Here is a 230,686-nt window from a genome sequence, read left to right as displayed (position 1 = left end):
CCCTCGCGGGGCCTGCTCGCGATGATGGTTTAGTGTGGGGGGCAGGTATCACGCAGATTTTCCCAACGGCAGAACACGATGTGCTCGGCCAGGGCAAATATCAAGCGGGCCCGGCATTCCTGCTGGCCTCCTTGGCGCCTAACCCTGGAGGCTGGAACATCGGCGCACTGGCCCAGCATTGGTGGTCGTACTCAGGTGACAGCGACCGCGAGGACACTAGCCAAACCGATATCCAATACTTCCTGAACTATCGGTTGAGCGGCACAGAGTTGGTAGGCATGACACCCAACGTGCGCGTCAACTGGAAAGCTGACAGTGGCGAAAAAGTGAATTTCCCTATCGGTCTGGGTTACTCGAATGTCACTAAATTTGGCTCACTACCGGTGCGTTGGGCGGTAGAATTCCAGTACAGTGTAATCAAGGGCGATGACTACGATGCAGACTTCAACTTACGCTTCATGTTCATCCCAATCATCCCAAATCCATTTTCAAGCTATTGAACCAGACTACAAAGGAAGGTGGATCAGGTGGCGGCATGGACGAGGCAGTGCATGAGGCCATCATCCTGCGCCAGTTCGCCGGACTGAGGCTGCCCGCCTCCTCGAATCAATGGCTATTTTTTTTTGGGGGGGGCGGCGACTGTCGCGGTGTCAGCCTGGTACACAGCAGGTTGTCGCCCCTTCAGGCTCAGAAACGCCAAGTAGCGCCGCCACCCAACACATGAATCGCAGCTCTTTTGTAATCTCCTGACAAGGTCTGCCCAGAGCGTTTGCTCTGCTCAACACTCATGCCCCCCATCCAAATTAATGTGTAATTGAGATTGAAGGCCATGGATTCATCTACCTTGTAATTCAGCCCGGTCGCAAAACGCCAGGCTTCACCTACCGGAACGTCCACTGTGCGGTCTTCATCATCGACCATCGAAGAATCGTAGGCAATCCCCATATTAATCCGCAGTTTCCGCGACATCTGATTCTGCGCACCGATCGAGGCATGCCAAGTATCCTTGTATTGACGATCGATCTGGCGCGACACCGATGAGCCGTCTGGATTTCCGTCAATCTCCACGCCCAGCTTTCCGAATTCGCTCCAATCTTGCCATCCGACGCTTCCCAGCAGCGTCCATTGATCGTCCAACTGGTGAGAGATACTTGCCAGCGCCAGTTGCGGAATCTTCATGTCGACATCCAATTCATCAGCATTCACCCGACGTAGCGCAGCTGCCAGGATGGGGTTACTGACACCGTGGAGATCTGGCTCGTCGCTGAACTTCAGTTTTATCTGGCTGACATAGGAAATACCCAGTTTGGTGCGGTCATCGAGGTGGTAAAACACCCCTACCGTCCCACCGCTCCCCCAGTCATGTGCACGATATTTAAGTTGGCCATCATCGTGATCACGTAAGCCCAGTGGATTGTTGTTAATCGCCACATTGGTAGCATAGCGGCCAACCATGATCCGTGGACCGAATCCGAACGAAAGATTGTCCGTCAGTTTGTAGGAAAAGGTTGGCTGAAAAGCGACACCAATGATTGATGCTTTTTGCGTGAAATATCGACCGGCCCAGTCGTCATCGTAGTTGAGGGCCATGCCAAAATTTCCGACGATGCTGAAACCAATACTGGCGCGATCATCAAGCTGATGGCTGATGAAAAAACTACTGGAGGGGAAATATTTTAAGGCATTACCACCCTCATTCCCGTCGAAACTGTTGTCGCCATCACGGGAAAAATTTATGGCGCCCAACAGCAGTTGTCCGTTCAAATTGACCTGGGTACCCGAGAGTTCAGTCAGGCCTGCCGGGTTGTTCATCTGGATACTGGGATCGGTTGTTAATACGGCTGCTCCCGCGTTGGCCAGCCCAGCGCCTTCCTGCCCCACCTCATAAAGCATCAGACCACCTGCTGAGGCAACACCAGACACTCCGCTCAGAATAAAAGCAGGAAATACCCCACGCACTAGCAAGAACTTAAATGCATTCATGCCCTAAAATTACTCCAAACAGAAATAACAACGATAATTCCTATACACGCTGACGCTATTGATCAGTCTCTAGATAGAGAGCATCTATCTTTAGCACTCTGAGCCTAGACACGTTTTTTCAATCGTGCCAGTGCTCTGCTTTTGCAGTTCAACTGCTCCTATTCATTAGACCACTACATAATGGCCAGCTCCGAGCAAGGTCCACCTTGCTGCGCAGGCGCTCGGAAAAAGGATATAACGGCCAACGCTCTTGGAGAGAGTGATCGCGTTGAAAGGGAACCTTGCGCCAATGCCCCTGTGCCTCATTCTAAAAGGCTCCCTCTATCACCTCCCAATACTCACGCTATTAGCCCTCGCCATTACCCACGTCTAGCCTATATTTATCGCTGCACTGATCCGGCCGGATGGCTTCTGGGAAGGCAGTAACAAAGCGGCTACAGCTGCTCTTCCCGTGGTACGTCACCTGGCCGATAACGAGATTGCCGCTGAGCTGTCCGTGATGGCCATCATCGATTCGTTGATCGAAGCGCTGGCCTTGAACCGATGTCATTGATTTCACTCATCTCTACTCGTTTGGCAAAACGGGTCGGATTGTGGGGTGAGTCCATCCAGAGGTGAAACAGTCATGTCAAATGAGTCAAAATGCCCGTTCAACCATGCCGCTGGCGGTGGCACCACCAACCGAGATTGGTGGCCCGACCAGCTGAACCTGAAGATCCTGCACCAGCATTCTTCCTTGTCCGATCCGATGGACGAAGGTTTCGACTACGCCAAAGCCTTCAAGAGCCTGGACTTCGCGGCCCTCAAGCAAGACCTGCGGGCGCTGATGACCGATTCCCAAGACTGGTGGCCGGCCGACTTTGGTCACTACGGCCCACTGTTCATCCGCATGGCCTGGCACAGCGCCGGAACCTATCGCATCGGTGATGGCCGTGGTGGTGCCGGTTCCGGCCAGCAGCGCTTTGCCCCGCTCAACAGCTGGCCCGACAACGTCAGCCTGGACAAGGCCCGACGCCTGCTCTGGCCGATCAAGCAGAAGTATGGCAAGAACATCTCCTGGGCTGACCTGATCGTGCTCACTGGTAACGTTGCCCTGGAATCCATGGGCTTCAAGACCTTCGGTTTCTCCGGTGGCCGCGCTGACGTCTGGGAGCCGGATGAGGATGTGTACTGGGGCTCAGAGACCAAGTGGCTCGGTGGCGACACCCGCTATGGCAAGGCCCAGCCGCCGGGCGACGTGCCGCTGGTGGCCGAACCCTCCCCCAGTGAGCAAGAAAGCCGCACGGGCAACGGTGAACGCAACCTGGAAAATCCGTTGGCCGCGGTGCAGATGGGCCTGATCTACGTGAACCCGGAGGGCCCGGAAGGCAACCCTGACCCCATCGCTTCGGGCAAGGATATCCGCGATACCTTTGGCCGCATGGCGATGAACGATGAAGAAACCGTAGCACTGATTGCCGGCGGCCACGCCTTCGGCAAAACCCACGGTGCCGGCCCGGCCGATAACGTCGGCCCGGAACCGGAAGCCGCCGGCCTTGAAGAACAGGGCTTGGGGTGGCGCAATAAATTCGGCAGTGGTAAAGGTGCCGATACCATCACCAGCGGCCTTGAAGTGACCTGGACGTCGACTCCCACGCAGTGGAGCAACGAGTACCTGGAGAACCTGTTCGGCTTTGATTGGGAACTGACCAAGAGCCCGGCTGGCGCCAATCAATGGAAGCCTAAAGGCGGTGCAGGTGCCAACCAGATTCCACACGCCTTTGACCCCGCAAAAAAACAGGAACCGCGAATGCTGACTTCGGATCTGGCATTGCGCTTCGATCCGATCTATGAGCCGATTGCCCGACGTTTCAAAGACCATCCCGAGCAATTGGCTGACGCCTTTGCCCGTGCCTGGTACAAGCTCATACACCGTGACATGGGCCCCCTGTCGCGCTACCTCGGCCCGGAAATGCCGAATGAAGAGCTGTTGTGGCAAGATCCGATTCCGGCCGTTGACCATGCTCTGGTGAACGACGCTGACGTCGCTGCTCTCAAGGCCAAGGTATTGGCTTCGGGCCTGTCTGTGTCGCAGCTGGTGTCTACTGCCTGGGCCGCAGCGTCGAGCTTCCGTGGCTCGGACAAGCGCGGTGGTGCTAACGGCGGGCGTCTGCGCCTAGCGCCGCAGAAAGACTGGGAAGCCAACCAGCCGGCGCAACTGGCGCAAGTGCTCGGCAAGTTGCAAAGCATCCAGAATGACTTCAACGCTCAGGGTGGCGGCAAGAAAATCTCCTTGGCCGATCTGATCGTGCTGGCCGGTAATGCGGGTGTCGAGCAGGCGGCGAAAAGCGCAGGCTTTAACGTCACCGTGCCGTTCTCAGCGGGTCGTACTGATGCCACCCAACAGCAAACGGATGTCGAGTCGTTTGGCCTGCTGGAACCGGCTGCCGATGGATTTCGCAACTTCGTCAAGGCCGGGGTCAAGGTCAGGCCCGAAGCGCTGCTGTTGGACAAGGCACAACTGTTGACCCTCAGCGCACCAGAGATGACCGTACTGATCGGTGGCCTGCGGGTGCTGGGCAATAACCTCGGCAATAACAACCAAGGTGTGTTCACCCAACGCAAGGAGCAGTTGACCAACGACTTCTTCCAGAACCTGCTGGACATGAACGTGGAATGGAAACCCACCTCCAGCGCCAACGACAGCTATGAAGCCCGCGAGCGTAAAACCGGTGAGCTGAAATGGAGCGCTAGCCGCGTCGACCTGGTGTTTGGTTCCAATGCCCAATTGCGGGCGCTGGCCGAGGTGTATGCCAGTAACGATGCCAAAGACAAGTTCGTCAAAGACTTCGTCGCTGCATGGACCAAAGTGATGAACCTGGACCGTTTTGACCAGGCATAAAGGCGCGCAATAACGCCGGACCCTGAGGCATCAGGGCCCGGCGCTTTTATTCTGATCCGTATTTTTCTGCGTTATCTGCATCTGTAATGAACAACCTGAGACTCCGACAATGTAGGCACTACAAGGCATCTGCCTGGTTCCTGTTCAATTCGGAGTTGCTATGGGCAAGCTTGGATTTTTCGTGGTTGGCTTTCTGTTACTGGCCATTGGTATTGGCGCACTAGGGACCATCTCGCCGCTGTAAGCGCAACAATCTTTGCCGCATGCCGGCACTGTCATCTTCACGTCATTAATCGGGTAGACACTCATCGCCAGCGCTTCGTAGCGCTGACCGATGAACGTGCAAGGACCACCCGATGAAAAGCGACACTTCTCTGTTTGCGGCCATTGACCTGGGGTCCAATGCGTTTCGCATGGTGATCGGCCAACCGGTCAAACGCAATCGCCAATGGCAGATTGAGGAAGTGAAATCCTTGCGCGAGCCCGTGCGTCTGGCCGAGGGCCTGCACGACGGCAGCCTCGATGAATTGGCACTGGCCCGCGGCTGGCAAGCACTCGCCCGCTTCGGCAAAAAACTGCGCGATTTCGAGCCAGGACGTGTGCGTGCAGTGGCCACCAGTGCCGTGCGCGAGGCCGCCAATGCCAATCGATTCTTGAGTGATGCCCAGCGTCATCTGGGCTTTCCCATCGACGTCATCTCCGGCGAGGAAGAAGCGCAACTGGTGTATGCCGGGGTCAGCCACCGCATCCCGGCGGCCAACACCATGCGCCTGGTGGTAGACATCGGCGGTGGTTCCACCGAGTTGATCCTCGGCTGCGGCAATCAGGCGCTGCTAACTGAAAGTCTGTGCATCGGCAGCGGCACCTGGAGCACGCGTTTTTTCCCCGATGGTCGGGTGTGCGCCCAGGCCCTGCTGAACGCCGAGCGCACCGCTACCTTGCAGTTCGAGAAAGTCGCCCGCCGCTACCGGCACCTGGGCTGGCAGCAGGCAATTGGCTCGTCAGGCACCGCGCGGATGCTGGCCAAAGTATTGCGCGCCAATGCCTTGAACGACTGTGGCGAAGGCGGCATTACCTATCGGGGATTGTTGCGCCTGTCGGTGCTGCTGCTCGAAGCCGGGCACCTCAACAGTACCCGTTTTGCTGGCTTGCAAGCGCACCGTCAAAGCGCGCTGCCAGGTGGTCTGGCAATCATGCTGGCAGCGTTCAAGGCCTTCGGCATAACCGAGATGATGCCGTCCGAGCCCGGCTTGCGTTTTGGTGTGCTGCACAGTTTGATGCAAAGCCGCGCCTGAGCCGGGATCACTCCTCTTCCATCAGCGCGGTAATGCGCCCGGATTTCTCCGCCGCTATCAGCGCTGCATAGTCTTTCGCATTTTGCTTGGCATAGGCCACGGCGAAGCTGCCGATGGCCTGGTCGAAGCTGTCGGTTTTGCCCAGATAGCCACTGATCAGCGCCGCATCGCCTGATTTGGCATGGGCACGTGCCAAAGTGCTACCGCACCATTGGGCGTACATTTTCAGGCGCAGTGCGCAGATCCCTTCAATCGGCGCGGACATTTTCATGTCACGCAACTGACGTACAAAGTAGTCCCTGCCCTGTTGCCCCCGGGTCCAGCCGAGAAAGATATCGCTGGAAGACTGCATCAGTCGCTGCCCGGTAACCACGCGCTGGCCTTGATTGTCATACTCGCTCTTGCCGGCATAAGGCGCCAATACCGAAGGGCAAGCTTCTTTGAACTGCAGCAACAGCGGGTGATTTTCTGCGGAAAAGAACAGACCGACAAAGCAATACGTACCCACGCTACCGATACCGACGGCTTTAACGGCAATGTCTTCAAGACGGTAACGATCGAACAGCACCCGCCGCTCATGTGGCAACGACAATCGATAGCCTTGCAGTGCCTCACGGGCGCGCTCGACGAAATTCTTTTCGTCGACATGAAAGAGTATCGGCGGTTGGTCGATCAGGCGCCTGCGCCCCGCCACTTCACTGCTGATTTTGGGATAGAGGTAATCGCCGACGCGCACTTTGGCCTTAGCGACGATTTGCTCTCGGAATTTCTTGATTTCCGACGTCGGCGCCATATCAATGATCATTTGCGCGTCCAAGCGATCGTACCAAACCTCTAACGGGCTCAGTTTCGAAAGCTTACGCAGGCGCTCACGGTAAGCCCGCACACACTCCATGGCGGCAGCCCGCGCTGCTTTTTCGCTAAGCCGGTTATCCTGTGCGGCCACCACAAAACTGATTGCCAAGCGTTTTACATCCCATTCCCAGGGGCCGGGAAGGGTTTCGTCGAAATCGTTGATATCAAAAATCAGGTTGCGCTCAGGTGTCGCGAACAAGCCAAAGTTCAACAGATGACAATCGCCACAGGCCTGTACCTGAATGCCAGTGGTCGGAGTCATGGCCAGATCGTGCGCCATCAAACTCGCAGAGCCGCGCAAGAAGGTGAACGGGCTGCGCAGCATACGTCCGTAGCGCACCGGAATCAGGTTGGCCAGCCGATAGCGGTTGGACTTTTCCAGTAGTTCAATCGGGTCACGGTGTTTGCGCGCAGGCTTCCACTGAGCGTGCAACGCATGGGGTTGACGCGCGCGTAGTTGTTCACCGGCGGTCAGGCGCTCCTTGCGCGAACGGAACACCACCTCTTCCATTTTGGCTGCGGATTTTTTCGTTGAAGCGTTGGCAGGCTTATTTTTACGGGGAGACATGTCGGCTCCTATGCTCAACGCTGGTTGTTACAAGCGTAGCACCACTCTTTTCGGGGCATCCGCTATTGCGTAAACCCAAAGAGTCGAAGCGGACGAACGTATTCGCCACCGGGCACATCCTTGTGCACCAGGGCGAACGTCATTAAGCGCTGAGCTGTTGCAACAGCACTTCCAACGGATGGCGCAAGGTGCGGTCCGCCTGGCGCTTGACCTGACTGCGGCAGGAATAGCCGGTCGCCAGTGCTTCACCCTCTTTATCCAGTTTGCCCGCCCAGGACTGTTCGAAGATGGTCTTCGAGGTGTCCTGATTGCGCGCTTCGTGGCCATAGGTGCCGGACATGCCGCAGCAGCCAGTGGCTTCGGTGGACAGCTTCAAGCCCAGGCGGGCAAACACCTGCTCCCACTGCCGGGTACTGGCCGGCACGTTGGTCTTCTCGGTGCAGTGGGCCATCAGCCGGTAAGTGGTAGTGGCTCGGGTCGGCTGCTCGGGCAGCACCTCCATCAACCATTCCTGCGGCAACAATACTTTCGGACAGGCATCCAGGCCCGGGACCTTCTGGTACTCCTGGCGGTAGACCAATGTCATGGCCGGGTCCAGGCCCACCAACGGCACACCACACTCAGCCAAAGCAGTGAGTTGGCGGGCATTGCGGATCGCTGCCTTGTTGAAGGCGCCGAGGAAGCCCTGCACGTGCAACGGCTTGCCATTGGCACTGTAAGGCGCCAGGTAGATTCGGTGACCCAAGCGATACGCCAGGTCGATGAAAGCGGCCAGCACCGGGGTTTCGAAGTAGCGGGTGAAGGCATCCTGGACCAATACGATGCTGCGTTCACGTTGAGCTGGCGTCAGTTCGCGCAGGGCCGGAATGCTGGCCATGCGCACATTGCAGCGGGTCAGCGTGGCCTGCAGGTTGTAACGGCTGATCAACGGGCTGTCGAGCATGCCGACATGGCGCTCCAGCAACTGGCTGACCCATTTCGAGCCCATCACCGCGTTGTACAGCCCGGGGGCGTAGGCCAGGTACGGGATGCTGAACTCCAGCGAGCCGATCAGGTAATCACGCAATGGCCGCTGATAACGTCCGTGGTACAGCTCAAGGAAGCGCGAGCGGAACTCCGGCACGTTGACTTTGATCGGGCACTGACCCGCGCAAGACTTACAGGCCAGGCAGCCGGCCATGGCATCGTAGACTTCATGAGAAAAGTCAGCCTCGCCTTTTTGCCGCGACAGGTTATTGCGCAGGCGCGTCGGCAGGCCTTTGAGCCAGGCGAGTTTGTCCTGGGCAGTAGCCAGCACGTCGATATTGGCGGCTCCCTGCAGGCGCAGCCATTCACGGATCAGCGACGCCCGTCCCTTAGGCGAATGCTGGCGCTCACGGGTGGCTTTCCATGACGGGCACATGGCGTCGTTGGGGTCGTAGTTGTAGCAGGCGCCGTTGCCGTTGCAGTGCACGGCACTGCCAAAACTCTGCCAGACGCGCTCGTCGATCTGCCGGTCGAAGTCACCGCGCATGGGCGCTTCGTTGACCTTGATAAGGCCCTGAGCGCTATCGGGCGGGGTGCATATCTTTCCCGGGTTGAGCTGGTTGTGCGGGTCGAATGCACCCTTGAGCGCTTGCAACGACGGGTACAGCTCACCGAAGTACTCCGGCACGTACTCCGAACGCAGGCCCTTGCCGTGCTCGCCCCAGAGCAGCCCGCCATAACGCAGGGTCAGCGCCGCCACGGCATCGGAGATGGGCTTGACCAGCGCTGCCTGGGTCGGGTCTTTCATGTCCAGGGCCGGGCGTACATGAAGCACCCCGGCATCGACGTGACCGAACATACCGTAGGCCAAGCCATAACTGTCGAGCAAGGCTCGGAAGTCAGCAATGTAGTCAGCCAGTTGTTCTGGCGGTACGGCGGTGTCTTCCACGAACGGCTGCGGACGCACTTCGCCCTCGACGTTGCCGAGCAAGCCCACCGAGCGCTTACGCATGGTGTAGACCCGGGTCACCGCCTCGGCACCTTCGGCCAGGGTGTGGCCTAAACGCTCGACACCGGTGTCGCTCTGCAGGTGGGCGACGAACGCCTGTACCCGCGCGTTGACCTCAGCCGGGTCATCACCGCAGAACTCTACAAGGTTGATGCCCAGCGTCGGGCGTTCAGCGTCGGCGGGGAAGTATTCGGCGACGCTGTGCCAGACGATGTCTTTCATCGCCAGCATCAACACCTTGGAGTCCACGGTCTCGATCGACAGCGGTTTATGCGCCATCAGCGCGTTAGCATCGCGCAGGGCATCCATGAAGCTGATGTAGCGAACGTTGACCAGCACCGCGTATTTCGGGATCGGCAGCACATTGAGCTTGGCTTCGACCACATAACCCAGCGAACCTTCAGCGCCGCACAGAACGCTGTTGAGGTTGAAGCGCCCCTGCTCGTCGCGCAGGTGCGCCAAGTCATAGCCGGTCAGGCAACGGTTGAGTTTGGGGAAAATTTTCTCGATCAGCTCGGCCTGGGTTTCCTGGATCTGCCGGGCGGTGCGGTACACCTCGCCAGCTCGGCCGGGCTCGGCACAGGCTGCCTCCAGCTCGGCGTCAGTCAATGGCCGGGTGTGCAGACGTTGGCCGCCAAGCAGCACGCTGTGCAGTTCGAGCACGTGATCGCGAGTCTTGCCGTAGGTGCAGCTGCCCTGACCGCTGGCGTCGGTGTTGATCATGCCGCCGACAGTAGCGCGGTTGGAGGTCGACAGCTCCGGAGCAAAGAACAGGCCATGGGGCTTGAGCGCCGCATTGAGCTGGTCTTTGACCACGCCGGCCTGAACCCGTACCCAGCGCTCCTCGACGTTGATTTCGAGGATGCTGTTCATGTGTCGCGACAGGTCGACGACAATACCGTCGGTCAACGACTGGCCGTTGGTGCCGGTGCCGCCACCGCGCGGGGTCAGTTTGACCGCCTTGAAGCGCGGCTCGGCCATCAGCGCGGCGATGCGCGCGACATCCTCGGCGTCCTGAGGAAACACTGCAGCCTGGGGCAGGCGCTGGTAGATCGAGTTGTCGGTGGCCAGCACCGTACGGGTGGCGTAGTCAGCGCTGAGCTGGCCACGGAAACCAGCACTGCGCAGGGCTTCAAGGAAATCAGGGTAGAGCGTGTCCGGTGCGGTGCCGGTCAGTCGGGCGATCATCGGGGGATGGCCTCATTTATGTCAGGCTAATCATGAATACTTGCTGAAACGGTATGGTCAGTACACCGCCAGGTAGTGGATGATGCCAATGATCCCGCAGCCTGGAGCCAGGCACAAACGGATATTCCCGCAGCCTTTGATGACTTTTACGAATGAATTACCGCAATCTCACCCCCTCCATGTCCTTGCTGCTGGCCTTTGAAGCCGCCGCGCGTCACGAGAGCTATACCCGCGCCGCCGTAGAACTGGCGTTGACTCAAAGCGCGGTGAGCCGCCAGGTGCAGGCCCTGGAGCAACAATTGGGGGTGACGTTGTTCCGCCGTGAAGGCCGGACGGTCAAGCTAACCGAGGTCGGACGGCTGTACCAGCGCGAAATCAGCGAAGCCCTGGGACGGGTGCGCAGCGCCACCTTGCATGCCATCGCCCACCAGGCCGGAGGCGGTAATCTGCGCCTGGCGACCCTGCCGACCTTCGGCTCAAAATGGTTGCTGCCGCGTTTGCATGAGTTCTATCGTGGCCATCCCGAGGTACTGGTGCACATCAACTCACGGATTGAACCGGTGGACTTCGCCACCAGCGGCATCGACGCGGCCATCGTGGTTGCCACCAGCGACCTGCCAGGGCTGGTCTGCCATCGTTTGCACGCCGAAGAACTGATGGTGATCCTGTCGCCGACCCTAGCGGCGAGCAAACCGCAGTGGAGCGCCAAGGACATCAGCCAGCAAGTGCTGCTCAGTGTCGCCAACAACGCCAATGCCTGGGGCGAATGGTTCACGCACCACGGCTTGGCCCACCAGGCCATGCGCCTGGGGCCGAGCTTCGAACTGACGTCACACTTGATCCAGGCGGTGCGTGCCGATATCGGCATTGGCCTGGTGCCAAAGATCCTGATCAGCGATGAACTGGCCAGTGGCGAACTGAGTAGCCCCGCCCTGCCCTTTGCCAGCGCGCGCAGTTATTACCTGGTGTACCCGCCGCGCAACCAGGCATTGCCAGCGCTGGAAGCGTTCCGGCGCTGGCTGCTGGATAAGGCGGGCAATGAATTGAATGGTTGAGGGCGAGCGCGACGTGACGCCGCGCTCGCGGCCACTCAGTGCGGAGCGCGGGGGATGGTTTTGAGCAGGTCTTCGGGGCTGATGTGGCCGACGACCTGTTGCACGCTGCCCGGTTGCGGCAAATCGAAGATGTGACCCTTCATTTTGCCGATCACGTGCATTTCGCACGGCTTGCAGTCGAACTTCAAGGTCAACACTTCATCGCCATGAATCAGTTGCATCGGCGCAACCTTGGTGCGCACGCCGGTGACACCCTTGGCCTGTTTCGGGCAAAGGTTGAAAGAGAAGCGTAGGCAGTGCTTGGTGATCATCACCGGCACTTCGCCCTTCTCTTCGTGGGCCTCATAGGCCGCGTCGATCAGCTTGACCCCGTGACGGTGATAGAAGTCGCGTGCCTTTTGGTTGTAGACGTTGGCCAGGAATGACAAGTGCGACTCTGGATACACCGGCGGCGGCGTGGTTTCCGCTTTACGTCCACCACGTGGGTGGGCGTTGATACGCGCAGCAGTCAGCGCTTCGATGACTTCGCGGCGCAAGGCCTTGAGCTGCGAGTTAGGGATGAAGTACGCCTGCGGCGCATCCAGCTCGATGGCCGTTGCATGGTACTGGGTGGTGCCCAGCTGACCGAGCAAGTCGTGCAACTGCTCCAGGGCTTGCTCTGGCTTGTTGGCCACCCCGAACGGGCCGTCGAGGACGACGCTGGCACTGATGCCCTCTTCGCTGGTGGCGGTCAGTTGTAAACGCGCTTCACGCAAACATGCAACCCACGACAGGCCAACGCGACGCTCGGCTGAGGTCTTCTGCAGCGCTTGTTGCCAGTTGTGGTCGAGGTTACGGCTTAACGGGTGGTTTGGCCGAAGCTGGTACATCTCCTTGGGCATTTCGTTGGGCTCGACGCGGTAGCGGTAGCGCTTCTCGCCGTCTTCCTCGAACTCGCCCTTGGGCTCGGCGATGTTGGCGCGGAAACCCACAACCTCACGCTTGACCAGCACATTGAGGCCGTCGCCGTTGGACAGCGGCTCGTGGCTGACTACTTGCAGGTCACGCTTGCCGACTTTCTCCACCACCCCCACGGCCAGACCGGTGAAGGTCGGCGAATCGAAGGCACCGATGTCGATCTTGCGTTCACTGACGAAATAGTCGGTGCTGCCGCGATGGAAGGTCTTGTCCGGATCGGGCACGAAAAAGTGCGCGGTACGGCCACTGGAAGCGCGGGCCAGGTCCGGACGGTCTTCGAGGACTTCATCCAGGCGCTGGCGGTAGTAGGCAGTGATGTTCTTCACATAGCCCATGTCCTTGTAGCGCCCTTCGATCTTGAACGAACGCACACCGGCCTCGACCAGCGCGCGGATGTTGGCGCTCTGGTTGTTGTCCTTCATCGACAGCAGGTGTTTTTCGTAGGCGATCACTCCGCCCTTTTCGTCTTTCAGGGTATACGGCAGGCGGCACGCCTGGGAGCAGTCGCCACGGTTGGCACTGCGCCCGGTTTGGGCGTGGGAAATGTTGCACTGGCCGGAGAAGGCCACGCACAACGCACCGTGAATGAAGAACTCGATCGCCGCGTCGGTTTCGTCGGCGATGGCGCGGATTTCCTTGAGGTTCAGCTCGCGAGCCAACACCAGTTGCGAAAAGCCGGCCTGATCGAGGAACTTGGCCCGCGCCAGCGTGCGGATGTCGGTCTGGGTACTGGCATGCAGCTCGATTGGCGGAATATCCAGCTCCATCACCCCCAGGTCCTGGACGATCAGCGCGTCGACACCGGCATCGTAGAGCTGGTGGATCAGCTTGCGCGCTGGCTCCAGTTCATTATCGTGGAGGATGGTGTTGATGGTGGTGAAGATCCGCGCATGGTAGCGGCGGGCAAACTCCACCAGCTGAGCGATCTCGCCCACCTCGTTACAGGCATTGTGGCGCGCGCCGAAGCTTGGGCCACCGATGTATACGGCGTCGGCGCCATGCAGGATGGCCTCACGGGCGATAGCCACATCGCGGGCGGGGCTGAGCAGTTCCAGGTGATGCTTGGGTAAGGACATGTTTTTTTAGTCAGGCTTGTCACGGTCAAGGCGCGCATTGTAGCGCGAAACGCATGACCAGCACCCACAGGCCGCCGAACTGCTGCGCAGCCATCGTCGGCGACTTGTGGGCGCTGTAGTTGCTTTATGCCTTGGCAGCCATCGCTGTCACTTCTACCCGCATACCTTCCACCGCCAACGACGCCACGCCCACCGCGGCACGGACTGGCCAGGGCTTGGCGAAGAAGCGCTGGTAGACCTCGTTGAAAGCAGCGCGATCAGCCATGTCAGTGAGGTAGATGGTCAGGTGCAGGACGCGATCCATGGAGCTGCCGACGCGCTCTAGCGCGACTTTGAGTGCCTGCAGGGTGCACTCGCTCTGCGCGGTAATATCGCCCAGCTCCAGGCTGCCATCGGCGCGGGTCGGAATCTGGGTGGAAACCAGCAGCCCAGCAAAGCCGGCAACGTCACTGGAAATGGAGTCTGCGTCAGAATCGGGAAGGAAACTGATGTCGTGATTGGCCATGAAAATATCCTGCTCAAAAGAGGTGAAAAAGGCAGTGAAACGTGTCCAGGGCATTATGATGCCTGGCACTCCCCAACAGTAACCGGCTGTTTTAAAAACAATTTATTTGCCCTGGCTCTTCACAGACGGGAAAAAAGTTGGTAAATTTCCGCGCATTCCCGCAACGGCACATGCTGTTCGTTGCAGTGGATCTCTTCAAGCGGGTGCCAGACACTCGTCGCAACAGCTACAGGGGCGTCGCCAAGCGGTAAGGCAGCAGGTTTTGATCCTGCCATGCGTTGGTTCGAATCCAGCCGCCCCTGCCATTTTCTTCTGCTGATCCAACTGAAAATCTTTGCCGACAGGCGTCTACTCGACACTTCTGTCACGATTTCGCGCACCTCAGTTTCGCTGCACGACCATTGAACAACCAAGGCTGGAGCGGTGGCGCTCCAACCCTGCCCTTGCAGTTACTTGCCCGCTACCAACGGTGGCGTGCGCGGCGGCACCAGGCGCTTGGAGCCGGTGGATTCGAACGCAGCCGCCAGCCGCAGCAGCGACGAATCATCATAGGCGCGCCCGGCAAAGGTCAGCCCGACCGGCATAGCAATGTCCGCCATCACCCCCATCGGTACAGTAACCGTCGGCACCCCCAGGTGACGAATGGCCAGGTTGCCGTTGGCAACCCATACACCGTTGCTCCAGGCAATGTCCGCCGACGCTGGATCGACATCCGAATTGGCCGGAGCGACATCGGCAACGGTCGGAAACAGCACAGCATCAAGCTGCAAGGCATCCATCCAGTCTTCCAGGTCGATGCGCCGTGTCTGCTCCAAGCCACGCAGGCCATCCGGCACGGTGCTGATCTGGTCCCACGGGGTAATGCCGCGCTCGGCCATGCGTACGTACTCGTCCATACCGGCGGCAAGGTCGCCTTCGCGGTTGGGTAGCGTACCTGGATCGTGAGGGAAGATTTTCGGGCCATCGACATCGACCAGGCGGTTCAATTTGGGGTCGCCGTTGGCCTGCAGGAAGTCATCGAAGGCCCACGCCGTCAGGTCCCACAGCTCATGATGCAAGAACTCTTTGGAGACCAGGCCGCGATTGAACACCGTCGGCGCACCAGGGCGGTCCCCCTCACAATTGGACACCAACGGGAAATCCACTTCGATCACTTCGGCACCGGCCGTTTCGAGGGCCTTACGCGCCTGCTCCCAAAGGGCGATGACCGTTGGCCGGGTATTGATGCGCTGACCGGTCGGGCCACCGATGCCCGGGTTCTCACTGGTGCCCGCCTCAGGATCGGCATTGATGTACATGCGCGGGATACCCAGGCGCTTGCCGGCGAGTGCAGCGGGTGTGGCCGCCAATTCCAGATACGACGCCGGACGCACCGAGGCGACGCTAGGGATCGCCACCCATGGCTGCATGCGCCACAGGTCGCCACGGGTGTCGGGATCCTCGGCGACCACCACATCAAGCACTTCGAGCAGGTCGGCCATGGTCCGCGCAAACGGCACAACGACATCCATGGTCGGCGTCAGCGGCCAGTTACCGCGTACCGAGATCACCCCACGCGAAGGTGTATAGGCACACAGGCCGTTGTTCGAGGCTGGCCCGCGCCCGCTCGACCAGGTTTCTTCTGCCAGGCCGAATGCGGCGAAGCTGGCGGCGGTCGCAGTACCGGCACCATTGGATGAGCCCGAAGCGAAAGGCGCGGTCAGGTAATCCGCGTTATACGGGCTTTCGGCGCGGCCGTAGACGCCACGTTGCATGCCACCATTGGCCATGGGCGGCATGTTGGTCTTACCCAGGCAAATAGCACCGGCAGCACGCAGACGCTCGATGGTGAATGCATCGCGGTAAGCCACCAGCTCGGCAAACGCTGGGCTGCCGGAAGCGGCGGTGAGGCCTTTGACCAGGTAGCTGTCCTTGGCTGTATACGGAATGCCATCGAGCGGCCCGAGGGCCTCACCCTTGGTCCGACGGGCATCGGCCGCCTGCGCCTCGGCAAGTGCCTCGGGGTTGCGCACTATCACGGCATTGAGCGCAGTCGCTGTGGTGGGGCCGTCATAGGCGTCGATACGGGCCAGATAAGCCTGGACCAATTCGACCGAGGTGGTCTGGCCGGATTCGAGCGCTGCACGCAACTCGGCGATGGAAACTTCAGTGACTTCGATCATGCTTGTTACTGCCTGCGGCTGAAGGTTGAGCAATGCGCACCATGAAACCCTGACACTACTTTTAAAGCAACAGAGCCGCTGATGATCCGAAGGTCTAAAATGTACTAACTTGTTAATTAGCTTGCTAAGGGTATAATTCGACCACTCCCCACTTCGAGTTTTTTTCGATATGAAGCAAGCCTCGCGCACCTCTGGCGCCTCAACATTCATCCTGGTAGGCCTGGGCATCGTCATCGCCCTGCTCGGCCTGGCACTGGCCGCCGGTGGCGTGAAGCTGGTGGGCCTGGGTGGTTCCTGGTACTTCCTGATTGGCGGCCTGATCATGGCTGTTTCCGGCCTGCTGGTGGCCCGCCGCAAGCCTTCAGGGGCCTGGCTGTATGCCGCGTTCCTGGCCGCTACGGCGATCTGGGCGCTGGCCGATGTTGGACTGGTGTTCTGGCCGCTGTTCTCGCGCCTGTTCATGTTCGCTGCGATCGGCTGTGTGCTGGCGCTGATCTATCCCTTGCTGGCGCGCGCCACCGGTGCCACACCCGGCCGGGGCGCCTACGGCGTAGCAGGCGTACTGGCCGTCGCACTGCTGATTGCCGCGGGCAATATGTTCGTCGCCCATCCCACTGTCGCTCCCACCGGCAATGGCCCGGGCCTGACCCCAGTCGATCCTACCAACGCCCAGAAAGACTGGGCCCACTATGGCAACACCGAAGGCGGTAGCCGCTTTGCCGCGTTGGATCAGATCAATCGCGGCAACGTCAACCAACTGCAAGTGGCCTGGACCTATCACACGGGTGATGTGGCCATCAGCGACGGCAACGGCGCTGAAGATCAACTGACCCCACTGCAGGTTGGCAACAAGGTGTTCATCTGCACCCCGCACAACAACCTGATTGCCCTCGATGCCGATAGCGGCAAAGCGCTGTGGAAGAGTCAGATCAACGCCCAATCGGCGGTCTGGCAACGTTGCCGCGGCATGGCCTATTTCGATGCCACCGCACCCATCGCGCAGCCGACGCAAGCGAACAGCTCGGCAATCATCCCAGCCAACGTACCTGCCGGCGCCAACTGCCAGCGACGCCTGCTGACCAACACCATCGACGCCCGCCTGATTGCAGTCGATGCCGATACCGGTGAGTTCTGCCAAGGCTTTGGCAACAACGGCCAGGTCGACCTCAAGGCTGGCCTGGGCAACGTCCCGGACAGCTACTACCAGCTGTCATCGGCGCCGCTGATGGCCGGTACCACCGTGGTGGTTGGCGGGCGTATTGCCGACAACGTCCAGACCGACATGCCAGGCGGAGTGATCCGCGGTTTCGACGTCATCAGCGGACAGATGCGCTGGGCCTTCGACCCGGGCAACCCCGAGGCCCGTAACGCACCAAGCGGCGACAGCAGCTACGTGCGCAGCACCCCCAACAGCTGGGCGCCGATGTCCTATGACCCGGCCATGAACACCCTGTTCTTGCCGATGGGCAGCTCGTCTACCGATATTTATGGTGTCAAACGTACTGCGCTGAACCACAAATACGGCGCGTCGGTGCTAGCCCTGGATGCGAGCAGCGGTGAGGAAAAGTGGGTATACCAGACCGTGCACAACGACCTCTGGGACTTCGACCTGCCGATGCAGCCGAGCCTGATCGACTTCACCAAAGCTGACGGCCAGTCCGTCCCCGCGGTGGTGATCGGGACAAAGGCCGGGCAAATCTACGTGCTCGATCGTGCCACTGGTAAGCCACTGACTGAAGTGGTGGAAACACCGGTCAAGCCGGGCAACATCCCTCATGAGCCATACTCGCCAACCCAACCGAAATCGGTAGGCATGCCGCAGATCGGTGCGCAACAGCTGACGGAGTCGGACATGTGGGGCGCCACCCCCTACGACCAACTGCTGTGCCGCCTCGACTTCAAGAAAATGCGTTACGACGGTCTCTATACCGCGCCAGGCACCGACCTGTCGCTGAGCTTCCCAGGCTCGCTCGGCGGCATGAACTGGGGCAGCATCTCCACCGATCCGGTACATGGCTTTATCTTCGTCAACGACATGCGCTTGGGCTTGTGGATTCAGATGATCCCATCGCAAAACAACGGCCAGGCCGCCTCCGGTGGCGAAGCACTGAACACCGGCATGGGCGCTGTGCCGCTCAAGGGCACGCCGTATGCGGTGAACAAGAACCGCTTCCTCTCGGTGGCCGGCATTCCGTGTCAGGCCCCGCCGTTTGGCACCCTCACCGCCATCGACATGAAGACGCAAAAGGTCGCCTGGCAGGTGCCGGTTGGCACTGTCGAAGATACCGGCCCGCTGGGTATCCGTATGCACCTGCCGATCAAGGTTGGCTTGCCGACCCTCGGCGGCACCCTGTCGACTCAAGGCGGCCTGGTGTTCATTGCCGGCACCCAGGACTTCTACCTGCGCGCCTTCAACAGCGGCAATGGTGAAGAAGTCTGGAAAGCCCGCCTGCCAGTAGGCAGCCAGGGTGGCCCGATGACCTATGTATCGCCGAAAACCGGCAAGCAGTACATCGTCATCACCGCCGGTGGCGCCCGTCAGTCGCGCGACCGTGGCGACTATGTAATGGCTTACGCCCTGCCTTGATTCGCCTCCCTGATCGCGGGCATTGTCCGCGATCATTGCAGGCCAAGGCGACCTTCTAAGCCAATGCAGCGATGGCCTCGATCTCGATCTGCATGCCATCGAGCGCTAACCTGGGGACCGGGATCAAGGTGCAAGCGGGCTTCATCTGAGGCCCCCAGGCACGCTCCGCTTCGGTGGCCCACTGCTGCAGTTTTTCCTCTGAGTGATCGACGATCAGCAGGGTCAGCTTGAACACATCCCCGAGCCCAGCGCCTCTGCTACGCAAAGCTGTCTGCACATTGGCCAGGGCTTGTCTGGCCTGCTCGGAGAAGCGTGCAGGCAGGCGCCCTTCGCTATCCTCACCACCTTGCCCGGCGATGTACAGGAGCCGGGCCTGAGGGCTGACTTGGGCGATGTGGGAATAAGCATTGATACTGGGATCGTATAGGCCTTCGGGGTTGGACAGCTGGAACATGGCGGCACTCCATCGTAAAAGAGTGGGCAGTGTCGTACCTCAAGTTAAGTCGAGGTCAAGCCATTCCAATGCCGGTCAGCTCTCACAACCACGCTGGCACTTGGTAACGGCGACGAGGTTCAGCTATAACTGCGCATCCCAACAGCTGACAAGGACTTCACAACATGCACCTCGCCCCCGCCATTCCGGTCCTGCGTATCTTTTGCGTTGAAAAAGCCAAGGAGTTCTACCTCGAATTCCTCGGCTTTACTCTGGACTGGGAGCACCGCTTTGAGCCGGACCTGCCGCTGTACGCGCAAATCCGCCGCGACGACCTCATTCTGCACCTGAGCGAGCATCATGGCGACGCGACGCCAGGTTCGACGGTATTTGCCCGTGTCGAGGACATTGTTGCCCTGCAGCGCGAGTTGGCCGACAAGCGTTACGGCTATTCGCGCCCTGAAGCACAACGTGTCGGCTGGGGCCTGCAGATGGAAATCGCCGACCCGTTCGGCAATCGCCTGCGCTTTTGTCAGCAAATCGAGGGCTGAATGGCTCTTTACCTGTCTGGCACTGACCTCTAAGCTGTGCTCTCCCCCTTTCTTTGAGGTGTAGTGCGATGCGTCATTAATGCCGCCGTCTGTTTGACGGCCCGTCTTCATCCCCCTTCGCCGGGGACGTTGCTGGCATGCATGGAGTGTCGTATGACCCCTTTCTCGACCCTGACGCTTGATAGCGTCGCCTTTGCCTTGCCCGATGGCAGGCAGTTGTTTAGCGATCTGAACGAACGCTTCGACCAGCGCCACACCGGCCTGGTCGGACGCAATGGTGTGGGCAAGACAGTACTGGCGCAGATCCTTGCCGGGCGCCTGCAACCCAACGCCGGGCACTGCCGCGCCTCAGGCCTCGTGCACTATCTGGGTCAGCAGTTGCCCAGCCCCGAAGCCACCGTGGCGCAATTAGCTCAAGTCGACAAAGTGCTCGATGCCTTGCGCCGCATCGAGGCTGGCAGCAGCAAGCAAAGCGATTTCGATACGGTGGGCGAACGCTGGGATATGCGCGAGCGGCTACAGGCACAACTGGCACGTCATGGGCTGGAACAGCTGGACGCAGACCGGCGTGTCGCGACCTTGAGCGGTGGCCAGGCCATGCGTGTAGCCTTGCTTGGGGCGTTTCTGAGCGAGGCCGATTACCTGATTCTGGATGAACCCAGCAACCACCTCGACGGCCCCGGCCGCGCCTTGCTGCTCGAGGCGCTAGGACAGTGGCACAAGGGCCTGCTGGTGGTCAGTCATGACCGTGAATTGCTCGAACACATGCAACGGATCGTTGAGCTCTCAAGCTTAGGCCTTGATAGCTACGGTGGTAACTACAGTGTCTATGCCCAGTGTAAAAGCGCAGCAAGTGCCCAGGCGGAAATTACCCTGCAACGCTTGAAGCTTGCGCGTCAACGCCAAGCACGCGAACTGCAACAGCAACGCGAACGCCTTGAACGCCGCCAGTCCAGAGCAAGTCGCGATGCCCGCGACAGTAATCAAGCGAAGATTCTCCTCGATCGCCAACAGCAACGTAGTGAGGTCACTGCTGGCAAACAACAGCGCGACCACCACCTGGCTCGACAAACGATGGCGGTGCAGGTGCGTGAGGCCGCCCTGCGGGTCGAAGCCAGCTGCCCGATCGTGCTGCATACCCCTGACCCCATCCGTCCGACAGGCGGCCCGTTGGTGTGCCTGCACGAGCTGCAATTGCCGTACGGTGATCAGCATCAGCCAGCGTTGAACTGGCGACTTTACAGCGGTGAACGCGTGGCACTGGTCGGCGCCAATGGCAGCGGTAAATCGACGTTACTCAAGGTCTTGGCCGGACAACTTTTGCCCCGTGCAGGCCACTGCGAAGTGTGCGCTGAAGCCACATACCTTGACCAACACTGCAGCCTGTTGCCGGCCTCGCAATCGGTGCTCGAGTTTTTGCGCCACTGTACCGCCAGCCGCGATGAAAGCAGCTTGCGCACACGCCTGGCGCAGTTGGGCCTGGGCGCAGAGCGCGTCGACTTAGCCAGCGGCCTGCTCAGTGGTGGAGAACGGCTCAAGGCCGCGCTGGCCGGCTTGCTCTATGGCGACAGACCGGTGCCATTGCTACTCCTGGATGAGCCGAGCAACCACCTCGACTTGCCCTCTCTCGCAGCCCTGGAAGCTATGTTGCAGCAGTACCGCGGCGCGTTACTGGTGGTTTCTCACGACCAGGTATTCCTGCAGCAATTGAGGCTCGACACTGCGTGGCAACTGGGGCTTTAGCGGCTGGCTGTGCAGAATCTGAAACGACAAGGCCCCGTCCATTGCTGGGCGGGGCCTTGGTTTACCCTGCTGCCTGGTGTTGAAACTCTCGTGCCTGCGCCGCGAATGGCGGTGTCGTGGCCCGGATCGAGGTCAGCGGGCAAAGCGTCATTGAAATTATCGTGCACCCGACTTGGCATTCTGTCTAGCGCAATACACCGGCAAACGTACGAACGGTAGCAGCAACTGCCAGCCGTTATGGCCGCGACCTGATACGGCGTGAGCGGATCGCGGAAAATATTCACTGCGACCATGGTCCAATCCTATGACTGGGCGTTCCCGATCCGCACGGGATGTATTATCGTGGCTGCGTGCGCAATAACAGACGCCTGAGCCGTCAGGCATATGCAAACCGATTCGAGGGTGCCATGAGTAACGAAAGCATTAACTGGGACAAGCTGGGCTTCGACTACATCAAGACCGACAAGCGCTACCTTTCCTACTTCCGCAACGGCGAGTGGGACCAAGGCACCCTGACCGAAGACAACCAGCTGCACATTAGCGAAGGCTCGACTGCGCTGCATTATGGCCAGCAATGCTTCGAAGGCATGAAGGCATACCGCTGCAAGGATGGTTCGATCAACCTGTTCCGCCCGGACCAGAACGCCCTGCGCATGCAGCGCAGCTGCGACCGTCTGCTGATGCCACAAGTGCCGACCGAACAGTTCATCGACGCCTGCAAACAGGTGGTCAAGGCCAACGAACGCTTCATTCCGCCATACGGCAAAGGTGCGCTGTACTTGCGTCCGTTCGTCATCGGCGTCGGCGACAACATCGGTGTGCGCACCGCGCCGGAGTTCATCTTCTCGATCTTCGCCATTCCGGTCGGCTCCTATTTCAAAGGCGGCATGACCCCGCACAAGTTCCTGATCTCCGACTACGACCGTGCCGCGCCACAAGGTACCGGCGCAGCCAAGGTCGGCGGCAACTACGCGGCCAGCCTGCAACCGGGCTACAAGGCCAAGCAAGCTGGCTTTGCCGATTGCATCTACCTTGACCCACTGACCCACACCAAAATCGAGGAAGTCGGTTCGGCGAACTTCTTCGGCATTACCGCCAACAACGAATTCATCACGCCAAAATCGGCTTCCGTGCTGCCAGGCATCACCCGCCTGTCGCTGATGGAACTGGCGCAAGCGCGCCTTGGCCTGACGGTTATCGAGGGCGACGTGCTGATCAACGAACTCAAGCGTTTCAAAGAAGCAGGCGCCTGCGGCACCGCGGCGGTGATTACGCCGATCGGTGGCATCCAGTACAACGGCGAGCTGCATGTGTTCCACAGCGAGACCGAAGTCGGTCCGGTGACCCAGAAGCTCTACAACGAGCTGACCGGCATCCAGAGCGGCGACATCGAAGGTCCGGCGGGCTGGATCGTCAAGGTCGCCTGAGGCGCTACTGAGCGATAACAGAAGGGCATGCCAGCGATGGCATGCCCTTTTTCATATCCACATAGACACACCCATTCTACCGATAAGAAATAACAGCAAGATCAAAAAGAACACCCGAATAAAACCACTACCATATCGCAATGCCAAAAAGACCCCCGTGACAGAGCCTGCGATATTACAGATAGCTACTACTCCACCGATCGCCCACAGCACATTCCCCGACGGAATAAAAAAGAGCAACGCCGCGCTAAATGTCCCTAGATTAACTAGCTTTGCCGAAGCTGATGCATTCAAGAAGTCGAAGCCAAAAAATTTCACAAAGAAAAAAAGCAACAGGCTCCCACTCCCCGGCCCGAAAACCCCGTCATAGAAACCAATCAACCCTCCAAAAAACACCCCCTGCAGCACTTCTTTGGTCCCGCATTGTATTTTCGTATGAACCCGCCCTAGATCCTTTCTTACAAAGGTATAAACCGCCATCACGATCAGAACGACAAAAACAACGGGCTCCATAAGCGCTTTCGGGACGAGCGAGATGGAAAAGGCCCCTAGTAACGCGAACATGAATGCAGAAACCAGAGTAGGAAGCAGAAGCCTCCATGCAATTTCTATTCTTTTTGTGTAGCTAAGAACGGATGAAAGATTTCCTGCCAAAACCGCCAGCTTGTTAGTTCCAAAAACGGTAGACAAGCTATATTGCGGTAAAGCGTGCAAAAGCGCCGGTACTTGAACAAGCCCGCCCCCGCCCACTGCCGCATCTATTAAGCCACCGCAAAATGCAAAGAAGCCTAGTACTACCAAGGTGTATTCATAGTCCATGAGAATCGTCCAGCAAGGGCAAGGGCATGCACACTTACATCTACGGCACGCCTTTAAATTAAGGCCAATGCTCATACAACCGCTTTAGCTCGCCCCAGAACACCTTAAACAAACACCGAACAGCAGAAACAATCCAGACGACTTCGTCCACACCTACTGATCACTCACTTAATGCTTCATACAAAGAATGAAAGGCGGCTCCAACACGCGCGTTATAATCCAGCATCACTTCCTTGAGCCGGCCCACCTCAAAATCAAGCTCTACGGTGCGGCCAAAAGCTTGCGCCGCAGCTAAAGCATGCAGGCCGTGCTTGTTCTCTACTTCGCCAGAATGCCCCATTACATAGCCCTTTGCATCGCGCAGATTTTTAACATCGCTGCGCAGTGACGGCCTGATGGAAATTAACTTCTTTTCGATGAATTGAGCAATAAAGTTGTACTCACGCCCATTCCAGAGCTCAGATGCAACAGACACCATCATGGCGCTCATTATAGAGTTTTTATGTTCGAAGGAAACCATGGCAGATTTATACTTCGCCACGCCCATGCCGTACACACTCACGAACCGCATGCCGATCCCCCTCCCAGCCCGAGGCATCAAATGCGGCCGCCATATAGGCGTACATACCATCATGCCCTTCGTGCCCCAGACCAAAATCGTCCTTTGCAACTTCATGCATGTGCGCCATGACATGATTATAATTTTCTTGCCTTCCAACTGGGACGAAGCGTGCATCCGCTGACAACCGCATAATTACCTTTGCAGAGACGAGGCTGGTTGTTTTGTGTATTTCATTCCAGCCATTGAAAAACTTCAAAATACCGACATCAACAACCTCTCTCTCAAGGAAAACCTTGAACGCCTTCTCAGCACAGGACTGGGCGTCGTACGTAATCGGATGATAAAGCACCTCACGCATTGCACCCTGGAGCTCAGTCACATGCTCCACCTGAGCGTGTAGAGGTGGACTTCTGAAATTATCCTTCATCAATCGCCCAGGCATTTTCAATGCTTTACAAATGCTTGGGCAGCGCCTCAATGAACACTTCACCGAACTCCTGCATCGACGTCGAATTTTCAAAAGATTCGAAACTATTTTGTATGAAAATATCATTCATGAGTTCACCTATCCCCTGAGTTAGTTACAAGATCTTCAGTCGGCCATTCCAACGCCGAACGTGGCAGCCAAAACATTTACAAGCACCGCAAAATACGCCTATGAACGCTTGTAAAGTGGTAAAGACTGCAATCTAGCAAGAACACCCAATGCGAAGATGTAGGACCCTTCCGGGCATCGAGTAGGCTTGCTCCAAGCACTACTCTTTCGGCGCACATCTACGCCCCCGGCGACCAGCCACCCACCAAAGCGGCAAGAACACCGCGCAGATGAATTTTTCTTTAACCCGGGCACCGCCTATTCTTTGGCACAATCAAGTCTCTACTCGCCGCCCAGGTATTAGCATGCCCCGCGTACTGACTATCGAAGACGACGCCATCACCGCTCAGGAGATCGTCGCCGAGCTCTCCAGCCATGGCCTGGAGGTGGATTGGGCCGACAACGGCCGCGAAGGCCTGGCCAAGGCCATTGCTGGCGGCTACGACCTGATCACCCTCGATCGCATGCTCCCCGAGCTTGACGGCCTGACCATCGTCACCACCCTGCGCACCCTGAAGATTGCCACGCCGATCCTGATGATCAGCGCCCTCTCCGATGTCGACGAACGGGTCCGCGGCCTACGTGCCGGCGGTGACGACTACCTGACCAAGCCGTTTGCCTCCGATGAAATGGCCGCCCGCGTTGAAGTGTTGCTGCGGCGCAACAGCGTACCGATGGCGCAGACCCGCCTGCAGGTCGGCGACTTGGAGCTTGACCTGATCAGCCACGAGGCCCGGCGCGGCGAGAACACCCTCAACCTGCTGCCCACCGAGTACAAGCTGCTGGAATTCCTCATGCGCCACGCCGGCCAGGTGATCACCCGGATGATGATCTTCGAGGAAGTCTGGGGCTATCACTTCGACCCCGGCACCAACTTGATCGACGTGCATATCGGACGCTTGCGCAAAAAGATCGATGCCGCTGGCCAGACGCCGCTGATTCGAACCGTGCGGGGCTCGGGCTATGCCATTGCCGAACCCATCTAAGGGCTGGAGTTCGTCGACCAGTCGTCTATTGGCGCTGTACAGCTTTCTCTTCGTGGCCTGGAGCAGCATCCTCATGGGGGTGCTGTACTTTGAAGTTTCGGACTACCTGAACAAGCTCACCCGCCATTCTCTGCTGCAGCGCCAGCACTTGTTCGCGCACATGAGCGGCAAGCAACTGGACGACGCCCTGATCGCCAGCCAAGCCTTCGAAGAACGCAGCTTCGATGCCTATGGCCTGTTTGATGCACAGTTCAACCCCTTGGCCGGACAAATCCGCCAAGTGCCGACCGACCTGGGCCTGGACGGCAAGATCCACGAACTGGGCCGCTGCCTGGATGCCGATGACCCGCACCTGCCGCGCGACAGCTGCGATGCCGTGGCAATCAAGGTGCGTGATGGCCGCTGGCTGATCCTGGTCCGCGACAACGGCTCGCTGTTCGTCGTCACCCGCATCATCCTCCACGCCCTGCTCTGGGGCCTGTCGTTGACCATCATCCCCGGTATTGCTGGTTGGTATCTGCTGCGCCGCCGACCGCTCAAGCGTATCCGCGCGATCCAGGCCACGGCCGAACAGATCGTTGCCGGTGATCTGACCCAACGCCTGCCGCTGTCACCGCGTCGCGATGAGCTGGACATGCTCGCCGCCATCGTCAACGCCATGCTCGACCGCATTGAGCGCTTGATGCACGAAGTCAAAGGTGTCTGTGACAATATCGCTCACGACCTGCGCACCCCGCTGACTCGCCTGCGCGCCCAGCTCTATCGTATTCGCCAACAAGCCGGTGATGACTCACCTCAAGCGGATGCATTGGAGCAGGCGATTGGCGAAACCGACACGCTTATGGCGCGTTTTCGCGGTTTGCTGCGCATCAGTGAACTGGAGGATCGCCAGCGCCGAGCCGGCTTTGTCGAGCTTGATCCGCATGCCTTGCTGCGGGAGCTGCATGACTTCTATCTGCCGCTGGCCGAAGACGGAGAGATTGCTTTGCGGCTGGAAATGGCCGATCAGCTACCCGCGCTACACGGTGACCGTGAATTGCTGTTCGAAGCCCTGGCCAACCTGCTTGGCAACGCGATCAAGTTCACCCCGGCCGCAGGCCAGGTGTTGTTGCGGGCGCGCAGCGATACCACGGGCTTGCATATTGAAGTGCACGACAGCGGCCCGGGGATTCCCGAGGATGAGCGAGGGGCAGTGTTGAAACGCTTTTATCGCAGTGAGGAAGGCCATCGCCACCCAGGTTTCGGGCTGGGCCTATCGGTGGTTGCGGCGATTGTTGACCTGCATGGCTTTGCGCTTGAGGTCGGGGCGAGTGAGTTGGGTGGGGCGAAGCTGGTGCTGCATTGTCGGAACGGGATGGCCAGCTAAGGCGTCATCGCTGGCAACGCCAGCTCCCACAGGGGTGATGCACACCACCTTCCTGTAGGAGCCAGCCTTGCTGGCGATGCAGTCAATGCCGATCAGTCAGCCAGACGCCAGGTAGTAGCACCCTTGCTGTCTTCGAGCACCACACCCATGGCGGTGATCTGGTCACGAATGCGGTCAGACTCAGCCCAGTTCTTGTCTGCACGCGCTTGCAGGCGCGCTTGGATCAAGGCTTCCACTTCAGCGGCATCCACCTTGCCTTCAGCACCAGCGCGCAGGAAGTCGTCGGCGTCCAGTTGCAGCACGCCCAGCAGGCCTGCCAGCTCACGCAGGCGAGCGGCCAGGCCGGCAGCAACCTCAGGCTCGCTTTCACGCAGACGGTTGATCTCACGCACAAGGTCAAACAACACGGCGCAGGCTTCAGGCGTACCGAAGTCGTCGTTCATCGCCAGCGTGAAGCGATCGACGTAGGTCTCGCCACCCTTGGCCTCGACCCGCGGCAAGCCACGCAGTGCGTGATAGAAACGCTCCAGGGCACCCTTGGACTCGCGCAGGCTGTCCTCGGAGTAGTTGATCGAGCTGCGGTAGTGGCTCGACACCAGCAGGTAGCGGACCACCTCCGGGTGATACTTGTCGAGCACGTCGCGAATGGTGAAGAAGTTGTTCAAGGACTTGGACATCTTCTCGCCATTGATGCGGATCATCCCGCAGTGCATCCACGCGTTGGCGTACTGCTTGCCTGTGGCGGCCTCGCTCTGGGCGATTTCGTTTTCGTGGTGTGGGAACTCCAGGTCGTTGCCACCGCCATGGATGTCGAAGCTCTCGCCCAGGCAGCAGGTCGACATGACCGAGCACTCGATGTGCCATCCTGGACGGCCCGGCCCCCACGGCGACTCCCAGCTTGGTTCGCCTGGCTTGACGCCCTTCCACAGGACGAAGTCGAGCGGGTCCTGCTTGGCTTCGTCGACCTCGATCCGCGCACCGATGCGCAGGTCTTCGATCTTCTTGCGTGACAACTTGCCGTAACCGACAAACTTGCCGACCCGGTAGTAGACGTCACCATTGCCGGGCGCGTAAGCGAAACCCTTGTCAATCAGAGTCTGGATCATCGCATGCATGCCAGGGATATGGTCGGTGGCACGCGGCTCCTGATCCGGCGGCAGGATGTTCAGGCGGCGCTCGTCTTCGTGCATCGCGTCGATCATGCGCGCGGTCAGTGCGTCGAACGATTCACCGTTTTCATTGGCGCGGTTGATGATCTTGTCATCGATGTCGGTGATGTTGCGCACATAAGTCAGGTCGTAGCCGCTGTAACGCAGCCAGCGGGTCACCAGGTCAAAGGCGACCATGCTACGGCCATGGCCAAGGTGGCAGAAGTCGTACACGGTCATGCCGCAGACGTACATCCGGACCTTGTTGCCTTCGAGCGGCTTGAAAACTTCCTTGGTCTTGCTAAGTGTGTTGTAAATGCTAAGCACGAGCGTTCCTCAGCTGCCCCACGAATCGCGCAGGGTCACAGTCCGGTTGAATACCGGGCGACCCGGCTGGGAGTCTTTCAGGTCGGCGCAGAAGTAACCTTCGCGCTCGAACTGGAAGCGGTCTTCTGGCTGGGCCTGGCCCAGTGAAGGTTCCGCACGACAACCGGTAAGCACCTGCAGCGAATCGGGATTGATGTTGTCGAGGAAGCTGCCGCCATCTTCGGTCTTCTCGGGGTTGGCCGAGCGGAACAGGCGGTCGTACAGACGCACTTCGCACTCGACGCTGGCCGCAGCCGGCACCCAGTGAATCACGCCCTTGACCTTGCGGCCCTCAGGGTTCTTGCCGAGGGTGTCCGGGTCGTAGGAGCAACGCAGCTCGACGATGTTGCCGTCGGCGTCCTTGATCGCCTGGTCGGCGCGGATCACGTAGCTGCCGCGCAGGCGCACTTCACCGGCAGGCTCCAGGCGCTTGTAGCCTTTTGGCGGCTCTTCCATGAAGTCGTCACGATCGATGTAGATCTCGCGGGCGAACGGCAGTGCGCGCACGCCCATGTCTTCTTTCGGGTGACGCGGCAGTTCGAGGTTCTCGACCTGGCCTTCTGGGTAGTTGCTGATGACCACTTTCAGCGGACGCAGTACGCACATGGCGCGTGGCGCGGTGCGATCGAGGTCGTCACGGATGCTGAATTCGAGCATCGACATGTCGACCACGCCGTCGGAACGGTTGGTACCGATCATTTCGCAGAAATTGCGGATCGACGCCGGGGTGTAGCCGCGGCGACGGAAACCGGACAAGGTCGACATGCGCGGGTCATCCCAACCATGAACGTGCTGCTCGTCAACCAGCTGTTTGAGCTTACGCTTGCTGGTGATGGTGTAGTTCAGGTTCAGGCGGCTGAACTCGTACTGACGCGGCTTGGCCGGCACCGGCAGGTGCTCCAGGAACCATTCGTACAGCGGGCGATGGCCTTCGAACTCCAGGGTGCAGATCGAGTGGGTAATGCCTTCGATAGCATCCGACTGACCATGGGTGAAGTCGTAGTTAGGGTAGATGCACCACTTGTCACCGGTCTGGTGGTGGTGGGCATGACGGATGCGGTAAAGGATCGGATCGCGCAGGTTCATGTTCGGCGAAGCCATGTCGATCTTGGCGCGCAGTACGCGCTCACCGTCTTTGAATTCGCCGGCTTTCATCCGGGCGAACAGGTCGAGGTTTTCCTCGACGCTGCGCTCACGGAACGGGCTATTCTTGCCTGGCTCGGTGAGGTTGCCGCGGTATTCCTTGGCCTGCTCCGGGGTCAGGTCGCAAACATAGGCGTTGCCCGACTTGATCAGGTCCACCGCCCAGTCATGCAACTGGTCGAAATATTCGGAGGCGTAGCGCACCGGGCCGGTCCACTGGAAGCCCAGCCACTGCACATCGCTCTGGATGGCGTCGATGTACTCCTGGTCCTCTTTGGCCGGGTTGGTGTCATCGAAACGCAGGTGACAGGCTCCGCCGAATTCCTGGGCCAGGCCGAAGTTCACGCAGATCGACTTGGCATGGCCGATGTGCAGGTAACCGTTGGGCTCAGGCGGAAAACGAGTGACGATGCTGCTGTGCTTGCCCGAGTCCAGGTCGGCCTGCACGATTGGGCGCAGGAAGTTCGCAGGGACGGCGGGAGCGCCTTTGGCAGCGGCGTTGGGAGCGGTGTCGGCAGTGGGCTTGCTCATAGGATCCTTGAAATACGGGTACACGGCCTGGGTAGGCCGACTGAATCAAAGCGCTTATCATAGCCGAAGCGGTCGAGCTGCCGACAGCATCGGGCCGACAAACTGGCGCGATATTCGCCTGGCAACGCGAAAAAACTGCCGCGAATCACGTATCGCGGGCTGTAGACTGTGCGTCAGGTGTGTATCGCGATACTGCGCGAACTATTTTCCAATGCCTTGAATAGCGAGAATTTGAGCATGACCCAAGTCAAATTGACCACCAATCACGGTGACATCGTCATCGAACTGAACGCCGAGAAAGCCCCGATCACCGTGGCCAACTTCATCGAATACGTAAACGCTGGCCACTACAGCAACACCGTATTCCACCGCGTCATCGGCAACTTCATGATCCAGGGCGGCGGTTTCGAGCCAGGCATGAAAGAAAAGAAAGACAAGCGTCCAAGCATCCAGAACGAAGCTGACAACGGTCTGAGCAACGACAAGTACACCATCGCCATGGCCCGCACCATGGAGCCGCATTCGGCTTCGGCGCAGTTCTTCATCAACGTCGCTGACAACAGCTTCCTCAACCACAGCGGCAAGAACGTTCAGGGCTGGGGCTATGCGGTATTCGGCAAAGTCACCGCCGGCACTGACGTTGTCGACAAGATCAAAGGCGTTTCCACCGGCTCCAAGTCTGGTCACCAGGACGTGCCAACCGACGACGTGATCATCGAGAAAGCCGAGATCATTGAGTGATACTGCTGATCTCTGATCTGCACCTGCAAGAAGAACGCCCGGACATTACCCGGGCGTTTCTTGATCTGCTCGACGGTCGCGCGCGGCACGCCGAGGCGTTGTACATCCTCGGTGACTTTTTCGAGGCCTGGATCGGCGACGATGCCATGACGCCGTTCCAGACTACGATCTGCCAGGCGCTGCGCGCCTTGAGCGACAGTGGCACGCAGGTCTACCTGATGCATGGCAACCGCGACTTCCTGCTTGGTGAGGCCTTCTGCCAGGCCGCCGGCTGTACCTTGCTGCGCGACCCAAGCGTCGTGGAGCTGGGCGGTGAGCGGGTCCTGCTGATGCATGGCGACAGCTTGTGCACGCTGGACCTGGCCTACATGAAAATGCGTCGTTACCTGCGCAATCCTCTGAGCTTGTGGATTCTGCGGCACCTGCCGCTGAGCACACGCCAGAAGCTTGCGCGCAAGCTGCGTAGCGAAAGCCGGGCGCAGACGCGGATGAAAGCCAATGACATTGTCGACGTGACGCCGGAAGAAGTGCCGCGGGTCATGGCTGAACACGGCGTGCGTACGCTGGTGCACGGCCATACTCACCGGCCGGCGATTCATAAATTGGTGGTCGATGATCAGCCGGCACGGCGTATCGTGCTGGGCGATTGGGACAGGCAAGGTTGGGCGTTGCAAGTGGATGAGCAAGGATTTCAGTTGCAGCCGTTTGCGTTTCCCTGATTGAGCGCTGCGGGAGCGGACTCATCCGCTCTCACGGCCCTCAGTGCCCCGCCGATGCTGGTGCTGCCTTGGCCGCAAATGGCGGCTTGGCCAGCCATACCAGCAATATCAGCCCGGCAAACACCCAACCCATCAGGGTGAAGTAATCCACCGTCGACATCATGTACGCCTGACTGCTGAGCATTCGCTCCAGCTGCGCATAGGACTGCCCGCTCGCCCCACCCAGTTGCTTGAGCGCTTCACGCGTGGCGGGCTCATAGGTGCTGATGCTTTCACTTAAATAGGCATGATGCTGGTCAGCACGGCGAATCCAGATCCAGGTGGTCAACGAAGCGGCAAAGCTGCCGCCCAGCGTCCGCAGAAAAGTGGCCAGGCCCGAACCATCGGCGATCTGATGCGGCGGCAGGTCGGAGAGCAGGATGCTCAAAGTCGGCATGAAAAACAGTGCCACGCCGATCCCCATGAACAGTTGCACCAGGGCGATATGCTGGAAGTCCACTTCATTGGTGAAGCCTGCGCGCATGAAACAACTGGTGCCGATAGCCAGAAAGGCGATCCCCGCCAACAGGCGCAGGTCGAATTTATGCGCATACTTGCCGACGAAAGGTGACATCAGCACGGGCAGCAAGCCGATCGGGGCGACAGCCAGCCCGGCCCAGGTAGCCGTATAGCCCATCTGCGTCTGTAACCATTGCGGCAGAATCAGATTGATGCCGAAAAAGCCGGCATAGCCGCCCACCAGCACAATGGTGCCGATGCGAAAATTACGGTGCACAAACAATCGCAGGTTGACCACCGGGTGCTTGTCGGTCAGTTCCCAGATGATGAAGGCAGCCAGAAATACCAGCGAAATCAAACTGCCAACGACAATGAAGTTCGACTCGAACCAGTCCAGATCGTTGCCTTTGTCCAGGACGATCTGCAAGGCGCCGACACCGATGATCAGGCACAGCAGACCGATGTAGTCCATGGGCTGACGCTGGGTCGTGACCGGACGGGTGCGCATCTGCTGGCGCACGACCGCTGCAGCGAACAGGCCAATCGGCACGTTGATGAAAAAGATCCACGGCCAGCTGTAGCTATCAGTGATCCAGCCGCCGAGGATCGGCCCGGCAATCGGCGCCACCACCGTGACCATCGCCAGCAAGGCCAGGGCCATGCCGCGCTTGGCCGGTGGGTAGACGGCGATCAACAGTGTCTGGGTCATCGGGTACAACGGGCCGGCAACGATACCCTGCAGCACACGAAACCCCACCAGTTCCGGCATCGAACGGGCAATACCACAGAGAAACGAGGCCAGCACGAACAGCAGCGTGGCCCAGATAAACAGCTTCACCTCACCGAAACGCCGGCTCAGCCAGCCGGTCAGCGGCAAGGCAATGGCGTTGCTCACCGCAAAGGACGTGATAACCCAGGTGCCCTGCTCGACACTCACCCCCAGGTTGCCGGCAATGGTCGGCAAGGCGACGTTGGCAATGGTGGTATCGAGCACCTGCATGAAGGTCGCCAGCGACAGGCCGATGGTGGTCAGCAGCAGGCTCGGCGGGCTGAATGACGCGCTGTTGCTCATCGCTGCGCCGTCTTGCTGGGGCCTTCGCTGTTGTCATGGATCAGCCGTGTGATCATCGCATCGGCCTCGACCAACTGACGGTCGTATACCTGGGTCGCGAACGATGCCTTTTGCGGCGGCAACTGCGCCAACACAGGGCCGCTCTGGTCATGCAGATCGACCGTAACCTGCGTCGACAGACCAATGCGCAGCGGGTGAGCTGCCAGTTGTTCGGCATTGATATGAATACGCACCGGCACCCGCTGGACGATCTTGATCCAGTTGCCGGTGGCATTCTGCGCCGGCAACAGGGCGAAAGCGCTACCGGTACCGGCACCGAGGCTGTCGATGGTGCCGCTGTACTTGACCTCGCTGCCATACAGGTCGGCAACGATGTCCACTGGCTGGCCAATGCGCATGTGACGCAGCTGGGTCTCCTTGAAGTTAGCGTCGATCCAGAGCTGGTCCAGGGGGATCACCGCCATGGTCGCAGTGCCCGGCTGCAGGCGCTGCCCCAACTGAACGGTGCGTTTGGCGACGTAGCCGGTGACCGGTGCCACCAGAGTGGTGCGCGCCGCAGCCAGGTATGCCTGACGCAGGTCGGCAGCGGCCGCCATGACTTGTGGATGCGAGGAGACGACAGTGTCATCGACCAACGCAGAAGTAGTGTTGAGCTGCTGCTTGGCATTGATCAGCGCACTCTGCGCCGAAGCCAGGTCATCACGGGCGTGGGACAGTTCTTCCAGGGAAATCGCCCCGCCAGCGGCCAGGGTCTTGCGTCGGTTGTAGTTTTCCTGGGCCTTGGTCTGCTCAGCCTGACGCGCGCCCACCTGGGCCTTCATGCCGTCTACGTTGCTATACAAGCCACGCACCTGGCGCACCGCCCGTGCCAGCTGGGCCTGAGCCGCTTGCAGGCCGACTTCGGCATCACTGGGGTCGAATTCAATCAGCACCTGGCCGGCGTGAACCAGATCGCCGTCATCGGCACCAATGCTGATCACGGTTCCGGTCACCAAGGGGGTTATTTCCACCACGTTGCCGTTGACATAGGCGTCGTCGGTTTCTTCGTTCCAGCGCCCGTACAGCTCATGCCAGGCCCACACCGCGCCACCGCCGACCACAATCAGCAGGGCCAGGCCGAGCAACCAGGTTTTACGCTTGCGGCGGTTGTTGAGGTCCTGCGCTGAAGCGTCGGTGTCCGGGGAATTGGCAATGGCCATGGTCAATACCTACTGAGTTTCTGGGGCACAGGGCTGCGCGACAGCCTTGTGCTGGTTGGCCACATCGAGGCGCAACGCGGTCAGGCTGTCGCCGGCAGCCAGCAGGACTTTACTCAACAGCCCTTCCAGGCTGGCCAGCTCTTCGGGAGAAAGGACACCGAGCAATTCGTTCATGGCGCCGGCGCCGATGTGCGGCAACTGATCGGCAAGCTTCTGACCCTCCTCGCTCAATGCCAGGCGTACCTGACGGCGGTCATCGGGGCAGCGGCGGCGCAGCAGCAAGTCTTTCTGTTCCAGGCGATCGAGCATGCGCGTCATCGAGCCACTGTCCAAGGCCAGGTAACGGCACAGTTCGGCTGGGGTATCGACACCGAACTGGGCAACGATGATCAGCACCTTGAACTGTGCGGCGGTGACGCTGAACGCTTGCAGGTGACTGTCGAGAATGCGGTCTTTGACCAGCGCGGCGCGCCCCAGGAGCAAGCCGAGGGTGCAGGACTGGAAGTTTTCCGGGGTGTAATGCGGCATGAAGGCAATACCTGCTTAAGCAGTTAGTAACATAATGTTACTGCTTAAGCAGCTAGCGTCAAGGCATTAATTAGCTTGCTTGGTATGTGGGAGCAGGCTTTGCGTTGGCCCATTAACCGACAATATGCAAATACAGGCACATTTTCGGAAGCGTCTGACATCAAATTTTGGCCGCTCTTGGTAGCTTTTCCGGGAGTTATCACCGCTTCCAGCACAATTTCTCCGAACGCTAGGCCGCTGACCGACAAGGACGCCTGCTGTGACTGTTCAACACCCCCCCAAGATCAGCGCCAATACTGCCGCCATGGCCAAAAGCATCAAGGACGCACGTGCTCCTCTCGGGGTGTGTCCTTTGATGAATACGAAAGTGCAGTTGCTGTCGCTGCGCTACGGCTTGGTCGAGCACCTCGATCCTGCCGCTGAGCTGTCCATGCCATTCAAACTACAGAGCCAGCCGTTGGGCATCCGCCTGTTGCGTGATGGGTATCTGTACATCATCGACGACACCAGCGGTTATCTGCATGAGTACAGCATTGAAAAAGGCCAGATCAGCAAGTTGCTCTGGAACGGCCAGGAGGTTGCCAGTGACACACGCACCAGCGCTGTCGGCGAACCGCACTTGGTGTTTAAACGTGATCACACCTTGTACGCCTGCTACTGCGAAATTCAGTGGACGGCCTTCAAGTGCGCGCAAGTGCTCACCTCCAGGGACGAACGCCAACGCTTGATGCAGCGGGTCGACCTGCAGAGTGCCTGCCCGCTGCGCGGCGGTGCCAACCTGTTAAGCAAACCACAGGCAGACAAATGGCTGGCGGAAGTGGCGGAAAACGCCCAGCCGCCCGACGCGGCAGGCGCCAGCCAACGGCCAGCGTCCAAAGCCTTTCCCGACGGCGCCAACCCTGAAGAGACACAGCCCTACCACTGGGAAGAGCAGCCGTTGTTCCAGGACACGGAAATTGAAGCACTGACCAGTAAAGTACTCGGTGCTTACCAGGACGATTACCTGTTTCTGGTGCTGCGCGACGACATTGGCGTGATGCGCGACCTGGCCGCCGCCCAACTGAAAGTGGCCGACTGGATCGATCAGTGGAGTGCTGACGACACGCGCCAGGCCCAGTACCTCAGTGGTACTTACATCCAGTCCTTGTACACCGTCAATACCGCACGCTTGGCGGCGCAGAGCGAGACCGACTCGGCCATTCGCGCGCTGAAGGATGACACCACAAGGTACCAGCAATCGAGAATTTTTGAGTTTCTAACGGTCCGGCACGAACATCCGGCACCGGGCATCTTCGGTAGCGAACAGCACTGGCGAAAAGCGGCCGAGGACAATGTCTATGCCCGTGCCTTTATCGACATGAAAGACGCGCTGGGAGCTGCGCTCTATCAAAAACACCAGGATGCCCTCAACACACTTAGCCTGGAGAGTTGGCACGCGCTGCACGGCAAGGACATCGGTCAGCGCGGTATCGACGACCTGGTCAAGCGGGCCGAAATGCAAGCCTTTGTCCTGGCGCAGCAAAACCTGCTGAGTCACTGGCATGCCCGCCTGCAATCCATACGCGACGATCGCCTCAACCTGTTCACCGCTGGCCTGTTCCACGGTGCGGCCTGGTACTACGACTTCACACTCGACGCACAGATCAAGCACCGTCTGGAAACCGAGTTCGTTTGCGTGGCGGCGATGTGCGCGGACCAAAATGCCGCAGAAAAACTGGCCGCCTACCTGGCGTCCGACCTGTTGACGGTGGTGCCTGGGCTCGACACCTTGAGCCTGGCAGAGCAAATCGACATTGCAAAAAAACTGGCGGACTTGAGCAGCTTCACCGTCAAGGTGCTGGATGTTGCGCAAAGCACCAATAACGTCAATGTCTTGAGCAATCAATTCCACAACTTGATGATCAAACGCCTGCCCAATTACACCAAACTGAATACTCAGTTCATGGGTTTGCAGAGCATGCTCGAGGAGGCCTACATCCCTGCGCATCAGTTGAAAATCGCTGATCAACTGGAAAGGGCTCATGACAGCTTAAAACGGGCGCAAAACATCGATCCCAATGGCTACATTCGTCATATCGGGGCCCCAGCGCGATTGCAACTGCTGCGCGAGTTTTCTCGTCAGGGCCTGACGCTGCGCGCTGCCTCGGTAGCAGAAATTACCGCGTTCAATCAGGCCCGTGAGCAATCGATGAATCTGCGCAGTCAGCTCAAGGAAATCTATCGGCTGCGCAACCGCGAATTGGTGTGGCAATCCACAGGGCATGCATCGCCTGGCAGCGAAGCGGCCTATAACCAGCGTATCAACCTGCTGAAAAGCGCACTGGTGCCCCTGGAAGAGCGACTTGGGGGTGCCTTGACCGTCGGTGGCAACAGCCCGGCGCAAATTGGCACGGTGATCGATGGCCTGGATCCGCAGTTGCGTGCAGAGATGACCAGGACCGCGCGGGACTTCCGGGCCACTGGAACCTTTAACAAGCCGCTGCTGGGGGCGGTGAAGTCGAAAGGCGATGGGATTGCGTTGGCGTTGTTTGTGATACAGGGGCAGAAGTTTATTGATGGACTCTTTACTCTCCTGAAAAATGACAAGCGCTCTTTAGGAAATTATTTAGTTTTCACCGAATCTTTAATTGGAGTGACTGCAGCTGGCTTTGCAGCTGTGCAAGGGTTGTCGGTTACGCTTTTTCAAGCGCATATCGAACAGATGGAAAGTGCTGCTGGAAAGCTAAACACCATGAGCCGTTTGGGTCGATGGAGCGGGATTGCGGGATTAGGGACGTATGTATCTACTGGTCTAGCAGCCTCAATCGACTTGGGCAAACACTCTTTGCAATGGGGTAGAGCCTTGGCTAAAGGCAATTACAAGGGGCTGGGTGCTACAACTGTGCAGATTACCGGCGATGGGATATTGGTTGGCACTAACACCTGGGCTGCCAAGCACACGGGCTCCATCATCAAGAACATCCTGAAAACACCGACCGAACTCCGGGCTTTAGCGTGGGCAGAAGCCAGTCCACGGCTTTTGGCCATCGGTGCACGCGCCAACCTGATAGGCCTGATCGCCACCGCCCTGCAACTGGTCGGTGAGGGGTTGTACAACTACTTCAATTTGAGTGATCTGCAAGCGTGGATGGAAACCAGCACCTGGGGCAACAAATCCAGGCACCGCAGCCTGCAAGACGAGTGGAGTGAACTGGCGAAGGTCGTGCAAAAGCCAACCTGTGAACTGATCCGCGATGAAAAACAAACCTACTTGAAGCTGGTGCTGCCTGGCATCAGCACTCAGGAAATGGACCAGCGCAAGTTACAGCTACAAGCCTACGAACAGGTCCGTGATAACTACGTACACCAGCCGTACAGGCGCAACCTGCCGCCGGTGAGCTGGCAAGAACGCACTGCCATATGGGCCACGCGTTTCATCGTCGTCAGTGAAGGGCAACAAGCACTGACGCTGCATTTGCCGATCAATAATTGCGAGCAAACTTCAAGTTTTGCCCTGGCCTTCACCATCGCCTACCAATTGGACGCCGAGCGCGAGGTACTCCACCCAACCACCTTTGTGCTGCGTAACCTGTACATCAGTCGCTCTTATGGTGTGAGCATCATGGCCAAGGGGACCTATCGACTTGACTCGGAAGAGAGCATGCCCCCTGGAACAGGCAAGGCCTCTTTCAGGCTGTTCATCAGAGACGACTTGGCGACTGTCGATGTTTAGCAAACTGTTCAAACGCAAAGGCAAAGCCGCCGCCGAACCTGCACCAGACATTCGCAGTCAGCGGCCTCGTGCCGGTGAAGTCCGGGTCAAGGGATTGAACGAAACCCTGTTTCTTTCGCCTTTGCCCGTATACACAGGTCAGGTCCAATCGTCTCGTCGCAACTTTTCGCAGATGAACGATACCTATCTGGAGTTGGGGGGTAGTAACCGAGGAATGGTTGAGCAGGGAAAAATACTGGCCACAGGAATTTGGATTCCTATATTTTTGGCTTTCATAATGCCAAGCTTAGTGATTATGTGTGGGGTGCTCTTCTATCCAGAAAATTTCAGTGATCCTTGGTACGACTTGTTTATGTTTTTGCAGGTTAGTATCAGCGTCTCGCTTCTTTCCATTCTTCCGATCGGCGCCTACGTATACGGAATGATCTCTAGCGTCTACGAGGCCGCCAAAACCTACCCCGTCCGCTTCAACCGCCAACGCCGCGAAGTCTGCTACGTCGACTCCAAAACCCATCGGGTCTTGATCGTACCTTGGGAAAGTGTGGTCGCCTGGGTAGCCAATACCCAGGGCGTCACCAGCTATGGCGCGACCCGTCAGTACACCTTGGGCATGGGCTTGGAGGATGAGGAGCAAGACACCGTGCAGTTCCTTCTGCTGCCGCAGCCCAGCGACGCCCATTCACTGGGAATGTGGGCGTCGATCCGCAACTACATGGAAGACGGTCAATTGGTGGATACGCCGAGCCCGATAATGGCCTTGGCAGGTCTGACCCCGAGCGAAGACCGGCTCAAACCTTACGAGGGGCTACACACCTTCGAAGTCGAGCGCGAAGACGCTCGCGCGCTGGGCTCGTTAGATGATGGAGGAGAGCATTTAACAGCCGAGGAGCGAGAGCGCTATGGCTATTCCAAGCGATCCCTATGGCCGTTGCGATTCTGGTACATCCGCCGAGTGCTGGTGTTCTGGAAAATGCCTTACCTGCTTGCCGAATGGGGCCATCGAAAGGGGCGTCCGACATTGCCGGAATCCGTGCAGGCATGGTCACAGCCGCTGCCACCGGAGCAGTGGGCAAAGCCAAGCGCAGCCTTGCTGAAAGCCAATCAGGTCGTCAAAGAGGCGATGGACAAAAAGGGCGTAACCTTTGTCGAGGCGTGCAAGGCAGCGGGCTTACAGTGATGGCGCGTCAATGGGCGGGGTGCTGAAGGGGGATGTTTAAGGGAATGTTCAGACGCAAAAACAAAAGCGTTGCCACCGAACCTGCACCAGACATTCGCAGTCAGCGACCTCGTGCCGGTGAAGTTCGGGTCAAGGGATTGAACGAAACCCTGTTTCTGTCGCCCTTGCCCGTATACACAGGTCAGTCCCAATCATCTCGTCGCAACTTTTCGCAGATGAACGATACCTATCTGGAGTTGGGTGGTAGTAACCGGGGAATGGTTGAGCAGGGGAAGATATTAGCTGCCGGAATTTGGATGCTCTTGTTTTCTGCATTTATCGCACCTGTCCTCATCATCACCTATGGAGTAGTTTTCTACCCTGAGAACTTCCCTACACCATTTAAAGATCTAGCAATGGCCGTCCAGGTATTTTCTGGATATACGCTTTTGGGCATTCTCCCATTTGGCGCCTACGTATACGGAATGGTTTCGAGTGTTAACGAGACCGCCAAAACCTACCCCGTCCGCTTCAACCGCCAACGCCGCGAAGTCTGCTACGTCGACTCCAAAACCCATCGGGTCTTGATCGTACCTTGGGAAAGTGTGGTCGCCTGGGTAGCCAATACCCAGGGCGTCACCAGCTATGGTGCGACCCGGCAGTACAGCTTGGGCATGGGCCTGGAGGATGAGGAGCAAGACACCGTACAGTTCCTGCTGCTGCCGCAGCCCAGCGACGCCCATTCACTGGGAATGTGGACGTCGATTCGTAATTACATGGAAGACGGTCAATTGGTGGATACGCCGAACCCGATGCTTGCCGCCATGGGATTGATTGCAACGGGTGATCGGCTCAAACCCTACGAAGGGCTGCACACCTTTGAACTCGAACGTGAAGACGCGCGCAGAAGGTGCCATATGAACGACGTGGGCGCCGATCTTTCTGCCAAGGAGCGTGAGAGGTTTGGCTATCCCAAACGCAGCCCATGGCCCTTGCGATTCTGGTACATCCGCCGAGTACTGGTGTTCTGGAAAATGCCTTACCTGCTTGCTGAATGGGGCCATCGAAAGGGCCGTCCGAGATTACCGGAGTCCGTACTGGCATGGTCCGAGCCGCTGCCTCCGGAGCAGTGGGCAAAGCCAAGCGCAGCCTTATTGAAAGCCAATCAGATAGTCAAAGAGGCAATGGACAAAAAAGCCTCGACGTTTGTCGAGGCGTGCAAGGCAGCAGGCTTACATTGATGGGCCTGCCTGGAGTAATCAGGCAGGAATGCCACTATGGAAACGAAACTCTTCATCCGGGCTGCTGATCAGTTCGGCTTCGACCACCCTGACCTTTTCCACCACCCGTTCGATATCCGCCGCGTCACCGTATTGATGCGCCAGCTTGAGATACCCCTGATAGTGCCGGGCCTCACTGTTGAGCAGGCCATGATAGAACTTGCCCAGCTCCTCATCCAGATGCGGCACCAGCGCAGCAAACCGCTCGCAACTGCGCGCTTCGATGAAGGCGCCAACCACCAGGGTGTCGACCAGCTTGACCGGTTCGTGGGTCCGCACTACTCGGCGCAATCCCGAGGCATAACGCCCAGCCGAGAGCGGGCGCAGGGCGATCTTGCGGCGCTTCATCAGACGCATCACCTGCTCGTGGTGCACCAGTTCTTCGCGCGCCAGGCGCGACATCATGTTGATCAGGTCCACGTGCGTGTTGTACTTGGCCATCAGGCTCAACGCCGTGCTGGCAGCCTTGAACTCGCAGTTCTTGTGGTCGATCAACAGGGTTTCCTGGTCGGCAAGGGCCGCCTGGACCCAGGCATCAGGCGTACGGCAACCAAGGAACGCTTCAATTTCAGGAATAAGGGACATAGGCTCACAAAACAGGCAGGGCAACGGCAAGAGCGGCGATTATACCGGCGGCAGCGGCGATCACCAGTGACTATGCTTTGATATGTATCAACCCCCATAGCACTTGGCGGCGACTATAGTCAGGCATCGGTCGCCAAATCTGAAGGGAGTTCACGCTCATGCAAGAAGTACGCAGCATCCTGGTGGTACTCGACCCCGAACACGCCCACAGTCGTGCACTGACCCGGGCCAAACTGATTGCCGGCGCCACCGGCACGCGCTTGCACCTGTTGATGTGCGACAAAAAACATGACCACAGTGCCCTGCTCAGCTTGCTGGCCAGCCAACTGCATGACGATGGCTTTGACAATGTGACCCATGAGCAGGCCTGGCACGACACCCTGCACGAATCGATCATCGCTGTGCAGCAAGCCGAAGGCTGTGACCTGGTGATCAAAGAGCACCGCCCGGACAACCCCCTCAAACGGGCCCTGCTCACCCCAACCGACTGGAAGCTGCTGCGCCAGTGCCCTTGCGCGGTGCTAATGGTCAAGACCGAACGGCCATGGACCGGCGGCGTGATTCTCGCCGCAGTGGATGTCGGCAACCATGACGAGGCGCATCGCCTGCTGCACAGAAACATCATCGACCACGGTTATGAGATCGCCAACCTGGCCAAAGGCAACCTGCATGTCATCAGCGCCCACCCCTCACCGATGCTGTCGGCAGCCGATCCGGTCTATCAATTGAAGGAAACCATCGAACAGCGTTACCGCGAAGAATGCAGCGCATTCCAGGCCGAGTTCGATATCAAGGACGAGCGCCTGCATGTGGCCGAAGGCCCGGCAGATGTACTGATCCCTTACACCGCCAGCAAATACGATGCGGTGGTGACGGTGATTGGCACCGTGGCCCGCACCGGGATTTCCGGGGCGCTGATCGGCAACACCGCCGAGGTCGTGCTCGATTCGCTGGAATGCGATGTGCTGGTACTCAAGACGGAAGAAGTGAAGGTGCACCTGACTGAGCTGGCGCAGGGCTGACGACCTCATCGCGGGGCAAGTCGACTTGCCCCGCTATCGTCTCAACCCAAAGCATCCTTGAGAAACCCCGGCGCGATGTAGCGCTGGTAATGGGCTTCCGACAGCAAGAAAAATTCCCGATCAATGGCATCGCGCAACTGCGGCAATTCCCAGTCGCGAAACTCCGGCAACAACACCATGCCATAGGCCTCAACATCGCGGATAACCCGCGCGCCACGGGCGATCAGCTGATACGCCCAGCAATATTCGGACTGGTGCGGGACGAAGCGGATCTTGCGCTGCTCCAGCTGCAGACGCAGACGTGTGGCATCAAAGACCTCAAGTTTGGCGACCATGACCTGCACCAGCAATTGCTCCAGGCGCAGCCACACCGCACGCTTTTCATCGTCGTTGTAGCCGTTCCAGTTGATCACTTCATGATGAAAACGCTTGCAGCCACGGCACACCAAGTCCCCGTAAACCGTGGAACAGAGGCCGACACAAGGCGTTTTAATTGACTGATTGGACATGAAAAAATCGATAGCTGGGCGGTGGAACAGGCTGCCATGTTAGCCCTTTGTCTAACGGGGGTCACCCGCTAAAGTCATCGCACCCGCCTTACCTTTATCCAGTTTTTACCGTAGAATCACCCGGCCTTTTTAAGGCGCCAATGTCCGTTAGAAGCTGTTTTCAAAGCGTCACGAGCACAGTTAATCCGGTAGAACGGCGTTGGCCCGGGATATTCGCCTGTCGCATATCCCGCGCCAGCCCTCATCAGCCTCCGTTCTACAGGCGTAAAACTTTGAAAACAGCTTCTGTAAGGATTTCCTCCAACCCTGGCTACGCGGCCCAAGAAGCCGTATTGCGCATGGGTGTTGGAATTTCTGGATGAGCGTCCCGGACACCCATTTGGGACCACTGATGAGGGTAATAACTGTGCTTGAAGCCTACCGCAAACACATCGAAGAGCGTGCCGCCCAGGGTATCGTGCCCCAGCCGCTTAACGCCGAACAAACCGCAGGCCTGGTCGAGCTGCTGAAGAACCCCCCTGCTGGCGAAGAAGCAGTCCTCGTCGACCTGATCACCAATCGCGTTCCACCAGGAGTGGACGAAGCGGCCTACGTCAAGGCCGGTTTCCTCTCTGCTATCGCCAAAGGCGAAGCCACTTCCCCGCTGATCGACAAGAAGCGTGCCGTCGAGCTGCTGGGCACCATGCAGGGCGGCTACAACATCGCCACCATGGTCGAACTGCTGGATGACGCTGAACTGGCCGCCGTCGCCGCCGAACAACTCAAGCACACCCTGCTGATGTTCGACGCCTTCCACGACGTTGCCGAAAAAGCCAAGGCGGGCAATGCCCACGCCAAAGCCGTACTGGAATCCTGGGCCGCCGGTGAGTGGTTCACCAGCAAGCCAGCCATCGCTGACAAATACAGCCTGACCGTGTTCAAGGTCCCTGGCGAAACCAACACCGACGACCTGTCCCCTGCCCCGGACGCCTGGTCGCGCCCAGACATCCCGCTGCACGCCCTGGCCATGCTGAAAATGGCCCGTGACGGCATCGTGCCTGAGCAACAAGGCGCCATTGGCCCGCTCAAGCAGATCGAAGAAGTCAAAGCCAAAGGCTTCCCGGTGGCCTACGTCGGTGACGTGGTCGGTACCGGTTCCTCGCGTAAATCCGCGACCAACTCGGTGCTGTGGTTCTTCGGCGACGACATCCCGTACGTTCCGAACAAGCGCGCTGGCGGCTTCTGCTTCGGCTCGAAAATCGCTCCGATCTTCTACAACACCATGGAAGACGCCGGCGCCCTGCCGATCGAGTTCGACGTATCGAACCTGAACATGGGCGACGTCATCGACGTTTACCCGCACGCTGGCAAAGTCTGCAAGCACGGTACCGACGAAGTCATCACCACCTTCGAACTGAAGACCCCGGTGCTGCTCGACGAAGTCCGCGCTGGCGGCCGTATCCCGCTGATCGTTGGCCGTGGCCTGACCGACAAGGCTCGTACCGAGCTGGGTCTGCCGGTTTCCGATCTGTTCAAAAAGCCTGAGCAGCCTGTCGACACCGGCAAAGGCTACACCCTGGCACAGAAGATGGTCGGCAAGGCTTGCGGCGTGACGGGCGTTCGTCCTGGCACCTACTGCGAGCCGAAGATGACCACCGTTGGCTCCCAGGACACCACCGGTCCTATGACCCGTGATGAACTCAAAGACCTGGCGTGCCTGGGCTTCTCTGCTGACCTGGTCATGCAGTCGTTCTGCCACACCGCGGCCTATCCAAAGCCGATCGACGTCAACACCCACCACACCCTGCCGGATTTCATCCGCACCCGTGGCGGCGTGTCCCTGCGTCCAGGCGACGGCATCATCCACAGCTGGCTGAACCGCATGCTGCTGCCGGACACCGTCGGTACCGGTGGTGACTCGCACACCCGTTTCCCGATCGGCATCTCCTTCCCGGCCGGTTCCGGCCTGGTCGCCTTCGCCGCTGCCACTGGCGTCATGCCACTGGACATGCCGGAGTCGGTACTGGTGCGCTTCAAGGGTAAACTGCAACCGGGCATCACCCTGCGCGACCTGGTTCACGCCATCCCTTACTACGGCATCAAGAACGGCCTGCTGACCGTCGAGAAGAAAGGCAAGATCAACGCCTTCTCCGGCCGCATCCTGGAAATCGAAGGCCTGGACGAGCTGACTGTCGAGCAAGCGTTCGAACTGTCTGACGCCTCGGCTGAGCGTTCGGCTGCCGGCTGCACCATCAAGCTGCCAGAGAAAGCCGTTGCCGAGTACCTGAAGTCGAACATCACCCTGCTGCGCTGGATGATCAGCGAAGGCTACGGCGATGCCCGCACCATGGAACGTCGCGCTCAAGCGATGGAAGCCTGGTTGGCCAACCCGCAACTGCTGGAAGCCGACAAGGACGCCGAATACGCCGAGATCATCGAAATCGACCTGGCCGACGTCAAAGAGCCTGTGCTCTGCGCGCCGAACGACCCAGACGACGCGCGCCTGCTGTCGACCGTTCAGGGCGAGAAGATCGACGAAGTGTTCATCGGTTCGTGCATGACCAACATCGGTCACTTCCGCGCTGCCGGTAAGCTGCTGGACAAGGTCAAGGGCTCGATTCCGACCCGTCTGTGGCTATCGCCGCCAACCAAGATGGACGCTCACCAGCTGACCGAAGAAGGCTACTACGGTATCTACGGCAAAGCTGGCGCGCGCATGGAAATGCCGGGCTGCTCGCTGTGCATGGGTAACCAGGCACGCGTCGCGGCGAACTCGACGGTTGTGTCGACGTCGACCCGTAACTTCCCGAACCGTCTGGGTGATGGCGCCAACGTCTACCTGGCCTCTGCTGAGCTGGCTGCTGTTGCCTCGATCCTGGGCAAGCTGCCAACCGTCGAAGAGTACATGGAGTACGCGAAGAACATCGACAGCATGGCTGCCGACGTTTATCGCTACTTGAGCTTCGACCAGATCGCCGAGTTCCGTGAAGCCGCTGCCAACGCCAATATCCCGGTTGTGCAAGCGTAAGCTGACTTAGCGTGAAAAAACCCCGCCACTTCGGCGGGGTTTTTTATTGGGCCTGCTTTACAGGCAGCTCACTGCAGAAGCCAGCCTTGCTGGCAATAAGGCCCTTCAGATCACAAACAAATCAACAAAACGATGCACTGCTGTTGCTTCCAGCGCCGCCTGATCCTTGCACAAGGCAAAAATCTCGCTCACCCGCTGCCCGGCAAAGCGGGTCGCCAGATTGGCTTTGAACTTCTCCTCCAGCAATGGAATACCTTCGGCGCGACGCCGGCGATGACCAATCGGGTACTCCACCACCACTTGCTCGGTGCTGGACCCGTCATTGAAAAACACCTGCACGGCGTTGGCGATCGAGCGTTTGTCGGCCTCCAGGTATTCACGGGTGAAACGCGGCTCTTCGACGATTTCCATCTTCTCGCGCAAGCGATCGATGATCGGGTGGGCAGCATGGAATTCATCCTCATACTGCTCAGCGACCAGATTGCCGAAGATCAACGGCACCGCCGTCATGTACTGGATGCAGTGATCACGGTCGGCGGCGTTCGCCAGTTGACCGACCTTGGAGATGATACGGATCGCCGACTCATGGGTGGTAATGACGATCCGCTCGATTTCATGCAGGCGATTGCGCACTTGCGGGTGCAGGATTACCGCAGCTTCGCAAGCCGTCTGGGCATGGAACTCAGCGGGAAAGCTAATCTTGAACAGTATATTTTCCATCACATAACTGGCGAACGCTTGGCGGATGCTGAACCCACGCTTGTCGTCCGGTTTGAGTGCCAGGTCCTTGTTGGTGTGGCTGAACAGCACATCGTAAAAGCCCCACTGCGGCGCAGTCAAAACGCCGGGCACACCCATTTCACCGCGCAGGGCGATATCCGCCAGACGCACACCACGGCTGGTAGCGTCGCCTGCCGCCCAGCTTTTACGCGAACCGGCGTTCGGTGCATGGCGATAAGTGCGCAGTGGGTGACCGTCAACAAAGGCATGGGACAAGGCTGACAGCAGTTGCTCACGGTTGGCGCCCATGAGCTTGGCACACACGGCGGTGGACGCCACTTTGACCAGCAGGACGTGATCCAGCCCCACGCGATTGAAGGAATTTTCCAGGGCCATCACCCCCTGGATTTCGTGGGCCATGACCATGACTTCGAGCACAGTACGCATGCTCAAGGGAGGCTCGCCTTTGGCCACACGTTGTTGTGAAAGGTGGTCGGCGACAGCAAGGATGCCGCCGAGGTTGTCCGAAGGATGCCCCCACTCGGCGGCCAGCCAGGTGTCGTTGTAGTCGAGCCAACGGACGATACAACCGATGTCCCAGGCGGCCTTGACCGGGTCCAGGCAGTAGCTGGTGCCCGGTACTCTGGCGCCATGTGGCACCAGCGTACCCTGCACCAACGGCCCCAGGTGCTTTGTGCACTCAGGGAAGCGTAACGCCAGCAGGCCGCAGCCCAGCGTGTCCATCAGGCAGTTACGCGCCGTGGCCAGCGCCTCTGCGGACCCGACCTGATAACTAAGGACATAGTCAGCGATGTCCTGCAGTACCCGGTCGTAGTCGGGACGATTATTCAGATCAACGTTGGCACTCATTTCACATCTCTCTGTTGACGTAGGTAAACAGGGAGCCAAGCGCCGCTAGGGGTTAGAAGGCATCACCGGGTACCCGCACCCAGCCCTCCATCAGCACCCGAGCGCTACGGCTCATGATTGCTTTGGTAACCGTCCACTCACCGTTCACCTGACGCGCCTCGGCGCCAACGCGCAGGGTGCCCGAGGGGTGACCGAAACGCACGGCGCTGCGCTCGCCACCGCCGGCGGCGAGGTTGACCAGGGTGCCAGGAACGGCCGCAGCCGTACCGATCGCCACTGCTGCGGTACCCATCATGGCGTGGTGCAACTTACCCATGGACAGTGCGCGTACCAATAGATCAACGTCTGCCGCCGCCACAGCTTTACCACTGGACGACTGATAAGCCGCTGGTGGTGAGACAAAGGCAACTTTTGGTGTGTGCTGACGCTTGGCCGCTTCATCGATGTGCGCGATCAAGCCCATGCGGACGGCACCATAGGCACGAATCGTTTCAAATCGAGCCAGCGCTTCTGGGTCGCCGTTGATGGCGTCTTGCAACTCAGTGCCGGTATAGCCAATGGCTTCAGCCTGAATAAAGATGGTCGGAATCCCGGCATTGATCAGGGTTGCCTTGAGCGTGCCGACACCAGGCACTTCCAGATCGTCGATCAGGTTGCCGGTAGGGAACATCGAGCCGCCCTCGCCGTCTTCATCGGCGGCCGGGTCCATGAATTCAAGCTGCACTTCGGCGGCCGGAAAGGTCACGCCGTCCAGCTCAAAGTCACCGGTTTCCTGGACTTCGCCATTGGTAATCGGCACATGGGCGATGATGGTCTTACCGATGTTGGCCTGCCAGATACGCACGACGGCAACACCGTTTTGTGGCACGCGACTGCTGTCGACCAGGCCGGCGCTGATGGCGAACGAACCGACCGCTGCCGAGAGGTTGCCGCAATTACCGCTCCAGTCGACGAAGGCCTTGTCGATCGAGACCTGACCGAACAGGTAGTCGACGTCGTGCTCGGCCTTGCTGCTGCGCGAGAGGATCACGGTTTTGCTGGTGCTGGAGGTGGCGCCACCCATACCGTCGATTTGCTTGCCATACGGGTCGGGGCTGCCGATCACCCGCAGCAGCAGGGCGTCACGGGCAGCGCCCGGGACCTGGGCGCGCTCAGGCAGGTCGTCGAGGCGAAAGAACATGCCTTTGCTGGTGCCACCACGGATGTAGGTGGCGGGAATTCTGATCTGCGGTACGTGAGCCATGGGAATCTTGTCCTGTGAAAAACACACACTAAGCACTGACAACAAGCCTGTGGGAGCGGGCTCCCACAGGTTTAGGCTACCTCAGACGGTCGCCGACTCGAGGAAGTCCTGGGCAAAGCGCTGCAGCACTCCGCCTGCTTCGTAGATCGACACTTCTTCGGCGGTATCCAGGCGGCAGGTCACCGGCACTTCGAGGCGCTCGCCATTGTGACGGGTGATCACCAGGATCAAGGTCGCCCGCGGGGTACGCTGACCCACCACGTCGAAAGTCTCGGTGCCGTCGATGTCCAGGGTGTTGCGGTTGACGCCCGGCTTGAACTCCAGCGGCAACACGCCCATACCCACCAGGTTGGTGCGGTGGATACGCTCGAACCCTTCAGCGACGATGGCTTCGACACCGGCCAGGCGCACGCCTTTGGCCGCCCAGTCACGGGACGAACCCTGGCCGTAGTCGGCACCAGCGACGATGATCAGAGGCTGCTTGCGCTCCATGTAGGTCTCGATGGCTTCCCACATACGGGTAACCTTGCCTTCCGGCTCGATCCGCGCCAGCGAACCCTGCTTGACCTTGCCGTTTTCCCGCACCATTTCGTTGAACAATTTCGGGTTGGCGAACGTCGCGCGCTGGGCGGTCAGGTGATCGCCACGGTGGGTCGCATAAGAGTTGAAGTCCTCCTCCGGCAAGCCCATTTTCGCCAGGTATTCACCCGCAGCGCTGTCGAGCATGATCGCGTTCGACGGCGACAAGTGGTCGGTGGTGATGTTGTCCGGCAGCACCGCCAGTGGGCGCATGCCCTTGAGTGTGCGCTCGCCGGCCAAGGCGCCCTCCCAGTATGGCGGACGGCGGATGTAGGTGCTCATTTCACGCCAGTCGTACAGTGGATCGACCTTGGGACCGGTGTCCTCTTCAATGGCGAACATCGGGATGTAGACCTGGCGGAACTGCTCCGGCTTGACCGCCGCCTTGACCACGGCGTCGATCTCTTCGTCGCTCGGCCAGATATCCATCAGGCGAATTTCCTTGCCGTCGACCACACCCAGGACATCCTTCTCAATGTCGAAACGGATGGTACCGGCAATCGCATAAGCCACCACCAACGGTGGTGAGGCCAGGAACGCCTGCTTGGCGTAGGGGTGGATACGGCCGTCGAAGTTGCGGTTACCCGAAAGCACGGCAGTGGCGTACAGGTCGCGGTCGATGATTTCCTGCTGGATCACCGGATCCAGCGCACCGGACATACCGTTGCAGGTGGTGCAGGCAAAGGCGACGATACCGAAACCAAGCTGCTCCAGCTCGTCATCGAGACCGGCTTCCTTCAGATACAGGGCAACGGTCTTGGAGCCCGGTGCCAGCGAGGATTTCACCCAAGGTTTGCGGGCCAGGCCAAGCTTGTTGGCGTTGCGCGCCAACAGCCCGGCGGCGATCACGTTGCGCGGGTTACTGGTGTTGGTGCAACTGGTGATAGCCGCGATGATCACCGCGCCATCCGGCATTTGCCCCGGCACTTCGTCCCACTGGCCGGCGATGCCCTTGCTGGCCAGGTCACTGGTCGCGACACGGGCGTGCGGGTTGGACGGGCCGGCCATGTTGCGCACGACGCTGGACAGGTCAAAGCGCAGCACCCGCTCGTACTCAGCGTTGGCCAGGCTGTCAGACCACAGGCCGGCGACCTTGGCGTAGGTTTCCACCAGCTTGACCTGCTGGTCTTCACGGCCAGTGAGCTTGAGGTAGTCAATGGTCTGCTGGTCGATGGAGAACATCGCCGCAGTGGCACCGTACTCCGGCGCCATGTTGGAGATGGTGGCACGGTCACCCAGGGTCAGGGCGCGGGCACCTTCACCGTAGAATTCGAGGTAGGCGCCAACGACTTTTTCCTTGCGCAGAAATTCGGTCAGGGCCAGCACAACGTCAGTGGCGGTGATACCTGGTTGTGGCTTGCCAGACAGCTCGACGCCGACGATTTCCGGCAGACGCATCCACGACGCACGGCCGAGCATGACGTTCTCGGCTTCCAGACCGCCCACACCAATGGCGATCACGCCCAGGGCATCAACGTGCGGGGTGTGGCTGTCGGTACCGACGCAGGTATCGGGATAGGCCAGACCACGCTCGGCATGGATCACCGGCGACATCTTCTCCAGGTTGATCTGGTGCATGATGCCGTTGCCAGGCTGGATCACATCGACGTTCTTGAACGCCTTCTTGGTCCAGTTGATGAAATGAAAGCGGTCTTCGTTACGGCGGTCTTCGATGGCACGGTTCTTCTCGAATGCCTGCGGGTCGAAACCACCGCATTCGACGGCCAGCGAGTGGTCGACAATCAGTTGTACCGGTACCACCGGATTGACCTGAGCCGGGTCACCACCGCCTTCAGCGATGGCGTCACGCAGGCCGGCGAGGTCGACCAGCGCGGTCTGGCCGAGGATGTCGTGGCAGACCACGCGCGCCGGGAACCAGGGGAAGTCGAGGTCACGTTTACGCTCGATCAGTTGGCCCAGCGACGCATTGAGGGTCGCAGGGTCGCAGCGGCGCACCAGGTTTTCAGCCAGTACGCGGGAGGTATAGGGAAGACGCTCGTAGGCGCCGGGCTTGATCGCGTCAACAGCCGCGCGAGCGTCGAAATAATCCAGGCCAGTGCCCGGCAGGTTCTTGCGAAATTCAGTATTCATGGCACAGGGACTCAATCACGGTAAGGTCGGCGGCTCAGCAGACAACCCGGAACCTTGTGGGCGCTGGCCTTGCCAGCACCCACAACAGCAAAGGCTCTTGGGTTACCCCATCAAAGCCAGGCTCAGCGTTGTTCGACTGGCACGAACTTGCGCTGTTCAACGCCGGTGTACTCGGCGCTCGGACGGATGATACGGTTGTTGGCACGCTGTTCGAACACATGGGCTGCCCAGCCGGTCAGGCGCGAGCAGACGAAGATCGGGGTGAACAGCTTGGTCGGAATGCCCATGAAGTGATACGCCGAGGCATGGTAGAAGTCGGCGTTCGGGAACAACTTCTTCTGCTCCCACATGGTCTTGTCGATGGCTTCGGATACCGGATACAGCACGGTATCAGCGACTTCGTCGGCGAGCTTCTTGGACCAGCCCTTGATCACTTCGTTACGTGGGTCGGACTCTTTGTAGATGGCATGGCCAAAGCCCATGATCTTGTCTTTGCGCTCAAGCATCGCCAAGGTGCCGTTGATGGCTTCTTGCGGAGTCTTGAACAGCTCGATCATTTCCATCGCCGCTTCGTTGGCGCCGCCATGCAGCGGGCCGCGCAGCGAACCGATGGCGGCGGTGACGCAGGAGTACAGGTCCGACAGGGTCGAAGCACAGACTCGGGCAGTAAAGGTCGAAGCGTTGAACTCGTGCTCGGCGTAAAGGATCAGCGAAACGTTCATCACCTTGACGTGCAGTTCGCTCGGCTTCTTGCCGTGCAGCAGGTGCAGGAAGTGGCCACCAATGGTGTCTTCATCGCTGGTGCAGTTGATGCGCACACCGTGATGGCTGAAGCGGTACCAGTAGCACATGATCGCCGGGAACATCGCCAGCAGGCGGTCGGTCTTGTCGTGCTGCAGGTCGAAGCTCAGCTCCGGCTCCAGGGTACCGAGCACCGAGCATCCGGTACGCATCACATCCATCGGATGGGCAGTGCCCGGAATGCGCTCAAGCACTTCTTTCAAGGCTTGTGGTACGTCTCGCAGGGTCTTCAGCTTGCCTTTGTATTCGGCCAACTGGGCCGCGCTTGGCAGCTCACCGTAGAGCAGCAGGTAGGCGACTTCTTCGAACTCGGCATGTTCGGCCAATTCACGAACATCGTAACCACGGTAGGTCAGGCCAGCACCGGCCTGGCCCACGGTCGACAGTGCAGTTTGCCCGGCCACTTGACCACGCAGGCCGGCACCACTGAGTACTTTTGCTTCGGCCATGTTTCTCTCCGATCTTGAATTTATTATGGAATTTCTGGCTAATCGCGGGGCAAGCCCGCACCTACAATTCAGGCTTTTTTCTGGGCGAACAGCGCATCGAGGCTTTGCTCGAACGCGTGGTAGTTAATGGCATCGTAAAGCTCCATGCGGGTCTGCATGGTGTCGATGACGTTCTTCTGCGTGCCGTCACGACGCAGTGCGGCGTAGACGTTCTCGGCCGCCTTGTTCATGGCGCGGAACGCCGACAGCGGGTACAGCACCAGCGAGACATCGACCGAGGCGAGCTCTTCGGTGGTGTACAGCGGCGTGGCACCGAACTCGGTGATGTTGGCCAGGATCGGCGCCTTGATGCGATCAGCGAAGGTCTTGTACATGGCCAGTTCGGTGATGGCTTCCGGGAAGACCATGTCAGCACCGGCCTCTACGCAAGCGGCAGCGCGATCCAGGGCGGCTTCCAGGCCTTCGACGGCCAGCGCATCAGTACGCGCCATGATCACGAAGCTGTCGTCGGTACGCGCGTCCACCGCCGCCTTGATGCGGTCGACCATCTCCTGCTGGGAGACGATTTCCTTGTTCGGGCGATGGCCGCAGCGCTTGGCGCCCACCTGGTCTTCGATATGGATCGCAGCAGCGCCAAACTTGATCATCGACTTGACGGTACGGGCGACGTTGAACGCCGAGGAGCCAAAACCGGTGTCGACATCGACCAACAGCGGCAGGTCGCAGACGTCGGTGATCCGACGAACGTCGGTGAGCACGTCATCCAGACCGGTGATGCCCAGGTCCGGCAGGCCCAGGGAGCCTGCCGCTACACCGCCACCCGACAGGTAGATAGCCTTGAAACCGGCACGTTTGGCCAGCAGTGCATGGTTGGCGTTGATTGCACCGACAACCTGCAGCGGGTGCTCGGCGGCAACTGCATCGCGAAAACGCTGGCCGGGACTGCTTTTCTGACTCATGACTCACCTCGTGGGCTGGTAGCGTCGAGATAGTGACGCTCGATATTGCGTTTGGAGGCGCCGATGTGACGGCGCATCAAGAGCTCGGCCAGTTCGCCGTCACGGTCGGCGATGGCATCGAGAATCCGGTGGTGTTCTGCGAACGCCTGGCGTGGCCGGTTGGGCGTAGCGGAAAACTGGATGCGGTACATGCGCACCAACTGATACAGCTCGCCGCAAAGCATCTGCACCAGGGTGCGGTTACCGCTGCCCTGGATGATCCGGTAATGAAAGTCGTAATCGCCTTCCTGCTGGTAGTAGCCAAGGCCGGCCTGGAAGGTGGCATCACGCTCATGGGTGTCGAGTACCCGACGCAGCTCATCGATCTCGGCTACGCTCATGCGTTCGGCAGCCAGGCGGCAGGCCATGCCTTCCAAAGACTCACGGATCTCGTACAGTTCGATCAGCTCGGCATGGCTCAGCGATACTACTCGCGCGCCGACGTGCGGCACGCGCACCAGCAGACGCTGGCCTTCCAGGCGGTGAATGGCCTCACGCAGCGGCCCGCGGCTGATGCCGTAGGTGCGCGCCAGCTCTGGCTCGGAGATCTTGCTGCCCGGGGCGATCTCGCCCTTGACGATAGCGGCCTGGATACGCCGGAAGACGTTTTCCGAGAGGGTTTCGGAATCCTCTGTAATGGCGCCGGGGGCTTGGGCTGCGTCCAGCATATTGTCGACACCTCAGAAATCAATGACGCCAAAACTAGCCAAATCGGCAGGCATAGTCAAAGACAAAATCAATATTGTCGACAATCGTCTAATAACGAACTTCACCGCCCCCGGTGTTGTCTGAGTGCAGCCGCTGGCGCCAGCACACCAGCGTGATAGAATGCCGCGCCCCACACAGGGCACGAATAGTGTGTTTGCCATCCCTTTGGTGATGACAGATCAACGAGGAAGCTTGCGCAGAACTGCCAGTGGCCTTGACCCGAACATCGCACAGCACCGCGCCAGGATTTATGAGACTTACACCCCTTCCACTGTTGCTCAGCCTGTTTTTGTTGCCCGCCGTTGGCCAGGCCGCGGAAAAGACCGTGTACGGCCTTAACGAATATGCCCGCCTCACCGATATTGACTTGGAGGTTGCCGCCAAACTCGATACCGGGGCCAAGACGGCCTCACTCAGCGCGCGCGACATCAAGCGCTTCAAGCGTAATGGCGAATCCTGGGTGCGCTTCTACCTGGCAATTGACGCCGCCCATGCGCATCCGATAGAACGCCCATTGGCCCGTGTCAGCAAGATCAAACGACGCGCCGGCGATTACAACCCGGACGAAGGCAAGGCCTACACCGCCCGCCCGGTGATTGAACTGAACATCTGCATGGGCACCGCCCGACGTGTGATCGAAGTGAACCTGACCGACCGCAGCGCGTTCCAGTACCCGCTGCTGATCGGCTCAGAGGCACTCAAGCACTTTGATGCGCTGGTCGACCCAAGCCTTAAATACGCGGCCGGCAAACCTGCCTGCGCCCCTGACGCTCCCAAAGCAGAGTAATCCCGATGCGCTCTCTTACCCTTCATCTGAAAGTCCTGATCACCGTACTGGTGCTACTGGGCATCGTGGTCACGGCCTATCAGATCTTCTTTCTCGGCATCCCGGTGACCGAGGACGAAACTGACGACCTGTGGAACATCGACGCCAAAGTCGAGTTCGTCGCCAACCCCAAGGACCCGGTCAAGATCCAGATGTTCGTACCGCCATTGAGCCGCGACTACGTCAGCCTCAATGAGAGCTTCATCTCCAACAACTATGGAGTGAGCGTCAACCGCGTCGACGGCAACCGCAAGGTGACCTGGTCGGCCCGCCGTGCCAGCGGCAACCAGACCCTGTACTACCGCCTGGTCCTGACCAAGCGTTACAGCACCGAAAAGGCCAAGATCAAAGGCCCGACCTTCCGCGACAGCCTGGCCGTCGAGGGCCCGGAGAAGATCGCCGCCGAAGCCCTGATGGCGCCTATCCGCCAGCACTCGGCTGACGTCGAGACCTTTGTCAGTGAAACCATCAAGCGGGTCAACAACCTCAATGACGACAACGTCAAGCTGCTGTTGGCTGGTGATACCTCGTCACTGAACAAGGCCAAGGTCATCGACTTGTTGCTGTCGATCGCTCACGTGCCGGTGGAAAAGGTCCATACCATTCGTCTGGTCGCCGACCAACCACAAACACCTGAACTGTGGCTGCGCAGCTTCAACGGTACCGACTGGCTGTACTTCAACCCGGATACCGGTGAACAAGGTCTGCCTACTGACCGTTTGCTGTGGTGGACCGGTGATGACAACCTGATCACCGTCGATGGCGGCAAAAAAGCCAACGTCAGCTTCAGCCTGAACAACAGCGAGATGAACGCCATCCGCCTGGCCAAACTGACCGACGAAAACACCGACGCCGACTTCCTCGAATACTCGCTCTACGGCCTGCCGCTGCAAACCCAGCAGACCTTCATGATCATGGTGATGATCCCGATCGGTGTGCTGGTGATTCTGGTACTGCGTAACCTGATCGGCCTGCAAACCCTGGGCACCTTCACCCCGGTACTGATTGCCCTGGCCTTCCGTGAAACCCAGCTGGGTTTTGGTATTGTCCTGTTTACGGTGATTACCGCGCTGGGCCTGTCGCTACGTTCCTATCTCGAACACCTGAAGCTGCAGATGCTGCCGCGCCTGTCGGTGGTGTTGACCTTCGTGGTGGTGCTGATCGCCGCGATCAGCCTATTTAGCCACAAGCTGGGCCTGGAGCGCGGGTTGTCGGTGGCGCTGTTCCCGATGGTGATTCTGACCATGACCATTGAACGCCTGTCGATCACCTGGGAAGAGCGTGGTGGTGGTCATGCGATGAAGGTCGCCATTGGCACCCTGTTCGCCGCATCGCTGGCGCACCTGCTGATGAGCGTGCCGGAGCTGGTGTACTTCGTCTTCACCTTCCCGGCGGTACTGCTGATTCTGGTGGGCTTCATGCTGGCGATGGGTCGCTACCGCGGCTACCGCCTGACGGAGCTGGTACGTTTCAAGGCTTTCGTGAAGGCTGACGCCTGATGTTCGGTCTCTGGAAAACCTGGAAAGCCCTGGAGGCCCGGGGCATCATGGGTATCAACCGGCGCAATGCGGACTACGTCCTCAAGTACAACAAGCGCCACCTGTACCCGATCGTCGATGACAAGATCATCACCAAGGAGCGCGCCATCCAGGCCGGCATCCACGTGCCGGAAATGTACGGGATCATCTCCACCGAGAAAGAGATCGACAAACTTGGCGAGATCATCGGCGGGCGCAACGACTTCGTCGTCAAGCCAGCCCAGGGTGCTGGCGGCGATGGCATTCTGGTAGTGGCTGATCGTTTCGAAGACCGTTACCGCACGGTCTCGGGCAAGATCATCAGCCACGAGGAAATCGAGCATCAGATCTCCAGCATCCTCACCGGCCTGTATTCGCTGGGCGGTCACCGCGACCGTGCCCTGATCGAGTACCGGGTGACCCCCGACCAGATCTTCAAAAGCATCAGCTATGAAGGTGTGCCGGATATCCGCATCATCGTCTTGATGGGCTATCCGGTGATGGCCATGCTGCGTTTGCCGACCCGCCAGTCCGGCGGCAAGGCCAACCTGCACCAGGGCGCCATCGGCGTCGGTGTCGACCTGGCTACCGGCGTGACCCTGCGCGGCACCTGGCTGAACAACATCATCAGCAAGCACCCGGACACCACTAATGCGGTGGACGGCGTGCAACTGCCGAACTGGGACGGCTTCATGAAGCTGGCCGCCGGCTGCTATGAGCTGTGCGGCCTGGGTTACATCGGTGTCGACATGGTCCTGGACCAGGACAAGGGCCCGTTGATCCTCGAGCTCAACGCCCGCCCCGGCCTGAACATCCAGATCGCCAACGACTGCGGCCTGACCAAGCGTACCCACGCCGTCGAGGCACACCTGGAACAGCTGGCCAAAGACGACATCCAGGAAACCGCGGAGCAGCGCGTGCGCTTTGCCCAGCAGCTGTTCGGCCACGTGCCGTCCAACTGAGTGCCTTCCTGCCTGCGTTAGCCGCTCTGGCTGGCGTAGGCGGGAGACTCAATGTCGTAGTCAGCGCTAGGAGCATTTCCTGCAGAGGACTACAATCGCCTCCCCGCATTCATAGCTGTTCACTTGCATGCCGACCTGTACGCTCCACCCCCTGCCCTACCAGGCTGATCCTGCGGCCTATTTTGCGCACGTGCGCAAAGCGCCGGGCGCCGTCCTGCTCGATAGCGCCCGTCCGACCGCCGAACGCGGCCGCTTTGATCTGCTCAGTGCCTGGCCGATACACACCTTGACCCCAAGTGCCACTGAAAGCGGCGAGACCTACCTGCAACGTCTGCGCGCCAGCCTGGAACAACTGGGTCGGGCAGAACTGCCAGACGCTATCGATCTGCCCTTTGCCGGTGGTTTGATCGGCTACCTCAGCTACGATTTCGGGCGGCGTTTGGAGCACCTCCCTGCGGTTGCCATGGATGACCTGGGCCTGGCCGATGCCAGCCTGGGGCTGTATGCCTGGGCGCTGATAAGCGATCACCAGCTGCACACCAGCCAACTGCTATTCCATCCAAGCCTGCAAGTGGCTGAGCGTCAGCGCCTGATCAGCCTGTTCAACAGCCCGGCGCCGGTCGAGCAGACCTGGTTCACGTTGCAGGCACCGATGCGCGGCGACATCAGCGCCCAGACCTACCGTCAGGCGTTCGATCGGGTGCAGCAGTACATCTACGCCGGCGACTGCTACCAGATCAACCTCACCCAGCGTTTTCGCGCCCCCTGCCAGGGCGACCCCTGGCACGCCTATCAGGCCCTGCGCCGCGCCTGCCCGACGCCGTACTCGGGCTTTCAACTGCTGGCTGACGGCAGCGCGCTACTGAGCTTCTCACCGGAACGCTTCATCCGGGTCAGTAACGGCCAGGTGGAAACCCGCCCGATCAAGGGCACCCGCCCGCGGGGTAAAAATGCCGCCGAGGATGCGCGTAACGCTGCCGAACTGCTCGACAGCCGCAAGGACCGGGCAGAAAACCTGATGATTGTCGATCTGCTGCGCAATGACCTGGGTCGCACCTGTGAAACCGGCTCAGTCAAGGTACCGGAGTTGTTCAGCCTGGAGAGCTACCCGAATGTGCATCACCTGGTCAGCAGCGTCACCGGACGCCTGGCCGCCGGCAAGGACGCGCTGAACCTGATCGCCGACAGCTTCCCTGGCGGCTCGATCACCGGTGCACCGAAGATCCGCGCCATGCAGATCATTGACGAACTGGAGCCCAGCCGTCGGGCGCTGTATTGCGGGTCATTGTTGTATCTGGACGTGCGCGGCGAGATGGACAGTTCCATCGCCATTCGCAGCTTGCTGGTCAAGGATGGGCAGGTGTGCTGCTGGGGTGGTGGCGCGGTGGTAGCCGATTCGGATTGGCAGGCCGAATACGAGGAATCGATCACCAAGGTCAAGGTACTACTCGACACCTTGCAAAGCCTCTGAAAACTTCGAACCTGTAAGGGCGGATTCACCGGTCCGGCGTCCCGGTGAATCCGCACAATCTCAGAGGCTCAACGACCTGGTGGAGGCTTTGATGAATTCCTTCTTCAACGCTTCGAAATCATGCACAGCCGGGAACTGTGGGAACTCGCGAATCACGTTTTCCGGCGCATGGAACAGAATCCCCGCGTCAGCCTCACCGAGCATGGTCGTGTCATTGTACGAATCCCCTGCGGCAATCACCCGGTAGTACAGGCTCTTGAAGGCCAGCACCGACTGGCGCTTGGGGTCTTTCTGGCGCAACTGGTAGCCAGTCACTCGGTCCGTTTCGTCAGTGATCAAGCGATGGCAGAGCAAGGTCGGGAAACCCAACTGGCGCATCAGCGGCTGGGAAAACTCATAAAAGGTGTCAGAGAGAATCACCACCTGAAAGCGCTCGCGCAGCCAGTCCACGAACTCGATAGCGCCATCGAGCGGCTTGAGCGTGGCGATGACCGCCTGGATGTCGGAAAGCTTCAGGCCATGCTCATCGAGGATGCGCAGGCGTTGCTTCATCAGCACGTCGTAATCGGGAATATCACGGGTGGTGGCCCGCAATGATTCGATTCCGGTTTTTTCCGCGAAGGCGATCCAGATTTCCGGGACCAATACGCCTTCCAGATCGAGACAGGCAATTTCCACAGCACACTCCTCGAACAACGCCAAAAATGGGAAGCCGCACTCTACATGCGCGGCGTCTGCCCGAGCAATTTTTGTTAAGATCGAGCTATTACGAGCGCCAAGCGCCATTCAATGACCGGAAGCCGCCTGATGAGCCAACCCTTCGACGTCGCCGCCCTGGCCGCGACTTATGCCAACAAGTCCCCGCAAGACATCCTCAAGCTTGCCTTCGATCACTTCGGTGATGACCTGTGGATTTCCTTCAGCGGCGCCGAAGACGTGGTGCTGGTGGACATGGCCTGGAAGCTGAACAAGAGCGTCAAGGTATTCAGCCTCGACACCGGTCGCCTGCACCCGGAGACCTACCGCTTCATCGACCAGGTACGCGAGCACTACAGCCTGCCGATCGAGATACTCTCGCCTGATCGCAGCAAGCTCGACCCTTTCGTCAAGGAAAAGGGCCTGTTCAGTTTCTACAAGGACGGTCATGGCGAATGCTGCGGCATCCGCAAGATTGAACCGCTACGACGCAAGCTGAGCACCGTAAGCGCCTGGGCTACCGGCCAGCGCCGCGACCAGAGCCCGGGCACCCGTAGCCAGGTGGCTGCGCTGGAAATTGACAGCGCGTTTTCGACACCTGAGCGCACCTTGTACAAATTCAACCCGCTGGCGCAGATGACCAGCGAAGAAGTCTGGGGTTACATCCGCATGCTCGAGCTGCCCTACAACAGCCTGCACGAACGCGGCTTCATCAGTATCGGTTGCGAGCCTTGCACTCGCCCGGTACTGCCCAACCAGCATGAACGCGAAGGCCGTTGGTGGTGGGAAGAGTCGACCCAGAAGGAATGCGGCCTGCATGCCGGCAACCTGATCGCTAAAAATTGAGCTGCAAGTAAGCTTCAAGCCACAAAAAAAGCAGCCCGCACGCGGGCTGCTTTCTCTTGCAGCTTAAAACTTGGAGCTTGAAGCTTTAGTGCACCGGTAGCTCGACACCTTCAAACAGCTCTTCAAGCTCTTGCTTGTTGTGACACTGGATGGCCTTGGCCATGACTTCACGGGTCAGGTGCGGGGCAAACTTTTCGATGAAGTCACACATGAAGCCCCGCAGGAAGGTACCGCGACGGAAGCCGATCTTGGTCACACTGGACTCAAACAGTTCACTGGCATCGAGCACCACCAAGTCGTTGTCGAGCTTGGTGTCGACCGCCATTTTGGCCACGATACCGACGCCCAGCCCCAGGCGCACGTAGGTCTTGATCACGTCGGCGTCGGCAGCAGTGAACACCACCTTCGGGGTCAGGCCGCGATGACTGAAGGCTTCATCGAGCTTGGAGCGACCGGTGAAACCGAACACATAGGTAACAATCGGATACTCGGCCAAGGCTTCGAGGGTGAGCTTGGGCAGCTTGGTCAGCGGGTGGCCTTGCGGCACCACTACGCAACGGTTCCAGCGATAGCACGGCATCATTACCAGGTCACCGAACAGCTCCAGGGCTTCGGTGGCAATGGCAAAATCCACGGTGCCATCAGCGGCCATTTCGGCGATCTGCATCGGCGAGCCCTGATGCATGTGCAAGGCTACTTCCGGGTACTGTTTGATGAAGCTGCTGATTACCGGCGGCAGCGCATAGCGCGCCTGGGTGTGAGTGGTGGCGATCGACAGGGTGCCCTTCTTCTCATTGGAGAATTCCTGGGCAATCTGCTTGATGCTTTCAACCTTGCGCAGGATCTCGCCGGCGGTGGTGATGATGCGCTCACCCGCCGGAGTCACGCGAGTCAGGTGCTTGCCGCTGCGGGCGAACACTTCAACGCCCAGTTCGTCCTCAAGCAAGCGGATCTGCTTACTGATGCCCGGCTGGGAGGTGTACAGACTCTGCGCTGTCGCGGAGACGTTGAGGTCGTGGTGCGCCACTTCCCAGATGTAGCGCAATTGTTGAAGCTTCATATGTATCCCTCAAATCAGCTGGGCGTCACCGGCAGCAGCGACGATTTATAACTATATTAGTGGTTTGAAGAATAAATCTAGAACTATTTTAGCAGTCTAGCGCAATCCTCCGGCAATGCCGCCTTAAGCCTTTCTGCGACCCAGATGCTGGGCCAAAGGCACCATGTATATCGGAACCGGCGATAACTGCAGCAGCCGCACGGCCGTGCGGCCAATGGGGATATCAACGCCTGCCCCCTGGCTATGACTGCCAAAGATCAGCAGATCCACACTCAGGCGCTGAGCTTGTTCAAGAATCACCTGAGCGGGATCACCCTGGCGCACGCGAACTGCCTTGATCAGCGCCAGGTCGGCTTCTTCACCTAACTCGTCCCGAAAGTTTTCCAGGACTTTCTGTTCGATGTTGGCCATGACGTTGTTGACGCCCTGGCTGTGCAACTGGTCCAGCGTCTGCTCATCCAGGTAGCTTTGCAGCAGGGATTCGGCGAACTGGCCCATGGGTTCGACCGCATGAATTACATACAGCTCTGCATTGAAGGTGCGCGCCAACGCCAGCGCGTGTTGCATGACAAAAGGCGCGTATACACCGAGGTCAGTGGCATACAGCATGGAACGGATCATTCGACCTCCTTGACTGCCGCCTAGGCAGAGCAAGCTTCAGCTTAGCAGTGCGCTGATGCCGCGCCGCTCCGTCCGGCGCCCGACGTATACGGCCTAACCCAGTGTCGGTTCGTTGCTGATGCCATGCGGTACATGGCCGGTTGCAACGACGCTGCGTGCGCGCTCGCAATGGCCGGCCTGGTCGTCGAAAAACACATCGGCGGCGAATGCTTCGAGAAACGCCGACTTGTCCAGGCCACCGAGAAACAGCGACTCATCCAGACGGATGTCCCACTCGCGCAAGGTGCGGATCACGCGCTCATGGGCTGGCGCTGAACGGGCGGTGACCAGCGCCGTGCGAATCGGACAGGCACCTTCGGGGAACTCCTTTTGCAACAGATTCAACGCAGCAAGAAATGGCTTGAACGGGCCACCGCGCAAGGGCTCGCGCGCCGACTGACGTTCGCTGGCCTGGAACGCCTCCAGCCCACCCAACTGATAGACCCGCTCGGACTCATCAGAGAACAATACTGCGTCACCGTCAAAGGCGATGCGCAGCTCATCGCTGGCAGCACGACGCGCCCCACCCGAGAGGATCGTCGCGGCCGCGAAGCCAGCATCAAGCGCACTGCGTACATCGTCAGCGTCGGTGGAGAGGAACAAATGGCAGCCAAAGGCTGCCAGGTAAGGATAAGGGCTACGCCCGCCGACAAAGGCTGCGCGGTAGATTCCCAGGCCATGATGCTCGATCGAATTGAACACCCGCAGGCCAGTGTCGGCACTGTTTCGCGATACCAGAATGACCTCGACCCGCGGCTGCCCAAGATGGGCATTGAGACCCAACAGTTTTTGCACCAGCGGGAAGGCATCACCGGGTTCGAGCACTTCGTCTTCGTGTTCGATCTGATATTGACGGTAGGCTTCGACCCCTTGAGCCAGGTACAGACGATGGCTTTCACTGAGGTCGAACAACGCCCTCGAGGAAATCGCGACCACCAGCTTGTCGCCGAGGTTCTTGCTCATGGAGTGCTCCTCATCTGTTTTGCTCAAGCAACCGTAGCCGCTGTCACCTAGCGATTATGCCGATCAATGAACGCCAGTTCCTGATACAGCGCCTCAATGCGCGGCAAACTGCAACCGGCCTTGCGCGCCCGCGCCAAGGGCTCAGCATAGATTGACGCCAGCTCCAATGGTCGCTTCTGGACAAAGTCGTGGTACATGCTTGGCCAGTAGTCCGGCATTTTTTCCGTCATGCTAAACAGCTGCTCGGCATAGCCCTCGGGCATTGCATGACCACAACTGCGCGCCCCCTCCACCACTTCGGCCATCAACGCCTGGATCAACTCTCGACTCTGCGGATCGGCCATCAACGGTGTGGTGCTGCCCCCCAGTACCACCGACAGACCATTGTACGGCACATTCCATACCAGCTTCTGCCAACGCGCCTGGGCCAGGTTGGCCATGGCCTTGGAATCAATACCCGCCTCGCGGAACAGATCAGCACCGGCCTCGGCAATATTCTGGCGCACAACCGCATCCGCCGCCGGCCCGCTGTGATAGCCCAGGTTTACCGCCCCCAGGGCTTGGTGACGGACCACCCCGGGCGCCTCACGGTGAACACAGATAAAGCACAAGCCGCCGAGCAGATGCAGGTTTTCCGGCAGCAGCGGACGCATGCCTTTCTCGACCCCCAACCCATTCTGCAACAGCACCACTTTGCCATCGCTGGCAGCGGCCTTGGCGATAATGGGCGCCATTTCGGCATTGCTGGTGGTTTTGGTGCCCACCAGCAGCCAGTCACAGGGCGGCATATCGGCAACATCGGCGTACGCCTGCACCGGCATTTGCAAGGTGCCGTGCACGGCGCTCTCGATGCGCATCCCATGCTCACTGACCGCGTCAAACTCGCTGCGCAGGAGAAAATGCACGTCGAACCCTGCCCTGGCCAGCATCAATCCGTAAAAGCCGCCAATGGCGCCGGTGCCGATGATGCCAATACGCAGACTGCTGGTGTTCATCCTGCTCTCCTCAACCGTTCATTTTTTGTTGGTATTTTTAACCGCAAATCAACCGCTTTACGATCCTTCACTATACTGAGGCGAACAAGGTCAAAAATTCGACACGGAGTCGAGCATGCGCGGTTTTCTGTCCCACCCGGACGATGTCCCGGTCGAACTGGCCCTTCGCCAGTCGCCAAGTCTGTTTCGCCAACGGCTGCACACTATCAGCCTGGGCGGTATCGTCTGCAACCACCCCCGCGCCTACCGCCGCGGTATGGCCGTAGAAATGATCATTCCCTCCCTGGGTGAAAACGCCCGCTATCCCGGCTACGTAGCCTGGTGCCAGAAGCAGCAGGACGGCTACCGGGTGGGCATCGCCTTCATCGATGAACAAGCCCTGTTCGGTGCGCGGATGAGCGAACAGGTCTGTCAGATCCAGCACCTTTACCAACAGCAGGTGCAGAGCCAAACCACGCCAGGTGACCTCGAGATTCTCGCTCAGCAATGGGTCAGCCTGCACGCCAATGAGTTCTCCGAGGCCAGCCTTGAGGCCACGCATACCCGACAAATTCTAATTTAAGGTGAAAAACCCTGCCCCTGCAGGCTTTCACACACAGGAAAGCAGCCTCTACCCATTGTCGAGCCACGGTGTAACGCGCTAAGGTTCGGCTCCCCGCTGCGTACAATCTTGCTGCTCCGCCGCACGGGGATCGCTGGCGGCCGGCACCCGTGACCTGACGAGTAACACGATGGCTGATTTACCGATCGATGACCTAAACGTTGCCTCCAACGAGACCTTGATCACCCCCGATCAGCTCAAGAAGGAAATCCCTCTCAGCGCCACCGCGCTCAAGACCGTGACTGCGGGCCGTGAAGTGGTGCGCAATATTCTCGACGGCAAGGACCACCGCCTGTTCGTGGTGATCGGCCCCTGCTCGATCCATGACATCAAAGCGGCCCATGAATACGCCGAGCGCCTCAAAGCCCTCGCCGCTGAAGTGTCCGACACCCTGTACCTGGTCATGCGTGTGTACTTCGAAAAACCACGCACCACGGTTGGCTGGAAAGGCCTGATCAACGACCCGTACCTGGACGACTCGTTCAAGATTCAAGATGGCCTGCACATCGGTCGTCAGTTGTTGCTGGACCTGGCCGAAATGGGCCTGCCGACCGCGACCGAAGCCCTCGACCCGATCTCTCCGCAGTACCTGCAGGATCTGATCAGCTGGTCGGCCATTGGCGCACGCACCACCGAATCCCAGACCCACCGCGAAATGGCCTCGGGCCTGTCTTCGGCCGTAGGCTTCAAGAACGGCACCGATGGCGGCCTGACCGTAGCCATCAACGCCCTGCAGTCGGTTTCCAGCCCTCACCGCTTCCTCGGCATCAACCAGGAAGGCGGCGTCTCCATCGTCACCACCAAAGGCAACGCCTACGGTCACGTGGTGCTGCGCGGCGGAAATGGCAAGCCTAACTATGACTCGGTCAGTGTCGCTCTGTGCGAGCAGGCGTTGGCCAAGGCCAAGATCAAGCCGAACATCATGGTCGACTGCAGCCACGCCAACTCCAACAAGGACCCGGCCCTGCAGCCATTGGTAATGGAGAACGTTGCCAACCAGATCCTCGAAGGCAACCAGTCGATCATCGGCCTGATGGTCGAAAGCCACCTGAACTGGGGCTGCCAGGCGATTCCAAAGGACCTCAACGACCTGCAGTACGGTGTGTCGATCACCGACGCTTGCATCGACTGGGAAGCCACCGAGAAGACCTTGCGCAGCATGCACGCCAAACTCAAGGATGTACTGCCCAAGCGCAACCGCGCCTGACAGGCACAAACAAAAACGCCGGGCATTGCCCGGCGTTTTTGTTTGTGCATTTGAATGGCAGCGTGGCGCTACCGTTCGCGATTCTCAGGCTTTGGTGGAGTGCCGTTGCTGGCGCTCCATGTAACGTTCCACATATGAACATGAAGGAATCACGGTGTAGCCCATGTCTTCTGCATATTGCAGCGCCGTCTCGGTCAGCGCCGCGGCAATACCCCGGCCCCGCAACGCATTGGGCACAAAGGTGCGGTAGATATCCAGGGTTTGCTTACCCAGGTCCATGTAGGTCAGGTACGCACGATGACCGTCCACACTGGTCTCGAATTGATGACCAGCCTGGTCATGGTGGATGGACAACGCCTCGCTCATCACTACTCCTCGCGGGTCTAATGATCTGACCCCTACCTTACCGATGTTTGTCCGGCGAAGGAACCTCTACGCCACCCCGTGCCCGCTTGGACAGCAAGAACAGCTTGGTCGTTCTCTGGCAAAAGAGCACGTACAAATAGTAGGCGCCCAGGGCCCGGATGCTCAAGGCGTCTGGTCGTAAAAATTGTGCTCTTGCAGCCAGCGAGCCAGGCAACGGGAAAGCCGCCTGAACAGTTGCCGGATGTTGTAGTGCTAAGACGTTGGATGACACTTTAAGTCACCGTTAGTTCAACAAAAAAGCATACTTGCTACACTAGATAGCAGCCGCTGCGGCGGCACCTTCACAGTTTTTTTACAAAGGCTGTGTAGGTCCCGGGACGGGCGTATTTTTTTGCAGTTCTTGCGCTCTGTCAGTTTACTTACTACAAGTAATGGGTACTATGTACACCGGCTAGTTTCTCTTTGCTGAGAGATGGCTATTTAATAGAAAGTCCTTGAAGGGGAACACGATGAACAACGTTCTGAAATTTTCTGCTCTGGCTCTGGCCGCAGTTCTGGCTACCGGTTGCAGCAGCGTATCGAAAGAAACCGAAGCTCGCCTGACCGCTACTGAAGACGCAGCTGCTCGCGCACAAGCTCGCGCTGACGAAGCCTACCGCAAAGCTGACGACGCTATGGCTGCTGCTCAAAAAGCACAGCAGACCGCTGACGAAGCTAACGAGCGCGCTCTGCGTATGCTGGACAAAGCCAGCCGTAAGTAATTATCCCTCGGGATTTTTATTTGGAGCCGACCCACTTGTGGGTCGGCTTTTTTATTGCCTGCCAGAAACTTACAGCAACCGCCAGAAACGACGAGGCCTGCACAATGGCAGGCCTCGGATGCAACACCTCAGGGGTTTATTGCATGTCTAACGGTACGCTTGAAACCATCGGTTGCTGACCTGTGATCGGCACAGCGATTTCCACCGGCATGCCGTCTTCGGCGGCAACTACGTCACGGACCATGTCCCAGTTCATGCGCAGGTTGTTAGCCAGGTCTTCGCGCTTGAGCAAGGCGTTGATTACCGCAGTGTGCTTGTCGACCACCGACGGGTCGCCCTTGTCATCCAGCGGGGTATGCGCTTCAAGGTAGACCTTGCCTGCACTGAGCCCGAACTTGTAGGGCTCGTTGATGATGCGTACCGCAACACCAACAGGGGCCATTTTGGACAGTTCCAGCACATTGTTGTTGAACATGCGGAAGCAGCCATGGCTGGTACGCATGCCGATACCGAACTTTTTGTTCGAGCCGTGGATCAGGTAACCCGGCACGCCGAGGGTGAACTTGTATGGCCCCAACGGGTTATCCGGGCCAGCGGGCACCACGGTTGGCAGGATGTCACCATCGGCGGCGTGTTCCTTGCGGATCGAGGCCGGTGGCGTCCAGGTCGGGTTCGGCGTCTTGGCGGTAACGCGGGTGTTAGCAATCGGCGACCCCCAGCCCTCCCGACCGATACCCAGCGGGTAGGTGTGCACGACGCTCTGCCCTTTCGGGTAGTAGTACATGCGGTACTCGGCCAGGTTGATGACGATGCCTTCACGCGGGCCTGGCGGCAGGATGAAACGCGTCGGCAGGATGATTTCGGTGCCGGCTCCTGGCAACCAAGGGTCGACGCCCGGGTTGGCGGCAATCATTTCCAGATAGCCCAAGTCGTTAGCCGTGCCGATATCGGCGAAGGTATCTTCGTACTTGGCCTTGATCACCTGAACCTGGCCAATGACGTCTTCGCCAGGCGGTGGCAGGGGGAACTCCAGTGCAGCAGCAGGACCTGCCGCCAGCAGGGCGGCCAGGGACAGGCAACGGGTGACGGCGGGAAAGCGCGGCAACATCCGGGAAATCCTTCGCTAATTCAGTGAGGTCAAGAGAACGATTGTACACCGCCCCCGGCACAATCGGGAGTAATCCACGGCGCAGAAGGCGGGGTAAAGGATGAAAGGCTATGTCGAACTGTTACAGCTGTGGCCATACCGGCCGCGTGCCGCGGCGCTGGGCATCGAGAATGGCCCGGCACAACGTGCACAGGCGGCGATCACGATAGATGCCACGCTGGACCGCTGACCAGCGCGGCTGCGCCGGCAGCAAGGTGCCGCACAAGGTACGGTCAGCCGAGCCTCCCAGCTCCAGCTGACGGGCCACAAGATGGACGCGGATCTCCTGGCAGGCGAACAGGTCAAGCTGTTCGTCAGGCTCGATCAATTGATAGGCAAACAGGGACCAGGCGGGACGCGGCATCGGGGGCTCCAAATCGGGGGCGCAACATTAGCCGAAAGCCGGTCAGTATAAAAGCGTCAAAGTAGCGGTTTTAGCTGCGGCCAGGCATTTTCCAGCAACCGCGCCTGCGCGCCTGCCCCCGGAGGAATGCCATCGGCCTGCATTAGCTCAGGTACGCCGCCCACGCCTTCGAGAAAAAACGGCACTAGCGGCACATTTTTCTCACTGCTCAGATTGGCATAGACCTGAGCAAAGGCTTCGGTGTAACGCTTGCCGTAATTGGGTGGCAAACGCATGCCCAGCAACAGCACCTTGGCCCCTGCTGCCCGGGAGCTGTCGATCATCGAAGCAAGATTTTGTTGCAATTGCGTCGGCAGTTGCCCGCGAAGGCCATCATTGCCACCCAGTTCGAGCACCACCAACGCTGGCTTATGCTCCGCAAGCAGCGCCGGCAGCCGCGCCTGGCCTCCTGCACTGGTGTCGCCGCTGATCGAGGCATTGACCACGGTGGAGTCAAAACCCTCGGTCTCAAGGCGTTGCTCCAGCAAGGCAACCCACCCCTGGCGGGTATCCAGGCCGAAAGCGGCACTGATACTATCGCCGACAATCAGCACGGTCCCCGCGGCTGCGCCTTGGGCCATGCACATCAAGGCCAGGCCAGCACTCAATAACCACACTCGCATCGGATTCTCCATGGGCCCCAGCATTCTCAGTGCGCGCAACCTTAGCAAAGTGGTTCCCAGCGCGGAAGGTGACCTGACCATCCTGCATGAACTCTCGCTGGAATTGAAACAAGGCGACAGCCTGGCCATTGTCGGGGCTTCGGGCTCGGGCAAATCAACCCTGCTCGGCCTACTCGCTGGCCTCGACCTGCCCAGTGCAGGCTCAGTGACGCTGGCCGGTCATGACCTTGGCCCACTGGACGAAGACCAGCGCGCCCGTGTGCGCGCCGAACATGTCGGCTTTGTGTTCCAGTCGTTCCAACTACTCGACAGCCTCAATGCCCTGGAAAATGTCATGCTGCCGCTGGAGCTGGACGGTCGCCGCGATGCCCGCGAACATGCCCGTAACCTGCTCGAGCGGGTCGGCCTCGGCCAACGCCTGAGCCATTCACCGCGCCAGTTGTCCGGTGGTGAGCAGCAACGCGTTGCCATTGCCCGGGCCTTTGCCGCGGAACCGGCGGTGCTGTTCGCCGACGAGCCGACCGGCAACCTCGACAGCCACACCGGTGAGCGCATCAGCGATCTGTTGTTCGAACTGAACAAGGAACGCGGCACTACCCTGGTGCTGGTCACCCATGACGAACGCCTGGCCCAGCGCTGCCGTCGCCTGATCCGCCTGGACGCCGGCCACCTGGTCGCGCCACTGGAGCCCTGATGGCCCGCCTGCCGTTTTTCCGCCTGTTTGCCCTGGCCTTGCGCCAACTGCTTCGCGACGCCCGCGCTGGTGAATTGCGCGTGCTGTTTTTTGCCCTGCTGGTGGCGGTAGCTGCCAGCACTGCCATCGGCTACTTCGGGGCCCGCCTCAACGGCGCAATGATGCTACGCGCCACCGAGTTCCTCGGCGCCGACCTGGTGCTGCAAGGCAGCTCACCGGCCCAGCCCGAACAGCTCGCCGAGGGTACGGCGGCAGGCCTTCAGCATGCTCAGGTGGTCGAGTTTTCCAGCGTAATCGCGACCGACAATGGTATCCAGCTCTCAAGCGTCAAGGCTGCCAACAGCGCCTACCCGTTGCGCGGTGAACTGCGCAGCGCCGCCGAACCCTATGCCAAGGAAACCCGCGGCGGCGGACCGGCTGCGGGTGAAGCCTGGGTCGAGCCGCGACTGTTGGCCGCCCTCAACCTGAAAATCGGCGACAGCATTGATGTCGGCATGAAAACCTTGCGTATGAGCCGGGTGCTGACCTATGAACCGGACCGTGCTGGCAATTTCTACAGCCTGACACCGCGAGTGCTGATCAACCTCGCTGATCTCGAAGCAACCGGTGTTGTCCAGCCCGGTAGCCGGGTCATGTACCGCTACCTCTGGCGTGGCGAACCCGAAGCCCTGGCCCGCTATCACGCCAGCATCAGCAAAAACCTGGCGCCCAACCAGCGCCTCAAGGATGCTCGCGACGGCAACCAACAAATTGGTGGTGCCCTGGGTAAAGCCGAACGTTACCTGAACATGGCCAGCCTCGTGGCTGTACTCCTGGCCGGTGTGGCGGTGGCCTTGTCTGCCAGCCGCTTTGCCACCCGTCGCTTCGATGCCAGTGCCCTGCTGCGCTGCCTAGGCCTGTCACGCCGCCAGGCGCTGGGGCTGTTTTGCCTGCAACTGGCAATCCTCGGCAGCCTGGCCGCCCTGGGTGGCGCCGTGCTGGGCTGGCTGGCGCAGCTAGGCCTGTTTAAATTGCTGCAGGGCCTGATGCCTGCGCAGATCCCTCCGGGTGGCTTGACGCCGGCTTTGGCAGGGATCGCCACTGGCCTGGTGGCGTTGGCAGGCTTTGCCCTGCCACCACTGGCTGCCTTGGGCCGCGTACCACCGCTGCGGGTGCTGCGCCGTGACCTGCTGCCAGTGCCACCCAGCAGTTGGCTGGTGTATGGCACCGCACTGTTTGCGCTGGGCCTGATCATGTGGCGCTTGAGCCTGGACCTGCTGCTGACCTTTGCCCTGATCGGTGGCGGCCTGGTCGCGGCCGTCGTCCTCGGCGGCCTGCTGCTGCTCGGCCTGCGCAGCCTCCGGCGCCTGCTCGTCGACTCGCCTCTGGCCTGGCGCCTGGGTTTGGGCCAACTGTTGCGCCACCCGCTGGCGGCCGCCGGGCAGTCTCTGGCCTTCGGCCTGATCCTGCTGGCCATGGCCCTGATCGCCCTGCTGCGCGCCGAGTTGCTTGACACCTGGCAGAACCAGTTACCCAAAGACGCGCCTAATTACTTCGCGCTGAACATCCTGCCGGACGACAAGAACACCTTTGCCCAGCGCCTTAACGAATTCTCGGCCGAAGCTGCGCCGCTGTATCCGGTTATTCCAGGGCGTCTGACCGAAATCAACGGCCAGGCTGTGCAACAGATTGTCAGCAAAGAGAGCACCGGCGATCGTGCCGTGCAACGCGACCTGAGCCTGACCTGGGCCGCTGACCTGCCGCAAGGCAACCATCTCAGCGAAGGTCAGTGGTGGCAGGCCAGCCCCGGCACTGACAGCAACCTGCCCGGCGTGTCAGTTGAAACCGAGCTGGCGCAAAGTCTTAAGCTCAAGCTCGGTGACCAGCTCACGTTCAGCATCGGCGGTCAGCAGCGCCAGGCGGTAGTCAGTAGCCTGCGCACGGTTAACTGGGACAGTTTCCAGCCCAACTTCTACATGATTTTCCAACCCGGCACCCTGCAGGACCTGCCAACCACCTACCTGACCAGTTTCTTCCTCGCCGCCGGCCACGATCAACAAGTCGTGGCCCTGTCGCGGGAGTTTCCGGCGGTGACCATCCTGCAGGTCGACGCCCTGCTGGAGCAGTTGCGCAGTATCCTCGCCCAGGTGACCCTGGCAGTGGAGTATGTGCTGCTGTTTGTTCTGGCCGCTGGGTTGGCAGTACTGTTTGCCGGCCTGCAGGCAACGTTGGACGAGCGCATCCGCCAAGGCGCATTGTTGCGCGCCCTGGGTGCCGGTCGCGGCCTGTTGATCAAGGCCCGGCGTATCGAGTTCGGCTTGCTCGGCGCGGCCAGTGGTTTGTTGGCGGCCATCGGCTGCGAGGTGATCACCCTAGTGTTGTACCGCTATGCCTTCGACCTTAGCTGGAGCCCACACCCGTGGTTGCTGCTGTTGCCGGTGATCGGTGCCTTGCTGGTCGGTGGCGCCGGGATCTATGGCACCCGCCGGGCACTCAATGCCAGCCCGCTAACCGTGCTGCGTGAGAGTTGAGCGCCGCACGCAGCGAGCGCACCTCCTCACCCGGTAGCACTTGCTTAATCTCAAGCTGCATAATCCCTGAAAGGGCTACCCAGCCAATTTCATGTACTGCCGATGGCACGCATTAGTCGATAAAAGGAGGTCCCTTTGGCCACAAACATCATCACCCGTGGTGGCTACGACGCCCTGAAGGCAGAGCTTGATCACCTGTGGCGCGTGTACCGACCGGAGATCACACAGAAGGTCACGTGGGCGGCATCGCTTGGTGACCGCAGTGAGAATGCGGATTACCAGTACAACAAAAAGCTGCTGCGAGAGATCGACCGAAGAGTCAGGTATTTGCGCAAGCGATTAGAAGACGTCAAGGTCGTCGACTACTCCCCCGAGCAAGAAGGAAAAGTGTTCTTTGGCGCCTGGGTGGAAGTTGAAAACGATGAAGGCGAGCTCAAGACATTCAGAATCGTGGGTTATGACGAAATCTACGGTCGCAATGATTACATTTCGATCGACTCACCGATGGCGCGGGCCTTGTTGAAGAAAACTGAGGGTGATGAGGCTGTTGTGCAAACACCTACCGGTGAGACCTCCTGGTACATCAACAAAATCACTTACCCGTGAATTGCAGGTATTACTGCACAACCGTGAAAGATTGACGCGTTTGTCTACGCCCAACCCTCTAGACGCATGGTCGCGCGCACCAAACGTTGCTCTTCCTGTTCGATCTCCGTGAGGTTGTCGCGGATGCTGTGTATGTGTTCGCGCGCAGCACGCTGAGCTTGCTCCGGCAAACGCTCGATGACGGCGTGATAGAGCCGTGCGTGCTGGCGGTCAATCTGACGTTTTTGCACTGGCCGATGGTAGAGGTTATTGACGGACGCAAACACCGTACTCAGCATCAGATCGGTCAATGACTGCAAGGTGTGCAACAACACCGGATTGTGCGAAGCCTCGCAGACCGCCAGATGGAAGGCATGATCAAGGCGGGCATGCTCGCGAGGCTCGACAGCTTCAGCCTGGCTGTGGGCGGCGAGCATTTCTTCATAGCGTCGGCTCAGCAGAACGAAGTCCGCATCTGTTCCGCGCAAGGCGGCCAAGCGCGCCGATTCGGCTTCCAGCAGCGCACGCACCTCCAGCAGGTCAAACAGGGTGCGCGGCTGCGAATTGAACAAGTGCATCAATGGGCTGGCATCGCGGCTCCCATTCAACGTGGCAACCCGCGAGTCGCGCCCTTGGGCGGTTTCGATAATGCCCCGACCGCGCAACACTTTCAGCCCCTCACGCAGCGCCGAACGGGATATGCCCAGTTTCTGGCACAGGCGGCGTTCCGAAGGTAAGGCCTGGCCGACCTTGAGCACACCATCGACGATCAATCGCTCAATCCGCTCGGCCACTACATCACTGACCTGGCGGCGTGTACCGGATGATTCTTCAAGCATGCTAAGCGCCTCGAGCAACTGGTAGTACCAGTTTTAACAGTTCGATCACTGGCTTGCCAATATAGCTAGCCACTCCTTTATTTGTAAGGCTCATAGCAACTATTGATGGGGTATCAATCCGAACAAACTGGTCATACCAGTTCAACAGACGATAGACGGCAGGCGTGCAAAGCTCTACATATCGCCCATAACAAGCGGACCGGCTCGCTACCGGTACTGCACACAAGAACAACGTCAAGCGAGAACGCCTGCCATGAGTATTCTGTACGACGAGCGCGTCGATGGGGCGCTGCCCAAGGTCGACAAGCTGGCCCTGCTGGCTGAACTGCATGAACAACTTCCGGACATGCACGTGCTGCACACCCAGGAAGATCTCAAACCCTATGAGTGCGATGGCCTCTCTGCCTACACCACCACGCCGATGCTGGTGGTGTTGCCTGAGCACATCGAGCAGGTCGAGCGCCTTCTCAAACTCTGTTATCAGCGCCGTGTACCTGTGGTAGCACGTGGGGCCGGAACGGGTCTGTCAGGTGGCGCGTTGCCATTGAGCCAGGGCGTTTTGCTGGTGATGGCGCGCTTCAATCACATCCTTGAGGTCAATCCAGAGGGACGTTTTGCCCGAGTCCAGCCCGGCGTTCGCAACCTGGCTATCTCTCAGGCAGCCGTTCCTTACGACCTGTACTACGCACCGGACCCGTCCTCGCAGATCGCTTGTTCGATCGGCGGTAACGTTGCCGAAAATGCCGGTGGCGTGCACTGCCTGAAATATGGCCTGACTGTGCACAACCTGCTCAAGGTGGAGATTCTCACGGTCGAAGGCGAACGCATGACCCTGGGCAGCGATGCTCTAGATTCACCCGGCTTCGACTTGCTCGCGTTGTTCACCGGCTCTGAAGGCATGCTCGGGATCATCATCGAAGTCACGGTCAAGCTGCTGCCCAAGCCGCAGGTGGCTAAAGTGCTGCTGGCCAGCTTTGACTCGGTTGAGAAAGCCGGGCGCGCAGTCGGTGAAATCATTGCCGCCGGGATCATCCCGGGCGGCCTGGAGATGATGGACAACCTGGCGATTCGTGCCGCCGAAGACTTTATTCACGCCGGCTACCCCGTGCAAGCCGAGGCCATCCTGCTGTGCGAGCTCGACGGTGTCGAAGCTGACGTGCATGACGAATGTGAGCGTGTCAGCACGGTGCTGAACAAGGCCGGTGCCAGCGAAGTGCGTATGGCCCGCGATGAGGCCGAGCGCGTCAAATTCTGGGCTGGACGCAAGAATGCCTTCCCGGCCGTAGGGCGTATCTCGCCGGACTACTACTGCATGGATGGCACCATTCCGCGTCGAGAACTGCCCGGCGTACTCAGGGGCATCAGTGAGCTGTCCGAGGCGTTCGGCCTGCGTGTGGCCAACGTGTTTCATGCGGGCGACGGCAACATGCACCCCTTGATCCTGTTTGATGCCAACCAGCCCGGCGAGCTGGAACGTGCCGAGGCTCTGGGCGGCAAGATCCTCGAACTGTGCGTCAAGGTGGGCGGCAGTATTACCGGCGAGCACGGCGTAGGTCGCGAAAAAATCAACCAAATGTGCGCTCAGTTCAACAGTGACGAGCTGACCCTGTTCCACGCCGTGAAAGCAGCCTTCGATCCCGACGGCCTGCTCAATCCCGGCAAAAACATTCCGACCCTGCACCGCTGTGCCGAATTCGGTGCCATGCATGTTCATCACGGCAAGCTGCCTTTTCCTGACCTGGAGCGCTTCTAATGGTTATGCAGCATGACTGCGACGCCAGTGCGGCGTTGCTGGAACAAGTCAATCACGCGCTCAACCGTTCGACTGCATTGCGCATTCAGGGCGGCAACAGCAAAGCGTTTCTCGGACGCAAGGTCGCCGGTGAAGTGCTCGATACCCGCGCCCATCGCGGCATCGTCAGCTACGACCCGACCGAGTTGGTGATCACCGCCCGCACCGGCACGCCGCTGGCCGAATTAGAGGCAGCGCTGGACGCAGCCGGGCAAATGCTCACCTGCGAACCCGCGCAATTTGGCGGCGCCGCGACCCTCGGCGGTATGGTTGCAGCAGGCCTGTCAGGGCCGCGCCGGCCCTGGTCCGGCGCGGTTCGTGACCTGGTTCTGGGCACCCGTTTGATCACCGGTACCGGCAAGCACCTGCGCTTTGGTGGCGAGGTGATGAAAAACGTTGCCGGCTACGACCTGTCGCGCCTGCTGGCCGGTAGCTTTGGCTGCCTGGGGGTGATTACCGAAGTGTCGCTCAAAGTACTGCCCAAGCCGCGCCAGTGCCTCAGCCTGCGCCTGGAAATGGACACGGCCTTAGCCCTGCGCAAACTCGCCGAATGGGGTCAACAGCCGATTCCATTGAGCGCTGCCAGTCATGATGGCCGGGCCTTGCACGTGCGCCTGGAGGGCGGAGAAGGTTCGGTAGCGGCAGCCCGTGAGCGCCTTGGCGGTGAACTGATTGAAAGCACGTACTGGGCTGAGCTGCGTGAGCAGCGCCTGGGTTTCTTCGCCGACCCGCGCCCGCTGTGGCGCTTGTCAGTGCCGACCAACACCGGGGTGCTGGCGCTGCCCGGCGAGCAGTTGATTGACTGGGGTGGCGCACAGCGCTGGCTGAAGTCCGATGCTGATGCCGCACTGATCCGCCAGATCGCCGACGAAGTCGGAGGCCATGCCACCTGCTTCACTGCCGGCCACTGCGACAGCCCGTTCCAGCCGTTGGCCGCACCGTTGCTGCGCTACCACCGGCAACTGAAAAACCAGCTCGACCCCCAGGGCATCTTTAACCCTGGCCGACTGTATTGCGAGGTGTAGCCGTGCAGACCAATTTGAGTGAACAGGCCAAGCAACTGCCGCGTGCCGAAGAAGCCGAACGTATCCTGCGTAGCTGTGTCCATTGTGGCTTCTGCAACGCCACCTGCCCGACCTACCAATTGATTGGCGACGAGCTGGATGGCCCGCGCGGGCGCATTTATCTGATCAAGCAAGTGCTAGAGGGCAACGAAGTCAGCGCCAAGACCCAATTGCACCTGGACCGCTGCCTGAGCTGTCGCAACTGTGAAACCACCTGTCCGTCGGGGGTGCAGTACCACAATTTGCTGGATATCGGCCGCGCCGTAGTCGACGCCGCGGTACCCCGTCCGCTCGCTCAACGGGTACTGCGTGAAAGCCTGCGGGCCGTAGTCCCGCACGCAGGTCTATTCAAAGGTTTGACCCAGGTCGGCCAGGTTTTCCGGCCACTGGTGCCGGCCAGCCTCAAAAACAAATTGCCGCGCACCTTCAGCGCCAGCAAACCACGCCCCGCGCCCCGCCATGCACGCCGTGTACTGATGCTCGAAGGCTGTGTGCAGCCTGGCCTGGCACCCAACACCAACGCGGCCACGGCGCGGGTGCTCGACCGCCTCGGCATCAGTGTTACGCCGATCCATGAAGCCGGTTGCTGTGGTGCGGTGGACTACCACCTCAACGCCCAGGCGCAAGGTTTGCAGCGTGCGCGACAGAACATTGATGCCTGGTGGCCAGCCATTGAGCTGGGCGCCGAGGCCATTGTGCAGACTGCCAGCGGTTGCGGTGCCTTCGTCAAGGATTACGGCCATCTGCTGGCGCAAGATCCCACCTATGCCGAGAAGGCTCAACGCGTCAGTACCTTGGCCAAAGACCTGGTTGAGGTACTTGGCGCCGAACCGCTGGAGCAGCTTGGGGTACACGCCGACACGCGCCTGGCGTTCCATTGCCCCTGCACCCTGCAACATGCACAGAAGCTCGGGGGCGCGGTGGAGCGCGTACTCACGCGCCTCGGTTTCAGTTTGACCGCTGTACCCGACAGCCACTTGTGCTGTGGCTCGGCCGGGACCTATTCGATAACCCAACCGGCGCTGTCCAAGCAACTGCGCGACAACAAGCTCAACGCCCTGGAAAGCGGTAAACCACAGGTGATTGTCACCGCCAATATCGGCTGCCAAACCCACCTCGACGGCGCCGGTCGCACCCCAGTGCGGCACTGGATCGAGCTCGTCGAAGAAGCCCTGAACTAACTGGAGAACAGCATGCTTAGCAAAGGCGTATTGAGCCAGACCGAGGTACGCAAAATACTCGCCGCTGCCCGCAGCGAAGCCGAGAAAAACCACTGGGCGGTGACCATCAGCGTGGTCGATGACGGCGGTCATCCATTGGCGCTGGAGCGCCTCGACGGTAGCGCGCCGATTGCTGCCTACATTGCCAGCGAGAAGGCACGCAGCGCCGCCATCGGGCGTCGCGAAACCAAAAACTATGAAGAGATGGTCAACGGCGGGCGCAGCGCATTCCTGTCCGCACCGCTGCTGACCTCTCTGGAAGGGGGAGTGCCGGTGATTGTTGATGGCCAGGTAATCGGTGCAGTGGGAGTTTCCGGGGTCAAGTCCGAGCAAGACGCGCAAGTGGCCAAAGCTGGAATCGCGGCACTGAACTGATGCAGATATTGAGGCGGTTCCTGAGTGATCCGCGCGGGCGCCTAGCGCCGTACATGTGCTGTTTTTAGGAGAGTAAAAAATGACTGATCGCGTGAACTGCCAGCGCCTGCAAGTGGCCACCAACCTGCAACGTTTCGTCGACGAGGAAGTGTTGCCGGGCAGCGGTATTGAGCGTCAGGCGTTCTGGAGCGGTTTCGACGCCCTGGTGCATGACCTGGCGCCGCGCAATCGTGCATTGCTGGCTGAGCGTGAAGCGCTGCAGGAAAAGCTGGACACTTGGCATCGCCAGCACCCTGGTCCGATCGATGACATGGCGGCCTACCGCGCCTTCCTTGAGTCCATCGGCTACCTGCTGCCGCAGCCCGAGGGCGTGCAGATCAGCACCGCCAACGTCGACAGTGAGATCACCTGCCAGGCCGGCCCACAGCTAGTGGTGCCGGTGATGAATGCCCGCTACGCGCTTAACGCCGCCAACGCGCGCTGGGGTTCTTTGTACGATGCCCTGTATGGCACCGATGTGATCTCCGAGGAAGGTGGTGCACAGAAAGGCCCAGGCTACAACCAGGTGCGCGGCGACAACGTAATCGCCTTCGCCCGTGCCTTCCTCGATCAAGCCGCGCCGCTGGCCGATGGCTCGCATGCCAGTTCGGTAAATTACCGGGTCAGTGATGGCCAGCTCCAGGTAACCCTGGCCAACGGCACCCAGACCGGCCTGACCCAAGCCGACAAGTTTGTCGGTTACCAAGGCGCGGCCAGTGCGCCGACGGCGGTGTTGCTGAAGAATAATGGTCTGCACGTTGAAGTTCAGATCGATGCCAGCAGCCCGATTGGTGCCACCGATGCCGCCGGGATCAAGGACCTGCTGATGGAGTCCGCACTGTCGACCATTCTCGACTGCGAAGACTCCGTGGCTGCGGTCGACGCTGCCGACAAGGTGGTGATTTATCGCAACTGGCTCGGCCTGATGAAAGGCGACCTCAGCGAAGCGTTGGAAAAGGGTGGCAAACGCATCGTCCGCCGTCTCAACCCAGACCGCGAATACACCGCTGCCGCCGGTGGCGAGCTGAAGCTGCACGGCCGCTCGCTGCTGTTTGTGCGTAACGTCGGCCATTTGATGAGCAACCCTGCAATCCTCGACGGCGAAGGCCGCGAGATCCCCGAAGGCATTCTCGACGGTGTGATGACCAGTTTGATCGCCCTGCATGACCTCCAGCGCCAGGGTAATTCGCGCACCGGCAGTGTCTATATCGTCAAGCCGAAGATGCACGGCCCGGCTGAAGTTGCATTTTCCGATCAGCTGTTCGCACGCATCGAAGAGCTGCTGCAACTGCCCCGCCACACCCTGAAGATGGGCATCATGGACGAGGAGCGCCGTACCAGTATCAACCTCAAAGCATGTATTGCCAGCGCGAGTGCGCGGGTGGCCTTTATCAACACCGGCTTCCTCGACCGTACCGGTGATGAGATGCACACCGCCATGGAGGCCGGGGCCATGCTGCGCAAGGGCGACATGAAGAGCAGCGCCTGGATCCAGGCCTACGAGCGCAACAATGTGCTGGTAGGCCTAAGTTGTGGCTTGCGCGGCCGCGCACAGATCGGTAAGGGCATGTGGGCCATGCCGGACCTGATGGCCGCCATGCTAGAACAGAAGATCGCGCACCCCAAGGCCGGGGCCAACACCGCCTGGGTACCCTCCCCGACCGCCGCCACGTTGCATGCCCTGCACTACCACCAGGTGGATGTGCAGGCAGTGCAGCGCGAGCTGGAAGCCCACGACCTGCAAAATCAACGCGACGACCTGCTCAATGGCCTGCTCTGCGTGCCCGTCGCTCCTGAGCCCAATTGGAGCGCCAGCCAGATCCAGGAAGAGCTAGACAACAACTGCCAGGGCATCCTCGGTTACGTGGTGCGCTGGATCGAGCAAGGCGTCGGCTGTTCCAAAGTGCCGGATATCCACGACGTCGGCCTGATGGAAGATCGCGCAACTCTGCGCATCTCCAGCCAACACATTGCGAACTGGCTGCATCACAAGGTCATCAACGAGGCGCAGGTACGCGCGAGCCTGGAACGTATGGCCAAGGTGGTCGACCAGCAGAATGCGGGCGATCCACTGTACCGGCCGATGGCTCGCGATTATGGCGCTTCAATGGCGTTCCAGGCCGCCTGCGACCTGGTATTCAAGGGCCGCGAGCAACCCAGCGGCTATACCGAACCGCTGCTGCACGCCTGGCGCTTACGTTTCAAACAGCACGCCTGAGCGTGGCATGCCCAATAGGCTGCAAGGACACTTGAGCATGAGCGCGGCGACGGGTGATCCCTGTCGACGTGGCTCGGGGAGCCTCTGTGCTCTCGATGCGTGGCACCGGATACCCCCGGAAAACTGTGGTTCACAAAAATAAAAAGGAACCAAACCATGAGTCAAGCACTGCTATCCATTCTGGCATTCGTGCCGCTGGTGCTGGCGGGCGTGTTACTGATCGGCTTTCGCTGGCCAGCCAAATACGCCATGCCGGTGGTCTTCCTGCTGACGGCACTGATCGGCCTCGCGGCCTGGGATATGACGCTCAATCGAGTCCTGGCTTCCACGCTGCAGGGTCTCATCCTCACGGCAGCGATACTGTGGATTGTCTTCGGTGCCATTCTTTTGCTCAACACGCTCAAGCACTCCGGTGGTATCAGCGCTATTCGCCGCGGCTTTGCCAATATCAGCCCTGACCGTCGGGTGCAGGCGCTGATTGTGGCCTGGCTGTTCGGCTGCTTCATCGAGGGGGCTTCCGGCTTCGGCACACCTGCTGCGGTGGTCGCTCCGTTGATGGTTGCGTTGGGCTTTCCGGCCATGGCCGCTGTTGTCCTCGGCATGCTGGTGCAGTCCACACCGGTCTCTTTCGGTGCCGTCGGCGCACCGATGGTAGTCGGCGTTGCAGGGGGGCTGGATCAGGCCGGTATCGGCGCTCAATTGGCCGCCGTCGGCAGCAACTGGGAGGTATTTTTCCACCTGATCTTTTCGAGAGTGGCAATCATCCATGCACTCTGCGGGATTCTCATGCCGCTGATCATGGTCTGCATCATGACCCGCTTCTTCGGCAAGAACCAATCCTGGCGCGAAGGCCTGGCCATGGCGCCATTTGCGATCTTTACCGGGCTCGCCTTTGTCATTCCTTACGCTGCAGCGGGCGTGTTCCTCGGCCCGGAATTTCCCTCGATGATTGGTGCCTTGGTGGGCCTGAGCATTGTCATCCCAGCGGCCAAAACCGGCTTCCTGCTGCCCAAAACCACTTGGGATTTTGCCCCGGCCAACGAGTGGCCAGCTGAGTGGATGGGCATGATTGAGATGAAACTCGACGATATGGCCGGCAAGAAGGCGATTTCCGTACCGATGGCCTGGGCGCCTTATGTGCTGTTAGCCGTGCTGTTGGTACTGTCGCGCAACATTCCACAGTTGAAGGCCTGGATGCTGTCACTGAGTTTCGGCTCAAAGGACATTCTGGGTGAGACGGGCGTATCCGCCAGCCTGGAACTGCTCTACTTGCCTGGCGGCCTATTATGCGTGGTTTCGTTGCTGACTTTCTTCTTGCACCGTATGCGCGTAAGCGAGTTGGTGGCCGCTGTGAGCGAGTCGAGTAAAACCTTGTTGGGCGCAGGCTTCGTGTTGATCTTCACCATCCCGATGGTGCGCATCCTGATCAACTCAGGGGTAAACGCGTCGGATCTGGTGTCAATGCCGGTAGCCATGGCGCGTCTGGTCGCAGACAGTGTCGGCGGCGTGTACCCGATCTTCGCCCCAATGGTCGGTGCACTGGGTGCATTCATTGCTGGCTCCAACACCGTGTCCAACCTGATGCTGGCGCAATTCCAGTTCAACACGGCGGAACTGCTGGGCATCTCTGGTGCCTTGATGGTGGCACTGCAATCGGTGGGCGCGGCGGCCGGCAACATGATCGCCATTCACAACGTGGTTGCAGCGTCGGCAACTGTTGGCCTGCTCGGTCGCGAAGGGATCACCCTGCGCAAGACCCTACTGCCCACCCTGTACTACATCATCCTGGCCGGCTCCATCGGCATGATCGGCTTCTACCTCCTGGGTATCAGCGATCCGTTGCAAGTGGGTGCCTGAAACCTGTCTGCTGCCCGCCATCTGGTGGGCAGTACCCCACTCTGTTCGCCCCGCAGGGAAAATGAACGGGCTGAACCGTTTATCCGCGGGTGATCAAGCCTTGCCGGGCTACCCGGGTCAGGTGGCCAATTACCTCGGCAGCGTCTTCGGCGCTGGGCGACTGGATCACTGCCAGATCAAAGCGGTCGCTGGCGAATTGCTCAAGCGAGGCACGGGTGTCGGCGAACTGAATCAGGAAGGCAGTGGCGCTGCCTTTGCGGCGCGGCCAGCCATCGAGATAGCGCAGGAGTGTGGGTTGGTGGCTTCCGCCCAGCAGAATGCGCGGCACACGGGTGGCCTGGCTGGCTGGCAGAGGGGTCAAGCAGACACTGGTACGTGGGCAACTCATGGAGTATTTCTCCGCCTCGCAGATCCCGCTGGGCTGCGGTGGGAGGCGTCACCGAACCAGCGTTTTAGCGGTATTCGGTGAACCCCTGGGAGTTCTCCTGCGCCCCGCAAGTAGCTGTTTAAATCGGCGCAAGTCAGCATCCTAGAGAAGCTGCGGGCTGAATGTCAACCCGCGGCGAAGCGCTTCTACTGAGAAAAAATAGAATTTCATACGGCAAGCACTTCGCGTTCGATTGCAGGCAAGTCAGCGCCCACCGTTCATTTGCGCCCCACCACTTTGCGCCCCTGCGGCTCCAACGAGTCACGCTCACGGTCGAAGGCCAGAAAGTACTTGTTGACACTGTTGACGTAACTGACCGGCCCCATCCCCACCTGCTCCATGGCAATACGCTCGGTCTGGAAGAACCACTGATTACCGTTCAAGCCCCGGCGCCGGGCTTCGGCGCGCATGGCCTGGACCCGCTCGGGACCGAGGTTGTAGGCCGCGAGGGTAAACGCCATACGCTCACGTTCGTTGAGCTGGTTGCTGGAGAAAAACTTGCGCCGGATCAGCGCCATGTAGCGCGCGCTGGCGCGCACATTACCGTCAACATTGCTGATATTGCTCACCCCCACCCGCTGAGCGGCGCTGGAAGTAATCTGCATCAACCCATGGGTGCCACCGGCACCGCGTGCCGAAGGATTGAGCGAGGACTCCTTGAAGGCCACCGCCGCCAGGTTCAACCAGTCAATATTCTGTTCGCTGGCATGGCGCTGCAACACCGGACGTAGGGCTTCCAGGCGCTGGCGATCCTTGCGTGCCAGCGGGTTGTGAACCCGGTACAGGCGTCGGTAGATGCGCTCGAACGCAGCGTCCTGATTTTCCGGCGGTCGATAGCCCTGAAGAAAACGGTCGACGCTGGCATGCAACATGACCGCATCGCGGCGCACATACCAGCGCATGGCCTCAGGCGCAGCGATCTGTACTTTACGGTCGATGCGCAACTTGGGCATGACCCGAGCCCAGCGCACGGCAATGGGTTGCTCAACGACGGTCAGGTGAAAGATTCCGGCATGGACCATCTCCAGGACATCTTCGACCGCCAGGGTCGGGTCAACCCATTCGACTTTGATCGGTGGCAGCTTACGCAAGGCCAGCTTCTGGTTGATTTCATGCAGGGTGTCGCCAGCGGCACTAGCGCTGGTTAGCGCCACGGTGCGCCCGGACAATTGCTCAACCCGCTGAAAACTGCGTTCACCCTTGCGCCCGACCAGCACCATGGGCACGTTGTCGACCACCGGATCGCTGGCCACCAGGCCACGGGTGGAAGTTGGATCGAGCAATTCACCTGGCGCCACCAGGTCGGCTTCACCGCGCTGTAAGGCAGCCAACAATTGCTCTTTGGCTCGCGGGATAATTTTCAGACGAATTTCCTGACCGTCGCGGGCGCGGCCATTGAGGTAGTGCTCGAATGCTCGCAAGCGATGGTACTCAACACCGACCGGCTCGCCTTTGACCTCGCCGGAACTGTTACGACTCTGGTTCACCAACACGTTGAGCACACGGCTGCTGCGAATCTGTGCAAGGTCACGGGCCTGGGTCTTGGCTGCTGCTTGTTGCGGGCCAGGCAAGCGCGCGCTGGCCGGCCCCGCCTGAAGCAGCCCGAAGCTCAGCACAATCAACAAAAACAGCGCTCGCGTCATCCGTTCGAAGGCTCGCGGGTGTGGGGTTGGCGCCATAGCTTGCAGTCGTTCCGTGACAATTGACTGCAAAAGACCACGACAACGCGTTGAAGTTCTTGGATTTATCGATTTTCCCCGAGCTTTGCTATGCTGGCCGGCTTCCGGCCTGAGGTAGCACCATGCAACTCATCGACATCGGCGTCAATCTGACCAATCCAAGTTTTGCCGACAAACACGCGGCGATTCTCGAACGTGCCGAGGCTGCCGGTGTGGTGCAAATGATGGTCACCGGTACCAGCCTTGAGGGCAGCGAGCAGGCACTTGAACTGTGTTTGTCGTTGGATGAAAGCGGCCAGCGGTTGTTCAGCACTGCCGGTGTTCACCCTCACGATGCCAGTAGCTGGAGCACGGAGAGCAGCCGCCACGTGCGTGCGTTGCTCGAGCAACCACGGGTGCGCGCGGTGGGTGAATGCGGCCTGGATTTCAACCGTGACTTTTCCCCCCGCCCCCAACAGGAAAAGGCCCTGGAAGAACAGCTGGCCCTGGCCGTCGAGTTGCAGATGCCAGTGTTTCTCCACGAGCGCGATGCCAGCGAGCGCCTGCTGGCGATCCTAAAGGATTACCGCGACCGCCTGCCCGCTGCCGTGGTGCACTGTTTTACTGGCGAACGCGCGGCGCTGTTCGGCTATCTGGACCTGGACCTGCACATCGGCATCACCGGCTGGATCTGCGATGAACGACGCGGTACCCACCTGCACCCGCTGGTCAGTAGCATCCCCCAAGGCCGGCTGATGCTGGAAAGCGATGCGCCCTACTTGCTGCCACGCAGCCTGCGACCCAAGCCGAAGAACGGCCGCAATGAGCCGGCCTACCTCACCGAAGTGCTGCGTGAAGTGGCCTTGCATCGGGGCGAAACGGCTGAGCAACTGGCAGCCCACTCCACCGCGTGCGCCCGCGCTTTCTTTGGCCTGCCGGTGATTGTTTGACGCATATCAAGGCGCACCGCTGATCGCCTCGGCACAATGATGGCACCTTGCCAACAATGTTTCCGCTCAATCAGAGAAGACCTTCCATGGGTGCCTGGCTTAGCAATATCTCCCTGAAATACAAGTTCTGGGCCGTCAATGCGGTGGCCTTTGTCACAACTCTGTTTCTGGTGCTCTACGCCGTGCACCTGGAACAGCAGGCCCGCGCTCAGGAAGCCCAAGCCAAGGCTCAGTCTGAAGCGCAATTGCTGGCAGCCTGGCCCGCCGGCCAAGCGTTGCCGCACAGCCCGTTGTGGTTGCAATACACCCCAGGGCAAGTGCCCTCGTTTGCTGACGAAAATCTGGATGCCCTGGCCAATGCCCAAGGCTGGGTCGAACTGCGTGGTCTGGCCCTGACCGGCAGCGACCCGCTCACCGGCGCTCAGGTGATCAACCGCGAAGGCCAACAGCTGGCGATCCTCGCGCCCTCCCCCAGCCTGCTGCAGGTGTTTACCGAGCGCTTCACCAACTACGCGGTTTGTGTGCTGATCCTGATGCTGGCCATGCTCTGCGCTTCGCAGTTGCTGATTCGCTTTTTGCTCAGCCAGCTCAACACCCTCAAAGACGTCATGCTACACGTGGAAAAGACCGGCGACCTCGCAGCCCGGGTGCCGTTGTCCTGCGGCGATGAAGTCGGCCAGATGGCCAGTGCCTTCAATGCCATGCAGAGCACCTACCACCGCGTGGTCAACACCGTCGCGCGCACCGCCGCGCAGCTTGATTCCGGTGCCGCCCGCCTGGCCGCGAGCATGAATGACGTGCGCCACGGCATGCTTGGTCAACAAAGCGAGACCGACCAAGCCGCCACCGCCATCAATGAGATGACCGCTACGGTCTATCACATTGCCCAGCATGCCGGTGCCACCCGCGATTTGTCGCAGAGTGCCGACTCCCTGGCCGGTAGTGGCCAACAAGTGGTTAGCCGCGTGCAGACCTCGATTTCCGGGCTGTCCAGCGGCGTGCAGCAGACTGCCGAAATGATTCGCCAACTGGCCGAAGACAGCCAGAAGATCAACGGCGTGGTCGGGGTGATCCACAGCATTGCCGAGCAAACCAACCTGCTGGCCCTTAACGCCGCCATTGAAGCCGCCCGCGCTGGCGACCTCGGTCGTGGCTTTGCCGTGGTCGCCGATGAAGTGCGCAATCTGGCCAAGCGTGTTCAGGCCTCCACTGATGAGATCACCACCATGGTTTCAGCGTTGCAGGCCGGCACCCGCGACGCGGTGGATTTCATGCAAGAAAGCTCGTTCAAGGCCGACGACTGCGTGCAGCAGGCCCAGGAGGCCGGTGCGGCCTTGGCTGAGATCACCAGTGCAGTGGCGCAGATGCGTGAAAGCAACACCCAGATCGCCGTCGCCGCCGAACAGCAAAGTCAGGTTGCCGAAGAAATGAACCGGGCGGTGGTAAGCATTCGCGACGTCACTGAAGAGACCGTGCAGCAGACTGTCGACTCGGCCACCACCAGCAGCGAGCTGGCGACCCTGGCCGGTGAACTGAACAAGGCCATCGGCCAACTCAAGCTATAAGGCCGATAGCCGGCGCTCATTGGCCCCCTGGCGGGGGCCACACTATTCTTCAAGCAGAACCTTGAGGAATTGCCCATGAGCAAACGCTTACCCAACCTGCCCGCCTGGCAATGGCGAGGCTACCACCACAATCACCGCAACCCGACCAACCTGGTGTTGCACCTGATTGCCGTGCCGCTGTTCATCCTCGGCGTACTGCTGGTGCTGTCAGGGTTGTTCTCACTGGATCTGGGGCAATTGGCCGTCGGCGTCATCGCCCTGATCGCCGGCCTTGGCTTGCAACGCCAAGGCCATCGCCTGGAGGCCGAACAACCGGAGCCGTTCAGCAACCGTAAAGATGCCATCGGTCGCCTGCTGGTCGAGCAATTCATCACCTTTCCGCGCTTTGTCCTCAGCGGCGCCTGGTGGCGGGCCTGGCGTGACCGCCATCGCCACTAGGCGAAAACAGTCACCGTTTGCCGGCTGATCGCCAACAGCTCACCCGAGGCAGTCCACAGCGCAGCGGCGGCATGCCCGTAACCATCGCGGGCATGCTCGGTCTGCGCACAGTACTTGAACCAGTCATGGGTGGTCAGGCTCGGCACTGGCTGAATGAACTCGATGGTCCAGGTCAGGGTGCTACCGGCTGCAGGCCTGTTCAGGTGCGACAGCAAGGTGGGCGGCCAGGCATCGACCAGTGCCAGCAGGTGCGCTTCACTCAGGGTCTCATCGCCGCCATCGTCACGCAGGCTGACCCAGCCGCCCATGTTGCGCGATGGGTTGTTGCTGAAAGGAATGCCGCCAATCGCCCAGCGCAGCGACACGTGGCGCATGAATTCAGGGGTCACGCCCTTGATATAGGGCAGCTCGGCAGTTGACGCTTCCAGGCTCTTCATTTCAATCGCAGGCAGCGCCGCAACTTCGATCACCGAATCGCGTCCGCCACCAAAGCTGCCCTGGATCAGGGTCACCACCTGGCCATTTTGCACGGCGCGGCCCAACAGCGAACTGACCGCCTTGCCTTCGCGCAGCAGCTCCACTTCAAAGCTGATCGGCACCTCAGGCTCGGCCGGGCCGACAAAGGTGATTGCCAGAGAACGCACCGGACGACCGGGCGAAGTCTTGGCGCGCATCGCTTCGTACAGCAAAGCTGCCATCAAGCCACCGAAACAAGCGCGCCCTTGGGCCCAACTGGCATCAATGGTGACCGCCTGGGGATGCAAGCGGACTGCCTTGAGCAATTGCGAGAAATTCATGCCGATCTCATCCATGGGAAAAGTCTGATCTTAACCAGCAGCAGCGCCTGCGACAGCCCGCATTTCGGACATATCAGCGGCTTATCGCTGCGCCAATAGCGCTTGCAAGCGCTCAAGGGTGGCATCGGCACGCTGTTCGGCGACGTGCAGTTGCGCCTGCCACTGTTCGACACATGGCACCAGGTCGGGCTGCTGCTCGGCCTGCAGCAACCACTGCACCCGATCATGCCAGTCACCCAGGTCGCCCTGGGCGCGCTTGAGTGCACGCTGCAAACGACGCCCGGCATGTTCCAGTTGTGGGTAAGCCTCAGCGCCATAGCGCACGCGTTTGATCAACAGGCGCAGGCGATGGCGGTCATGCGCGGGATCAACCAGCGCTTGGCGCAGCTTCTTCCACTGTTTCTCCAAACGCTTGTCGATGCGCTTGTGCAGGCGGCGGATCAGCCCTTCCCGTTCGGCGGCCCGCAGGAAAATCGGAAAGGCATCGATAATCGCCAGCAGGCGCCCAAGCTCAGCGCTGTCGGCGACACTGGCGAAGGTTTGCCGACGCTGCGCCAGACGCTGGTGCGCAGCGGCTAATTGCTGACGTTCAAGCAATTGCGCAGCCAGCACCTCTCGATCACGCAGCGGCGTGGTCAACGTGCCCAATGCCTTGGCCGCACCCTCCAGTTGCTCGACCCCGGGCAATTCACGCAGGGGGCGCAGCAAGCTGCGCAAACGCCGGGTGCTGGTGCGCAGATCGTGCAGCGCCTCGCTGTCAGTATCCGCCGCCAATCGCGCCTGACACGCGAGCAAACGCACCTGCAGTGTCAGGACCTGGGCAATCACATGGTCGAGCATGACCGACATGGTGTTCTCCTGTGTCAGCGACCGGCGCGAGATTCACGAATGTAGAAGCGCGCTTTTTCCGCTTTGTTGCTGCACCCTTCGAATGCTTCGAACTGTTGCTGTGTCTTGGCCCCGGTCAACAACGACAGCGCCTTGGAGTAACTCACCGTGCCGGCAAAGCCTTCAGCCTTGGCCAGATCGAGTTCCTTCCAGGCCGAGTCCAACTGATTGGCGCAACTGTCGCGGTAGGCGGTCTTGCCAGCACAACCCGCCAAGAGCAACGCAATCAGCGGCAGGGAAATCCAGGCTTTCATCGGTGATTCCTCAAAAGAAATGTTCAGAGTGGCGTGTTCGACGGCTACAAAGAAGAAAAGTGCCCTGCAAAGCGTAGCGCAGCGCGCATGGCGATTGAAGCACAGACACGAATGGGCGCATTGTTAGACCTCGATGGAGAACAACCTGGAGCCATCATGAGTAAACGCGTGGCATTAGTATTGGGCTCGGGCGGGGCCCGTGGGTATGCGCACATTGGCGTAATCGAAGAACTGGAACGCCGCGGTTATGACATCGCCTGCGTGGCAGGCTGCTCCATGGGCGCGGTGATTGGCGGCATTTATGCGGCCGGAAAACTTGAGGAGTATCGCAACTGGATCGAGAGCCTGGACTACCTGGACGTGTTGCGCCTGGTGGATGTGAGCTTCCGTCTGGGGGCCATTCGCGGTGAAAAGGTCTTCGGGCAGATTCGCAAGATCGTGGGCGAAATGAATATCGAAGAACTGCGCATCCCCTACACGGCAGTGGCCGCCGACCTTACCAACCAGCAGGAAATCTGGTTCCAGGAAGGTTGCCTGCATCAGGCCATGCGCGCCTCGGCGGCGATCCCCAGCTTGTTCACGCCGGTGGTGCAAGGCAACCGCATGCTGGTTGACGGCGGCATTCTCAACCCCTTGCCGATCATCCCGGTGGTCTCCAGCCATTGCGACTTGATCATTGCCGTGAACCTCAACTCGACCAACCAGAAGCAGTACCAGTTGCCAGTGATCGAACGCCCGGCAGCCTTCAAGCTGCGCTTTGACAACCTGATCAGCTCGCTGGGATCGCACCTGCCGTTCCGGCGCAAGCAAGCCGAACAACTGATGCGCATCGAAGCGGAACTCACGCCGCAAGCCGCGCAGATTCCCAACCCTTGGCTCAGTGATGCGGCCGACCCCGAGGCCCAGCAGCCAGCAGCCGCCCCGGAGAGCTCCGGCGCACCGAAATCAGCGGCGGGGTCGTTCATCATCGATAACGTTGGGCCGGCGTCACTGCTGGACCTGATCAACCAGAGCTTTGAAGTGATGCAGACCTCGCTGGCGCAGTACAAGATTGCCGGCTATCCGCCGGATGTGCTGATCAACGTACCCAAACGAGTGTGTCGCTTTTTCGAGTTCTACAAAGCACCGGAGCTGATTGCGTTGGGCAGGGAAATTGCTCGCGATACGCTGGATAACTATGAGGCCGAGCGGCGCTGAGTTGTCTGTTGTGGGAGCGGGCCTTGCCAGCGATGCATTACCGCGTAGCAACTGACACCGCGCCGATGCCATCGCCAGCAAGGCTGGCTCCTACAGAAAAACAGCCAGCACAGCTTAGCTCTGTTCCGGCCCCACCAGGCGATAGCCTACTCCGGGCTCGGTGATGATGAAGCGCGGCGCTGTCGGGTCATCCCCCAGTTTCTGCCGCACGTGGGCGACAACAATGCGCAGGTAATGGCTGTCATCGACATGGGTAGGCCCCCAGATGTCTTTGAGCAGTTGCTGCTGAGTGATCACCCGCCCTGGATGCGTGGCCAACTGTGCCAGTAGCGCATACTCCTTGCGAGTCAACGCAATCTCGACACCGTCAAGGGTCACCTTGCGAAAGGCCAGGTCAACCGTCAACGGGCCGAAACTCGGTGCCACATCGGCAGCCGTCGCCTGTGGCGCCTGGCGCAGCAGCGCCCGCACCCGGGCGAGAAACTCCTGAATGCCGAACGGCTTGGTCACATAGTCGTTGGCACCGTTGTCCAGCGCTTCGACCTTCTGGATTTCGCTGGCCCGCACCGACAACACCAAGACCGGCACCGGGCTCCATTCGCGCAACTCGCGCAGTACCTGCTGGCCGTCCATGTCCGGCAGGCCCAGGTCCAGCACCACCAGATCAGGCCGGGCCAATGCGGCCTGGGTCAAGCCTTCGGCGCCGGTAGCCGCCTCCAGCACCTTGTACCCCTGGGAGCTGAGGCTGATGCGCAGAAACTTGCGGATCTGTGGTTCGTCATCGATGACCAGCAGGGTGGCGATCTGGCTCATGCTGCTTCGCTTTCAGGCTCAGGTTGAGTCGGCAGTGGCAAGCATAATGTGATGCACGTGCCGTGACCATCGATACCCTCACCGACCAGGATATGCCCACCGTGGGCGCCGATCATGCCCTGACAGATCGCCAGCCCAAGACCTGTGCCCTGCCCGCCCCGGTCGCCACGGGCGGCGGTGTAGAACATGTCAAAAATCTTCTCGCGATCAGCCGGAGGAATACCCGGGCCTTCGTCGCTAACCGCGAAACGCAATTGTTCGTCCGCAACTACTACGTGCAGTTGCAGGCGCCCATTGGCTGGGGAAAAGCGCGCGGCGTTCTCCAGTACATTGACCAGCGCCTGCTCGATCAAGGCAGCATGCACAAACAGCAGCGGCAAACCGTCCGGCACCTCGGTGCTCACCTGCAATGGCGCTAAGACCACGCGCAGGCGGTTGAGCGCACTGCCGACGATGTCGGTGGGCGCCACCCAGTCACGGGCCAGCTTCAGGCCGCCATGGCCGAGGCGGGTCATGTCCAGCAGATTCTGAATGTAACGGTCCAGCCGCTCGGCTTCATTGCGCGTGCCTTCGAGCAACTCCTGGCGGTCTGCTGGCGGAATGGCCTCACCCAGGGCCAACAGGCTGTCGATGCTGCCGCGCATGGCGGTCAACGGCGTGCGCAGGTCGTGGGATACCGAAGCCAGCAAGGCGCTGCGCAACTGCTCGGTTTCGCCGTGTAAACGCGCCGCTTCCAACTGTTCAGCCAAACGCGCCCGGGCCAACGCCTGGGCCAAGGGCTGGCTCAAGGCTTTAAGCAGACGCCGATGCTGCGGTGTGAGACTCTGGCCCTGGCGTGGACGCACACCAAGCAACGCCAAGGGCTGCTCTTCCACCGACAACGGCCACCACCACCAACGTCCATTGGGCAAGGTATCGCTGCCTAAACCCGCCGCCTGATCGTGCTGCCAGGCCCAATCGGCGGCCGCGCGTTCGTTGTCGCTAAACTGCACATTGCCACCACTGACAACCTGCAGACGCGCTTCGACGTCACGTTCCAGCAAGCACACCTGCACATCATTCCAGCCATCAAGGTGTTGCCCAGCGGCATTGAACACCGCCTGGCGGTCGGTGGCGGCGGTCAGCTTGCGCGACAGATCGAGCAACTGGTTGGTCTGTTCCTGGGTTTCGCGCAACGCCTGCAACTGGCGGCGCTGACGTGCAGCCAGGTTGCCGGTAAGCGCCGCCATCAGCAGAAAGAACAGCGAGGTCAGTACATCTTCTTCTCGCTGGATGCTGAAGGAGAAGTTCGGCGGGATAAACAGAAAATCATAGGTCAGGAACGACATCACCGCGCAGGCCAGCGCAGGCCCCAGACTACTACGTACCGCCACCAGCAACACGGCGGCAAGAAACACCAACGAGATATTCGGCAGCGCCAGGACCGCAGAAACCCCCCAGGCAATCCCGGTAGCCAGCAAGGTGGCGACCAGCGCCAGCAGGTAGTGACGCCAGACCCAGACCTTTTTCGCCGCCGCACTCGGGGGTTCAGGCCGGTCGTCACGGTCAAGCACATTGATTTCCAGGCCATGGGCCTCACGCAACAGGCGCGTGGCCACCCCGGCACCGAACAACCGTCGGCGCAGACGATTGCGCGACTGGCCAACCAACACCAGGTTAGCGCGCCGTTCCAGAGCATGCTGGATCAGGGTCTTGGCCACTTCCCCTGCACGCAATAAAACCACTTCGCCACCCAGGCGTTCAGCCAATTGCTGGGCCGCCTGCAAACGCTGGCGGGCGGTTTCATCGCGCAGCCTGCCGTTGTCGACATGCACCAGGCTCCACGGCAGGTGCCGACGCTGGGCTACCCGGCTGGCATGACGCACCAAACGTTCGGCCTGAGCATCGCCATCGACACCGACCAGCAAACGGCCACGCAAGGACGGTGCGTCCTGCCCAAGCTGACGATAACCATGCGCCAGGTCAGCATCGACCTGGGCCGCCGCCGTCTGCATCGCCAGCTCACGCAGTGCTGTGAGGTTGGTCTGGCTGAAAAAGGCATCGATTGCTGCGCGCGCCTGCTCGGGCACATACACCTTGCCTTCGCGCAGGCGCTCGAGCAGCTCACGCGGTGGCAGGTCAATCAGCACCAGCTCGAAGGCTTCCTGCAGCACCCAGTCCGGAAGGGTTTCGCGCACCTGCACGCCGGTAATACCGCGCACCTGATCATTGAGGCTTTCCAGGTGCTGGACGTTGACTGTGGTGTAGACGTCGATACCGGCGGCCAACAGCTCCTGCACATCCTGCCAGCGCTTGGTGTGGCGACTGCCGGGGGCGTTGCTGTGGGCCAACTCGTCGACCAGCGCCAATTGCGGTGCGGCCTTGAGCAGGCCATCGAGGTCCATTTCCTCCAACTGCACGCCACGGTACTCGGAGCGCACCGGAGGTTGTTGCGTCAGACCGGCAAGCAAGGCTTCAGTTTCGGCCCGGCCATGGGTCTCCACCACCGCCGCCAGCACCTGCACACCTTGGCGCAGCTGGGCATGAGCGGCCTGGAGCATGGCGTAGGTCTTGCCCACGCCTGGCGCTGCACCGAGGAACACTTTGAGCCTGCCGCGCCCTTCGCGCGGCAGCCCGGCCAACAACGCATCAGCGCGTTCGGAATTGCTATCGCTCACTGCTGTTCCTTATTTCGAAACCGGGGCGAGCCGTTCGAGGGCTGCGTTCAACGTCAGTACATTGACCACCGGCGGACCGATCAATGGCTGCAGGGTGGACTGCTCGACCAGGCCTTGCAAGGCCTCTGTGCTGACGTGCCGCGCCGCGGCTACCCGTGCCAGCTGATAAGCCACCGCGGCAGGAGACAAATGCGGGTCCAGGCCGCTGCCGGAGGTGGTCAGCAGGTCCAGCGGTACTGCGCCTTGCGCCTCGATGTACTGCTGAGTGGCGCTGTCATTGATGCGCTGGGCCAGCGCCGGGTTGCTCGCTGCCAGGTTACTGGCACCGCTGGCGACGGTGGCATAATCTGCCGCCGAGGGTCGCGAATGGAACCAGGCATCGCCCTTGAAAGCCTGGGCAATCAGCAATGAACCGCGCACCTTTCCTTGCTCATCGCGCAGCAGGCTGCCGTTGGCCTGCGCGGGAAAAGCCAGCTGGGCCACCCCGGTGACTACCAACGGGTACACCGCGCCAGTGATCAGGGTCATCAGCAGAATCAGGCTCACGGCCGGACGTAGATAAGTGGTCATGGTCATCTCCTTGGTCTCAGACCAGGTGCAAAGCAGTGAGCAGCATGTCGATCAGCTTGATCCCGGCAAAGGGGACGATCAGCCCGCCCAGCCCATAGATCAGCAAGTTGCGTCGCAACAGGTGCGCGGCGCTTGCCGCCTGTACCCGCACCCCACGCAAAGCCAGGGGTATCAGCACAACAATGATCAGCGCGTTAAAGACAATGGCCGAGACAATCGCACTCTGCGGGCTGCTCAGGTGCATGAGGTTGAGCACACCCAATTGCGGGTAGATCGCTGCGAACAGCGCCGGCAGGATGGCGAAGTACTTGGCCACGTCGTTGGCAATCGAGAAGGTGGTCAAGGCACCGCGCGTCACCAGCAGCTCCTTGCCGACCTGAACCACATCCAGCAGTTTGGTCGGGTCACTGTCCAGATCGACCATATTGGCGGCTTCGCGAGCGGCCTGGGTGCCATCGTTCATGGCCATGCCGACATCGGCCTGGGCCAGCGCTGGCGCGTCGTTGGCCCCGTCGCCGCACATGGCAACCAGGCGCCCGTCATTTTGCTCCTGGCGAATACGCGCCAGTTTTTTCTCCGGCGTGGCTTCGGCAAGCACGTCATCGACCCCGGCTTCGGCGGCAATCGCCGCCGCGGTCAGTGGGTTGTCACCGGTGACCATCACCGTGCGGATACCCAGCTTGCGCAGTTCGGCAAAGCGCTCGCGAATCCCTGGTTTGACCACATCCTTGAGGTGAATCGCGCCGAGCAGGCGCTTATCGACACACACCAGCAAGGGCGTGCCGCCACTCTGGGCGATCTTGTCCACTTCGCGGGCCAGGGCCGCAGGCATGTCCAGACGCTGCATACCCACAAAGGCCAGCACGGAATCGACCGCGCCTTTGCGAAAGCGGCGCTGCTGAAAATCCACCCCGGACAAGCGGGTCTCGGCACTGAAGGCTACTGGCGTGAGTTGATCACTGCCGGGTTCGCTGAAGACGTGCGACTGGCGCAGGTATTCGACAATCGACTTGCCCTCGGCCGTGTCGTCCGCCAGCGAAGCGAGCAAGGCGCCCTCGCCCAGTTCCTTGCTGCTCACACCCGGTGCTGCATGCAAGGCGCTGCAACGACGATTGCCAAAGGTGATGGTGCCGGTCTTGTCGAGCATCAATACATGCACGTCACCAGCGGCTTCCACAGCACGTCCGGAACGGGCAATCACGTTCAGGCGCACCAACCGATCCATACCGGCGATACCGATGGCGGACAGCAGCCCACCGATGGTGGTCGGGATCAGGGTAACCAGCAGCGCCACCAGGAACACCAGCGGCAGGCTGCCACCGGCAAAATGGGCGAACGGCTGCAAGGTAACCACGACCACCAGAAAGATCATGCTCAGGCCAATCAGCAAAATATCCAGAGCGATCTCGTTGGGCGTCTTCTGACGCTTGGCGCCTTCGACCAAGGCGATCATGCGGTCCAGGGTCGACTCGCCGGGGTTGCTGGTGATGCGGATCAGCAACCAGTCAGAAACCAGCCGGGTATTGCCGGTAACTGCGGATCGATCGCCTCCGGATTCACGAATCACCGGTGCGGACTCACCGGTGATTGCCGCTTCGTTCACAGCGGCGATACCTTCAATCACTTCGCCGTCACCGGGAATCATTTCACCGGCCACTACCTTGACCACATCGTCTTTGCGCAGGCGGGTGGCGGCGACCTCCTCGAAACTGCCCGAGGCCGTGCGACGCCGCGCACTCAAGCCTTGGCTACCCGCTTTCAGGCTGTCAGCACGGGCTTTGCCGCGGCCTTCGGCCAGGGCTTCGGCGAAGTTGGCGAACAACACGGTAAACCACAGCCACAGCGCAATCTGCACCGCCACCGAGGTCGGCACTTCGGCATCCGGCAGCAGGCACAGCAAGGTGGTGAAAATCGCCGTCAGCTCGACCACCAGCATCACCGGTGAGCGTTTGAGCTGGCGCGGATCGAGTTTGACGAACGCCTGCACCAGGGCCGGGCGCCACAACGCAGCGAAACGGGTCCGTGCCGCTGGGGCCTGGGCCGCTTTCACTTCAGGAATCGGCATATTCATGATTCGCTCCTCAGAAACCCAGGCTCAGGTGTTCAGTGATCGGGCCCAAGGCCAGGGCCGGCAAGAAGGTCAGGCCACCGATCAACAGGATGGTGACAACCAGTAAGGTGGCGAACAACGGACCATGGGTGGGGAAACTGTTTTCGCTCACAGGTGCAGCTTTCTTCATCGCCAGGCTGCCGGCCAAGGCCAGTACGGGCAGGATGTAGCCGAAGCGACCGATCAGCATGCCCAGCCCCAGCATCACGTTGTGAAAGGGCGTGTTGGCCCCGAAGCCGGCAAAGGCCGAACCGTTGTTGGCACTGGCCGAGGTATAGGCGTAGAGCAGCTGGCTGAAGCCATGGGCGCCGGGGTTGGTGACTGCCGCCGCCGGGCCAGGCAGGCTCGCCGCCAGCGCACCGAGCACCAGCACGCCGACCGGCATCACCAGCAGGGTCGCGACCAGCAGTTGCACCTCGCGGGCCTGGAGTTTCTTGCCGAGGTATTCTGGCGTGCGCCCAATCATCAAGCCGGCCAGGAACACTGCGATCAAGACGTTGAGCAACATGCCGTAGAGCCCGGCACCGACGCCGCCGAAGATCACCTCGCCAACCATCATGTTGACCAGTGCGACCATGCCGCTGATGGGATTGAGGCTGTCGTGCATGTTGTTCACCGAGCCGTTGGAAGCTGCGGTGGTGGTCACGGTCCACAGCACACTGGCAGTGGTGCCGAAGCGGTTTTCTTTACCTTCGAGCGGTGCCGTCTGCTCCACGTGTGGGTTGCTCAGGCTCGGGTTGGCCTGGTACTCGGACCACAGCGCCGTGCCGCCGCCAATCAGGAACAACGTCAGCATGCAGGCGATGATCGCCCGGCTCTGGCGCAGGTCTTTGACGTAGTGACCGAAGGTGAACACCAGCGCCGCCGGGATCAGAATGATCGAAGCCATTTCAAACAGGTTGCTCCAGGCCGTCGGGTTTTCGAACGGGTGCGCCGAGTTAACGCCGAAAAATCCGCCACCGTTGGTACCCAGTTGCTTGATCGCGATCTGACTGGCCGCCGGGCCCAGCGGGATCGTCTGATCAGCACCTTGCAGGGTCAGGGCCTGGACATAGTGGCCGAAGGTCTGCGGCACGCCCTGCCAGACCAGAAACAAGGCCAGCAACAGGCACAGCGGCAGCAAGCCATAGAGGGTGGCGCGGGTCATGTCGACCCAGAAATTTCCCAAGGTCTGCGCCGAGCGCCGGGCAATGCCGCGACACAGGGCAACCAGCACGGCCAGGCCGGTGGCGGCACTGACAAAGTTCTGCACGGTCAGGCCGATCATCTGACTGAGGTAGCTGACCGAGGCTTCACCGCTATAGCCCTGCCAGTTGGTGTTGGTGACGAAACTCACCGCCGTGTTGAACGCCAGCGACCACTCCTGGCCCGGCAAGTGCTGTGGGTTGAGCGGCAGATAACCCTGCAACAACAGCACCGCAAAGACCAAGACGAAACCCGTCAGGTTGAAGGCGAGCAAGGCCAGGGTGTACTGTTTCCAGTTGTGTTCCGTGTCGGTGCGCACCCCGGCCAGGCGGTAGCAACCCTGTTCCACCGGCCGCAGAACCGGCAACAGCCAGGTGCGCTGGCCCTCCATCACCTTGTAGTAAAAACGCCCGAGCCAAGGTGCCGGGACCAGCACCAGCGCAAAGAACGCCAGCAGCAACGCATAATCGTAACTGTGCATGGTCGCTCCTAACCCCGGTCAGCGCGCAGCAGCGCGACCATCAGGTAGATCATCAACGCCACTGCCAACAGCAGTGACACGCCGTCCAGAATGCTCATCGAAACTCTCCGTCCTTACGGCACTTCGCCGCTGACGGTTATTGTCCCGAGAGCCCCTGTAAAGGTGCGAGACGCGGAGCCTGACTAAGCCATAAAGAATGCGTAAAGAACGCCTTCAATGCCCTGCCAGGGCCTGCCATTGCGGCGGCTGCGCGTAATTGGCGACCCAATCGGCGACGTCCTCGGCCGGCATCGGGCGGGCGATGCCATAGCCCTGGGCAACATCACAGCCCAGGCCCATCAGCAACTGACCGTGTTCAACGCTCTCCAGGCCCTCGGCGATTACCTGGCGGCCAAATGCCCGGGCCAGGCCGATCACCGCGCGGGTCAGGGCCAGGTCGTCATGGTCATGGAGGATGTCACGCACGAACGACTTGTCGATCTTGATGGTGCGGGTCGGCAAGCGCTTGAGGTAGCTCAGCGACGAGTAGCCAGTGCCAAAATCATCCAGTGAAAACAGCACGCCCAATTGCTGGCAGTCTTCCAGGCATTGGCTGACGCGCTGGATATTTTCGATCGCCACTGACTCGACAATCTCCAGATCGAGCATCTGCGGTGCCACCGCCGGATGGCGCGCCAACAAACGCTTGAGACGTTCGACAAAGTCGCTGCGCTGAACGTGGCGGGCGGCGATGTTGACGCTCACCGGCCAAACATGGCCGGTCTGCTGCCAGCGCTGCATCTGCGCCATGGCCTGGGCGATCACCCACTCGCCGATGTCGACAATCAGGTCGGTCTTTTCCACCAGTGGCAGGAAATCGGCCGGCGCCACCAAGCCCTTGAGCGGGTGCTGCCAACGCAACAGGGCCTCGAAACCGAGCACCTGACCACTGCGCATGTTGACCTTGGGCTGGTAGTGCAGGCACAGCTCGCCCTTGATCAGGGCCTGACGCACGCGGGCCACGGTCTGGTGGGTCGCCTTGACCTCACGGTCCAGCGACACGTCGAACAGATGGTAGCGGTTGCGGCCACTCTGCTTGGCCACGTAAAGCGCCTGATCGGCATGACGCACAAGAGTGTCAGCATCTTCGTTGTCGAGGGGGAACAGGGTTACGCCGATACTGGCGCTGACACTGACCTCACGATCACGAATCGAATACGGCGCGGCGATCGCTTTGAGCACACGCTGCAGCGCTGCCTGCAGCTCCTTGGGTTGCTGCACATGACGCAAGATCAGCACGAACTCATCGCCGGAAAGTCGTGCCACGGCATCGCCGCCGCGCAAAATCCCCTTCAAACGATTGGCCACTTCCACCAGCAACAAGTCACCGCTGGCATGGCCGTAGCCGTCATTGACCGCCTTGAAACCGTCGAGGTCGAGCATGCACACCGCCAGCGCGATGTCTTCGCGGCGGGAAAATTCCAACGCCTGATTAAGCAGATCGGAAAGGTAGGCACGGTTGGGCAACCCAGTCAGCACATCATGCCCCACCCGCCACTGCAGGGTATGCAGGAGCTGGCGTTTCTCGGTCACGTCGAAGCGAATCGAGACATACTTGCGCACCCGGCCACTGGCCGGATCGATCAGCGGTACCATGGTGCTGTCGACCCAATACAACGAGCCGTCCTTGGTGCGGTTGCAGATCTCGCCCTTCCACACTTTGCCGGCCACCAAGGCACGCCACATGCCGTCAAAAAAGGCCGGATCGTGTAGACCGGAATTGAGAATGCGGTGATTAGCCCCGAGCAATTCGTCACGCCGGTAACCGGAGATGCTGCAGAACTGCTCGTTAACGTAAGTAATCCGGCCACTGAGGTCGGTTTCGGAAAAAATCGCGGCCGCATCAACGGCCGTGCGGTAATTATCGTCCATGAAAGCTCTCGTACCCGAGGGTCAGCGATTGAAGCGCTCGACCAGGGCACGCAGGCCCAAAGAAATTTGTTCAAGCTCTGCGCCGCGACTGGCGGCGGCATTGGCATTGTGCGCGGTGTGCTGCACCGTACCGGCCACCCGGGTGATCTGCGCGCAGACCTCCTCGGCAACCGACGACTGCTCTTCAGAAGCCGCCGCCATTTGCTGGCTCATAGCACTGATCCGCTCCACCGCCCCTCGAATACCCTGCAAGGCCTGCTGCGCCTCAAGCACGCGAGCGACGCCGTGCTCAGCCTCTTCAATGCCCAGGCTGGCAATACTCACCGCTTCATCGGCGCCGGCACGCAGGGTCTCGATAATGCCCTGGATCTGGACGGTCGAGTGCCGGGTCTTACCGGCCAGGGCCCGCACCTCATCGGCGACCACGGCAAAGCCGCGGCCCTGCTCACCCGCGCGGGCAGCTTCGATGGCGGCATTGAGGGCCAACAGGTTGGTTTGATCGGCAATGCTGCGAATCACTTCAGCGGCCAGGGAGATGTCTTGAGTCTGGCCAGCCAGGTGGGTCACGGCTTGGTTGATCTGGCTGACGGTGCTGGCCAGCAACTGGATCGCCTCACGCATGGTGCCTGCCACTTCACTGCCCTGCCCGGCCAGTTGGTTGGCGGTGTGCGCTTCACCAGCGGTTTCCTGCACGTGGCGCGCGACCTCGGCAATCGAGGCGGCCATCTCGGTCATGGCGGTGGCGGTCATGTCGGTTTCGGCGCGCTGCTCAAGCAAGGCGGTTTCGGTGGTGCGCGACAAACCGCTGGAGTCGCTGGCCGCTTCGCTCATTTGCACTGCCAGATCGCTCAGACGGGTCAGTGCGGTTTTCAGCCGTGCCTCTTCACTGATCAGGATCAGTTGCAACTGCGCGGCCGGGCCCAACGCATCACTGAAGGTCAGCGCCACGATCGGGTCGGCGAAGGTGTTACCTGAGCACTGGACAATCCGCGCCAACTGCCGCCCCAAGCGTTGATGCGCCCACACGCCGACCAAGCCGAACAGTCCCAAGGTGAGGCTTTGGCCTGGCCAGCCAGGCAGCAGATACTGCGCGCCGACCGCGGCTGCGCCTGCCAACAGCGGCACCGCCATAACCTGCGCCAACAGCGCCAGACGTCGCCCAGCCGCCACCGCTGGCTTACCCTCACGCAAGCGCGCATAGAGTGCTTCGGCACGGCGCACCTGTTCGCGGCTTGGTTTGACCCGCACCGACTCGTAGCCGACCAGGCGACCATTTTCCAGTATCGGTGTGACGTAGGCGCTGACCCAATAGAAATTGCCGTTTTTGCAGCGGTTCTTGACGATCCCCATCCAACTTTGGCCGGCCTTGAGGTACTGCCACATCTGCTGGAAAACCGCAGCGGGCATGTCAGGGTGCCGTACCAGGTTGTGCGGGCTACCGATCAGCTCTGCCTGGCTGAAGCCACTCATGGCGGCAAATTCAGCGTTGCAGTAGGTGATGTTGCTGGCGGTGTCGGTGGCAGAAATAAGCCGTTGATCCTCAGCAAACGTCTGTTCGACTGAGGTGACCGGCATGTTGAGACGCACGTTGAAACTCCCTTTGCTGCGGTTCCGAAAACGGCTGTGTTCACGCGTTTGAGCCAGGGCAACCGGCTAAAACCTGATGGATCTTGATCTGTCCAGCCTATTCATGGGGTGAATTACATCACATTTTGCAACCAAATGTGATGAATTATGGCGTTGTGCTATTCCCACGGTTACCGTTAAGTTCTTGATTCTAAATGGGAATCAAGCGATGAATCATTCAAGTTTGGGTTCGGCCATCAAGCGCTACCGCAAGGTCGCCGGGCTTACTCAGGCTGAGCTTGGCGAACGGTCCGGGTTTGACCCCAAGACCATCAGCCGCTTCGAAACCGGCACCTATACCCCTAGCGTGGACACCCTGCTGCACTTTGCCGAGATTCTGGGCATCCAATTGAAAGCCTTTTTCACCGATCAAGACGACGAAGACGAACAGCGTGCTTACCTGTTCGGCGTTATCCATAACGCCCCGCCCCACGCCTTGGGCGATCTGATCGCCGCCGTTGATCGGGCCCTGTCCAAGCGCTAGCCCTCCTTTACCAGCCGGCAGGCCTTGCCTGCCTGGCGTCATCCTCACGCGGCCTCACAACTGGTCAGACCGGTAAAACCAATTCTTCACCTTTCAGCCGAAAAGCGCTTGCCAAGCTTGAAAATTCGCGCCTACACTGGCCCGGCACTGGACATACCGGTAAGACCACAATAATTAAGTCCCCCGCTCTTTCGCCGTCAGCGGCATCGAAGCAAGGACACCGATCAGAGATCCCTCCCATGCTCAAATGGTGCTCGCGTTCGATCTTCCTCCAAGTAGTGCTCGGCCTGGTGCTTGGCGTCGCCTGCGGCCTCAGCTTCCCCGAAGTCTCTCTGCAGCTAAAACCCCTCGGCGACGGTTTCATCAAACTGATCAAGATGCTCATCGGGCTAATCGTGTTCTGTGTCGTGGTCAGCGGAATTTCCGGTGCCGGCGACCTGAAGAAGGTCGGGCGAATCGGCCTGAAATCGGTGATCTACTTTGAAATCCTGACCACCATCGCTTTGGTCATTGGCCTGGTGTTCGCCTTTACCTCTGGGATTGGCAGCGGCGCCAATATTCATCTTGATCAACTGTCCACAGCCGAAGCCGGCAACCTGGCCGAACGTGGCCAGCACATCCACGGCACGGCCGCGTTCCTTATGGACTTGATTCCGACCTCGGTAGTCGGTGCCTTCGCTGATAACAACATCCTTCAGGTCCTGCTGTTTTCGGTACTGTTCGGCAGTGCGCTGAACCTGGTTGGCGAAGCAGCTTCGGGCATTTCCCGGCTGATCAATGAATTGAGCCATGTGATCTTTCGCATCATGGGCATGATCGTGCGCCTGGCGCCGCTGGGCGTGTTCGGTGCCATCGCCTTCACCACCAGCAAATATGGCCTGGAATCGCTGCAGCACCTGGGTGGCCTGGTGGCGCTGTTCTACCTGACCTGCATGGGTTTCGTGCTACTGATCCTGGGCACGGTGATGCGTCTGTCGGGCCTGCGCATCCTGCCGTTCATCAAGTACCTGCGCGAAGAGCTGACCATTGTTCTGGGAACTGCGTCTTCCGATGCCGTGCTGCCGCAGATCATGCGCAAACTCGAGCACCTGGGTATCGGTAATTCCACTGTCGGCCTGGTGATCCCGACCGGCTACTCCTTTAACCTCGACGGATTCTCGATCTACCTGACCCTGGCCATTGTCTTCATCGCCAATGCCACCGGCACCCCACTGGCAATGACCGACTTGCTGACGATCCTGCTGGTGTCGCTGATCACCTCCAAAGGCGCCCATGGCATTCCGGGGTCGGCCCTGGTGATTCTGGCCGCTACCCTGACCGCGATTCCGGCGATTCCGGTGGTGGGCCTGGTACTGGTACTGGCGGTGGACTGGTTCATGGGCATCGGCCGAGCCTTGACCAACCTGATCGGCAACTGCGTGGCCACTGTCGCCATCGGCCGCTGGGAAGGTGATATCGACATGGAGCGGGCCAACAATGTGCTGGCCGGTAAACAGGGCTTTGGCTTTGCCCAGCGCAAAATGCCCAATGCCCATCAACAAGAGTTCTGAATAATGCGGCCGGCACTCACCCTGCCGGCCACAGGAGCAAACCATGCAAGTGTTCTCATGGAGTGAACAGTGATTACTTCATCGACCGTAGTGAACTCAGTGGTGGAAAAACTCCGCCAGGCCCTGGCCCGCGGCCAGTGGCGTTCCGGCGACATGCTCCCGGGCCAGCGCGAACTGGCTGAGCAACTGGGCATCAGCCGCCCTAGCCTGCGTGAAGCGGTGACCGTCCTGGAAACCCTCGGCCTGGTGCGTTCGATGCCGGGCAAAGGTGTGCTGGTGCTCGAAGCCGACCTGGCTGAAAGCGCCCAGCCGCAGACCGGGGTGGCCGGGGCCAGCCTGGAAGACGTCCTGCAACTGCGCTACACCCTGGAGCCGTTTATCGTCGGCCTGGTGGCGCAATCGATCAGCAGCAAGGAAATCGGCCAACTGCGCCTGACCCTGATGGACATGCGCGAAGCCCTTGAAGCCGAGGACAGCGAAGCCGGGGTCAACGCCTACATCGCCTTCCACGAAGAGCTGTTCACCCTCACCGCCAACCCGATTTTCCAGAGTGTGGTGCAGCAAACCAGCAACGCCCTCAAACAAAGCGCGGCGGTATTGCGCAACTCCCCCGAGCACCTGGCGGCGCGACTGGAAGAAAACGAAGCGGTGGTTCGCGCCATCCGCAACAAGAACAGCGCCCAGGCCAGTGCGCAGATGCGCCACCACATCCTTCAGGAAGGCCGGCGCATGGGTATCGAACTGAACATCCCGGAAGAGCATCCGGCCAACTGACCCCAGGAGAGCATTGATGAACGCCAGCGCCCAAGCCCCTGTGACCGCCCTGCCTGCGTTGCTGGCCCACGGCGAAGTACGCCTGTCGGCCGAGCAGATCTACCCGCGCCTGTTCGACGCCATTCTCGAACAACGCCTGACGCCGGGCAGCGCCCTGCCTGAGCAGGCGCTCGGCGAGGCGTTTGGCGTCAGTCGTACAGTGATTCGCCGGGTCCTTGGTCGTCTGTGCGACCAGCACGTGATCGTCCAGCGCCCGAGTCACACCGCGCGCCTGGCCGCTCCCGATCCACACCAGGCGCGGCAAATCCTCAGCGCCCGGCGCCTGGCCGAAACCACCCTGATCAGCCTGGCGGCACAGCGCTCACGTCCAGCGAAAATTCGCCAGCTGCGCGAATTGGTCGCCCGCGAACGCCAGCACCACGAGCAGGGTCAACGCTGCACGGCCATTCGTCTGGGCGGTGAGTTTCACCTGAAACTGGCGGAAATCGCCAACAACGCGCCGCTGACGCGCTTTCTCAATGGCCTGGTGCCGCAAACCTCTTTGATCATCGCCCAGTACGAAGCCCGCCCCTGCAGCCATTGCGCCTGGCAAGAACACGCGGCGATCATCGATGCGCTGGAGCAAGGTGACGGCGCGTGCGCACTGGCGTTGATGCACGAGCACCTGGACCATATCGAGGCCAAGTTGGATCTGCAGGACTGAGGCAGAGGCGGCCAAGCCCGCTCGCTCAAGGGGCGCGCAAGATGTCTGGAGCGACGGGGCGACGACTCGACTCAGCCTCCACTGTCTCCGCCCCCTCTCCCACCTATACTGAAACCACCGAGGTATCAAACCCACCAAGCATCCCGCCTCAAGGGGGTAGCGCTTGTGAGCCGCCGTTGCCCTCTGATTCTCCTGCTCTTGCTGCTGCTCGTATTGGGTGGTTGCGCCTCACGTCAAAAGCCCGCCGAACCGCCCCCGGTGCAACTGAGCCCTGCCACCTGGGAACAGATTGACCGGGAGATCATTGACGCTTCTCTCGCCAGCACCGGCTCGGTCAATGACTACGCCCGGCGCTCCATGCGCGTGTGGAAGGACCGCGTGCAACAATACACCGAAAGCGACTTCATTCCCTGGTTCACCGGCTACTGGACCCAGCAATGGCTGACGATGAAAGTGGCCTGGTACAAAATGAACAGCGGCGAAGGCAAGGAGCCGCCAGAAAAGCGTCTGGCGCTTTACCTGCAGGAGCAGTACCACCGCCAGGTACTCGATCAGGTCGCCAAGGAGATTGACCCGGAAAGCATTCGCGACCGCGCCATGGAGCTGTATATCCAGTTGCTCGGCCAGCAACTGCAACAGATTATCCAACGCTACCGGGCGCCACCGGAGCAGTTCAATCTGCGCCTGACGCGGATCAAGGCGATCAATCTCGGGCCACCGGCGGCACGCAATGCCTCGCTTTACCAATTGCTCTATAGCAAACCGCTGGCCGAACAACCGGCCTATGCCGCGCTGATCGGCCGCATGCACAGCGCCGTGCGTGCTGGCACTCAGCGCTCGGACATCGGTCTGTCATCGGTGGCGCAAGACGCCAGTGAAAAGCTCGGTGCGACGCTGGCGCCACGGGGCATTGCCAGTGCGGTGGCCACCGCCGTCGGCCGCGTCGCTGGCACCCTGATTTCAGTGGTCGCCACCGGCTACGGCGTCGTCACCCACAACCAGGAGCAACCGGCGATGATCGAGCAGTTGCGGGTGATCCTCAATGTGGCGCTCAACGAGGAATGGCGTGAGCTGATGGACAACCGCAAGACCGGCGCCATGGCCGGGGTGTATTACCTGTCCGGCGAGATCGAGGAAGGCCTGATCGGCACCCGCCAGGTGCAGGAACAACCGCAAAGCGGCTCGCTGCGTATCGTCCTGCCGGCGCAGTAAAGCGGCTGTTTCAGGCTGCAACGCGGCTGTCGTCAACAGCCTGGGCCGACGTCGGCAAGCCGAAAAGCCGGTCGAACAACCCGTTGTAGATGAAGGTGTAGCAAGGAATCAGGATGATGAAGGCCAAGTCCACCAGGAAAGCTTCGACCAGGCTCATTTCCAGCCACCAGGCTATCAGCGGAATCAAGAAGACCACCAGGGTCAGCTGAAAACCAACAGCATGGGCCACTCGCCGGGCAATACTGCGCCCACGTTTGGCCTGACGGCTTTCCCAGTACTCGAACAGGGTGTTGTAAATGAAGTTCCAGGCCATGGCGATGGTGGTGATCATCACCGCCAAGGGGCCGGTATTGCTCGGCGCTGTGTCCGACAAATAGGCCAGGCCCAGTGTCGACATGCACAGGCCAATCAGTTCATAGGCGGTCACGTAGACCAGTTTGCGTTTAACACCTTGCACCGTACTTCCTCGAATTCACTAGCAAAAACGCCGCCCACGCAGGAGCCGCAGAGACGGCAAAGATTGCGTCAATTTTCTTGACAGAAAAAGTCAGCAGCTATCAGATTTACTGACAGGAGATTAGCCATTTGAACTTTTCCAGCGACAACATCGAACTGTTCCTTGCCGTGCTCGACCAGGGTTCGTTCTCAGCCGCCGCCCGCGCCTTGGGCCGGGTGCCTTCGGCCGTGAGCATGGCAGTCGGCAACCTTGAGGCGGAGCTTGGCTACGCGCTGTTCGAGCGCTCGCACCGGGAGACCCGGCCCACTGCCCAGGCCCAGGCGCTGGCGCCGCATGCGCGGATGATCGCCGCGCAACTGGGGCAATTGCAGGTGCATGCGCTGGAATTGTCGCAGGGATTGGAAAGCACCTTGGCCATCAGCGTGGTGCCGGACATCGACCACCGCCCGCTCTTGGCCGCGATCACGATCATCAGCGAGCGCTACCCGCTGCTGGAAGTCGAGGTGCTCAACGCGCCGCAGGAAGAAGCCCTGCAGTTATTGCACAGCGGCCGCGTCAGCCTGTGCCTGGCCTTCGCCGGATTGGCGGTCGACCCACAGCAACGCTTTCAGAACATCGGTACGGAATCGCTGGTGGCGACGATTTCCCCCCACCATCCTGCCCTGCAGCGCCAGCCCCGGCAGATTGCCTACCTCGAAGACCTGGCCAATGTCCGCCAGATCCTGGTGGCCAGTCGTGACCTGCCAATCACCGATACCCGTGCCCTGATTGGCAAGGCGCACTGGCGTACCGACAGTCTGAGCATGGCCCTGGACATGGTCGAAGCTGGCTTGGGCTGGGGTGATTTCCCATTATCGCGGGTCGCGCCACTGCTGGCCGCCGGTCGGTTGCTGCGTCTGGACTTCAAGAACACCCACAACGAGCTGCAGCTACCGGTGCATGCCTTCTGGCGTCACAATCAGGCGCTGCACAAGGCGGCGCAAGAGCTGGTGGGGTTGCTCTAGGAACCTGACAAGCCCTGCGGCAATTTGCCTATCAATATTTCGCGACCACGGCCGATAGCCGTCTGGATAGGTACGAGCATTGGCCAAAAGCACCGCTCGGCACTCCTCCTTACTGGCACAAAGGTCTCGGAACATGAACCTGAAATTTCGCCACAAGATCCTGCTGTGCGCCTGCGGCGTCGTGGTTCTGGCATTTGCTTTGTTCACCCTCTACAACGATTACCTGCAACGCAACACCATTCGCCAGAACATCGAATCGTCGGTCAAGCAAGCCGGGGCACAAACGGCCAGCAGCGTGCAGAACTGGATGAGCGGTCGCATTCTGGTTCTGGAAAACCTTGCGCAGAACGTCGCCCACCAAGGCGCCAATGCCGACTTCCCTGGCCTGGTCGATCAGCCTTCGTTCACCAACAACTTCCAGTTCACCTACGTCGGCCAGGCCAACGGTGTGTTCACCCAGCGCCCGGATGCAAAAATGCCGGACGGCTACGACCCGCGCCAGCGCCCGTGGTACAGCGCCGCTGTCAGCGCCAACCAGACCATGCTGACGCCGCCGTACATGGCCGCTGTCGGGGGCCTGGTGGTGACCATTGCCATGCCGGTCAAGAGCAAGGCCAACGGTGAACTGCTGGGTGTAGTCGGTGGCGACCTCAGCCTCGCCACCCTGGTCGACATCATCAATGCCGTGGACTTCGGCGGTATCGGCCATGCCTTCCTGGTGGATCGCAATGGCCAGGTGATCGTCAGCCCGAACAAAGATCAGGTCATGAAGAACCTCAAGGACATCTACCCAGGCAGCAGCCTGCAGGTCGCCCCGGGGATTCATGACGTGACCTTGGCAGGTCAGGAGCGGATCATCTCGTTCGCGCCGGTCAGTGGCTTGCCCTCGGCTGAGTGGTACATCGGCCTGTCCATCGACAAAGACAAGGCCTACGCCCCTCTCAGCCAGTTCCGCACCTCGGCGATTATCGCCATGCTTATCGCCGTCGCCGCCATTGCCGGTTTGCTCGGCCTGCTGATTCCGGTGCTGATGCGTCCGCTGACGACCATGGGTCGCGCCATGCAGGACATCGCCCAGGGCGAAGGCGACCTGACCCGCCGTCTGGTGGTGGAAAACAAGGATGAGTTTGGTGAACTGGCCGCTGCCTTCAACCAATTCGTCGAGCGTATTCACGCCTCGATCGCTGAAGTGTCCTCGGCCACCCGCCAGGTGCATGACCTGTCTGAACGGGTGATGAGCGCGTCCAACGCTTCGATCATCGGCTCCGAAGAGCAAAGCATGCGCACCAACAGCGTAGCTGCCGCGATCAACGAGCTGGGGGCCGCTACCCAGGAAATCGCCCGCAACGCCGCCGATGCCTCGCAGCACGCCAGTGGCGCCAGCGAGCAGGCCCATGACGGCCGCCAGGTGGTGGAAGAAACCATCTCGGCAATGACCTCGCTGTCGCAGAAAATCAGTGAGTCCTGCGAGCAGATCGAAACCCTCAACGCCAGCACCGATGACATCGGGCAGATCCTCGACGTGATCAAAGGCATCTCTCAGCAGACCAACCTGCTGGCCCTGAACGCCGCCATCGAAGCCGCCCGTGCCGGTGAAGCCGGTCGTGGCTTTGCAGTGGTCGCCGACGAGGTTCGCAACCTGGCGCATCGCACCCAGGAGTCGGCTGAAGAGATCCACAAAATGATCACCACCCTGCAGGTCGGCTCACGCGAGGCGGTGCACAACATGAACGCCAGCCAGGTGTCGAGTGAGGAAAGTGTGCAGGTCGCCAACCAGGCTGGCGAGCGCCTGAGCAGCGTTACCCAGCGGATCGGTGAGATCGACGGCATGAACCAGTCGGTGGCCGCCGCCACCGAAGAACAGACCGCCGTGGTCGAGAGCCTCAATCTGGACATCACCCAGATCAACGTCCTCAACCAGCAAGGTGTGGCCAACCTCAATGACACCCTGCGTCATTGCGATGCCTTGGCGCAACAGGCCGGTCGCCTCAAGCAACTGGTCGACAGCTTCAAGATCTGACCGCAAGCCTTGGCGAGGGCAGAACATGCCCTCGCCAAGCACTCAGCGTTACGCCACCACCGCGCGCTTGATCCTGCCCAGTCGCAACCAGCCGAACAGCACCGCCAGCATGACCACAAAGCCCAGGTAGCCGAAGAATGGATAGACCTGGCCGACCAGGCTGATAAAACCGATCAGGCTGCAGACAAACGCCGCCACCCCCGCCGCCACCGAACCCAGGCGAAAACCCCGGGTGCCCGCCGGCAACAGCCGCGCCACAAACGAATAGAGCATGCCCACTGCGGTATTGACGATCATGCCGAAGATGATCACGCACATGATCACGCCCAGCGCCGGCGATACTTCACTGGCAATCGACAGCATTGGCATCGGCAAGTCGGCCACCGTATCCAGGCGAGAGAGCAGACCGGCGCTCATGATCAGCATCAGGCCACCCAGCCCGGCGCCACCGAGGATGCCGCCCCAGATCGCGGTTTTCTCCATACGCGCCGAGCCACCGAGAATCGCCAACATCGGCGCGCCAGCAACCACGTTGTACGAAACATACAGAAAGGCGCCCAGCAGCCAGTGACGGGCGCCCGCTTCCTGCTGGCTGGCGACCTGATCTAGGGCGGCGAAACTCAGGTCACGGGTGAATACCGCGTACAAGGCGATGGCAATGGCCGCCAGGATCAGGAACGGTGTGACTGCACCGATCAGCACGATGACCTTGTTGACATCCAGGCACACCACCGCCACCACCAGCAGGGTTACCACCACGCTACCGGCCAGCGCCGGGATCCCGAACTGCTGTTCGAGCAACGCGCCGCCACCGGCGAGCATCACCACCGTTACGCCGAACATGAAGAAGGTGATCAACAAGTCGACGAACAGGCCCAGGTAGCGCCCGCAGATGGCATACACCACATCTTTGTGCGACGTGGCTTGCAGACGGCTGCCCAGCCCCGCCAGGGCCATACCGAGAAAGGTGAACAACGCGGCACTGACCAGGGTGCCGAGCAGCCCCCAGAGGCCAAAGTTGACGAAGAACAGCATCAACTCCCGCCCCGAGGCGAAGCCTGCGCCGACGATAACGCCGATAAAGGCGCCTGCAATTTTCAGCTGTTCTTTCATCTCAAACCCTCTGGCTTTTTATGGCCCTTGGCAGGGCCTTGTTGTTTTTACCCAGTACCGCGCAGGGGCCTCAGTCGTGACCGATCCAGGCCTGCACTTCGATCTCCACATCCACGCCCAACGCAAGCCCGGCAGTCACGGTCGAGCGCACCGGATAGCCGTTGACGAAGAAGGTTTTGTAGACCTCGTTGAAACCGGCGAAATGCGCCATGTCCGACAGCCACACCGTGGCTTTGACCACCTGTTCAAAACCTACGCCGCATTCGGCCAAGGTCTCGCCAATACGCTCAAGAGTGGCCTGGGTCTGAGTCTGGATGTCACCACGTACCACTTCACCTGCGGTGTTCATAGGCACTTGGCCGGAAAGAAACAAAAAACCACCGACCTTGACCGCTTTGGAGAACGGAAACGGCAGGTGGCTGGGAATGCGCTGAATAGTCGAGCTCATGACAATGTCCTTTGGAACGTTAACGAAAGCGCGCCGGTGACAAGCGCTGTGGCTCAACACCTTCGCGATGCAAGGAAGCAGGAAGTGCTTGATCGAGCAGCAAGGCGCAGGCCAACTGCGAGACCCCCGCCGCCGACTGGATGCCATAGCCGCCTTGGGCCGCCAGCCAGAAGAACGCCGGGTTGTGCGGGTCTCGACCAATCACCAGATCGCCGTCGGCGACGAAGGAACGCAGGCCGGCCCAGGTGTGGCTGGGGCGGCGAATGGTCAGGGTAGTCAGGGCTTCGATGTTGTAGATGCCGATCGCTACATCGAGCTCCTCGGGCACCACATCCTGAGGTGCCACCGGATCAGTATTGGCCGGTGAGCCGAGCAACTGCCCGGCATCGGGTTTGAAATAGAAACTCTCGTCCACCCCGATGACTGCCGGCCACTGCGCAAACTTCTGGTCTGTCGGCCCTTCGAAGGTAAAGGCGCTGCGCCGACAAGGTTGCAGGCCAACGGGCTGCACGCCACACAGTGTGGCGACCTGATCGGCCCAGGCGCCTGCGGCGTTGACCAACTGACGCGCCTGAACCGTGCTGCCATCGGCCAGGTTTACCTGCCAGAGGCCATCGGCAAAATACGCCTCGATCAACTCGGCATTGCAGCGCAGCGTGCCGCCCGCCTGGCGAAAGCCACGTAAAAAGCCTTGGTGCAAAGCATGCACATCCAGGTCCATGGCCCCTGGCTCGTGAATCGCGCCGGCCAGGACTTCGCTGCGCAGGCTCGGCACCAGCGCCAATGCGGCCTCGGCATCGAGCAAGTGCACGTCGGTGCCATTGGCCAGGTTCTGGGCATAGCTGTTGGCCAACTGGTCCTGTTGCTCAAGACTGGCAACGTACAAACACCCGCGCGGCTCGAGCAAACGATGCTCGCAGAACCCCGTAGGAGGCGACTCGTAAAAGGCCCGGCTGGCCCGGGTCAATGCCTGGATTTGCGGGGTGCCATAGGCCTCCATGAACATCGCCGCCGAACGCCCCGTGGCGTGGTAGCCGGGCTGAACTTCACGTTCCAGCAGCAGCACGCTGTGCTGGCCGGCCAGCCGGTAACCGAGGGATGCACCGGCAATACCGGCGCCAATAATCACGCTGTCGAACGTCTGCGTCATAACCTTGCCAATAGTCGTTTAAGAATCGAAATTATCACTTATGAGAATTCTAATATATGAGAATTGCAAATTACGCAAGCGGCCACGGTAAGATGCCTACCCGTGATGCCTGACCGAGATCCTTGATGAGTGACCGCTCCCCAGCTGCCGACCACCCTGGCGCGCTACCCCTGATCGACCGTACCGAAGTTGGCGCGCGCCTGCGCACCGTGCGCAAAGCTCAGCAGCTAACCCTCAAGCAGTTATCGGAACGTTCCGGGGTACCGGTGTCGACCTTGTCAAAAATGGAACTGGCACAGGTGTCAGTGAGCTACGAAAAACTCGCGGCGGCGGCGCGCGCACTGAATGTCGATATCGCCCAGTTGTTTCGTTCCTCCGGGGTTGGCGATACGCCAGCGCCGACCACCGTAGTGGTCAATTCGCTGCCCTCAGCGCCGGGCTACAGCACCGGGACCTACGACTACCACCCGATTGCCGGGGAGTTTCCCGAGCGGCTGATGACGCCGATGTATGCGCGGATCATTGCCCGCCAGCGCCAGCAGTTCGATGACTTCATTCGACATCCCGGGCAGGAGTTTGCCTTGGTGCTCAGTGGGCGAGTGCGCATTGAGTTCGAGACCGGTGAGGCAGTGAGTATCGGCTCGCAGGAGACGGCTTATTTCAACAGCAATGTTGGCCACATCTACCTGTCTGAGAGTGACGATGGCGGCGATGCCCATGTCATGGTGGTAATGACTGATCGCTGACGCTGTGGAAAACGGCCCCAGCTAGCTGCGGTCACGGTTATAACCTAATAACGAACTAGTCTATTTGGCTATAAAAAAACCTTTATGCTGGCTGCCATCCGATCACGGGCACGTTGAGCGTTTAGGTAGATTATGGATGTAGGTTCATTCGGCTTCACCATTGCAGGCCTGGTCGTAGGCTTCATCGTCGGTATGACCGGCGTGGGCGGCGGCTCACTGATGACGCCGATCCTGCTGTGGTTCGGTATCAGCCCGGCGACCGCTGTCGGCACTGACCTGCTGTACGCGGCCATTACCAAAGCCAGCGGTGTCTGGGTGCACAGCAAGAACAAAAACATCGACTGGAAAATCACCGGCTGGCTGACCTTGGGCAGCGTCCCTGCCGCCGCCCTGACCCTGTGGTTTCTCAGCTCTCTGGATACCGACACCCAAGCCGCCAACGCCGTGATCAAGCAAGGCCTGGCCGTGGTCTTGATCCTCACCGCCCTTGCCATCCTGTTCAAAAGCAAACTGCAGGCCTTCGCCAGCAAACACGCAGGCGATCGCTATCACCTGAGCGGTAGTGCGCTCAACGTACTGACCGTGATCACTGGCATCGTGCTCGGCGTCATGGTCTCACTGACCTCCATCGGTGCAGGTGCCCTGGGCACCGTGGCGCTGTTCTTGCTCTACCCCTACCTGGTCACTCGCCGCCTGGTCGGCACCGAGATCGCTCACGCCGTGCCGCTGACGCTGGTTGCTGGCCTGGGTCATGCGAGCATGGGCAACATGGACTGGTCGCTGCTGGGTTACCTGCTGCTGGGTTCATTGCCAGGCATCTACTTGGGTAGCCACCTGACTGGACGTATTTCCGACAGCGTACTGCGCCCCTGTCTGGCGGCCATGCTGCTGATGATCGGTTACAAGCTGGCGTTCTGATACCGTCAAAAAAACGCGTCCCGTGCCCTGGCGTCGTTGATTCGAAGTTGACGCGCCGCTTCCATCTGCGCAGCCGATTGCAACGAACAGGCCTGCTCGCTGTAGCGATAGCCACCTTCCATCGGTTGAGCGACCACTACCCCACCTTTGCCCAGCAAGGCCAGCCGCGTACCAGGCGGCTGATCGGCCAGGGCGCAATCCTCGGGGCCTAGATGAAAGGATGCATAGACCAAGGACTCGTGAAGCACTGTGCGAAGCTTGGCATTCACCACATCTGAAAAGCCCAGCAGAATCACCGCCGTGTACAGCACGCCGATGACGCAAGACGCCCGCAGCCAGTGGCGCCTGTGCCAGTCGGAACCTGGGATGTAAAGATTCCAGCAAATGGCCGTGGTTCGATTGCGCCTTACCTGTTGCTTGAAACCAGGCGCAGTCATCCCATAGACCAGAGCACCGATGAACATCACCAGCGGCATCAGGAGGCTGGTGGCCAAGTACCAGATGTAGACCAGATAGATGAATGTCAGGGTTTTCTGAGCCCCTGGGAATTGCCCTGGTTCGAGCCGGGTCTGCGCGAGGATGAAAGCATCCGTCTCGGCACTGGCCACCAGCCCCGCCGCGACTGTCAGCAGCGCAGCCAGTACGGTTAGCCAGCCTTTGTGCCGGCCATAACGCTCTACTAAGCGAAGCAGGCGAACCACCAAAACGATGGAGCCCAGGCTCAACAGCGCAAACAGCCACCTCGCCAAGGTTTTATCGGGTGAAGTGCCTGCCCAATACAGCATCAACATGAGCTGCAAGATCACCGCACAGCTCAGAATAATCGCCGCCAGATACTCATCGAGCCCCCAACCCCTCACGCTGAAATTCAGCTTCCAGCGAAAGTGCCGGTTCTGGGTCCTGACAAACAGTGATCGATGGGTAAAACGATCCACACAATAGACGCCCGCTGCGAACAACACATAGAGCGCGATATATCCCCACATCAGCCTTGATTCTCCATTTCCTGGGTCGTTACAACGGCATGGCATTCGAGCGCAATATCCTAGCCGAAAGTCGCGCCGCTGAACGGGCGCCCGGGGAAATCAGAGCAGTCCTTCACGCGCCTAAGAACATTGAATGGGTGAGTTCATCGTTTCCCTGCGACTACCTCACAGTCCAGGCTGACGGGACAAGACAAACTGCTGCAGTTCGTTCAGTGGCAATGGTCGACTGCACCAATAGCCCTGACCGACGCTACAGCCCTTGGCGAGCAAATAGTCGAGCTGGGCGCGCGTCTCGATACCTTCGGCAATCACCTGAATGCCCAAGCTGTCGGCCAACATCAGGTAGCCGTTGACGATGGCTTGGTCTATCGCACTGTTGGGCACTTCACGGATGAACACCTGATCGATCTTGAGTGTGTCGAACGGTAAGTCTCGCAAGGTGCTGGGTGATGAATAGCCGGTGCCAAAGTCGTCGATTGACACCCGAATGCCCAGACTTTGCAGCTGTGTGATGTTCAACCGTGCCTGCTCGATATCCTTGAGTGCGGCGGTTTCAGTCACTTCGATCTCCAGGCGATTGGCCGCCAGGCCACTGCTTCGAACAATAGCGCTGAGCTTGTCGACAAAGTCGCCCTGCATGAACGAAAAGCCGCTCATATTTACCGCTACCGGCACATCCAGCACGCCTGCCTCAATCAACGCACGGTTGTCTGCACAGGCGCGCGTCACCACCCAGGCGTTGAGCGCCGACATCAAACCATGCTGCTCGGCCAATGGGATAAACACCTCCGGTGACACCTCCCCATATGGCCCATCGTGCCAACGCAACAAAGCTTCCAGGCCAGTGATTCGCTGGGGCGCCTTCAGTTCGAACTGCGGCTGGTAATACAGCTGCAACTGCTCCCGGCTGATGGCCAGGCGCAGGCGCTCAAGACGTTGCTGGTCACGGTGCTGGGCGATACGCATCATTGGATTGAAACAGGCGATGCGATTGCCACCTGCTTTTTTCGCCTGGTACATGGCGAAGTCGGCATCGATGATTAACTGGTCCGGTGCGGGCGAATCACAGTCGGTACAATTGGCGCAGGTGCTGACGCCGAGGCTGGCGCGCACGCTAAGGCTAATGCCGTCAATCAACAGTGGCGCTTGCAGGCACTCGAACAGGCGTGTGGCCAGCTCCATGCCCGTGTGCTTGACGGCACCTTGCCGAGCCACCACGACAAACTCGTCGCCACCGACCCTGGCCAGTAGATCCTCGCTGCGCAAACGCTGGCGAAAGCGCTCGGCGATCGCCACCAGCACTTGGTCACCGATGTAATGACCGTGGTTGTCATTAATGGTCTTCAGACCATCCAGGTCGATGAACACCAGCACCAGCTGCTGTGCCTGGGCGGCGGCCAGGGCGACTTGCTCCTGCAGACGATCATGCAAGGTCCGACGGTTCATGCAGTTTGTCAGGGTGTCATGACTGGCCAGGTGGTTAAGGCGTTGGCGCAGCTGCAACTGCTCGCTGATGTCATAGCACACGCCAATGAGCAATTGCCGCCCACCCAGCAGCAGCTCACCCACGCTGACGTGTAAGTCGAACAACGAACCATCCTTGCGTTTGCCCTGCAACTCGCGGACCAGGCCGTTGAGCTTGCGCCCGACGCCAGCGCGGTAGGATGCCAGGCACTGGTCATGACGCGCCGCGTAGGCTTCAGGCATCAGTTGCGAAATGTTCGCTCCGGCCAGCTCGGAAAAACCATAGCCGAACAGCTTCTGCGCTGCCGCATTAATGGCCTGGACCTGCCCCCACTCATCAGTGATGACAATGCCATCAGCGGCAGCCTCGAAAATCGCGTAGGGAATACTCGTCAGCTCGCGCTCGGCGTGGGCCGCGAGCTTGTCAAAATCCTCTCGGGTCATGGTCGCGCCTTAACGGTTGAACCTGTCTACCAGCGCGTACATCTCGTGCGCGGTGTGCTCCAGTTCACGCCCCAAGGTGGCGGAGCTGGCAGCAATATCGACGTTTTGCTCCGAAACCTGCGCAATGGTGGTGATTTGTCGGCTGATGTCTTCAGCGACATGCGCCTGCTGCTCGGAAGCCGCGGCCATTTGCTCGGTCATCTGGTGGATGCGCTCCACCGCGACGCCGATACCTTCAAGGGCATTTTGCGTGGCGATCACCTGGTCGACCCCGACATGCGCTTCATCACTGCCTTGACGGGCAATGTCCACTGCCTGGTTGGCCGCGCCGTGCAGTGACTGGATGATGGACTGAATGGTCTCGGTCGACTCCTGGGTTTTGAACGCCAACGCCCGCACTTCATCGGCGACCACAGCAAACCCCCTGCCCTGCTCCCCGGCCCGCGCCGCTTCAATCGCTGCGTTGAGTGCCAACAGGTTGGTCTGGTCGGCAATTTGCCGAATCATGTTCGAGGCGACCTGGATCGACTGGGTTTCATCGGCGAAATTTGCCACCGACTGGCTGATCTGATTTACCGTTTCCTGCAACTTTTCAATCACCAGGCGGGTTTTGCCTGCTTCCTCTGCCCCTACCTCGGTCAACTGATTGACATCCTCGGCTTCGCGGGCGGTGTCGTGAATGTGGGTGGACACCTCAGCAATGGACGCGGCCATTTGCGTCATGGCGGTCGCGGCCATGTCAGTTTCGTCGCGCTGGCGCTGCAATGACAGTTCAGACTCCTGCGCCAGTTTGCCGCTCTGCGCGGCCATGGTCTCGGTCTGATTGGCATAGTCGCCAGACCGGCTCAGCGCCGTACGTATCTTGGCCTGCTCGCTGATCAGCGCCATCATCAGTTGCGCCACGGTACCTTGCTCGTCGGTGTAGGTGCGGGCGATCAACTCGCTGTCGAAACTGTCCGCCGTCGCGCCCCTCGCTTGAGCGAACTTGTGCTGCAGACGCCACTGGGCAGCTATCTGCATGCCAACAAAGCCACAGGCCAGCACGGCAATCGCCGGCCAGCTATCCAGAAACACCACGGCGGCAAGGCCAGGTACGCCCAGCGCCAGCGGTGCCAGGCCATGCTCGACAGCGGCCTTGGAGAAACGCTTGAGGCTCCAGCTGCGCTTACCCGTGCGCATGCGTTCATACAACGCTGATGCACGTTCGATATCGGCCCGCTGCGGCTTGACCCGCACCGACTCGTAGCCCACGACTGCGCTGCCCTCGAGAATCGGAGTGACATAAGCACTGACCCAATAGTGATCGCCGTTGCGACAGCGGTTCTTGACGATCCCCATCCAGCTCTTGCCGTCTTTCAAGTACGACCACATATGGGCGAACACGGCTTCCGGCATGTCCGGATGGCGGACGATATTGTGTGGGCTGCCGAGCAACTCGTCGCGACTGAAACCACTGATGGCCACCAGTTCATCGTTGCAGTAGGTCAAGTTGCCGTGCAGGTCAGTGGCGGAAATCAACCGCTGCTCATTCTGGTAAATGACTTCCTGCTGGGTGACCGGCAGATTACTTCTCATGCTCTGGTATCCGTTTGTGCTTGGGATCGATACAGGTGTAATTACCCTCATTGTATGTGTGGCAATTAGCCATACCCCATCAATTGAGACGCTGCTTCTATAGCGAGATGGAATAGCTGGGTTATTGCGCTTCGCCGGGGTTATTGGCCATTGACAGGCACTCGCGGAACAACCGGGTCGCCGGGTCGAGGGTACGATTGGCCGAATAGAAGCAGCCAATGCGCCCGAAACTCAGCGGTTTGCCTAGGTCGAAAGCCTTGAGCTTGCCGCTGTGGGCCAGTTGCTGGGTAGTTTGCAGAGGAAAGAAACCAATAGTTTGTTGGTCTTGCATCAACTCATAGTTGGTCAACGCCGAAATCGACTCGATAACATTGACCGGTGAGCCGAGGTCCAGGGCTTCGAATAAACGGTCTACGGTGCGCCGCAACAGGCCACTGCGCGGTGGCAGGATCCATGGAAACGGATGCAGATCGGCGAGGCTGACCGGCCGACCGCTTGCATGCATCGGATGCTCAGCGCCAGCGACGATGCACAACCCTTCTTCACACAGCACATCGACTTTCATGCGCGGCTCGTATTCATGCCAGCGCCATTCATCCGGGATACGACCGACAATGATGTCCAGTTCGCCTGCCAACAGACTGGAGAACAGCTGATCCATATGACCGACCCGCACCGTCACCAGCACCCCCGGTGCCCGCGCCTTGAGCAGGCGCAGGGTACGCGGCAAGAGCAAGGCTGAAGAAGAGCTCAAGGCGCCGACCATTACCTGGCCGGTGGTACCACTGTGGTAGGCATTGACCTCATCGGTCAGGCTCCGCAGCTCGGTGAGCATCGCATGAGCGCGACGCACCACTACCCCGCCCAACTCAGTGGCGTGCACGCCGCGGTTGCCGCGCACCAGCAAGGCCGCGCCGAGGAAGGCTTCCAGTTCGTGAATGATCTTAGTGACGGCTGGCTGAGTCAGGTTCAGCGCCTGGGCGGCGCCCACCAGCGAGCCGCTGCGCAACACTTGCTCGAAGACCACCAATTGATAGAGTTTTAGTTTGCGCGCGACGGAAACAACGGTTGACTTCATGGGTAACACCTAGCAACTACCGAGTGCTAACCGGCCTGTAGCGGCGCGCACTCGACACACGGGCGACTCCTTATTGTTTTATCAACTTTCACACCGAAACTTCACAGCAAAGGGTGAGGAGTTATTCATTCCTTTATATTCAATATAGGGGGCACCCAGCGCGGGAAGCTTGATGCAGATCAGTAATTCAGGCTTGACTTTTGCCATCCTCTGAAACCACTACGGACAACTATTTGCCGAGCACTGCGCCATTCAAGTACGACCTTGGTATCAAAAATAGAACACTGCATCTCAGTTGTTCCCTCACTGCCTGCGCCACTCAAAGGGCAAAATAAGCGCTTGGCAATGAAGAGATTTATCCGATGAAGAACACGCATAAACGTACAACCGCTTTGGCCTCCGGCGTGCTGACAGCACTGCTTTTGCTCAACACCGCGCATGCCCAGGAATACCAAGCCAGCGACGCTGAAAAAACCCTCAAAATAGTTAACCTTGGCGCCTTGGAAGCCGACGTCAAAGCCAGCATGGACAAAGGCGCCTTTGGTTACATCCGCGGCGGTGCCGAAGATGAAAACAATATGCGCAGCAATACCCAAGACTTCGACAACAAGTACATCATGCCGCGCATCATGCAAGGTATTGAACGTACCGACATCGATCTGTCCAGCGAATTACTCGGGGTTAAACTGAAAACGCCTATCATCCAGGCGCCAATGGCCGCTCAGGGCTTGGCCCATAAGGACGGTGAAATCGCTACCGCCAAAGGCATGGCCAAGGCCGGCTCCATATTCTCTTTGAGTACTTATGGCAATAAGACCATTGAGGAAGTAGCGACCGCGTCCAAGAACAATCCATTCTTCTTCCAGCTCTATATGAGCAAGAACCAAAAATTCAATGAGTTCACTTTGGAGAAAGCCAAACAATTTGGTGCCAAGGCAATCATCCTCACCGTAGATTCGCCAGTGGGCGGCCATCGCGAAGATGACATTCGCAATAACTTCCAATTCCCCCTGGGCTTTGCCAACCTGGAGCTGTTCGCCAAACAAGACAGCGATGGTTCCAAGACCGGCAAAGGTTCTGGTATCAGCGAAATCTATGCCCAGGCCAAGCAAGCCTTCACCCCGGCCGACATTGCTTACGTGAAAAAACTGTCGGGGCTACCGGTCATCGTCAAAGGTGTGCAGTCACCCGAAGACGCCGATATGGCAATCAAGGCCGGCGCAGCGGCGATCTGGGTGTCCAACCATGGTGGCCGTCAACTCGACAGCGGCCCGTCGTCCTTCGACGTCCTGCCGGCGATTGCCAAGGTTGTGAACAAGCGTGTGCCGATCATTTTCGATAGCGGCGTACGCCGTGGCTCGCATGTGTTCAAAGCACTGGCCAGCGGCGCAGACATCGTTGCGGTAGGCCGTCCGATCCTCTATGGCCTGCACCTTGGCGGAGCTGAAGGTGTGAATTCGGTGATCGAACACCTGAACAAGGAACTGACCATCAACATGATGCTCGGTGGCGCGAAAAACATTGAAGCGGTGAAGAACACCAAGTTGTACAGCGACAAGGATTTCGCCGGGTGATTGGCGCAAGCTGATTTGAGCGATACCTACGAACGCCCATTCTGGATTGAATGGGCGTTTTTCATTTTGGCTCGATGAGGGATCTCTCGTCGCTTAACCCACGTCCAGGCGGTCAGCTTGCGGGCGAAGGCCTGGCACTCTTGGTAGACTAGGGCACTTTGTTTTTGCTTCGGATCCGCACGCCTAACCGGCTGTACCGAGCAAAACGTCCATGAATGGCTACAAACGCGTCGTAGAACATGCCCCTAGAATCCGCTGCAACCCGAGTAAACCCGCGCTCTGATCTGTCCCGCCGCTTCAGCGTTGCGCCCATGATGGATTGGACCGACCGCCACTGCCGGTTCTTCCTGCGCCTGCTCTCGAGCAACGCCCTGCTCTACACCGAAATGGTCACCACTGGTGCCCTGCTTCACGGTGACGCCGAACGCTTCCTGCGCCACGACGAAGCCGAGCATCCGCTGGCCCTGCAGTTGGGCGGTAGCGTGCCTGCTGACCTGGCCGCGTGTGCCAAGCTGGCCCAGAACGCTGGCTACGACGAGGTCAACCTTAACGTCGGCTGCCCAAGTGACCGGGTGCAGAACAATATGATCGGCGCCTGCTTGATGGGCCATCCGGCGCTGGTCGGTGATTGCGTCAAGGCGATGCAGGACGCCGTGCAGATCCCAGTGACGGTCAAGCACCGCATCGGTATCAATGGTCGCGACAGTTATGCCCAGTTGTGCGATTTCGTCGGCCAGGTACGTGATGCCGGCTGCCGCAGTTTTACCGTACATGCACGCATCGCCATTCTGGAAGGCCTGTCGCCGAAGGAAAACCGCGAGATTCCACCGCTGCGCTACGACGTGGCGGCGCAGCTGAAGGCGGATTTCCCCGAGCTGGAGTTCGTCCTCAATGGGGGCATCAAAACCCTCGCCGAGTGCCAGGAGCACCTGCAGATCTTCGACGGGGTGATGCTGGGCCGCGAGGCGTACCACAATCCTTATGTGCTGGCCGAGGTCGACCAGCAACTGTTCGGCAGTACCACGCCGGTGATCAGCCGCAGTGAGGCGCTGGCCAAGTTGCGGCCGTATATCGCCGCGCATCTGGCGGCTGACGGTGCCATGCACCACGTAACCCGGCATATCCTCGGCCTCGGCCAAGGCTTTCCGGGGGCACGCAAATTCCGTCAGTTGCTCTCGGTGGACATCCACAAGAGCACTGATCCGCTGGCCCTGCTCGATCAGGCTGGAGAGCTGTTGCAAGGGCGCTAGCATCGGAACCTGTGCGCACTTGGGCACTCGAAGACTTATCCCGTTGCCCCGCCTGCCAGTCAGCCCTTGAGCGGCTGGCAGCGCTCGGGTAATGTCGATCCATTGCACAGGACAGAGCACGCCCATGACTTCCAAGCTGGAACAACTCAAGCAGTTCACCACTGTGGTTGCCGACACTGGTGATATCGATGCCATCAGCCGCCTGAAACCGGTCGATGCCACCACTAACCCGTCCCTGCTGCTCAAGGCCGCAGCCATGCCCGGTTATGCCGACTTGCTCAAGCAGTCGGTCGAACACAGTAAGGGTGATGTTGGCCTCGCCTGTGACACCTTCGCCGTGGCAGTTGGCGCCGGCATCCTCAAGGTTATTCCGGGGCGTATCTCCACCGAGGTCGATGCCCGCCTGTCCTTTGATCAACCGGCGCTGCTGGCCAAGGCCCGGCAATTGATTGAGTTGTACGAAAAAGCCGGTATCGGCCGCGACCGCGTGCTGATCAAGCTGGCCTCGACCTGGGAAGGGATCCGCGCCGCCGAAGTCCTGGAAAAGGAAGGCATTCAGACCAACCTGACCCTGCTGTTCTCTTTCGCTCAGGCCCAGGCTTGCGCTGACGCCGGGGTATTCCTGATTTCGCCGTTCGTGGGTCGGATCTACGACTGGTACAAGAAGTCCACTGGTACCGACTATGCCGGCGCCCAAGACCCTGGCGTGCAATCCGTTACGCGGATCTACAACTACTACAAGGCCAACGGTTACGACACCGTGGTCATGGGCGCGAGCTTTCGCAACATTGGCCAGATCGAGCAACTGGCCGGCTGCGACCGCCTGACCATTAGCCCTGAACTGCTGCAGCAACTGAGCGATGACCAAGGCGAACTACCGCGCATCCTCAAGCCGGGTAATCAGGGCGAAGCCCGTCAAACGTTGACCGAAGCACAATTTCGCTGGGCCTCCAACGAAGATGCCATGGCCACTGAGAAACTCGCTGAAGGTATTCGTCAATTTGCCCGGGATCAGGAGAAGCTTGAAGCGCTGCTGGCAGCAAAGGCTTGATGCAACACTGCACTTACCTCTACACAGAGTAACGTAGCCGCTGCCGCCAGGCTGCGGCTACGAATTGATAGCGCTCGCAATAGAGGCGCAACTGCCTTCACTATGCCGCTCTTCACCGCCACCCACAGTTTCGCCTGTGCTTTCAGAGATGTTGATGCCTGAATCCCCCGCGTTACCCGCCGTACTCGCCGGCCCCCTGCTGCGCCGCCTTGAACCTACCCGAATGGTGTTCTGGCTGGTCGGTTCGCAAGCGCTGCAACCGACTCTGTCACTGAGTTGTCCGGGCATTACAGCGACCTTGGATTGTCAAGTGGTCGCCATTGGCCGTCAGGCCTTCGTGCACTTGATCGACATTCACTTCGACAGCCCACTGCCCTGCGATGTGCAGATCGACTACGACTTGCTTGTGCACACTACCGAGGGTAAGCAAAGCATTGCGCAATGGGCCCCGCACCTGCTCTATGAAGGCGCCGGGCTGCCCAACTTCGTGGTGCATTCGCGCCTGCAGCAGCTGCTTCACGGGTCCTGTCGCAAGCCGCACCACCCCGCCGCTGACGGCTTGCTGTGTGCCGACCAACTGTTGATCGACTGCCCTGATCCCAAGGCGCGCCCAGCCCTGTTGCTGATGAATGGCGATCAGGTGTATGCCGACGATGTCGCCGGGCCGATGCTGCGGGCTATCCATGCGCTGATCGAACGACTGGGACTGTTTGGTGAATACTTGCAAGGTGCGGTGGTCGATGACAGCGCCGCACTCTACCAACACCCTGCCAGCTACTACCACCGCGCCGACCTGCTGCCGGCACTGGAGAGCAACGAAACCCTGCGCGAGCGTTTTTTCGGCGGTGCGCGCAAGCCGATCTTCACCAGCAGCAATGCCGATAATCACCTGGTGACGTTCGCCGAGGTGATGGCCATGTACCTGCTGGTCTGGTCACCGGTACCCTGGACCTTGATCGACCCGCACATGCCCTCTGGGCTGACGCCCCAGCAACAATCCCGCTACCAGCAGGAACACCAGGCTATCGACGCGTTTGTCAGCGGCTTGAGCGGTGTCGCACGCGTGCTGGCGCACCTGCCGAGCCTGATGATCTTTGATGACCATGACATCACCGATGACTGGAACCTGTCCGCACAGTGGGAAGAAACCGCCTATGGGCACCCTTTTTCCAAACGCATCATCGGCAATGCACTGCTCGCCTACTTGCTATGCCAGGGCTGGGGTAACGACCCGGACGCCTGCAACGCGCTGATTGGCAAATGCCAGGTGTTGAATCAAAGCGCCCTGGACGACCAACACCTGGACGCCGCACTGCAGGACGCCCTGATCGAAGAGGTGTTGCGTTTTCAGGGCTGGCAATTCGTCCTGCCGAGCAATCCGCCATTGCTGGTACTCGACACCCGTACCCGGCGCTGGCGCAGCGAAAGCAACCTGAAAAAGCCTTCTGGCCTACTCGACTGGGAAGCATTGAGCGAATTGCAACAGGCCCTGCTCGATCACCCCTCAGCAGTCATTGTTTCGCCGGCACCGATCTTCGGCGTCAAGCTGATCGAAACGGTGCAGCGGGTGTTCAGCTGGCTGGGCTATCCGTTGCTGGTCGATGCCGAGAATTGGATGGCCCACCGTGGTGCGGCCCAGGTAATCCTGAATATCTTCCGTCACTCGCGCACGCCAGGGCACTACGTGATTCTCTCCGGCGACGTGCATTATTCGTTCGTCTACGAAGTACTGATCCGCCACCGACAGCGCAGCCCGCACCTCTGGCAAATCACCAGCAGCGGAATCAAGAACGAGTTTCCGCGGCGTCTGTTGGACGTATTCGACCGCCTTAACCGCTGGCTTTACTCGCCTCGCTCACCCTTGAACTGGCTGACCAAGCGCCGCCAAATGGAAGTGATTCCACGCACGCCCAGCCACAGCAAGGCCGGCGAGCGCCTATGGAACAGCGCCGGCCTGGGGCAGGTGTTTTTCAATGAACAAGGCCAGCCACAGCGGATTTTCCAGCTCAACGCGAACGGCGCGGCGCCGACGGAGTTTCCACCCAGGGCTAGCGATTAAATCAGCAGAAGCAGGCGCCCCACGGCGCCTGTGCGCAGGTCAGGTACGTTCGAGGGCGTTGACCAGGTCGTGGAAAGCTTCGCGATTGGAGTCGTTCAGCCCCATAAGGATTTTGTGCGCTTCCAGTACCTTGGAGCGCACCACATCTTCGTTCTGGTCCTGGGAAGGTAGGTCGGTCAGGCACTCGGGGCACGGGATCGGCCGATCAACGATGTTGAACACTTGATCGAAGCCCATCGACTGCAGCAACCGCGAAATGTCCGGGTTAACGGTCACCACGGTCGGCAGCAGGCCGACTTTCTGCCGCGACAGGATCGAGAGCTTGGCCAGCAAGCCCAAGGTGGTGCTGTCGATGCTTTCGGTTTCAGTCAGATCAATGACGATCGCCGAGAAATTCAGCGCCGTAAAGATCTTTTCAATAGTCGCATCCAGCGCTGAACACAAAGTCAGGCGCACTTCGCCAACAAACTTCAGAACGAAGGTGCCGCTCTGTTCGGCGAACTGGATTCTTCCCGTACTCATTGAAGGTTCCTGCTCAACACCAATAGGGCGATATCATCCGGCATCTCCCCAAGCGTAGCTAATCCGAATCGTTGGCGCAGCCCATCTAGGCTGCCACCCGCAGCCTTGACGATTTCTGGCAAGGCCGCCTCTTTATCTTTGAGTGTTTCCCCTGGCAAAAGGTCCAGAATGCCATCAGAGAGCAAGGTCAGGCTGAACTGCGCAGGCAATTCCAGGACATGGTCCTGGTAGGTGGCCTCTTCAAACAGCCCGACCGGCAACCCACGCCCTTCCAGGTATCGGCTTTGGCCAGGGGTATAGAGCACGGGCAAGGGCAAATGGCCGCCAATGCTGTAGGTCATCAACCCAGTGTCTTCATCGATCACCCCGCCAACCATGGTGACATGTTTGCCCAGCTTACAGTTGATCAGGCCGCGGTTGATGTGCCCAAGCACCTCGGAGGGCTTGAAGTCACGCAAGCGTGAATTGCGCTTGAATTCGAACAACAGCCGGGTGGTCATGAATTTCAACAGCACGGTGACAAACGCCGAAGAGGCACCGTGGCCGGAAACGTCCGCCAGGTAAAAGGCAATGCGTCGCTCATCGACCCGAAAATAGTCGGTGAAGTCACCTGACAGATACAACGATGGAATGATCTGGTGCGCAAACGACAGCTCGCCGGCCATCCAGGGGCTTTCCGGCAGCATGTTCATTTGCACCTGGCGCCCGGCGGTCTGGTCTTCCTGCAACAGGTGCAGGCTGGCCTCCAGTTCGCGGTTGGCGGTTTCGAGCTTTTCCCGGTAGCGCTGGTTTTCCAGCAACAGGCGCGCCCTGTCCAGGGCACGGCGAACCGAGTGCTCGAGCACTGCGAGGTCTTCCAGGGGCTTGATCAAGTAATCGGCGGCACCCAGGCGTAACGCTTCCACCGCATCGTTCATCACCCCGGCACCGGAGACAACGATCACCGGCAATTCAGGCGCGCGCTCGGTGACCTGGCGAATCAGCTCCAGACCGCCCATTTGCGGCATGCGCAGATCGCAGATCACTAGATCAGGCTGTTCCTGTTCGAAGACCTGGAGGCCCTGCTGGCCATTACTCGCTTGCAGGACACTGAAACCACTGTCTTCAAGGTAAGCGGCAAGACTCGCACGTACGACATCGTCGTCATCGATTATCAGCAGCGTTGCACTGGTTTTCTGCATGTGAGCAAACGGCGCCAGAATTAGGTTGGCGTAGGTGGCTCGACAAGGCATGAGCACACGTACTGGATTCGCTTCTAGCCACTCTTTTATCAGATGTAGGACAGATTGGTTTGTCCGACAACGAGCAGAGGTGCCCTGTAAGGCGCAGACGGTACTCCCATCCGCCAGGGGATTCAAGGGTACGCCGATGCTCGTGGTTGCTCTTTGCGAGGTAAAGACCCAGGAGTTATAAAAATTTGTTCGTGTGCAACTCAATGGAAGGAGCAGACATGAAAAAAGGCGGCTCGATGGCCGCCTTTTCATCACTGCAAAGATTTAAAAGTCGTCGACGACTTCGCCATCCTTGACCTTGAACTCGCGGTTTTGCAGGTAGGCATTGCGAATGAAGGTGTATTTGTCGCCGCGAATCAACTTTTCTGCCGACAGCAGGCTGGCGCGGGTATCGACGACATCCACGGCAATCGCGCTGTTGCGCGTCGGCACGTGATCGATGTAGCGGTAGGGTTCAGTGTAGGTGTCCGGGTACTTGGCGACAGCGTCACGCACCGTGCTTGGGCCCAGCAATGGCAGCATTACGTAAGGACCACTGCCCACACCCCAATAACCCAGGGTCTGACCGAAGTCTTCATCGTTGCGCTGCAGGCCCATCTTGGTGCCCACATCAAAGAAACCGCCCAGACCAAAGGTGGTGTTGACGATCAGGCGCGCGGTGTCGACCCCGGCAGCATGTGGTTTGAGCTGCAGGATGTTGTTGGCCAGGTTGGTCACGTCACCCAGGTTGAGGAACATGTTGTGGATGCCATCTTCCAGGAACTGCGGGGTGACCGCTTGGTACCCCTTGGCCAATGGCTTGAGCGCGTAAGTGTCGACAGTGTCGTTGAAGGTAAAGATCGGTCGGTTAATGCTTTCCCATGGATCTTCCTCGGTCGCCGCCTGGGCTGCGCCCAACGGCGCCAGCAGCAGGCTGGCACAGACACAGGCCCGGGTCATCCGATTGATCACGCCTGTACCGCTCCTACGCATAGAGTTACTCCTCGACAGTCACTGCGCCGAACGCGATGCGTCCTACGCTAAAAAAGGAACAAGTATAAAAGGGTCTTTCCCTGATAAACAGCCTGACACAATAGAGGTCATGATTTTGTGAACAACTGTGATTGCGCGGCGTAACCGCAGCGTAACAAAGCGAGTGTAGCGTTCAGGTTATTTCAGGGACGTTGCCATGCAAGACTCGCCTGCCATAACCGCCCTGCTCTTCGGCCTGCGTGGCTGCCTGATCGAAACGGATACCAGCCCAACACGTCCGCGACCTACCCCCGGCGCCTTGCAAACTCTCGCCTGGCTGGATGAGCTACCGGCTGTCGACGCCGAGCACTTGGCCGCAGCACTGCCTGCCTGGCTCAAAGCCCACCATGTTGTTACACCATGGCCCGCACCTGATGCCTGCTGGCAAGCGTTGATGGCGCTCAATACCACAAAGCTTGAGGGCTGCGTACTGGTCAGTGCAGAGCCACGGTTGCTGCAGTCAGGCCTTAATGCCGGCCTGTGGACAATCGGCCTGGCCAGCTGCGGCTCGCGCAATACTTACGACAGCCCGCAAGAGCAGGAACGCCAGCGCGGCAAGGCAACCCTGCAACTGTTTGCCCTCGGCGTACATTCGGTGATCGACCACCTTGAGGCACTGGGTGACTGCCTGGCCGACATCCGCCAGCGCCGCTTAAAGGGTGAAAAACCCTGACACAGGGCCGTTGATCCGGGTCATGCAAAGCTGCGCTCAGTGGATTACTCTAGTAGGCAAGGTATGGACCTTTCAGCCGCTACCGGGGTCCATGACTGTGCCTATTCATAGAGGGAGATCACCCATGCCTGCCCGCGAACTGCAAGAGCAACTCAACGCCCTGCGCGAGCAATTGGAGCAAAACCCACCGCTTTCGGAAGAGGAGCGCGGTCAGCTGCATGAGTTGATGCAGCAGATTGAGGCCAAGATTGAACTTGAAGCCGTAACCCCCGACAACAACCTGGTCGATGGCGTCAACCTGGCAGTGGAACGCTTCGAAGTCGATCACCCGGGCCTGACCGCCACCTTACGCAATATCGTTCAGAGCCTGCAAAGCATGGGCATCTGACCCACCGAGCAGCAACAAAAAGCCCCGTTATCCGGGGCTTTTTCGTTACTGGCGAACCAGGCGCAGGTTCGGCAGTGTCACCGTCTCAGTGCTGCGGTACGGATTGATATCCAGCCCGCCGCGACGCACATAACGCGCATAGACGGTCAGAAACTCAGGATTGAGCAGACGCTTGAGGTCCAGGTAGATACGCTCGACACACTGTTCATGGAAATCAGCGTGCTGACGGAAGCTGATCAGGTAGGTCAACAGGCTGGCATGATCCAGCGCTGCGCCTCGATAGTGCACAGTGACACTACCCCAATCCGGCTGGCCAGTGACCGGGCAGTTGGATTTGAGCAAGTGGCTGTGCAGGGTTTCTTCCACAATGCGGCTGCTGTCGCAACGGAGCAACTCCGGCTGCGGCTGCTCGTAGTTGTTGATGCTGACATCCAGGTCATCGATGCACACGCCCGGCAAAGCCACCACGCCCTGCCCTTCAACTTGCGTCAGGCTGCGGATCTGCACGGCCACCGGTTTACCGGCTGCAGCCGAGAGGTCTTTTGCCAGGCACGCTTCCAACGCTGCCGGCGTTTCGAACACGGTCTGGTTCAGTGAGTTCAGGTACAGCTTGAACGACTTCGACTCGATGATGTTCGGCGAGTCGGCGGGAATCGCGAATTCGCCGATGGCTACCACCGGCTTGCCCGACGGCAGCAACCAGGACAGCTCGAAGCAGTTCCAGAAGTCCACCCCTTGCCAAGGCAGGGTCTGGGCACTGACGCCCAATTCGGCCCATTTGGCGGCTCGCGGGATCGGAAACAGTAGCGATGGTGTGTAGGTAGCGATGTATTCGCTGGACTTACCCAGCGGAGAATGTTCGGCGGCGGGATGCATGGCTCAAACCTGAAGGACGAAATGCGCCTAGTTTATCGGGTTTGGGCCATGCGTTGGGTATTCGTCGGTTATTGGCCGATGGTCAGCTTGCCGACCATGCCAGCTTGATAGTGCCCCGGAACGTTGCAGGCGAACTCGATGGGGGTTGCCTGAGTGAAGGTCCAGGTCAGCTCACCGCGTTTGCCAGGGTCGACCATTACGGTGTTGGGATCATCATGCTTCATGACGCCACCGTGCTGCATGCCGCCATGGCCCATGGCTGAATGATCCATCTGACCCTGCATGGCGAGCATTTCCTTCTGATGCTTAGCGTGCATCACCGCGTCGCCGAGGCTGAATTCATGCACCACTGCGCCCTTGTTGATCAGCACGAAGCGCACGGTTTCGCCGGCTTTGACCTCCAGGCTGCGTGGCTCGTAGTACATGTCGCCCATGACAACTTCCACAGTCCGGTCAGCCTTGGCTGCAGGCGCAGGGGTGCCGAAGGCGTACGAATGTGCGGGTGACGCCAGTGCTGGCAAGCTGAACAGCGCCAAAGCGCCGGCAATAATAAGGTGTTTCATAAAATGTCCACTCCGGGGTTGCGACAACGTAGGCTGCACTGTAGAAAACCGGCGCTGGCAGCTACCTGACAAAAACATTACAACTTTGTCAGCTTGGCCAACGTCCACGTCCGCCGCGGTATAACTGCCATTCATTGTCCAAGAGCCACCCGATGAAACTGCTGATCGTCGAAGACCAGACCAAAACCGGCCAGTACCTGTGCCAAGGCCTCAGTGAAGCTGGCTTCGCCACTGAGCTTGCCACCGACGGCAATACCGGCCAGCACCTGGCCCTGACGGGCGATTACGACCTGCTGATTCTCGATGTAATGCTGCCCGGCCGCGATGGCTGGCAGATCCTGCAAGCGGTACGCGCCGCAGGCCTGGATATTCCGGTGCTGTTCCTGACCGCCCGCGATGCCGTGGAAGACCGAGTGCATGGCCTGGAGCTGGGCGCGGATGATTACTTGGTCAAACCTTTTGCCTTCTCTGAACTGTTGGCGCGGGTGCGCAGCCTACTGCGTCGCGGCAGCAGCCCGACCCAGGAAACCAGCCTGGGCCTTGCCGACTTGCGCCTTGACCTGATCCGCCGCCGCGTCGAACGCGGCGGCCAGCGCATTGACCTGACCGCCAAGGAATTTGCCTTGCTGGAACTGCTGCTACGGCGCCAGGGTGAAGTGCTGCCCAAGTCGCTGATCGCGTCCCAGGTCTGGGACATGAACTTTGACAGCGATACTAACGTCATCGAAGTGGCGATCCGCCGCCTGCGCCTGAAAATCGACGACAGCCATGAGCACAAACTAATCCACACCGTGCGTGGCATGGGCTATGTCCTGGAAGAGCGGGCGTCGTGATGCGCCAAGTGTCCCTGAGCAGCCGCCTGGCATTGCTGTTCGCAGCCTGCACGGCGGTGGTGTCATTGACCGCCGGGATTCTGTTCAGCCGCGCCAGCGAAAGCCACTTCATCGAGCTGGATCAACAGTTGCTCGAGAGTCGCCTGTCACTGTTGCGACAAATGCTCGACGGCGTCCACGACCCGGCCAGCCTCGCCTTGCGTTTGCCGGCGCTGCAAACCGAGCTGAGCCATCAGACAGACCTCGCCGTGCGGCTGCGCGGCAGCGATGGCCGGGTGTGGTTTGAAAGCCAGCCCGATCTGCCCGACGCCCCCCAAGCACCCGGCCTGAGCACCCAGCACAGTAGCAATACCGACTACCGCGCCCTCTGCGTCAACCTTGAACAGAGCGATCCGACCTCGGCGCAACTGACCCTGTTTCTCGACATCACCCACCACCAGCACTTTCTCCAGCGCATGCAGCAGTTGATCTGGCTAACTGTCGGCCTTTCCGCTCTGGCCACGGCCTTGCTGGGTGCCTGGGCGGCGCGCAGAAGCCTGCGACCGTTACGCCAGATGGGCGAAGTAGCGTCAAAAGTATCGGCGCGCTCATTGACCACCCGCCTGCCCGAAGGGCAGATGCCAGTAGAGCTGGCGGAACTGGCGCAAACCGTCAACGCGATGCTCGAACGCCTGGACGACGCCTTCCAACGGCTGTCAGCGTTCTCCGCCGATATCGCTCACGAACTACGCACGCCGCTGTCGAATCTGCTGACCCACACGCAGGTCACGCTCACCCGTCCGCGCGAACTGGACGAGTATCGCGAGGCCTTGCACAGCAACCTGGAAGAACTGCAGTGGATGGCGCAACTGGTCAACGACATGCTCTACCTGGCCAAGGCCGACCACGGCCTGTTGATGCCCAGCCGCCAGCGCCTGGCGCTGGAAGATGAAGCGGATGCCTTGCTTGAGTACTACGCGCCCCTGGCCGAAGAAGCCGAGGTCGCATTGCATCGGGAGGGCCGGGCCAGCCTGGAAGGTGACCGCCACATGCTGCGGCGGGCGCTGTCCAACTTGCTCGACAATGCCGTGCGCTTTACCCCGGCGCAGGGGGAGATTCGCTTGAGTATCGAGGTGCTGGAAGGCTTGGTGCGCTTGCAGGTAGCCAACACTGGCGAGCCCATCGACCCGGCATTGCTGCCACGGCTGTTTGACCGTTTTTACCGCGCCGATCCGGCGCGCCGTGAAGGCAGCAGCGAGCATGCAGGGTTGGGATTAGCGATTACCCGGTCGATTGTCCAGGCCCATGGCGGGACGATTCGTGGGGAATCAGACGGGGGTTGGACGCGATTTGTGATTGAGTTGCCGACGGTGTAGATCAAATCGCCGGCAAGACCCGAAGGGTTGGTGTATCGCCTTGCAGGAGCCGGCCTTGCCGGCGATCGGCCGCGATGCGGCCGCAACACCATCACTCGTAGCGCAAGGCGTACGCCGGCTCAACCTGCGAAGCACGCCACGCAGGGTACAGCGTCGCCAGGAAACTCATCACCAAGCCGGCACTGCAGATCAGCGCCACATCACCCCACTGCAGCTCCGACGGCAGACTGCTGATGAAGTACACATCAGAGGTGAAGATGTGTTGCCCACTAACCCGCTCCAACCAGCCGACAATCTGGCTGACATTGAGGGCGGCAATCACCCCCAAAACTCCGCCGATCAAGGTGCCGACAACACCGATCAGAGTCCCCTGAACCATAAAGGTCCCCATGATCTGCGCCGGAGTGGCGCCAATGGTGCGCAGGATGGCGATGTCCGCGCCTTTGTCATTGACCACCATGATCAGCGTGGCAATGATGTTGAACGCCGCCACCGCGATGATCATCAGCAGCAACAGACCAATCATGGTCTTTTCCATCTTCATCGCACTGAACAGGCTGCCCTGGGTGTGCGACCAGTCATCGGCGCGGTAGGCATCGCCCAGGCTGGCAGCGATGGCCTTGGAAACCTGCGGTGCGGCGTACAGATCCTTGAGCTTGAGACGCACGCCCTGAACCTGGTTCGGCTGCCAGCGCTGCATCTGCGCGGCATCGGTCATGTGGATGTAGGCCATCGAACCATCGAGTTCGGCCCCCACCTTGAACACTCCGACCACGTTCAGACGCTGCATGCGCGGGGTGATACCGCCTGGCGCGCTGCTCACCTCCGGCACGATCAGGGTCAGCTTGTCACCGACATTCAAGCGAAAACGCCGAGCGCTGATCTCGCCGAGCACCACGCCATACTCGCCGGGTTTAAGCGCCTGCAGGCTGCCCTGGACAATGTGCTGGCCGACGATCGAGACCTTGCCCTCCTGAGCCGGATCAATGCCGCTGACCTGGATCGGCTGCATTGCGCCCTTGTAGGAGAGCATGCCTTCCATCTCGGTCAGAGGCGCAGCAGCAATCACTTGCGGGTTTTTCAGCGCAGCGTCGGCCACGGGCTGCCAGTCAGCCAAGGGTTGGGCTCCAAGAATACTGGCGTGCGGCACCATACCCAGGATCCGCGCGCTCATTTCGCGCTGAAAGCCGTTCATCACCGACAACACCACGATCATCGCCAGCACGCCCAGAGACAGGCCGATCATCGAGGTCATGGAGATGAACGAGATGAAATGGTTGCGGCGCTTGGCGCGGGTGTAGCGCGCGCCGATGAAAATAGACAAGGGTCTGAACATGAACGAAAGCACCCAGGTAAAGAAAAGAAACACGCGGCCCGCCACTGCTGGCGGGCACGCTGCACGGCCAGATCAGATTGCGACCAGGTGCCCGTCGTCGAGGCGCAGCACACGGTCCATCTGCCGCGCCAGGTTGAGGTCATGGGTGACCACCAGGAATGCTGTTTGCGAGGAGCTGCTCAGCTCCTGCATCAGGTCCTGGATGCCTTGAGCGGTATGGTGGTCGAGGTTGCCGGTCGGCTCATCGAGCATCACCAGCCCCGGACGGTTGACCAACGCCCGAGCAATCGCCACACGCTGGCGTTCGCCACCGGACAACTCGGCGGGCTTGTGGCTCAGGCGATGGCCCAGGCCAACCCGCTTGAGCAGCGCCTCGGCGCGCTCGCGCGCCTCGGGGATGGCGGTGCGGCCAATCAGCAACGGCATGCACACGTTCTCCAGGGCGGTGAACTCCGGCAACAAGTGGTGAAATTGATAGACAAAACCCAATGCGCGGTTGCGCAGCAGACCACGGGCACGCTCACCCAAGGCCGACAGCTCTTCACCAGCCAGCCACACGCTGCCTTCGGTGGGCGTGTCGAGGCCGCCGAGCAGGTTGAGCAACGTACTCTTGCCTGAACCCGAGCTGCCAACGATGGCCACCCGCTCTCCAGGGTGTAACTCCAACTGCAAACCGGACAACACCTGTACCGACTCTGGGCCTTCCTCGTAGGACTTGCCCAGATTGCGGCAACTCAGCACTGCTTTATCACTCATGCCCAACTCACTCATAACGTAGCGCCTCCGCAGGCTGGGTGCGTGCCGCACGCCAGGCCGGATACAAGGTGGCGAGGAAACTCAGGACCAATGCCGCACCGCAAACCATCCACACATCTTCAGCCATGACCTGGGACGGTAGGTAATCGATGAAGTAGACGTCGGCATTGAGGAACTTGTGTCCGATCAGGGTCTCAAGCCCGGCGATGGCCGCGCTGACATTCAGCGCTGCGGCGATACCGACCACGCCACCGATCAAGGTGCCGACCACGCCGATCACCGTGCCCTGGACCATGAAGATGGCCATGATCTGCCCCGGTGTGGAACCGAGGGTCCGCAAAATGGCGATATCGCCCTTCTTGTCGTTGACCACCATGACCAGGGTAGAAATGATATTGAACGCCGCCACCGCCACGATCAGCAGCAACAGCAGGCCGATCATGGCCTTCTCCATGCGAATCGCCTGGTACAGATTACCGTGGGTGCGGGTCCAGTCACGGGCGTAAAACTCTTGCTCACCCAGGTTCTGCGCAATATCCCAAGCAGCACGCGGGGCCTGGAACAGATCGGCGAATTTCAGGCGCAGCCCCTGAACCTGATCGGCCTTCCAGCGGTGCAGGCGCGACAGATCGGAAAGGTTGGTCAGGCCCAGGTAGCCGTCAATCTCTCCGGCGCCTACGTGGAATATGCCAACCACCGTGAAGCGCTTCATGCGCGGGAACATGCCCGCTGGGGTCACGGTGACCTCAGGGGCAACGAAGGTCAGCTTGTCGCCGATGCCAACACCCAGCTTGGCTGCCGCCTTGTCACCGATCATGATGCCGAAGTCGCCCGGCGCCAGGGCGTCGAGCTTACCTTCACGGATAAAGTTGTCGATGATCGACACTTGCCGTTCCTGGGCCGGATCGATGCCATTGAGCAGCACCTTCTGCACCTTGCCCTCATGGGTCAACAGCCCTTGCATCTGAGTAAAGGGCGCCACCGCAACTACCTGCGGATTCTGCTTTACTTGCTTGGCAAGGGCGGGCCAGTCGCTGATCGGCTGACCGCTTTCCAAGGTGGCATGGGGCACCATGCCCAATACTCGGGTGCGCATTTCGTGATCGAAGCCATTCATCACCGACAACACCACGATCATCACCACCACGCCCAGGGCGAGGCCGATCATCGAAGTCAGGGAAATGAACGAGACGAAGTGATTGCGACGTTTGGCACGGGTATAACGCGTGCCGATGAATACGAAGAGAGGTCTGAACATGTCGGGGCTTGTTCGGATGAAAGAGGAACGTCCTTGTGGCGGGGCATGAATAGCAGCTTTACACTCAGACCACCGCCGCTACCATGGGTTCGCCATGTCGACATTAGATGAAGAAGATCGCCGCGAATACTACCGTATCGAGGACCGGATCGCACTGGAAATTAGCCCGCTGAGTGCTACTGAAGCCCTTGGCGCAGACTTGTTGCAAGATGATTCACCACTCTTCAACCTGCTCAGCGAACTGCACCTGAGCGAATTCGAGTCGCAGCACCTGCTGCGCCAGCTCAGCGACAAGGACCGTACCCTGGCCGCTTTCCTCAAAGCGCAGAACAAACGTATCGACCTGCTTAGCGCGGTTGTTGCGCAAACCCTGCTGGGGCAACTCAGTGCGCCACAAGCCGTGGTGCTGTCCGAAGGTGGCATCGAGTTCAACCAGCCCCAGCCGATTGCCGCGGGCAACCGCGTGGCGGTGAAAATGGTGTTGATGCCACAAGCACTGGGCTTATTGTTGCGTGCCAGAGTCACTCACTGCGACCAACAGGCGGACGGCCGCTACGAGGTCGGCACCGAGTTCATTGACATGACCGACGCCCAGCGCCAGTTGTTGGCGCGCTACATCCTGCAACGACAGGCTCAACAACGACGCCAGGCGCTGGATCAGAACACCCCGAGCGCATCCTGAGTTTCACTTTTTCTTGAAGGAACAAACGTGACCCAGATTTATGGCCACCGTGGCGCCAAGGGCGAAGCCCCCGAAAATACCCTGACCAGTTTCCAGCATTGCCTCAAGCATGGCGTACGCCACTGTGAGCTGGACCTGCACCTGTCGGCCGACAACGAGTTGATGGTTATCCACGACCCCACCCTCAAGCGCACCACTGGCCGGCGCGGCAAAGTAGCCGAGCATGCAGCCGCCGACCTTGCTACCTATGATGCGCGCAAGGGCGGCCCAGGTTGGGTATCCCCCTGCCCGATTCCCCGGCTTGAAGAGCTGTTCGAAAAGTGCGACTTCGAGCACTGGCAACTGGAGGTCAAGAGCGCCTCACGTACCCGGGCGGTGACTACCGTGTTGGCGATTCGCGAGATGGCCCAGCAATTTGGCCTGCTCGACAAGATCACCATCACCTCCAGCTCACGTGAAGTGCTGGGGGCGGCCCTGGAGCTGACGCCGGATATTTCCCGTGGACTGGTTGCCGAATACGCCTGGCTCGACCCGTTGAAGGTCGCCCAGAACTATGGCTGCAACTTGCTCGCGCTGAACTGGACACTGTGCACCCCTGAACGCCTGATCAAGGCCCAGCGTCAGGGTTTGCACGTGTCGGTGTGGACAGTCAACGAGCCGGCGCTGATGCGCAGGCTCGCCGACTTCGGCGTAGACAGCCTGATTACAGACTTTCCCGGTTTGGCCAGCGCCACCCTCGAGAATCGCTGAAATCGGTCTCCCCGACCGGCTCAGGCCACCGGCCGGAGCCGCTCAAAAAAGCCGGTTGAGGCCGTCGTAGGCCGCTACCCGATAGGCTTCGGCCATGGTCGGGTAGTTGAAGGTGGTGTTGACGAAATACTTCAGCGTATTGCGCTCACCCGGCTGATCCATGATCGCCTGGCCGATGTGGACAATCTCCGACGCCTGATAGCCGAAGCAGTGCACGCCGAGAATTTCCAGGGTCTCGCGGTGGAACAGGATCTTCAGCATACCTTGCGGCTCACCGGCAATCTGCGCCCGCGCCATACCTTTGAAGAAGGCCTTGCCGACTTCGTATGGCACCTTGGCCTGGGTCAGTTCCTGCTCGTTCTTGCCGATCGAGCTGATCTCCGGAATGGTGTAGATACCCGTCGGCACGTCGTTGACGAAGCGCCAGCTGCCATTGTCGACGATGCTGCCCGCAGCCGAGCGGCCCTGGTCGTGAGCAGCACTGGCCAGGCTCGGCCAGCCAATCACATCACCGGCGCCATAAATGTTCGGCACATGGGTACGGTAGTTTTCGTCGACTTCGATCTGGCCACGGCTGTTGACCTTGATGCCGATGTTTTCCAGGCCCAGCTTGTCGGTGTTACCAGTACGGCCGTTGCACCAGAGCAAGGCGTCGGCCTTGATCTTCTTGCCGGATTTGAGGTGCAGGATCACCCCGTTGTCCAGGCCTTCAACGCGCTCGTACTCTTCGTTGTGGCGAACAGTGATGTTGTTGTTACTGAAGTGGTAGCTCAGCGCTTGGGAGATTTCCGAATCGAGGAAGCTCAACAGCTGACCGCGGTTATCCACCAGCTCTACCAGTACACCCAGACCGCTGAAGATCGAGGCGTATTCACAGCCAATCACACCGGCACCGTAAACAATCAGTTTGCGCGGGGTGTGACCGAGGCTGAGGATGGTGTCGCTATCGTAGATTCGCGGGTGATGGAAATCGATATCGGCCGGACGGTACGGACGCGAGCCGGTGGCGATGATGATGTGCTTGGCCACCAGCTTCTCGACCACACCGTTGGCGCAGACCACTTCGATGGTTTGTTCGTCGGCAAAGCTGCCGGTGCCGAAGAACACGTCAACGCGGTTGCGGGCGTAGTAGCCGGTGCGCGAGGCAACCTGCTTGGCGATAACTTTTTCTGCGCTTTTCAGTACGTCAGGGAACGAGAACCAGCGCGGCTCACCAATGGCCCGGAACATCGGGTTGGTGTTGAACTGCATGATCTGACGCACCGAGTGACGCAGGGCCTTGGACGGGATGGTGCCCAGGTGGGTGCAGTTACCGCCGACCTGGCGACGGCTATCGACCATCGCCACCTTGCGTCCTGCTTTGGCAGCATTCATTGCCGCCCCTTCTCCTGCGGGGCCGGAACCCAGCACCACTACGTCGTAGTTGTAGACAGCCATGCGTACTCCTTTAGAACAGGCCCGGTCGCCACATTGGCAAGCGGGGCTAGATCATGTCGCCAGCGGCGCCATGAAAAAATTCGGGTGCAGTCTAATCAAGCTTTAACGCCGCGCACATTAACCCTTGGTCGCGTCGTAGGCTATTTTTCTCTGCACTACATGTCACAGCGCATATTCAATGCACCTTCCCTGTGGTAGCGGATTTTTCCGCGCCTACGGCATCAGTTGCTCGAACGCCGGCGTGCTGCGAGAGACAAAACCGTCGGCGACCCGGGTCACGAACACGGCGGCAATCTCGTGCCTGAGGGCGAAGTCCCAGCCATCCTGCGGCCCAAGAATCAACAGCAGGGTCGAATAACCATCGGCCATCAGGGTCGAGCGATTGAACACCGTCACCGCAGCCAGGTCATGTTTCACTGGCGCCCCCAGGCGCGCATCGAAGGTGTGTGAATAGCGCTGGCCATTCTCCTCGAAATAGTTGCGATAGTCACCGGAAGTGGAAACACCAAAGCCATCCACCGCCAACACTTGCTGGGTAATCTGGCGATCTTCGCGGGGCAGTTCCACCGCCACTTTCCACTGGCTACCGTCAGGTTTGTGCCCCAACGCTTTGAGCTCACCGGTGGCCTCGACCAGTAAATCCGTGACCCCCAGGGCCTTCAGCCGCTCAACCACCAGGTCCACGGCATGTCCTGCAGCGAGACTATTGAAGTCCACTTGCACCGCCGCATCCTTGCACAACTGCTCAGCGACTATGCGCAAATGCCCATGCCCGACACGCTTGCGTGCGCTGGCCAGCGCTTGTGCGCTGGGCACTTGTTCCTTCCGCGCCTGCGGACCAAAGCCCCACAAATCGAGCAAGGGCTCGACGGTCAGGTCAAATGCACCTTCGCTTTGCTGTGACAGCTGCTCACCGACGCGCACCAGCTCCAGCACATCTGCAGGCATGGGTTGGCAGCTGTTGGCCGGCAAGCGGTTAAAGACTTCGATCAGCGAGTCACTGCGATAGGTAGAGAATCGCTGATCGACACCCTCGAGGATAGCCTCCACCTCTTGCCTGACCTGTTGCGGCGCCGGCCCTTGAGGCGTGCGGACATACTGCACGGTGTAACTGCTGCCCATGGTCGGGCCACTGATACGCTCAAGCGATGCACCCTGCCCACAGCCGACCAGGCTCAACCACACACCCAACCACAACGCGTTGCGCATCCGCTCTCCTTGAAATACAGGCAAAAAAAACGGGAACCCTGAGGTTCCCGTCTTTCACAACCAAGCCAAGCTTAGCGTGGGAAAGCAGGCGGGTTTACACCGGCCATGTCTTCCATCACGCGCACCACCTGGCAGCTGTAACCGAACTCGTTGTCGTACCAGACGTACAGAACAACACGGTTATCGTTGCAGATGGTCGCTTCAGCATCAACCACACCGGCGTGGCGCGAACCAACGAAGTCAGTGGAAACCACTTCCTGGGAGCTGACGTAATCGATCTGCTTGTGCAGATCCGAGTGCATGGCCATCTGGCGCAGGTACTCGTTGATTTCTTCGCGGTTGGTGGCCTTTTCCAGGTTCAGGTTGAGGATGGCCATCGACACGTTCGGCGTTGGTACGCGAATCGCGTTACCGGTCAGCTTGCCCTTTAGCACTGGCAGCGCTTTGGCAGCTGCGGTGGCAGCACCAGTCTCGGTGATAACCATGTTCAGCGGCGCGGCGCGGCCACGACGGCTGCCTTTGTGGAAGTTGTCGATCAGGTTCTGGTCGTTGGTGAACGAGTGAACGGTTTCGACGTGACCATTGACGATGCCGTACTTGTCATTGACAGCCTTGAGCACCGGCACGATGGCGTTGGTGGTGCACGAAGCGGCCGAGATGATCTTGTCGTCAGCGTTGATTTCGCCATGGTTGATACCGTGAACGATGTTCTTCAGCGCGCCCTTGCCAGGTGCGGTGAGGATCACGCGGGCAGCGCCTGGGCAGGCCAGGTGCTGGCCGAGGCCATCGGCGTCACGCCATACACCGGTGTTGTCCACGATCAGAGCGTTTTCGATGCCGTACTGGGTGTAGTCGACTTCGCTCGGGCTCTTGGCGTAGATAACCTGGATCAAGTTACCGTTGGCGGTGATGGTGTTGTGTTCTTCGTCGATGGTGATGGTGCCATCGAACGGGCCGTGAACCGAGTCACGACGCAACAGGCTGGCACGCTTGACCAGATCGTTCTCGGCGCCTTTGCGCACGACAATGGCGCGCAGACGCAGACCGTCGCCACCACCGGTTTTTTCGATCAGGATGCGCGCCAGCAGGCGGCCAATACGACCGAAGCCGTAAAGCACAACGTCGGTGCCTTTACGCGCCGAAGCGTTCTGCTGGCCAACCACGTCGGCCATTTCTTCACGCACGAACTGCTCGGCGCTACGACCGTTGCCTTCCTGCTTGAATTTGTTCGCCAGCTTACCCAGGTCGACCGAAGCGGCACCCAGTTTCAGCTCGCTCATGGCTTTGAGCAGCGGGAATGTCTCGTGGACAGAGAGTTCGGTTTCGTCGGTTTGGCGATGACGAGCAAAGCGGTGCGCTTTGAGAATCGAGATCACCGAACGGTTGATCAGGCTGCGGCCATAGATCGAACTCACCACATTGTTATTGCGGTAGAGCTGACCGATAAGCGGGATCATCGCTTCTGCAAGTGCTTCACGATCAATCCACTCACCAAGACACTGGTCGGGCTTCTGAGTCACGGGAACCTTCCACATGTAGGGACAGAAAAAAGGGGCTACATTATGACGCCCCGCAGCCCATCGAGCAATGAGCGCCTGTCGCCACGCGCTCACTACATGCAATTAGCCTGCGCACGACCTGACAGCACAGGCCTGTGACCGGTACAATTGGCGTCTTTGTCGCAACGCTTGGAGCTCGACCTCCCGTGCCTGTACTGCGTCTACCGCACCTGCCGGCCACCGCCGGCAAACAAACCTGGGGCAACCTGCCGGGCGCCGCCCTGAGCCTGGCCATTGCCGAAGCCGCCAGCGCCGCCAAACGCTTCACCCTGCTGTTGACCGCCGACAGCCAGAGCGCTGACCGGCTCGAGCAGGAGTTGCGTTTTTTTGCACCGCAGTTGCCGGTACTGCCGTTCCCCGACTGGGAAACCCTGCCCTACGATCTGTTCTCGCCGCACCAGGACATCATCTCGCAGCGGATTTCCAGCCTGTACCGCTTGCCGGAGCTTGATCACGGCATTCTCGTGGTGCCGATCACCACTGCCCTGCACCGCCTGGCACCGACCCGCTTTCTCCTGGGCAGCAGCCTGGTGCTGGACATCGGCCAGAAGCTGGATGTCGAGCAGATGCGTCTGCGCCTGGAAGCCAGCGGATACCGCTGCGTCGATACGGTTTATGAACACGGTGAATTCGCCGTGCGTGGCGCCCTGATCGACCTGTTCCCGATGGGAAGCAAGCTGCCGTACCGGATCGACCTGTTCGACGACGAGATCGAGACCCTACGCACCTTCGACCCGGAGACCCAGCGCTCGATCGACAAAGTCGATTCGGTACGCCTGCTACCGGCCCGCGAATTCCCGCTGCAAAAGGATGCGGTGACCCGTTTCAAGGCACGCTTTCGCGAGCGTTTCGACGTCGACTTCCGGCGCTGCCCGATCTTCCAGGACCTGTCCAGCGGAATCACCCCGGCCGGTATCGAGTACTACCTGCCGCTGTTTTTCGACGACACCTCAACGCTGTTCGACTACCTCCCGCAAGACACCCAGGTATTTTCCCTACCGGGTGTCGAGCAGGCTGCCGAGCACTTCTGGAGCGATGTGCGCAACCGCTACGAAGAGCGGCGCATCGATCCCTCGCGCCCCTTGTTGCCACCGGCCGAGCTGTTTATGCCGGTGGAAGACTGCTTTGCCCGACTCAAGAGCTGGCCACGCGTGGTGGTCAGCCAGGATGACCTCGACAGCGGTGTCGGTCGCGAGCGCTTCCCCGCTCAGGCCCTGCCGAATCTGGCCATCGAAGCCAAGGCCAACCAGCCATTGGCGGCGCTGTCGGGCTTTCTCGAGCAGTTTCCTGGTCGCGTCTTGTTTACCGCCGAATCGGCGGGCCGTCGCGAAGTATTACTGGAGCTGCTCGAACGCTTGAAGCTGCGCCCGCAAACCGTCGACAGCTGGAGCGCCTTCGTCGCTGGCAAAGAGCGCCTGGCAATCACTATCGCACCGCTGGATGAGGGCCTGCTGCTGGACGACCCGGCAATTGCCCTGGTCGCCGAAAGCCCGCTTTTCGGCCAGCGGGTGATGCAGCGCCGGCGCCGCGACAAGCGCAGCGACGCCAACAACGACGCGGTGATCAAGAACCTCACCGAGCTGCGCGAAGGCGCACCGGTGGTGCATATCGACCACGGCGTCGGTCGCTACCTGGGTTTGGCGACCCTGGAGATCGACAACCAGGCGGCCGAATTCCTCACTCTGCAATACGCCGAGGGCGCCAAGCTTTACGTGCCGGTGGCCAACCTTCACCTGATCGCTCGCTACACCGGTAGTGATGATGCCCTGGCCCCGTTGCACCGGCTCGGTTCGGAGGCTTGGCAAAAGGCCAAGCGCAAAGCCGCCGAACAGGTCCGCGACGTCGCCGCCGAACTGCTCGACATCTACGCCCGCCGTGCGGCGCGCAAAGGCTATGCGTTTGCTGATCCGTCGGTTGACTACGCGACCTTCAGCGCTGGCTTCCCGTTCGAAGAAACTCCGGACCAGCAAAGCGCCATCGAAGCGGTACGCGAGGACATGCTCGCGGCCAAGCCGATGGACCGCCTGGTCTGCGGCGACGTCGGTTTCGGCAAGACCGAAGTAGCCATGCGTGCCGCCTTCATCGCCGTGCACGGCGGTCGCCAGGTGGCCATCCTGGTGCCGACCACCCTGCTCGCCCAACAGCACTACAACAGTTTCCGCGACCGCTTTGCCGACTGGCCGGTGACCGTCGAGGTGATGAGTCGTTTCAAGTCGCCCAAGGATATCGCTGCGGCCGTCGCCGACCTCGCCGAAGGCAAGATCGACATCGTCATCGGTACCCACAAGCTGCTGCAGGATGACGTCAAGATCAAAGACCTGGGCCTAGTGATCATCGACGAAGAACACCGTTTCGGCGTGCGCCAGAAAGAACAGCTCAAAGCCCTGCGCAGCGAGGTGGACATCCTTACCCTTACCGCCACGCCAATCCCGCGGACTCTGAACATGGCCGTGGCCGGCATGCGCGACCTGTCGATCATTGCCACCCCACCGGCGCGTCGCCTGTCGGTACGCACCTTCGTCATGGAGCAGAACAAGAGCACGGTCAAAGAAGCACTGCTGCGTGAGCTGTTGCGCGGCGGCCAGGTCTATTACCTGCACAATGATGTGAAGAGCATCGAAAAATGCGCCGCCGACCTTGCTGAGCTGGTGCCTGAGGCACGGATCGGCATTGGCCACGGGCAGATGCGCGAGCGCGAACTCGAACAGGTGATGAGCGACTTCTACCACAAGCGCTTCAACGTGCTGATCGCCTCGACGATCATCGAGACCGGCATCGACGTGCCCAGCGCCAACACCATCATCATCGAGCGTGCCGACAAATTCGGCCTGGCTCAGTTGCACCAGTTGCGTGGTCGAGTCGGGCGCAGTCACCACCAGGCCTATGCTTATTTGCTGACGCCGCCGCGCCAACAGATCACCCCAGACGCCGAGAAGCGCCTGGAAGCCATCGCCAACACCCAGGACCTGGGCGCCGGTTTCGTCCTGGCCACCAACGATCTGGAAATTCGTGGCGCTGGCGAACTGCTCGGCGAAGGCCAGAGCGGGCAGATCCAGGCGGTCGGCTTTACCCTGTACATGGAAATGCTCGAGCGTGCGGTCAAGGCCATCCGCAAGGGCACCCAGCCGAACCTCGACCAGCCGCTGGGCGGCGGCCCGGAAATCAACCTGCGCTTGCCGGCACTGATTCCCGAAGACTACCTGCCGGACGTGCACGCGCGGCTGATCCTGTACAAACGCATCGCCTCGGCGGTCGACGAAGACGGCCTCAAAGACCTGCAGGTGGAGATGATCGACCGCTTTGGCCTACTGCCCGAACCCACCAAAAACCTGGTGCGCCTGACTTTGCTCAAGTTGCAGGCGGAAAAGCTCGGCATCAAGAAAGTCGATGCCGGCCCCAACGGCGGCAAGATCGAGTTCGAAGCCGAAACCCCGGTTGATCCATTGGCGCTGATCAAACTGATCCAGGGCCAGCCCAAGCGCTACAAGTTCGAAGGCGCGACCCAGTTCAAGTTCATGGTGCCAATGGAGCGCCCGGAAGAACGTTTCAATAACCTTGAGGCGCTGTTCGAGCGCCTGACCCCACAATCTGCGTGAAGGAAGATCCATGCGTGCCATTCGCTGCCTGACCCTGCTGCTGGCGTTGTTTACTCCTGCGGCGTTTGCTGAAGGCGTTTATCAGGTCGAAATGATCCTGGTCCGGCAAAACGCTGTGCCGGCGATCACCAGCCAGTTCGCCCCGGAAGACTGGAGCAACGGTGCCAAGGCGCCTGCCACCGGAGACATACGCCAACCAGCAATGACCGACGAAGCGGCAAAGCTCAGCGCCGACAGCCAATACACTGTGCTTCTGCATAAAGCCTGGACGCAGGATGCCGGCAGCGTCGCGATCAGTGATGGCAAAAAACAGTTCGGGCACTTTCCGATCGAGGGCAACCTGAACCTCAAAGAAGAGCGCTTTATCAGTGTCGAGGCCAACCTCTGGGTCAACCAGCTGGACGGTAACGGCGCAGTGACTCAAAGCGAACAGCTCAAGCAGAGCAACAGTACGGTGAAAAATGGCGAACTGACCTTCCTTGATGGCGGGCACCTGGCCCTGCTGCTCAAGGTTACGGCCAATCGGCCAGTCAGTGCGCCGGCTCCTGCGCCGGAGATGATGGAGCAGTAGTCTAATGCCGAAAACGCTGCGACAAGTGCTCGAAGATAGCGACTGGGCCCTGTCCTTCCCGCCCAGGGCCCTGGAAAAAGGCTTCGACTATGCCGATGAACACCGGGTGAAGGTGATATCCCTGGAGGACGACAACGTTACCTCGGTCTGTCGTGGCTCAGGCGCTAACGTCTACACCCAGCTCATCAGCGTAGAGGGCGATGAGCACTTCGCTTCGCTCAACACCCAATGTTCCTGTCCAGTCGGCTTCGACTGCAAGCACTGCGTAGCAGCCCTGTATCACCTGACAGAGCTACTCGAACAACAGACGGGTAGCCCGACGGATGACGGCGAGCAGCTAAGCCCTGCGCTGGAGCATTGGCTCAAGCGCCTGGAACCACTAGCTTACGGCGGCGAAAAACCGGCCGAGCACAGCACGCGCACCCTGATGTACGAACTTGAGTTCCAGGAAAGCGGCATAGCCACTATCACACCGTACAGGTGCAAGCGTCACAAGGATGGCCGCTTCAGCGACCGCAAGGTGATCCTTTACCCGCACGAAATATTGCGACAAAACCCTGGCTACCTGGGCGAAACCGACGCGAAATTTTTACGCATGGTTGTTGCCGGAACGTCCACCGGCGCGCTTTCCAACGGTGTGAACCTCGAAGGCAGTGAAGGCACTGAGCTGCTTGAACACGCACTTGCCACCGAGCGCCTGTTTTTGACCGCAGGTGGACAACCCCTTAAATCGGGCCCACCCCTGACAGCCGAGTTTCGCTGGGAAAAACTCAATAGCGAAAACTACAGAGGCTGTTGGTACCACCAGGGCAAGATGCTCAAACTGGTGCTGGCCTTGAAGCCGCTGTACTACGTTGATGCCGAACAAGACCAGATTGGTCTGCTCAGTCACAGCTATGATGAAGTGACCGCTTGCTCCCTCGCACTTGCACCATTGGTGCCTGAAAGCCAGGTAGTCAATTTCAGCCACAGGATCCAGACCCTCAACCGGCAGATCCCCACCCCCAGAACATTGAGCGAGACAAACATCGACGGTATTGCCCCCACGCCCCACCTGATTCTGGGCAGCCACGAGTTCAGCGCTTATGTGCCGCAATCGGGCAGGATGCAACGCCAGCACCAGCATCGCGCTGCACTGTCCTTCGTCTATGACGGCCTGCGTGCCAGCGGCAGGCAAGGCACGGAAGTCTCACGCCTTGACGGTAATACCAATCAGCGTATCCAGCGCCAACCCGATGCCGAGAAGCTGATTCGTCAGACACTCCTGAGCCTGGGCTTCAAAGTCGCTACCCGCCAAAGCAAAGCACTACCAGAAAGCGCGGGCGAGCTTCTCGAGCTGGCAACCGAAGGCGCCTGGCTACGCTTTATGCTTAACGACCTGCCGGCTCTGCGCGAGCAAGGCTGGGAGATCGAATACACCGACGATTTCGCCTTCAACCTTGCCGAGGTCGACGACTGGTACGCGCAGATTGACGAGGCTGGCGGACGCGATTGGTTCGACCTGGAAGTGGGTATCGAGGTCAACGGTCAGCGCTTGAGCTTGCTGCCCATTTTACTCAATGTACTGCGCACCCACCCAGAACTGCTCAATCCCGCCCAGCTAAACAAGCGCCGCAACGACGAGAGCCTGCTGGTGCAGATCCCTGCCCCCCAGGGCGAGGTACGCCGTAACCTGCAAGTAGCACTGCCCTACGGCAGACTCAAGCCGGTACTGGCAACGCTGGGCGACTTTTACCTGCGCGAGCCGGGCGAAACCAGCGTGCGCCTGCCGACGCTGGATGCCACCCGCCTCAATGCGCTGGAAGACATTCCACTGAACTGGCAAGGCGGCGAACAGGTGCGCAACCTGGGCGAACGTCTGCGTGATATCCGCCAGCAACCGGCACAGATCCCTGAGGGCCTCAACGCCACGTTGCGTGCCTATCAAATCGAAGGCTTGAGCTGGATGCAGGCCCTGCGCGAGCTGGAAGTAGGCGGCATCCTCGCCGACGACATGGGCCTGGGCAAGACCCTGCAAACCCTGGCACACCTGCTTACCGAGAAAAACGCCGGACGCCTGAACCGCCCGGCCATGGTGGTAATGCCCACCAGCCTGATCCCCAATTGGCAGGACGAAGCGCAGCGCTTCGCCCCCAGCCTGAGCGTCCTGGCCCTGCATGGCCTGGGCCGGCGCAAACACTTCGACAAGCTGCAGGACTACGACCTGCTGCTGACCACCTACGCCCTCCTGCCCAAGGACCTGGAACACTTCAAAGGCCTGATGTTGCATGTGCTGATCCTCGACGAGGCCCAGTACATCAAAAGCCCGGGCAGCAAGGCTGCCCAGGCCGCACGCCAGCTCGAAGCCCGCCAGCGCCTGTGCCTGAGCGGCACGCCTCTGGAAAACCACTTGGGCGAGCTGTGGTCGCTGTTCCATTTCCTGCTGCCTGGTTGGCTGGGCGATGCCAAGAGCTTCAATCGCGACTACCGCACGCCGATCGAACGTCAAGGTAACAACGAGCGCCTGCAGCACCTCAACGCACGGATCAAACCGTTCTTGCTACGCCGCACTAAAGAGCAGGTGGCCACAGAACTGCCAGCCAAGACCGAGATGATCCACTGGGTCGATCTCAGCGACGCCCAGCGCGATGTCTACGAGACCATGCGCCTGGCCATGGATCAGAAAGTACGTGCCGAGATTACCCGCAAGGGCGTGGCCCGCAGCCAGATCATCATTCTTGAAGCGCTGCTTAAACTGCGCCAGGTCTGCTGCGATTTACGCCTGGTCAACAGTGAAGCATCGACGGCCCGCGGCGCCCATTCGGGCAAGCTCACCAGCCTGATGGAAATGCTCGAAGAACTGCTCGCCGAAGGCCGTCGGGTGCTGTTGTTCTCACAGTTCACCAGCATGCTGCGGCTGATTGAAAACGAGCTTGAACAGCGTGGCATTGCCTATGCCCTGCTGACCGGTGACACCCGCGACCGCCGCGCACCTGTGCACGACTTCCAAAATGGCCGACTGCAGATATTCCTGATCAGCCTCAAGGCTGGCGGCGTGGGCCTGAACCTGACCGCCGCCGATACCGTGATCCATTACGACCCGTGGTGGAACCCGGCCGCCGAAAACCAGGCGACTGACCGTGCCTATCGCATTGGCCAGGAGAAGCCAGTGTTTGTCTACAAGCTGATTACCCGCGGCACTGTGGAAGAGAAAATCCAGCAGTTGCAGCAGGAAAAGTCGGCGTTGGCAGCCGGGGTACTGGATGGGCGTCAAGCGGGAGATTGGCGCTTGGCGGCAGAGGATATCGATGCACTGTTTGCGCCGATGCCAGGCCAGCGCAAGGGTTCAAAAACCAGTTAATCTCATCACCGGCAATGTAAGCACCCCTAAAGGCCTGTGGGAGCTGACATCACCTGGGATGGCCAATCTTTGTATCAATCGACCAGTTGCGCTTCCTTCAGCGCGCCAAGCGCCTCCAACCAGCGCGGCTGCTGACGATAGTCGGTACGGGCAAAGCCCTGCCCACGCATCTGGGCGATCCGCGGCGAAGGCATGACCTTCAAGCGCTGCGCCGCAGTCAGGGCCAGCTCGGCCGCCGCCCGGTCATTGCACACCAGGCCCATGTCACAACCCGCGCTCAACGCCGCCTCGATACGACTGGCCGCATCCCCCACCACATGAGCGCCAGCCATCGACAGGTCATCACTGAAGATCACCCCATCAAAGCCCAATTCACCGCGGAGGATGTCCTGCAACCAACGGCGCGAGAAGCCTGCCGGCTGATTGTCAACTTGGGGGTAGATCACATGCGCCGGCATCACTGCCGCCATCTGGCCACTCAGACGCGCAAACGGCACCAGGTCAACCGCACGGATCTGCTCCAGGCTGCGCTCATCGGTAGGAATGGCAACGTGGGAGTCAGCCTCGGCCCAACCATGACCCGGGAAATGTTTGCCACACGCCGCCATGCCGGCGGCGTTCATGCCACGAATAAAAGCACCGGCCAACGCTGTAGCACGCAGCGGGTCACCTTCAAAGGCACGGCTGCCAACTACAGCACTACGCTGATGATCCAAATCCAGGACCGGAGCGAAACTCAGGTCCAGACCGACAGCCAGCACCTCGGTTGCCATCAACCACCCACACTGCTCGGCCAGGTATTCGGCGTTGTCGTTATCGGCAATCGCTCGCATCGCCGGCAGGCGCACGAAGCCCTGACGCAAGCGCTGGACCCGCCCCCCCTCCTGGTCTACCGCCAGGATCAGGTCCGGGCGAATGGCGCGGATCGAGGCTGTCAGTTCACGCACTTGGCGTGGGCTTTCGATATTACGGGCAAAGATGATCAGACCGGCCACTTCGGGCTGGCGCAAAAGCTGGCGATCTTCGGCGGTCAGCCAGGTACCGGCGATGTCCACCATCAGGGAGCCTTGCAGGCTGGCACTCATAATTGATCCTTCAGTTCAGGGGCGCGTCGGCCCATTGGGGGCACGCGGCTTCTTCGATTCGCACCGGACAATGCACTGGCACCCGATCAAACAGGTGCAGCAGATCGGCATTGCGCAGGCGCACACAGCCATGGGACAACGGCACGCCCAGCGGTTCGCAATCGGGCGTGCCATGCAGATAAATGTAGCGACGGAAGGTGTCGACCGACCCGTTGCGATTGATCCCCGGCTCGCAACCGCTGAGCCAGAGGATACGACTCAAGATCCAGTCGCGACCGGGATACTGCGCGTGCAGGGTTGGCGTCCAGGTCTCACCGGTCCAGCGCCGCCCGCGCAGCACCGCCCCTTGCGGCAAGCCTGCACCGATTTTCGCCCGCACCTGATGCAAACCTCTGGGCGTGCAACCGGAACCATTGCGCTCACCACCACCGTTCACTGCGGTAGACACCGCCACGCGCACGCGCAACTGCCCACGGGCGAAGCCGTAGAGGCATTGATCGGCAAGGGAAATGTGCAATAAATCGAGACTGGACATGGGCGCTAGCTTAGCCGATGCGGCTCGCTGCGCCCAGCCATGGCATCAGGCCTTGGCGGCGACCGTCGAGCTGGAAGACTTGCTACGCGGGCGCAACTGCGCGGCAGCCATTGCCTCGTCAGTCACCCCGCTGTCGGCGCGCATGCCGGCGGCAAGAAACGGCACCATCAGGCGCATCACCTGCTCGATCGAGGTGTTAACCCCAAAATCGGTTTCGGCGATCGCGCGTAGGGCCTTGATCCCGGACATGCTGAACGCTGCGGCGCCGAGCATGAAGTGCACGCGCCAGAACAACTCGATCGGCGGAATACGTGGCGCAGCTTCATTGACCAGCAGCATGTAGCGGCGGAACACTTTACCGTACATGTCTTCCAGATAACGGCGCAAATGCCCTTGGCTCTGACTGAAGGCCAGACCCAACAACCGCATGAAGATCGACAGGTCGTTGCCACTGCGCGGCTGCACGACCAGTGCCTGCTCAACCAGCATCTCGAGCAGCTCTTCAAGGCTTGGCTTGAGCTCAGGGCGGGCCTGACGACGCTCCAGCTCGCGCTCAAGGCTGGTGCAGAAGGGGCCGAGGAAACGCGAAAAAACCGCTTGGATCAGCGCTTTTTTCGAGCCGAAATGATAGTTCACCGCCGCCAGATTGACGCCGGCCTTGCTGGTGATCAGCCGTAATGAGGTTTCGGCAAAACCTTTTTCCGCGAACAACTGCTCGGCAGCATCGAGAATGCGTTCAACGGTTTCCGACTGGGCCATGACTACTCCGCCTGACAAACACTTGTTTGAAACATACGTTTCAAAGTAGTGATCTGTCAAGTCCGCTCACCCGCTTTGCCGCTACCCGGTCACGTATTAAATCACAGCCGCAAGCCACAAGCTGCAAGCGGCAAGCGCCCTCACCCGCCTTTTCTTAAAGCTTGCCGCTTGCAGCTTGCCTTTTACTGTATATAATCACAGTCACTGTATAAAAAGACAGAGCGATCGACATGCTAAAACTGACGCCACGCCAAGCTGAGATTCTGGCTTTTATCAAGCGCTGCCTGGAAGACAACGGCTTCCCGCCGACCCGTGCGGAAATCGCCCAGGAGCTGGGTTTCAAGTCGCCCAATGCCGCCGAGGAGCACCTCAAGGCCCTGGCCCGCAAGGGTGCGATCGAGATGACCCCGGGCGCCTCACGCGGCATCCGCATCCCCGGCCTGGAAGCCAAGGCCGAAGACAGCGGCTTACCGATCATCGGCCGCGTTGCTGCCGGTGCGCCGATCCTGGCCCAGCAACACATTGAAGAATCCTGCAACATCAACCCGGCGTTCTTCCATCCGCGGGCCGACTACCTGCTGCGCGTTCACGGCATGAGCATGAAAGACGTCGGCATCGTCGATGGCGACCTGCTCGCCGTGCATACCTGCCGCGAAGCGCGCAATGGCCAGATCGTGGTTGCCCGCCTGGGTGACGAGGTCACCGTCAAGCGCTTCAAGCGCGAAGGCAGCAAGGTCTGGTTGATTGCTGAAAACCCCGAGTTCGCCCCCATCGAAGTCAACCTGAAAGACCAGGAACTGGTGATCGAGGGCTTGAGTGTCGGCGTTATTCGCCGGTAAAGGAGGCGTCATGCAGTCCCCCCCAGCGTCACAGAACGTACCGCAGCAAGCACAATTGCCCCTGTTCGAAGCATTCCTGGCCCAGCCAGTGCTGCCCGGACTGAAAGCCGCCAAGCCTGCGCCGCACCCTGGCGCAGCTCAGGTTTTCAGCGAGCTGTCTTTCCGTGGTGCGCTGGGCAACTGCCAGAGCCTGCTGGCCCCCATGCTGCGAGAACTAAGCGAGTTGAGTGAAGAACAGGACGAGCGCTGGCTGACCCTGATCGCCCCACCGGCCAGCCTGACCCAGGCCTGGTTGCGCGAAGCTGGCTTGAACCGCGAGCGCATCTTGTTGCTGCACCCTCGCGGCAATCAGAGCGCACTGCAGCTGGCCTGCGAGGCCCTGCGCCTGGGCCGTAGCCACACTGTGGTCAGCTGGCTGAACACCGTCAGCAGCAGCGCGCGTCAACAGCTGAGCAACGCCGCACGGTCTGGAGAAGCACAAAGCCTGAACATCCGCCTCGGCTGATATTCAGGACAGGTATCGGTTGGTTTCGCCAGGCTTCTTCAGGACGAGGAAGCCATACAGGCGATCAATGCAGGACGCGTGGCCCGTCGTCTCGCTCGACTTCGCCTTCAACCAGCTTGCCGGCCATCTGCACGCCAACACTGAGCATGGCTTTGGCCACTTCAACGTGCTGACCTTGCAAGAAAGCCTTGGCGTCCTCGGAGAAATCCAGGGTTACCAGGGAGCCTTCGTCCTCAGCGCGGCGCAACTCGATCCGGCCATCAGGCAACTCGACAATTTCTAGAAAGGACGTTGGCATAAAGGGCAGTTCTCCACGAAAGGCCAGTATTGTACCAGCGAGCGCCTCAATCAGCACTCACTCAAGCCTTCACGAAAACGAACGGTCAGGCCCTTGAGGTTCTGCCGCCAGCTCTCCAGCTCTTCCCGCGAAAGCGGCGCCACTTCAGGTTCATCAAGGCTCACAGCCTGAATCAGCGGTTGCGTGACGTCAGTTTTCGGTGCTTTTTTCGCGACCGGCGGTCGGAACAAATCGGCATAAGCGCTTAACAGTTGTGCCAGCCAGGTTTCTCGCTGCTCAGCCAACTCGACCAACTCAGCCATTTCCGGAATCGCCACCGCCTCCAGCACTTCGCGCGTCAGTAGCATCTCGGCGCGCGGCGCAGCAGCCTGTGGCAAACGGTAAAAGCCGGCAATCTCATGACATAACCCCAGCAGCGCACCGTACAGGTGAAACAGCGCCGATTCGCGCTCGGCCTGGATCAGCGCCTGAGCGTTCATTGCCCGACTCGCTTGAGCCTTGCCCAAGGCCTCGAGGGCCAGGCCGGCGAAGTAAATCTTCTGGTTGGTACGGGTATAGAGTTCCTGGGCCATCTGAGTGCCCTCCGAAAGGCTGCAAGGCGGTCTGTGAGTGTCACGGATGCCCTGCCCTACTTGCAAGCCCCCTTACCGGCAATGGGCCGCCCAAAGCGGCCCAGGTTTTATCAGCGCTTGTCTTCGACCTTCCAGGCATTACCGTCGTAGAAAGCGCGCCAGCCGGTCGGCTTGCCCTCGACCTCGGTCTGCACGTACTGCTCCTTGGTCTTACGACTGTAACGGATCACCGCTGGGCGACCGTCCGGGTCCTTTTTCGGCGCTTCACAGAGGAAGTGGTACTTCGGATCGATCTCATCCTTGTGCGGGATGATTTCGATCACCAACGGCGCGCGGGTCTCGCGGTTTTTCGGGAACTGGCTGGCTGCCAGGAACAACCCCGAAGCACCATCACGCAGCACGTAGGTATCGTTGACCTTTTCGCACTTGAGCTCCGGCATCTTCACTGCATCCATTTTCGGTGGTGCTGCTTCACCACTCTTGAGCAGTTTGCGGGTGTTTTTGCACTCAGCGTTGGTGCAACCGAAGAACTTGCCGAAGCGGCCGGTCTTGAGCTGCATTTCGCTACCGCACTTGTCGCACTCCAGGCTCGGCCCTTCGTAACCCTTGATGCGGTAGTTGCCCTCTTCGATTTCGTAGCCCGTGCAATCAGGGTTATTACCGCAGATGTGCAGCTTGCGCTTTTCGTCGAGCAGGTAGGCGTCCATCGCGGTGGAGCAGATCGAGCAGCGGTGCTTGTTGAGCAACACCCGCGATTCCGATTCGCCTTCGTCATCGGCAGCGATTTCATCACCTGGAACCAGGTTCACGGTCGCCTTGCAGCGCTCTTTGGGCGGCAGGCTGTATCCCGAACAGCCAAGGAACACGCCGGTCGAAGCAGTACGGATCATCATCGGACGACCGCATTCCTTGCACGCAATGTTGGTCAAGGTTGGCTGGTTGGCACGCATGCCCTTCTCGCCATCCTCAGCCAGCTTCAGCTTATTGCTGAAATCACCGTAGAACTCATCGAGGACGTTTTTCCAGTCGCGCTCGCCCTGGGCCACGTCATCGAGGTTCTCTTCCATGCCGGCGGTAAAACCGTAGTCCATGAGGTTGGAGAAACTCTCGGACAGGCGCTCGGTAACGATATCGCCCATCTTCTCGGAGTAGAAACGACGGTTGTGCAGGGTCACGTAGCCGCGATCCTGAATGGTCGAGATGATTGCCGCGTAGGTAGAAGGACGGCCAATGCCGCGCTTTTCCATTTCCTTGACCAGGCTGGCCTCGGAGTAACGCGCAGGCGGCTTGGTGAAGTGCTGGCTTGGATCGATCTGGATCAGCTTGAGGACTTCGCCCTGGTTCATTTCCGGCAGTACGTCGTCATCGCCCGGCTTGCTCTGCTGAGGCAGCACACGGGTGTAACCGTCGAACTTGAGGATACGGCCCTTGGCACGCAGTTCGAAGTCGCCAGCGGTGACGCTGACCGTGGTCGACAGGTACTGCGCTGGCGGCATCTGGCAGGCCAGGAACTGGCGCCAGATCAGCTCGTACAGACGCTCGGCATCACGCTCCATGCCGCTGAGCTTGGTCGGGTGGGTGTTGACGTCAGACGGACGAATCGCTTCGTGCGCTTCCTGAGCCCCCTCTTTGCTGCCGTAGACAATCGGCGCTTCTGGCAGGTACTTCTTGCCGAACTCGCTTTCGATGTAGCTGCGGGCCATTTCCACTGCATCGACCGAAAGGTTGGTCGAGTCGGTACGCATATAAGTGATGTAGCCGGCTTCATACAGACGCTGGGCCATCATCATGGTCTTCTTCACCCCAAAGCCCAGGCGATTGCTCGCGGCCTGCTGCAGGGTGGAGGTAATGAACGGGGCCGATGGCTTGCTGCTGGTCGGACGGTCTTCGCGTTTGGCGACGGTGTAGCTAGAGGCCTTGAGCTTCTCCAGCGCGGCCATGGCCTGGGCTTCGTTGAGCGGCTTGAAGGCTTCGCCCTTCTCCCGCGCCACTTCGAAACGCACTTTGGCGTCCTTGGCAGTACCGAGGTCGGCGTGCACTTCCCAGTATTCTTCGGGGATGAAGGCACGAATCTCGCGCTCACGCTCAACCACCAGTTTCACCGCCACCGATTGCACGCGACCGGCCGACAGACCACGGGCAATCTTCTGCCACAGCAGTGGCGAGACCATGTAACCCACTACGCGGTCAAGAAAGCGACGCGCTTGCTGGGCATTGACCCGATCGATATCCAGCTCGCCCGGTTGCGAGAACGCTTCCTGGATGGCCTTCTTGGTGATTTCGTTGAACACCACGCGCTTATAGCGGCTGTCGTCACCGCCGATGGCTTCGCGCAGGTGCCAGGCAATGGCTTCCCCTTCGCGATCCAAGTCGGTTGCGAGATAGATGGTGTCAGCATCTTTGGCCAGACGACGCAGCTCTTCGATGACCTTTTCCTTACCCGGAAGGATCTCGTACTTGGCTTTCCAGCCGTGGTCCGGATCCACCCCCATGCGCGCGACCAGCTGCTTGCGCGCCTTTTCCTTCGGCGACAGCGCGGGCGCTTCACCGGCAGCGGCTTTGCCACGCTTGGCGGCAGGCTCTTTGCTGGCGCTGGCCGAACCGCTGGTGGGCAGGTCTCGGATATGGCCGATACTCGACTTCACCACGTACTGGCTGCCCAGGTACTTGTTGATGGTCTTGGCCTTAGCCGGGGATTCCACAATGACCAGCGATTTGCCCATGGATCGGAAAATTCCTGAATACTGAAAATAAAAACACGGCAGGTACCTGACGCGGCACCGCTATATATAGTGGCAACATCATGAGGTCAAGCGCGAGGCGTTAACCACCCTCGGCATCGGGCCGGGAAAACTGCTCGGGTTCGGCCTTGACCAAAGCAAAGCGCGGCCGTTGCTCGCCGTCAACCTCGACCGACTCCAGAAACATCGAAAGCGGGCGTACCCAGAGGCCGAATTCGCCATACAGGGCTTGATAGAACACCACCCACTCCTCGGTTTCAGAATGGCGCGCTGTGCCGAACACACGATACTCAGGCCCCTTGTAATGCCGGTATACGCCTGGTTGTATCTGCATGTTGCTCACCCTCTTGAAAAAAATCCCGCAAAAACAAAAACCGGGGCACCAGGCCCCGGTTTCCAACCGCTGAACGCTTAGACGCGTTCGAAGACGGTGGTGATGCCTTGACCCAGGCCGACGCACATGGTCGAAACGCCGAAGGTCCCGCCATTCTGCTTCATGACGTTGAGCAGAGTGCCGGAAATCCGCGCACCAGAGCAACCGAAAGGATGACCCAGAGCGATGGCGCCGCCGTGCAGGTTAACCTTCTCATCCATCTTGTCGAGTACTTTCAAATCTTTCAGCACTGGCAGGGCCTGTGCAGCGAAGGCTTCGTTGAGCTCGAAGAAGTCGATATCAGCGATGCTCAGACCTGCGCGCTTGAGCGCTTTCTGAGTCGCCGGTACCGGGCCGTAGCCCATGATCGCCGGGTCGACACCGGCCACCGCCATCGAACGGATCACCGCCAGCGGCTGGATCCCCAGGTCTTGAGCACGCTGGGCCGACATGACGATCATGCACGACGCGCCGTCAGTGATCTGCGACGAAGTACCGGCGGTCACCGTACCACCTTTAGGATTGAACGCAGGCTTGAGGGCCGCGAGGCTTTCCAGGGTGGTGTCCGGGCGAATGGTTTCATCGTAGTCGAAGACTTTGAGGAAACCGTTCTCGTCATAGCCCTGCATCGGGATGATTTCATCCTTGAACTTGCCTTCGACCGTCGCTTTGTGGGCGAGCTGGTGCGAACGCAGGCCGAACAGGTCCTGCTGCTCACGGCTGATGCCGTGCATCTTGCCGAGCATTTCGGCGGTCAGGCCCATCATGCCCGAGGCCTTGGCGGCGTACAGCGACATGTGCGGGTTCGGATCGACGCCGTGCATCATGCTGACGTGGCCCATGTGCTCAACACCACCGACGACGAAGACATCACCGTTGCCGGTCATGATCGCCTGAGCTGCAGTGTGCAGGGCGCTCATCGACGAGCCACACAGACGGCTGACGGTCTGGCCGGCCGCAGTGTGCGGGATCTGGGTCATCAACGAAGCCATGCGGGCAATGTTCCAGCCCTGCTCCAGGGTCTGGTTGACGCAGCCCCAGATCACGTCTTCGACTTCGCTAGGGTCGACCTTGGTGTTGCGCTCCAGCACCTTGCTGATCAGGTGCGCGGACATGTCTTCGGCGCGGGTGTTGCGGTGCATGCCACCCTTGGAGCGGCCCATCGGCGTGCGACCGAAGTCGACAATCACCACGTCTCTTGGATTCAGGCTCATATATTCTCTCGCTCTCTATCGTTGGGCGCTTAACCGAAGAAGCTCTGGCCGTTTTTGGCCATTTCACGCAGCTTCGCGGTGGGGTGATACAGCGGCCCCAGATCGGCGTACTTGTCTGCCAGGGCAACGAATTCTGCTACGCCGATCGAATCGATGTAGCGCAGTGCACCGCCACGGAACGGAGGGAAACCGATGCCGTAGACCAGACCCATGTCGGCTTCGGCGGCAGTGTCGACGATACCGTCTTCCAGGCAACGAACGGTTTCCAGGCACAGCGGGATCATCATCCAGTTGATGATGTCTTCGTCAGTGACTTCGCGCTGCTCGTAGACGATTGGCTTGAGCACTTCAAGAACGGCCGCGTCGGCAACTTTCTTCGGCTTGCCGCGCTTGTCAGTCTCGTAGGCGTAGAAGCCCTTGCCGTTCTTCTGGCCCAGGCGGTTAGCTTCATAGAGCGCATCAATAGCCGAACGACGGTCGTCCTTCATGCGGTCAGGGAAGCCTTCGGCCATGACGTCACGACCGTGGTGGCCGGTGTCGATGCCGACCACGTCCATCAGGTAGGCCGGGCCCATCGGCCAGCCGAATTTTTCCATGATCTTGTCGATACGCACGAAGTCGACACCGGCGCTGACCAACCTGGCAAAACCGCCAAAGTACGGGAACAGCACGCGGTTGACCAAAAAGCCCGGGCAGTCGTTGACCACGATCGGGTTCTTGCCCATCTTCTTGGCGTAGGCAACGGTGGTGGCAACTGCCACTTCGCTGGACTTCTCGCCACGGATGACTTCCACCAACGGCATCATGTGCACCGGGTTGAAGAAATGCATGCCGACGAAGTTTTCCGGACGCTTGAGGGCCTTGGCCAGCAGGTTGATGGAGATGGTCGAGGTGTTGGACGCAAGAATCGCGTCTTCCTTGACCTGGCCTTCAACTTCAGCCAGTACCGCTTGCTTGACCTTTGGATTCTCGACCACAGCTTCAACGACGATGTCAACATTGGCAAAGTCGCCATAGGACAGGGTCGGGCGAATCGCGTTCAGCGCTTCAGCCATTTTCGCCGGGGTCAGGCGGCCTTTTTCAACGCGCTTACCGAGCAGCTTGGAGGCTTCGTTGAGGCCCAGCTGAATGGCGCTTTCGTTGATGTCTTTCATCAGGATCGGCGTACCTTTGACTGCCGACTGATAGGCGATACCGCCACCCATGATGCCGGCGCCGAGTACGGCGGCCTGCTTCACGTCACGGGCGATTTCGTCGTGGGCCTTGGCTTTGCGCTTGAGTTCCTGGTCGTTGAGGAACAGGCCGATCAGGCTTTCGGCAACCGAGGTCTTGGCCAGCTTGGCGAAGCCAGCAGCTTCGATTTCCAGGGCCTTGTCGCGACCGAAGTTGGCGGCCTTCTGGATGCTCTTGATCGCTTCAACGGGCGCCGGGTAGTTCGGGCCCGCTTGACCGGCAACGAAACCTTTGGCGGTTTCGAACGACATCATCTGTTCGATGGCGTTGAGCTTGATTTTCTCCAGCTTTGGCTGACGCTTGGCCTTGTAATCGAACTCGCCACTGATGGCGCGTTTGACCAGGTCCAGGGCAGCGGCTTGCAGCAGCTCGGGAGCAACAACAGCATCGACGGCACCTACTTTCAGGGCGTCTTCAGCACGGTTTTCCTTGCCGGCGGCAATCCACTCGATAGCGTTGTCGGCACCGATGATACGCGGCAAGCGCACGGTACCGCCGAAGCCTGGGTAGATACCCAACTTGACTTCCGGCAGGCCGATCTTGGCGCTGCTGGACATCACACGGTAGTCGGCTGCCAGGCACATTTCCAGACCGCCGCCCAGGGCGATGCCGTTGATCGCGGCAACCGTCGGTACGGCCAGGTCTTCGAAGTCGCTGAAAATCCGGTTGGCTTCGAGGTTGCCGGCAACCAGTTCGGCCTCGGGCAGCTTGAAGTTATCGACAAACTCGGTGATATCCGCGCCGACAATGAATACGTCCTTGCCACTGCTGACAATCACGCCTTTGATCGAGGCGTCGGCCTTGATGGTGTCTACGGCCTGACGCAATTCGTTCAGGGTAAGACGGTTGAACTTGTTGACGGACTCACCCTTGAGGTCGAACTTCAGTTCGACGATGCCGCTTTCAAGAGCCTTAACCGTGATGGCTTTACCTTCGTAAATCATCAACTGATCTCCACGATATGGAAGCTGAACTGTACACGCCGATCGCTGGTGAAAGACCCGGCCGGCCAGTGGCCGTGAATTGCCGAATCCTTGCGCCAGGCACACCCGTCAGCGCGATAGTCGGGATTCTGTAAGAGCTTTCTGACAATACAAACGCTCAATTCATACGCCCGTTTGATTTGGGTATGGACACATTCAACGAAAAGAACGCCGTTGTCAAATACCCAAAAGCGGCGTGAAAACGCGACTTTGCGGTCATTTTTTGCCGACCACGAGCAAACACCGCCTGCAATGATCGAAACGTATTCACGCCAGCAATAGTGGTTAAAGGCTTACACAGGCAAACGCGAGCCGATGCAAAGAAAGGCAAGGAAAACCCGGCAGGTTGCGGCGAGCCCGCTACACTGGGTGGCAATCAAGACTTAAACCGGCCTGCCTGGCCCGCCCGCCCGATGCGTTTATCGGGCTTTTTATTGAGCGTGATCAGGCCAGGGCTTTGAGCACTGCAGCAATATCCTGCAATACAGATGTTTCGCCGCGCTCCCCCCAGTAGAGGGCAATCATTTGCGGACCCGCTTCGACCTTGTAGACGTTGTCAGGCAAGCGCGCAAAGTGCTCCGCCAGTTGCGGATCGGCACACGGCTCACGCCATTGGTTAAGCCAGGTGCCGGGAGTGGTTTGCCAGTAGCTCCAGCTGTCTACCCTGCCCTGGCGCCGTGGTCGCACGAACTGTGCACACGGGCTTGGCGGCTCGCTGGGCAGCCAGTGCGGCCACTGTTGAGGCGTCAGTTGCATGTTCAATCCCATGCGCCGGGCTTCCATGCGCAGGGCCATCCGCCCACTCTGATTGCGCGAAGGGCGCAGCCACGCGAGCGGGCTGAGAATCAGCGCAAGGATTGACACCACTACCCAGACCGTCATATCTGTTGTTCCTATAAAGCTTTGCAAATGAGCTGGTTAGCCGCGGTTCGAAGCGGCCAGCCTGAAACCGACCATACTTGAACTATCGCGACTGTCAGGAGAGCTTCTCATGCCCTACGAACACATACTGGTTGCCGTCGACCTGACCGAAGAATGCGACCCGGTCATCAAGCGCGCCATGACTCTAGCCGAACCAACACAGGCCAAAGTCTCTCTGGTGCATATCGTCGAACCTATGGCCATGGCTTTTGGCGGTGATGTGCCGATGGACCTGTCACAGCTGCAGCAGCAACAATTCGACCAGGCAAAAGAGCGCATGGACCGCCTGTTCGTCAAATATCCCGAGATCAAACGCGGAGATTCACACCTGACTTACGGCCAGCCGCGCCAAGAGATCCATCAACTGGCCAAGGAAAATGCGTGCGACCTGATCGTGGTCGGCAGCCACGGTCGTCACGGCCTGGCGCTGCTGCTCGGTTCTACCGCCAACGACGTACTGCACGGCGCACCTTGCGATGTGCTTGCCGTACGCCTGATGAAAAAGCCCGAGTAATCGACAAGGCCCGGCGCACTTGCATGCACCGGGCCCGCCTTTCAGCTATCTAGTTCAGCCCAACGCTCAACCAGCACATCCAGCTCGCCTTGCATCTGCTCCAGACGCGCCAACACCGCTGTGGTCTGGTCGATCGGACGCTGGTAGAAGGCCGGATCGGAAATTTCTTCCTGTACCGCCGCCATTTTCTGCTCCAGCGCGTCGATCTGGCCCGGCAACGCTTCAAGCTCACGCTGCAGCTTGTAGCTGAGCTTTTTCTTCGGTGCCTCAGCGGCCGAAGCAGCCACCGGAGCTGGCTCAGGGGCTTCAACCACTGCCGTGTTCAGCTCAGACTTGCCCGACTTGCTCTCACTGACACCGAGCAACTTCGGCGAACCGCCCTGGCGGATCCAGTCCTGATAGCCACCGACGTACTCACGAACCTTGCCCTCACCTTCAAAGACCAGGGTGCTGGTGACCACATTGTCGAGGAACGCCCGATCGTGGCTGACCATCAACACAGTGCCCTTGAACGCCGACAGCACTTCCTCAAGCAGCTCGAGGGTTTCCACGTCCAGATCGTTGGTCGGTTCGTCGAGCACCAGCAAGTTGGCCGGCTTGCTGAACAGTTTGGCCAGCAACAGGCGCGCACGCTCACCACCAGACAGCGCCTTGACCGGCGTGCGGGCACGCTGCGGGCTGAACAGGAAGTCGCCCAGGTAGCTCAGGACATGGCGGTTCTGACCGTCAATCTCGATGAAGTCGCGACCTTCGGACAGGTTGTCGATGACGGTCTTTTCCAGGTCCAACTGATGACGCAGTTGGTCGAAATAGGCGACTTCCAGGCGCGTGCCGGACTCGATCTTGCCGCTGGTAGGCTCAAGGCCACCGAGCATCAATTTGAGCAAGGTGGTCTTGCCGGTACCGTTAGCGCCAAGTAGACCAATGCGGTCTTCGCGCTGCAGGACCATAGAGAAGTCCTTGACCAGCTGCGGCCCACCCGGATGGCTGAAGCTGACGTTTTCCAGAACCATGACCTGCTTGCCGGATTTCTCCGCAACATCGAGCATGATATTGGCCTTACCTGTACGCTCGCGACGTTCGCTGCGCTCAACGCGCAGGGCCTTGAGGGCACGCACACGACCTTCGTTACGGGTGCGTCGAGCCTTGATGCCCTGACGAATCCACACTTCTTCCTGGGCCAGCTTCTTGTCGAACAGCGCGTTGGCGGTTTCTTCGGCGGCCAGCGCGGCTTCCTTGTGCACCAGGAAACTGGCGTAGTCGCCGTTCCAGTCGATCAGGCCGCCACGGTCCAACTCGAGGATGCGGGTGGCCAGGTTTTGCAGGAAGGAACGGTCGTGGGTGATGAACAACACAGCGCCGCCAAAACCGCTGAGGGCTTCTTCGAGCCAGGCAATCGCACCGATATCCAGGTGGTTGGTAGGTTCGTCGAGCAACAGCAGGTCAGGCTCGGAGACCAGCGCCTGGGCCAGCAGCACGCGACGGCGCCAGCCACCGGATAGCTCGGCCAGGGTCTTGTCGGCCGGCAGTTGCAGGCGACTCAGGGTACTGTCGACCAATTGCTGCAAGCGCCAGCCATCACGCGCTTCCAGGTCGTGCTGGACGTGCATGAGTTTTTCCAGGTCAGCATCACTGTGGATGTTCTGGCTCAGGTGATGGTATTCAGCCAGCAAAGCGCCAACACCGTCCAAACCTTCTGCCACCACATCGAATACAGTACGGCCATCAGCGACTGGCAGTTCCTGCGGCAGTTCGCCGATCTTCAGCCCCGGCGCGCGCCAGACATCGCCGTCGTCAGGCTTCTGATCGCCTTTGACCAGACGCAGCATGCTCGACTTGCCCGTACCGTTACGGCCAATAATGCACACCCGCTCACCACGGGCGATCTGCCACGACACCTTGTCCAACAACGGCATGGCGCCGAACGCAAGGGACACATCGCTTAATTTGAGCAGGGTCATGATCTTCTCCAAAAACAGGGCGCGTATTCTACCCGACTTGGCCTCGCTTCACATTAAGCAGGCGCGCCTGCAGCGAGATCCGACGACGGACCGCTTGATTACAACTCGATACAAGCACAATGCTTTCATCCGCCTACGGCAAACGGCTAAGCTTAAGCAACGTCACCCCACAGTGCTGGCTTCGCCGTCACTTTTTATGGTCAAACTGCCCGGAAGTCTCATGCGCAGCCGCCTGTTCAACCTAGTTTCCTGCCTGCTTCTCTCGGCCTCTGCCGTCAGCGTCGCCCAGGCCACCGACATTACCGTGCAGCGCCAGTATTATGACGAGGCCAAACGCGCCTTGGCCAAGGGCGACAAAGGCCCATACCTGCGCTACGCCAAGGCCCTGAGCGATTATCCGCTGACGCCCTACCTGGCTTATGACGAGCTGACGGCGCGGCTGAAAACCGCGAGCAACGCCGAGATCGAGAAGTTTCTCGCCGCCCATGGCGACCTGCCCCAGGCCAACTGGATGAAATTGCGCTGGTTACGCTGGTTGGCCGAGCGTGGCGAATGGGACACCTTCAGCCGTTACTACGACCCTAAGCTGAACTTCACCGAGCTCGACTGCCTCAACGGCCAGCGTGAGCTCATTCAGGGCCAGCGCGCCGAGGGCTATGCCTCGGCAGAAAAACTGTGGTTGGTGGGCAAGTCTCAACCTGCCGCCTGCGACGCTTTGTTTGATCGCTGGGCAGCCGAAGGCCAGCTCACCGAACAGAAGCGCTGGGAGCGCACCAAACTGGCAGCCCAGGCACGCAATTATGCGCTGGCCAACAGCCTGACAAAAAACCTCACCACCCTGGCGCCCCAAGGTCGCTTGTTGGTGGATGTGGCACAAAAGCCACAACTGCTGAATCAACCTGGACGCTTCGTACCGGTCAACGAAGCCATGTCCGACGTCGTCAGCCTGGGCCTGCGCCGCCTGGCGCGCCAGGATCCGGAGCGAGCCATGAGCTTGCTGGATGACTATGCCAACCGCATGCATTTCTCCCGCGACGAAAAAGTTGCCATCGCCCGGGAAATCGGCCTGACCCTGGCGCGCCGCTACGACCCGCGGGCGCTTGACCTGATGACCCGCTACGACCCGGAGCTGCGCGACAACACCGTCACCGAATGGCGCCTGCGCTTGTTGCTGCGCCTGGGTCGCTGGGAAGATGCCTACGACTTGACCAAACGCTTGCCCCAGGACCTGGCCACCAGCAGCCGCTGGCGCTACTGGCAAGCCCGCAGCCTGGAGCTGGCGCAGCCGAAGAACCCGCAGATCCCGTCGCTGTACCAGACCGTCGCGCGCGAACGTGATTTCTATGGTTTCCTCGCCGCCGACCGGGCGAAGACGCCATACCAGCTGAACAACAAGCCGCTGGTGCTGAGCCAGGCGCTGATGAACAAGGTGCGCAACACCCCAGGCATTCGCCGTGCCCTGGAATTCCATGCCCGCGGCCAGATCGTCGACGGTCGCCGCGAGTGGTACCACGTCAGCCGCCACTTCAACCGCGACGAAATGGTTGCCCAGGCCCGCCTGGCCTATGACATGCGCTGGTACTTCCCGGCGATCCGCACGATCAGCCAGGCAAAATACTGGGACGATCTGGATATCCGCTTCCCGATGGCCCACCGCGACACCTTGGTGCGTGAAGCCAAAGTACGCGGTCTGCACTCAAGCTGGGTGTTCGCTATCACCCGCCAGGAAAGCGCCTTCATGGAAGACGCGCGCTCCAGCGTGGGCGCCAGCGGCCTGATGCAGCTGATGCCGGCTACCGCCAAAGAGACCGCCCGCAAGTTCAGCATTCCATTGGCCTCTCCCTCGCAAGTGTTCAATCCGGACAAGAACATCCAGCTGGGGGCAGCCTATCTGAGCCAGGTGCACAGTCAGTTCAATGGTAACCGGGTACTCGCTTCAGCCGCCTACAACGCAGGTCCCGGCCGTGTGCGGCAATGGCTGCGCGGTGCCGACCACCTGAGCTTCGACGTGTGGGTAGAGTCGATTCCGTTTGATGAGACCCGCCAATACGTGCAGAACGTGTTGTCCTACTCGGTGATCTATGGGCAAAAGCTCAATTCGCCGCAGCCACTGGTGGACTGGCATGAGCGTTATTTTGACGATCAGTAAAAGGCAAGGTTGTTAACAGCCTTGCCGGCGATGCGAGCACCGCGCAATACCTGATACCGCGCGGACCGCATCGCCAGCAAGGCTTGCGCCTACAATGATCAACTATTCCAGCACAGTCACCGGCATTCCCACCTCCAGCACTCCGCTACCGTCAGCCACCAGGTTCTGCCCAAACAGCACATCACCCTCCTTCTGCCGATAGGCTTTAAGTGTCGCCAGTGGTTCGCGGTCAGCACTGCGCTCACCAGTCTGCGGGTCGATGGTGGTCATGATGCAGCGCTCGCACGGCTTGAGCACGCGAAACTCCATCTCGCCGATACGGATACGCTTCCAGCCATCTTCGGCATAGGGCTGTGCGCCCTCCACCACCAGATTGGGACGAAAACGCAGCATCTCCAACGGACGTCCGACCCGCTGCACCAGATCGTCGAGCGACGCCTGGCCAATCAGCAATAAAGGAAAACCGTCTGCAAACGCCACGCGATCACTGACCAGGCCGTAGCCACCAGGCAGGAAGCGGGTACGCTGCTCGGGCACATGGACCAACCGTACATCCTTGCCGATAAACTCGCTGAGCCACTGCCCAGCAGCATCACCGGCATCCGGCACACGAAAGGTGTCGCGCCAGATTGTCACCCCGCGCAGGTCAGTGTCCGCTTGCGGCACGGCAACCGTCAGTGCGGCGCGCCCAGGTGCTTCGAGGGTCAGGTCACCAGCGGCGTCGAGCAGCGCGCTTAACTGACTCATCTGCGGATAGGCGCGCTGGGTCAAGAAGCGGCCATTGTCGCGCTCCACCAGCATCCAGCGACGATCACCACTCAACCCCAGCGCGTCCAGCGAGGACGAATGCAACACTTGGCCGCGCGCGGACTTGAGCGGATAACGGTACAACGCACTCAATTGCATCGGTAACCTGCCTTCTGCCGATTCAAAGCGCTTAGCTTATACCGACTCAGGCCGTCGCTTCATCCAGCATCAGGCGCTGACGCACGACATCGACCAATTTATCCGGCTGGAACTTGGAGAGGAAATTGTCACAGCCGACCTTCTTCACCATCGATTCGTTGAAACTACCCGACAGCGAGGTGTGCAGCACCACGTGCAACGGGCGCAGGCGTGGGTCATTACGAATTTCAGTGGTCAGGCGATAGCCATCCATCTCCGGCATCTCGGCATCAGTGAAAATCATCAGGAGCTTTTCACACATGTCTTCACCCGCATCTGCCCAGCCTTTGAGCATGCGCAAGGCCTTCAGACCATCACTGGCAACGTGCATTTTCACCCCCAACTGGGACAGGGTCTCGCGCAGTTGAGCCAAGGCCACGGTGGAGTCGTCCACCAGCAGCACCTCGCGGCCACGAGCCCGTGCCAACACCGGATCATCAAGTTTTTCGCGCGAAACCTTGGCGCTGTACGGGACAATTTCGGCCAGGACTTTTTCCACGTCGATGATTTCCACCAACTGCTCATCAACCTTACTGATCGCGGTCAGGTAATGCTGGCGGCCGGCACTGCTGGGCGGCGGCATGATCGCCTCCCAGTTCATGTTGACGATGCGGTCGACGCCACCCACCAGGAACGCCTGCACCGAACGGTTGTACTCGGTGACGATGATCGTGCTTCCCGGCCCCGGCGCCAACGGGCGCATGCCGATGGCCTGAGACAGGTCGATCACCGGCAGGGTCTGCCCGCGCAGGTTGACCACGCCGCAGACAAAAGGATGACGTTGAGGCATCAAGGTCAGCTTGGGCATCTGCAGCACTTCCTGCACCTTGAACACATTGATTGCGAACAATTGTCGACCGGCCAGGCGAAACATCAAGATTTCCAGGCGGTTCTCACCTACCAGCTGCGTTCTTTGGTCTACTGTGTCGAGAATGCCAGCCATTAAAGAACCCTCAGGCTTGTTCGAAAAATGAATTCGTTGGCCCTGTATCGGCCAGATCGGGCACAGCTTGACCCCGGAAGGAAATGCACAACCGACCATTGATGTCATTTTAACATCATGCTTTACTGGACTCAGCTTCTTCCTGTCGCGAATACCCGCAAAGGGTCGCAAACGAATCACTCATCAGGGAAACCCCTAGTAGCAATCGGGTGAGACCTGATGTTCGCGATATCCATTAGCCATTAATGTGACGCCATTCTCATTGCATGAACGGAGTCAGGCTTTTGTCAGCGATCGCCTCGTTGTGGCCAATCCCTGCTCCAGCCCTTTGCGCTGGAGCGAAATGATGGCTAACGAACCACTCAACAGCAGCGTCCTGCAGGACTTTCTGGTGGATGCCCAGGTCTTGCTGACCCAGGCTGAGGAGTGCTTGCAGCACCTGCAACTGATCGACAATGATCCAGATGCCTGCCACTGCCTTACCGATACCTTGGCCACTCTGGTCGCTCGCGCCCAATCCTTGGGGCTGGTGGAAGTAGCCAGCTACAGCAAGCAACTGCAAGCCCTGCTCGACACCGCCCAAACACCGTCGCACCTGCCAGGCGATGCCCTGCCGGCCTTGAACGAGTGCCTGACCCTGCTGGCCTGGCAACTGGAATTGGTTGACCCACGCACCGGTCGCCTGGGGCTGGACACCGATGAACAAGAGGTGCTCCTGGATAACTTGGCGGCAGCCTTGAATCCTGGATTGGCCTGCACCTCCTGCACCTCGCGCATGACCCCTTGCGACCACTCGCCGCACACTCCCAGCGCGGCAACGGGCCGGACAACTATGGGTAACTAACGGACAATAGACAAATATTCATTGCCCGCTATTGGTAGTGCACCGGGCGCCGTACTAACCCAAAACTTTCGGCGCTTTCCTAACACTTATGCAGGCCAATGTATAACTGCAGAATTAATTCATTTTGTGAAAGAATTAATGCCTTCAAAATGGTGGCAAAGTGCTAGGCACGGCGACATAACGGAACCTCCGTACCAGCCCGGAAAATCTGACGATTCAAGCAGTTACCAGAGTTCGCCACCCTTTTCACTTGAAGTGATACCATGCGCGCTGACGAAGGCTGGTCAGACCTTGGCCGATCATGTCCTCGATGATTCATTCTCTTGGCACAGGGTAATCATCAGACTGCCCGACCCGATACTTAAATGATGTTTGAAGACAATACGACAACGCCTCTAGTTTGACCTTTTCAGGCTTTCTACAGCGATATTTCAGTGGCTTCATTTTCTATGCTCTCAAGCCTCAATAGATTCAAGCTTCGGCGCCCCGGAGCCGCTCTGCTGCGCGGGTTTACTGCACTGCTGTGCCTGGCCTCGATCATTGCCAGCCTGGTGCTGTACCTGTATGCGCTACCGATGCCGGTCGGCGTACTGATCCTGCAGTTGCTGGCGATGCTGAGCATTGGCTGGCACTTGCGCCACTGGGCACGCTCGATTGCCATGCGTCCGGCAGAGCTTGCCGACCGCTTGCTCAAGGTTCAGGAAAGCGAGCGCCAACGCCTGAGCCGGGAGCTGCACGACGATATCGGCCAATTGTTGACGGCGGCCAAGCTTCAGGCTGACTGGCTGCAACGCCGAGTACCAAGTGAACTGCAGGAACACTGCAGCACCCTGCGCAACACCCTGGACGACACCCTGACCAATGTTCGTGATGTCTCGGCTATTCTCAATCCACGCCAACTGGCGAGCCTGGGACTGGAGGCCAGCTTGCGCGCACACTTGCTGCGCACGCTGGAAAACACCAATGTGCACTGGAGTCTTGAATGCCGCCAGCGCCTGGGCGGGATTCCCGAAGATATGGCCATTGCGGCCTTTCGCATCACTCAAGAGGCGGTCACCAACATGCTCCGCCACGCCAGCGCACACAATCTGGTGGTCTGTATTGAGCGCCAGCCCGAAGGCCTGGCCTTGTCCATCAGCGATGATGGCCAGGGCTTCCTGCCCGCCAGCAACCCCGCAGATGAAGGACAGCGCGGCATGGCCGGCATGCTCGAGCGCACCGCCCTGCTCGACGGCACTCTATCGATCAGCAGCCAGCCTGGCCACGGCACCCGAATTGACGCGCTGTTTCCCTGGCCTCCGCGCAGCCTGGAACGCGCCAAGACAAGCAACGCCCCATGACTTGTAAATTGCTCCTGGTAGACGACCACTCACTGATTCGCGCCGGCGTCCGCGCCCTGGTCTCGGACATCCCCGGCTACACGGTAGTTGGCGAAGGCAATGACGGCAGCCAGGTGGCCGAACTGGTACTGCAACTGGATCCGGACATTGTCCTGCTGGACATTTCTATGCGCTCAACCAACGGCCTCGATGCGCTGACCCAACTGCGCGCCAGCGGCTGTCGCAGCAAGGTGCTGATCCTGTCGATGCACACCGACCCTGAACTGATCATGCAAGCGTTGGAAAGCGGTGCCCATGGATACCTGCTTAAGGACACTACAGCCACTGAACTGGAACAGGCGCTGGCTGCCTTGCGCAGCGACGAGCGCTACCTGAGCCCGGCAATTGCCCACACTGTCATCAATCAGGCGTTGTTGCGCGCCCAAACGAGCAAACCGCAGGCTGCGGAAAACCACAACCTCACTGCCCGCCAGCTAGAAATTCTGCGCCTGATCGTACGCGGCAAATCCACCCGAGAGATTGCCCACGGGCTGGGATTGAGCATCAAGACCATAGAAACTCATCGCTCGCAGATCATGAAGCGCCTGCAGATCTATGACGTCGCCGGCCTGGTACTGTTTGCCGTACGCGAGCAAATCATCAGTATCGATGATTAAGCAGCGGCGATTTGGCTGGCAGGTGCACGCGCAAGGCCGCAGCCAACACCTCAAAGCGCATGCTGTCAGCCTGTAGCGGCTCCCCATCGAGATTGATGTCCAGGCCTTGTGAACTCTTGATCTCTACCCACGGCAAACGTGCCCGTACAAACAGATTTTCCAGGCCCAGACCATCACTGAGCAGGCTGCGCAGGGTGCCCAGCATTTCCTGCGGAGCCGGCAGAATACTGATATCCAGCAACCCATCATCGACCTTCGCCTGCGGGCACAACACATGCCCACCACCGGCCTGTCGTCCGTTGCCGATCCCCAGCGCGAGCAAGTCTCCTTGCCACTGGAAATCCGGCCCATGCAAGGTTACCGAAGCAGCACTGAGCTCACTGAAACGCGACAAACCAGTAAACATGTAAGCTGCCGCGCCCAGCACTTTTTTCAGCTCTTCAGAGGTATTGGCAGTGACTTGGCTGCCGAAACCGCCGGTGGCCATATTGAGAAACACCTGCTCCCCCACCCGCCCCAGATCAATGGCCTGAACCGGCGCTTCCAGCAACGCCAGGGCCTGTTCAGGCTCAAGTGGTATGCCAGCGGCCCGAGCGAAATCATTGGCCGTGCCCAGCGGCAGCAGCACCAAACTTGCCTGGGTAGCGGCGCGCACCATGGCTTCGGCGACATCACGCAAGGTGCCGTCACCACCACCAGCGACAATGTGCTCATAGCCACCAACCACCGCTTCGTCGACCAGCCGCGCGGCATCCCCGGCCTCCCAGGTCAGGCGTACATCCAGTGGCCATCCGCGCTCTCGCAGCGCCCCTACAGCAGCGCGCACCTGCTCGTTCATAGCTTGCTTGCCATGCAGGATCATTAAGGTCTTGTGCTGCGTCATGTTGCCTCCCCCGTTACACCAAACTTGAGCATCTCGACCACTCAGCCTGCGCTTTTGCTGCACCAAGGCTGAGTGAGCGGATGAAAAATTGCCGAGCATTCACACAAATATCATTGAAAGCGCGGACGCCTGGGTGCATCATTCGACAAATATTTGGCCTTCATGGAAGATGCCGACCGTAAAAGTCATTTTATTGACTATTTACCCGAGCGCCTGCCAGGTCCCTGTTTCCCCTTACAGCACTGTAGCCTCAGTGCCCTGACTCAAGGCTGTGAAATGAGCGTTCTGATCCCCTGCATCATCGCCGGCGGCGCCGGCACTCGTCTGTGGCCGGTTTCCCGTGAAACCATGCCTAAACCCTTCATGCGCCTGCCCGACGGCCAGAGCCTGCTGCAAAAGACTTTCTCGCGAGCCAGCGCGCTGCCAGACGTCGAGCGCGTGCTGACGGTGACTAACCGTGAAGTGTATTTCCGCACTCAAGATGAATACCGTCAGTTGAATCAGGCTGGCATGGCGCTGGATTTCATCCTCGAGCCCTTTGGGCGCAACACCGCACCGGCCATTGCCGCCGCCGCCCTGCACTGTGCGCGTCTGTATGGTGAAAGCGCGCTGTTGCTGGTGTTGCCTGCCGATCACCTGATCAACGACCTGGGCGCGTTTGAACGCACCGTCGGGCAAGCGCGCAACCTGGCAGAGCAAGGCTGGCTGACCACCTTTGGCTTGGTACCCAGCCATGCCGAGACCGGTTTTGGCTACATCGAGAAAGGCCAGGCGCTGAACGACCACGGTTACAAAGTCGAGTGCTTTGTCGAAAAACCTGATGCCGTCACCGCCCAACGCTACCTGGACGGCGGCCAGCACCTGTGGAATGCCGGCATGTTCTGCATGCGTGTTGACGCCATTCTGACAGAGCTGGACCGCCATACTCCCGACCTGCTCGCCAGTGTGCATAACTGCCTGGAACAAAGTCCCTGCAAACACGGCGAGGGCGAACTGCAACTGGAACTCGACCCGCAGAGCTTCGAAAAAGTACCAGACATTTCCATCGATTACGCCGTCATGGAACGCTCAAGCCAAGTCGCCGTGCTGCCTGCCGATCTGGGCTGGAGCGACATCGGCTGCTGGCAGGCGGTGCGCGAACTCAAGGAAGCGGACGAGAACGGTAACCAGTGCAATGGCGAGACCGTGCTGCATGACGTCAGCAATTGCTACATCGACTCGCCACGCCGATTGGTCGGCGCCGTGGGGCTGGACAACCTGATCATCATTGACACCCCTGACGCCCTGCTGATCGCCGATGCCGCGCGCAGCCAGGAAGTCAAAGTCATCGCCCAGCAGCTCAAGCATCAGGGCCATGACGCCTATCGCCTGCACCGCACGGTGAATCGCCCGTGGGGCATGTACACAGTGCTTGAGGAAGGCCCGCGCTTCAAGATCAAGCGCATCATGGTTCGCCCTCAAGCGTCACTGTCGCTGCAGATGCACCATCACCGCAGCGAACACTGGATCGTAGTCAGCGGCATGGCCTGCGTGACCAACGGTGAAGACGAGTTTTTGCTCGACACCAACGAATCGACCTTTATCAAACCGGGGCGGGTACATCGCCTGACCAACCCCGGGGTGATCGACCTGGTCATGATCGAAGTACAAAGTGGCGAATATATGGGCGAGGACGACATCGTGCGCTTTACTGATATCTATGGACGCGCCCCGGAATCAGCCAGCAGCTGACACTCTCAGGCGTGTCCATTCCTATCTGCATGCCGTTACCCGTCTGATATATCGAGGAAAGGGGTCATGCGCGTACTCTGGACACTGCCTTACCTGCCCTGGCCGACCACCAGTGGTGGCAAAACCCGGCAATATCACCTGCTGCGCAACCTGGCGCAGCGTGGTCACCAGATCACCCTACTGGTGCAGTCGAAGAACCCGCCCTGCGAGGCAGCACGCCAGGCGCTCGAACCCTTGCTCGAGCGCCTGATCGTGTTACCCCGACGCCCCTTGCACAGCCCTTTGAATCTGCTGGCAGCGGTGTATGTCGGTTACCCCATGCGTGCCAGCGTCAATGGCCTGGCACCGCACTTGCGCCACTGCTTCGAACAACTGCTGGAAGAGCACTGGGATGTGATCCAGATCGAACACAGCTACAGCTTCCAACCGTTCGAAAAAGCCCTCCAAGCCCGCGGCCTGCCCTTTTTGCTCAGCGAACACACCATTGAGTCGGTGTCAGGGGCCGCCTGTCACGACCGCTTGCCGCTATGGCTACGACCTTTCAATGCCTTCGACCGCTGGCGCTACCGGCGCTGGGAAAGCCGTGTGTTGAGCCAGGCCCATGAAGTAGTGGCCGTCAGCCCCAAAGACGCCGAACACATCAGCAGTCTGACCGGGCACCCCGCGTCCCTGGTCATCAACGGTGTCGATTGTGCGCATTACCAGAATATTCAGCCGTCGCCACACAGCCAGCGTCTGTTGTTTGTCGGCAATTTCGAATACAGCGCCAGCCTCGAAGCCATTGAGTGGGCACTCGAAGACATCCTTCCACAAGTCTGGCAGAGCAACCCGGCCGTGCGCCTGGCCGTGGTAGGGCATGCCCTGCCTGACAGCTGGAAGTCACGCTGGAGCGACCCACGCATTGAATGGGTGGGTTATTTACCCGACTTGCGCGAATTGCAACGCCATTCAGCGATTTTCTTCGCCCCGCTACGCTACAGCGGTGGCTCGAAGATCAAGGTGCTGGAAGCGATGGCTGCGGGTTTACCGGTGGTCACGACCACCAAGGGCGTCTGCGGATTGCAGGTGACCCAGGGCGAGCACTACCTGGGCAGTGACGACGGCGATCAACTGGCGTTACTCATTACCCAGCTGCTCAACCAACCCTGGCGCATGCGCCAACTGTCGGAAGCAGCACGCCAGTTCGTCACCGATCGGCACGACTGGAGCATTGCCGCCGCCCAACTGGAAAGCGTGCATGCGCGTCTGAGCCTGCACGCGCCGACACTCGGCACTCTGGGCACTGGGTTGCTCAGTCGTTCAGCCGAGTAACTCGCTCAAGGGAATGAACTGCACGGTATCGCCTTTGGCAGGGGTGGTACCTTCGCGGACCTCCACCAGCCCCTCGGCCCACGCCGCGCTGCGCAACACTCCAGAGCTCTGGTTCTTGTAGATCAGGGCATGGCCCTGGTCGAGCCGTGCCCGCAAATACTCCCGACGATTGCCGGCCGAGGGCCAATCGAAACCAGCAGGCACAGGGAATTGCAGCGGAGTTACATCCCTGACACCCTGGCGGCGCAGCAGGTAGGGTCGCGTCAACAGACCGAAAGTCACCAGCGTAGACGCCGGATTGCCAGGCAGACCGATTACCGGCACGCCTTTATAGTGGCCGAAGGTCAATGGCTTGCCGGGCTTGATCGCCAGTTTCCACAGGGCCAGCTCACCGGCTTCACGCAAGGCCAGGCCGAGGTAATCGGCCTCCCCCACGGACACTCCACCGGTTGAAAGAATCAGGTCGACCTGACTCAAGCCTGCCAGACAATCACGGGTTTTCTGCAGGTCATCAGCGAGAATCCCGGCATCAACGACCTCACAACCCAGGCGTTGCAACCAACTGACCAACAGGCGGCGGTTACTGTTGTAGATCTGACCAGGCCCCAAGGGCAAGCCGGGCTCAACCAACTCGTCACCGGTGGAGAGTACGGCAACCTTGATCCTGCGAACCACCTTGAGCGTGGCGCACCCCAGGGTTGCCGCCAGCCCCAGCTCAATCGGCCCCATGCGCGTGCCCGCTGCCAGCACTGACTCATCGGCACAGGTTTCCTGGCCCTGCGGGCGGACATTCTGGCCGACGCGCAGCGGCTCGTTGAAGCGCACCCGTTGGTCTTCCTGAATCTCGGCGTTTTCCTGCATCTCGACGCAATCGGCCCCCGCCGGCAACGGCGCGCCGGTGAAAATCCGGGCACAGGTGCCTGGCAGCAGTGGCTCGGGGGCATGACCGGCGAAAATCCGCTGACTGACCGGTAACGCCTCGCCCTGCCAATCGGCCAGACGCAAGGCATAACCGTCCATGGCACTGTTTGGCCAAGGCGGCAGGTCCAGGCTGGCAATCAGCTCTTCAGCCAGCACACGTCCCTCGGCTTGCGTCAGCGCCACCTGTTCGGTCTCGACAATCGGCGCCGCCTCGGCCAACGCCAGCAAGCGGGCCAACGCGTCTTCGACGGGCATCAATGATTTGTTCACAGGCACCTCAACCTCGGCTGGCGCAGGGCTCGGCCTGCTTGAGGTGAGTGACGAAGTTGCAGGGACGATGACGGACATCGAGCTGCTCGGCAAGAATGCCATCCCAACCGGTACGCACGGCGTTGGTCGAACCGGGCAGGCAGCAAACCAGCGTACCGTTGGCCAAGCCGGCCAGGGCGCGTGACTGCACGGTGGAGGTACCGATATCGGCCACAGATATTTGCCGGAACAACTCACCGAAGCCGTCGACCTGCTTGTCCAGCAGGCAAGCGACAGCTTCAGGCGTGCTATCGCGCCCAGTGAAGCCAGTGCCACCGGTGATCAACACCACCTGCACCTGCTCATCGGCAATCCAGGTAGCGACCTGGGCGCGAATTTTGTACAGATCGTCCTTGAGCAACACCCGTGCAGTAAGACCGTGGCCAGCCTCGGTCAGGCGGTCGACAAACATCTGCCCAGAAGTATCGGTCTCCAGGGTACGAGTATCGCTGACCGTCAACACCGCGATATTCAGCGGCACGAAAGGTACATCTGCCTTGGCTTTCATGGGGCCTGGCTCCATAGATGAAGAGTATGCGCGGTGTTATATCACAGCCCTGCCCTGCCCGGCTCGCGCCCGCTGCACCACAGAGGATTGCCCCCAGTCAAGAGTGCGGTGCAGCCGCTATGCTGCAATGTGCAAGGAACTTGCGCCGTCGCCATGCGTCTCAAGAACATTCCGCACCATCCTTTACTGGAGAAACATAATGATTCAACGGACCCTTCCCGCTTTCCTGCTCGCCCTGGGCCTGGGCACTCTGGCTGGTTGCGCTTCGCCAACCGTCATTACCCTGAACGACGGCCGTGAAATCCAGGCGGTCGACACCCCGCAGTATGACGAGGATTCAGGCTTCTACGAGTTCGAACAGCTCGATGGCAAGCAGACCCGCATCAACAAGGATCAGGTTCGTACCGTCAAGGATCTCTGACACCTGCGACAAGTCCACTCAGCAAAAAGCCCGCCTCGCGCGGGCTTTTTGCTGCCCGCAAGTCGACAACTGTACTGGCCAGCATTGCACGGTGGCGCGGTGACCCGCAGAATGCGCGCCTTTCGAACTTAGAGGTTGAAACAACATGCGTAAGACTCTTGCCGCCCTGACCCTGGGTCTGCTGTGCGCACAAGGCGCCATGGCCGGTGATGGCCAGACTGCTGTAGGCGGTGGCCTGGGTGGTGTTCTGGGTAACGTAGTCGGCCAGCAGCTCGGTGGCAGCACGGGTGCCGCCATTGGTGCCGGTGTCGGCGGTGCAGCAGGCAGCGCCATGGGCGCCAAGCAAGGCAACAAGACCAAGGCAGCGATTGGTGGCGGGCTGGGCTCGGCCGGCGGCTCGCTGGTGGGCAATAAGCTCGGCGGCAAAAGCGGTGCCGCCATCGGCGCGGGCCTAGGCGGTGCTGCCGGCGGTGCGCTGGGTAACAACCTGGCCAATGACCATCGCAAGAAGCATCATTGATCTGCCAGCCGCAAAAACAAATAACCCCCTGAATAGGGGGTTATTTGTTTCCAGCCAAGCAACTGTTTACAGCGCAGGCTCAGCCTGTACCGCAGCGGCCTCTTCCGGCAATACCGGCGTATTCAGCAGGCCCAGACGCGAGCTGCTCCATTCACGAGTGGCGTTGGTCAACTCAAGGTTGTTATTGAGCTTCTGGCCATAGGTCGGAATGATTTGCTTGAGCTTGGCCTGCCACTCAGGACTCTTGATGCGATCCTTGTAGGTCTTCTCCAGCACGCTGAGCATGATCGGCGCGGCAGTCGAGGCACCTGGCGAGGCGCCCAGCAAGGCGGCAATGCTACCGTCCTGAGCGGCAACCACTTCAGTACCGAACTGCAGCACACCACCGTGCACTGGATCCTTCTTGATCACCTGTACACGCTGACCGGCTTGCAGCAGCTTCCAGTCATCGTTCTTGGCGTTCGGGAAGTACTCGCGCAGGGCTTCCATGCGGTCATCGAAGCTGAGCATCAACTGACCCATCAGGTAGGTGCTCAAGTCAATGTTGTCGATACCGGCATGGGTCATCGGCATGATGTTGTGGGTGGTCAGGGCAGCGAACATGTCCAGCAGCGAACCGTTCTTGAGGAACTTGGTCGAGAAGGTCGCGAACGGGCCAAACAGCAGCACTTCCTTGCCGTCGATGACGCGGGTGTCCAGGTGCGGAACCGACATCGGTGGGGCACCTACGGAAGCCTTGCCATACAGCTTGGCCTTGTGACGGGCAACGATGTCCTGGTTGTCGGTCATCAGGAACTGGCCGCCAACCGGGAAGCCTGCGTAGCCATCAGCTTCAGGAATGCCGGACTTCTGCAGCAGCTTCAGGGCGCCACCACCGGCACCGATGAAGACGAACTTGGCCTTGACGCTACGCTCGACACCTTTGTTGGCCAGGTCAGCAACGACCACGGTCCAGGTGTTGTCGGCGTTACGCACGATGTCGCGCACTTCATGCTGGACGTGCAGCTTGACGTTGTCGTGCTTGGTCAGCGAGGCGATCAGCTGACGGGTGATTTCACCGAAGTTGACGTCGGTACCGATCGGCATGCGGGTCGCGGCGATTTTCTGGTCGCCAGCGCGACCTTCCATTACCAGCGGCACCCACTTCTGGATCTGGGCGTGGTCTTCGGAGTATTCCATACCGCGGAACAGCGAGCTGTGCTGCAGGGCTTCATGACGCTTCTTTAGGAATTCGACGTTCTTGTCGCCCCAAACGAAGCTCATGTGCGGCACGTTGTTGATGAACGAACGCGGGTTGTTCAGCACCTTCTGCTCAACCTGATAGGCCCAGAACTGCTTGGAAATCTCGAACTGCTCGTTGACCCCAACGGCCTTGGTGATGTCGATCTTGCCGTCGGCGCCTTCGCTGGTGTAGTTCAGCTCGCAGAACGCGGAGTGACCGGTACCGGCATTATTCCAGGCGTTGGAGCTTTCTTCGGCGACCTTGTCCAGACGCTCGTAGATGTCGATCGACCAGGTCGGCTCCAGTTCATTGATGTAGGTACCGAGGCTTGCACTCATGATGCCACCGCCGATCAACAGCACATCGACAGTTTTCTCGGGTTCGCTGGGCTTGGAGCAACCAATGACACTCAGGCATAGGAGCGTCAGCAGGATTTTTTTCATAGTTCAATCCAATTGAAGTGGAGTAATTGGCAATGACCGCTCATCCCGTTGTGCACGCCCGAATTCTTGTTGTTGCTCGCGCAGACCAAAGCTTAGCGCTGCTCGGCGTTCAGGCAAGCGGCCTGGACGCCCGGGCAATGGTTGGCGGCTGGGGTTGTTCGATGGATCGGGAACGGTCGTCACCCTGAACGCTTGGCGCCGGGTGCTTGCATGGCCTAGGCCTGACCGCCTTTAAGCACAAATCAGGCCAACTTATGAGAGACCAACGGCTAATAGCTAGGACGTGTCGTCGCACCCCATCTTTAATGATTTTTTTGGCGGCAATCCGCCACATTATTGTTTCGGCGGCGCGGAATTGTGGCGGATTTCCCCCTTTTCTCAAGCACTTAGCCGTGCAGTAACCTCACCGAGCTGGCCTGACAGCTCATGCAGCCGCTGTCCGGCCTGCTCGGTGTGCTGCACCGACTGCTGATTGGCAGTGGCGATCCGGGTGATTTCCACCAGGTTGCGGGAAATGTCTTCAGCCACACTGGTCTGCTCTTCCGCAGCCGTAGCGATTTGCCGGTTCATGTCGCGGATCGCTTCCACCGCCAGAGTGATGCGCTGCAGCATGTGCCCGGCACGCTGGACCTGTTCGGCCCCCTCTTCACTGCGCTGCTGACCGCTTTCAATGGCCTTGACCGCCTCCACAGCCCCGCACTGCACAGCGCTGATAATCTGATTGATCTCAGCAATCGATGCGGCAGTGCGCTGGGCCAGATTGCGAACTTCGTCGGCGACCACAGCAAAGCCGCGACCGGCCTCCCCGGCCCGTGCGGCTTCGATGGCGGCATTGAGCGCCAACAGGTTGGTTTGTTCGGCAATCGCGCGAATCACCTCCAGCACCTTGCCAATCCTGGCGCTATCGGTTTCCAGGTGGCGGATGACCGCCGCCGTACCGGCAATTTCCTGATTGACGCTGGCGATGGTGTCGATGGTCGCCTGCATCACTTGCTCGCCAGCCTGAGCACTGTGGTCGGCATCATCGGCGGCCCGTGCCGCTTCGGCGGCATGGCGGGCGACTTCTTGGGCCGTGGCTGACATTTGGTGCATGGCCGTGGCCACCTGATCGGTGCGCTGGAATTGATCATCAGTGCCGCGCGCCATATTGCCGGCGATAGTGCGCAGTTCACCACTGGCGTTTTCCAGCTCACCGGCATTGTTCTGCAGGCGGGCAACGGTGTCGGCAAGAAAGTCGCGCAACGTGTTGGCGGCCACGGCCAAGCGACCGAGCTCATCCTCGCGATTAGTAGCGACCCGCGCCTGGAAGCACCCCTGGCTCAGTTGCGCGACATAGTCGATCAAGCCGCGGATCGGCTCGATCAGGCTGCGATTGATTAACCACAAGCTGAACAACCCCACTAGCAATGCCGAACCGAACATCACCAACAACCCTAGCCATACCGTCCGTTCTGCTGACTGGTTGATCGACTGGGCGCGAGCCTGAGCGTCACTGCGCAGCTGGCTGACCAACTCACTCATCTGCTCGCTGGTGGCACGGTCCACGCCCTTGACCGCCAAGTCTCCTGCGGCCGGGTCCGCACCCGCCGACAGAAATGCCTGACGTCCCTGAGCATAGGCCTGGCCCAACTGCTGGTGGCTTTGCTTGAGTTGCTCGGCACGAGTTTTCAGCGGCGCCTCGCTACGCAGGATCAACTGATCAAGAATCCCCTGCACCTGCCGCTCACGGGCGAGAAACTGCTGCCAGTACTTGTCCAGCTCAGCCGGTTGCTTGCCGCGCAACAGCACGTTCTTCCATTCCTGGACCTGGACCTTGAACTGCAGGTTGGCTTCATCGATCAACTGCGACGCCTGTAACGGCCCATTGATCAGCTGGCCATAGCCGCGAACACTGGATGACAGCAATTGAAAGCAGACCAGCGCGATCGCCAGCATCGCCAACAGGCTGCCGCCGAGCAACGCCAGAATTTGCACTCGCAAGGATTTACGCAACATCGGAAAGGAGTCCCAGAACATGGAAAGAAGTGAGCGAACTGCGGGCGAAAAAAAAAGCTGCCATCGGTCGATAGCAGCCAAATTCGAGCGTTACGCAACAGCTGGAAGCGATAGTCTCAAGGGATTGCTACAAAAATGTGACAGTGCGTCGAACCTGTCACAAATCCGTAACGGTGTTGAACTGCAAGGCTGCCAGGCGCGCATATAAAGGGCTCTCGGCAATCAACTGCCGGTGACTACCGATTGCGACCAGACACCCCTGATCAATCACTGCAATGCGATCGGCGTGCTGCACCGTGGCCAGGCGATGGGCGATGACCAGCGTGGTGCGCCCACTCATCAAGGTCGGTAATGCTTGCTGGATCAGATGCTCGCTTTGGGCATCGAGGGCACTGGTGGCTTCGTCCAACAACAGGATAGGTGCATCCACCAACAGTGCCCGAGCAATGGCCAGGCGCTGGCGCTGACCACCCGACAGTCCCAGCCCCGCATCACCCAAGTGGGTCTGATAGCCCTGAGGCAACTGCAGAATGAATTCATGGGCATGGGCACCGCGCGCCGCGGCTTCCACCTGGGCGTCGGTAGCCTCGGCATGTCCGTAGCGGATGTTCTCCTCGACCGTCCCGAAGAACAGCGCCGGGTTCTGCGCCACCAGCGCAAAGTGGCGGCGCAAGTCTTGCGGATCAAGACGGTTCAGCGCCTGGCCATCGAGCAGGATCTGCCCTTGCTGGGGGTCATAAAAACGTAGTAACAGGTCGAACAGCGTCGATTTACCGGCCCCTGAGGGCCCAACCAATGCCAAGGTTTCGCCCGCCTCGACAGTCAGGCTCAAACCATCAATAGCTGGCGGTATCGGTCGTGACGGATAGGCAAAGCGCACCCCCTGCAGCTCCAGACGCCCTTTTACCCGTGGAGCCGTGCGCTCAAGCCCGCTAGACGGCGCGCTGATCTCACTGCGCGCCGCAAACAGCTCAGCGATCCGCTCTGCCGCACCGGCGGCGCGCTGCAGCTCACCGATCACTTCACTGAGGGTGCCAAACGCACCGCCGACGATCAGGCTATAAAAGACAAAAGCAGCCAGCTCGCCGCCAGAAATGCGCCCGGCAATGACATCCATGCCACCGACCCAAAGCATCACCCCGACAGCGCCGAGCACCAACACGATCACCAGGGTGATCAGCCAGGCGCGCTGCCTGATGCGCTTGCGGGCGACATCAAAGGCCGCCTCGACCGTGCGACCGAAGCGTTGTTGATCACTGCCTTGATGGTTGTAAGCCTGTACCGTCTTGATCTGCGCGAGCGTTTCAGACACATAGCTACCGACATCAGCCACCCGATCCTGGCTCTGGCGCGACAGGCTGCGCACTCGCCGCCCGAAGATCAGGATCGGCGCCAGCACCAGCGGTAAGGCCAATACCACGATACTGGTGAGCTTGGGGTTGGTGACAAACAGCAGAACGATACCGCCCAGCACCATCAGAGCATTACGCAGGAACAAGGACAGCGACGAGCCGATCACCGACTGCAGTAAAGTGGTGTCAGCAGTCAGCCGTGACTGGATCTCCGAGCTGCGGTTGCTTTCGAAAAAACCCGGATGCAGATAGATCAGATGATCAAACACCTGCTGGCGGATATCCGCGACGCAGCGCTCACCGATCCACGACACCAGATAGAAGCGACTGAAGGTACCGATGGCCAGCGCCAGTACCAGTATCAGAAACAAGGCGATGGATTGGTTGAGCAACTGCGGGGAGCGGGTCATGAAACCCTGGTCGACCAACAGCCGAATGCCTTGGCCCATCGACAAGGTGATGCCAGCGGTGACAATCAAGGCGAGCAAAGCCAATACGACTTGCTTGCGATATGGACGAATGAAACGCCAGCCCAGACGCAGGGCTTGGCGCTGGCGAGAAGAAACGCGATTGAGCATGAAGTGGCCAAAGGTCAGCGGTTTTAGCCAGCCTACACCTGAGCACTCGTCCTGCGCCAACTAAGGTCTTCCTCAGCTACATCTAGATCGTTTCGTTCTAAGGCAACGCTGGAGGTTTACGCGCGTTTCTGGTGGACTGGAAAGGTCGTACAGTGATCACCCAGGAGCTGCCATAGTTCGGTCACTAGGCGATTCTAGTCTGAGCTTGCAACCTGATGAGGAGACAGGAAATGAGCTTGCCGCAAAGCAGTACCCAAAGCCAAAGTGCGCCTGATCCACAAACACCGGTAGGTGGTTCGATCATCGACCAGAATGGCAAAGAGATCACGATCACCGAACAAATGGTCCAGCAAGCTTGCGAGAAGCTTGAGCAAAGCCGCAAAGACGCCGCCAAGAAAGACTGAACCACTCGAATTCTTCAACCCGGCATCTACGCCGGGTTTTTATTGCCTGCCTTCAGACCAGCACACCACCCAAGGCTCGGACCATGTGTGCCAGATGTGGCGCTTCCCCCTGCAAGCGCACCTGCAGCCCTTCGATCTCGCGACGAGGCGGGTAATGCTTGCGCAAAGCATCAAAAGCGGTCTTCTGCGCCTGCGGATCACTGCTCAGGCTGCGGCGGAAGTCAGCGTCATCCCGGCGAGGGTCGTACACCGCTCGACACAAAGTGGCCAAGGCCCAGGCCGGATCGGTTTCAGCCTGCAGGCCGATCTCGGCCAGCCACGGTTGCGGCAACAAATCGGCCAATTGCACCGTCGCTGGCTGGTTACGCCAGGCACAAAAAGCCTGGTAGATCTGCGCGGTACCGCGCTGCTTGCCGTCCAGGCTGTAGCCAGCAATGTGCGGGGTGGCCAGCACACAGAGGTCTGCCAGCTCCAGATCAACCTGCGGCTCGCCCTCCCAGACATCCAGTACCGCCAATACGTCTTCACGTACCAGCAGCAGCTCACGCAACGCCGCGTTGTCAATCACCGGCCCCCGGCTGGCATTGATCAACCAGGTGCCCTGGCGCAACGTTGCCAGTTGCTCGTCAGCCAGCAAGTGCCAGCTGGCATGCTCGCCATCAGCCGTCAGCGGGGTGTGCAGGCTGATAACGTCGCACTCACTGAGCACAGTTTGCAGGCTGACAAAATCACCGCCCTCGCGGGCCTGACGTGGCGGATCGCAGACCAGCACCTGCCAACCGAGCCCACGCAGCACCTCGACCAGACGCCTGCCGACTTCACCGGCACCGACCACACCATAAGTACGCGCCGACAAGTCAGCGCCATCGAGCTCGGCCAGGGTCAACAGGCTGCCCAGCACATAATCAACCACGCCACGGGCGTTGCAGCCTGGCGCGCTGGACCACTGAATACCGGCTTGGGCGAAGTAGTCGAGCGCCAGGTGATCGGTACCGATGGTGCAGGTGCCGACAAAACGCACCTTGCTGCCTTCGAGCAACGCTTGGTCGACGCGAGTCACCGAACGCACCAGAAGGACATCGGCATCTTTCACACAGGCAGCATCAATCGTCCGCCCGGGATAGCGGCGAACTTCACCAAAACCGGCAAAAAAGGCATCGAGCAGAGGAATATTCTCGTCGGCAACAATCAGCATGGCGCTCTCCTATCGGGGTTGGCAGTGTAGGCCTTTGCAGGGGCGCTAATCCAGTTGGGGAGCCAAGCAACGGGTATATTTCCTGACCGATGCGTCAAAGCGTAGACTAGTCGGCTTTGCGCACCTTTTTTGTGGACGCCCGCCTTGTGACACCGATGACCGCTGACAGCCTTTCCCCTTCTCCGCCCTCCCGTGCCGCTCGCGTGCGCGGCGAAGTGCGCAGCCTTTTGCTGCTGGCCACTCCGATCATCATTGCGCAACTGGCTACTACAGCCATGGGCTTCGTCGACGCGGTGATGGCCGGGCGGGTCAGCCCACGTGATCTGGCGGCGGTGGCGCTGGGTAATTCAATATGGATTCCGGTGTTCCTGCTAATGACCGGCATCCTCCTGGCCACCACGCCAAAGGTGGCGCAGCGCTTCGGCGCCGGCCAACATGGCGAGATCGGTCCATTGGTACGCCAAGCCTTGTGGCTGGCCGTTGGCGTCAGCCTAATTGCCAGCGTCCTGCTGATCAGCGCCGAGCCAATCCTGCAAGTGATGAAGGTCGACCCGCAACTGGTCGACCCGAGTATGGGCTACCTGCAAGGCATTGCCTTCGGCTTTCCTGGCATCGCCCTCTACTACGTGTTGCGTTGCTACAGCGATGGCCTTGGCCGCACCCGCCCGAGCATGGTAATTGGCTGCCTGGGCCTGCTGCTGAACATTCCGCTGAACTATGTGCTGATCTACGGCCACCTCGGCCTGCCAGCCCTGGGTGGAGTGGGCTGCGGCTGGGCCAGCGGGATTGTCATGTGGTTCATGGCCCTGAGCATGGCCGCCTGGACCCGTTGGGCACCGGCCTACGACAACAGTCGGGTCCTGGTACGTTTCGAGCGCCCGCAGTGGGTGGTGATCAAGCGCCTGATGGGCGTCGGTTTACCGATCGGCATCGCGGTGTTCGCCGAGTCGAGCATCTTCGCAGTCATCGCCCTACTGATCGGCAGCCTCGGCGCAACCGTGGTGGCCGGCCATCAGATCGCCCTGAACATCAGCTCGCTGCTGTTCATGATTCCCTATTCACTGGGGATGGCGGTGACTGTGCGGGTCGGCCAGGCTATCGGCGCCGGTGACCCGCACCAGGCGCGATTCGCCGCCCTGGTAGGGCTGGGCGCCGCCTTGGTGTTTGCCTTCTTCTCTGCCAGTTTGATCCTGCTGATGCGCGAGCCAATCGCCTCGATCTACACCCCGGACACCGCCGTGATCCAGATCGCCGCGATGCTGATCGTGTATGCCGCGCTGTATCAGTTCTCTGACGCCATCCAAGTGATCGCAGCGGGAGCTTTGCGTGGTTACCAGGACACTCGGGTGACGATGATCCTGACCTTGTTCGCCTACTGGGGCATCGGGCTGCCGGTGGGGTACGTGCTGGGCTTGACCGACTACTTTGGCCCTGCCAGCGGCCCCAATGGCTTGTGGGAAGGCCTGATCGCCGGCTTGACCTGCGCGGCCTTGATGCTGTCGATTCGGCTAGCGCGCAGCAGCGGCAAACACATCCGCCGGGCCAAGCGCGCTTAATCGAGCTTCTTGCGGATCCAGTACAGGTAGGTGCCCGCGTCTTCCTGTTGCTGGACCAGTTCGTGGCCAAGAAACACGCAAAACTTGGGGATATCACGACGGGTCGACGGATCGGTGGCGATCACCTTGAGCAAGCCACCGGCGGCCAGGTCACGCACGTGCTGGTGCAACATCATCACCGGCTCCGGGCAATTGAGGCCGGTGGCGTCGAGGATGGCGTCTGGGGTGAAGTCGGTCATGGGGTACTCCGCAAATGATGGGCTATTGTCGCTCATGCAGATGACAAGGTCACCTTTGAGGGCCTCATCGCCGGCAAGGCCGCCTCCTACAATGAATGCAATCTACTTCCACCTCTGTAGGAGCCGACCTTGCCGGTCAAAGGCTCAACGCGGCTTCAGGTCCAAGCGCCGCAGGTGACAGGTCACTTCTTCGCGATCGTGATACAACTGCTTGCAACCGATTGAGACCTTGACCTTGCGCGCCTTGAAGCCTTCCTCAATGCGTTCCAGCAAACGTCGCACTTCGGCGTAGCGCTGCTTCATCGGCAACTTGAGGTTGACCACGGCCTCGCGGCACAAGCCCTCGCCCAACCAGGTCTCGAGCAAGGCCGCGCTACGCGCAGGCTTTTCGACGATATCGCAGACCATCCAGTCCACCGTCTGCTTGGGTTTATAGGTGAAACCGTCAGCCATAAGGTGTTGAACCAGGCCGGTGTCCATCAAGCTTTCGGCCATCGGCCCGTTATCGATGGCGGTCACCAGCATGCCGCGCTTGACCAGTTGATAAGTCCAGCCGCCCGGCGCCGCACCGAGATCTACACCCGTCATGTCATCGGACAGACGCGCATCCCACTGATCGCGCGGAATGAAGTGATGCCAAGCTTCTTCGAGTTTGAGGGTCGAGCGGCTCGGCGCTTCACGGGGGAACTTCAGGCGCGGAATGCCCATTGGCCACATGGCCGAGTTATCGGCCGCGGCAATCCCGGCAAACACCCGTCGACCACTGACAAACGTCAGCAGCAAGCGCGGCTTGCTTGGGTCTTCCACTAAACGCCCAGCTTTACTCAGGGCTTTGCGCAACGGCACTTCGAACTTGCGGCAAAAGGTCGAAAGCTCCTTACCGTCGTTAGTGTCCATCACCTCCAGCCACAGGCTGCCACACACCGGATAATCACCCAGGAGCTCGAGCAAGACGCTGATACGGTCGGTTTCCGGTAGTTCAACAAAACTGCCACGGGCCCACTGCCGAGGAAAAATCAACTGGGCGAAGCGCAGTTCGCGCATCAGCCGTTCAGTGCCTTGGGCATCGTTACAGATGAATTCGGCACACGCCGACTGCGGCTTCGCCTTGGCGTAGCCGGCAACATCGAGCCGGGCAGCATGCTCGGCGATTTCGGCACAGACTTCACTTTCAAAGCCCGGCCGGCAATGCATAAACAGGGTATTCATCTTCACTCCAGAACGGTTGGCGGCCAATCACCCCAACCCTGACCGGGCGCAATGCACTGCGCCGGTAAATCGGCGAATGATAAAGGAAGTTCGGAACCTGCGACACGCCCCGCCGGTCCAGTACTTGGTCAGGCCCGCCAAACAGGGCTAACCTGACCGTTCAGCCAGGTCCGTGCCGTGCGGACCGTCACAGAGGCGGTGAACCGGCGACAGCAAGGAAGATTGCCGTTCACCGGCGCAGAAGGAGTTGGTAATGCCCTCGCTCGATAGCCTGAAAACCCTCAAGTCTCTAACGGTCGCCGACCGTTCTTATCACTATTTCAGCCTGACCGAGGCCGCCAAGAGCCTCGGCGACCTGCAGCGTCTACCGATGTCGCTGAAGGTACTGCTGGAAAACCTGCTGCGCTGGGAAGACAACAAGACCGTCACCGGCGATGACCTCAGCGCCCTGGCCGACTGGCTCAAGGCGCGCCGCTCCGACCGTGAAATCCAATACCGCCCGGCGCGGGTGCTGATGCAGGACTTCACCGGGGTACCGGCAGTGGTTGACCTGGCGGCCATGCGCGCCGCCATGGCCAAGGCCGGCGGCGATCCACAGCGAATCAACCCGCTGTCACCGGTGGACCTGGTCATCGACCACTCGGTGATGGTCGACCGCTACGCCAGCCAGACAGCGTTCGCCCAGAACGTCGACATCGAGATGCAGCGCAACGGCGAACGTTACGCCTTCCTACGCTGGGGCCAGAATGCCTTCGATAACTTCAGCGTCGTACCACCGGGTACCGGCATCTGCCATCAGGTCAACCTGGAGTACCTGGGCCGTACGGTCTGGACCCGCGAAGAAGACGGGCGCACTTATGCGTTCCCCGACACCTTGGTTGGCACCGACTCACATACCACCATGATCAACGGCCTCGGCGTTCTCGGCTGGGGTGTGGGCGGTATCGAAGCGGAAGCAGCCATGCTTGGCCAGCCTGTGTCGATGCTGATCCCGGAGGTTGTCGGCTTCAAACTCACCGGCAAGCTGCGCGAAGGCATCACCGCCACCGACCTGGTGCTGACCGTTACGCAGATGCTGCGCAAGAAAGGCGTGGTCGGTAAATTCGTCGAATTCTACGGCGACGGCCTGGCCGACCTGCCCTTGGCCGACCGGGCAACCATCGCCAACATGGCCCCTGAATATGGCGCCACCTGCGGCTTTTTCCCCGTCGACCAGGTGACCCTGGATTACCTGCGCTTATCCGGTCGCCCCGAACAGACGGTGCAATTGGTCGAGGCCTACTGCAAGGAACAAGGCCTGTGGCGCCTGCCTGGCCAGGAGCCGGTGTTCACCGACACCCTGGCCCTGGACATGCACGAGGTCGAAGCCAGCCTCGCCGGGCCCAAGCGCCCCCAGGACCGGGTCGCCCTGTCGCAGGTCAGCCAGGCTTTTGACAGCTTCCTCGGTTTGCAGCTGCGCGTCTCGACCAAGGATGTCGGCCGTCTGGAAAGTGAAGGCGGTGGTGGTGTCGCTGTGGGCAATGCCGACCAGGCTGGCGAGGTCAGCTATGAACATGAAGGCCAACAGCATGTGTTACGCGATGGCGCGGTGGTGATCGCGGCCATTACCTCCTGCACCAACACCTCAAACCCCAGCGTGATGATGGCGGCCGGGCTGGTGGCGAAGAAAGCGGTCGAAAAAGGCCTGCAGCGTAAACCCTGGGTCAAGAGTTCACTGGCACCAGGCTCCAAGGTAGTGACGGACTACTACAAAGCGGCGGGCCTGACCCCCTACCTCGACGCCCTCGGCTTCGATCTGGTCGGCTACGGCTGCACCACCTGCATTGGCAACTCCGGGCCACTGGATGAGGTGATCGAGAAGGCCATTACCGGCGCCGACTTGACCGTAGCCTCGGTGCTCTCGGGCAACCGCAACTTCGAAGGTCGAGTACACCCTCTGGTGAAAACCAACTGGCTGGCCTCTCCGCCTCTGGTAGTGGCGTATGCCCTGGCCGGCAGTGTACGCCTGGACCTGAGTAGCGAACCGCTGGGCATCGGCAACGACGGCAATCCGGTGTACCTGCGTGACATCTGGCCAAGTCAGCAAGAAATTGCTGCGGCCGTTGCCAGTGTCGACACTGCGATGTTCCACAAGGAATACGCCGAAGTCTTCGCCGGTGATGCCCAATGGCAAGCAATCGAAGTGCCGCAGGCGGCCACCTATGTCTGGCAGGAGGACTCCACTTATATCCAGCACCCGCCATTCTTCGATGACATCACCGGCCCGCTACCGGTCATCAACGACATTCACGGCGCCCGGATACTGGCCCTGCTTGGCGACTCGGTGACCACCGACCACATCTCGCCTGCCGGCAACATCAAGGCCGACAGCCCGGCCGGGCGCTACCTGCGCGATAAGGGTGTGGAGCCACGCGACTTCAACTCGTACGGCTCGCGGCGCGGCAACCATGAAGTGATGATGCGCGGCACGTTCGCCAATATCCGCATCCGCAACGAAATGCTTGGCGGCGAGGAAGGAGGAAACACCCTCTACATCCCCACTGGCGAGAAGCTGGCGATCTACGATGCCGCCATGCGTTATCAGGCCGACGGTACACCGCTGGTGGTGATTGCTGGCCAGGAGTACGGCACCGGTTCCAGCCGCGACTGGGCAGCCAAAGGCACCAACTTGTTGGGCGTCAAGGCGGTGCTGGCGGAAAGTTTCGAGCGTATCCACCGCTCCAACCTGGTGGGCATGGGCGTGTTGCCGCTGCAGTTCAGTGCCGGGCAAACGCGCAAAACCCTCGCTCTCGACGGTAGCGAACACATCGATATCCTTGGCTTGAGCAACGCCAGAATCCAGCCGCACATGCACCTGACCCTGAAGATCAGCCGCCAGGACGGTCGTCAGGAACAGATCGAAGTGCTGTGCCGGATCGATACCCTCAATGAGGTGGAGTACTTCAAGTCAGGCGGCATTCTTCATTACGTGTTGCGACAATTGATCGCCTCCTGAAGTCACGGCCCGGCCTTTATGGCCGGGCCCACTACCATCGAGGTGAGGATGGACAGGCGGTCACTTGCTGACTTCTTTGTCAAAAATCTGAAATATAGCAGCTAAAGTTGCTAACTTTGCGTGAATGCCATAGCGCAGCCCAGCGCTTGGATCCTTGCGGCAGATCAAGCCGCGTAAATATTCATTCAACAAACCCCTCACGTTGCCGATAACCCTCGAAAGCCTTGCGGATTGAACAGCTAATGCGTAACAACCAGCCGATTACCCAGCGCGAACGGACTTTCCCTGCTCAACAACGCTTGATCTCGACCACCGATACCAAGGGTGTCATCACCTATTGCAACGATGCATTCGTCGAGATCAGCGGCTTCTCCCGCGAGGAGCTGATGCGCGCACCGCACAACCTGGTGCGCCATCCCGATGTGCCGCCGGCAGTGTTCGCGCACATGTGGGGCACGCTCAAGCAAGGCTTGCCATGGATGGGTATCGTCAAGAACCGTTGCAAGAGCGGCGACCACTATTGGGTCAACGCCTACGTTACCCCGGTGTTCGAAAACAATCAGGTGGTCGGCTTTGAATCGGTACGGGTCAAGCCTACGGCCGAGCAGGTACGCCGGGCCGAAGCCCTGTACCAGCGCATCAATCAAGGCCGGCCAGCAATTCCACGCCGCGACAAGTGGTTGCCTGTGGTGCAGGACTGGCTGCCCTTCATTCTGGTCAGCCAGGTCGGCTTCCTGATCGGTAACTGGCTTGGTCATTCCTGGGGCTTTGCCCTGGCCGCCGGCCTGTCGGTGCCACTGGGCCTGCTCGGCCTGAGCTGGCAGCAACGTGGCCTCAAGCGCCTGCTACGTCTGGCTGAGCAGTCCACCTCGGATCCGCTGATCGCACAGATGTACACTGACAGCCGCGGCGTTCAGGCCCGCCTGGAGATGGCCATGCTCAGCCAGGATGCGCGCATGAAGACCTGCCTGACTCGCTTACAGGACACGGCTGAACACCTCAATGAACAGGCCCGGCAGTCCGACACGCTGGCCCATAAAAGCTCCTCTGGCCTCGAGCGCCAGCGCGTCGAAACGGAACAGGTCGCTACTGCGGTCAACCAGATGGCGGCCACTACCCAGGAAGTTGCCAACCACGTCCAGCGCACCGCCGACGCCACTCAGGAAGCCAACCGCCTGACCAGCCGCGGCCGCGACATCGCCGGCGAAACCCGCGACGCCATTCAGCGCCTGTCAGCGGCGGTCGGCGAGACCGGTCTGACCGTGACCCAACTGGCGCGCGACAGTGATGAAATCGGCGGCGTGGTCGATGTCATCAAAGGCATTGCTGACCAGACCAACCTGCTCGCACTCAACGCCGCTATTGAAGCCGCACGGGCGGGTGAGATGGGCCGTGGATTTGCAGTGGTCGCCGACGAAGTTCGTCAACTGGCCCAACGCACCAGCGAATCGACCGGGCAGATCCACAGCCTGATCGCCAAACTGCAGCAGACCGCCAGCAATGCTGTGCAAACCATGGAGTCGGGCCATCGCCAGGCCGAAGAAGGTGTCGCACGGGTGATGGAAGCCGACCAGGCCCTGGTCGGCATTAGCGAAGCAGTGGCCAATATCACCGACATGGCTACCCAGATCGCCGCGGCCACTGAAGAGCAGACCGCTGTGGCGGATGAGATCAGCCGCAACATCAGCACCATCGCTGAACTGGCTGACCAGACCTCGGAACAGGCTCAGCATTCGGCGCAGCTCAGCGAAGAGCTGACCCGCACGGCCACCACCCAGTACTCGCTGGTCGAACGTTTCAACCGCTAAAAAAATCGGCGCACCCGATCAGGGGTGCGCCGGTTCCCGCCTTACCAGTCGAGCGTCAGCCGGCTTTCAAAAAAGCGTTCCTCGCCGTTCAGCGGATCCTTGAAGCGTAAACGCTGGGCCAACAACTTCAGCGGCTTGCTGTAGTCGTCCTGCTCCTGCAAAATCTCGGGATAAAACGGGTCGTTACAAATACTCGCGCCGAGCGCTGTCATGTGCACGCGTAACTGGTGGGTCTTGCCGGTAATCGGCGACAAACCGTAACGCCACAACTGGCCATTTTTCTCCAACACTTGGGCCAGCGTCTCACTGTTGGGCTGCCCTTCGACTTCCTGCATGCGGAAGAACGGCTCGCCACTGACCATCCGGCTCTTATGCACCAACGGGAACTGCAACCGCGGCAAGGCCGGAGCTATGGCTTGGTAGTGCTTGTCGATCTGGCGATTGGGAAACAGTGATTGATAGGCCGAGCGGCTGTGGGGATTGGCGGAAAACAACACCAACCCAGCCGTGTGCCGATCAATGCGGTGCAACGGCACCAGGTGGGGGTTATTCAGACGCCGAATCAGCCGCCGCAACAGCGTATGCTCGACATACTCGCCAGTCGGCGTGACGGGCAGAAAGTGCGGTTTGTCGGCCACCACCAAGTGCTCGTCGACATGCAGGATCTGCTCGTCGAAAGGGATCGGCTTCTCGTTGGGCACCTCACGAAAATAGTGGATGCGCAGCCCTGGCTTGTATGCCAGCGCCGCACTGATCGGTTGCCCCTGAGCATCCAGCACCCGCCCGCGGGCAATCCGGTCCAACCACTGTTCGCGCCCGATGGCTTTGAAATGCTCGCTCAGGCAGTCAAGCACCGTCGCCCAATTGCCAGGGGGCAGGCACACCGTACTGGCTTGTTGCTGGGCCGGATCGAAAGGGGCAGTGGCCATGGGAACGCTCGTGACAGATAGACCGTGCATTATCCCGCATGCCTGGCCCCTCAGCCAACCTGTGTTGCAGCAGCCTCAGTGAACTCCTTGAGCCAGCGCAACACCTCGACCGCCTCCCACCGACTTGGGTCGTAGAGGGCATACAGCAAGCCCTGGTAACCGACCACATCCAGCGGGCGGTGATAACCGGCACGCTGGAACAGCGCCTCGATCTCGGCGAAGCAGGTATTGAAATGCAGTTTGTTGAACGGCGTTTTGCCTTCCAGCACCAGACCATCGAGGCGCAACTCAAGCACCGCCTCGCTCACCACCGAGGTGGACATGCGATTAACGGTGTATTTCAGTTGTTCGACATTGACCATGTTCTGCACCCTCGAGGCAAGCGCCACCTCTATACTGTATTTATATACAGCATATTCAGAGTTATCGTGCGCGTCAATCAGCCCGTGCTCAGACCAGCCCAGGAAGGTAGCCGGTCCCCTTGCGAATAGTCAGCAGTTGTCGCCGCTCGGGGAGGCTAGAAAGGCCAAGATGCACCCATTGATCGTATTCAAGTATGAGTTGATCGAACATCAACGGGCTGTCTGCCACCCGTCGTGCGAAGGCCTTCGGGGTCAATCCCGGCACATTGACATCCGCCGCCAGACCCTGCATATGCGCACTGCGCGAGGAGCCTCCTATGGCACGGTTCAACGCTGGACAGCGATATCCGCTACTGACCACTATCGGTTGATCAATCAACCGACGCACCTGCTCCAGTAAAACGCAAAGGCGGCGAAGATTGCCAAGCGTTTCGGCGTCCGGAGTGTTGTCGATACCCAAGCGCACCGCGCTCTCAGATACCGTCATTTCTGCCAGGGTAAAGTGTTCACTCAGGTACATGTCCGCTCCTTGGTCTCAGTCAATACACCTAAGGATTGTCCACGTCCCTACCCTACCGTGCACGACAGGAAATCCCCCACCTGAGCAGTACTTTCAACTTAGAAAGGTCACTACCTGCTCAGCGTCGAATGGCCAGTTCAATTCGGCGCCGCTGTCACACCGGCGCAACACTGGAATTCGCAGACTGTAACGTTCGAGCATGGACTCGTCATCGGCAATATCCACCAGTTCAACCAGCAGGCCATGCTCGACAAAAGGCATCAACAACGCTTCGGCCACTTCACACAGGTGGCAGCCCAAGGTGCCGAACAATTGGCATTCAGGAAGCATTTATAGGTACCAGCAAGAGAGGGAAAGGACCATTATTCTAGGTCTGTGGCCAGAGGCCGTCGAGTGTCGGACGCCAGTGCCACCCGACTGGCTAAGGACTGACACCGATCAGCACCTGGTCAGCGACTATGATTCATGCTTGATAGTTTTTTGCCGTCTTCCTACATGGAGTGTTTTGTGTTCGCCAATCTACTGATCATTCTGGCCTCGTCACTGGTGGTCATTGCCTTCTTCAGGCGCCTGAAGTTGCCGCCGGTTTTGGGGTATTTGTGTGTCGGCCTGTTCGTCGGCCCCACGGCACTGAACTGGGTCAATGAAAGCGAAGAACTGCCGGACCTGGCCGAGATGGGTGTGGTCTTCCTGCTGTTCTCCCTGGGCCTGGAGTTTTCGCTGTCCAAAATGTTCGCCTTGCGCAAAGTGGTGTTTGGTCTGGGTAGCCTGCAGGTCATCTGCTCAGGGGCATTGTTGGCAGGCCTGCTGGCACTGATGGGCATGCCCAGTGTCGCGGCGCTGTTGCTCGGTGCGGGCCTGGCGTTGTCGTCCACTGCGATTGTCAGCAAAGAGTTGACCAGTCTCGGGGAGATCTTCAGCAGCCACGGCCAGAACGCTATTGGCGTGTTGCTGTTTCAGGATGTGATAGCGGTGTTGCTGCTGACACTGGTGCCAGTGTTTGCCGGTGAAGGGGGTCAGGCCTGGTACTGGGCCCTGCCACTGACCCTAGGCAAAACCGTGATCCTATTTATCGGCTTGCTGCTGGCCAGTCGCTGGCTGTTGCCACGATTGTTCCATGAAGTGGCCAGCTCACATTCGGCGGAGCTGTTCGTACTGCTGGCGCTGGTCATCGTCCTGCTGACCGCCTGGCTGACCCACCTGCTGGGCTTGTCGCCGGCGCTGGGTGCCTTCCTGGCTGGCATGCTGTTAGGCGAAAGCAATTACCGCCACCAGATCGAAGCGGATATCCGCCCCTTCCGGGACATTCTCCTGGGGCTGTTTTTCGTCAGTATCGGCATGCTTATCGACCTGCAACTGTTCGCTACCCATGGCCTGGAGATCGTGGCCTTGACCCTCGGCCTGCTACTGGTCAAAGGCTGCGTGGTCGCGGCCCTCGTCCGGCTACGTGGCAGTGACGCCGAAACCGCCTGGCGCAGCGGCCTGGCTTTGGCCCAGGGCGGTGAGTTCTGCTTCGCCCTGATGGCCCAGATGCAGCAAACCCAACTGTTGCCCGAGGCCATGGGTAATCTGTTGCTGGCCGCCACTTTCTGCTCGATGCTGGTCACGCCACTGCTATTGCGTGCCGCCCCCAGCATCGCCGCCCGCCTGCATCGCAAACCCAATGAAGAAGTCCAGCTAGAGGCTATCGAGGCGCAAAGCGCCGACATGAACGGCCACGTACTGATCTGTGGTTATGGCCGGGTCGGGCAATCAATTGGCCGGTTCCTGCGCAGGGAAAACATCCCCTTCATCGCTCTTGATGACGACCCGGTGCGCGTTCAGGAAGCTGCAGCTGGCGAAAATTGTGTGCACTACGGCGATTCACGCCGTGGCGATCTGCTCAGCGCTATTGGCCTTGAACGTGCGCGCCTGCTGGTGATTGCCGTGGACAAGACCGACATCGCCATGAGCGTGCTCAAGGCCGCGCGCGAACGCCATGCAGATATTCAGATTCTGGTACGCACCCGTGATGACAGCCAGCGCGAAGAACTGCGCAGCGCTGGTGCGACTGCGGTAGTTCCGGAGTTGCTTGAATCGAGCCTGATGCTGGCGTCCCATGCCCTGGTGATGCTCGGTCTGCCGATGGACCACGTACAAGCGCGTATCGATGAAGTGCGTCAGACCCGCTATCGCATGCTGCAAGCCTTCTACCATGGCGCCGAGACCAACCCGATCGACAGCGAAGGTCTGCCCAAGACCATGATGCATGCGGTCAACCTTGGCGCCGAGGCGTTTGCCTGTGGACGCCCGCTGGCTGATCTGGACCTGGAGCGATTGGGCGTCGAACTGCAGGCGGTGCAACGCAACGGCGAAGCGCTGGCAGTCGACGCCGACACCTGCCTACATGCCGGCGACGCGGTATTGCTCAGCGGTCCGTTAACCGCCCTCGAGGCCTGTGAGGCACGGCTAGTCGCAGGGCGCTGATCAGTCCTGGCTGGTGGCGCCGATCTTGTGGATCGACAGGTCGGCGCCGTAGTACTCCTGCTCCTGAGTCAGCCGCAGGCCAAGCACTGCCTTGATCACGCCATACACGGTAAACCCGCCAAGCAGTGCCACCAGGACCCCGGCCAGGCTGCCAACCACTTGGCTGATCAAACTGACGCCACCCAGGCCGCCGAGCGCTGTCTGGCCGAAAATTCCACAGGCAATGCCACCCCAGACGCCGCACACACCGTGCAACGGCCAGACACCGAGGACATCGTCGATTTTCCAGGCGTTCTGCGCCGCCGTAAAACACCAGACAAACAAAGCTCCGGCGATTGCCCCGGTCACCAGCGCCCCGACCGGGTGCATCAAGTCGGAACCTGCGCACACCGCCACCAGCCCCGCCAGGGGACCGTTGTGGAGAAAGCCGGGATCATTACGGCCGACCACCAAGGCGGCCACAGTACCGCCGACCATCGCCATCAGCGAGTTGACCGCGACCAGACCGCTGACCCCTTGCAAGGTCTGGGCGCTCATGACATTGAAGCCGAACCAGCCCACGATCAGGATCCACGAACCCAAGGCCAGAAAGGGAATATTCGAGGGCGCAAACGCCACCAGCTTGCCGTCGCGGTAACGGCCGTTGCGGGGGCCAAGCAGCAGCACCGCCGCCAACGCCAGCCAACCGCCCATGGCATGCACCACTACGGAGCCGGCAAAGTCATGGAAGCTGGCACCGAATTGCTCCTGCAACCAGGCTTGCACACCCAGATTGCCATTCCAGACAATGCCTTCGAAGAGCGGGTAGACGAAAGCCACGATAAGCACCGTGGCGCACAATTGCGGGGCGAAGCGCGCCCGTTCAGCGATACCGCCGGAAATGATCGCCGGAATTGCCGCCGCAAACGTCAGCAGGAAAAAGAACTTCACCAGACTGTAACCGTGCTCGCTACTGAGCACTGCCGCCGGCTGCAGGAAATTCACACCATAGGAAATCCAGTAACCCACAAAAAAGTAGGCCAGCGTCGATACGGCGAAATCGCTGAGGATTTTTGAGAGCGCGTTGACCTGATTTTTGTGTCGCACCGTGCCCACTTCAAGGAAGGCAAACCCGGCGTGCATGGCCAGAACCATGACGGCGCCCAGCAGAATGAACAGCGTGTTGGAGCCGTGGACCAGAGTGTCCACTGCACTTTGCAGATTATCCATGGAAGCGGCAGGCCCTTCGAAAAGCACCAAGACAGCGCGGAGTGACTCCTTTTTGCACCAGCCTGGATCATTGTTCAGCCACTTCCTCGGCCGCCCCTGCTGATATCTGGAGTTTTTCCTTGGGTTTGTCGTGGATTGGGTTAAGGTTTACAGGCCCGGTTGTCGTCTGCGCGCGACGTTAGCGCAGGCATCGGACCTGAGCGCACCTTGGCATAGCAAAAGCTGTACCAGCGCATTGCACTGAACCTTCACCAACGCGCGCGACTCGAAATAGCCACACACATTAAGGAGAGCCCCATGACCAGCAAATCGGCAAAGACTGCTCAAGACATATTGATGGCTGACTTCCAGGCTTTGGTTCGTGACACCGAAAAATTGCTGGAGCACACCGCGACCCTCGCCGGTGATCAGGCTGACGAATTGCGCGAACAGATCCACGACAGCCTGGAACGTGCCCGGGAAACCCTGCAACTGACTCAGGACTCTGTCCGCGAACGTGGCCAGGCGGCCCTGGGCGCGACAGAAGACTATGTACAGAGCAATCCTTGGCAATCGATCGGCATCGCTGCCGGTGTCGGCTTTTTGATTGGCCTGCTGGCCAATCGGCGCTGAGGTTGACTATGGATAGTGAATCGAACAGCTCCAGCACAGCCTCGAGTAAACGTCTGGGTGCAGCCGTACTCGGCCTGTTGCACGGCCATGTCGAACTGTTCGGCATTGAGCTGCAGGAACAGAAAGCACGCACCCTGAGCCTGCTGCTTTTTGCCGGCCTGGCGCTGGTCTTTGCCCTGCTGTTGCTGGTCGCGCTTTCGGCGCTGGTGCTGGTGCTGTTGTGGGACAGCTACCGTTTGGCCGGGGTTATCGGCCTGTGTGTGTTTTATGGTTTAGCCGCCCTGTTCTGCGGCCTGCGCCTTAAAGCTGCCGTGTACGATGAGTCATCACCGTTCAGCTCAACCCTCGAAGAACTTGCCAAGGACCGGGAGCGCCTGTTGCCATGAGCCTGACCGAGCTACCGAACACCACCAACCGTCGCGAACTGCGCAAGGCGCTGGTGCGCCTGCGCCTGGAGATGCATCGCCAGGAAATCCGCCATGAGTCCGGACAGTTGCTCAACCCGCTGACCCGCCTGCGCGCCATGGGCGATAGCCTGCAAAGCGGACTAGGGATCAAACATGCACCTTTGTGGGGGATTGGCGCAGTGGTGGTGCTGGGGTTTCTGACGGGCAAAGGCGCCAAGAACGGTAGCCTGACTCGGATGATTCGCCTCGGCGGCAGCCTGCTGCCGCTGCTCAAGCTGTTTATGCAAGGTACTGCTAACAAGCGCTGATAGCTTGCCCTAGCACCTGCTATAGCCGCTGCCATCGGGCTGCGATTGGGCGCGATGCGGCCATAAAACCTGAACCACAGCAAAGTAACTTGCAGCCACCACGCCGACACGGGAAGCTAGGCACCAGCCCCTGTATCGGAGAACTGGCCTTGGACTGGCACACCCTGCTCACCCGCGAACGTCTCGGCAAGACCCTGCACAGCCCCGAAGAATTAGGCCGCAGTCCTTTTCACAAGGACCACGACCGGATCATTTTTTCCGGAGCCTTCCGCCGTCTGGGACGAAAAACCCAGGTGCACCCGGTCTCCAGCAATGATCATATCCACACCCGCCTGACCCACTCGCTGGAGGTCAGTTGTGTCGGCCGCTCGTTGGGTATGCGGGTCGGTGAGACCCTGCGCCAGCAGTTGCCGCAATGGTGCGAACCCAGCGATCTGGGCATGGTTGTGCAGTCGGCATGCCTTGCCCACGACATTGGCAATCCGCCTTTCGGTCATTCCGGCGAAGATGCCATACGCCATTGGTTCCAGCAGGCCGCCGGGCGCGGTTGGCTCGACGCGATGACCGAGGCCGAACGCGGCGACTTCCTCAATTTCGAAGGTAACGCCCAGGGCTTCCGGGTGCTGACACAACTGGAGTACCACCAGTTCGACGGTGGTACACGCCTGACCTACGCCACCCTCGGCACCTACCTCAAGTACCCATGGACAGCTCGCCATGCCGATGCTCTGGGCTATAAAAAACACAAGTTCGGTTGCTACCAGAGCGAGCTACCGCTGCTCGAACAGATTGCCCGCAAACTCGGCCTGCCACAGATCGAGGAACAACGCTGGGCCCGGCACCCACTGGTGTACCTGATGGAAGCCGCCGATGACATCTGCTACGCCCTGATTGACCTGGAAGACGGTCTGGAAATGGAGTTGCTCGACTATCCCGAAGTCGAATCGCTGCTGCTCAGCCTGGTCGGTGATGACCTGCCGGAGACCTATCGCCAATTGGGGCCTGCCGACTCACGGCGGCGCAAGCTGGCGATTTTGCGCGGCAAGGCCATCGAACACCTCACCAATGCCGCCGCCCGCGCCTTTGTCGAACAGCAGGACGCCTTGCTGTCGGGACAACTGCACGGCGATCTGGTGGAGCACATGCACGGCCCAGCCAAACGGTGCGTCCTGCAGGCCAAGGACATGGCACGCAAGAAAATCTTCCAGGACAAGCGTAAAACGCTGCATGAAATCGGTGCTTATACGACTCTGGAAATTCTACTCAACTCCTTCTGTGGTGCTGCACTGGAACAACACGGTGGGCGTACGCCTTCGTTTAAAAGCCGGCGCATCCTTGACCTGCTCGGCAACAACGCCCCGCACCCTTCGGCGTCGCTACATAGCTCATTCCTGCGCATGATCGATTTCATTGCCGGAATGACCGACAGCTATGCCAGCGAAATGGCCCGGGAAATGACCGGGCGTTCAAGCCCGACTTGACGACGTAACGCGACCAGTCAGGCGTGTGCCCGGTGCCGGCCACACGCCTGGCGATACCCTAGTGAATTTTTATGTAGGACCCTAACCACACAAGGCAAATAACATTAAACAAGGTGGTTATCCAGAAACACAAAGTTACTAGTTACGCTATTTCTCGGCACAGCACCGAGCAACATTTGTAGTCCTTACCTGCATTTAATGTCAGATATTTCCCATATAACAATTAACTCCCATTGGGTTCGTGTGCGCCCTCTTCTATCTGCGTTAAGGTGCCTGCCTAAATTCTGGCTCCTTATCTGGAACGTTCAACATGCACTCTGTATTTATCATCGACGATCACCCGGTCATCCGCCTGGCGGTGCGCATGCTCCTGGAAAATGAAGGCTATCGCGTGGTCGGAGAATCGGATAATGGCGTCGACGCCATGCAAATGGTCCGCGAATGCCTGCCAGACCTGATCATCCTCGACATCAGCATCCCCAGGCTTGATGGCCTGGAAGTCCTTTCACGCTTCCACACCATGGCCATTCCACTGAAGATTCTGGTCCTCACCGCACAATCACCGGCATTGTTTGCCGTTCGCTGCATGCACTCTGGCGCCGCCGGTTATGTCTGCAAACAGGAAGACTTGAGCGAATTACTCAGTGCCATTAAAGCGGTGTTATCGGGGTACAACTACTTCCCCAGCCAGGCAATCAATACGCTTCGCCCTCAAGGGGATGAACACCATGAACTGGAGTTATTCAAACTGGTCAATGACCGGGAACTGATGGTATTGCAACTTTTTGCCCAAGGCAGAAGCAACAAGGAAATCGCCCAAGGCATGTTTCTCAGCAATAAAACTGTCAGCACCTATAAGAAACGCTTGATGCAGAAGCTCAAAGCCGAGTCACTGGTCGAACTCATCGAAATGGCCAAACGCAATGCCCTGGTTTGAGCTGGGCCATGCCTAGGCGCATCCTCTTTTGTTGCCTGTGCAGCACCGTGGTGTACCTGTTCCTGCTATCCACGGCATGCGCCGATGAGGTCCAGGCCAGCCCGTACAGGTTGCTCAGTCGTTCACAGCAGCCGCTGAACTGGAAACTCTCACTGACCCCGGCACAACATCGCTGGATTGAAGGCAAAGAGCAATTATTGCTGGGCACTTCGGCACCGGATTACCCGCCCTTCGACATGACGGCCAGCGGTCGCGATTACGAGGGTCTGACCGCTGACGTTGCGGGAATTCTGGGAGCAGCCTTGGGCTTGCGAATACAAGTACGACGCTTCGCCAGCCGCCAGGAAGCGGTACAGGCGCTGACCCTGGGTGAAATTGATCTGCTTGGTAGTGCCAACGGTTTCGAGGCAGCCACACCGGGGGTAGTACTTTCCAGGCCCTACGCAGTGGACCAGCCGGTCATAGTAACCCGGGAAGACGAAAACCGGCCCCTGGATACCGGCCTGGCGAACCTGCGCCTGAGCATGGTTTATCACTACCTGCCACTGGCCGAAGTACGGGCCAACTACCCCCATGCAACGATCCAGACCTACCCTTCCTACCAAAACGCAATCAATGCTGTCGCCTTCGACCAGGCTGATGTGTTTTTGGGAGATACCATTTCCACTCACTACCTGATCAACCAAGGCCACCTGCAGAACGTCAAAATGGCCAATTTCGGCAAGCACGAGCCTGTCGGTTTCAGCTTCGCCGTACAGCACAGCAATCGCATTTTGCTGGCACTGATCAATGCCACCCTCGACAACATCTCCAGTAACACCCGAGAAAGCATCTTCAAACGCTGGAGCGCCGGGAGTGACATCCTCCTGACTGATCGCAAACTGCAACTCTCGCAACGTGAAGAGCGTTGGCTAAGCCACCACCCGGTAGTACGCGTGGTGGTCAACCAAACCTCTGCCCCCCTGACATTTTTCGATAACGCCGGCAATTTTCGCGGGATTGCCGCCGACCTACTCGAACTGATTCGCCTGCGCACCGGCCTGCGTTTCGACATCCAGCGCGCCGACGGCATCAGCGCCATGATCGACCGGTTGAACCAGAATCAGGCTGATGTGATTGCCGCCATTTCCCCGAGCAAGCGCCGGGAAAGCACCTTGATCATCAGTCGCCCCTATCTGGAAAATTCTTATGTGCTGATGACCCGTCAGGGCGACAACCAACCCGCCTCGGTGGAACAGCTACCTGGCCGGCGTGTGGCACTGACCCGTGACAGTCCGCTGATCGACAGCCTGCGTGAGCGGGTACCCGGTATCCAACTGGTGCAAACCGAAAGCAGCACGCATTCGATCTCACTCCTCACCAGTGGCCATGTCGACGCAGCCATCACCGCGCTGATCAACGCCAATTTCAGCCTGGCGTCCCAACGTGGCTTGATCATTCGCAGCACTGTCGGCGCTGACCCGGCGACCTTTTCTATGGCCACCGCTCGGCATTCCCAGGAATTGGCCTCAATCCTCGACAAAGCCCTTCTAAGCATTGCCCCGGAAGAGCTGGGGGTAATCAATAGCCGTTGGCGGGGCTACAGCACCGACACCGATGCCTACTGGAGCAAGTACCACCAACTGGTCTTGCAGATCGTGCTGGGTACCAGCCTACTGTTGCTCCTGTCATTGGCCTGGAACGCCTGGATGCGCCGCCAGATCAAACAGCGCGAAGCCGCTGAGCGCGCGCTGGGTGACCAGCTCGAATTCATGCGCACACTGCTCAATGGCACGCCTCACCCCATGTACGTGCGCGATCGTGATGGACGGTTGCAGAGCTGTAATGACAGCTACCTGGAAGCCGTTCAGTTGCAGCTCGATGAGGTATTGGGCAAGCGTGTGCAGGAGGGTGCACTGGGCGACAATTGCTATGCCAGCCAGATCCAGGCCGACTACCAGCAAGTGATGCGCGATGGTGAGCCGTTGGTCGTCGACCGCCCGCTATTGATCAATGACCAGGCAATAACCATCTATCACTGGATCCTGCCCTTCAGGGACTCACTCGGGGACGTCCAGGGCATCATTGGCGGCTGGATCGATATCAGCGAACGGCGCCAACTGATTCAGGACTTGCGCAAGGCCAAACAGCAGGCCGATGACGCCAATCGTGCCAAGAGCACCTTTTTGGCGACCATCAGCCATGAGATCCGCACGCCGATGAACGCTGTCCTCGGCATGCTTGAACTGACCCTGGAAAAAGCCGATCAAGGCCAACTGGACCGACCCGCCGTTGAAGTAGCCTACAGCTCGGCTAAAGACCTGCTGGCCTTGATTGGTGACATCCTCGATATCGCCCGCATCGAATCCGGGCACCTGTCCTTGGCCCCGGAACGGGCCAACCTGGCAGAACTGGTGGAGTCCGTCGCGCGGGTATTCGATGGTCTGGCGCGCCAGAAAAACCTGCCCCTGATGATCCGCATTGCCGAAAACGCACGTGTTGATGTGCAACTGGACCCACTGCGGGTCAAACAGATTGTTTCAAACCTGGTCAGCAACGCTATCAAGTTCACCGAGCGCGGCCAGGTTATCATCGACCTAGCCCTGGTCCCTGGCCCCGAAACAGGCCTTGCCAGGTTTGAGTTGACGGTACAGGACAGCGGTATTGGCATTCATGAACAGGACCAGCAACGCTTGTTCCTGCCCTTTGCCCAAGCCAACCCTGACAGCAGGCTGGCGCGCAGCGGTACCGGTCTGGGCCTGGCGATCAGCCGCGATCTGTGTGGGCTGATGGGCGGCAGCCTGACCTTGCACAGCGTGTTTGGCCTGGGAACCCGTGTACACATCAGCATGCCGGTGACACTGATATACCGCCCGGCCGAAGAACCGGTAGCTCCTCCTGAACCCTGCGTTGTCATTGCTGCGCTGAAGATACTGGTGGTTGATGACCACCCTGCCAATCTGCTCCTGATGACCCAGCAACTGAACCACCTGGGCTTGCAGCATCGCAGCGCTGATAATGGCCTGGAGGGATTGAAAATGTGGCGGCGAGAAGCATTCGACGTGCTGATCCTTGACTGCAACATGCCCACCATCAATGGCTACCAGTTCGCTCAGGCTGTGCGCACCGAAGAGGCTGAACGGCACTGGCCACGCAGCACGATCCTTGGCTACACCGCCAACGCCCAGCCCGAGGTCCGCGAACGGTGTCTGCAGGCAGGCATGGATGACTGTCTACTCAAGCCGATCAGCCTCAAGGCCCTGAGCCAGCGGCTGACCAGGGTACAGCCGCTGCCCGAACGTCCCGCCGGAGCCAATACGGCCCTGTTCGACCTGGAGAGTTTGCAACCGGTGGTGGGCAACAGCACCGTTGACCTGCAAGCATTGCTAACGCAACTGCAGGACAGCTTCAACAAGGACCGTTTGACCCTGGAAGCGCTTGACCCAAAGCTGCAAGCCAATCGATTGCAGGAGGAGGCGCATCGGATTCTCGGCGCCGCACGGATCATTCAAGCCAGCATTCTGATCGATGCCTGTGAACAACTGGAATCAGCTTGCCAGTCGAACGCACCGCCCACCACGCTCGCGCTTCATCAGCAACAGGTGGCAACGGCGATGACCGCGCTGGAACAAGCGCTAAAGCAGTACTTGCGCCAAGACAGTGCCAGCAGCGTTGCAGCACAGGAGCGCTAAAACAAAACGGCGGCCACTGGGGCCGCCGTTTGTTCAGGCATCAGGCAACCGGATTGATCGGGTTTTCCGGATACCAGGCGTCCAGCAGCGGGCTGACTTCGATCTTGGTCAGCTCGTTGCGGCCTTTGAGCCAGCTTTCAACGGCAGCGCGCTGTTCTTCAGTGACCGAGCCACGGTCTGCCTTGCAAACCAGGCCGAAGTCGTCGCCGCCAACATAGTCCAGACCGTTGGCATCCATCGCCTCGGTCAGGAACGCATCGAGGAAGGCATCAACGGCTTCGTCGGACAGATCTTCCTTGAACTCCAGGTTCAGTTCAAAACCCAGCTCCTGGAATTCATCCACGCAGAGTTTTTTGCGCAGACGGCGCGAACGGTTAGTGGCCATGAAACAATCCTCTTAAGTAATTACGCGCGGCACTTTACCAGTTTCACCACGAGGTTGCCGGAATAAAAGCCGATAAGCCGGCCTTTCGCACTGCCCCATCAGCCCGCGCCTTGGGGCATAATGCGCGCTATATTTTTCGTATCGGGGCCTTCACCTTTTCTTGCTCCGTTTTTTTCACCCCTCGCTCGCAGGGTTTTATTGCACATGATCAGATCTCTTCGCCCTTTTCTGCTTGCCGGCCTGCTCCTGCCTGTTGCCCTCTCTTCCCAGGCGGCGGCCGTCAACACCACGCTGCCGGCTAAAGTCCAGCAAGCGCTGAAAACCAATAAATTGCAGGATTCAGCCCTGTCGCTAGTGATGCTGCCGCTCAACGGCCCCGGCACACCCACGGTGTTCAATGCCGACGTCTCGGTCAACCCGGCTTCGACGATGAAGCTGGTCACCACCTATGCGGCGCTGGAACTGCTCGGCCCGACCCACCAGTGGAAGACCGAGTTCTACAGCGACGGCCCGCTGCGCAATGGCACCCTGCAGGGCAATCTCTACCTCAAAGGCGGTGGTGATCCTAAGCTGAACATGGAAAAGCTCTGGCTGTTGATGCGCGACCTGCGTGCCAATGGGGTACAGACCATCAGTGGTGACCTGGTACTCGACCGTAGCCACTTCGTCCAACCGGTACTGCCGCAGTTCAACGATGACGGTGGCGACGAAAACAAACCGTTCCTGGTCAAGCCCGATTCCCTGCTGATCAACCTCAAGGCACTTCGCTTTGTCGCCCGCAATGACGGCGGCAAAGTGCTGGTGTCGGTGGAGCCACCAATTGCCAACATTCGCATCGACAACCAGGTCAAAGCGGTTAACAGCAAGCAATGCAAGGGCGACGTGCGCTACAACCCGGTGACCCAGGCCGATGGTGTTACGGTGGTGGTTAGCGGGCAGTTGGGTGACGGCTGCAACTCACAGACCTATCTGTCGCTGCTCGACCACCCTGCCTATGCTGCTGGTGCGGTACGCGCCATTTGGAGCGAGCTGGGTGGCACCATCCAGGGGCGTGACCGCGTCGATGCAGTACCGAAAAGCGCCCGCCTGCTGGCCCGCGCGTTCTCGCCCGACCTGGTCGAAATCATTCGCGACATCAACAAGTACAGCAACAACACCATGGCCCAGCAGTTGTTCCTGAGCCTTGGCGCGCAATTTCGTACCGATGCCGACGGTGACGACGCCCGAGCGGCGCAACGGGTCGTACGCCAATGGCTGGCGAAAAAGGGCATCACCGCACCGCACCTGATCATGGAGAACGGCTCCGGTTTGTCCCGTGCCGAACGGGTCAGCACCCGGGAAATGGCTGCCCTGCTGCAAGCCGCCTGGAAAAGCCCCTACGCCGCCGAGTTCATCAGTTCGATGCCGCTGGTCGGCATGGATGGCACCATGCGCAAGCGCCTCAAGCGCACTGCCATGACCGGTGAAGCGCACATCAAGACCGGCACCCTGAACACCGTCCGCGCCATTGCCGGCTACAGCCGCGACAGTAACGGCAACACTTGGGCGGTGGCGGCGATCCTCAACGACCCGAAACCCTGGGGCGCCTCTGCGGTGCTCGACCAGGTATTGCTGGACCTGTATCGCCAGCCAAAACTGGTCAACAGCACCGCTTCGGTTCAACCCTGATCGCTCAGGGCAGTTCGGCCTCGACCCGGTCGCGGCCGGCCTGCTTGGCCGCGTAAACGCCGGAGTCGGCGCGTAACAGCAAGGCATCGGCGCCCTCTCCTGGGCGCCAGCTGGCCACGCCAAAACTGGCCGTTACCTGGCCAACGCCCTCCACCAACACGCTGCGCACTCCTTGCCATAATTCCAGGGCCAGGGTATACGCCTGATCGGCGTTGCTACCGGGGCATAACACCATGAACTCTTCGCCGCCCAAACGACAAAACACATCGGTACGCCGCAGGCGCTGACTGATGTGCTGGCACAGGCTGCGCAGCACATGGTCGCCCACGGCATGACCAAACTGATCGTTGATGCGTTTGAAGTGATCAATGTCCAGCATGATCACCGCCAGGCCCTGTTGATCGCGCTGAACCCGCTCAAGCTCGACCTTTAAACGTTCCTGGAAATAGCGCCGGTTGTGGATACCGGTCAGCGAGTCGGTCACCGACAGGGCGCGCAGCTCTTCCTCAACCCGTTTGAGATCGGAGATATCGGTCAGGTAGCCATGCCATAGCGTGCTGCCGTCCTCTTCCGGCTCCGGTGTCGCTTCACCCCGAACCCAACGCTGCCCGGCCAAGGGCAGCAACACTCGGTATTCTTCACGCCAAGGAGTCAGGTGCTCGGCTGAGTAACGAATCGAGGTGCGCACCCGCAGCAGATCATCCGGGTGGATACGCTCAAATACCGCCGTGGCATCCTGGCGCAGCAGCTCGGGTTCAATCTCATAGATTTCCCGCAAGCCCTCACTGGCATAGCTGAAGCACGAACTGCCATCAGGGCGCAGATGAAACTGATAGATGCCGCCAGGCACCTCGGCACTGAGCTTGTCGAGCAAACGATCGCGGGCGGCCAAGGCGTCATGTACACGCTTACGCTCAGTGACATCGATACAGATCGCCAGATGACCGACCCACAAGCCATGCTCATCGAGCACTGCCGTTACCAGCATATTGGCCAGCAGTTGGCTGCCGTCCTTACATTGCAGCGTCCACTCGCCGGCCTCATTGCCACTTTCTGGGACAGTCTGCGCAAACATGGCCTGAGCAGGGCTGACCTCACGCCCGTAGCGGTGGCTCAAGTCACGGGCACGCTGCTGCAGCTCTTTGGGCGAGACCAAGGCCTCAAGGGTCAGGCTGCCCACGGCTTCGGCGCTGGTATAGCCGAGCATGCGCTCGGCACCGGCATTGAAGGTGCTGATGACACCCCGCAGGTTGGTGGCGATGATTGCGACCTGGGTCGCGGCATCCAGTACGCTGCGCAACTGGTTATGGGTATTGCGCAGTGACTGCTCACTGATGCGCAGCTCCCCCGTGCGTTGCTCGACCAGGGTCAAAGCGCGCTGACGTTGACTGAACAGGCTGAACAATAAGGCGCTGAGCATTAGGCTCAGCAGGCCACCGAGAAACACCACCGCATTGACTGCCGAAGAGCGGTTGGCCTGCATGAAAGCTAGGCTGGGGCGGATATCCAACTGATAATCGTGATCTGCCAGGTGCAACAGATGACTCGCGGCCAGCGGCGAAGAAGCACCCTGATTATCCGACTGGAACAGTACCTCGTGCTGGTCATCCGGCCCGGTCAGGTCGCGAATGCGCACCACCAGGTTGTCCTGCGCGCTATTGGGCAGACCCTCGGCCATCAGCTGGCGCATGCTGATCACCGCCATGACATAGCCCCGCGGCTGCGCGGCAGATTCGCCCGGTCTGATTACGGGCGCTGTCATCAGCACCCCACGGGCATAGGCGGGTTCCACATCGGCAAGGTTCAGTGGGGCAGACACAGCCATGCTGCCAGTCGTCGAAGCGCGCTCCAAGGTGTCCTTGCGCAAGGCATGAGAAAGCAGGTCAAAGCCAAGTGGCTGGCGTTGCTCGCTCAATGCCTGGCTAAACAGCACCGGGTAGTACACCAAGCGCAGCGGCGATACACGCAGTTGACCATCATCGCTCAACTGTTGGATGCGATAGGGACGCCCGTGCAGCTGGCTCGCACGTTGCTCGAACGCCTGACGTGCCGGCCCGAGCACCCGTGGTGCCCAGGAGTAAGCCTGGGTCCGGTGCAACAAGGGCTGGGCATAACCGTTGAATTCGTCGAGGGTGATTTCAGTGGCAAACACAAAGAACCGGCGCAGCCCATCCAGACGCTGCACCTGATCCTCGAAGCGTTCTTCGATACGACTGTAGCGCTCGCTGGCCAGCAACTCGAAGCGTTGACGCAACTGTTGCTGATACAACTCATAAGTGGCCAACGCCAGCAACGCGGTCAACAATCCGCCGGCCACCAATGCCACCAGGGCCACCAACCAGGCGGACACTTCTTCGCTGACAAAGCCGAGCATCTTTGGACGAACGCCATGCATCGACATATTGATAACACTCATAACGCCAGCATGCAGCGTTTCCCAGGCCCTACCTCAGTTATAGCCATTAGCCACTAATGAAGCAATCCACGGCCTGGGAGAAGGTTGTTTTCAGCGTGCCTGAATGCGCCATGCCCGATGAATTTTGCTGTTACGGGCAAAGTCCGGGTCCAGGGTCTGGGCGGTAATTTCCTCTACGACATAACGCTCAGCGAGATGCTCATCAAGCTGGAACTTACGGAAGTTGTTGGAGAAGTACAGCACCCCGCCAGGTGCCAGGCGCGCGACCGCCAGGTCAAGCAACTGCACATGGTCACGCTGAACGTCGAACACGCCTTCCATGCGTTTTGAGTTGGAGAACGTCGGCGGATCGATGAAGATCAGCTCGTACTCGTCACGACAGGCTTGTAGCCAGGCCATGACATCACCCTGCTCCAGGCGGTTCTTGTCGGAGAAACCGTTGAGCGACAGGTTGCGCCGCGCCCAGTCCAGATAGGTCCGCGACAGGTCGACGCTGGTGGTGCTGCGTGCGCCGCCTTTGGCCGCGTGAACACTGGCGGTGGCGGTATAGCAGAACAGGTTGAGGAAACGCTTGCCGGCCGCCTCACGCTGAATACGCATGCGCATTGGCCGATGGTCGAGGAACAGACCGGTGTCGAGGTAGTCGGTAAGGTTGACCAGCAACTTGACGCCGCCCTCGCTGACTTCCAGGAACTGCCCTTGAGTGCTTTGGCGCTCGTACTGACGGGTACCGCTCTGACGCTCGCGGCGCTTGACCACCACCCGGCTCTGGTCGATGCCCAGCGCCTGCGGAATTGCTGCCAGGGCATCAAACAAACGCGCCTGAGCCTTCTCCGGGTCTACTGAACGCGGTGCAGCGTACTCCTGAACGTGGACCCAGTCCTGATACAGATCGATGGCCAGGGCGTACTCAGGCATGTCGGCGTCATACAGGCGGTAGCAACTGACCTGTTCGCGCTTGGCCCACTTGCCCAACTGCTTGAGGTTTTTCTGCAGGCGGTTGGCGAACATCTGCCCGCCTTCACTCAAGCGCGCCGGCTCACTGGCAACCGCCGCAGGTGAACGCTGCGCTTCGTTGCCCTGCGCATCACGCTCAGGCTGCCGACGCTCGCCGGTGACGAACTGGTCAGGCTGAACCTTGATCAACAGCAGTTTGCACGGCAGTGCACCGTTCCAGAACGCGTACTGTTTGTGGCTACGAATACCCATGCGCTTGCCCAAATCCGGCGCGCCGGTAAACACCGCCGCCTCCCAGTTCAGGCAAGATTGGCGCAAACGTTCACCGAGGTTCTGGTAGAGGTACAGCAGGCTGGCTTCGTCACCCAGGCGCTCGCCATAAGGTGGGTTGCAGATCACCAGGCCTTTCTGGTTCTGATCAGGGCGCGGCTCGAAACTGCCCACCTCACCCTGGTAGATCTTCACCCAGTCGCTCAAGCCAGCGCGCTCGACGTTGTTGCGCCCCGGCTGGATCAGGCGTGGGTCGGCCTCATAACCGCGAATCCACAGTGGTGGACGGGCAAGACCGGCCTGCGCCCGCGCCTGTGCTTCATCATGCAGTTTGCGCCACAGTGCTGGCACGTGACCCAGCCAGGCGCTGAAACCCCAGCGCTCACGTTTGAGGTTGGGAGCGATGTCGGCCGCGATCATTGCCGCCTCAACCAGGAAGGTGCCGACACCACACATCGGGTCAGCCAAGGCTCCGCCTTCGGCGGCAATACGCGGCCAGCCGGCGCGAATCAGTACTGCGGCGGCGAGGTTTTCCTTGAGCGGCGCAGCGCCTTGCTGCAGGCGATAGCCACGCTGGTGCAGGCTGTGACCGGAGAGATCCAGGGACAGAATCGCTTCGCCGCGATCCAGGCGCAGATGCACGCGCAAATCCGGGTTGAGCTTATCCACAGAGGGACGCTCGCCATCACGGGTACGCAGCTTGTCGACAATGGCGTCCTTGACCTTCAGGGCACCAAAATGGGTGTTATCGATACCCGAACCATGACCGCTGAATTCAACGGCCAGCGAACCACTGGCCTGCAGGTGATCCTGCCATTCGACCTCATTCACGCCATCGTAGAGGTCATCGGCGTTCTTCATGTTGAAGCGCTTAAGCACCAGTAACACGCGGTTGCCAAGACGCGACCACAGGCACAGCCGGTAGGCGGTTTCCATGTCGGCTGAACCACGAATGGCCGAGGTGTGTTCACGCACCTCTTCAAGGCCCAGGCCGCGGGCCTCTTCGGCGAGCAGGCCTTCAAGGCCTTTGGGGCAGGTTAGGTAGAGTTCGAAACGGTCCGACATGAGGTATCCAGTGCTTTGAGCATTTAGTGGAGAGCAAGCGCATTGCCCTGCCGATGTTTAATCGAACACCTTTCCAGCGAGCGTTCGAATGGCACCCTAGGAGTGCCGGGCCACCCAGGCAATCAGACGTATGCCAGGGGCAGAAAAGTCTTTGATCGCTGGGCAGAATGAAAATTTCACGATTTACAGGGTGAAAAATGACCCTTCGTCGTATTGACTGCCTTGTTACAAATTATCACCTAGCAATGGCCAAGTGACCTCAACGCTTGTCAAACCCTGATCATAGCGGGCTTTGCGTCAAACCCTACTCTGACGCATTTATTTACTTATCCTGTGACCCTCAGAAAGGTTACGCCCTTATGACAAAACGATCATTCACACTGTGTCGTGCATTGGTTAGAACTCATCTCAGGTTGTCACCGCAACGGGGCAACACTTTCGCTCGCGACGCCGGCAGCGAGCGCAAACCGGCAGAACGATTCTGCCCGGCCTCCTAGAGGCCGACGGGACATTACAGTCAACAAGTGAGGGCAACACCCTATGAGAAGACTTAAGCGTGATCCGTTGGAACGAGCATTTTCACGTGGCTACCAATATGGGGTCACCGGCAAATCCCGCGAGCTTTGCCCCTTTACTCTACCGTCTGTACGCCAGGCATGGATCAATGGCTGGCGCGAAGGACGCGGCGACAACTGGGACGGTATGACCGGCACTGCGGGTATTCATAGACTCAACGAACTTCACGCCGTTGGCTGAGCGAGGATTTAACTTCGATTAACCATGCACGCCCCATCCGGGCGGCGGGCTACGGCCCAGGGGCCCCTTCAAGGGGCCCTTTTTTATGCCGGTGACTCAGCGCGGCATGGCGGCAATAGCGTCCACAGCCTCGCGAATCAGTGCTGGCCCCTTGTAGATGAACCCCGAATAGATCTGCACCAGGCTGGCGCCAGCGGCAATTTTCTGCGCCGCATGCTTGCCCTCGGTGATGCCACCGGCGGCAATGATTGGCAACTTGCCAGCCAACTCAGTAGCCAGCACCTTGACGATGTGGGTGCTCTTTTCCAGCACCGGCGCGCCCGACAGCCCGCCGGCTTCATCGCCGTACGGAAGACCTTCTACCCCTTCGCGACCCAGCGTGGTATTGGTCGCGATCACCGCGTCCATGCCCGACTCGATCAATGCGCCAGCCACCAGCGCAGTTTCTTCGTCGCTCATGTCCGGCGCGATCTTGATTGCCAGCGGTACGTGTTTGCCATGCTGCACAGCCAGTTGCCCACGGCGTTCGGCCAGGGCATCGAGCAATTGTTTGAGCGAATCGCCGAACTGCAGGCTACGCAGGCCTGGGGTGTTGGGCGAGCTGACGTTGACGGTGATGTAGCTGGCCTGGTTATAGACCTTGTCCAGGCAGATCAGGTAGTCATCCACCGCGCGCTCGACCGGGGTGTCGAAGTTCTTGCCGATGTTGATGCCGAGAATGCCGCGGTATTTCGCCGCCTGCACACGCGTGAGCAAATGATCGACGCCGAGGTTGTTGAAGCCCATGCGGTTGATGATCGCTTCAGCTTGCGGCAGGCGAAACAGGCGTGGCTTGGGATTGCCCGGCTGCGGACGCGGGGTGACCGTGCCGATCTCGACAAAACCGAACCCCAGCTGGGCAAAACCATCGATGGCCGCGCCGTTCTTGTCCAGGCCGGCCGCCAGCCCCACCGGGTTGGCAAACTCCAGGCCCATGACGGTGACTGGCAACGAGGCCGGAGCCTTGGTCAACAGGCCGTTCAGACCCAGGCGGCCACCGGCGCCGATCAGGTCCAGGGACAAGTCATGGGAGGTCTCCGGGGAGAGCTTGAACAGTAGCTGGCGGGCCAGGGTATACATGGGCGGGCTTAGCTCGACGTGAGTGAGGGGGCGATTATATAGGCGGCGTCGTCCGGGGGACAGCGCCGCCTTGGCATATGCGTTGCTTTGTTGAGCCTAGACACCGGCCACGCGAGTGACCCGGCCTGACCTTTGATACAGGCGCGACGCTGTGAACATCGACATCCCCCTCACTCCCCTGGCCTGGGTAAACGGCAGCGATGCCCCGGAAAAGCCCAGCCTGGACATCGGTTTCATGGCCCTGAGCGATTGCGCTTCGGTGGTGGTCGCCGCGACCCAAGGCTTTGCCCAGCCCTACGGCCTGAGCCTGAACCTCAAGCGCCAGAGTTCCTGGGCGGGCTTGCGCGACAAGCTGGTCAGCGGTGAACTGGACGCCGCCCACAGCCCGTACGGGCTGATCTATGCCGTGCACCTGGGCATTGGCGGCACCAGTGCCACTGACATGGCGGTGCTGATGGGGCTGAACCAGAACGCCCAAGGCATCCATCTGTCGATGGCATTGCAGCGTCAAGGCGTGACCCGTCCCGAGGCGCTGAAACGCTATGTGCACCAAAGCAGGACAAAACTGACCTTTGCCCAGACCTTTCCAACTGGCACCCACGCCATGTGGCTGTATTACTGGCTCGCCAGCCAAGGCATCCACCCGCTGCACGACGTCAACAGCGTGGTCGTGCCGCCCGCACAAATGCTCGCGCACCTGCGAGCCGGGCGCATCGACGGTTTTTGTGCCGGTGAGCCCTGGTCGGCGGATGCCGTCGCCCAGGGCCAAGGCTTCACACTCGCCACCAGCCAATCAATCTGGCCTGATCATCCAGAAAAAGTCCTGGGCTGTACCCGCGAGTTTGTCGAGCAATACCCCAATACGGCGAGGGCGTTGATAAAAGCGATCCTGGCTGCCAGCCGTTTCATCGAACAGAGCCCTGAAAACCGTCACAGCACTGCACAGTTGCTCAGTGGCAACGCCTATCTTGATGCGCCCTTGAGCAGCATCGAGCCACGTCTGCTCGGTGACTACCATGACGGCCTGGGCAATCACTGGTACGACCCTCATGGCTTGCGCCTGCACGACCAAGGCCGGGCCAACCTGCCCTACCTGTCTGATGGCATGTGGTTCATGACTCAGTTCCGCCGTTGGGGCCTGCTACGTGAAGATCCCGACTACCTGAGCATGGCGCGCCAGGTGCAACAACTGGCGCTGTACCGCGACGCCGCCAGCGCCATCGGCGTGCCGTGCCCCGAGCACAACATGCGCCGTAGCCAGTTGATCGATGGCCGCTATTGAGATGGCAGCGACCCCGCAGGCTACGCCCGTAGTTTTGCCCTGCACGCGCTGGCCGAAAGGCCTGGCGCCCATGCCCATCGCTGAGAAGGGGACGCCACTATGCTGCGAATCCTGTTGATCGACGATACCGCGAAGAAGGTCGGGCGCTTGAAGTGCGCGCTGGTTGAGGCGGGTTTTGAAGTCATTGAAGCGTCAGGGCTGACCATTGACCTGCCAGCACGCGTCGAAACGGTGCGTCCGGATGTGATTCTGATCGATACCGAGTCACCGGGCCGTGACGTCATGGAGCAAGTGATCCTGGTCAGCCGTGACCGACCGCGTCCGATCGTCATGTTTACTGATGAGCATGACCCGAAAGTGATGCGCCAGGCGATCCAGGCGGGAGTCAGCGCTTATATCGTCGAAGGCATTCATGCCGCCCGACTGCAACCGATCCTCGATGTGGCGATGGTCCGTTTCGAGAGCGATCAGGCGCTCAAGGCTCAACTGCAGGCTCGCGACCAACAGTTGGCCGAGCGTAAGCGCATCGAGCTGGCCAAGGGGCTGCTGATGAAGATGAAGGACTGTAATGAAGAGCAGGCTTATACGTTGATGCGTCGACAAGCCATGAGCAAGCAGCAGAAGCTGGTGCAGGTGGCTGAGCAAATTATTGCTATGAGTGATTTGCTTGGGTAGGACCGATCTCAAACACAAAAAATCTATCGGCATCTTCAATACCCCCAACGCACTCTGGCCCACATCTTGCTGAATCTTTTGCACTGGTAGCCAACGGCGGTTGCCCTTCTCGACAAAGACGTCGCATCCCCCTCGCCACAGCGGGTCGGGAGGCGACGTCTTTTTCGTTTCTGCCCCTTTGTGGGCACGACCTGCAGTGCAATGTTCAACGAGGTGTTCGATGAATACGAGTTTCTGGAAGTCCGGGCATATCCCCACGCTGTTCGCCGCCTTTCTATATTTCGACCTTAGCTTCATGGTCTGGTACCTGCTCGGCCCACTGGCAGTGCAAATCGCCACCGACCTGCAGTTGACCACGCAACAACGCGGCATGATGGTTGCCACGCCAATTCTGGCCGGCGCCATCCTGCGTTTCGTCATGGGGATACTGGTAGATCGCCTGTCACCAAAAACTGCCGGCCTGATTGGCCAGCTGATCGTCATCATCGCCCTGTTCTGCGCCTGGAACCTGGGTATTCACAGCTACGAGCAAGCGTTGCTGCTGGGGGTATTCCTTGGCGTCGCTGGCGCCTCGTTTGCCGTTTCACTGCCACTGGCCTCGCAATGGTATCCCCCCCAGCACCAAGGCAAGGCCATGGGCATTGCCGGCGCCGGCAACTCCGGCACGGTATTCGCCGCGCTGCTGGCGCCGCTGCTGGCCGTCAGCTTTGGCTGGAACAATGTCTTCGGACTTGCCGTTATTCCCCTGATATTGACCCTGGCACTGTTCGCCCTATTGGCGCGCAATGCCCCACAACGCCCCAAACCCAAGGCCGTCGCCGATTACCTCAAAGCACTGGGCGATCGCGACAGTTGGTGGTTCATGTTCTTCTACAGTGTCACCTTTGGCGGTTTCATCGGCCTGGCCAGCGCCCTGCCCGGCTACTTCAACGACCAGTACGGCCTGAGCCCGGTCACGGCCGGCTACTACACCGCCGCCTGCGTCTTCGCTGGCAGCCTGATGCGCCCCTTGGGCGGCGCGCTGGCCGATCGCTTTGGCGGCATTCGTACCTTGCTGGCGATGTACACCGTGGCAGCCATCTGTATTGCTGCAGTCGGGTTCAACCTGCCAAGTTCGGTGGCGGCCCTGGCCCTGTTCGTCAGCGCCATGCTCGGCCTTGGTGCAGGCAATGGCGCCGTGTTCCAACTGGTGCCGCAACGCTTTCGCCAAGAGATCGGAGTAATGACCGGCTTGATCGGCATGGCCGGCGGTATCGGCGGTTTTCTGCTCGCCGCAGGCCTTGGCGCCATCAAGCAGCACAGCGGTGATTACCAATTTGGGCTGTGGCTCTTTGCCAGTCTTGGCGTACTGGCCTGGTTCGGTCTGCACGGCGTCAAGCAACGCTGGCGCACCACCTGGGGCTCGGCGGCAGTGACCGCAGCACGCGTCTGAGACCGGGTCATGAGCCTGCAACTGAGCTTTGCCCACGCCAGCGCTACCGGGCCACGCGAGGAGAACCAGGACGCTTTGCGCCTGGTCACGCCGAACCCGGAACTGGCCGCCAGCAAAGGCTACTTGTTCGCCCTCGCCGACGGCGTCAGCCAATGTGCCGATGGCGGCCTGGCGGCGCGGGCGAGCCTGCAAGCATTGGCCCTGGACTATTACGCCACACCACCCACCTGGGGCGTCGCCCAGGCCCTGGACCGCCTGCTGCTGGCGCAGAACCGCTGGCTGCGCGCCAATGGCGGCGGGCAGCCGTTACTGACCACCTTGAGTGCCCTGGTGCTCCGTGGCCGCCGCTTCACCCTGGCGCATGTCGGCGACTGTCGGGTCTATCGCTGGGCCGCCGGGCAACTGCAACGCATCAGCGAGGATCACGTCTGGGATCAACCGGGCATGCAGCATGTACTAAAGCGTGCCCTGGGCCTTGATCAGCACGTACAGGTCGACTACCTGGAAGGTGACTTGCATGCCGGCGAGTGTTTTGTCCTGCTCAGCGATGGTGTTTGGGCCAGTTTCAGTGAGTCGCAGATCAGGGCGGTGTTGCGTGAACAGCTTGACCTGCAGGATGCGGCGCAGACTCTGGTCAGTTCAGCTCATCACAGTGGCAGCCAGGACAACGCCAGTGCTTTGCTGGTGCGCGTCGAGCGACTGGGTGCCAGTAACCTCGGCGACTCCCTGGCGCAACTGCAGCAATGGCCGTTACCAGTGGCCTTGCGCAACGCTCAAGTGATTGATGGCTGGACCGTTGATGCACCGCTCAGCCACAGCCGCCAGTCGCTGCTTTATCGTGTTCACGACAACCAACAGCAAGCCTGGCTGCTCAAAACCCTGCCGGAACAACGCCAGGATGAACCTGGCGCGCTGCAAAGCCTGCTGCTTGAAGAATGGTTTCTGCGACGGGTTGCCGGACGTTACTTCCCTGAAGTTCACCCGGCTAGCCAACGCCAGCACTTGTACTATTTGATGCGTGAATATCCGGGCCGGACCCTCGCGCAATTGTTCGTCGACGCTGGGCCACTGCCGCTGGCGCAATGGCAATCGTTGGCCCAGCAACTACTGCAGGCAGTGGGCCTGTTGCACCGGCGCAACATCCTCCACCGCGACATCAAACCTGAGAACCTGCACCTGAGCGAAGACGGCCAACTGCGTCTGCTGGATTTCGGTCTGGCCTACTGCCCTGGCCTGTCCGAGGACCGCGCCCACGAGCTGCCGGGCACCCCATCGTTCATTGCCCCGGAAGCCTTCGACGGCGAACCACCAAGTGCCCAGCAAGACCTCTACAGTGTTGGCGTAACGCTGTTCTACTTGCTGACCGGGCACTACCCCTACGGCGAAATCGAAGCCTTTCAACGCCCTCGCTTCAGTCAACCCGTCAGTGCTGGGCGCTATCGCCCCGACGTGCCGCAATGGCTGGAGCACAACCTGTCACTAGCACTGCTCGCCGATCCGCAACAGCGCTTTGAAACCGCCGAGCAGTGGCTGTTGTTGCTCGAACAAGGCGAGCGCCAACAACTAAGCATACGCCCACGTCCGCTGCTCGAACGTGAGCCGCTAAAAGTCTGGCGCGCTCTGGCGCTGCTGTCCTTGTTACTCAACCTAGTTCTGCTGATCTGCCTGCTAAAAGGCTGACAGCGCCCTTGCCGATGAGGAATACCCAATGAATGCGAAAGTCTGGCTGATTGGTGCGGGCCCTGGTGATCCAGAGCTGTTGACACTCAAGGCAGTGCGCGCCCTGGGGGAAGCCGAGGTGGTGCTGATCGATGACCTGGTCAACCTGCAGATCCTCGAACACTGCCCTCAGGCGCGAGTGATCGCCGTAGGCAAACGCGGAGGTTGTCGCTCCACCCCGCAAGCGTTCATCCAGCGCCTGATGCTGCGCTATGCGCGTCAGGGCCGCTGTGTGGCCAGACTCAAGGGAGGTGATCCGTGCATCTTTGGTCGTGGCGGGGAAGAAGCCACGTGGCTGCAGGCCCATGGTGTCGAGGCGGAATTGGTTAATGGCATCACTGCGGGCCTTGCCGGGGCGAGCCAATGTGGGATTTCCCTGACCTTGCGCGGCGTCAGCCGCGGCGTAACCCTGGTCACCGCACACACTCAGGATGATAGCCCGCTGAACTGGCAGGGGCTCGCGCAAGGCGGTACCACCCTTGTGGTGTATATGGGCGTGAGTAAACTCGCCGAAGTCCAGCAGGGGCTGCTGGCGGGCGGCCTGGCGGCCAATACGCCGGTGGCGATGATAGAGAACGCTTCCCTACCCCAGCAACGTGAACAACGCAGCTCGCTAAGGCAACTGTGCGAAGACGCTGAGCGTTTCAAACTCTGCAGTCCGGCCGTTCTGGTGATTGGCCAAGTGGCTGCCCAAGGCGCCGCAGCCAGCGCTCTACTGCAGATACCCGCCTGAATCGCAGGCAAAGAAAAGCCCGGCCTAAGCCGGGCTTTTCTGTGAAGCGCTTACCAATTACTTGGCTTGAGCTTCTACTTGTGCTTCTACGCGACGGTTAACAGCGCGACCAGCGTCGGTGGCGTTGTCAGCAACCGGACGGGTTTCACCGTAACCAACCGACTCAACGCGAGTCGACTCAACACCGTACTCGTTGGTCAGAACCTGCTTAACGGCGTTTGCACGACGCTCAGACAGCTTCTGGTTGTAAGCGTCAGGACCGACGGAGTCAGTGTGACCTTCAACAGTGGTGGTGGTCTGTGGGTACTGCTTCATGAAGTCAGCCAGGTTTTTGATGTCACCGTAGCTGTTCTGCTTGACGACCGACTTGTCGAAGTCGAACTTGACGTCCAGCTCAACACGTACGACTTCAGCAACAGCTGGGCAGCCGTCAGCGTCAACGGTAACGTTGGCTGGGGTGTCAGGGCACTTGTCGACGTTGTCGCAAACGCCGTCGTTGTCGCTGTCGGAGCAAACTTCAGCAACTGGAGCAGGAGCAGGAGCTGCGCCACCGCTACCACCGAAGTTCAGACCCAGACCGAGGGTTGGACCCCACTCGGTGTTGCCGTTGTCGATGTTGTACATGGCTTCAACGCCAGCACGGGCGAAGAACATGTCGGTGATGTACCACTTGGCACCCGCGCCAACGTTGGCGAAGGTGGAGTGGTCACGGCCGTTGTTGAAGCTCTGGCCGATGCTCTCGTGAGCGAAACCAGCGGAAACGTAAGGACGTACTGCATCGCCTACGGTGCCGAGGTGGTAGGTAGCGTCGAGCTTGGCTTTGGAACCTTTGATGTCCTTGTTGAAGACATCGCCACGAACGTTGTGAGTTTCGTTGTAGCCCAGATCCAGCGACAGGTCGTCGGTCAGGAAGTAACCGAGGCGAACACCTGGGTTGGTGCCGTCATTCTGAAAATTGCGCTCGCTATCGTAGTACTGCTTGGTAACGTTACCTTCGATCTCAACCGCGCCTTGGCCTTGTGCCAGAGCGCCGAGCGAAGTTACGGCTACAAGAGAACCAATGGCCAAGCCCAAGGTGTTTTTCAATTTCATCCGTTAAATCCCCATCTGGTGATAGTTAAGCAGTCCCACCAACATCCGGGGGACAACTCGACGACAAGTCTAGCAGAACTTGCCGGTACGTTAGAGATATTTGCGCACCACTAAGTTTCAGTAAGGCCCGCAAATTTCTCGCGTAGCTTGTCTAGCGCACGTTTGTACCGCATTTTCGTTGCGCTAAGGCCCATATGCATGATATCGGCGATTTCCTGAAATTCCAGTTCTGCGACAAATCGTAGCACCAGAATTTCCCGATCAATCGGATTTACATGCACTAGCCATTTATCTAGCCCACCCTTCTCTTCAGGTTTCGGTGCCTTCTCTTCCGAGGCCTCCTCGAGTGGATCCAAACTCAAGGCATCCATCAGTCGACGCTTGCGCCGCTCCTTGCGGTACTGGGTGATGCATTCGTTATAGGTGATGCTGTAGAGCCAAGTCTTGAACTTCGATTTGCCCTCGAAGTTCTTCAGGCCATAGAGCACCTTGAGCATCACCTCCTGACAGACATCGTCAGCATCCCGATCGTTCCCCAAGTAACGTGCACAGACGTTAAAAAGAGTCCGCTGGTAGCGCCGCATGAGCTCTTCATACGCGCGAGTAACATGAAACAGCTCCTCATGCGAACGCGCCACCAACTCCTCATCAGTGAGCTCGCGGGGGTCGTAACGCATGGGCAGCGAGTGAACTTTATTCAAAACGAATCTGGCCGACAGTCAGGTCAATGTCGCCGCTTACCCCTGCCTGGGGTAATTTTGCGGCGGCATACATTAGCAGGATTTACCCGGTTAGCGGCTATTGACTCGCTGCTCGAGAAGAATCCGGTTAGACAACGAGACCAACTCGCCGTCGTCGGTCAGCAGGGTCGTCTTGACCGTACCGATCTCTTCAATCTGCCCCTCAACCTCTCCAACCTGCACATGTTGGCCTACTTGATAGAGTTCACGGACATAAATTCCAGCCAAAATCTGCCCGGCAATTTCACGACTGCCCAGGCCCATCGCCAACGCAACAGCCAGACCAACGGTAATCAATCCGATGACAATCACATGGTTGAGCAGGTCGGTCTTGACTTCAAGCTGGCTGATTGCCACTGAAATACTGATGATAATGACCAGGCCCTGGGCAATACGTCCGACGCCAGCTGCGTACTCAAGGCCAATGCCTTCGGCAGCGCCACGCACCAGGCCGTTGACCAACTGTGCCAGTAGTACACCGGCCAACAGCACCAAGGCCGCACCAAACACTTTGGGCAGATACAGAGCGAGCATGTCGAGCGTAGCCGAAACTCGCTCAAGGCCCAGAGATTCAGCGGCCGAAACGAGGAAAATCAACAACACGAACCAGTAGACAATCTTGCCAATCAAGGTCGAGATCGGCACCTGGATACCAACCCGGTCGAGCATCTTGGTCAAGCCGGTGCCGCCCATCAGGCGGTCTAGCCCGAGCTTGGCCAGCAACTTGGAGAGCAAGGTGTCGAGCAACTTGGCCACGACAAAACCGAGCAGCACAACAACCAGGGCGCCAAACAAATTAGGGATGAAGTTCGCCACTTTGGTCCACAACGCGGTCATCGCGGTGAGTAAGCTCTGAGTCCAGAGATTAAGTTCCATAGTCAATCGGCCTTATCAGCTTTACGGGCGGTAGCGTTACGGCGGACCGGCGCAACATGCGCCGAGCCGTTGTTAACGGCAATCATCAACGCCTGGCTCCAGCGGCCAAGCAGGCTGAACAGATCGCCCGCACCAACCTGACGGTTGGCGGTTTTCAGGACGCGCCCAAGGCAAGCATCATCGTCGCGGTCGTGGCCGGACGGCGAAGACTTGAGCAGGTCTCGCAGGGATTCTTCAAACGGATCGTGCATGGGCACCTCGCGCAATATCTGTTAAAGACGAGGCGCTCGCAAGGCGGGTCACATGAACCAGGCGGACAGTTCGTGACTGAATGTTCACAGAATGCACCGAATCACACCCACCGCAGGCGGCGAAACAGCCACCATTGCCCCAGCGCCAACCCCAGCACCAGCAAACTGGCGAAGAGGAAGCCATAAGGGCTTTCAGCACCGGGAATTCCACCAACGTTGATACCCAACAGCCCGGTGACGAAGCTCATAGGCAGAAAAATGCAGGTAATGATGCCAAAGCGGTACATGGTCCGGTTCATTCGCTCGGCACGCCGGCGGTCTTCACTCTCCAACACCAGCGCAGCCCGCTCACGAGTCAGTTCCAGCTCTTCGAGGTAGCGGGTCAGGCTGTTGTTGAGCTCATTCCAGTAGTCGGCATCATCGGCGGCGAACCAGGTCCATTTGTTGCGCGCCAGCTGTGCATAGATTTCCCGCTGCGGGTTGAGAAAACGTCGCAACCCGGCAGCACGGCGGCGAATTTGCTGGAGACTGCCCTGATCCGGAGCATAGCGTTTGTCCGCTTCGAGCTTCTCTTCCTCCAGATCGACCACCTCTGAAAGGTCGCTAATCAGCGCCTGGACTTTTTCGGTCAGCAACTGCGCCATGGTCAACAGCAGCTCGGAGGCGGTTTTTGGCCCGCGCCCATCAGTCAGTTGCTGGAGCAGCTCATCACTGGCGCGCAATGGCCGCAAGCGCAGCGAAATCACACGCTGAGCCTGGGCGAAGATGCGCACCGAGACCATGTCTTCGGGCTCGGCACCTGGGTTGAGGTTGACCCCACGCAGGAACAGCAGCATCTGCGCATCCGCCAGCGGCAACAGCCGTGGCCGGGTATTTTCCTCAAGCAGCAGGTCGCAGGCGAACTCGTTCAAGCCGCTGTCGTGGCGCAACCAGGTACGGGTTTGCGGGTGACTGCGATCCCAATGCAGCCACAGGCTTTCCTGTGGCTGCAGCTCAAGGGCGTCCAGTTCAGTTCGAGCGATCGAACGCGCACCGCCGTTTCCATCCAGCACCAGGGCATGCACAAGACCCCACTGCGCGTTTTCTTCCTCGAACATCCCTACTCCACCCAACGGCTTACAGCGGCTTATTCAGGCATTTTCAACGGACTTGGCGAGACAATCACGCCATTGTTGTCAGCGTAAACGTATTCACCGGGGCGAAAGGTCACGCCGGCAAAATTCACCACCACATTGAGATCGCCGATTCCACGCTTGTCGGTTTTCATCGGATGACTGGCCAGTGCTTGCACGCCGACGTCGGTTTGCGCCAGGACATCGACATCGCGCACGCAACCGTAGATCACCAGGCCTTCCCAGTGATTCTTCGCGGCTTTTTCGGCGAGCATATCGCCTAGCAGCGCCCGACGCAGCGAGCCGCCGCCATCGACCACCAGCACTTTGCCTTTGCCATCAAGCTCGACCTGCTCCTTGACCAGCGAGTTGTCCTCAAAGCACTTGATGGTGACGATCTCACCACCGAAGGAATCGCGGCCACCGAAGTTACTGAACATCGGCTCCAGCACCTGCACCAGCTCCGGGTAGGCGTCGCACAAATCGGGGGTGAGATATTGCATGGGAAACTCCTGTCAATTGCCAAGACAATGGGATGTCACAGTTTCAATCAGTTAACGAGGCCCAGCGGTCAAGCTTTAGGCTCAAGGCTACACGTCGGCGCCGATCCGGTCACCTGTTGCGCAGCGTCTTCGCTCACAGCCGCCAATGGGTTAAGCAGCCAGCGTTCGACCAGCGGCCAGACCTGCGTCTGCGCCGGCTTGCTGACCAGCATATCGACGTGACCAAAGTTGTCGAAACCCTGTTCACGCCCCAAACGAACAAATTGCTTATGTTGGCTGCCCAACTGATCGAAGAGCTTGCGGCAGGCCCACACTGGGTCTTGATGATCGCCGGCGCCTGCCACTGCCAACACGGGTAGGTCAACCGCGGCCAAGCCGGCCCACCAGTCTGCATCCTTGTCGCCGAAACGGCCGAACAGACCAAACCAGCGCATGCTTTCCAGCGCCAAGCCGATCGGTTCATCCTCCGGGCCACGCTTGAGCCGCGCCCCGGAAATTTGCCCGAAGCGCTTGAGCAACAGACGCCCGCCCCACTCCACTGGCGGCAACTTCAACGGCCAATAGGTACGACTGACCTGGGTACCGAAGAACGCCGCACTGGCGACCTGTTCAGCCCCCAGATACTTTCCGCCGAGCGCGGCCGCCAGGGTGGTACCGCCCAGAGAGTGGCCCAGCCAGTGCGCGGCGCGGCCACACTGCTCGCTGACAAAGGCGGCGATGACCGGCAAATCGTAACGGGCATAGTCGGCGACACGGTTATGGCGATAAGCGTGATTGCGCGGTGACAGGCCATGACCGCGCATTTCCGGAATCCACACATCAAAACCGGCACGTGCCAAGTACGCCCCGAGGCCAATACCCCGAGGTGAATACCAGAAACGTCGATTGGAAAAACTGCCATGCAGCAAAATCACCGGGGCGCCACGCACCTCGGTCTGATCAGCCATACCCAAACGGGTCACTGCCAGTTCAACAGTGGGGTCTGGGCTGTTTGCGGCCTTGATCCGGTAGACATCTTCGCTCAGGTCACCCCGGCGTTCGGCGCTGAGCAAGGCCACGGGAAATAGAGTGCTGCTGCTTTGCATAGGTTTCTTGCACGAAAAAGGGCGGGATCCATCACTGGAACACGCCCTGGAATACGGTCGAAACCTTCACCGGCCAAAAAGGCCAGGTGAAGGCTCCGGTTCAACGCATCAGTTCGCTGCCTGACCTTCGGCCAGGAAGAACCAGGTCTCGAGTACCGAGTCCGGGTTCAGCGAAACGCTTTCAATACCCTGTTCCATCAGCCACTTGGCCAGGTCTGGGTGGTCGGATGGCCCCTGACCGCAGATGCCGATGTACTTGCCAGCCTTGTTACAGGCCTGGATGGCATTGGCCAGCAGCTTCTTCACCGCCGGGTTACGCTCATCGAACAGGTGCGCAATGATCCCCGAGTCACGGTCCAGGCCCAGGGTCAACTGCGTCAGGTCGTTGGAACCGATGGAGAAGCCGTCGAAGTACTCGAGGAACTCTTCGGCAAGGATGGCGTTGGATGGCAGCTCGCACATCATGATCACGCGCAGGCCGTTGTCACCACGGGCCAGGCCATTTTCGGCAAGCAGGTCGACAACCTGACTGGCTTCGCCCAGGGTGCGCACGAACGGCACCATGATCTCGACGTTGGTCAGCCCCATTTCGTTGCGCACGCGCTTGAGGGCACGGCACTCCAGCTCGAAGCAGTCACGGAAGGCTTCACTGATGTAGCGCGAGGCACCACGGAAGCCCAGCATCGGGTTTTCTTCTTCCGGCTCGTAGAGCTTGCCGCCGATCAGGTTGGCATACTCGTTGGACTTGAAGTCCGACAGGCGCACGATGACCTTCTTCGGCCAGAACGCCGCCGCCAAGGTGCTGATACCCTCGACCAGTTTCTCGACATAGAAGCCGACCGGGTCGTTGTAACCGGCGATGCGCTTATCGACGCTTTCTTTGAGCTCAGGCGGCAAGCCAGCGTAGTTCAGCAACGCCTTGGGGTGCACACCGATCATGCGGTTGATGATGAACTCCAGACGCGCCAGGCCGACACCGGCGTTGGGCAACTGGGCAAAATCGAACGCACGGTCCGGGTTGCCAACGTTCATCATGATCTTGAATGGCAGATCAGGCATGGCATCGACAGAGTTCTGGCGCACATCAAAGCCCAGCTCGCCCTCGAAGATAAAGCCGGTATCGCCTTCGGCGCAGGAAACGGTCACGCCCTGACCATCCTTGAGCAGTTGGGTGGCGTTGCCGCAACCGACGACTGCCGGAATACCCAGTTCACGGGCAATGATCGCCGCGTGACAGGTACGCCCGCCACGGTTGGTGACAATAGCGCTGGCGCGCTTCATTACCGGTTCCCAGTCCGGGTCGGTCATGTCCGAGACCAGCACGTCACCCGGCTGGACCTTGTCCATTTCCGAGACGTCCTTGATGATCCGTACCTTGCCAGCGCCGATGCGCTGGCCAATGGCACGACCTTCAACCAGAACGGTGCCGGTTTCCTTGAGCAGGTAGCGCTCCATGACATTGGCCTGGGCGCGGCTTTTCACGGTTTCAGGGCGGGCCTGAACGATGTACAGCTTACCGTCGTCACCATCTTTGGCCCATTCGATGTCCATCGGGCACTTATAGTGCTTCTCGATGATCATCGCCTGCTTGGCCAGCTCGCTGACTTCAGCGTCGCTCAGGCAGAAACGGGTGCGATCGGCCTTGTCGACATCAACGGTCTTGACCGAGCGACCGGCCTTGGCTTCTTCGCCGTAGATCATCTTGATTGCTTTGCTGCCCAGGTTGCGGCGCAGGATGGCCGGACGACCGGCTTCCAGCGTGCCCTTGTGGACATAGAACTCGTCCGGGTTGACCGCACCTTGCACCACGGTTTCGCCCAGGCCATAGGCGCCGGTGATGAACACCACATCGCGGAAGCCCGATTCGGTGTCGAGGGTGAACATTACCCCGGCGGTGCCGGTTTCCGAGCGCACCATACGCTGTACACCGGCCGACAAGGCGACCAGCTTATGGTCAAAGCCCTGGTGCACACGGTAGGAAATGGCGCGGTCGTTAAACAGCGAGGCGAATACTTCCTTGGCGGCGCGAATAACGTTTTCGACGCCACGAATGTTCAGGAAGGTTTCCTGCTGACCGGCGAACGAGGCGTCTGGCAGGTCTTCGGCGGTGGCCGAAGAACGCACGGCAACGGCCATGTTCGGGTTGCCCTGGGACATTTCGGCAAAGGCGGTGCGAATTTCGCTGTTCAGCCGCTCCGGGAACTCGGCTTCCATGATCCATTGGCGGATTTGCGCGCCGGTCCTGGCCAGGGCATTGACGTCATCGACATCCAGCGCGTCCAGCGCGGCGTGGATCTGGGCGTTCAGCCCGCTCTGCTCGAGAAAATCACGGTACGCCTGAGCCGTAGTGGCAAAGCCGCCGGGAACCGACACACCGGCACCCGCGAGGTTACTGATCATCTCGCCGAGGGATGCGTTCTTGCCCCCCACATGCTCCACATCATGGACGCCGAGCTTATCGAGGGAAACTACGTACTCTACCAAGGTGATCTCTCCACTAACTGTGTTGGAAAAGCTCAGGACGCCCGCCTGCCAGCTCTGGCTTGGCCGGGCGCTTGTGGCCTGGACCCGGAAAATAAGTGAGAATGCCGACGAACCGCGTTCGGCAAACCGAACCTATCATAAACAAGATTCGTCACCAGCTTAAGGCCCAAGGCGCAAATGAAACGATCTGCTTTCTTTATCTCCGATGGCACCGGCATCACAGCCGAGACGCTGGGACAAAGTCTTCTCGCGCAATTCGATACCATTCCATTCAATAAATTCACACGTCCGTACATCGACAGCGTGGAAAAAGCGCAGGTCATGGTACAACAAATCAACAGCGCCGCAGAAAAGGACGGTGTCCGTCCGATCATCTTCGACACCATCGTAAACCAGGATATCCGTGAGGTCCTGGCCACTTCCAATGGTTTCATGATCGACATTTTCTCGACGTTCCTGGCGCCGTTGGAGCAGGAGTTGACCGCGCACTCGTCGTATTCGGTGGGCAAGTCCCACTCCATCGGCGGCAACTCCAACTACATGGAGCGCATCGAGGCGGTCAACTTCGCCCTGGACAACGACGACGGTGCGCGCACCCACTACTACGACAAGGCTGACCTGATCCTGGTCGGCGTGTCACGCTGCGGCAAGACCCCGACCTGTCTGTACATGGCCATGCAATTCGGCATCCGTGCGGCCAACTACCCGCTGACCGAAGACGACATGGAGCGTCTGCAACTGCCGTCGGTGTTGAAAAAATACCATCACAAGCTGTTCGGCCTGACCATTGACCCGGACCGCCTGACGGCGATTCGCCACGAGCGCAAGCCCAACAGCCGTTATTCCAGCTTTGCTCAGTGCGAGTTTGAAGTTCGCGAGGTGGAGAACCTGTTCCGGCGCGAGAACATTGCCAACATCAACTCCACTCATTTCTCGGTGGAAGAGATTGCGGCGAAGATTCTGGTGGAAAAAGGTGTAGAACGCAGGTTCAAGTAGACACTTCCGCTTGTGTCTATGGCCGGAAGTAAACTCTAGGGTGAGAGAGATGGATGGCAAGCTGTGAGTCCGCGGTGCTTAAA

At 59.8% G+C, this 230,686-nt stretch carries 192 protein-coding genes, 1 tRNA gene and 5 pseudogenes (1 of these 198 cut by a window edge); 92 read left to right on the top strand and 106 right to left on the bottom strand.

Features of this window, described 5'->3' with window-relative positions:
* Nucleotides 1-500 carry the end of a hypothetical protein gene (locus ACQRAX_RS10640; RefSeq protein WP_412037378.1) on the top strand. 544 nt of this gene lie to the left of the window's left edge, so only the last 500 of its 1,044 coding nucleotides appear in the window; its start codon lies beyond the left edge, outside the window; it ends in the stop codon at nucleotides 498-500.
* A 187-nt stretch (nucleotides 501-687) separates the two neighbouring features.
* Here the strand turns inward: ACQRAX_RS10640 and ACQRAX_RS10635 are convergent, their stop codons facing one another.
* The gene (locus tag ACQRAX_RS10635; protein ID WP_412037377.1) at nucleotides 688-1,983 is read right to left on the bottom strand and encodes an OmpP1/FadL family transporter; all 1,296 of its coding nucleotides are present in this window, start codon (nucleotides 1,981-1,983) and stop codon (nucleotides 688-690) included.
* 625 nt (nucleotides 1,984-2,608) lie between these two features.
* Between ACQRAX_RS10635 and katG the strand changes: the two genes are divergently transcribed.
* Together katG and ACQRAX_RS10625 are read left to right on the top strand one after the other, a co-directional pair.
* Nucleotides 2,609-4,864, top strand: coding sequence for a catalase/peroxidase HPI (katG, locus tag ACQRAX_RS10630; protein ID WP_412037376.1), 2,256 nt, complete (start codon nucleotides 2,609-2,611; stop codon nucleotides 4,862-4,864).
* Between the two features lie 356 nt (nucleotides 4,865-5,220).
* Nucleotides 5,221-6,159 carry a Ppx/GppA family phosphatase gene (locus ACQRAX_RS10625; protein ID WP_412037375.1) on the top strand — a complete coding sequence of 313 codons (939 nt, stop codon included), beginning with the start codon at nucleotides 5,221-5,223 and terminating at the stop codon, nucleotides 6,157-6,159.
* 7 nt (nucleotides 6,160-6,166) lie between these two features.
* Here ACQRAX_RS10625 and ACQRAX_RS10620 read toward each other — a convergent pair whose 3' ends face one another.
* Together ACQRAX_RS10620 and ydiJ are read right to left on the bottom strand one after the other, a co-directional pair.
* Nucleotides 6,167-7,339: a DUF2252 domain-containing protein gene (locus tag ACQRAX_RS10620; RefSeq protein ID WP_412037809.1), complete on the bottom strand. Its 1,173-nt coding sequence runs from the start codon at nucleotides 7,337-7,339 to the stop codon at nucleotides 6,167-6,169.
* Nucleotides 7,340-7,724: 385 nt separating this feature from the next.
* A complete protein-coding gene (gene ydiJ / locus ACQRAX_RS10615) occupies nucleotides 7,725-10,745 on the bottom strand; it encodes a D-2-hydroxyglutarate dehydrogenase YdiJ (RefSeq protein WP_412037374.1) in 3,021 nt (1,006 codons plus the stop codon).
* A 152-nt stretch (nucleotides 10,746-10,897) separates the two neighbouring features.
* On the opposite strand from ydiJ, the gene ACQRAX_RS10610 reads away from it, so the two are divergent.
* The gene (locus tag ACQRAX_RS10610) at nucleotides 10,898-11,800 is read left to right on the top strand and encodes a LysR substrate-binding domain-containing protein (protein WP_412037373.1); all 903 of its coding nucleotides are present in this window, start codon (nucleotides 10,898-10,900) and stop codon (nucleotides 11,798-11,800) included.
* 35 nt (nucleotides 11,801-11,835) lie between these two features.
* On the opposite strand, the gene ACQRAX_RS10605 is transcribed toward ACQRAX_RS10610, so the two are convergent.
* Nucleotides 11,836-13,833 carry a peptidase U32 family protein gene (locus ACQRAX_RS10605; RefSeq protein ID WP_412037372.1) on the bottom strand — a complete coding sequence of 666 codons (1,998 nt, stop codon included), beginning with the start codon at nucleotides 13,831-13,833 and terminating at the stop codon, nucleotides 11,836-11,838.
* A gap of 124 nt (nucleotides 13,834-13,957) precedes the next feature.
* The gene (locus tag ACQRAX_RS10600; protein WP_412037371.1) at nucleotides 13,958-14,338 is read right to left on the bottom strand and encodes a RidA family protein; all 381 of its coding nucleotides are present in this window, start codon (nucleotides 14,336-14,338) and stop codon (nucleotides 13,958-13,960) included.
* Between the two features lie 230 nt (nucleotides 14,339-14,568).
* Between ACQRAX_RS10600 and ACQRAX_RS10595 the strand changes: the two genes are divergently transcribed.
* Nucleotides 14,569-14,643 (top strand) — tRNA-Gln (locus ACQRAX_RS10595).
* A gap of 144 nt (nucleotides 14,644-14,787) precedes the next feature.
* Here the strand turns inward: ACQRAX_RS10595 and ACQRAX_RS10590 are convergent.
* On the bottom strand, nucleotides 14,788-16,500 hold the full coding sequence (locus tag ACQRAX_RS10590; RefSeq protein ID WP_412037370.1) for an amidase: 1,713 nt from the start codon (nucleotides 16,498-16,500) through the stop codon (nucleotides 14,788-14,790).
* Between the two features lie 169 nt (nucleotides 16,501-16,669).
* On the opposite strand from ACQRAX_RS10590, the gene ACQRAX_RS10585 reads away from it, so the two are divergent.
* Entirely contained in the window at nucleotides 16,670-19,087 is a 2,418-nt protein-coding gene (locus tag ACQRAX_RS10585; protein ID WP_412037369.1) for a glucose/quinate/shikimate family membrane-bound PQQ-dependent dehydrogenase, read from the top strand.
* Nucleotides 19,088-19,142: 55 nt separating this feature from the next.
* Here ACQRAX_RS10585 and ACQRAX_RS10580 read toward each other — a convergent pair whose 3' ends face one another.
* On the bottom strand, nucleotides 19,143-19,541 hold the full coding sequence (locus ACQRAX_RS10580) for a RidA family protein (RefSeq protein WP_412037368.1): 399 nt from the start codon (nucleotides 19,539-19,541) through the stop codon (nucleotides 19,143-19,145).
* Nucleotides 19,542-19,705: 164 nt separating this feature from the next.
* Here ACQRAX_RS10580 and ACQRAX_RS10575 point away from each other — a divergent pair, with 164 nt between their 5' ends.
* The 3 genes from ACQRAX_RS10575 (at nucleotide 19,706) to ACQRAX_RS10565 (ending at nucleotide 23,241) form a co-directional block, all read left to right on the top strand.
* On the top strand, nucleotides 19,706-20,071 hold the full coding sequence (locus tag ACQRAX_RS10575; RefSeq protein ID WP_412037367.1) for a glyoxalase superfamily protein: 366 nt from the start codon (nucleotides 19,706-19,708) through the stop codon (nucleotides 20,069-20,071).
* Between the two features lie 153 nt (nucleotides 20,072-20,224).
* The gene (locus ACQRAX_RS10570) at nucleotides 20,225-21,814 is read left to right on the top strand and encodes an ABC-F family ATP-binding cassette domain-containing protein (protein ID WP_412037366.1); all 1,590 of its coding nucleotides are present in this window, start codon (nucleotides 20,225-20,227) and stop codon (nucleotides 21,812-21,814) included.
* A gap of 407 nt (nucleotides 21,815-22,221) precedes the next feature.
* Nucleotides 22,222-23,241: a branched-chain amino acid aminotransferase gene (locus tag ACQRAX_RS10565; RefSeq protein ID WP_412037365.1), complete on the top strand. Its 1,020-nt coding sequence runs from the start codon at nucleotides 22,222-22,224 to the stop codon at nucleotides 23,239-23,241.
* 51 nt (nucleotides 23,242-23,292) lie between these two features.
* Here ACQRAX_RS10565 and ACQRAX_RS10560 read toward each other — a convergent pair whose 3' ends face one another.
* The 3 genes from ACQRAX_RS10560 to ACQRAX_RS10550 all read right to left on the bottom strand — a co-directional run bounded on the left by ACQRAX_RS10560 (nucleotide 23,293) and on the right by ACQRAX_RS10550 (nucleotide 25,001).
* Nucleotides 23,293-24,060 (bottom strand): sulfite exporter TauE/SafE family protein, encoded by a 768-nt coding sequence (locus tag ACQRAX_RS10560; protein WP_412037364.1) that lies wholly within the window; start codon nucleotides 24,058-24,060, stop codon nucleotides 23,293-23,295.
* Nucleotides 24,061-24,220: 160 nt separating this feature from the next.
* Nucleotides 24,221-24,607, bottom strand: a complete 387-nt coding sequence (locus tag ACQRAX_RS10555; RefSeq protein WP_412037363.1) for a hypothetical protein — start codon at nucleotides 24,605-24,607, stop codon at nucleotides 24,221-24,223.
* Nucleotides 24,588-25,001: a hypothetical protein gene (locus ACQRAX_RS10550; protein ID WP_412037362.1), complete on the bottom strand. Its 414-nt coding sequence runs from the start codon at nucleotides 24,999-25,001 to the stop codon at nucleotides 24,588-24,590. Before ACQRAX_RS10550 ends, ACQRAX_RS10555 begins: the two co-directional genes overlap by 20 nt.
* Nucleotides 25,002-25,522: 521 nt before the next feature.
* Here ACQRAX_RS10550 and ACQRAX_RS10545 point away from each other — a divergent pair.
* Together ACQRAX_RS10545 and ACQRAX_RS10540 are read left to right on the top strand one after the other, a co-directional pair.
* Nucleotides 25,523-26,203: a response regulator transcription factor gene (locus ACQRAX_RS10545; RefSeq protein ID WP_045180238.1), complete on the top strand. Its 681-nt coding sequence runs from the start codon at nucleotides 25,523-25,525 to the stop codon at nucleotides 26,201-26,203.
* On the top strand, nucleotides 26,181-27,569 hold the full coding sequence (locus ACQRAX_RS10540; protein WP_412037361.1) for a sensor histidine kinase: 1,389 nt from the start codon (nucleotides 26,181-26,183) through the stop codon (nucleotides 27,567-27,569). Before ACQRAX_RS10545 ends, ACQRAX_RS10540 begins: the two co-directional genes overlap by 23 nt.
* Before the next feature lie 92 nt (nucleotides 27,570-27,661).
* Here the strand turns inward: ACQRAX_RS10540 and cysS are convergent, their stop codons facing one another.
* Together cysS and ACQRAX_RS10530 are read right to left on the bottom strand one after the other, a co-directional pair.
* Nucleotides 27,662-29,044, bottom strand: coding sequence for a cysteine--tRNA ligase (gene cysS, locus ACQRAX_RS10535; protein WP_412037360.1), 1,383 nt, complete (start codon nucleotides 29,042-29,044; stop codon nucleotides 27,662-27,664).
* A gap of 9 nt (nucleotides 29,045-29,053) precedes the next feature.
* Complete coding sequence (locus tag ACQRAX_RS10530; protein WP_412037359.1) at nucleotides 29,054-30,757, bottom strand: glutamine--tRNA ligase/YqeY domain fusion protein; 1,704 nt, start codon at nucleotides 30,755-30,757, stop codon at nucleotides 29,054-29,056.
* A gap of 237 nt (nucleotides 30,758-30,994) precedes the next feature.
* On the opposite strand from ACQRAX_RS10530, the gene ACQRAX_RS10525 reads away from it, so the two are divergent.
* Nucleotides 30,995-31,498 (top strand): peptidylprolyl isomerase, encoded by a 504-nt coding sequence (locus tag ACQRAX_RS10525; protein WP_412037358.1) that lies wholly within the window; start codon nucleotides 30,995-30,997, stop codon nucleotides 31,496-31,498.
* The gene (locus tag ACQRAX_RS10520; RefSeq protein WP_412037357.1) at nucleotides 31,495-32,217 is read left to right on the top strand and encodes a UDP-2,3-diacylglucosamine diphosphatase; all 723 of its coding nucleotides are present in this window, start codon (nucleotides 31,495-31,497) and stop codon (nucleotides 32,215-32,217) included. Before ACQRAX_RS10525 ends, ACQRAX_RS10520 begins: the two co-directional genes overlap by 4 nt.
* Nucleotides 32,218-32,257: 40 nt before the next feature.
* Here ACQRAX_RS10520 and ACQRAX_RS10515 read toward each other — a convergent pair whose 3' ends face one another.
* Genes ACQRAX_RS10515 through ACQRAX_RS10505 form a run of 3 tightly spaced genes read right to left on the bottom strand, consistent with a single transcriptional unit; the run spans nucleotide 32,258 to nucleotide 35,514 of the window.
* The gene (locus ACQRAX_RS10515) at nucleotides 32,258-33,787 is read right to left on the bottom strand and encodes a DHA2 family efflux MFS transporter permease subunit (protein ID WP_412037356.1); all 1,530 of its coding nucleotides are present in this window, start codon (nucleotides 33,785-33,787) and stop codon (nucleotides 32,258-32,260) included.
* Entirely contained in the window at nucleotides 33,784-34,986 is a 1,203-nt protein-coding gene (locus tag ACQRAX_RS10510) for an HlyD family efflux transporter periplasmic adaptor subunit (protein WP_412037355.1), read from the bottom strand. Before ACQRAX_RS10510 ends, ACQRAX_RS10515 begins: the two co-directional genes overlap by 4 nt.
* A 9-nt stretch (nucleotides 34,987-34,995) precedes the next feature.
* Nucleotides 34,996-35,514: a MarR family winged helix-turn-helix transcriptional regulator gene (locus tag ACQRAX_RS10505; protein ID WP_412037354.1), complete on the bottom strand. Its 519-nt coding sequence runs from the start codon at nucleotides 35,512-35,514 to the stop codon at nucleotides 34,996-34,998.
* A 355-nt stretch (nucleotides 35,515-35,869) separates the two neighbouring features.
* Here ACQRAX_RS10505 and ACQRAX_RS10500 point away from each other — a divergent pair, with 355 nt between their 5' ends.
* From ACQRAX_RS10500 to ACQRAX_RS10490, 3 genes are read left to right on the top strand one after another with little or no spacing between them, the layout of a single operon-like run.
* Nucleotides 35,870-39,226: a toxin VasX gene (locus ACQRAX_RS10500; RefSeq protein ID WP_412037353.1), complete on the top strand. Its 3,357-nt coding sequence runs from the start codon at nucleotides 35,870-35,872 to the stop codon at nucleotides 39,224-39,226.
* Nucleotides 39,219-40,403 carry a DUF6708 domain-containing protein gene (locus tag ACQRAX_RS10495; RefSeq protein ID WP_412037352.1) on the top strand — a complete coding sequence of 395 codons (1,185 nt, stop codon included), beginning with the start codon at nucleotides 39,219-39,221 and terminating at the stop codon, nucleotides 40,401-40,403. The genes ACQRAX_RS10500 and ACQRAX_RS10495 overlap by 8 nt, the downstream gene beginning before the upstream one ends.
* 44 nt (nucleotides 40,404-40,447) lie before the next feature.
* Nucleotides 40,448-41,623 carry a DUF6708 domain-containing protein gene (locus ACQRAX_RS10490; protein ID WP_412037351.1) on the top strand — a complete coding sequence of 392 codons (1,176 nt, stop codon included), beginning with the start codon at nucleotides 40,448-40,450 and terminating at the stop codon, nucleotides 41,621-41,623.
* 18 nt (nucleotides 41,624-41,641) lie between these two features.
* On the opposite strand, the gene ACQRAX_RS10485 is transcribed toward ACQRAX_RS10490, so the two are convergent.
* Nucleotides 41,642-42,247, bottom strand: coding sequence for a tRNA-(ms[2]io[6]A)-hydroxylase (locus tag ACQRAX_RS10485; protein WP_412037350.1), 606 nt, complete (start codon nucleotides 42,245-42,247; stop codon nucleotides 41,642-41,644).
* A 158-nt stretch (nucleotides 42,248-42,405) separates the two neighbouring features.
* Between ACQRAX_RS10485 and ACQRAX_RS10480 the strand changes: the two genes are divergently transcribed.
* Nucleotides 42,406-43,269: a universal stress protein gene (locus ACQRAX_RS10480; protein WP_412037349.1), complete on the top strand. Its 864-nt coding sequence runs from the start codon at nucleotides 42,406-42,408 to the stop codon at nucleotides 43,267-43,269.
* Nucleotides 43,270-43,310: 41 nt separating this feature from the next.
* Here the strand turns inward: ACQRAX_RS10480 and ACQRAX_RS10475 are convergent, their stop codons facing one another.
* Nucleotides 43,311-43,778, bottom strand: coding sequence for a DUF1289 domain-containing protein (locus tag ACQRAX_RS10475; RefSeq protein WP_412037348.1), 468 nt, complete (start codon nucleotides 43,776-43,778; stop codon nucleotides 43,311-43,313).
* Between the two features lie 406 nt (nucleotides 43,779-44,184).
* Here ACQRAX_RS10475 and acnB point away from each other — a divergent pair, with 406 nt between their 5' ends.
* Nucleotides 44,185-46,785, top strand: a complete 2,601-nt coding sequence (gene acnB / locus ACQRAX_RS10470; protein WP_412037808.1) for a bifunctional aconitate hydratase 2/2-methylisocitrate dehydratase — start codon at nucleotides 44,185-44,187, stop codon at nucleotides 46,783-46,785.
* 105 nt (nucleotides 46,786-46,890) lie between these two features.
* Here the strand turns inward: acnB and prpD are convergent, their stop codons facing one another.
* The 6 genes from prpD to ACQRAX_RS10440 all read right to left on the bottom strand — a co-directional run bounded on the left by prpD (nucleotide 46,891) and on the right by ACQRAX_RS10440 (nucleotide 55,204).
* Complete coding sequence (gene prpD, locus ACQRAX_RS10465) at nucleotides 46,891-48,375, bottom strand: 2-methylcitrate dehydratase (protein WP_412037347.1); 1,485 nt, start codon at nucleotides 48,373-48,375, stop codon at nucleotides 46,891-46,893.
* Nucleotides 48,376-48,427: 52 nt separating this feature from the next.
* Nucleotides 48,428-49,618 (bottom strand): 2-methylaconitate cis-trans isomerase PrpF, encoded by a 1,191-nt coding sequence (gene prpF / locus ACQRAX_RS10460; protein WP_412037346.1) that lies wholly within the window; start codon nucleotides 49,616-49,618, stop codon nucleotides 48,428-48,430.
* 81 nt (nucleotides 49,619-49,699) lie between these two features.
* The gene (gene acnD, locus ACQRAX_RS10455; RefSeq protein ID WP_412037345.1) at nucleotides 49,700-52,288 is read right to left on the bottom strand and encodes a Fe/S-dependent 2-methylisocitrate dehydratase AcnD; all 2,589 of its coding nucleotides are present in this window, start codon (nucleotides 52,286-52,288) and stop codon (nucleotides 49,700-49,702) included.
* 122 nt (nucleotides 52,289-52,410) lie between these two features.
* Nucleotides 52,411-53,538, bottom strand: coding sequence for a bifunctional 2-methylcitrate synthase/citrate synthase (gene prpC / locus ACQRAX_RS10450; RefSeq protein WP_412037344.1), 1,128 nt, complete (start codon nucleotides 53,536-53,538; stop codon nucleotides 52,411-52,413).
* 68 nt (nucleotides 53,539-53,606) lie between these two features.
* Nucleotides 53,607-54,497 carry a methylisocitrate lyase gene (prpB, locus tag ACQRAX_RS10445; RefSeq protein ID WP_412037343.1) on the bottom strand — a complete coding sequence of 297 codons (891 nt, stop codon included), beginning with the start codon at nucleotides 54,495-54,497 and terminating at the stop codon, nucleotides 53,607-53,609.
* Nucleotides 54,494-55,204: a GntR family transcriptional regulator gene (locus ACQRAX_RS10440; RefSeq protein WP_412037342.1), complete on the bottom strand. Its 711-nt coding sequence runs from the start codon at nucleotides 55,202-55,204 to the stop codon at nucleotides 54,494-54,496. Before ACQRAX_RS10440 ends, prpB begins: the two co-directional genes overlap by 4 nt.
* A gap of 290 nt (nucleotides 55,205-55,494) precedes the next feature.
* Here ACQRAX_RS10440 and ACQRAX_RS10435 point away from each other — a divergent pair, with 290 nt between their 5' ends.
* The 4 genes from ACQRAX_RS10435 (at nucleotide 55,495) to pabB (ending at nucleotide 60,020) form a co-directional block, all read left to right on the top strand.
* Entirely contained in the window at nucleotides 55,495-56,031 is a 537-nt protein-coding gene (locus ACQRAX_RS10435) for an ATP-dependent zinc protease family protein (RefSeq protein WP_412037341.1), read from the top strand.
* Between the two features lie 5 nt (nucleotides 56,032-56,036).
* Nucleotides 56,037-57,569: an inactive transglutaminase family protein gene (locus tag ACQRAX_RS10430; protein WP_412037340.1), complete on the top strand. Its 1,533-nt coding sequence runs from the start codon at nucleotides 56,037-56,039 to the stop codon at nucleotides 57,567-57,569.
* Nucleotides 57,569-58,549: an alpha-L-glutamate ligase-like protein gene (locus ACQRAX_RS10425; protein WP_412037339.1), complete on the top strand. Its 981-nt coding sequence runs from the start codon at nucleotides 57,569-57,571 to the stop codon at nucleotides 58,547-58,549. Before ACQRAX_RS10430 ends, ACQRAX_RS10425 begins: the two co-directional genes overlap by 1 nt.
* Nucleotides 58,550-58,676: 127 nt before the next feature.
* On the top strand, nucleotides 58,677-60,020 hold the full coding sequence (gene pabB, locus ACQRAX_RS10420) for an aminodeoxychorismate synthase component I (protein ID WP_412037338.1): 1,344 nt from the start codon (nucleotides 58,677-58,679) through the stop codon (nucleotides 60,018-60,020).
* Nucleotides 60,021-60,080: 60 nt separating this feature from the next.
* Here the strand turns inward: pabB and thrH are convergent, their stop codons facing one another.
* Complete coding sequence (thrH, locus tag ACQRAX_RS10415) at nucleotides 60,081-60,698, bottom strand: bifunctional phosphoserine phosphatase/homoserine phosphotransferase ThrH (RefSeq protein ID WP_412037337.1); 618 nt, start codon at nucleotides 60,696-60,698, stop codon at nucleotides 60,081-60,083.
* Nucleotides 60,699-60,827: 129 nt separating this feature from the next.
* Between thrH and ACQRAX_RS10410 the strand changes: the two genes are divergently transcribed.
* On the top strand, nucleotides 60,828-61,562 hold the full coding sequence (locus ACQRAX_RS10410; protein WP_412037336.1) for a phosphoadenylyl-sulfate reductase: 735 nt from the start codon (nucleotides 60,828-60,830) through the stop codon (nucleotides 61,560-61,562).
* 85 nt (nucleotides 61,563-61,647) lie between these two features.
* Here the strand turns inward: ACQRAX_RS10410 and cysB are convergent, their stop codons facing one another.
* The 4 genes from cysB to ACQRAX_RS10390 all read right to left on the bottom strand — a co-directional run bounded on the left by cysB (nucleotide 61,648) and on the right by ACQRAX_RS10390 (nucleotide 65,240).
* Nucleotides 61,648-62,622 (bottom strand): HTH-type transcriptional regulator CysB, encoded by a 975-nt coding sequence (gene cysB, locus ACQRAX_RS10405; RefSeq protein ID WP_045189882.1) that lies wholly within the window; start codon nucleotides 62,620-62,622, stop codon nucleotides 61,648-61,650.
* Between the two features lie 123 nt (nucleotides 62,623-62,745).
* A complete protein-coding gene (locus ACQRAX_RS10400; protein WP_045189879.1) occupies nucleotides 62,746-63,243 on the bottom strand; it encodes a universal stress protein in 498 nt (165 codons plus the stop codon).
* Between the two features lie 93 nt (nucleotides 63,244-63,336).
* Nucleotides 63,337-64,245, bottom strand: a complete 909-nt coding sequence (locus ACQRAX_RS10395; protein WP_412037335.1) for a 5'-nucleotidase — start codon at nucleotides 64,243-64,245, stop codon at nucleotides 63,337-63,339.
* A gap of 47 nt (nucleotides 64,246-64,292) precedes the next feature.
* Complete coding sequence (locus ACQRAX_RS10390) at nucleotides 64,293-65,240, bottom strand: putative 2-dehydropantoate 2-reductase (protein WP_412037334.1); 948 nt, start codon at nucleotides 65,238-65,240, stop codon at nucleotides 64,293-64,295.
* A 115-nt stretch (nucleotides 65,241-65,355) separates the two neighbouring features.
* Here ACQRAX_RS10390 and ACQRAX_RS10385 point away from each other — a divergent pair, with 115 nt between their 5' ends.
* Together ACQRAX_RS10385 and ACQRAX_RS10380 are read left to right on the top strand one after the other, a co-directional pair.
* Nucleotides 65,356-65,802, top strand: a complete 447-nt coding sequence (locus tag ACQRAX_RS10385; RefSeq protein ID WP_412037333.1) for a PilZ domain-containing protein — start codon at nucleotides 65,356-65,358, stop codon at nucleotides 65,800-65,802.
* Nucleotides 65,803-65,971: 169 nt separating this feature from the next.
* Nucleotides 65,972-67,048 carry a 3-deoxy-7-phosphoheptulonate synthase gene (locus tag ACQRAX_RS10380; protein ID WP_412037332.1) on the top strand — a complete coding sequence of 359 codons (1,077 nt, stop codon included), beginning with the start codon at nucleotides 65,972-65,974 and terminating at the stop codon, nucleotides 67,046-67,048.
* Between the two features lie 84 nt (nucleotides 67,049-67,132).
* On the opposite strand, the gene ACQRAX_RS10375 is transcribed toward ACQRAX_RS10380, so the two are convergent.
* Nucleotides 67,133-67,414 carry a GNAT family N-acetyltransferase gene (locus ACQRAX_RS10375; protein ID WP_045189870.1) on the bottom strand — a complete coding sequence of 94 codons (282 nt, stop codon included), beginning with the start codon at nucleotides 67,412-67,414 and terminating at the stop codon, nucleotides 67,133-67,135.
* A gap of 509 nt (nucleotides 67,415-67,923) precedes the next feature.
* Between ACQRAX_RS10375 and ACQRAX_RS10370 the strand changes: the two genes are divergently transcribed.
* Nucleotides 67,924-68,175, top strand: coding sequence for an Lpp/OprI family alanine-zipper lipoprotein (locus tag ACQRAX_RS10370; protein ID WP_003250288.1), 252 nt, complete (start codon nucleotides 67,924-67,926; stop codon nucleotides 68,173-68,175).
* A 136-nt stretch (nucleotides 68,176-68,311) separates the two neighbouring features.
* Here ACQRAX_RS10370 and ACQRAX_RS10365 read toward each other — a convergent pair whose 3' ends face one another.
* The 3 genes from ACQRAX_RS10365 to ACQRAX_RS10355 all read right to left on the bottom strand — a co-directional run bounded on the left by ACQRAX_RS10365 (nucleotide 68,312) and on the right by ACQRAX_RS10355 (nucleotide 70,348).
* Nucleotides 68,312-69,283 (bottom strand): L,D-transpeptidase family protein, encoded by a 972-nt coding sequence (locus tag ACQRAX_RS10365; RefSeq protein WP_412037331.1) that lies wholly within the window; start codon nucleotides 69,281-69,283, stop codon nucleotides 68,312-68,314.
* A 121-nt stretch (nucleotides 69,284-69,404) separates the two neighbouring features.
* Nucleotides 69,405-69,686: a hypothetical protein gene (locus tag ACQRAX_RS10360; RefSeq protein WP_412037330.1), complete on the bottom strand. Its 282-nt coding sequence runs from the start codon at nucleotides 69,684-69,686 to the stop codon at nucleotides 69,405-69,407.
* A 56-nt stretch (nucleotides 69,687-69,742) separates the two neighbouring features.
* Nucleotides 69,743-70,348 carry an arylesterase gene (locus ACQRAX_RS10355; protein ID WP_412037329.1) on the bottom strand — a complete coding sequence of 202 codons (606 nt, stop codon included), beginning with the start codon at nucleotides 70,346-70,348 and terminating at the stop codon, nucleotides 69,743-69,745.
* Between the two features lie 10 nt (nucleotides 70,349-70,358).
* Here ACQRAX_RS10355 and ACQRAX_RS10350 point away from each other — a divergent pair, with 10 nt between their 5' ends.
* From ACQRAX_RS10350 to greB, 3 genes are all read left to right on the top strand, one after another.
* On the top strand, nucleotides 70,359-71,042 hold the full coding sequence (locus ACQRAX_RS10350) for an ABC transporter ATP-binding protein (RefSeq protein WP_045189863.1): 684 nt from the start codon (nucleotides 70,359-70,361) through the stop codon (nucleotides 71,040-71,042).
* Nucleotides 71,042-73,552: an ABC transporter permease gene (locus ACQRAX_RS10345; protein ID WP_412037328.1), complete on the top strand. Its 2,511-nt coding sequence runs from the start codon at nucleotides 71,042-71,044 to the stop codon at nucleotides 73,550-73,552. The genes ACQRAX_RS10350 and ACQRAX_RS10345 overlap by 1 nt, the downstream gene beginning before the upstream one ends.
* Nucleotides 73,553-73,687: 135 nt before the next feature.
* A complete protein-coding gene (gene greB, locus ACQRAX_RS10340; RefSeq protein ID WP_412037327.1) occupies nucleotides 73,688-74,158 on the top strand; it encodes a transcription elongation factor GreB in 471 nt (156 codons plus the stop codon).
* Between the two features lie 44 nt (nucleotides 74,159-74,202).
* Here greB and glcC read toward each other — a convergent pair whose 3' ends face one another.
* Complete coding sequence (glcC, locus tag ACQRAX_RS10335) at nucleotides 74,203-74,976, bottom strand: transcriptional regulator GlcC (RefSeq protein ID WP_412037326.1); 774 nt, start codon at nucleotides 74,974-74,976, stop codon at nucleotides 74,203-74,205.
* Between the two features lie 253 nt (nucleotides 74,977-75,229).
* Between glcC and glcD the strand changes: the two genes are divergently transcribed.
* The 6 genes from glcD to ACQRAX_RS10305 all read left to right on the top strand — a co-directional run bounded on the left by glcD (nucleotide 75,230) and on the right by ACQRAX_RS10305 (nucleotide 83,541).
* Entirely contained in the window at nucleotides 75,230-76,729 is a 1,500-nt protein-coding gene (glcD, locus tag ACQRAX_RS10330; protein WP_412037325.1) for a glycolate oxidase subunit GlcD, read from the top strand.
* A gap of 5 nt (nucleotides 76,730-76,734) precedes the next feature.
* The gene (glcE, locus tag ACQRAX_RS10325) at nucleotides 76,735-77,793 is read left to right on the top strand and encodes a glycolate oxidase subunit GlcE (protein ID WP_412037807.1); all 1,059 of its coding nucleotides are present in this window, start codon (nucleotides 76,735-76,737) and stop codon (nucleotides 77,791-77,793) included.
* 2 nt (nucleotides 77,794-77,795) lie between these two features.
* A complete protein-coding gene (glcF, locus tag ACQRAX_RS10320; protein WP_412037324.1) occupies nucleotides 77,796-79,013 on the top strand; it encodes a glycolate oxidase subunit GlcF in 1,218 nt (405 codons plus the stop codon).
* 12 nt (nucleotides 79,014-79,025) lie between these two features.
* Nucleotides 79,026-79,427, top strand: coding sequence for a heme-binding protein (locus tag ACQRAX_RS10315; RefSeq protein WP_412037323.1), 402 nt, complete (start codon nucleotides 79,026-79,028; stop codon nucleotides 79,425-79,427).
* Between the two features lie 79 nt (nucleotides 79,428-79,506).
* A complete protein-coding gene (locus tag ACQRAX_RS10310) occupies nucleotides 79,507-81,684 on the top strand; it encodes a malate synthase G (RefSeq protein ID WP_412037322.1) in 2,178 nt (725 codons plus the stop codon).
* Between the two features lie 156 nt (nucleotides 81,685-81,840).
* A complete protein-coding gene (locus tag ACQRAX_RS10305; RefSeq protein WP_412037321.1) occupies nucleotides 81,841-83,541 on the top strand; it encodes an L-lactate permease in 1,701 nt (566 codons plus the stop codon).
* Between the two features lie 79 nt (nucleotides 83,542-83,620).
* Here ACQRAX_RS10305 and ACQRAX_RS10300 read toward each other — a convergent pair whose 3' ends face one another.
* Both ACQRAX_RS10300 and ACQRAX_RS10295 read right to left on the bottom strand, forming a co-directional pair.
* A complete protein-coding gene (locus ACQRAX_RS10300) occupies nucleotides 83,621-83,929 on the bottom strand; it encodes a hypothetical protein (RefSeq protein ID WP_412037320.1) in 309 nt (102 codons plus the stop codon).
* A 257-nt stretch (nucleotides 83,930-84,186) separates the two neighbouring features.
* Entirely contained in the window at nucleotides 84,187-85,611 is a 1,425-nt protein-coding gene (locus ACQRAX_RS10295; RefSeq protein WP_412037806.1) for a transglycosylase SLT domain-containing protein, read from the bottom strand.
* Nucleotides 85,612-85,769: 158 nt separating this feature from the next.
* Between ACQRAX_RS10295 and ACQRAX_RS10290 the strand changes: the two genes are divergently transcribed.
* The 3 genes from ACQRAX_RS10290 (at nucleotide 85,770) to ACQRAX_RS10280 (ending at nucleotide 88,579) form a co-directional block, all read left to right on the top strand.
* Complete coding sequence (locus ACQRAX_RS10290; RefSeq protein ID WP_045189856.1) at nucleotides 85,770-86,576, top strand: TatD family hydrolase; 807 nt, start codon at nucleotides 85,770-85,772, stop codon at nucleotides 86,574-86,576.
* Nucleotides 86,577-86,662: 86 nt separating this feature from the next.
* Nucleotides 86,663-88,141 carry a methyl-accepting chemotaxis protein gene (locus ACQRAX_RS10285; RefSeq protein WP_412037319.1) on the top strand — a complete coding sequence of 493 codons (1,479 nt, stop codon included), beginning with the start codon at nucleotides 86,663-86,665 and terminating at the stop codon, nucleotides 88,139-88,141.
* Nucleotides 88,142-88,216: 75 nt separating this feature from the next.
* Nucleotides 88,217-88,579, top strand: coding sequence for an Mpo1-like protein (locus ACQRAX_RS10280; RefSeq protein WP_412037318.1), 363 nt, complete (start codon nucleotides 88,217-88,219; stop codon nucleotides 88,577-88,579).
* Here the strand turns inward: ACQRAX_RS10280 and ACQRAX_RS10275 are convergent.
* The 3 genes from ACQRAX_RS10275 to ACQRAX_RS10265 form a co-directional block, all read right to left on the bottom strand.
* Nucleotides 88,576-89,376 carry an acyl-CoA thioesterase gene (locus tag ACQRAX_RS10275; protein ID WP_412037317.1) on the bottom strand — a complete coding sequence of 267 codons (801 nt, stop codon included), beginning with the start codon at nucleotides 89,374-89,376 and terminating at the stop codon, nucleotides 88,576-88,578. The genes ACQRAX_RS10280 and ACQRAX_RS10275 overlap by 4 nt on opposite strands.
* Before the next feature lie 81 nt (nucleotides 89,377-89,457).
* Entirely contained in the window at nucleotides 89,458-90,225 is a 768-nt protein-coding gene (locus tag ACQRAX_RS10270) for a CHAD domain-containing protein (RefSeq protein ID WP_412037316.1), read from the bottom strand.
* 14 nt (nucleotides 90,226-90,239) lie between these two features.
* Entirely contained in the window at nucleotides 90,240-90,518 is a 279-nt protein-coding gene (locus tag ACQRAX_RS10265; RefSeq protein ID WP_101293256.1) for a hypothetical protein, read from the bottom strand.
* 156 nt (nucleotides 90,519-90,674) lie between these two features.
* Between ACQRAX_RS10265 and ACQRAX_RS10260 the strand changes: the two genes are divergently transcribed.
* A complete protein-coding gene (locus tag ACQRAX_RS10260; RefSeq protein WP_412037315.1) occupies nucleotides 90,675-91,715 on the top strand; it encodes a patatin-like phospholipase family protein in 1,041 nt (346 codons plus the stop codon).
* A gap of 114 nt (nucleotides 91,716-91,829) precedes the next feature.
* Here the strand turns inward: ACQRAX_RS10260 and ACQRAX_RS10255 are convergent, their stop codons facing one another.
* The 9 genes and pseudogenes from ACQRAX_RS10255 to ACQRAX_RS10215 all read right to left on the bottom strand — a co-directional run.
* Nucleotides 91,830-92,528, bottom strand: a complete 699-nt coding sequence (locus ACQRAX_RS10255) for a response regulator (protein WP_412037314.1) — start codon at nucleotides 92,526-92,528, stop codon at nucleotides 91,830-91,832.
* Nucleotides 92,525-95,185, bottom strand: a complete 2,661-nt coding sequence (locus ACQRAX_RS10250) for a DUF4118 domain-containing protein (RefSeq protein WP_412037313.1) — start codon at nucleotides 95,183-95,185, stop codon at nucleotides 92,525-92,527. The genes ACQRAX_RS10255 and ACQRAX_RS10250 overlap by 4 nt, the downstream gene beginning before the upstream one ends.
* 9 nt (nucleotides 95,186-95,194) lie before the next feature.
* Nucleotides 95,195-95,755: a potassium-transporting ATPase subunit KdpC gene (kdpC, locus tag ACQRAX_RS10245; protein WP_412037312.1), complete on the bottom strand. Its 561-nt coding sequence runs from the start codon at nucleotides 95,753-95,755 to the stop codon at nucleotides 95,195-95,197.
* 16 nt (nucleotides 95,756-95,771) lie between these two features.
* The gene (gene kdpB, locus ACQRAX_RS10240) at nucleotides 95,772-97,826 is read right to left on the bottom strand and encodes a potassium-transporting ATPase subunit KdpB (RefSeq protein WP_412037311.1); all 2,055 of its coding nucleotides are present in this window, start codon (nucleotides 97,824-97,826) and stop codon (nucleotides 95,772-95,774) included.
* A gap of 10 nt (nucleotides 97,827-97,836) precedes the next feature.
* Nucleotides 97,837-99,531, bottom strand: a complete 1,695-nt coding sequence (gene kdpA / locus ACQRAX_RS10235) for a potassium-transporting ATPase subunit KdpA (protein ID WP_412037310.1) — start codon at nucleotides 99,529-99,531, stop codon at nucleotides 97,837-97,839.
* Between the two features lie 8 nt (nucleotides 99,532-99,539).
* Nucleotides 99,540-99,629, bottom strand: coding sequence for a K(+)-transporting ATPase subunit F (kdpF, locus tag ACQRAX_RS10230; protein WP_105642480.1), 90 nt, complete (start codon nucleotides 99,627-99,629; stop codon nucleotides 99,540-99,542).
* Between the two features lie 115 nt (nucleotides 99,630-99,744).
* A complete protein-coding gene (locus ACQRAX_RS10225) occupies nucleotides 99,745-101,442 on the bottom strand; it encodes a putative bifunctional diguanylate cyclase/phosphodiesterase (RefSeq protein ID WP_412037309.1) in 1,698 nt (565 codons plus the stop codon).
* 21 nt (nucleotides 101,443-101,463) lie between these two features.
* Nucleotides 101,464-102,573 (bottom strand): methyl-accepting chemotaxis protein, encoded by a 1,110-nt coding sequence (locus tag ACQRAX_RS10220; RefSeq protein ID WP_412037805.1) that lies wholly within the window; start codon nucleotides 102,571-102,573, stop codon nucleotides 101,464-101,466.
* A 174-nt stretch (nucleotides 102,574-102,747) separates the two neighbouring features.
* A pseudogene (locus ACQRAX_RS10215) lies at nucleotides 102,748-103,017 on the bottom strand (PAS domain-containing protein); the annotation flags it as partial.
* 220 nt (nucleotides 103,018-103,237) lie between these two features.
* Here ACQRAX_RS10215 and ACQRAX_RS10210 point away from each other — a divergent pair.
* The 5 genes from ACQRAX_RS10210 to ACQRAX_RS10190 all read left to right on the top strand — a co-directional run bounded on the left by ACQRAX_RS10210 (nucleotide 103,238) and on the right by ACQRAX_RS10190 (nucleotide 107,791).
* Complete coding sequence (locus ACQRAX_RS10210) at nucleotides 103,238-103,552, top strand: helix-turn-helix domain-containing protein (RefSeq protein WP_412037308.1); 315 nt, start codon at nucleotides 103,238-103,240, stop codon at nucleotides 103,550-103,552.
* 239 nt (nucleotides 103,553-103,791) lie between these two features.
* The gene (locus ACQRAX_RS10205; RefSeq protein WP_045189830.1) at nucleotides 103,792-105,102 is read left to right on the top strand and encodes a C4-dicarboxylate transporter DctA; all 1,311 of its coding nucleotides are present in this window, start codon (nucleotides 103,792-103,794) and stop codon (nucleotides 105,100-105,102) included.
* A gap of 69 nt (nucleotides 105,103-105,171) precedes the next feature.
* Nucleotides 105,172-105,876: a FadR/GntR family transcriptional regulator gene (locus tag ACQRAX_RS10200; RefSeq protein ID WP_412037307.1), complete on the top strand. Its 705-nt coding sequence runs from the start codon at nucleotides 105,172-105,174 to the stop codon at nucleotides 105,874-105,876.
* Nucleotides 105,877-105,892: 16 nt separating this feature from the next.
* Nucleotides 105,893-106,579, top strand: a complete 687-nt coding sequence (locus tag ACQRAX_RS10195; protein WP_412037306.1) for a GntR family transcriptional regulator — start codon at nucleotides 105,893-105,895, stop codon at nucleotides 106,577-106,579.
* Between the two features lie 165 nt (nucleotides 106,580-106,744).
* Nucleotides 106,745-107,791 (top strand): hypothetical protein, encoded by a 1,047-nt coding sequence (locus tag ACQRAX_RS10190; RefSeq protein ID WP_412037305.1) that lies wholly within the window; start codon nucleotides 106,745-106,747, stop codon nucleotides 107,789-107,791.
* Nucleotides 107,792-107,801: 10 nt separating this feature from the next.
* Here ACQRAX_RS10190 and ACQRAX_RS10185 read toward each other — a convergent pair whose 3' ends face one another.
* Nucleotides 107,802-108,248: a PACE efflux transporter gene (locus ACQRAX_RS10185; RefSeq protein WP_412037304.1), complete on the bottom strand. Its 447-nt coding sequence runs from the start codon at nucleotides 108,246-108,248 to the stop codon at nucleotides 107,802-107,804.
* Between the two features lie 128 nt (nucleotides 108,249-108,376).
* Between ACQRAX_RS10185 and ACQRAX_RS10180 the strand changes: the two genes are divergently transcribed.
* The 3 genes and pseudogenes from ACQRAX_RS10180 to ACQRAX_RS10170 all read left to right on the top strand — a co-directional run bounded on the left by ACQRAX_RS10180 (nucleotide 108,377) and on the right by ACQRAX_RS10170 (nucleotide 111,272).
* On the top strand, nucleotides 108,377-109,252 hold the full coding sequence (locus ACQRAX_RS10180; protein WP_412037303.1) for a LysR family transcriptional regulator: 876 nt from the start codon (nucleotides 108,377-108,379) through the stop codon (nucleotides 109,250-109,252).
* Nucleotides 109,253-109,385: 133 nt separating this feature from the next.
* Nucleotides 109,386-110,417: pseudogene (locus tag ACQRAX_RS10175) on the top strand (HAMP domain-containing protein); the annotation flags it as partial.
* Between the two features lie 69 nt (nucleotides 110,418-110,486).
* Entirely contained in the window at nucleotides 110,487-111,272 is a 786-nt protein-coding gene (locus ACQRAX_RS10170) for a methyl-accepting chemotaxis protein (RefSeq protein WP_412037804.1), read from the top strand.
* Nucleotides 111,273-111,320: 48 nt separating this feature from the next.
* Here the strand turns inward: ACQRAX_RS10170 and ACQRAX_RS10165 are convergent, their stop codons facing one another.
* The 3 genes from ACQRAX_RS10165 to ACQRAX_RS10155 all read right to left on the bottom strand — a co-directional run bounded on the left by ACQRAX_RS10165 (nucleotide 111,321) and on the right by ACQRAX_RS10155 (nucleotide 113,983).
* The gene (locus ACQRAX_RS10165; protein ID WP_412037302.1) at nucleotides 111,321-112,385 is read right to left on the bottom strand and encodes a YkvI family membrane protein; all 1,065 of its coding nucleotides are present in this window, start codon (nucleotides 112,383-112,385) and stop codon (nucleotides 111,321-111,323) included.
* A 70-nt stretch (nucleotides 112,386-112,455) separates the two neighbouring features.
* Nucleotides 112,456-112,833, bottom strand: coding sequence for a RidA family protein (locus ACQRAX_RS10160; protein WP_412037301.1), 378 nt, complete (start codon nucleotides 112,831-112,833; stop codon nucleotides 112,456-112,458).
* A gap of 19 nt (nucleotides 112,834-112,852) precedes the next feature.
* The gene (locus ACQRAX_RS10155) at nucleotides 112,853-113,983 is read right to left on the bottom strand and encodes an NAD(P)/FAD-dependent oxidoreductase (RefSeq protein WP_412037300.1); all 1,131 of its coding nucleotides are present in this window, start codon (nucleotides 113,981-113,983) and stop codon (nucleotides 112,853-112,855) included.
* 125 nt (nucleotides 113,984-114,108) lie between these two features.
* Between ACQRAX_RS10155 and ACQRAX_RS10150 the strand changes: the two genes are divergently transcribed.
* Nucleotides 114,109-114,729 carry a helix-turn-helix domain-containing protein gene (locus ACQRAX_RS10150; RefSeq protein ID WP_412037299.1) on the top strand — a complete coding sequence of 207 codons (621 nt, stop codon included), beginning with the start codon at nucleotides 114,109-114,111 and terminating at the stop codon, nucleotides 114,727-114,729.
* 132 nt (nucleotides 114,730-114,861) lie between these two features.
* Nucleotides 114,862-115,647 carry a sulfite exporter TauE/SafE family protein gene (locus ACQRAX_RS10145; protein ID WP_412037298.1) on the top strand — a complete coding sequence of 262 codons (786 nt, stop codon included), beginning with the start codon at nucleotides 114,862-114,864 and terminating at the stop codon, nucleotides 115,645-115,647.
* A 5-nt stretch (nucleotides 115,648-115,652) separates the two neighbouring features.
* On the opposite strand, the gene ACQRAX_RS10140 is transcribed toward ACQRAX_RS10145, so the two are convergent.
* The 5 genes and pseudogenes from ACQRAX_RS10140 to ACQRAX_RS10120 all read right to left on the bottom strand — a co-directional run bounded on the left by ACQRAX_RS10140 (nucleotide 115,653) and on the right by ACQRAX_RS10120 (nucleotide 121,194).
* Nucleotides 115,653-116,633, bottom strand: a complete 981-nt coding sequence (locus ACQRAX_RS10140) for a hypothetical protein (protein ID WP_412037297.1) — start codon at nucleotides 116,631-116,633, stop codon at nucleotides 115,653-115,655.
* Between the two features lie 165 nt (nucleotides 116,634-116,798).
* Nucleotides 116,799-118,541, bottom strand: coding sequence for a putative bifunctional diguanylate cyclase/phosphodiesterase (locus ACQRAX_RS10135; RefSeq protein WP_412037296.1), 1,743 nt, complete (start codon nucleotides 118,539-118,541; stop codon nucleotides 116,799-116,801).
* Nucleotides 118,542-118,550: 9 nt separating this feature from the next.
* A pseudogene (locus ACQRAX_RS10130) lies at nucleotides 118,551-119,498 on the bottom strand (methyl-accepting chemotaxis protein); the annotation flags it as partial.
* A gap of 357 nt (nucleotides 119,499-119,855) precedes the next feature.
* Nucleotides 119,856-120,116, bottom strand: a pseudogene (locus tag ACQRAX_RS10125) (PAS domain-containing protein); the annotation flags it as partial.
* Nucleotides 120,117-120,237: 121 nt separating this feature from the next.
* Nucleotides 120,238-121,194, bottom strand: a complete 957-nt coding sequence (locus ACQRAX_RS10120; protein ID WP_412037295.1) for a LysR family transcriptional regulator — start codon at nucleotides 121,192-121,194, stop codon at nucleotides 120,238-120,240.
* 362 nt (nucleotides 121,195-121,556) lie between these two features.
* Between ACQRAX_RS10120 and ACQRAX_RS10115 the strand changes: the two genes are divergently transcribed.
* The 4 genes from ACQRAX_RS10115 to ACQRAX_RS10100 all read left to right on the top strand — a co-directional run bounded on the left by ACQRAX_RS10115 (nucleotide 121,557) and on the right by ACQRAX_RS10100 (nucleotide 127,128).
* Nucleotides 121,557-122,768: a lactate oxidase gene (locus ACQRAX_RS10115; RefSeq protein ID WP_412037294.1), complete on the top strand. Its 1,212-nt coding sequence runs from the start codon at nucleotides 121,557-121,559 to the stop codon at nucleotides 122,766-122,768.
* Between the two features lie 239 nt (nucleotides 122,769-123,007).
* Nucleotides 123,008-124,018, top strand: coding sequence for a tRNA dihydrouridine(20/20a) synthase DusA (dusA, locus tag ACQRAX_RS10110; RefSeq protein WP_412037293.1), 1,011 nt, complete (start codon nucleotides 123,008-123,010; stop codon nucleotides 124,016-124,018).
* 124 nt (nucleotides 124,019-124,142) lie between these two features.
* Nucleotides 124,143-125,069, top strand: a complete 927-nt coding sequence (gene tal / locus ACQRAX_RS10105) for a transaldolase (RefSeq protein ID WP_412037292.1) — start codon at nucleotides 124,143-124,145, stop codon at nucleotides 125,067-125,069.
* 154 nt (nucleotides 125,070-125,223) lie between these two features.
* On the top strand, nucleotides 125,224-127,128 hold the full coding sequence (locus ACQRAX_RS10100) for an alkaline phosphatase D family protein (RefSeq protein ID WP_412037291.1): 1,905 nt from the start codon (nucleotides 125,224-125,226) through the stop codon (nucleotides 127,126-127,128).
* A 39-nt stretch (nucleotides 127,129-127,167) separates the two neighbouring features.
* Here ACQRAX_RS10100 and rssC read toward each other — a convergent pair whose 3' ends face one another.
* The 3 genes from rssC to ACQRAX_RS10085 form a co-directional block, all read right to left on the bottom strand.
* A complete protein-coding gene (gene rssC / locus ACQRAX_RS10095) occupies nucleotides 127,168-127,650 on the bottom strand; it encodes an anti-sigma factor antagonist RssC (RefSeq protein WP_412037290.1) in 483 nt (160 codons plus the stop codon).
* Nucleotides 127,647-128,831 carry a two-component system response regulator RssB gene (gene rssB, locus ACQRAX_RS10090; RefSeq protein ID WP_412037289.1) on the bottom strand — a complete coding sequence of 395 codons (1,185 nt, stop codon included), beginning with the start codon at nucleotides 128,829-128,831 and terminating at the stop codon, nucleotides 127,647-127,649. The genes rssC and rssB overlap by 4 nt, the downstream gene beginning before the upstream one ends.
* 315 nt (nucleotides 128,832-129,146) lie before the next feature.
* Entirely contained in the window at nucleotides 129,147-129,854 is a 708-nt protein-coding gene (locus ACQRAX_RS10085; RefSeq protein ID WP_412037288.1) for an MlaA family lipoprotein, read from the bottom strand.
* Nucleotides 129,855-130,050: 196 nt separating this feature from the next.
* Here ACQRAX_RS10085 and ACQRAX_RS10080 point away from each other — a divergent pair, with 196 nt between their 5' ends.
* Nucleotides 130,051-130,566, top strand: a complete 516-nt coding sequence (locus ACQRAX_RS10080) for a phosphonoacetaldehyde phosphonohydrolase-related protein (protein ID WP_412037287.1) — start codon at nucleotides 130,051-130,053, stop codon at nucleotides 130,564-130,566.
* A gap of 124 nt (nucleotides 130,567-130,690) precedes the next feature.
* On the top strand, nucleotides 130,691-130,954 hold the full coding sequence (locus tag ACQRAX_RS10075) for a DUF4404 family protein (protein ID WP_412037286.1): 264 nt from the start codon (nucleotides 130,691-130,693) through the stop codon (nucleotides 130,952-130,954).
* A 45-nt stretch (nucleotides 130,955-130,999) separates the two neighbouring features.
* On the opposite strand, the gene queF is transcribed toward ACQRAX_RS10075, so the two are convergent.
* Together queF and ACQRAX_RS10065 are read right to left on the bottom strand one after the other, a co-directional pair.
* Complete coding sequence (queF, locus tag ACQRAX_RS10070; protein WP_412037285.1) at nucleotides 131,000-131,830, bottom strand: NADPH-dependent 7-cyano-7-deazaguanine reductase QueF; 831 nt, start codon at nucleotides 131,828-131,830, stop codon at nucleotides 131,000-131,002.
* Nucleotides 131,831-131,898: 68 nt separating this feature from the next.
* Nucleotides 131,899-132,393 carry a cupredoxin domain-containing protein gene (locus ACQRAX_RS10065; RefSeq protein ID WP_412037284.1) on the bottom strand — a complete coding sequence of 165 codons (495 nt, stop codon included), beginning with the start codon at nucleotides 132,391-132,393 and terminating at the stop codon, nucleotides 131,899-131,901.
* 152 nt (nucleotides 132,394-132,545) lie between these two features.
* Between ACQRAX_RS10065 and ACQRAX_RS10060 the strand changes: the two genes are divergently transcribed.
* Both ACQRAX_RS10060 and ACQRAX_RS10055 read left to right on the top strand, forming a co-directional pair.
* Entirely contained in the window at nucleotides 132,546-133,226 is a 681-nt protein-coding gene (locus tag ACQRAX_RS10060) for a heavy metal response regulator transcription factor (RefSeq protein ID WP_412037283.1), read from the top strand.
* Complete coding sequence (locus ACQRAX_RS10055) at nucleotides 133,223-134,581, top strand: heavy metal sensor histidine kinase (protein WP_412037282.1); 1,359 nt, start codon at nucleotides 133,223-133,225, stop codon at nucleotides 134,579-134,581. Before ACQRAX_RS10060 ends, ACQRAX_RS10055 begins: the two co-directional genes overlap by 4 nt.
* A gap of 91 nt (nucleotides 134,582-134,672) precedes the next feature.
* Here ACQRAX_RS10055 and ACQRAX_RS10050 read toward each other — a convergent pair whose 3' ends face one another.
* The 3 genes from ACQRAX_RS10050 to ACQRAX_RS10040 all read right to left on the bottom strand — a co-directional run bounded on the left by ACQRAX_RS10050 (nucleotide 134,673) and on the right by ACQRAX_RS10040 (nucleotide 137,931).
* Nucleotides 134,673-135,917 carry a lipoprotein-releasing ABC transporter permease subunit gene (locus ACQRAX_RS10050; protein WP_412037281.1) on the bottom strand — a complete coding sequence of 415 codons (1,245 nt, stop codon included), beginning with the start codon at nucleotides 135,915-135,917 and terminating at the stop codon, nucleotides 134,673-134,675.
* Between the two features lie 72 nt (nucleotides 135,918-135,989).
* Nucleotides 135,990-136,673 carry a lipoprotein-releasing ABC transporter ATP-binding protein LolD gene (lolD, locus tag ACQRAX_RS10045; protein ID WP_177327806.1) on the bottom strand — a complete coding sequence of 228 codons (684 nt, stop codon included), beginning with the start codon at nucleotides 136,671-136,673 and terminating at the stop codon, nucleotides 135,990-135,992.
* Nucleotides 136,674-136,680: 7 nt separating this feature from the next.
* Complete coding sequence (locus ACQRAX_RS10040) at nucleotides 136,681-137,931, bottom strand: lipoprotein-releasing ABC transporter permease subunit (RefSeq protein WP_412037280.1); 1,251 nt, start codon at nucleotides 137,929-137,931, stop codon at nucleotides 136,681-136,683.
* Between the two features lie 94 nt (nucleotides 137,932-138,025).
* Between ACQRAX_RS10040 and ACQRAX_RS10035 the strand changes: the two genes are divergently transcribed.
* Both ACQRAX_RS10035 and ACQRAX_RS10030 read left to right on the top strand, forming a co-directional pair.
* Entirely contained in the window at nucleotides 138,026-138,613 is a 588-nt protein-coding gene (locus ACQRAX_RS10035) for a PilZ domain-containing protein (RefSeq protein ID WP_412037279.1), read from the top strand.
* A 27-nt stretch (nucleotides 138,614-138,640) separates the two neighbouring features.
* Nucleotides 138,641-139,363 carry a glycerophosphodiester phosphodiesterase gene (locus tag ACQRAX_RS10030; RefSeq protein WP_412037278.1) on the top strand — a complete coding sequence of 241 codons (723 nt, stop codon included), beginning with the start codon at nucleotides 138,641-138,643 and terminating at the stop codon, nucleotides 139,361-139,363.
* A 42-nt stretch (nucleotides 139,364-139,405) separates the two neighbouring features.
* On the opposite strand, the gene sthA is transcribed toward ACQRAX_RS10030, so the two are convergent.
* The 3 genes from sthA to ACQRAX_RS10015 form a co-directional block, all read right to left on the bottom strand.
* On the bottom strand, nucleotides 139,406-140,800 hold the full coding sequence (gene sthA, locus ACQRAX_RS10025) for a Si-specific NAD(P)(+) transhydrogenase (RefSeq protein ID WP_038608908.1): 1,395 nt from the start codon (nucleotides 140,798-140,800) through the stop codon (nucleotides 139,406-139,408).
* Nucleotides 140,801-141,013: 213 nt separating this feature from the next.
* Entirely contained in the window at nucleotides 141,014-142,009 is a 996-nt protein-coding gene (locus ACQRAX_RS10020) for an FAD:protein FMN transferase (protein ID WP_412037277.1), read from the bottom strand.
* Between the two features lie 71 nt (nucleotides 142,010-142,080).
* Nucleotides 142,081-143,544, bottom strand: coding sequence for a glyceraldehyde-3-phosphate dehydrogenase (locus tag ACQRAX_RS10015; protein WP_203543134.1), 1,464 nt, complete (start codon nucleotides 143,542-143,544; stop codon nucleotides 142,081-142,083).
* Between the two features lie 170 nt (nucleotides 143,545-143,714).
* Here ACQRAX_RS10015 and mfd point away from each other — a divergent pair, with 170 nt between their 5' ends.
* Genes mfd through ACQRAX_RS10000 form a run of 3 tightly spaced genes read left to right on the top strand, consistent with a single transcriptional unit; the run spans nucleotide 143,715 to nucleotide 151,075 of the window.
* A complete protein-coding gene (gene mfd, locus ACQRAX_RS10010; protein ID WP_412037276.1) occupies nucleotides 143,715-147,164 on the top strand; it encodes a transcription-repair coupling factor in 3,450 nt (1,149 codons plus the stop codon).
* Between the two features lie 10 nt (nucleotides 147,165-147,174).
* Complete coding sequence (locus ACQRAX_RS10005) at nucleotides 147,175-147,735, top strand: CsiV family protein (protein WP_412037275.1); 561 nt, start codon at nucleotides 147,175-147,177, stop codon at nucleotides 147,733-147,735.
* 4 nt (nucleotides 147,736-147,739) lie between these two features.
* The gene (locus ACQRAX_RS10000; protein WP_412037274.1) at nucleotides 147,740-151,075 is read left to right on the top strand and encodes an SNF2-related protein; all 3,336 of its coding nucleotides are present in this window, start codon (nucleotides 147,740-147,742) and stop codon (nucleotides 151,073-151,075) included.
* A gap of 74 nt (nucleotides 151,076-151,149) precedes the next feature.
* Here ACQRAX_RS10000 and nagZ read toward each other — a convergent pair whose 3' ends face one another.
* The 3 genes from nagZ to ACQRAX_RS09985 are packed head-to-tail and all read right to left on the bottom strand — an operon-like array spanning nucleotide 151,150 to nucleotide 153,454.
* Entirely contained in the window at nucleotides 151,150-152,148 is a 999-nt protein-coding gene (nagZ, locus tag ACQRAX_RS09995) for a beta-N-acetylhexosaminidase (RefSeq protein ID WP_412037803.1), read from the bottom strand.
* A 22-nt stretch (nucleotides 152,149-152,170) separates the two neighbouring features.
* Complete coding sequence (locus tag ACQRAX_RS09990) at nucleotides 152,171-152,695, bottom strand: L,D-transpeptidase family protein (protein WP_412037273.1); 525 nt, start codon at nucleotides 152,693-152,695, stop codon at nucleotides 152,171-152,173.
* A 45-nt stretch (nucleotides 152,696-152,740) separates the two neighbouring features.
* A complete protein-coding gene (locus ACQRAX_RS09985; protein WP_412037272.1) occupies nucleotides 152,741-153,454 on the bottom strand; it encodes a TetR/AcrR family transcriptional regulator in 714 nt (237 codons plus the stop codon).
* Between the two features lie 230 nt (nucleotides 153,455-153,684).
* Between ACQRAX_RS09985 and lexA the strand changes: the two genes are divergently transcribed.
* Both lexA and sulA read left to right on the top strand, forming a co-directional pair.
* A complete protein-coding gene (gene lexA / locus ACQRAX_RS09980) occupies nucleotides 153,685-154,293 on the top strand; it encodes a transcriptional repressor LexA (protein ID WP_038608892.1) in 609 nt (202 codons plus the stop codon).
* A gap of 10 nt (nucleotides 154,294-154,303) precedes the next feature.
* Nucleotides 154,304-154,798, top strand: coding sequence for an SOS-induced cell division inhibitor SulA (sulA, locus tag ACQRAX_RS09975; protein WP_412037271.1), 495 nt, complete (start codon nucleotides 154,304-154,306; stop codon nucleotides 154,796-154,798).
* Nucleotides 154,799-154,862: 64 nt separating this feature from the next.
* Here sulA and ACQRAX_RS09970 read toward each other — a convergent pair whose 3' ends face one another.
* The 7 genes from ACQRAX_RS09970 to ACQRAX_RS09940 all read right to left on the bottom strand — a co-directional run bounded on the left by ACQRAX_RS09970 (nucleotide 154,863) and on the right by ACQRAX_RS09940 (nucleotide 163,094).
* On the bottom strand, nucleotides 154,863-155,096 hold the full coding sequence (locus tag ACQRAX_RS09970; RefSeq protein ID WP_038608889.1) for a hypothetical protein: 234 nt from the start codon (nucleotides 155,094-155,096) through the stop codon (nucleotides 154,863-154,865).
* A gap of 50 nt (nucleotides 155,097-155,146) precedes the next feature.
* Entirely contained in the window at nucleotides 155,147-155,668 is a 522-nt protein-coding gene (locus tag ACQRAX_RS09965) for a DUF6586 family protein (protein WP_412037270.1), read from the bottom strand.
* A gap of 110 nt (nucleotides 155,669-155,778) precedes the next feature.
* Nucleotides 155,779-158,391 (bottom strand): type I DNA topoisomerase, encoded by a 2,613-nt coding sequence (gene topA, locus ACQRAX_RS09960; RefSeq protein WP_412037269.1) that lies wholly within the window; start codon nucleotides 158,389-158,391, stop codon nucleotides 155,779-155,781.
* Between the two features lie 100 nt (nucleotides 158,392-158,491).
* On the bottom strand, nucleotides 158,492-158,743 hold the full coding sequence (locus tag ACQRAX_RS09955; protein ID WP_412037268.1) for a DUF1653 domain-containing protein: 252 nt from the start codon (nucleotides 158,741-158,743) through the stop codon (nucleotides 158,492-158,494).
* Nucleotides 158,744-158,820: 77 nt separating this feature from the next.
* Entirely contained in the window at nucleotides 158,821-159,996 is a 1,176-nt protein-coding gene (fadA, locus tag ACQRAX_RS09950) for an acetyl-CoA C-acyltransferase FadA (RefSeq protein WP_045194913.1), read from the bottom strand.
* A gap of 29 nt (nucleotides 159,997-160,025) precedes the next feature.
* Nucleotides 160,026-162,173: a fatty acid oxidation complex subunit alpha FadB gene (fadB, locus tag ACQRAX_RS09945; RefSeq protein WP_412037267.1), complete on the bottom strand. Its 2,148-nt coding sequence runs from the start codon at nucleotides 162,171-162,173 to the stop codon at nucleotides 160,026-160,028.
* A 483-nt stretch (nucleotides 162,174-162,656) separates the two neighbouring features.
* Nucleotides 162,657-163,094, bottom strand: a complete 438-nt coding sequence (locus tag ACQRAX_RS09940) for a hypothetical protein (protein WP_412037266.1) — start codon at nucleotides 163,092-163,094, stop codon at nucleotides 162,657-162,659.
* 109 nt (nucleotides 163,095-163,203) lie between these two features.
* Between ACQRAX_RS09940 and ACQRAX_RS09935 the strand changes: the two genes are divergently transcribed.
* A complete protein-coding gene (locus ACQRAX_RS09935; RefSeq protein WP_412037265.1) occupies nucleotides 163,204-163,647 on the top strand; it encodes a universal stress protein in 444 nt (147 codons plus the stop codon).
* A gap of 41 nt (nucleotides 163,648-163,688) precedes the next feature.
* Here ACQRAX_RS09935 and ACQRAX_RS09930 read toward each other — a convergent pair whose 3' ends face one another.
* A complete protein-coding gene (locus tag ACQRAX_RS09930) occupies nucleotides 163,689-165,608 on the bottom strand; it encodes an ATP-binding cassette domain-containing protein (RefSeq protein WP_412037264.1) in 1,920 nt (639 codons plus the stop codon).
* Nucleotides 165,609-165,828: 220 nt separating this feature from the next.
* On the opposite strand from ACQRAX_RS09930, the gene ACQRAX_RS09925 reads away from it, so the two are divergent.
* Nucleotides 165,829-167,757, top strand: coding sequence for a transglycosylase SLT domain-containing protein (locus tag ACQRAX_RS09925; RefSeq protein WP_412037263.1), 1,929 nt, complete (start codon nucleotides 165,829-165,831; stop codon nucleotides 167,755-167,757).
* A gap of 102 nt (nucleotides 167,758-167,859) precedes the next feature.
* Here the strand turns inward: ACQRAX_RS09925 and ACQRAX_RS09920 are convergent, their stop codons facing one another.
* The gene (locus tag ACQRAX_RS09920) at nucleotides 167,860-168,663 is read right to left on the bottom strand and encodes an MOSC domain-containing protein (RefSeq protein WP_412037262.1); all 804 of its coding nucleotides are present in this window, start codon (nucleotides 168,661-168,663) and stop codon (nucleotides 167,860-167,862) included.
* Between the two features lie 46 nt (nucleotides 168,664-168,709).
* Nucleotides 168,710-169,645 (bottom strand): chemotaxis protein CheV, encoded by a 936-nt coding sequence (locus tag ACQRAX_RS09915; protein WP_412037261.1) that lies wholly within the window; start codon nucleotides 169,643-169,645, stop codon nucleotides 168,710-168,712.
* A gap of 346 nt (nucleotides 169,646-169,991) precedes the next feature.
* On the opposite strand from ACQRAX_RS09915, the gene ACQRAX_RS09910 reads away from it, so the two are divergent.
* The 3 genes from ACQRAX_RS09910 to ACQRAX_RS09900 all read left to right on the top strand — a co-directional run bounded on the left by ACQRAX_RS09910 (nucleotide 169,992) and on the right by ACQRAX_RS09900 (nucleotide 172,485).
* Nucleotides 169,992-170,489 (top strand): histidine kinase, encoded by a 498-nt coding sequence (locus ACQRAX_RS09910; protein WP_412037260.1) that lies wholly within the window; start codon nucleotides 169,992-169,994, stop codon nucleotides 170,487-170,489.
* A gap of 449 nt (nucleotides 170,490-170,938) precedes the next feature.
* Entirely contained in the window at nucleotides 170,939-171,829 is an 891-nt protein-coding gene (locus ACQRAX_RS09905) for a sensor histidine kinase (protein ID WP_412037802.1), read from the top strand.
* Complete coding sequence (locus ACQRAX_RS09900; RefSeq protein ID WP_412037259.1) at nucleotides 171,826-172,485, top strand: response regulator; 660 nt, start codon at nucleotides 171,826-171,828, stop codon at nucleotides 172,483-172,485. The genes ACQRAX_RS09905 and ACQRAX_RS09900 overlap by 4 nt, the downstream gene beginning before the upstream one ends.
* Here ACQRAX_RS09900 and yegS read toward each other — a convergent pair.
* Nucleotides 172,469-173,368 (bottom strand): lipid kinase YegS, encoded by a 900-nt coding sequence (yegS, locus tag ACQRAX_RS09895; RefSeq protein WP_412037258.1) that lies wholly within the window; start codon nucleotides 173,366-173,368, stop codon nucleotides 172,469-172,471. The genes ACQRAX_RS09900 and yegS overlap by 17 nt on opposite strands.
* Before the next feature lie 276 nt (nucleotides 173,369-173,644).
* Here yegS and ACQRAX_RS09890 point away from each other — a divergent pair, with 276 nt between their 5' ends.
* The gene (locus ACQRAX_RS09890) at nucleotides 173,645-175,099 is read left to right on the top strand and encodes a mannose-1-phosphate guanylyltransferase/mannose-6-phosphate isomerase (RefSeq protein ID WP_412037257.1); all 1,455 of its coding nucleotides are present in this window, start codon (nucleotides 173,645-173,647) and stop codon (nucleotides 175,097-175,099) included.
* 66 nt (nucleotides 175,100-175,165) lie between these two features.
* Complete coding sequence (locus ACQRAX_RS09885; RefSeq protein WP_412037256.1) at nucleotides 175,166-176,410, top strand: glycosyltransferase family 4 protein; 1,245 nt, start codon at nucleotides 175,166-175,168, stop codon at nucleotides 176,408-176,410.
* Here the strand turns inward: ACQRAX_RS09885 and ACQRAX_RS09880 are convergent.
* Both ACQRAX_RS09880 and moaB read right to left on the bottom strand, forming a co-directional pair.
* Complete coding sequence (locus ACQRAX_RS09880; RefSeq protein ID WP_412037801.1) at nucleotides 176,399-177,586, bottom strand: molybdopterin molybdotransferase MoeA; 1,188 nt, start codon at nucleotides 177,584-177,586, stop codon at nucleotides 176,399-176,401. The two genes, ACQRAX_RS09885 and ACQRAX_RS09880, sit on opposite strands and share 12 nt — an antisense overlap.
* A 22-nt stretch (nucleotides 177,587-177,608) precedes the next feature.
* Nucleotides 177,609-178,148, bottom strand: a complete 540-nt coding sequence (gene moaB, locus ACQRAX_RS09875; protein ID WP_412037255.1) for a molybdenum cofactor biosynthesis protein B — start codon at nucleotides 178,146-178,148, stop codon at nucleotides 177,609-177,611.
* A gap of 199 nt (nucleotides 178,149-178,347) precedes the next feature.
* Between moaB and ACQRAX_RS09870 the strand changes: the two genes are divergently transcribed.
* Together ACQRAX_RS09870 and ACQRAX_RS09865 are read left to right on the top strand one after the other, a co-directional pair.
* The gene (locus ACQRAX_RS09870) at nucleotides 178,348-178,569 is read left to right on the top strand and encodes a YgdI/YgdR family lipoprotein (protein WP_412037254.1); all 222 of its coding nucleotides are present in this window, start codon (nucleotides 178,348-178,350) and stop codon (nucleotides 178,567-178,569) included.
* Between the two features lie 145 nt (nucleotides 178,570-178,714).
* Nucleotides 178,715-179,089 carry a glycine zipper domain-containing protein gene (locus ACQRAX_RS09865; protein WP_412037253.1) on the top strand — a complete coding sequence of 125 codons (375 nt, stop codon included), beginning with the start codon at nucleotides 178,715-178,717 and terminating at the stop codon, nucleotides 179,087-179,089.
* Nucleotides 179,090-179,155: 66 nt separating this feature from the next.
* On the opposite strand, the gene mqo is transcribed toward ACQRAX_RS09865, so the two are convergent.
* The 3 genes from mqo to ACQRAX_RS09850 all read right to left on the bottom strand — a co-directional run bounded on the left by mqo (nucleotide 179,156) and on the right by ACQRAX_RS09850 (nucleotide 184,679).
* Nucleotides 179,156-180,754: a malate dehydrogenase (quinone) gene (mqo, locus tag ACQRAX_RS09860; RefSeq protein WP_412037252.1), complete on the bottom strand. Its 1,599-nt coding sequence runs from the start codon at nucleotides 180,752-180,754 to the stop codon at nucleotides 179,156-179,158.
* 378 nt (nucleotides 180,755-181,132) lie between these two features.
* Nucleotides 181,133-181,741, bottom strand: a complete 609-nt coding sequence (locus ACQRAX_RS09855; protein ID WP_412037800.1) for a methyl-accepting chemotaxis protein — start codon at nucleotides 181,739-181,741, stop codon at nucleotides 181,133-181,135.
* 1,165 nt (nucleotides 181,742-182,906) lie between these two features.
* Entirely contained in the window at nucleotides 182,907-184,679 is a 1,773-nt protein-coding gene (locus ACQRAX_RS09850) for an ABC transporter transmembrane domain-containing protein (RefSeq protein WP_412037799.1), read from the bottom strand.
* 230 nt (nucleotides 184,680-184,909) lie between these two features.
* Between ACQRAX_RS09850 and ACQRAX_RS09845 the strand changes: the two genes are divergently transcribed.
* Nucleotides 184,910-185,083, top strand: coding sequence for a PA1571 family protein (locus ACQRAX_RS09845; protein WP_412037251.1), 174 nt, complete (start codon nucleotides 184,910-184,912; stop codon nucleotides 185,081-185,083).
* Between the two features lie 52 nt (nucleotides 185,084-185,135).
* Here ACQRAX_RS09845 and pdxB read toward each other — a convergent pair whose 3' ends face one another.
* The gene (pdxB, locus tag ACQRAX_RS09840; RefSeq protein ID WP_412037250.1) at nucleotides 185,136-186,278 is read right to left on the bottom strand and encodes a 4-phosphoerythronate dehydrogenase PdxB; all 1,143 of its coding nucleotides are present in this window, start codon (nucleotides 186,276-186,278) and stop codon (nucleotides 185,136-185,138) included.
* 155 nt (nucleotides 186,279-186,433) lie between these two features.
* Here pdxB and ACQRAX_RS09835 point away from each other — a divergent pair, with 155 nt between their 5' ends.
* A complete protein-coding gene (locus ACQRAX_RS09835; RefSeq protein WP_412037249.1) occupies nucleotides 186,434-187,834 on the top strand; it encodes an MATE family efflux transporter in 1,401 nt (466 codons plus the stop codon).
* On the opposite strand, the gene tusA is transcribed toward ACQRAX_RS09835, so the two are convergent.
* Both tusA and rlmM read right to left on the bottom strand, forming a co-directional pair.
* Nucleotides 187,831-188,073, bottom strand: a complete 243-nt coding sequence (gene tusA, locus ACQRAX_RS09830; RefSeq protein ID WP_038608848.1) for a sulfurtransferase TusA — start codon at nucleotides 188,071-188,073, stop codon at nucleotides 187,831-187,833. The two genes, ACQRAX_RS09835 and tusA, sit on opposite strands and share 4 nt — an antisense overlap.
* 144 nt (nucleotides 188,074-188,217) lie before the next feature.
* Nucleotides 188,218-189,282: a 23S rRNA (cytidine(2498)-2'-O)-methyltransferase RlmM gene (gene rlmM / locus ACQRAX_RS09825; RefSeq protein WP_412037248.1), complete on the bottom strand. Its 1,065-nt coding sequence runs from the start codon at nucleotides 189,280-189,282 to the stop codon at nucleotides 188,218-188,220.
* Nucleotides 189,283-189,535: 253 nt separating this feature from the next.
* On the opposite strand from rlmM, the gene acnA reads away from it, so the two are divergent.
* Together acnA and ACQRAX_RS09815 are read left to right on the top strand one after the other, a co-directional pair.
* Nucleotides 189,536-192,277 (top strand): aconitate hydratase AcnA, encoded by a 2,742-nt coding sequence (gene acnA, locus ACQRAX_RS09820; RefSeq protein ID WP_412037247.1) that lies wholly within the window; start codon nucleotides 189,536-189,538, stop codon nucleotides 192,275-192,277.
* Between the two features lie 242 nt (nucleotides 192,278-192,519).
* Entirely contained in the window at nucleotides 192,520-194,085 is a 1,566-nt protein-coding gene (locus tag ACQRAX_RS09815; protein WP_412037246.1) for a methyl-accepting chemotaxis protein, read from the top strand.
* A gap of 41 nt (nucleotides 194,086-194,126) precedes the next feature.
* On the opposite strand, the gene ACQRAX_RS09810 is transcribed toward ACQRAX_RS09815, so the two are convergent.
* The 4 genes from ACQRAX_RS09810 to ACQRAX_RS09795 all read right to left on the bottom strand — a co-directional run bounded on the left by ACQRAX_RS09810 (nucleotide 194,127) and on the right by ACQRAX_RS09795 (nucleotide 196,226).
* Entirely contained in the window at nucleotides 194,127-195,014 is an 888-nt protein-coding gene (locus tag ACQRAX_RS09810; protein ID WP_412037245.1) for a pseudouridine synthase, read from the bottom strand.
* A gap of 50 nt (nucleotides 195,015-195,064) precedes the next feature.
* The gene (locus ACQRAX_RS09805) at nucleotides 195,065-195,376 is read right to left on the bottom strand and encodes a transcriptional regulator (RefSeq protein WP_412037244.1); all 312 of its coding nucleotides are present in this window, start codon (nucleotides 195,374-195,376) and stop codon (nucleotides 195,065-195,067) included.
* 88 nt (nucleotides 195,377-195,464) lie between these two features.
* Nucleotides 195,465-195,896 carry a D-Ala-D-Ala carboxypeptidase family metallohydrolase gene (locus tag ACQRAX_RS09800; RefSeq protein ID WP_412037243.1) on the bottom strand — a complete coding sequence of 144 codons (432 nt, stop codon included), beginning with the start codon at nucleotides 195,894-195,896 and terminating at the stop codon, nucleotides 195,465-195,467.
* A gap of 93 nt (nucleotides 195,897-195,989) precedes the next feature.
* Nucleotides 195,990-196,226, bottom strand: a complete 237-nt coding sequence (locus ACQRAX_RS09795) for a glutaredoxin family protein (protein WP_412037242.1) — start codon at nucleotides 196,224-196,226, stop codon at nucleotides 195,990-195,992.
* Between the two features lie 177 nt (nucleotides 196,227-196,403).
* Here ACQRAX_RS09795 and ACQRAX_RS09790 point away from each other — a divergent pair, with 177 nt between their 5' ends.
* Complete coding sequence (locus ACQRAX_RS09790) at nucleotides 196,404-198,362, top strand: monovalent cation:proton antiporter-2 (CPA2) family protein (protein WP_412037241.1); 1,959 nt, start codon at nucleotides 196,404-196,406, stop codon at nucleotides 198,360-198,362.
* Here the strand turns inward: ACQRAX_RS09790 and ACQRAX_RS09785 are convergent, their stop codons facing one another.
* A complete protein-coding gene (locus tag ACQRAX_RS09785; protein WP_412037240.1) occupies nucleotides 198,363-199,571 on the bottom strand; it encodes an ammonium transporter in 1,209 nt (402 codons plus the stop codon).
* 297 nt (nucleotides 199,572-199,868) lie between these two features.
* Here ACQRAX_RS09785 and ACQRAX_RS09780 point away from each other — a divergent pair, with 297 nt between their 5' ends.
* The 6 genes from ACQRAX_RS09780 to ACQRAX_RS09755 all read left to right on the top strand — a co-directional run bounded on the left by ACQRAX_RS09780 (nucleotide 199,869) and on the right by ACQRAX_RS09755 (nucleotide 206,987).
* Entirely contained in the window at nucleotides 199,869-200,183 is a 315-nt protein-coding gene (locus ACQRAX_RS09780; RefSeq protein WP_412037239.1) for a DUF883 family protein, read from the top strand.
* Between the two features lie 8 nt (nucleotides 200,184-200,191).
* A complete protein-coding gene (locus ACQRAX_RS09775) occupies nucleotides 200,192-200,569 on the top strand; it encodes a phage holin family protein (protein ID WP_412037238.1) in 378 nt (125 codons plus the stop codon).
* Nucleotides 200,566-200,898, top strand: a complete 333-nt coding sequence (locus tag ACQRAX_RS09770) for a hypothetical protein (protein ID WP_412037237.1) — start codon at nucleotides 200,566-200,568, stop codon at nucleotides 200,896-200,898. Before ACQRAX_RS09775 ends, ACQRAX_RS09770 begins: the two co-directional genes overlap by 4 nt.
* 149 nt (nucleotides 200,899-201,047) lie before the next feature.
* Nucleotides 201,048-202,379, top strand: a complete 1,332-nt coding sequence (locus ACQRAX_RS09765; RefSeq protein ID WP_412037236.1) for a deoxyguanosinetriphosphate triphosphohydrolase — start codon at nucleotides 201,048-201,050, stop codon at nucleotides 202,377-202,379.
* Nucleotides 202,380-202,689: 310 nt separating this feature from the next.
* On the top strand, nucleotides 202,690-203,316 hold the full coding sequence (locus ACQRAX_RS09760) for a response regulator (protein ID WP_412037235.1): 627 nt from the start codon (nucleotides 202,690-202,692) through the stop codon (nucleotides 203,314-203,316).
* A gap of 8 nt (nucleotides 203,317-203,324) precedes the next feature.
* Nucleotides 203,325-206,987 (top strand): transporter substrate-binding domain-containing protein, encoded by a 3,663-nt coding sequence (locus tag ACQRAX_RS09755; protein WP_412037234.1) that lies wholly within the window; start codon nucleotides 203,325-203,327, stop codon nucleotides 206,985-206,987.
* Between the two features lie 40 nt (nucleotides 206,988-207,027).
* Here ACQRAX_RS09755 and ACQRAX_RS09750 read toward each other — a convergent pair whose 3' ends face one another.
* Nucleotides 207,028-207,372: a YggL family protein gene (locus ACQRAX_RS09750; protein ID WP_101293286.1), complete on the bottom strand. Its 345-nt coding sequence runs from the start codon at nucleotides 207,370-207,372 to the stop codon at nucleotides 207,028-207,030.
* 204 nt (nucleotides 207,373-207,576) lie between these two features.
* On the opposite strand from ACQRAX_RS09750, the gene dacB reads away from it, so the two are divergent.
* Nucleotides 207,577-209,040: a D-alanyl-D-alanine carboxypeptidase/D-alanyl-D-alanine endopeptidase gene (gene dacB / locus ACQRAX_RS09745; RefSeq protein ID WP_412037233.1), complete on the top strand. Its 1,464-nt coding sequence runs from the start codon at nucleotides 207,577-207,579 to the stop codon at nucleotides 209,038-209,040.
* Nucleotides 209,041-209,044: 4 nt separating this feature from the next.
* Here dacB and ACQRAX_RS09740 read toward each other — a convergent pair whose 3' ends face one another.
* Complete coding sequence (locus ACQRAX_RS09740) at nucleotides 209,045-211,441, bottom strand: sensor domain-containing diguanylate cyclase (protein WP_412037798.1); 2,397 nt, start codon at nucleotides 211,439-211,441, stop codon at nucleotides 209,045-209,047.
* Between the two features lie 105 nt (nucleotides 211,442-211,546).
* Nucleotides 211,547-213,748: a bifunctional 23S rRNA (guanine(2069)-N(7))-methyltransferase RlmK/23S rRNA (guanine(2445)-N(2))-methyltransferase RlmL gene (gene rlmKL, locus ACQRAX_RS09735; protein ID WP_412037232.1), complete on the bottom strand. Its 2,202-nt coding sequence runs from the start codon at nucleotides 213,746-213,748 to the stop codon at nucleotides 211,547-211,549.
* Between the two features lie 540 nt (nucleotides 213,749-214,288).
* Between rlmKL and rmf the strand changes: the two genes are divergently transcribed.
* Entirely contained in the window at nucleotides 214,289-214,504 is a 216-nt protein-coding gene (gene rmf, locus ACQRAX_RS09730; protein ID WP_010223328.1) for a ribosome modulation factor, read from the top strand.
* 96 nt (nucleotides 214,505-214,600) lie between these two features.
* Here the strand turns inward: rmf and ACQRAX_RS09725 are convergent, their stop codons facing one another.
* Entirely contained in the window at nucleotides 214,601-215,623 is a 1,023-nt protein-coding gene (locus tag ACQRAX_RS09725) for a quinone-dependent dihydroorotate dehydrogenase (protein ID WP_412037231.1), read from the bottom strand.
* 163 nt (nucleotides 215,624-215,786) lie between these two features.
* Between ACQRAX_RS09725 and ACQRAX_RS09720 the strand changes: the two are divergent.
* The 5 genes and pseudogenes from ACQRAX_RS09720 to cobA all read left to right on the top strand — a co-directional run bounded on the left by ACQRAX_RS09720 (nucleotide 215,787) and on the right by cobA (nucleotide 221,464).
* A pseudogene (locus ACQRAX_RS09720) lies at nucleotides 215,787-216,989 on the top strand (CmpA/NrtA family ABC transporter substrate-binding protein).
* Nucleotides 216,990-217,004: 15 nt separating this feature from the next.
* A complete protein-coding gene (locus tag ACQRAX_RS09715) occupies nucleotides 217,005-217,580 on the top strand; it encodes an ANTAR domain-containing response regulator (RefSeq protein ID WP_412037230.1) in 576 nt (191 codons plus the stop codon).
* A gap of 220 nt (nucleotides 217,581-217,800) precedes the next feature.
* Nucleotides 217,801-219,012, top strand: a complete 1,212-nt coding sequence (locus ACQRAX_RS09710; protein WP_412037229.1) for a nitrate/nitrite transporter — start codon at nucleotides 217,801-217,803, stop codon at nucleotides 219,010-219,012.
* Nucleotides 219,013-219,021: 9 nt separating this feature from the next.
* Entirely contained in the window at nucleotides 219,022-220,692 is a 1,671-nt protein-coding gene (locus tag ACQRAX_RS09705; RefSeq protein WP_412037228.1) for a protein kinase domain-containing protein, read from the top strand.
* Nucleotides 220,693-220,720: 28 nt separating this feature from the next.
* A complete protein-coding gene (cobA, locus tag ACQRAX_RS09700) occupies nucleotides 220,721-221,464 on the top strand; it encodes a uroporphyrinogen-III C-methyltransferase (RefSeq protein ID WP_412037227.1) in 744 nt (247 codons plus the stop codon).
* 57 nt (nucleotides 221,465-221,521) lie between these two features.
* On the opposite strand, the gene ACQRAX_RS09695 is transcribed toward cobA, so the two are convergent.
* The 8 genes from ACQRAX_RS09695 to ppsA form a co-directional block, all read right to left on the bottom strand.
* Nucleotides 221,522-222,556 carry an OmpA family protein gene (locus ACQRAX_RS09695; protein ID WP_412037226.1) on the bottom strand — a complete coding sequence of 345 codons (1,035 nt, stop codon included), beginning with the start codon at nucleotides 222,554-222,556 and terminating at the stop codon, nucleotides 221,522-221,524.
* A 110-nt stretch (nucleotides 222,557-222,666) separates the two neighbouring features.
* Nucleotides 222,667-223,233 carry an RNA polymerase sigma factor SigX gene (gene sigX / locus ACQRAX_RS09690; RefSeq protein WP_010223317.1) on the bottom strand — a complete coding sequence of 189 codons (567 nt, stop codon included), beginning with the start codon at nucleotides 223,231-223,233 and terminating at the stop codon, nucleotides 222,667-222,669.
* A gap of 114 nt (nucleotides 223,234-223,347) precedes the next feature.
* Nucleotides 223,348-224,172 (bottom strand): mechanosensitive ion channel family protein, encoded by an 825-nt coding sequence (locus ACQRAX_RS09685; RefSeq protein WP_107022936.1) that lies wholly within the window; start codon nucleotides 224,170-224,172, stop codon nucleotides 223,348-223,350.
* A 2-nt stretch (nucleotides 224,173-224,174) separates the two neighbouring features.
* Nucleotides 224,175-224,423: a CrfX protein gene (locus ACQRAX_RS09680; RefSeq protein ID WP_412037225.1), complete on the bottom strand. Its 249-nt coding sequence runs from the start codon at nucleotides 224,421-224,423 to the stop codon at nucleotides 224,175-224,177.
* A 101-nt stretch (nucleotides 224,424-224,524) separates the two neighbouring features.
* Nucleotides 224,525-225,520, bottom strand: a complete 996-nt coding sequence (locus ACQRAX_RS09675) for a zinc transporter ZntB (protein WP_412037224.1) — start codon at nucleotides 225,518-225,520, stop codon at nucleotides 224,525-224,527.
* Between the two features lie 29 nt (nucleotides 225,521-225,549).
* Nucleotides 225,550-226,038, bottom strand: coding sequence for a ribonuclease E activity regulator RraA (gene rraA / locus ACQRAX_RS09670; RefSeq protein ID WP_412037223.1), 489 nt, complete (start codon nucleotides 226,036-226,038; stop codon nucleotides 225,550-225,552).
* Between the two features lie 68 nt (nucleotides 226,039-226,106).
* Entirely contained in the window at nucleotides 226,107-227,123 is a 1,017-nt protein-coding gene (locus ACQRAX_RS09665; RefSeq protein ID WP_412037222.1) for an alpha/beta fold hydrolase, read from the bottom strand.
* 108 nt (nucleotides 227,124-227,231) lie between these two features.
* Entirely contained in the window at nucleotides 227,232-229,607 is a 2,376-nt protein-coding gene (gene ppsA, locus ACQRAX_RS09660) for a phosphoenolpyruvate synthase (protein WP_412037221.1), read from the bottom strand.
* A gap of 177 nt (nucleotides 229,608-229,784) precedes the next feature.
* Between ppsA and ppsR the strand changes: the two genes are divergently transcribed.
* Complete coding sequence (gene ppsR / locus ACQRAX_RS09655; protein WP_412037220.1) at nucleotides 229,785-230,603, top strand: posphoenolpyruvate synthetase regulatory kinase/phosphorylase PpsR; 819 nt, start codon at nucleotides 229,785-229,787, stop codon at nucleotides 230,601-230,603.
* The last annotated feature ends 83 nt before the right edge of the window (nucleotides 230,604-230,686 follow it).

This window comes from Pseudomonas sp. UM16 (genome assembly GCF_050312595.1).
Taxonomy (GTDB): Bacteria; Pseudomonadota; Gammaproteobacteria; order Pseudomonadales; family Pseudomonadaceae; genus Aquipseudomonas.
This window is presented reverse-complemented; position numbering and strand designations above follow the sequence as displayed.

Coding starts and splice junctions, on each gene's coding strand:
- ACQRAX_RS09710 (WP_412037229.1), top strand. CDS start 217,801: ATGAATACGAGTTTCTGGAAGTCCGGGCATATCCCCACGCTGTTCGCC.
- prpF (WP_412037346.1), bottom strand. CDS start 49,618: ATGGCTCACGTACCGCAGATCAGAATTCCCGCCACCTACATCCGTGGT.
- ACQRAX_RS10495 (WP_412037352.1), top strand. CDS start 39,219: ATGTTTAGCAAACTGTTCAAACGCAAAGGCAAAGCCGCCGCCGAACCT.
- rlmKL (WP_412037232.1), bottom strand. CDS start 213,748: ATGTCGGACCGTTTCGAACTCTACCTAACCTGCCCCAAAGGCCTTGAA.
- ACQRAX_RS09885 (WP_412037256.1), top strand. CDS start 175,166: ATGCGCGTACTCTGGACACTGCCTTACCTGCCCTGGCCGACCACCAGT.
- kdpB (WP_412037311.1), bottom strand. CDS start 97,826: ATGAATATGCCGATTCCTGAAGTGAAAGCGGCCCAGGCCCCAGCGGCA.
- ACQRAX_RS10440 (WP_412037342.1), bottom strand. CDS start 55,204: ATGCTGGACGCAGCCCAAGCCCCCGGCGCCATTACAGAGGATTCCGAA.
- cysB (WP_045189882.1), bottom strand. CDS start 62,622: ATGAAGCTTCAACAATTGCGCTACATCTGGGAAGTGGCGCACCACGAC.
- ACQRAX_RS10575 (WP_412037367.1), top strand. CDS start 19,706: ATGCACCTCGCCCCCGCCATTCCGGTCCTGCGTATCTTTTGCGTTGAA.
- ACQRAX_RS10400 (WP_045189879.1), bottom strand. CDS start 63,243: ATGATCCGTTCCATGCTGTATGCCACTGACCTCGGTGTATACGCGCCT.
- ACQRAX_RS10505 (WP_412037354.1), bottom strand. CDS start 35,514: ATGCCGCATTACACCCCGGAAAACTTCCAGTCCTGCACCCTCGGCTTG.
- ACQRAX_RS09795 (WP_412037242.1), bottom strand. CDS start 196,226: ATGCTTCCTGAATGCCAATTGTTCGGCACCTTGGGCTGCCACCTGTGT.
- ACQRAX_RS09775 (WP_412037238.1), top strand. CDS start 200,192: ATGGATAGTGAATCGAACAGCTCCAGCACAGCCTCGAGTAAACGTCTG.
- lexA (WP_038608892.1), top strand. CDS start 153,685: ATGCTAAAACTGACGCCACGCCAAGCTGAGATTCTGGCTTTTATCAAG.
- ACQRAX_RS10145 (WP_412037298.1), top strand. CDS start 114,862: ATGGATGTAGGTTCATTCGGCTTCACCATTGCAGGCCTGGTCGTAGGC.
- ACQRAX_RS10435 (WP_412037341.1), top strand. CDS start 55,495: ATGAGACTTACACCCCTTCCACTGTTGCTCAGCCTGTTTTTGTTGCCC.
- ACQRAX_RS10620 (WP_412037809.1), bottom strand. CDS start 7,339: ATGCTGCGCAGCCCGTTCACCTTCTTGCGCGGCTCTGCGAGTTTGATG.
- ACQRAX_RS09780 (WP_412037239.1), top strand. CDS start 199,869: ATGACCAGCAAATCGGCAAAGACTGCTCAAGACATATTGATGGCTGAC.
- ACQRAX_RS10225 (WP_412037309.1), bottom strand. CDS start 101,442: ATGGACGATAATTACCGCACGGCCGTTGATGCGGCCGCGATTTTTTCC.
- ACQRAX_RS10560 (WP_412037364.1), bottom strand. CDS start 24,060: ATGGACTATGAATACACCTTGGTAGTACTAGGCTTCTTTGCATTTTGC.
- ACQRAX_RS09685 (WP_107022936.1), bottom strand. CDS start 224,172: ATGGAACTTAATCTCTGGACTCAGAGCTTACTCACCGCGATGACCGCG.
- ACQRAX_RS10300 (WP_412037320.1), bottom strand. CDS start 83,929: ATGAGTTGCCCACGTACCAGTGTCTGCTTGACCCCTCTGCCAGCCAGC.
- rraA (WP_412037223.1), bottom strand. CDS start 226,038: ATGCAATATCTCACCCCCGATTTGTGCGACGCCTACCCGGAGCTGGTG.
- ACQRAX_RS10350 (WP_045189863.1), top strand. CDS start 70,359: ATGGGCCCCAGCATTCTCAGTGCGCGCAACCTTAGCAAAGTGGTTCCC.
- ACQRAX_RS10480 (WP_412037349.1), top strand. CDS start 42,406: ATGCAAGAAGTACGCAGCATCCTGGTGGTACTCGACCCCGAACACGCC.
- ACQRAX_RS09940 (WP_412037266.1), bottom strand. CDS start 163,094: ATGACGGTCTGGGTAGTGGTGTCAATCCTTGCGCTGATTCTCAGCCCG.
- ACQRAX_RS10100 (WP_412037291.1), top strand. CDS start 125,224: ATGCCTGAATCCCCCGCGTTACCCGCCGTACTCGCCGGCCCCCTGCTG.
- ACQRAX_RS10540 (WP_412037361.1), top strand. CDS start 26,181: ATGCCATTGCCGAACCCATCTAAGGGCTGGAGTTCGTCGACCAGTCGT.
- ACQRAX_RS10590 (WP_412037370.1), bottom strand. CDS start 16,500: ATGATCGAAGTCACTGAAGTTTCCATCGCCGAGTTGCGTGCAGCGCTC.
- rssC (WP_412037290.1), bottom strand. CDS start 127,650: ATGAGTACGGGAAGAATCCAGTTCGCCGAACAGAGCGGCACCTTCGTT.
- ACQRAX_RS09810 (WP_412037245.1), bottom strand. CDS start 195,014: ATGGCCACTGCCCCTTTCGATCCGGCCCAGCAACAAGCCAGTACGGTG.
- ACQRAX_RS10580 (WP_412037368.1), bottom strand. CDS start 19,541: ATGTTCCAGCTGTCCAACCCCGAAGGCCTATACGATCCCAGTATCAAT.
- ACQRAX_RS10165 (WP_412037302.1), bottom strand. CDS start 112,385: ATGAAAGAACAGCTGAAAATTGCAGGCGCCTTTATCGGCGTTATCGTC.
- ACQRAX_RS10085 (WP_412037288.1), bottom strand. CDS start 129,854: ATGCGTAGGAGCGGTACAGGCGTGATCAATCGGATGACCCGGGCCTGT.
- ACQRAX_RS09890 (WP_412037257.1), top strand. CDS start 173,645: ATGAGCGTTCTGATCCCCTGCATCATCGCCGGCGGCGCCGGCACTCGT.
- ACQRAX_RS10385 (WP_412037333.1), top strand. CDS start 65,356: ATGCGCGGTTTTCTGTCCCACCCGGACGATGTCCCGGTCGAACTGGCC.
- yegS (WP_412037258.1), bottom strand. CDS start 173,368: ATGACGCAGCACAAGACCTTAATGATCCTGCATGGCAAGCAAGCTATG.
- ACQRAX_RS10635 (WP_412037377.1), bottom strand. CDS start 1,983: ATGAATGCATTTAAGTTCTTGCTAGTGCGTGGGGTATTTCCTGCTTTT.
- rmf (WP_010223328.1), top strand. CDS start 214,289: ATGAGAAGACTTAAGCGTGATCCGTTGGAACGAGCATTTTCACGTGGC.
- ACQRAX_RS09835 (WP_412037249.1), top strand. CDS start 186,434: ATGACCGCTGACAGCCTTTCCCCTTCTCCGCCCTCCCGTGCCGCTCGC.
- ACQRAX_RS10410 (WP_412037336.1), top strand. CDS start 60,828: ATGAGCCAACCCTTCGACGTCGCCGCCCTGGCCGCGACTTATGCCAAC.
- ACQRAX_RS09935 (WP_412037265.1), top strand. CDS start 163,204: ATGCCCTACGAACACATACTGGTTGCCGTCGACCTGACCGAAGAATGC.
- ACQRAX_RS10015 (WP_203543134.1), bottom strand. CDS start 143,544: ATGTGGAAGGTTCCCGTGACTCAGAAGCCCGACCAGTGTCTTGGTGAG.
- ACQRAX_RS09815 (WP_412037246.1), top strand. CDS start 192,520: ATGCGTAACAACCAGCCGATTACCCAGCGCGAACGGACTTTCCCTGCT.
- ACQRAX_RS09990 (WP_412037273.1), bottom strand. CDS start 152,695: ATGTCCAGTCTCGATTTATTGCACATTTCCCTTGCCGATCAATGCCTC.
- ACQRAX_RS10005 (WP_412037275.1), top strand. CDS start 147,175: ATGCGTGCCATTCGCTGCCTGACCCTGCTGCTGGCGTTGTTTACTCCT.
- ACQRAX_RS09910 (WP_412037260.1), top strand. CDS start 169,992: ATGGCTAACGAACCACTCAACAGCAGCGTCCTGCAGGACTTTCTGGTG.
- ACQRAX_RS09915 (WP_412037261.1), bottom strand. CDS start 169,645: ATGGCTGGCATTCTCGACACAGTAGACCAAAGAACGCAGCTGGTAGGT.
- ACQRAX_RS10365 (WP_412037331.1), bottom strand. CDS start 69,283: ATGTTGCCGCGCTTTCCCGCCGTCACCCGTTGCCTGTCCCTGGCCGCC.
- ACQRAX_RS10080 (WP_412037287.1), top strand. CDS start 130,051: ATGCAAGACTCGCCTGCCATAACCGCCCTGCTCTTCGGCCTGCGTGGC.
- ACQRAX_RS10380 (WP_412037332.1), top strand. CDS start 65,972: ATGGCTGATTTACCGATCGATGACCTAAACGTTGCCTCCAACGAGACC.
- mqo (WP_412037252.1), bottom strand. CDS start 180,754: ATGAAAAAAATCCTGCTGACGCTCCTATGCCTGAGTGTCATTGGTTGC.
- ACQRAX_RS10625 (WP_412037375.1), top strand. CDS start 5,221: ATGAAAAGCGACACTTCTCTGTTTGCGGCCATTGACCTGGGGTCCAAT.
- ACQRAX_RS10275 (WP_412037317.1), bottom strand. CDS start 89,376: ATGAATTTCTCGCAATTGCTCAAGGCAGTCCGCTTGCATCCCCAGGCG.
- rlmM (WP_412037248.1), bottom strand. CDS start 189,282: ATGAATACCCTGTTTATGCATTGCCGGCCGGGCTTTGAAAGTGAAGTC.
- ACQRAX_RS09870 (WP_412037254.1), top strand. CDS start 178,348: ATGATTCAACGGACCCTTCCCGCTTTCCTGCTCGCCCTGGGCCTGGGC.
- prpD (WP_412037347.1), bottom strand. CDS start 48,375: ATGAGTGCCAACGTTGATCTGAATAATCGTCCCGACTACGACCGGGTA.
- ACQRAX_RS10485 (WP_412037350.1), bottom strand. CDS start 42,247: ATGTCCCTTATTCCTGAAATTGAAGCGTTCCTTGGTTGCCGTACGCCT.
- ACQRAX_RS09705 (WP_412037228.1), top strand. CDS start 219,022: ATGAGCCTGCAACTGAGCTTTGCCCACGCCAGCGCTACCGGGCCACGC.
- ACQRAX_RS10570 (WP_412037366.1), top strand. CDS start 20,225: ATGACCCCTTTCTCGACCCTGACGCTTGATAGCGTCGCCTTTGCCTTG.
- ACQRAX_RS09750 (WP_101293286.1), bottom strand. CDS start 207,372: ATGGCCACTAACCGTTCGCGCCGTCTGCGCAAAAAACTCTGCGTGGAT.
- ACQRAX_RS09965 (WP_412037270.1), bottom strand. CDS start 155,668: ATGGCCCAGGAACTCTATACCCGTACCAACCAGAAGATTTACTTCGCC.
- ACQRAX_RS10285 (WP_412037319.1), top strand. CDS start 86,663: ATGGGTGCCTGGCTTAGCAATATCTCCCTGAAATACAAGTTCTGGGCC.
- ACQRAX_RS09855 (WP_412037800.1), bottom strand. CDS start 181,741: ATGCAGGCGACCATCGACACCATCGCCAGCGTCAATCAGGAAATTGCC.
- ACQRAX_RS10155 (WP_412037300.1), bottom strand. CDS start 113,983: ATGACGCAGACGTTCGACAGCGTGATTATTGGCGCCGGTATTGCCGGT.
- glcD (WP_412037325.1), top strand. CDS start 75,230: ATGAGTATTCTGTACGACGAGCGCGTCGATGGGGCGCTGCCCAAGGTC.
- ACQRAX_RS09930 (WP_412037264.1), bottom strand. CDS start 165,608: ATGACCCTGCTCAAATTAAGCGATGTGTCCCTTGCGTTCGGCGCCATG.
- ACQRAX_RS10430 (WP_412037340.1), top strand. CDS start 56,037: ATGCGCTCTCTTACCCTTCATCTGAAAGTCCTGATCACCGTACTGGTG.
- ydiJ (WP_412037374.1), bottom strand. CDS start 10,745: ATGATCGCCCGACTGACCGGCACCGCACCGGACACGCTCTACCCTGAT.
- prpB (WP_412037343.1), bottom strand. CDS start 54,497: ATGAGTCAGAAAAGCAGTCCCGGCCAGCGTTTTCGCGATGCAGTTGCC.
- ACQRAX_RS10150 (WP_412037299.1), top strand. CDS start 114,109: ATGAGTGACCGCTCCCCAGCTGCCGACCACCCTGGCGCGCTACCCCTG.
- ACQRAX_RS10360 (WP_412037330.1), bottom strand. CDS start 69,686: ATGCCGCGTCCCGCCTGGTCCCTGTTTGCCTATCAATTGATCGAGCCT.
- fadB (WP_412037267.1), bottom strand. CDS start 162,173: ATGATTTACGAAGGTAAAGCCATCACGGTTAAGGCTCTTGAAAGCGGC.
- ACQRAX_RS10585 (WP_412037369.1), top strand. CDS start 16,670: ATGAAGCAAGCCTCGCGCACCTCTGGCGCCTCAACATTCATCCTGGTA.
- ACQRAX_RS10075 (WP_412037286.1), top strand. CDS start 130,691: ATGCCTGCCCGCGAACTGCAAGAGCAACTCAACGCCCTGCGCGAGCAA.
- ACQRAX_RS10305 (WP_412037321.1), top strand. CDS start 81,841: ATGAGTCAAGCACTGCTATCCATTCTGGCATTCGTGCCGCTGGTGCTG.
- moaB (WP_412037255.1), bottom strand. CDS start 178,148: ATGAAAGCCAAGGCAGATGTACCTTTCGTGCCGCTGAATATCGCGGTG.
- ACQRAX_RS10170 (WP_412037804.1), top strand. CDS start 110,487: ATGAGCGCGTCCAACGCTTCGATCATCGGCTCCGAAGAGCAAAGCATG.
- rssB (WP_412037289.1), bottom strand. CDS start 128,831: ATGCAGAAAACCAGTGCAACGCTGCTGATAATCGATGACGACGATGTC.
- ppsR (WP_412037220.1), top strand. CDS start 229,785: ATGAAACGATCTGCTTTCTTTATCTCCGATGGCACCGGCATCACAGCC.
- ACQRAX_RS10135 (WP_412037296.1), bottom strand. CDS start 118,541: ATGACCCGAGAGGATTTTGACAAGCTCGCGGCCCACGCCGAGCGCGAG.
- ACQRAX_RS09760 (WP_412037235.1), top strand. CDS start 202,690: ATGCACTCTGTATTTATCATCGACGATCACCCGGTCATCCGCCTGGCG.
- ACQRAX_RS09900 (WP_412037259.1), top strand. CDS start 171,826: ATGACTTGTAAATTGCTCCTGGTAGACGACCACTCACTGATTCGCGCC.
- ACQRAX_RS10270 (WP_412037316.1), bottom strand. CDS start 90,225: ATGTCGGTCATGCTCGACCATGTGATTGCCCAGGTCCTGACACTGCAG.
- ACQRAX_RS09970 (WP_038608889.1), bottom strand. CDS start 155,096: ATGCCAACGTCCTTTCTAGAAATTGTCGAGTTGCCTGATGGCCGGATC.
- ACQRAX_RS09845 (WP_412037251.1), top strand. CDS start 184,910: ATGAGCTTGCCGCAAAGCAGTACCCAAAGCCAAAGTGCGCCTGATCCA.
- ACQRAX_RS10395 (WP_412037335.1), bottom strand. CDS start 64,245: ATGAGCAAGAACCTCGGCGACAAGCTGGTGGTCGCGATTTCCTCGAGG.
- ACQRAX_RS09680 (WP_412037225.1), bottom strand. CDS start 224,423: ATGCACGATCCGTTTGAAGAATCCCTGCGAGACCTGCTCAAGTCTTCG.
- ACQRAX_RS10210 (WP_412037308.1), top strand. CDS start 103,238: ATGAATCATTCAAGTTTGGGTTCGGCCATCAAGCGCTACCGCAAGGTC.
- ACQRAX_RS09920 (WP_412037262.1), bottom strand. CDS start 168,663: ATGCAATTGAGTGCGTTGTACCGTTATCCGCTCAAGTCCGCGCGCGGC.
- ACQRAX_RS10310 (WP_412037322.1), top strand. CDS start 79,507: ATGACTGATCGCGTGAACTGCCAGCGCCTGCAAGTGGCCACCAACCTG.
- ACQRAX_RS10565 (WP_412037365.1), top strand. CDS start 22,222: ATGAGTAACGAAAGCATTAACTGGGACAAGCTGGGCTTCGACTACATC.
- queF (WP_412037285.1), bottom strand. CDS start 131,830: ATGCATCCCGCCGCCGAACATTCTCCGCTGGGTAAGTCCAGCGAATAC.
- ACQRAX_RS10525 (WP_412037358.1), top strand. CDS start 30,995: ATGACCCAAGTCAAATTGACCACCAATCACGGTGACATCGTCATCGAA.
- ACQRAX_RS09880 (WP_412037801.1), bottom strand. CDS start 177,586: ATGCCCGTCGAAGACGCGTTGGCCCGCTTGCTGGCGTTGGCCGAGGCG.
- ACQRAX_RS10065 (WP_412037284.1), bottom strand. CDS start 132,393: ATGAAACACCTTATTATTGCCGGCGCTTTGGCGCTGTTCAGCTTGCCA.
- ACQRAX_RS09850 (WP_412037799.1), bottom strand. CDS start 184,679: ATGCTCAATCGCGTTTCTTCTCGCCAGCGCCAAGCCCTGCGTCTGGGC.
- sthA (WP_038608908.1), bottom strand. CDS start 140,800: ATGGCTGTCTACAACTACGACGTAGTGGTGCTGGGTTCCGGCCCCGCA.
- ACQRAX_RS10370 (WP_003250288.1), top strand. CDS start 67,924: ATGAACAACGTTCTGAAATTTTCTGCTCTGGCTCTGGCCGCAGTTCTG.
- ACQRAX_RS10515 (WP_412037356.1), bottom strand. CDS start 33,787: ATGAGCAACAGCGCGTCATTCAGCCCGCCGAGCCTGCTGCTGACCACC.
- sigX (WP_010223317.1), bottom strand. CDS start 223,233: ATGCGTTACGACCCCCGCGAGCTCACTGATGAGGAGTTGGTGGCGCGT.
- ACQRAX_RS09985 (WP_412037272.1), bottom strand. CDS start 153,454: ATGGCCCAGTCGGAAACCGTTGAACGCATTCTCGATGCTGCCGAGCAG.
- ACQRAX_RS10000 (WP_412037274.1), top strand. CDS start 147,740: ATGCCGAAAACGCTGCGACAAGTGCTCGAAGATAGCGACTGGGCCCTG.
- prpC (WP_412037344.1), bottom strand. CDS start 53,538: ATGGCCGAAGCAAAAGTACTCAGTGGTGCCGGCCTGCGTGGTCAAGTG.
- ACQRAX_RS10205 (WP_045189830.1), top strand. CDS start 103,792: ATGCTCAAATGGTGCTCGCGTTCGATCTTCCTCCAAGTAGTGCTCGGC.
- ACQRAX_RS10120 (WP_412037295.1), bottom strand. CDS start 121,194: ATGAAGTCAACCGTTGTTTCCGTCGCGCGCAAACTAAAACTCTATCAA.
- ACQRAX_RS10530 (WP_412037359.1), bottom strand. CDS start 30,757: ATGAGCAAGCCCACTGCCGACACCGCTCCCAACGCCGCTGCCAAAGGC.
- ACQRAX_RS09675 (WP_412037224.1), bottom strand. CDS start 225,520: ATGTTCGAGGAAGAAAACGCGCAGTGGGGTCTTGTGCATGCCCTGGTG.
- ACQRAX_RS10315 (WP_412037323.1), top strand. CDS start 79,026: ATGCTTAGCAAAGGCGTATTGAGCCAGACCGAGGTACGCAAAATACTC.
- fadA (WP_045194913.1), bottom strand. CDS start 159,996: ATGAGCCTGAATCCAAGAGACGTGGTGATTGTCGACTTCGGTCGCACG.
- ACQRAX_RS09725 (WP_412037231.1), bottom strand. CDS start 215,623: ATGTATACCCTGGCCCGCCAGCTACTGTTCAAGCTCTCCCCGGAGACC.
- ACQRAX_RS09770 (WP_412037237.1), top strand. CDS start 200,566: ATGAGCCTGACCGAGCTACCGAACACCACCAACCGTCGCGAACTGCGC.
- kdpF (WP_105642480.1), bottom strand. CDS start 99,629: ATGAGCATTCTGGACGGCGTGTCACTGCTGTTGGCAGTGGCGTTGATG.
- ACQRAX_RS09785 (WP_412037240.1), bottom strand. CDS start 199,571: ATGGATAATCTGCAAAGTGCAGTGGACACTCTGGTCCACGGCTCCAAC.
- ACQRAX_RS09695 (WP_412037226.1), bottom strand. CDS start 222,556: ATGAAATTGAAAAACACCTTGGGCTTGGCCATTGGTTCTCTTGTAGCC.
- ACQRAX_RS09865 (WP_412037253.1), top strand. CDS start 178,715: ATGCGTAAGACTCTTGCCGCCCTGACCCTGGGTCTGCTGTGCGCACAA.
- ACQRAX_RS09665 (WP_412037222.1), bottom strand. CDS start 227,123: ATGCAAAGCAGCAGCACTCTATTTCCCGTGGCCTTGCTCAGCGCCGAA.
- ACQRAX_RS10255 (WP_412037314.1), bottom strand. CDS start 92,528: ATGAGCCAGATCGCCACCCTGCTGGTCATCGATGACGAACCACAGATC.
- kdpA (WP_412037310.1), bottom strand. CDS start 99,531: ATGCACAGTTACGATTATGCGTTGCTGCTGGCGTTCTTTGCGCTGGTG.
- ACQRAX_RS10040 (WP_412037280.1), bottom strand. CDS start 137,931: ATGTTCAGACCTCTCTTCGTATTCATCGGCACGCGTTATACCCGTGCC.
- kdpC (WP_412037312.1), bottom strand. CDS start 95,755: ATGACCACTTATCTACGTCCGGCCGTGAGCCTGATTCTGCTGATGACC.
- ACQRAX_RS10610 (WP_412037373.1), top strand. CDS start 10,898: ATGAATTACCGCAATCTCACCCCCTCCATGTCCTTGCTGCTGGCCTTT.
- ACQRAX_RS09740 (WP_412037798.1), bottom strand. CDS start 211,441: ATGTCGATGCATGGCGTTCGTCCAAAGATGCTCGGCTTTGTCAGCGAA.
- ACQRAX_RS10500 (WP_412037353.1), top strand. CDS start 35,870: ATGAATACGAAAGTGCAGTTGCTGTCGCTGCGCTACGGCTTGGTCGAG.
- ACQRAX_RS10260 (WP_412037315.1), top strand. CDS start 90,675: ATGAGTAAACGCGTGGCATTAGTATTGGGCTCGGGCGGGGCCCGTGGG.
- ACQRAX_RS09805 (WP_412037244.1), bottom strand. CDS start 195,376: ATGGTCAATGTCGAACAACTGAAATACACCGTTAATCGCATGTCCACC.
- ACQRAX_RS10555 (WP_412037363.1), bottom strand. CDS start 24,607: ATGGGCGTGGCGAAGTATAAATCTGCCATGGTTTCCTTCGAACATAAA.
- ACQRAX_RS10375 (WP_045189870.1), bottom strand. CDS start 67,414: ATGAGCGAGGCGTTGTCCATCCACCATGACCAGGCTGGTCATCAATTC.
- ACQRAX_RS10475 (WP_412037348.1), bottom strand. CDS start 43,778: ATGTCCAATCAGTCAATTAAAACGCCTTGTGTCGGCCTCTGTTCCACG.
- dacB (WP_412037233.1), top strand. CDS start 207,577: ATGATCAGATCTCTTCGCCCTTTTCTGCTTGCCGGCCTGCTCCTGCCT.
- ACQRAX_RS10020 (WP_412037277.1), bottom strand. CDS start 142,009: ATGCGCAACGCGTTGTGGTTGGGTGTGTGGTTGAGCCTGGTCGGCTGT.
- katG (WP_412037376.1), top strand. CDS start 2,609: ATGTCAAATGAGTCAAAATGCCCGTTCAACCATGCCGCTGGCGGTGGC.
- ACQRAX_RS09800 (WP_412037243.1), bottom strand. CDS start 195,896: ATGTACCTGAGTGAACACTTTACCCTGGCAGAAATGACGGTATCTGAG.
- lolD (WP_177327806.1), bottom strand. CDS start 136,673: ATGAGTGATAAAGCAGTGCTGAGTTGCCGCAATCTGGGCAAGTCCTAC.
- acnA (WP_412037247.1), top strand. CDS start 189,536: ATGCCCTCGCTCGATAGCCTGAAAACCCTCAAGTCTCTAACGGTCGCC.
- topA (WP_412037269.1), bottom strand. CDS start 158,391: ATGGGCAAATCGCTGGTCATTGTGGAATCCCCGGCTAAGGCCAAGACC.
- ACQRAX_RS09925 (WP_412037263.1), top strand. CDS start 165,829: ATGCGCAGCCGCCTGTTCAACCTAGTTTCCTGCCTGCTTCTCTCGGCC.
- cobA (WP_412037227.1), top strand. CDS start 220,721: ATGAATGCGAAAGTCTGGCTGATTGGTGCGGGCCCTGGTGATCCAGAG.
- ACQRAX_RS10605 (WP_412037372.1), bottom strand. CDS start 13,833: ATGTCCTTACCCAAGCATCACCTGGAACTGCTCAGCCCCGCCCGCGAT.
- ACQRAX_RS10490 (WP_412037351.1), top strand. CDS start 40,448: ATGTTCAGACGCAAAAACAAAAGCGTTGCCACCGAACCTGCACCAGAC.
- ACQRAX_RS10115 (WP_412037294.1), top strand. CDS start 121,557: ATGAAGAACACGCATAAACGTACAACCGCTTTGGCCTCCGGCGTGCTG.
- tal (WP_412037292.1), top strand. CDS start 124,143: ATGACTTCCAAGCTGGAACAACTCAAGCAGTTCACCACTGTGGTTGCC.
- ACQRAX_RS10280 (WP_412037318.1), top strand. CDS start 88,217: ATGAGCAAACGCTTACCCAACCTGCCCGCCTGGCAATGGCGAGGCTAC.
- ACQRAX_RS10545 (WP_045180238.1), top strand. CDS start 25,523: ATGCCCCGCGTACTGACTATCGAAGACGACGCCATCACCGCTCAGGAG.
- acnD (WP_412037345.1), bottom strand. CDS start 52,288: ATGAATACTGAATTTCGCAAGAACCTGCCGGGCACTGGCCTGGATTAT.
- ACQRAX_RS10510 (WP_412037355.1), bottom strand. CDS start 34,986: ATGGCCATTGCCAATTCCCCGGACACCGACGCTTCAGCGCAGGACCTC.
- glcE (WP_412037807.1), top strand. CDS start 76,735: ATGCAGCATGACTGCGACGCCAGTGCGGCGTTGCTGGAACAAGTCAAT.
- ACQRAX_RS09905 (WP_412037802.1), top strand. CDS start 170,939: ATGCTCTCAAGCCTCAATAGATTCAAGCTTCGGCGCCCCGGAGCCGCT.
- ACQRAX_RS10345 (WP_412037328.1), top strand. CDS start 71,042: ATGGCCCGCCTGCCGTTTTTCCGCCTGTTTGCCCTGGCCTTGCGCCAA.
- ACQRAX_RS10265 (WP_101293256.1), bottom strand. CDS start 90,518: ATGAAAGCCTGGATTTCCCTGCCGCTGATTGCGTTGCTCTTGGCGGGT.
- ACQRAX_RS10425 (WP_412037339.1), top strand. CDS start 57,569: ATGTTCGGTCTCTGGAAAACCTGGAAAGCCCTGGAGGCCCGGGGCATC.
- dusA (WP_412037293.1), top strand. CDS start 123,008: ATGCCCCTAGAATCCGCTGCAACCCGAGTAAACCCGCGCTCTGATCTG.
- ACQRAX_RS10295 (WP_412037806.1), bottom strand. CDS start 85,611: ATGACGCGAGCGCTGTTTTTGTTGATTGTGCTGAGCTTCGGGCTGCTT.
- pdxB (WP_412037250.1), bottom strand. CDS start 186,278: ATGCTGATTGTTGCCGACGAGAATATTCCTCTGCTCGATGCCTTTTTT.
- pabB (WP_412037338.1), top strand. CDS start 58,677: ATGCCGACCTGTACGCTCCACCCCCTGCCCTACCAGGCTGATCCTGCG.
- ACQRAX_RS10060 (WP_412037283.1), top strand. CDS start 132,546: ATGAAACTGCTGATCGTCGAAGACCAGACCAAAACCGGCCAGTACCTG.
- ACQRAX_RS10160 (WP_412037301.1), bottom strand. CDS start 112,833: ATGAGCTCGACTATTCAGCGCATTCCCAGCCACCTGCCGTTTCCGTTC.
- sulA (WP_412037271.1), top strand. CDS start 154,304: ATGCAGTCCCCCCCAGCGTCACAGAACGTACCGCAGCAAGCACAATTG.
- ACQRAX_RS10035 (WP_412037279.1), top strand. CDS start 138,026: ATGTCGACATTAGATGAAGAAGATCGCCGCGAATACTACCGTATCGAG.
- tusA (WP_038608848.1), bottom strand. CDS start 188,073: ATGACCGACTTCACCCCAGACGCCATCCTCGACGCCACCGGCCTCAAT.
- ACQRAX_RS10355 (WP_412037329.1), bottom strand. CDS start 70,348: ATGCGAGTGTGGTTATTGAGTGCTGGCCTGGCCTTGATGTGCATGGCC.
- ACQRAX_RS10220 (WP_412037805.1), bottom strand. CDS start 102,573: ATGGCGGTGCCGCTGTTGGCAGGCGCAGCCGCGGTCGGCGCGCAGTAT.
- ACQRAX_RS10195 (WP_412037306.1), top strand. CDS start 105,893: ATGAACGCCAGCGCCCAAGCCCCTGTGACCGCCCTGCCTGCGTTGCTG.
- glcC (WP_412037326.1), bottom strand. CDS start 74,976: ATGCTTGAAGAATCATCCGGTACACGCCGCCAGGTCAGTGATGTAGTG.
- ACQRAX_RS09715 (WP_412037230.1), top strand. CDS start 217,005: ATGCTGCGAATCCTGTTGATCGACGATACCGCGAAGAAGGTCGGGCGC.
- ACQRAX_RS10290 (WP_045189856.1), top strand. CDS start 85,770: ATGCAACTCATCGACATCGGCGTCAATCTGACCAATCCAAGTTTTGCC.
- ACQRAX_RS10390 (WP_412037334.1), bottom strand. CDS start 65,240: ATGAACACCAGCAGTCTGCGTATTGGCATCATCGGCACCGGCGCCATT.
- ACQRAX_RS09955 (WP_412037268.1), bottom strand. CDS start 158,743: ATGCAGATACAACCAGGCGTATACCGGCATTACAAGGGGCCTGAGTAT.
- ACQRAX_RS10050 (WP_412037281.1), bottom strand. CDS start 135,917: ATGTTCAGACCCTTGTCTATTTTCATCGGCGCGCGCTACACCCGCGCC.
- ACQRAX_RS09755 (WP_412037234.1), top strand. CDS start 203,325: ATGCCTAGGCGCATCCTCTTTTGTTGCCTGTGCAGCACCGTGGTGTAC.
- ACQRAX_RS10600 (WP_412037371.1), bottom strand. CDS start 14,338: ATGGCCAATCACGACATCAGTTTCCTTCCCGATTCTGACGCAGACTCC.
- ACQRAX_RS10140 (WP_412037297.1), bottom strand. CDS start 116,633: ATGTGGGGATATATCGCGCTCTATGTGTTGTTCGCAGCGGGCGTCTAT.